Here is a 225,647-nt window from a genome sequence, read left to right as displayed (position 1 = left end):
TTCGATGGTGGCGCATCCGCAATAGCCCATAGACGAACGCACGCCGCCGACAAGTTGGTAGATGATGGCCACGAGCGGCCCTTTGTGAGGCACGCGCCCTTCAATGCCCTCGGGCACGAATTTCTCGTTCCCGGAGGCCGAAGTCGTCTCGGCCCCGTCCTGGAAATAGCGATCGGCGGATCCCGCCTTCATCGCCCCGATGGAGCCCATGCCCCGATAGGCCTTGTAGGCGCGTCCCTGATACAAAATGGCCTCACCCGGCGCCTCTTCGGTACCCGCGAACATGCTGCCCATCATGACGGTGGACGCGCCCGCAGCGATCGCCTTGGCGATATCGCCTGAGTAGCGGATGCCGCCATCTGCGATCAAGGGCACGCCGCTGCCCTCAAGCGCTTTGGAAACGTTGGCAATGGCGGTGATCTGCGGCACGCCCACCCCGGCGATGATGCGGGTCGTGCAGATCGAGCCAGGCCCGATGCCGACCTTCACCCCGTCGGCACCGACATCGACCAGGGCCAGTGCAGCGGCTCCGGTGGCAATGTTGCCGCCCACGACTTCGATCTGCGGGAAATTGCGCTTCACCCAGCGCACCCGGTCGAGCACCCCCTGGCTGTGACCATGTGCGGTGTCCACCACGATCACGTCGACGCCGGCATTGGCGAGCGCTTCCACGCGTTCTTCCGTGCCCTCGCCCACGCCCACCGCGGCGCCGACACGAAGCTTGCCCTGCGGGTCGCGCGCGGCGTTCGGACGTTCGGTGGCCTTCTGAATGTCCTTGACCGTCATCAGCCCTCGCAACTCGAAGTCGGCGTTCACCACCAGAACCCGCTCCAGGCGATGTTGATGCATCAAGGCCTTGGCCTGCTCCAGCGGCGCGCCCTCTGGCACGGTGACCAGGCGTTCGCGCGGCGTCATGATGTCCCGCACCGGAGTATCGAGACGGGTCTCAAAACGCAGATCGCGGTTGGTCACGATGCCCACGACCTTGCCATTCTCGATCACAGGAAAACCCGAGATGCCATGCTGTCGGGACAGTTGCAGAACGTCTCTCACCTTGACGATGGGAGAGATCGTGATGGGATCGCGCAGCACGCCCGACTCGAATCGCTTCACCCGGGCCACTTCGGTGGCTTGCGCCTTGGCGGTGAGATTCTTGTGAATGATGCCGATGCCCCCCTCCTGCGCCATGGCGATCGCCAGACGCGACTCGGTCACCGTGTCCATCGCTGCGGACACCAGGGGAATGTTGAGGGAAATATTGCGAGTCAGGCGAGTCGCAAGGCTGGTGTCTTTGGGTAACACCTGGGAATATGCGGGGACCAACAACACATCGTCGAAAGTCAGCGCTTTTCCTACAAGACGCATAGATGCCTCCGTGCAAAAGGAAATTATAGGCACGCGCGCCGTATTGAGCACGTTGCATGCGACCGATCGGCCGATGCTGGGCGCAATCGCGTTAAGCTAACAGTCTGACTCGACCCGCCTGCCCCATGCGCCCAATCGCCCACCGCCGCCACTTCCGCGCACTCGGCCGCGCGATGCTGCCCTTGTTTTTCATGGCGGCGCTTGCGCCAAGCGCTCAGGCAGCGCAATGGAAATGGCGCGACGCCAGTGGCGTGGTGCAGTACAGCGACCAGCCCCCACCCGGCACGATTCCCGCACGCGACATTCTTCAGCGACCGGGGGCAAATGGATCCGTTGCCCAAGCCCCGTCTCCCCAATCCGCATCCCAGCCTCGGGCTGGCGATGCCACTCAGCAGCAGGCGGCCAGCGAACTGGACAAGAAGATTGCCGAGAAGAAGAAGGCCGACCAGGCGGCACAAGAGCAGGCCAAACTGCAGCAGCAACAGGCACAGACCTTGCAGAACCAGCAGAACTGCCTGCAGGCTCAAAAGCAATTATTGGTGGTCGACAGCGGCCAGCGCATGGTGCAGATCGACGCTCAGGGTCAGCGCGCCATCATGGACGACGCGCAGCGGGCGGCAGAGCGCGCTCGCATCGCCGGACTCATGTCGCAGTATTGCCGCTGAAGCCCCTGCCGCCGAACTCGGCAGTCAGATCTTCCAGCGCTCGGCCAGACGCGCGGGACGAAGCACGTCGTACTCTTCAAAGGGCTGGTGTATCCAGGGGCTCGTGGGCAGCATGTCCACGTAGTACTCGGGCAAATAGGTTGAGATGCCCTTGACCCAGATGACGGCACTGCGCAGATCGGTGATCTTGCCGCTGCCGCTGCGAAGGTGGTTTTCAACCGCCTTGAGCGTCTCGCCCGAATCGGCCAGATCGTCCACCAGCAGCACGCGCCCTTCGAGTTCGCCGCGCGGCAGGGTGATGTAGCGGGCGATGTCCAGGCGCCCCTGCACCGTTCCCGCGCTTTCGCGGTAGGAACTGGTGGACATGATGGCCAGTGGCTTGTCGAAAATCCGCGACAGAATGTCTCCAGGCCGAACGCCGCCACGCGCCAGGCAGAGGATCTGATCGAACTCCCAGCCCGATGCATGCACCTTGAGCGCAAGTCTTTCGATCAGGGCGTGGTATTCGTCCCAGGAAACATAGAGATGCTTGCCGTCCTCGCTGAGCATGGCCGAACCTTTGTGAACGTGTGGAAAATGAAATCTGCCCGAAGCGCGATGAACGCTCAAGCCTGAAACGGATGGCGCAGCACGATGGTGTGCTCGCGGTCGGGGCCGGTGGACACCATGTCGATCGGCGCGCCGATGAGCTCGCCGACCCGTTGCAGATAGCTGCGCGCCTGGGCGGGCAGTTGATCCCAGGTGGTGAGGCCCTTGGTGCTCTGCGTCCATCCCGCGAAATCTTCGTAGATCGGCTCGCAGCGCTCGATCTCGTCGGCATCCAGCGGCAGAACGTCGCGACGAACGCCATCGAGGGTGTAGCCCACGCAGGCCCGGATGGTCGGCAGGCCGTCAAGCACGTCGAGCTTGGTGATGCACAGCCCCGAAACGCCGTTGATGATCACGGCGCGCTTGAGCGCAGCGACATCGAGCCAGCCGCAGCGCCGGGCGCGTCCCGTCACCGTGCCGAACTCCTGACCCACGCTGGAGAGATGATGTCCCACGCTGCCCGGCTCGGCCGTGGGCAGCTCCGTCGGGAAGGGGCCGCTGCCCACCCGGGTGGTGTAGGCCTTGGTAATGCCCAACACGTAATGCAGCATGCCGGGCCCGACACCCGAGCCCGCGGCCGCAGTGCCGGCGACGCAATTGCTCGAGGTCACAAAGGGGTAGGTGCCGTGGTCGATGTCGAGCAGCGAGCCTTGCGCGCCTTCGAACAAGAGTCGGTCACCGCGCTGATGGGCCTGGTGGATGCTGTAACCCACATCGGCGAGCAGGGGCCGAACCTGCTCGCCGGACTTAAGCAACTGATCCATCACCATGGCCGCATCGACCGTATCGGTATGCAGGTAATGCTTCAAGACGAAATTGTGCAGATCCAGCACCTCGGCAAGCTTGGCCTGAAGGCGCTGCGGATGCTTGAGATCCTGCAAACGGATGGCACGGCGCGCCACCTTGTCTTCATAGGCCGGACCGATGCCCTTGCCCGTGGTGCCGATCTTGCCACTGCCCTCGTTCTCGCGACGGATCTCGCGAGCCTTGTCGAGCGCGACATGGGTGGGCAGTACGACGGGACAGGATTCGCTGATGTACAGCCGTGAGCGCACATCGACACCTGCCGCCTCGAGCCTGGCGATTTCGAGCAGCAGATGTTGAGGATCGACCACCACGCCATTGCCGACATAGCAGGCGACACCCGCGCGCATCACACCGGAAGGGATGAGCTGCAGCGCGGTCTTCTGCCCATTGATCACCAGCGTATGTCCCGCATTGTGACCGCCCTGAAAACGCACCACGCCCTGGGCATGGTCGGTCAGCCAGTCGACGACCTTGCCCTTGCCCTCATCACCCCATTGGGTGCCCACTACGACCACATGACGACCAGTATTCACGCGTGTGTTCTCTCAGAAATCAGTTCAAACGATGATCAAGCCTGGGAAGATCCGTTGCGATCTTCCACCAGCCATGTTCCCGCCCGCAAGACCAGATGGCGTTGGAATGCGCGCGTGTCGCTGGCTTGGTCCGGGGGTAATTGCACCACGGTTTCGCCGCGCCGCCGCAAATCGGCCACGACCTCGGCCAGACCCGGCGCCATCGACCACTCGGCCACGATGGCCGAGCCCGCCCGAGGCGCGGTGGCAAAGCCCGCCACCTCGCGCAGGTCCATCGAAAAACCCGTGGCTGCGCGCGGTCTGCCAAAGCTGGCGCCGACTTCGTCATAGCGACCGCCACGCGCGACGGCATTGGCATATCCGCGCGCATAGACGCTAAAGATCACGCCGCTGTGATAGCGGTAGCCCCGCATGTCCGCAAGGTCGATCTGCACCTGCGAGCCTTGTTGCTCGTGGTAGTCGGCCAGCGCCGACAGATCATCCAAGGCCCGCAGGATGAGCGCGTGTTGTGGCAAGGCGCGCCGCGCCTCCTGCAGCACCGCCGGATCGCCGTAAAGTTCGGGCAGCGCAAGAATGGCTGCGCGCTGCGCGGGCGTGCAATCGCGCGTCAGCAGACGCAGTTCGCCCGCATCCTTGTTGGCCAGGGCATCCAATATGGCCTCCATGGCCTCTGGCCCAAGCAACAGACCGGAGAGCACTCCGCGCACGATGCGGTTGTCGGCCAAGTCGAGCGCCGCCTGATCCACGCCGGCCAATCGCAGGCAATCCAGGGATAGGCGCTGCACTTCAAGATCGGCTTCCAACCCGGCATGTCCGTACAACTCCGCACCGAACTGCAGAATCTCGCGGCTGGCGTGCACACCTTCCGGGTGCGTGCGAACCGCGCTGCCGCAATAGCACACCCGCGTCACGCCTTCCTGGTTCAACAAATGCGAATCGATGCGGGCCGCCTGGGGCGTCATGTCGGCACGCAGCCCCAGGGCGCGGCCCGAGATCTGATCGACCAGTTTGAACGTCTGCAGGTCGAGGTCTTGCCCCGTGCCCGACAGCAATGAGTCGACGAACTCAAGCAGCGGCGGCATGACCAGGGCATAGCCGTAACCCTTCGCCGCATCCAGACAGGCGCGGCGAAGGTGCTCGATCACGGCCGCCTCGCGAGGCAGCACATCGGAAAAATACTCAGGAAGACGCCAATTGCTCATGAAACGCGCTGGTTGTTGGGGCACGATCATCCGTGCCAACCGCTCAGCTTACTTGAGGACGGCCACCAGGAGAAGACCGCCTGTGACCGCAAGCAACCCGATGAAACGCAGTTGACCGTCGGTCAATGCCATGATCTGCTGGAACAGATGACGCCATTGCCTTGGAAATAGCAAGGGCATCAGTCCCTCGATGATCAAAACCAGACCGAGGGCGAGAAACAAGGCGCTCTGCACGTTGTCTCCTGCGCGAGACAGCCTCTGGCGAGGACGGTCTCAGCGCATGTCGACTATTTCGCCGGTTTCGCCGAACCGCCGCCCGGTCCCCGGAAGAACTGGAAGAACTGGGTATTCGGATCGAGCACCAGGACGTCGGACTTGTTGTTGAAGCTGGCGCGGTAGGCCTCCAGGCTTCGATAGAACTCGGCGAACTGGGGGTTCTGTCCAAACGACTTGGCGTAGATTGAAGAGGCCTCGGCGTCGCCCTGACCCTTGATAGTCTGCGCCTTGCTGTAAGCCTGGGAAATCACGATCTCGCGCTGCTTGTCCGCTTCGGCACGGATGGTCTCGGCTTCAGCATAACCCGTCGAGCGCAGCTCGTTGGCGACACGCTGGCGCTCCGCTTCCATACGGCGGTAGACCGACTGGGTGATGGCCGAAACGAAGTCCACCCGGGTCAGGCGCATATCGACGATCTGAATGCCCGTGCCCTGAATGTCCTTGGCAATACCGGACTGCACATCCCGCATGACCTGATCACGCTGGGAGGCGAGCACCTGCCGAACCGTGCGTCGGGTGATCTGCTCGTTCAACGCGGCCTTGACGATCTGCGAGAGGCGGTCACCCGCACGACGCTGATCGCCGCCATAGCTGCGAATGAATTCGGTCGGATTGGTGATGCGCCACTTCAGATACCAGTCCACCACCACGTTCTTCTTCTCCGCGGTAATGAAGCGATCGGTATCGGGACTCTGCAGGGTCAGGATGCGCTTGTCGAGAAACACCACGTTCTCGAACGGCGCCGGGATCTTGAAGTACAGACCAGGCGTGCTGATCACCCGTTTGATCTGCCCGAGACCGAACACCGCAGCGAACTGCCGTTGATCGACGACGAAAAGGCTGGACGACAACACCAGAATGGCCACGACCAGGGCCACGAGCGCAAGAATGATTTTGTTCATCGCTCAGCCCTCACTGGAAGTTACGCTCGCGCAGCGTGTCGCGCGAGGTTCTTGAACTGGGGGTTGCCGTCCCGTCCGGCGCGGAAGCCGTGCTGTCCGCAGCTGCGGGCGAGGTGCCCGTCGATGCGGAAGGCAGCGTGGGTACCGCGGCCGGCGCGGCCGGGGTCGCAGCGATTGACGAGGTCTTGCCGGCCGATTGCTGCAGCAACTTGTCCAGCGGCAGGTAGAGCAGATTATTGTTGTTGCGCGAATCCACCATGACCTTCGATACGTTGGAGAGAATGTCTTGCATGGTTTGGAGGTACATGCGCTCACGCGTGACTTGCGGCGCCTTTTCATATTGCTGCAGGATCTGGTCGAAGCGCGAGGTATCGCCCTGGGCCTGCGCCACGACCTGCGCCTTGTAGGCCTCGGCGTCCTGGATCAGTCGCGAGGCCGAACCTTGCGCCCGCGGAACCACGTTGTTGGCGTAGGCCTGCGCTTCATTCTTCAGCCGTTCGCGGTCTTGGCCGGCCTTGATGGCGTCGTCAAATGCCGCCTGCACCTGCTCGGGCGGCTGCACGTTCTGCAGCGTGACGGTGGTGATGATGATGCCGGTCTTGTAGCGATCAAGGATTTTCTGCGTCAGGGCCTGCACGTCACTGGCGACCTGTTCACGCCCCTCGTAGAGCACATAGTCGAGAGTCTTGTTGCCCACGACTTCGCGCACCGCCGTTTCCGCCGCTTGAGACACGGCGTCATCCGGGCTGCGATTGTTGTAGAGGTAGTCCACCACATTGTCGATGCGGTACTGAACGGCGAACCGGACATCGACGATGTTCTCGTCCTCGGTCAGCATGGCCGATTCGGGCAGACCCGTCGCCTTCACCTCGCCGCCGCGCCCGACCTCGACCGAGCGAACCTGAGACACGTTGATGATCTCGTCAGCCTCGAAGGGATAGGGAAGCCGCCAGTGAAAACCCGCATCGGTGATGTAGGCGAGCTTGCCGAACCGCGTGACTGCCGCCTGCTGTCCTTCCTGCACGATGAAAAACCCGGACGACAACCAGCCCAGAACCCCGATCAGAATGAGGATGATGAAGCCCACGCCCATGCCCTTGGCTGAAGGGTACAGATCCGGGCGCTGCGGAGGCGTCCCTCCCCCGTTTCCGCCGCCGCGCTTCTTGCCGAACATCCCATTGAGCTTGCGGTTGAAATCGCGCCAAAGCTCGTCGAGATCGGGCGGACCACCGTTGCCCGGGCGCCGATTCGGATCGGGATTGTTGTTGCTTTGATGGCCGCCGGCGCCTTCATCCTTGCCCCAACGCGGGTCGTTGAGATTGAACAAGCGCGAATGGAGCCCTGCGAAGGGCCATACACGCAGCCACGCGCGACGAAGAAAGCGAACGCGCGCCGGGACCTGTGCAGAAGGCGAGGCACGCCAGAAACGTGAGGGAGTCATGCGGAAAGGTGAGTAGTGTCCGACAAAGCTGAAGCAGAAGACTGAAAGCGCGGATCAGCCAAAACCGCTTCCAGCAAAGCCCTTTTGAGGGAGGCGAGACCGTCGCCCGTCATGGCGCTGACGGCAAGCCGGGGCATGCTAGCACGCGCCTCGATACCCTCGGCTTCTTTGTGTCCATTTGTAACCAAAAGGTTCACAGGCAGCAGATCAGACTTGTTGAGAATCAAGAATTGCGGAAGGTCATCGGCCCCGATTTCGTGCAGCACCGCACGCACCTCGTCCATCTGTTCTAGTCGATGCGGCGAACTCGCATCGACCACGTGCAGCAGCAGATCGGCCTGCAAGGTGTCTTCGAGCGTGGCCTTGAATGCTTCGATCAGCGTGTGCGGCAAATCGCGGATGAAACCCACCGTATCCGACAGCGTGACATTCACCTGCGGAGCCAGGTAGAGCTTGCGCGTCGTCGTGTCGAGCGTGGCGAAGAGCTGATCGGCCGCATAGATTTTCGATCTGGTCAGCGCGTTGAACAGGGTGCTCTTGCCTGCATTCGTATAGCCCACGAGGGCCACACGAAAGGCCCCGGTGCGACCGCGCGCGCGACGCTGGGTCATGCGCTGGCGACCGAGTTTGCCCAGACGGGTGCGGAGCATCTTGATCTTGTCGTCGAGCATTCGGCGATCGAGCTCGATCTGCTTTTCGCCTGGGCCACCTCGCACCCCGATCCCGCCGGTCTGCCGCTCCAGGTGCGTCCAGCCGCGCACGAGGCGGGTGGCCAGATGTTCGAGTCTGGCGAGTTCGACCTGCATCTTGCCCTCGGCACTTTGTGCGCGGCGGGCGAAGATTTCGAGAATCAGGCCGGTACGGTCGATCACGGGTTTGCCCAGCGCCTTTTCGAGATTGCGCTGCTGGATCGGGCTGAGCGCGTTGTCGAAAATGATGGTGTCCGCAGACGTGGAACTGACCAGTTCGCTCAATTCATCGAGCTTGCCAGAGCCGATATAGGTTGCCGCATCAGGGCGGACCCGAACGCACGACAACTCGCCCGCCAGGGCATACCCTGCGGAGGTGCTGAGCTGCTCAAGCTCAGCCAGGGCATCATCGGACGAAGGGCGGCGTTGCTGCACGCTGACCAGGGCAGCGCGCTCGGGCCCCTCAGGCTGCGGGCGCTTCTTGCTCACCGATTTGGAAGGAGACCGGACGTGCGGGAACGACGGTGGAAATGGCGTGCTTGTAGACCATCTGGGTCACCGTGTTGCGCAGCAACACGACGTATTGATCGAAAGATTCGATATGCCCTTGCAACTTGATGCCATTGACCAGGTAAATCGACACCTGAACATGCTCCTTGCGCAGCAGGTTCAGAAAGGGGTCTTGTAGCAACTGCCCTTTGTTACTCATCTTTTTCTCCATTGTCGTGACGAAAGCTTAAATGGCATTCATGGTCTGGAATGCAAGAGGCTGCAAAATAACATAGTGCCAGGGGCCGTCGCAGCGATGCGGGGTTTCAGGCGTCTCTGGCGTAAGGATTCGTACTGCTGCGGTATTCCACCCGCAAAGGCGTACCTGTAAGGTCGAATTTTTCACGCAGCTGACCTTCCAGGTAGCGGGTGTAGGTCGCGGGCACCCGATCGAGCGCACTGCCGTGAATCACGATGATGGGAGGATTGGTGCCCCCCTGGTGTGCGTAGCGCAGTTTGGGGCGGACCGGACCTGTGCGCGGCGGCTGTTGCTGCGCCACGGCTTCGATGATGGCACGCGTGAGCTTGGGCGTGGGCAGCTTGCGGTAGGCGGCGGCGTGGGCCGCGATGACCGACTTCATCAGCCCGTTCAACCCCGCGCCGGTACGCGCGGAAATGCTGTGAAACTTCGCAAAGCCGACGAAGGGAAGGCGTTGGCGGATCGCCACCATCAGCCGTTCGCGGCCATATGTATCCACCGCGTCCCACTTGTTGGCCGCCAGCACCAGCGCCCTGCCCGCTTCGACGGCAAAACTGGCGATATGCGCATCCTGATCGGATACGCCCTCGGTGGCGTCGAGCAGCAGCACGACGACGTTGGCCTGTTCGATGGCCTGCAGCGTCTTGATGACCGAGAATTTTTCCACCGCTTCGAAGACCTTGCCCTTGCGGCGCAGGCCCGCGGTATCGATCAGGATGAACTTGCGGCCATCGCGCTCGAACGGAACTTCGATCGCATCGCGCGTCGTGCCCGGCATGTCGAACGCAATCACCCGTTCCTCGCCGACCAGGGCATTGACCAGCGTTGATTTACCCACATTGGGACGGCCGGCAATGGCCAGTCGCAGGCTGTGAACGCGCGGCGGTGTACCTGCGGTCGCGGCATCGGCAGCCTCGTCGGGCGGGTTCTGCTCATCCGTGCTCTCGGGCATGTCCGCCAACGGATCGGACGGCAAGGCACTCAGGATGCGCTCCAGCAGATCGGGCACCGAGTCACCATGGGCGGCACTGATGGAGAAGGGCTCGCCCAGACCCAGCTCGTGGAACTCGGCAAGCGCCGGGTGACCGTGGCGTCCTTCTGCCTTGTTCACCGCCAGAAGAATGGGCTTGCCGGTCTTGCGCAGCTCGGCGGCGATATGCAGATCCTGGGGACTCAGACCGGTGCGCAGATCCACCAGAAACACGACAAGATCGGACTCGGCGATGGCCTGCCGGGTCTGCCGCGCCATCTGGTGCACGATGCCGGTGTCGACCACGGGCTCGAAGCCGCCGGTGTCGACCACGATGACCGGCCGGTCCGCCATGCGCAGCATGCCGTAGTGGCGGTCGCGGGTGAGTCCGGGCATGTCGGCCACGATGGCGTCGCGAGACCGGGTCATGCGGTTGAACAGGGTGGATTTGCCGACGTTCGGTCGGCCAACCAGGGAAACAATGGGGGTCATGTCATTCGATCAGTCGGGCACGAAGGCGTAGATGCCGCCCTTTGCCGTGACGACGACCATGGTCTTCCCCAGCACCACGGGCGCGGCCTGAATGGCGCTGCCATCGGTCGCCACGCGCCCCACAATGCTGCCGTCCTTGGCCGAGAGAAAGCTGATGTAGCCCTGGTAATCGCCCACGGCCACCGTTCGGCCGACCAACAGGGGGGCGCTGAGGTTGCGATATTTCAGCTGCGAATTGGTCCAGCTGGGCACGCCATCGGTTGCCGAATAGGCCTGCACGTCGCCATTGGCCTGGGTGCCGACGACTTCCTGATCGTTCATGCTCAACGCGGTATAGCCGTTGGCCGCGCGCGTCCACAGCATGCGGCCGGTATCGGCATCCACGCAACCCACGGCGGATTGGTAGGCGCGTGCGCACAACATGGAGTCCAGAAGCGTCGGCTGACCGGTGATGCCCACCACGCGCTCGACCTCGGTAACGCCCCGGGCGCGGGCGAGCGTGGCCTGCCAGCGCGGCAGGCCATCATTCAGGGCATAGGCATCGATGCGTCCGAGCGCCGTGCCGATCATCACCATGCCGTCACGCGACACCATGCCGCCGGCCTGTTGCACCAAAAGAGAGGCCGCCCGATTGTCGGCCTGCCAGAGACGCCGGCCACTGGCTGCATCGAACGCGAACACGCGCTGATCGGCCGCCTGCACGATGATGCGGCCACCCGTCACATAAGGCGGCGTGAGGACCGTGGCGGGCAACTGGTAGCGCCACAGCAACTGCCCCTTCGGGCCGATCGATACGAGGCCATTGTTCTTGTCCACCACGGCGGTGAACGTGCCATCACTACCCGTGCCCGCGCTGATGCCCCCGGCCACCTTGGCCGACCATACGGTCTGCCCGGTGGCGCTGTTCAGGCGCATGACCTGGCCATCCGCCGAGGCAACGACGACCGCATCGGGCAGCGCGGCGGTCTGGAACCAGGCGGGAACATCGCCAATCCGCTGCGTCCAGGCCTGTTTGACAGTGAGAATGTTGGCCACCGGTGTCAGCGGCGTCGGCTCAGGCGGCTTGGAGCCCGACGCACAACCGGCCAACTGAGCGGCCAGAACGAGCGGCAGGGTTACACGGGCCCAGCCCGAAAAGCGACGATCCCTGCCTTCAGCACCCTGTTGCATCGCACTCATGCTGCGCTCCCCCCGACCGCTTGGAGTCTTTGTTGAATGGCGGCCCGCTCCGAAGCCTCCGCTGGGAGGGCCTTGAGCGCGGCTTCATAAGCAGATCGAGCCGCCTCGCGCTGACCTTGCAGCACGGCCAGGTCACCGCGGCGCACCTCGAACAGCGCGGCGAAAGACGGCTCCGGCACATCGGCCAAAGTCTTGCTCGCTTCGGCGTACTGCTTGGCGTCGATCTGCAGCGCCGACAGGTTAAGGCGCGCCACGGCGCGCTCGCTCGGCCCCGAGGCATGCTCGGAAGCCCACTTGAGCGCCTCGATCGCCTGGGCGTTCTTGCCTGCATCGTGCAGCGATTTGGCCACAGCCAGCGCCGCCATGCCCGCATAGGCGCTGGTCGGCGCCTTGCTCTGCATGACGGCCCAGGCCTGTTCGACCTTGTCGGGACTGTTGCTCTGAATGGCGGCCTGCACCTGCTCGAACACCGTCGCGGCCTTGGCGCCCTCGTTGCGCTGCCACCATTGCCAGCCGTAATACCCGGCAAAACCCAGTGCGACTGCCAGTACCGCGGCCGAGATCAGGGTGCCCCAGCGCTCCCAGAAGTGGCGCATCTGGGCGATCTGTTCTTGTTCTTCGAAGTTGTAGCTCATGGGAGGATCGGTGACGAAAAGCGGCTATTTTAGGTTGCCCATTCAGAGCAAAGCGGAAACCAGCGTCTGGATCGACTCGAGCGGAACCAAGCGCTGCTGCTGCCCGTCCTGGGCACCGCGCAGATCCTTGATGCCGAGCTGCCCGGACTGCATTTCCTGCTCGCCAAACACCAGGGCCCAACGGGCGCCGCTGGCGTCGGCCTTTTTCATTTGCGATTTCATGCTGCCGCCACCCATGTGCAACTGCACCCGCACCCCGGCCGCGCGCAGGGCTTCGCACAGCGGCATGGCGCGCGACACGAGCTCAGGCTGGGTCAGCACGGCGTAGGCATGCGGAGCACTGATGGGCGGCTGCTGACCCGCCTCGACCAGTAATTCGAGCACCCGTTCCATGCCCAGCGCCCAGCCGCAGGCAGGCGTGGGCTTGCCGCCGATCTGTTCGATCAGGCCGTCGTAGCGCCCCCCGGCACAGACCGTGGCCTGCGCTCCCAGTCGGTCGGTGACCCACTCGAACACCGTGAGGTTGTAATAGTCGAGCCCCCGCACCAGCCGCGGGTTGATGATGAACGACTGCCCTGCGGCGCGCAGCAACGCCTGCACGCCCCCGAAATGCGCCAGAGACGCCTCGCCGAGATAGTCGATGAGTTTGGGCGCGGCGTCGACCAGCGCCTGCATCGCCGGATTCTTGGTGTCGAGCACGCGCAGCGGATTGCTGTGCAACCGACGCTTCGCATCCTCGTCGAGCTGATCGGCGTGCGCCTCGAGATAGGCAATGAGCGCCACGCGATGACGCGCCCGCTCGTCGGCCTGGCCGAGGCAGTTGATTTCGAGCGTGACCAGTTCGCTCAAACCCAGGCGCGCCCAGAGCTGCCGCGCCATCAGAATGAGCTCCACGTCCACGTCAGGACCAGCGAACCCCAGCGCCTCCGCCCCGACCTGATGGAACTGGCGATAACGTCCGCGCTGCGGCCGCTCATGGCGGAACATCGGCCCGGTGTACCAGAGCCGCTTGCCGCCGTCGTACAGCAGGGAATGTTCGATGCACGCACGCACCACGGCCGCGGTGCCTTCGGGCCGCAAGGTGAGCGGCTCGCCATTGAGCGCGTCGGTAAAGCTGTACATCTCCTTCTCGACAATATCGGTCACTTCACCGATGCCGCGCACGAACAGCGGGGTGTACTCGAGAATGGGCGTGCGCAGGTTCTGATAGCCGTAGCTGCTCATGAGTGCGCGCACCTGCTCTTCGAACCACTCCCAGGCCGCCGATTTGGGCGGCACGATGTCATTCATGCCTTTGACGGCACTGAGTTTGTCTGCCATGGAATTCAAGCCACCTGTTCAGGATGGCGATGGGGCGCGCCGTAGCGCTGTTGAACGTATTGCTCGACGAGGGTCTGGAACTCCGCAGCGATGTTGTCGCCGCGCAGGGTCATGCGCTTTTCGCCATCGATGAACACCGGTGCCGCCGGTGCTTCGCCCGTACCGGGCAAGCTGATGCCGATGTCGGCATGCTTGCTCTCGCCAGGGCCGTTGACGATACAGCCCATCACGGCCACCCGCATCTGCTCCACCCCTGGGTAGCGGCCGCGCCAGACCGGCATCTGCGCACGCAGGAAACTGTCGATGCTCTGGGTCAGTTCCTGAAAGAAAGTACTCGTGGTGCGGCCACAGCCGGGGCAGGCGGTCACGCTGGGCGTGAAGGCGCGCAGGCCCAGCGCCTGCAGAATTTCCAGCGCGACCACCACCTCCTGGGTTCGCGGCGCATGGGGCTCCGGGGTGAGAGAGACGCGAATGGTGTCGCCGATGCCCTCCTGCAGCAACACCGCCAGCGCCGCCGTCGAGGCCACCGCGCCGCGGGTGCCCATGCCCGCCTCGGTCAAGCCAAGATGCAGCGGATAGTCGCAGCGCGCCGCCAGGGCGCGGTACACGGTGACGAGGTCCTGCACATTGGAGACCTTGCACGACAACAGGATCTGCTCAGGCCTCATGCCCAGCTCGCGTGCGCGTTCAGCCGACTCCAGCGCCGACAGCACCAGCGCCTGCGCCATGATCTGTCGCGCCTCATAGGGTTGGGCGCGCCCGGCGTTGGCGTCCATCAGGCTGGCGAGCAGTTCCTGGTCGAGACTGCCCCAGTTCACCCCGATGCGCACGGGTTTGTCGTGACGCAGGGCAATGTCGATCATCTGGCCGAATTGCCGGTCTTTCTTCTCACCCTTGCCGACATTGCCCGGGTTGATGCGATATTTGGACAGCGCGCGGGCACAGTCGGGAAAATCGCTCAGCAGACGATGGCCGTTGTAATGAAAGTCGCCGATGAGCGGCACCGAAACCCCCATGCGGTCGAGCTGTTCACGAATGGCCGGCACGGCGGCGGCGGCCTCGGGGGTGTTCACCGTGATGCGGACCAGTTCCGATCCCGCCGCCGCGAGCTCCTTGACCTGAATCGCCGTGCCGATGGCATCGGCCGTATCGGTATTGGTCATGGACTGCACGCGCACCGGCGCGTCGCCCCCGACGGTCACGACATGCTCCCCCCAGACCACGCGCGCCTGGCGCGTACGGTGGCGGGAAGGCAGGGCTTCGGGAATCGGGGGATCGAGCAGTTCCATGCGCCAGCTCTCAGTTCAGTGTGAACCGCGCCACATTGGCTCGCGTGTCCGGGGCAAGATCCACTGGCTTGCCCGCATAAGTTACCGAGGTCTGCGGGGCATTGCCCACCACGACGGACAGCGGCACGCTTCCCGCAGGCACCTGCACGCTCTGCGGCGCGCCGGCTTGCAGCAACTGTGAAAAGATCACCTTGCCATCATGCGCGGTGACCTGCACCCAGCTCGGCGCACTCGCGGCCAGTTGCAGCGATGCCCCCGCCGCAGCAGACACCGCAGACGCTGCGGACGCAGGGCGCACCGGCACCGGCGCCGCGGCGGGCGCCGAGGCCGTGATCGCCTGCGAAGATTGCAGTCCCAGCGCTGAAGACTCGGCGTGGACAGACTGCGAACTTGCAGGCACCGCAGCCTGCGCGCCCGCTGGCACCACGTTTTCCACCACGGCCGGCTTTTGCGTTGCAGGCTGCGCCTTGACCGGCATCACGGACTCGGCCAGACCGCGCAAGGCCGGCCAGAAATACACCAACGCAGCCATCACCACGATCAACACGGCCAGCCAGAGCAAGCCTCGCGACCGGTGCCCGGCCGCGGCAGCCCGCGGCAAGGGCCGTTCGGGGACGCGCGCGGCGAGATCGGCACCGCCGGCCTCCTGCGCCGGCGCCGGGCTATGCAGCACGGGCGCGCCCGGCAGAAGATCGAGCAGAGGCTGCGCGTCGATCTTGAGGGCCTTGCAGCAACTGCGCAGCAGCGCGCGGCCGAAGGTGTCGTCAGGCAGCGCGGACCAGTCGCCCGCTTCCAGCGCGGCAATCTTTGCGGGGGCCACCTTGAGCTGTGCGGCCAGTTCTTCGAGGTTGCGCCCCGCCGCCATGCGGGCGCCGCGCAAAGCCGAACCTGCCTGGGCGCGGCTGGCCATGAGTTCCGCAGAAGGTTCTGTCATAGCGGATCAGTAGTTCAGCAAGGTGGAATCATCGAACCGCCCCTGTTGCGCGGCGATGGCTTCCCGCGAGTCGGGAAAGCGCTGTTCGATCTGGTTGGTCCACAGCGCCACATCCGCGGCATTGCCTGCTTTGCGGGCAATGAGAATGCCGACCCAGAGCGACTGGGCGCTTGCATAGGTGCCGCTGTTCACCCGCGCGATGTAGAACAAAGCCTCTTTGGCCTTGCCCATGCGATCGAGCACCACGGCCAGATTGGTGGAGAGCGCCGGATTGCCCGGATCGAGCGCGAAGCCCTTCTTGAGCGTGCCCTCCGATGCGGCCCAGTCTCCCGCGCGGTACTGGCATACGCCCAGCGCGAGATAGCTACGGACCGGGTAGCGGTAATTCTGAATGGACAGAGCCTTGTTGAACTGGGCAAACGAATCCGGATAGCGACGCTGCTGACAGAGGAACCACCCATAGTTGTGCAGCGCATCGGGATTATCGGGCGCCAGGCGCAGCGCTTCGCGGTAATTGGCATCGGCCTTGGCGCTGTCGTTCAGCGCGGTGTAGATCAGTGCGCGCATGGTGTAGGCAGGCACATAGTCTGACTTGTCCGCCAAGGCCTTGTTCACCTCTTCAAGCGCAACCTGAAACTGGCCGCGCTGGTAATAGCCTTCGGCAAGTTCGAGCCGCAGTTGAACGCGCTTGAGCACATCGCTCTGCTGGGGCGTCAAGGCGGCGCCCGAACCCATGTCTGCGGCACGTTGCGTCTGCGTGGCACATCCGCCCAACAGAAGTGCGCCCGCCATCAGAAAACCCATGAGGGCCATGCGCCCATGAGAAACACTGGCGCGCGCGCGAAGACTTGAGAACATGGGCAAATTCTCCCTCAATGACCCAGCCGGACCACAGGCGTTGTTGCGGCAGCCTGCTGCATGCGGATGACACGACGGGTGCGATCCTGCACCTCGCCCGCCAGTTGACCACAAGCTGCATCGATATCGTCTCCACGGGTCTTGCGCACGGTGGTGACCAGACCCGCATCGAGCAGAACCTGGGCAAAGGCTGCAACACGCGCGGCCGAAGAACGGTGGAGGCCCGACTGCGGGAACGGGTTGAACGGAATCAGATTGAACTTGCAGTTGACCTGCGCCGAACGCACCAGCCTGACCAGTTCCTGGGCCAGCGCCGGGGTATCGTTCACGCCGTCGAGCATGCAGTATTCAAAGGTGATGAAGTCGCGTGGCGCGAAATCGAGATAGCGCTTGCAGGCTGCCAGCAATTCGTGCAGCGGATACTTGCGATTGAGCGGCACCAGATCGTCGCGCAGCGCGTCGACGGGCGCGTGCAGCGAAACCGCCAGTGCCACCGGGCAGTCCTGCGACAGACGGTCGATCATGGGCACCACGCCGGAGGTGGAGACCGTCACCCGACGCCGCGACAAGCCATAGCCGTCGTCGTCGAGCATGGTGCGCAACGCGGGAAGCAGCGCGCCATAATTTTGCAGAGGCTCGCCCATGCCCATCATCACGACATTGGAGATGGCGCGCTCGCCTGCAGGAAGGCCGAGTTCCCGACGCATGGTGAACTCGGCATGCCAGAGCTGGGCGAGGATTTCCCAGGTCTGCAGATTGCGGCTGAAACCCTGGTGGCCTGTCGAACAGAACTTGCAGTTCACCGCGCAGCCCGCCTGCGACGACACACACAGGGTGTTGCGCTGGGCTTCGGGGATGAATACGGCTTCGACAGCGTTGCCTTGCCCGACATCGAACAGCCATTTCACCGTGCCGTCTGCCGAACGCGACTCGGTGAGCACGGGCAGCGCAGCGACCTGGGCCTGTTCACGCAGAAAGTGGCGCAGCGGTTTGGCCAGATCGCTCATGGCTTCGAAATCGGCCACGCCTTTCTGGTGCATCCAGCGGAACACCTGCCGCGCACGAAAGGCCGCATGGCCATGGCGCCCGAACCAGGCCACCAATCCGTCGCGATCGAACTGGAGCAGGTTGATGGGGGTCGGTTCGCCAGACATGGGCCGGGTTTCAGCGGGAATAAACCGCCATCGCCGGGAAGAAAAAGGCGATTTCCTGCGCTGCGGTTTCCGCCGCATCGGAGCCGTGCACCGCGTTGGCGTCGATGCTGTCGGCGAAATCGGCACGGATGGTGCCAGCCTCAGCCTTCTTCGGATCGGTCGCGCCCATCAGGTCGCGGTTCTTGAGAATGGCGCCCTCGCCTTCGAGCACTTGAATCATCACCGGGCCGGAAATCATGAACTCCACCAGATCCTTGAAGAACGGACGTGCCTTGTGCACGGCGTAGAACGCCTCGGCCTCGGCACGCGACAGGTGGGCCATGCGCGCGGCCGCGATCTTGAGGCCAGCCGACTCAAAACGGCTGTAGATCTGCCCGATCACGTTCTTGGCGACGGCGTCGGGTTTGATGATGGAGAGCGTGCGCTCAATGGTCATACTTTGCTCCTGAAATCAAAGGGTTAATTCATCATTGTAGACAGCGCATGATCTGCGCCGCACGGCGTGGGCCCGCAAGACCGCGGATCAGCGTCCACCACCGCGATTGCCGCCACTGCCACTGCCGCCGCCACTGCGCCGGCGCCCGCCGGAAGGGCCGCCACCGCCGCCCGACCTGCGCGGTCCGGCGTCTTTATGGATGTAGCCGAAGCTGGTTTTCATCGGGTCCGGCTGCGAACTGCCCTGCTTGCCGCCCGGTTTGCGGCGCGATTGGCCGCCGGGCTTGTTTCCTGTCGAGAAATTACCTTCTCCGCCCCAGGAACCGCCGCCGTTGCGAACGACCGGACTCTTGCCGAACAGGGCCTCGACCGTGGTGCGGGCATAGCTGTCCGGCCCGGGCTGCTGCTGGCCGCCGCCCTGCCCCTTGCCGCGCGCCCCGCGACCACTGCCGCGGCTGTCGTGGCGGCGCCCGCCCTGGCCCTGTCCATTCTGGCGACGCACGGGACGATCTCCCGCCCCGGATGGGGCCTCGCCACTGCGACCCTGCAGGGCCTGCACCAGCGCCTTGTCGAGTTCGACGAAATCACCGCGGCGCAATCCGGCGGGCAAGACCACGCTGGCATAGCGCACCCGGATGAGTCGGCTCACCGTCAGCCCGACCGCCTCGAACATGCGTCGCACCTCCCGGTTTCGCCCCTCCGAGATGACCACGCGCCACCAGCGATTGGCGCCCTCGCCGCCCGCCTCTTCAAGACTGAGAAAGCGCGCCGGTCCATCGCCCAGTTGCACGCCCTGGAGCAGTTCGTCGCGTGCGGCGGCGTCGAGTTCACCCAGCACCCGCACGGCGTATTCGCGCTCGGCGCCGTAGCTCGGATGCATCAGCCGATTGGCCAGATCACCCGACGTGGTGAAGAGCAGCAGGCCCTCGGTGTTGATGTCCAGGCGCCCGACCGCCGTCCACTTGGCGCCTTGAAGCTTGGGCAGATGCTGAAAGACCGTGGGACGTCCTTCGGGATCTTTGAACGAGACGACCTCGCCCGTCGGCTTGTGATAGGCCAGCACGCGCGCCTGGGCTGGCCGCAAACGGCGCTTGATGATCTTGCCGTTGACGCGAATCTGGTCGGTGGGCAGGATGCGCTGCCCCAGATGCGCCGGCTCGCCATTGACGGAGACCCGTCCGGCCAGGATGAGGTCTTCCATCTCGCGGCGCGAGCCCACGCCGCTTTGCGCCAACACCTTGTGCAGCTTGGGCGCGTCTTCGGCCGGAGCCAGCACGCGACGCACGATCTCGGCGCTTTCCGCGGCCTGATCGTAGGTGCCCGAAATGACATCCTGGATCTGCACGCCCGCCATCGGCGCCTTCGCCGCAGCCACAGGGGCCGACGCAGCGGTTTGGTCATCGCCAGGCAGTGGCGCTGCCTCGTCCATGGAACGGCGTGCCTTGGGCGGACGCGGCGCGCGCTTGGGCTGCGTCGACGCCTCTGCGGGGACCGGCGCGTCAACCGCATCAGCAGCATCAAGGTGTCGGACCTGATCGGTCTCACCGGGATCCGTGGCAACGGCCTCGGTGGGCGGTGGCGCAGTTGGCGCCCCGGCCTCAGGTGCGGCTGTGTCTTCGGCGGCCGCGGCCGTCTTGCGCGGCGCCCGCCGCGATGGGGCCCGCGGCTTGCGCGCCGGGGGCGTCTCTGCCGTGACCTCCACGGCCTCGGAGGGGACGCCGAGTTCGGGTGAATCAGACGGGTCGGATGGGCTCATGGTTCGTTTGGGGTGGAGTCAGTCAAAGGCAGCTCGCCCTCGGGAGGGTCGCTGGACACGGGGGGCGCCTGTTCGCCTTCGGTCGTTTCAGGCAGGCGATGGGCCTCGAGGCCGGGCGCTGACGCGTCCGCCTCTTCCTGGGATTCTTCAAAACGCTCGATGTCCGGCAATCGCTGCTGCAGGCCATCGAAGTGAGGCAGGGCTTCGCCGCGTTCGCCCAAGGGCGGCAGCGCGTCGAGGGTTTTCAAGCCCAGATCGTCGAGAAATGGCTGGGTGGTCGCCAAAAGGGCCGGCCGCCCCGGCGCTTCACGGTGGCCGATGGTCTCGACCCAACCCCGGTCTTCAAGCTGGCGAATGATCTGGGCGTTGACCACGACGCCCCGGATCTCTTCGATGTCGCCGCGGGTGACCGGTTGACGATAGGCGATGATCGCCAGAGTTTCCAGCACGGCTCGAGAATATTTCTGCGGCTTCTCGGGATAGAGTCGATCGAGGAAGGGCTGCATCTCCGCCCGACTCTGGAAACGCCAGCCCTGCGCCAGCTGCACCAATTCAACACCGCGTCCCTGCCAGTCGCCGCGCAATTCATCGATCAGCGCACGCACGGTGTCTGCGGCGATCGTGTCGTCGAACAGGCGCCGCAACTCGGCGACGGACAAGGCTTGGGAAGCACAGATCAGCGCGGTCTCGAGGACGCGCTTGGCCTCTAGCGTGTTCATAGATACCCGGTAAATGGCGGCATCAGCCGGAATAGGTCCGCTGTGCAGCAGGGGCCCGAAGGCAGGCGCGGTGTGTCGGTGCGTGGCGCCCTAGGAGTTGGACCGCGATTTTAATACGCCGAGCCGTAGCGCCCGCCGCCCGGTACTCAGGAGCGGATTGCCAACTCCGCGGCCACCGGCGGATAGAACGCGTCGGCGTGCAGATCGCCGTCCTGCAATCCGCGCTCGCGCAGCTGCGCGCTGATCGATTCGACCATGCCCGGCGGCCCCGCAAGATAGACCTTGGCACCCGAAAAATCACTCACTTGGGCAAGCAGGTGGGCGGCCAGCGGCTGATGCACGGCCTGCGGCGGATCGCCCGGCTGCGCTTCATCGAGCGCGAGGTGATAGCGGAATTGGCGGTACTCCCGGCGCATCTGCTCCATGCGGTCGAGGCCATAGACATCGGCCTGGTTGCGAAATCCGGCGAACAGCACCACGGGCTCGAGCTTGCCGTTGTCCAGCGCGGTCTGCACCACACTCAGCATGGGCGCAAGACCCGTGCCGCCGCCCACGGCGAGCAGCGGCCCCTCATGCCTGGGGCGAAAATAACTCGTCCCCATCGGCCCGCGAACCAGCAGTTGCGCGCCTGGACGTATCACCGTGCCCAGCAGGCTGCTCAGAGCGCCGGTGGCGGTGCGGCGGATGTGAAACTCCAGCATGTCGTCGTACTCGGCATCCACGGGCGTGCTGGCCATGGAGAAATCGCGGGCGATTTCGTGCCCGTCGACCTCCACCACGATCTGCGCGTATTGTCCGGCCGAGAAGGTGAAAGGGATGCCCTCCCGGTCGGCGAATTCGATGTGCAGTCTGAGCGCGAAAATGTCCTGCGTCAGCGGCTCCAGCGCCACGACCCGGCACAGCAATTTGCGTTCGGGATGGGCGATCAGATCATCGCTGTCCGTGAGTCGGATGGTGATGTCTTCGGTCAGCAGAGCGCGACAGGCCAGGATGACGCCGCTGTCTCGTTGCGCATCGGGCAGGGCCTTGGGGTCGTACTTTTTCAGGGTGACCTGACCCGATTCGAGCACGCACTTGCAAGAGCCGCACTCGCCTGACTTGCAGGAATAGCGAATGGGCACCTGATGCCGCCGCAACAGCTTGAGCAGGTTCTCGTCGGGATCGGCGAGAAGGTCGGTCTCCGAAGGGAGGATGTGAACGCGGGGCATGGAGTCGAACGGGCGTCGTCGGTCAGGATGTCAGACAGCGACCTCGCCCGTCTCGCCCGTGCGGATGCGCACAACCTGCTCGATGCTGGTGACGAAGATCTTGCCGTCACCGATCTTGCCGGTACGGGCGGCCTTGACCACCGACTCGATGGCCCGGTCCACCTGGTCTTCCTTGACCACGGCCTCGACCTTCACCTTGGGCAGAAAATCCACCACGTATTCGGCGCCGCGGTACAGCTCGGTATGCCCCTTCTGGCGCCCGAATCCCTTGACCTCGGTCACCGTCAGTCCGGTGACCCCGATCTCGGCCAACGCCTCGCGCACCTCGTCGAGCTTGAACGGTTTGATGATGGCGGTGATGAGTTTCATGTCTGGGCTCCTCGGTGTTGGATTGAAGACGAAATTTAACTGGCTGCGGACATCTCGGCAGAAATCAGAACGATTCCCGGAATTTCGAGGTGATCGGATAGCGCCAATCGCGGCCGAATGCGCGATGGGTGATGCGAATGCCCGGCGGGGCCTGGCGGCGCTTGTATTCGGAGAGCTTGAGCAGGTGCACCACGCGCTCGACATCGGCACGGGCATAGCCTGCGGCGAGAACGGCATCGGCGCTCTGATCCTCTTCCATGTAGCGCTGCAGAATGCCGTCGAGCACGTCGTAGGGCGGCAGACTGTCCTGGTCGGTCTGATCGGGCCGCAGCTCGGCGCTGGGCGCGCGGGTGATGATGCGCCGAGGTATGACATCGGCATCGCCCCTGGCGGCCGCCTGCGCATTGCGCCAGCGCGCCAGTTCCCAAACCAGGGTCTTGGTCACGTCTTTGATGACCGCGAACCCGCCGGCCATGTCGCCATACAGCGTGGCGTAGCCCATGGCCATCTCGCTCTTGTTGCCCGTGGTCAGCACGATGCGTCCGCTGTTGTTCGACAAGCCCATCAGCAGGGTGCCGCGAATGCGGGCCTGGATGTTCTCCAGCGTGGTGTCGCCCGGGTGGGGCTGCAGCAGCGGGCCCAGCGTGGTGCGAAACGCGTCGAACAGGGGCGTGATGGGCAGCACGTCGTACTGCACGCCCAGACGCTGAGCCATCTCGGCCGCATCGTCGAGCGAGATCTGTGCGGTGAACTCGGATGGCATCATCACTGCCCGCACCTTGTCCGCGCCGAGCGCGTCCACGGCAAGGGCCATGACCAGCGCCGAATCCGCACCGCCCGACAAACCGATGAGCGCGCCGGGAAAGCCGTTCTTGCCCAGATAGTCGCGCACGCCGAGCACCAGCGCGGCATAGACCTCGGCATGATCGGTCTTGAGCGGGGCGATATGCGCGGGGGCCTGTTTGAACACCTCGCCCCCCGCCACATCGACCATCAGGACGTGCTCGGAGAACTGCGGCGCGCGGGCCACCAGATCACCCGCGCGGTCGAGTACGAAGGAAGCGCCGTCGAACACGATCTCGTCCTGCCCGCCCACCATCTGCGACGCAACCAGCGCCATGTCATTCTCCAGACAGCGCTGGCGCATCACCTGCTCGCGCTCGCCCGTCTTGCCGCGGTGATAGGGCGAAGCGTTGAGCACCAGCAGCACCTGCGCTCCGGCGGCGCGCGCCAGGCGCGGCGCATGCGGCAGCCAGGCGTCTTCGCAGATATTGATGCCCAAGCGCGTCCCGCCCGCCTCGAAGACCACGGCCTGGTCTCCGGGCGCGAAGTAGCGGCGCTCGTCGAACACCTGGTAGTTGGGCAGTTCGTGCTTGCAATAGGTGGCCTCGACCCTGCCGCCACGCAGCAGCGAGGCGGCATTGCAGGCCACCGCCTGCTGGGTGGACATCGGCCGCAGACGCCCGGCACCGGCCAGCGCGAGCGGGTGGCCGACGACCAGCGCCAAATCCGGCAGTTCCGACAGGTCAAGCGCAAGCTGCTTCAATGCGTCGGCACTGGCGTGCAGAAAGGCGGGCCGAAGCAGCAGATCCTCCGGGGGATAGCCGGTGAGCGCCAGCTCCGGGGTGACGACCACGCGAGCCCCCTGGGCGTAGGCGATTTGGGTCAGATGCGCGATCTGGGCGGCATTGCCCTTCAAGTCCCCCACGGTGGGGTTGCATTGCAAAACAGCGATTCGGAGCGTCATGGCTGAGGATTTTCGCACTGAGTTGGGAGAGTCGGTGAGCGCCCTGCCCGCCGAGGTCTGGGACGGCCTGGTCGACGCCACGCCGGGCGCCACGCCGTTTCAGCGCCACGCCTGGCTGAGCGCCTTGGAGCGCACGGGCTGCGTCGGCGTGGAGACCGGGTGGCAACCTGTCGTCGTCACCCTGCGGGATCACACCCAGCAACTCGCCGCGGCCTGCGTGCTGTACGTGAAATCGCACTCCTACGGCGAGTACGTATTCGACTGGGCCTGGGCGCGCGCCTATGCCGAGCACGGCCTGCCCTATTACCCCAAACTCCTGCTTGCGGTCCCCTTCACCCCCGTCGGCGGCGCCAAGCTGCTCGGACGCGACGCCCGGGCGCGCAAGGTTTTGCTTCAAGAGATTCTGGCCTTGGCGCGGCGCAGCGGCTTGAGCTCCTTTCACGCCTTGTTTCTCGACCCGCAGGAAGCCCTTTGGTGCGACGAGCTTGGACTGCTCGGGCGCACCACATTGCAGTTCCACTGGCGCAACCCACCCGCCGAGGGCGAGTCGCCCTGGCCCGACTTTGCCGCCTTTCTCGCCAGTCTGCGGCATGACAAACGCAAGAAGATCAAACAGGAACAACGCCAGGTCAGTGACGCTGGCGTGACCTTTCGCGCCCTGCAGGGACAGGAGATCACCGAACGCGATTGGGCCTTCTTCAGCCGCTGCTACGAGACGACCTACGCCCTGCACGGCTCAACCCCCTATCTGAATGCCGAGTTCTTCCAAGCCCTTGGCCGCGACCTGCCCGAGCATGGCCTGCTGTTTGTCGCCGAACGCGACGGGCAGCCCATCGCGAGCTCGCTCATTCTTCTCGACCCGCGCCGCCGCATCGCCTATGGCCGCTACTGGGGCGCCACCGCATCCGTTCCAGCCTTGCATTTTGATGCCTGCTACTACCAGCCCATCGCCTGGTGCCTGGCCCACGGCTACACCACCTTCGAAGGCGGCGCGCAGGGCGAACACAAAATGGCGCGCGGCCTGCAACCCGTGGCGACCCGGTCGGCCCATTGGCTCGCCCACCCCCGGTTTTCCCAGGCCGTGGAGGACTATCTGGAACGGGAGTCCGCCGATCTGGCCGCCCACCAAGACCAGCTGCAGGAACGCCTGCCGTTCAAGGAAGTGCAGTAACGCGCTCGCCGTGCTCAGGCGCGCATGGCGAGCTGTTTCTCGATGAAGGCGAGCAAGCCCGTGCTCGCCTGTTCCACGAGATCGAGCACCCGCTCGAAATCGCGCTCTGTGCCGTAATACGGATCAGGCACCGCCGCCACAGGCGCCTGCGGCGCAAAGCTCAGAAACAAGCGGCAGCGCGAGGCAAACTGCGCCGGCGATTGCTGCTCCAGCAAGGCGAGGTTGTCCCAATCCATCGCCAGCAGCAGGTCGAAACGCGAAAAATCGGCCTCTTCCACCGCGCGAGCGCGCAGTCCCGACAGGTCATAGCCGCGCTCCCGTGCGTGCCTCTGGCTACGACGATCGGGTGCCGAGCCCACATGAAAGGCGTGGGTGCCCGCCGAATCGATCCGAACCCGCTTTTCCAGTCCGGCGTCCCGCACCTTGGTACGAAACACTCCCTCGGCAGTGGGCGAACGGCAGATATTGCCCATACAGACAAACAGGACGGAAAAATCGGACATGGCAGATCTTGGAAGAGTCATAGGGGACACTCGAAATCCCTGGCGCGACTCGCATTATCGCCATCGTGCCTGCGGCAGCGCCGAGCAAGCCCCCAGGTGCCGGGCGTGCTGAAGACGATCGCCTTCAAAAAACTTTGCACGACCTGTCAACCGATCCGCGATGCGCCTCATTAAGGCTTCGATCCGGCTTGGATCTTTCCCATTCAAATTTGAAAGTTCATTCCATGAAGAAGATTGTTGCCACCCTGTTTGCTTCCCTGTTCGCCACCGTTGCCATGGCGCAAACCCCCGCCCCGGCCGCGCCCGAAGCTGCCAAGCCCGCCGTGGAGAAGAAGGTCGAGCACAAGAAGGCCACCCACAAGAAGGCTGAGCACAAGAAGGCCGAACACAAGGAAATGAAGAAAGAAGAGAAAAAGGCTCAGTAAAGCTTCCGCCCGGCTTCCGGGCGATCGCTTGCTGACGCGCTGGTCGCCTCGCGCGGTCGGCGTACTGCCCATCCCCCGTGCGCTTTGCGACGGGGGATTTTTTTATGCTGCAGACCCTTGCGGTACGACGTTCCCTGGGAGTATCAGCGGTTTTTATTCGCTGACCTCTTGAAATCATGCAAGACACCCCCACGATGGACAGGTCTTTTCATTTCCCGCGTTCGCGACTATGCAGACAGATCCCCAGACTCCCCCTTCCAACGACCGCCAGGCCACAGAGGGCGCACCGCAGGACGGCTCGCCTGAAACCGCACTGAACGACGCGTTGTCGCAGGCTCAGGCCGAGATCACGGCACTCAACGATCAACTCCTCCGCGCCCGCGCCGAGGTGGAGAACATCCGTCGACGCGCGGAAGAGGAAACCGCCAAGGCACGCAAGTTTGCGGTGGAGGGATTCGCCGAATCCCTGCTTCCGGTCAAGGACAGCCTGGAAGCCGCACTGGCCGATACGAGCGGCAAGCCGGAAGTGCTCAAACAGGGCGTGGAACTCACGCTGAGCCAGCTGAAATCGGCCTTCGAGCGCCATCGCCTGCAGGAAATCGCGCCAGCCCCCGGCGAGAAGTTCGACCCCGCGCTGCATCAGGCCATTTCGGTGCAACCCGCAGATCAGCCTTCGGGCACGGTGGCCACCGTATTGCAGAAAGGCTATCGCCTTGCCGAGCGCACACTGCGCCCTGCACTGATCACGGTGGCGCAGTAAGGTCCAGGTAGGCCCAGGCGGCCCAAGACCTTGAATTGGTGACGGGTCGCCTCATCTAGTTGACAGTCAAAAATCAGCGCCGGCCGGCGCGGCATATTCGGAGAGTTTCCATGGCAAAAATCATCGGTATCGACCTGGGCACCACCAATTCCTGCGTGGCGATCATGGAGGGCAATACGCCCAAGGTCATTGAGAACAGTGAAGGCGCACGCACCACGCCCTCGATCGTCGCCTACATGGAAGACGGCGAGATCCTGGTGGGGGCTTCGGCCAAGCGCCAATCGGTCACCAACCCCAGGAACACGCTTTACGCCGTCAAGCGCCTGATCGGTCGCAAGTTCGCCGAAAAGGAAGTGCAGAAGGACATCGACCTGATGCCCTACAGCATCGTCAAGGCCGACAACGGCGACGCCTGGGTGGAGGTGCGCGGCAAGAAACTCGCGCCGCCCCAGATCAGCGCCGAGGTGCTGCGCAAGATGAAAAAAACCGCGGAAGACTATCTCGGTGAAACCGTCACCGAGGCGGTGATCACCGTGCCCGCCTACTTCAACGACAGTCAGCGCCAGGCCACCAAGGATGCGGGCCGCATCGCCGGGCTGGACGTGAAGCGCATCATCAACGAACCCACGGCGGCGGCCCTGGCCTTCGGCCTGGACAAGCATGGCAAGGGCGACCGCAAGATCGCGGTGTACGACCTGGGCGGCGGCACCTTCGACATCTCCATCATCGAGATCGCCGACGTGGACGGCGAAAAGCAGTTCGAGGTGCTTTCCACCAATGGCGACACCTTCCTCGGCGGTGAAGACTTCGACCAACGCATCATCGACTACATCATCGGCGAGTTCAAGAAGGAACAGGGCGTCGATCTGAGCCGGGACGTGCTCGCGCTGCAGCGCCTCAAAGACGCGGCCGAGAAGGCCAAGATCGAGCTGTCGAGTTCCACCCAGACCGAGATCAACCTGCCCTACATCACGGCCGATGCCAGTGGCCCGAAGCACCTGAACCTCAAGCTGACCCGCGCCAAGCTGGAGTCGCTGGTCGAAGAGCTGATCGAACGCACCATTGCGCCCTGCCGTACCGCGATCACCGATGCCGGCGTGAAGGTGGGCGACATCGACGACGTCATCCTGGTCGGCGGCATGACCCGCATGCCCAAGGTGCAGGACAAGGTGAAGGAATTCTTCGGCAAAGAGCCGCGCAAGGACGTGAACCCCGACGAGGCCGTGGCCGTGGGCGCCGCCATCCAGGGTTCGGTGCTGTCGGGCGACCGCAAGGACGTGCTGCTGCTCGACGTGACGCCGCTGTCTCTGGGCATCGAGACCATGGGCGGCGTGATGACCAAGATGATCACCAAGAACACAACGGTGCCGACCAAACATGCGCAGGTCTACTCGACCGCGGATGACAACCAGCCCGCGGTGACCATCAAGGTGTATCAGGGCGAACGCGAGATGGCCGCCGGCAACAAGCTGCTGGGCGAGTTCAACCTCGAAGGCATTCCGCCCGCCCCGCGTGGCACGCCGCAGATCGAAGTGACCTTCGACATCGACGCCAACGGCATTCTGCACGTCAGCGCGAAGGACAAGGGCACCGGCAAGGAGAACAAGATCACCATCAAGGCCAACTCCGGGCTGAGTGAAGAGGAAGTGCAGCGCATGGTGCGCGATGCCGAGGTGAATGCCGAGGAAGACCACAAGAAGCGCGAACTGGTCGATGCCCGCAATCAGGCCGATGCCGCCGTGCATTCGGTGCGCAAGTCGCTGGGTGAGTATGGCGACAAACTCGACGCCGGTGAGAAGTCGTCGATCGAAGAGGCGCTGAAAGCCGCCGAAGAGGCGATCAAGTCGGAGGACAAGGCCGACATCGAAGCCAAGACCAGCGCCCTGCTCACCGCCAGCCAGAAACTGGGCGAGAAGATGTACGCGGGCCAGGCCGGCGAGCAGGCCGCTGCCGGTGCGGCCGCCGGTGGCGCCGCGGGAGCTGGGGCACAGGCGGCAGGTGACGACACCGTGGTCGATGCCGAGTTCAAGGAAGTGAAGGACGGCAAGGCCTGACCGCCTGCGTTTGTTGAGTCCCAACGGGAGGACCGCACTTGGCGCGGTCCTCCCGTTTGTCCATTGTTTTTCAATCGATCGGCAAGGCATAACCCGTGGCAAAACGTGACTACTACGACGTCTTGGGCGTGAGCAAGAACGCTTCGGAAGACGACATCAAGAAGGCCTATCGCAAACTGGCCATGAAGCATCACCCGGACCGCAATCAGGGCAACAAAGACTCTGAGGAGCAGTTCAAAGTCGTCAAGGAAGCTTACGAGTGTCTCTGCGATCCCCAGAAGCGCGCGGCCTATGACCAATACGGTCATGCCGGGGTCGACCCCTCGGCGGGCGGGTTTGGCGGCGGCGCGGGCGGATTTGGCGACTTCGGCAACATCTTCGACGAAATCTTCGGCGGCGGGCGCCGTGGCGGTGGTGGCGGACCGCAGGTCTATCGCGGCAACGACCTGAGCTACTCCCTGGAGATCAGCCTCGAAGACGCAGCGCACGGCGTGAGCAAGAGCCTGCGTATTCCGGGGTGGGAAGAATGCGGCACCTGCCACGGCAGCGGCGCCAAACCCGGCACCAAGCCCATTACCTGCACCACCTGCCATGGCAGCGGCCAGGTGGCGCAGCGCATGGGACCGTTCGCCATGCAGCAGACCTGTCCGACCTGCCACGGCACGGGCAAACTCATTCCCGAGCCCTGCACGGCCTGTCATGGCCGCGGCCGCATCCAGAAGCAGAAGACGCTGGAAGTGCAGATTCCCGCAGGCATCGACTCGGGCATGCGCATCCGCTCCACGGGCAACGGCGAACCCGGCGTGAACGGTGGGCCGGCCGGCGACCTGTACGTGGAAATCCACATCAAACAACACCCGGTCTTCGAGCGCGACGGCGACGACCTGCACTGTCACGTTCCGGTGAGCATGGCCACGGCGGCCCTGGGCGGCGGCATCGACGTGCCCACGCTGGGCGGCAAGGCGGAGATCGACCTGCCCGAAGGCACGCAGGCCGGCAAGACCTTCCGCCTGCGGGGCAAAGGCATCAAGGGTCTGCGCTCGAACTACCCCGGCGACCTCTACTGTCACGTCACCGTAGAGACGCCGGTCAAGCTCAATGAGGAGCAGAAACGGCTCTTGCGCGAGCTTGACGAGTCGCTGAAAAAGGGCGGCGACCGCCACTCGCCGCAAGCCAAATCATGGTTCGACAAGGCCAAGGAATTCTTCAAACCCGTTTGATGAGGCTCTTGGGTCTGCACAAATGAGCGGGTCCATGCCAAGGGGTGCGAAAATAGCGCTCTTTGCCTCTCAAGGAAACGCAGGTCCGCTCACGTTTCCTTGACCCCCGCGGGGGGCGGGCTGGGCAGAGCCCGGCCCCGGGGGCTCACACACACCCGCATCATGGAAGCCGAACGCCTCAACGCCATCACCAACCGAATTGCCGACCTTCAGCAGCGCGTCCAAGCGCTAAGGGGGTATCTTTGACTTCGATGCCAAGTCGTCGCGTCTGATGGAAGTTGCCGGGGCGCTCGAAGACCCGCAGGTCTGGAACGACCCCAAGCGCGCCCAAGAGCTGGGCCGCGAGCGCAAGTCACTCGAAGTCGTGGTGCTCGGTCTGGAGAACCTCACCACGGCGCTTGCCGATCACAGCGAACTGTTCGAGATGTCCCGCGAGGAAGGCGATGACGCCACCTGCGAGGCCATCGAGACCGATGTCGAGAAGTCCGCCGCCGAAGTCGAGGCGCTGGAGTTCCGCCGCATGTTCTCCAACCCGCTCGATCCCAGCAACTGCTTCATCGACATCCAGGCCGGGGCCGGTGGCACCGAAGCCTGCGACTGGGCCAGCATGCTGCTGCGCCAGTACCTTCGGTACTGCGAGCGCAAGGGCTTCAAGGTGGAGGTGATGGAAGAGACCGAAGGTGACGTCGCAGGCATCCGCAGTGCCACGATCAAGATCGAAGGCGACTACGCCTATGGCCAGTTGCGCACGGAAACCGGCGTGCATCGCCTGGTGCGCAAGAGCCCCTTCGACTCCTCCGGCGGACGCCACACCAGCTTCGCCAGCGTGTTCGTCTACCCCGAGGTGGACGACTCCATCGAGATCGACATCAACCCCGCCGACGTGCGCACCGACACCTTTCGCGCCAGCGGCGCCGGCGGCCAGCACATCAACAAGACCGACTCCGCGGTGCGCCTCACGCACCTGCCTACGGGCATCGTGGTGCAGTGCCAGAACGACCGCAGCCAGCATCGCAACCGCGACGAGGCCTGGCAGATGTTGCGCTCGCGGCTCTACGAGCACGAGATGCGCAAGCGCATGGCCGAACAGCAGAAGCTCGAGTCGAGCAAGAGCGATGTGGGCTGGGGCCACCAGATCCGCAGCTATGTGCTCGACCAGAGCCGCATCAAGGATCTGCGGACGAATGTCGAGATCTCCAACACCCAGAAGGTGCTCGACGGCGATCTCGACGAATTCATCACCGCCAGCCTGAAATCCGGCCTTTGATCCTCACGGCTCCTGTCCCCTATCGCCCCGCTGAAACCCGCACTGCCATGACCGCCAAACCCGACACGCCCGCCCGCATCACCCGCCTGGCGGAGTACACCCCCCCGGCCTACGCCATCGACAGCGTGCACCTGCGCTTCGATCTCGACCCCGCGAAGACGCGCGTGCACAGCCGCATGGCGGTGCGCCGCGTTGACGGCGCCGCCGAGTCGGCCCCGCTGGTGCTCGACGGTGAAGACATCACCCTGCTGACGCTGAAGGTGAACGGCGAATTCGTCGCCTTCCGCCAGGACGGCAACACGCTGGTGCTCGACAAGCTGCCCGAGACGTTCACGCTGGAGATCGAAACGCTCAACGTCCCCCAGGCCAACACCCAGCTGGCGGGTCTTTACATGTCGGGCGGCGCGTTCTTCACCCAATGCGAAGCCGAGGGCTTTCGCCGCATCACCTATTGGCCCGACCGCCCGGATGTGATGAGCCGCTTTCACGTCACGCTGCGGGCCGACAAGACGCAGTACCCGGTGCTGCTGTCCAACGGCAATCTGGTGTCGCAGGCCGACCTGGACGGCGGCCGCCATGAGGCGGTGTGGGACGATCCGTTTCCCAAGCCCTGCTATCTGTTCGCGCTGGTCGGCGGCAATCTGGTGTGCCGCGAACAGACCGTGCGGGCCGCCTCGGGCAAGACGCATCTGCTGCAGGTCTATGTGCGCGCGGGCGATCTCGACAAGACCGAGCACGCGATGGAGTCGCTCATCAAGTCGATCGCGTGGGACGAACAGCGCTTCGGCCTGAGCCTCGATCTGGATCGTTTCATGATCGTGGCCGTGAGCGACTTCAACATGGGGGCCATGGAAAACAAGGGCCTCAACATCTTCAATACCAAGTATGTGCTGGCCAACCCGGCCACCGCCACCGATGTCGACTACGACGGCATCGAGAGCGTGGTCGGCCACGAGTATTTCCACAACTGGACGGGCGACCGCATCACCTGCCGCGACTGGTTCCAGCTCAGTCTCAAGGAAGGCCTCACCGTCTTCCGCGACCAGGAATTCAGCCAGGACCTGGCCGCCGCTTCGGGCGGTGAGTCCGCACGCGCGGTCAAGCGCATCGAGGACGTGCGGGTGTTGCGTACCGCGCAGTTTTCCGAGGACGCGGGCCCGATGGCGCATCCGGTTCGCCCCGAGCAATACCAGGCCATCGACAATTTCTACACCGCCACCGTCTATGAGAAGGGCGCCGAAGTGGTCCGCATGATGCAGACCCTGGTGGGCCGATCCGGCTTCCGCAAGGGGATGGATCTGTACTTCCAGCGCTTCGACGGCCAGGCCGTGACCTGCGACGACTTTGCCCAGGCCATGGCCGATGCCAACCCGGAGTCGGCTCTGGCCGCGCACCTGATCGCTTTCAAGCGCTGGTACAGCCAGGCCGGCACGCCGCGCCTGCACGCCAGCGGCGCGCTCGATTCGGCCGCCCGCACCTACACCCTCACGCTGCGTCAAACCCTGCCCGACACGCCCGGCCAGTCGGGCAAGCAGCCGCAGGTCATTCCTGTCGCCATGGGCTTGCTCGACGCCCGGGGCGGCGCCCTGCCCCTGTGGCTGCAAGGTCAGGACAAGGGCACCTCGACCGTGCTCGTGCTCACCGCATCCGAGCAGACCTTCGTCTTCGAGCAGATCGACGCCGACACCGTCACCCCTTCGTTGCTGCGCGGATTCTCGGCCCCGGTGATCCTCGACTACGCCTACACCGATGCCGAGTTGCTGCATTTGCTCGCCCATGACGCCGACCCGTTCAACCGTTGGGAAGCGGCGCAGCGACTGACGCTGTCGCGCGTGCTGGCCGCCGTTCGCGGCGAAGCACTGCGTCTCGACGCCCCTTATCTCGACGCTCTGCGCGCCGTGCTCCGCGACCCGAAGCTCGATCCCGCATTCAAGGATCTGCTGCTCACCCCGCCGGGCGAGGCCTACATCGCCGAACAGCTCGAAGAGGTCGACCCTCCTCGCATCCACCGCGCCCGCCAGGCGCTGCGCACCGCGCTGGCCCAGGAACTCGAACAAGACTGGCAGACCCTCTGGGACACCCTCGCCCCCGAAGGCGGTTACAGCCCCGATTTCGCCAGCGCCGGCCGCCGCGCCCTGCGCAATCAGGCCCAGGCGCATTGGTGCGAACTGGGGCAGGCGACTTGGCTGGGACGGGTCTATCAGCGTGTCAAGGATGCCGACAACATGACCGACCGCTTCGCCGCACTGACAGCCCTGGTCCATGTTGGCGCCGATCTGGCCAAGCCTGCGCTTGAGCGCTTCGCCACCCAGTTCGCCGAAGAACCGCTGGTCATGGACAAATGGTTCGCGCTGCAGGCCAGCGCGCCCGACCGCGACGGCCTGCAGCTCGAGCGCGTGCGCGCCCTGATGCGGCACCCCGCCTTCTCCATCCACAACCCCAACCGAGCCCGCAGCGTGCTGTTCGCCTACTGCCAGGCCAATCCAGGCGCCTTCCACCGCGCCGACGGTGCGGGCTACGCGTTCTGGGCCGAACAGGTTCAGGCGCTCGATGCCATCAACCCGCAGGTCGCTGCCCGGCTGGCACGGGCCCTCGACCGCTGGCGCAAACTCGCGCCTCCGTATCGCGACGCCGCGCAACAGGCGCTGCGCACCGTGGCAGACAGCGCCGGTCTGTCCTCCGACACCCGAGAAATCATCGAACGTGCCCTGGCCAACTGATCGCGGCGCGCCCCTTTCCTTCCAGAGACTCCCCCATGACCCAATCCGTCAACCTCACCCGCTACCTCGTTGAACAGGAGCGCGAGCATGGCGCCATCACCCCGCATCTGCGCCTGCTCGTCGAAGTCGTCGCGCGTGCCTGCAAGCGCATCAGCATTGCCGTGAACAAAGGCGCCCTGGGCGATGTGCTCGGCTCCGCCGGCACCGGCAACGTGCAGGGCGAAGTGCAGAAAAAGCTCGACGTCATCGCCAACGACGTGCTGATCCACGCCAACGAGTGGGGCGGACACCTGGCTGCCATGGCCTCGGAAGAAATGGACACCGTGTTCCCGGTCTCGGAACACTACCCGCGCGGCGAGTACCTGCTGCTGTTCGACCCGCTCGACGGCTCCTCCAACATCGACGTCGACGTCACCATCGGCACCATTTTTTCCGTGCTGCAGTTGCCAGGCAACGTCGGTGAAGTCAGCGAAGCGCATTTTCTTCAGGCTGGCGCCCGGCAGGTTGCCGCGGGTTACTGCGTGTATGGCCCGCAAACCCAGCTCGTCCTCACCGTGGGCCATGGCGTGGCCGTCTTCACCCTCGATCGCGAGCAGGGCAGCTTCGTGCTCACGCAGGACGGCCTGAAGATTCCCGCCAGCACCAGCGAGTTCTCCATCAATATGTCGAACCTGCGTCACTGGGCGCCTCCAGTGAAGCGCTACATCGACGAATGCCTGCAAGGCAAGGACGGCCCGCGCGGACGCGACTTCAACATGCGCTGGGTGGGCAGCATGGTGGCCGACGTGCATCGCATTCTCATGCGTGGCGGCGTGTTCCTCTATCCGTGGGACCAGCGCGAGCCGAACAAACCCGGCAAGCTGCGTCTGCTGTACGAAGCCAATCCCATGAGCTTGCTGGTGGAACAGGCCGGCGGCGCGGCAACGAATGGCAAGCAGCGCATTCTCGACATCGCGCCCTCTTCTCTGCACGAGCGTTGCAGCGTGATGCTCGGATCAAGCGAAGAAGTTGAGCTGCTGCAGCGCTACCACGCCGAATCCGCCTGAAGACGAAGATCAGGCCGCGCCATTGGTATAGAATCGCTGGCTTCGCCGGTGTAGCTCAGTTGGTAGAGCAGCGCATTCGTAATGCGAAGGTCGAGGGTTCGACTCCTTTCACCGGCACCAATATAAGCAAAGTAAATCAATGATTTATGGAGAAAGCTCGACCTCACCAGTCGAGCTTTTTTTCGTTCAGAATGCCCTTTTATGGGGGTCGATTCCCACTGCGAATCACCTGAGTTGCTCTTGACGGAGAAGATCTGGACTTTCAGAGCGATACGACAACCTTGCTGGCCGAAACACCACGACGAAGTAAAGCCAGCGCTTCTGGAAGCGCTTCGAGCGAATGCCCCACTACGAGTGGTTTGGGTGCTGGGACCAAACGTCCGCTCGCCAGAGCTGGGCCGAGAAATTCATTGAAGATCTGCTTGCCAAGCGTGCCCTTCATCAGCGCGGTCCCCCAGATCGCTCGAGTGGCAACCCCTCTGACGCGCGCTCGGATCGCCAACCCCAGAAAGCCAGCGGCCAGTTGCGGCAAGCGCGTCAACTTCCAGAAGAACTGCCTGGTCAACGGCGCATCGTTGATCGGCAGCGGAGAACTCGCCATCGAGACCATTCGCTGGCCTCGGCAACGGCTCATGACGTCGATGCATGAGGCGCCGGAGCCCACCGCAATAGCCAACGCACCCGCCATGTCTCGGTCGGCGAGGTGCTTCGCCATGGTCACGACGACATCCGTATCGTTGTAGTCGAACACATAGCTGGCGCCGAGTCCTCTGACGTAGTCAAAGTTCTTTGGCGAAGCTGTCGTCACGACCTCGTAGCCCGCCGCTACAGCGAGCTGGATGGCCGCGCTCCCGACACAGGTCGACCCACCCCAAATGAGCACGGTCTTGCCGGTCGGCTCAGACCGCTGCACGGAAGGTGCGCGCAGGCCAAGTTGATCGTCGAGGAACAGCCCACATGCTGCTGTGGCGATGGCCAACGGCAGTACCGCCGCCCGTTCGAAGCTTATCGAGTCCGGCAGTTCCGTCGCAGCCTCTTGCCGCAGGATCACGTACTTCTGAAAAGCACCCTCGACCGACCGGTTGGCGATCTTGTCGATGCCCAGCGCCAGCCCTAAAACCCGGTCACCCGGCTTGAAACGGGACACCGATGCTCCGACCACGACGACCTCGCCGGCCACGTCCGATCCGAGGATCGCGGGATAGCTCACCCAAGGCGTGACCATGCTGCCCAGCGTCTGGACGATGCCGTCAAAAGAATTCAATGCGATTGCACGATTGCGAACCAGAATTTCTCCTGCACCAGGCCGAGGCATTGGTGCCTCGGACACGCTAAGCGGCTGGCCCTTGGCATTGATCCAGGCGGCTTGGTTTAAAGACATCAGGTTTCTCCATGTAACGGGCGGATTGACGTCTGGGTCTGTGGATCTCGACATCCACGGACGCCTGCGTCAGTGGAATCACTGTAAGGATTAAGAGTGGGATGATCCATAATGATTCGTTCCATATACATATTCGATCGTTCTAAATTTCGATGGATCCGCTTTCAGAGGTCATTCGACAGTCCAGACCTCGCAGCATCACGGTCGGGGCGACGGACGTCGGCGGAGACGTCGCCATCCAGTTCCCAGCGCATGAGGGCGCTTTCCTCTATTGCGTGGAGTCCGGTACTTGCTGGCTGCAAGTGCAGGGCGATGCCGAGGGCATCCATATGCACGCTGGCGATTGCTTCATGCTGCCGAGCGGTCGCCCCTTCGTGATGGCCAGCGACCTGGCCCTGCCACCGGTCGATGCCGCGGCCGTCTTCGACGGTCGGCCGAACGGCTCGGTCGCGGCCTACAACGGAGGCGGCCGATGCATGATGTTTGCCGCCCACTTCGAGTTCGATGGCGGATTTTCACGCTTTCTGTTCAGCGAGCTGGACACCGTAGTGCGGGTCAAGGAACCTGAGGCCAGGGCGACCCTGCGAGAGGCGATCGATCAGATGATCGACGAGCTCCAACGGGGTCGGCCTGGCTGCGAAGTCGTCGTCGACCATCTGGCACACATCGCACTTGTCAAGATATTGCGGTTTCACTTAGCCGAGGTTGCCCATGCGCGGCCTGGGTGGCTGTACGCGCTCGCCGACTCGCGGATGGGCGCGGCGATTTCCGCGATGCACGACGCACCGTCCCAGCGATGGACGGTAGCGTCGCTTGCCGGCGTCAGCGCCATGTCCCGCACCGCTTTCGCCACACGTTTCAAGACGACCGTCGGCCATGCGCCGATGGACTACCTGACTAAGTTGCGCATGCTCATCGCCGCCAAGCGACTAGCAGAACCTCGGGCACGAGTGTCAGTCGTGGCCCGGGAGCTAGGCTACGAATCGGAAAGCTCTTTCAGCGCAGCGTTCAAGAGAGCCATGGGGCTGTCACCACGGCGCTACACAGAAAGCGCCGGGCGCCATGCGCAAACGACAGAAGGTCAGATGTCTGTTTAGAAAAATAACGGGTCATACCCCAAAGCATGCGATGAAATTTCCATGAATACATCGTATTCACGCGTCTTTCGCAGTTTTATGTTTCACACTTGCCATGCAAAAGCCGAGGGAGCGACGCCTCTCACCGGCACCGGCACCACAAGGCAAGCCCGCCGCATTCCAGCGCAAGTCGACATGTGCCTACTGTTCCAAGCAGGATCATGTCGGCGTCCTTCTTTCAGAACCGCACGAATCCCTCTGCCGAAGCCAGTCTGGCTCCGACGCGAACCGGCGACGGACTGTGCCTGGCGCTGGGCTTCGACGCATGCCCATTCGGCTCCGCGTCGTTCAGCTTGAACTGATTCACCGCATCCTGAAGTTGCTGCGCCTGGGCATTCATCTCCTCGGCCGTTGCCGCCAGTTCTTCGGAAGCCGATGCGTTTTGCTGCGTCACCCCCGAGAGCTGGGAGACCGCCTGATTGATCTGCTGGATGCCGGTGGACTGTTCCTCGGACGCAGCCTTGATCTCCTGTACCAGATCGGATGTTTTCGCAATGGCCGGCACCACCTGTTCCAGCAGACGGCCCGCCGTTTCGGCCTGTCCCACGGAGGAAGACGCCAGATCGCCGATCTCCTTGGCGGCAGCCTGGCTTTTCTCCGCCAGCTTGCGCACCTCTGCGGCAACCACGGCGAAGCCCTTGCCGTGAGCACCGGCACGCGCCGCCTCGATAGCCGCGTTGAGCGCCAGCATATTGGTCTGATAGGCAATGTCGTCGACCACGGAGATGCGCTCGGCGATGCTCTTCATGGCTGAAACCGTGGCTTGAACCGCCGTGCCTCCTTGCTGCGCCTGCTGGGTGGCTTGTTGCGCCATGGAGTCGGTCAAACGGGCGTTGTCGGCGTTCTGGCTTATCGAGGCGGCCGACTGCTCCAGCGTCGCGGAGGTTTCCTCGATCGAGGCCGCCTGCTCGGAGGTCGCCTGGGCCAGGCTTTGCGAGGTGGCGGAGACTTGGGTCGAAGCCGAAGAAAGCAGATCGGCCGCGGATCGAACGGAATGGAGTGTTGCCGTCAGCCGCCCGACCATGCCCGACATCGCGTCCAGCAGCTGACCGGTTTCATCGCGGGTCGTCGCTCCGATCTGCACCGTGAGGTCACCCGCGGCCACCCGCCTGGCGACGGTAACCGCCGTTCCGAGAGGGCGGGTGATGGATCGGGTCAGCGCAAAGCCAAACACCATGGCGAGAACCATCGCAAAAATCGCCGCGCCAAGAGACGAATCGAGTGCAAGGCCGTAGGCAGAGTCAGCCTGCTGCGTGGCAACGCCGAAAAGCCCGACAAAGTGATCATCCAGCAGGCGCAGATCCGACCGGACCGCGTCTTCATCGGGTCTGACCTTCTGTCTGAAGACGCCCATGGCATCGCCATTCGTCGACTGCGTGGTAGCGCAGAACTGCATGGCCTGATCAAACGTCTGCAACCGGGTGGCGGTCTGCGCCAAGAGTTGTCGGCTCCTGTCGCTTCGAACTTCGCCGCTCAGCTTCTGCAGATCGGCCTGGGCGGCCTGCTCGCTGGTTTGAATCTTGTTCTGGATCTGCGTGCGCTCTGCAGCATCCTGGGTCAGAAGCAAATCCCTGCAGTCGGATGCCATCTGAATGGCTGCTGACCGGATCTCGCTCACACTGTGCGCTTGCGGCCAGGCTGTTCGGGTGGCCTCGTCAGTGGCGCGTTTCATCGACTGCACACTCCATACGGCGATGGCCGCAAGAGCGATCAACAGAGCCACCATCGTGCCAAAGCCTATCCCTAGGCGCGTGCCTATCTTGAAGTTTTGAAACATTGCTCCCCCCGAAGCCGTTGATATGAATGGACAGCTCACGACGTGAGCAATGTCACTTGCATGCTCAGCGGGCTCGATGCCGAGGCCCGCTGAGAGCTCAACGACTCCAATGAGCGACACTTCAATCTCTAAACGTAACCGATGTAAACAATAAATTTACATTTGTCGGCGTTCTGGGGAAGGCTTAACAGGCCGTTGAAAAAGTGCTCATTGAAAGGGCCACGGGTGCTGATTTCGAAGAAACGAGTCGCCTCGATGCATCAGCGCAGCGATTGCGACGGTCATTGCGCCCTGTTTGCAGGCCATGCTGCCCCTTTCGGGCGCACCTATCCCACGGCTTACGCATGATGCGCGTCCCACCATCCACCGATGCTGCCCATTCGCACCATGTTGTAGGTGGCAAAGCACAGCAGCGCCTGGCCCGTGAGCTTGACTTGGCCTATCAGTTTGGTCTTGGCAAGACCGCCCACCGTCTTGATCCAGCCAAAGGCCTCCTCAATGCGCTTGCGCACCTTCAGGCTGGTCTTGTAGCCTTCGTGCCGTTTGATGCGGCCGTCCACCGCCGAATGCTTGTCCTTGGCCGCCACGTGGGGCGTGACCTTGCGTTTGCGGCAACCCTTGCTAAAGGCCTTACTGTCGTAGCCTTTGTCGGCCCCGACCGTGGCCCGCTTGTTCTTGTTGCCCCGGCGATTGAGCATCGCCAGCGCCGCCTCGCGCTCGGCGGTGCCACTGGCATGGGTGATCTGGACATCCACGATCAGCCCGTTGCGGTTCTCCATGAGGATATGCCCCATGTGGCACAAGCGGGACTTGTCGCCCTGGCTCTTCTTGAACAGGCGGGCATCGGCGTCCGTGGTGCTCTCGTGGGTGTCGTTGCAGCGCTCCTGCCCTTTGAAGTCCACCTCGGGGTTGCGTCCGGGCGGCGTGTCGCTGTCATCGTCTTTGCGCTTGAAGCTCTTGTGCGAGGCCCAGGCCTCAATCAGCGTGCCGTCCACGCTGAAGTGCTCATCGCTGGCGAGCTTGCCCCACTGGGCGCTGAGCTTGACGCGCTCGAAGAAGGCACGGGCAAGGTCTTCGTTGAACAGGCGTTCGCGGTTGGCGCTGAAGGTGGAGTGGTCCCAGACCTTGTCCTCGATATTCAGGCCAACAAACCAGCGGTACAGCAGGTTGTAGTTGATGGCCTCGACCAACTGGCGCTCGCTGCGGATGGAGAACAGGATCTGCAGCAGCAGGGCCTTGAGCAGCATCTCCGGCGGCACCGAGGGTCGACCCCGGCGGGCATACACCGCTTCGAACTCGCCGGTCATCGTCGCCAGCAGCGCATCAACCACGGCGCGCAGCTTGCGCAGCGGGTGTGCCTGCGGCACTCGTTCTTCAAGGCTGATGTAGCTGAACATCGCCCCCTGAAAGTCTTGGTTGCCTCTCATCTTCCTCGACTGGGTTGTTCTCGGATGCCTTCAGATCGTAGCGGTGGACGCAGGCGCCAGCGGGGGATTTTTCAACGGCCTGTTAAAGCAACGCGGAGTAGGTTTCCGCGATGGCGGGCGCAAGCGGCTTGTCGGCGTGGTCCTATTGATCCGGCACGTTGCAGTTTGAAACGGCACCCCACCCCAACCCTCCCCACAAGTGGAGAGGGAGCCAACACGCCTCCCTCACAGTGTGGAGGAGGTTGGAAGGGGCTTACGCGGATCGCGCGCAGCGCAGTTTTCTCCTCCCCCACGCCGTGGGGGAGGTTGGGAGGGCTTACGCAGATCGCGCGCAGCGCAGTCTTCTCCTCCCCCACGCCGTGGGGGAGGTTGGGAGGGGGAGACGCTTGCATGGCGAGGCCCATTGTCCCGTTCATCCCTCTCCAGGCCGGATCAATCGTTCACCGGCGTGAGTTTGGCGATGTTCAGCGCGAGCCATTTGGTGCCGTGGCGGTTGAACCGGACCTGGGCGCGGGCCTCGTCTCCGGCGCCTTCCAGACTCAGCACCACGCCTTCGCCGAACTTGTTGTGAAACACAGACTGCCCGGAACGCAGTCCATGCGCGCGCGTACCCGTCTGGGGCATGCTCGAACTGTCTGCAACCGACGGCGTGGCGTTCGCTGTCAGCCGCGTCTGTCCGCCCCTGGAGGTCGGCGAATTGAAGGCGGGCACCGCTGTTTTCGGGGCATAGCTCCAGTTGCTGTGCTGATCGACCCCGAAGCCGCCACCAAACCCCGGTTGCCTGGCGCTGATCCATTTGAGGGACTCGACCGGCAGTTCATCGAAGAACCGGCTGCGCAGGTTGTAACGCGTCTGGCCGTGGAGCATGCGGGTCTGGGCCAGGCTGAGGTAGAGCCGTTTGCGCGCTCGGGTGATGGCCACATACATCAGGCGGCGCTCTTCTTCGACGCCGTCGGCTTCGCTCAGCGCATTCTCGTGCGGGAACAAACCTTCTTCCAGGCCGGTGATGAACACGGCGTCGAACTCCAGTCCCTTGGCCGCGTGGACGGTCATCATCTGAATGGCGTCCTGCCCGTTCTGCGCCTGGTTGTCGCCGGCTTCGAGCGCAGCGTGGGTGAGAAAGGCGGTCAGCGGCGAGAGGGTTTCGCCCGTGGCGGGGTCGATGCCGTCGATGGCCGCAAGGCTGTCGGACGCAGCGCCCGCCGCTTCTGCGCTCAGGGCCTGGCGCTGCTGCGCCGTCGCTTGCAGACCAAAGCCTTCCTGAGTGACGAAGGCGGCAGCGGCGTTGACCAGTTCTTCCAGGTTTTCCAGCCGCTCCTGCCCTTCGCGTTCCTCGCGGTAATGCGCGTTGAGGCCGCTGGCTTCAAGGACATGCCGAACGAGATCGGGCAGGCTCATGGCCGCGGTCTGAAAGCGCATCTGCGCCACCAGATCGAGAAAGGCCTGCAGACTGGCCGCACCGCGCCCCCCGAGAGCATCCACGGCTTCGCTCAATGGCGTGGCGCGCAGGCGGGCGGCGTCCTGCAACTGTTCCAGGGTGCGCGCCCCGATGCCGCGCGCGGGGAAGTTGACGACGCGCAGGAAAGCGGTGTCGTCCTGCGGGTTGTCGAGCAAGCGCAGGTAGGCCAGCGCATGCTTGACTTCGGCGCGTTCGAAAAACCGCAGCCCGCCATACACGCGATAAGGTAGCCCGGCATTGAACAGCGCCCCTTCGATGACCCGCGACAGTGCGTTGGCGCGATACAGCACGGCGATCTCGCTGGGCGTCAGTCCATCCCGCAACAACTGCCGGATTTCCTCGATCAGCCACTGGGCTTCGGCATAGTCGCTCGGCGCCTCGAACACCCTGATCGGCTCACCCGCGCCGGACTCCGTGCGCAGGTTTTTGCCCAGGCGCCGCGTATTGTTCGCGATCAGGGTATTGGCCGTATCGAGGATGTGGCCATGCGAGCGGTAGTTGCGTTCGAGCTTGATGAAATGACGCACATGGAACTCGCGCTGGTAATCATCCATATTGCCGGCGTGCGCCCCGCGGAAGGCATAGATGCTCTGATCGTCATCGCCCACGGCGAACACGCAGGCGGCGTGCGCATCCTCCGGTCCGGCAAGCAGTTTGAGCCACTGGTACTGCAGGCGATTGGTGTCCTGGAACTCGTCCACCAGGATGTGGCGGAAGCGCTGACGGTAATGCGAGCGGATTGGCGCGTTATCGCGCAGGATCTCGTAGGAGCGCAGCAGCAGCTCCGCAAAATCGGCCACGCCGTCGCGGGTGCATTGCGCCTCATAGGCCAGATAGATCTCGGCCAGTTGCCGGCTTTGCTGATCGCGCGCCTCCACGTCGCCCGGACGCAGGCCCTGCTCCTTGGCGCCGTTGATGAACCATTGCACCTGCTTGGGCGGATGGCGCTCCTCGTCCACATTCAGCCCTTTGAGCAGCCGCTTGATACTGGCGAGCTGATCCTGGATGTCGAGAATCTGGAAAGTCTGGGGCAACCCGGCCTCGCGCCAGTGCGCCCGCAGAAATCGGTTGCACAGCCCGTGGAAAGTCCCGATCCACATCCCCCTCACCGGAATGGGAAGCTGGGCAGACAGCCGCGCCATCATCTCCTTCGCCGCCTTGTTGGTGAAGGTCACGGCCAGAATGCCAGCGGGCGAGACCTGCCCGGTGGAAATCAGCCAGGCAATGCGCGTGGTGAGCACCCGCGTTTTTCCGCTTCCGGCGCCAGCGAGGATCAGGGCATTCTCAGCAGGCAGGGTGACAGCGGCGTGCTGCTCGGGATTGAGTTGTTGGATGAGGGCAGACATGGACGGATTTTAGGGCGCGGGGGTCGAATGTCCCCTGCCTCGGTCCGATCCCCCCCGGGGCCTAGAATGAATCACCGGGCCGCAAATGTCTTGCCGCCCGGTTTTTTGTGCGCGCCGCAAATGTGCGCCCCTTCTGGAGACCGTGATGCACATCTTCGACTACGACAACATTCTGCTGTTGCCGCGCAAGTGCCGGGTGGAGAGCCGCAGCCAATGCGATCCGTCAACCGAGTTTGGCGGGCGGCGCTTTCGTCTGCCGGTGGTGCCCGCCAATATGAAGACCGTGGTGGATGCGAACGTCTGCCGGTGGCTGGCGGCCAACGACTACTTTTATGTGATGCACCGCTTTGATGTCGACGTCGCGGCCTTCGCCCGCCAGATGCGCGATGCCGGTTTATTCGTCTCCATTTCGCTGGGCGTCAAGGCGGATGACAAGGCGCTCATCGACCAACTCGCCGCCGAGGGCACGGGTGCCGATTACATCACCATCGACATCGCCCACGGCCACGCCGACAGCGTGCAGCGCATGATCGCGCACATCAAGCACAAGCTGCCGCAAGCCTTCGTCGTCGCCGGCAATATCGGCACGCCCGAGGCGGTGATCGATCTCGAAGCCTGGGGCGCCGATGCCACCAAAGTAGGCATAGGCCCGGGCAAGGTGTGCATCACCCGCATGAAAACCGGCTTCGGTACGGGCGGGTGGCAACTCTCGGCGCTGAAGTGGTGCGCGCGGGTGGCGACCAAACCCATCATCGCCGACGGGGGCATCCGCGAACATGGCGACATCGCCAAGAGCGTGCGCTTCGGGGCCAGCATGGTCATGATCGGCTCCATGCTGGCAGGACATGAGGAGTCGCCCGGACAGACCGTGGAAGTCAACGGCCAGTTGTTCAAGGAGTATTACGGCAGCGCCTCCGAATTCAACAAGGGCACCTACCGCAACGTCGAGGGCAAGCGCATTCTGGAGCCGCTGAAGGGCCGCCTAGCCGATACGCTGCGCGAAATGGAGGAGGATCTGCAGAGCTCCATTTCCTACGCAGGCGGCCTCACGCTCGCCGACATCCGCAAGGTCAACTACATCATCCTCGGGCAGAACAATGCGGGCGAGCATGTGCTGATGTAAGCCAGCGGCAGGGCGCGCGCTCTAGCATGCACGGCTGATCCTCCTGCGACGATTCATGTCCATCACACCCCACACTCCAGGCCAGGCCAGCGCGGGTCAACGCCTGCGTGTCTTGTTCGCAGGCATCTGCGCGCTCGTTCTCACCGTCGGCCTGGCGCGCTTCGCCTACACGCCCATGCTGCCCATCATGCACCGCGAGGCCGGTCTCACCGACCTCGCTGCGGGATGGCTGGCCACGTTCAACTACGCGGGCTACATCACCGGCGCGATCGTCGCCGCCTCGGTGGGCAGCCTGCCGCAGAAATTCGTGATGTACCGGTTGGGGTTGGTCCTCGCGGTCGTGACCACGGCCGCACTGGGCTTCACCGACAACACCGCGGCCTGGGCGGTGCTGCGCTTTCTCTCGGGCCTGTCGAGCACGGCAGGGTTGCTGCTGGCTTCGGGCCTGGCACTGAACTGGCTGATTCGTCACGGCCATCGGCCCGAGCTGGGGCTGCATTTCACCGGGCTCGGACTGGGCATCGTGATCTCCGGGCTGGCCGTGGGCGCCATGATGACCCACCTGACCTGGGCGCAGCAATGGATGGGCCTGGGGTTGCTCGGCCTGGTGTTTTTCGTGCCCGCCTGGCGCTGGCTGCCGCCGCCCGCAGCGCCCATGCCAACGTCGTCCAGCGTCGCTCATGGCACGGTCGCCCCGCCGCCGCGCCGCTGGATGGCCTTGCTGATCGCCGTCTACTTCTGTGCCGGCTTCGGCTACGTGATCAGCGCCACCTTCATCGTCGCGATTCTCGACAAACTGCCCCTGCTCGCCAGCAGGGGCGGATGGGTCTGGGTCATCGTCGGCGTCGCCGCCGCACCCTCGAGCTTTCTCTGGGATCGCGTGGCGCGCAGCATGGGCGACACCCCCGCGCTGCTGCTGGCCTTCGGCTTGCAGACGGTGTCCATCGTCCTGCCCGTGGCGACGACCGACACGGCCCTGAACCTCCTCAGCGCCGTGCTGTATGGCGGTACTTTCGTGGGCATCGTCAGCCTCACGCTGACCTTGATCGGCCGACATTTTCCCGACAACCCTGCCAAGGCCATGGCCCGCCTGACCCTGAGCTACGGCGTGGCCCAGATCATCGCGCCGGCGATGGCCGGTTCGATGGCGGCGCACACGGGAAACTACCGCGGCGCGCTGGAAGTCACGGCAGCCGTCATGATCGCGGGCATGGTGCTATTGGGGGCGATGCTGCGCGACGCGCGAAAGACAGCCACAGCCAGGCCTTAGTGCAACGCCTTAGGGCTGCCCTGCCGCGGCGCTCAAGGCGCGCACATACGCGGCCGTGCCCTCTTCCACCGTGGCGAAGTGGTGGGTGCAGCCCGCTGCCCGCAAATGACTGAGGTCGGCCTGGGTGTGGCACTGGTATTTGCCCACCAGCGCATCGGGGAACGGGATGTAGGCAATCTCGCCCGATTCCACCAATTCCGCCAGGCCCAGGGCCGCACGGCCGGTCTCCAGGCGCAAGGTGTTGACCACGGCGCACGCCACATCGTTGAACGGCTGGGCGCGGCCCGAACCCAGATTGAAGATGCCGCTTTTGCCGGGGTGATCGAAGAACCAGAGGTTGACGGCGACGACGTCGTCGATCCAGACGAAATCGCGCTCCTGCAAACCGGGGCCGTAGCCTTGATATTCACCGAACAGCTTGACCTGGCCGTGTTCGCGGTACTGGTTGAAGTGATGAAAGGCCACGGACGCCATGCGTCCCTTGTGCTGTTCGCGCGGCCCATAGACGTTGAAATAGCGGAAGCCCGCGATCTGCGTGGTGGCGTGGGGCAGAACGCGCCGCACCACCTGATCGAACAGCAGCTTGGAATAGCCGTAGACGTTGAGCGGGCGCTCGAACTCGGGCGACTCGCGAAACACGCTGCTGGCGCCATAGGTGGCGGCGCTGGAGGCATAGAGCAATCGCACCCCCTGCTTCTGGCCGGCGTCAAGCAAGGTCTTGCTCGCGCGGTAGTTGTTGTCGAGCATGTAGCGGCCATCGTGTTCCATCGTGTCGGAACAGGCGCCCTCGTGAAACACGGCCTCGACCTTGCCGTAGTGGCCGTTGGCGAATCGCTCGAAAAACACCGTCTTGTCGATGTAATCGCAGATCTGCAGGTCGACCAGGTTGTGGAACTTGTCGCCGCGGGTCAGGTTGTCCACCGCGATCACGTCCGTGATGCCGCGCGCGTTGAGTCCTTTGACGATGTTGCTGCCGATGAATCCGGCCGCGCCGGTGACGATGACTCTCATGCCTGCCCCCAGAGTTCCTTCGGCGTCACGCTGGCGGTGCCCAGCTTGCCGACCACGATGCCGGCCGCGCGGTTGGCCGTGCGCACGGCGTCTTCCATGGAAAGCCCCGCGCCGAGCATCACCGCCACCGTGGCAATCACGGTGTCGCCCGCACCCGAGACGTCGTACACCTCTTTGGCCTCGGTCGGAATGTGCAGTTCGCCCGCCTCGGTGTAGAGGCTCATGCCTTCTTCCGATCGCGTCAGCAGCAGCGCCTTGAGACTGAGTTTCCGGCGCAGCCCCTGGGCCCGCGCGGTGAGATCGTCTTCGCTGCCCCAGTCGCCCACCACTTGCGCGAGTTCGGCGCGGTTGGGCGTCAGCAGGGTGGCGCCGGCGTAGCGGCTGTAGTCGCGCCCCTTGGGATCGACCAGAATGGTCTTGCCCTGGGTACGCGCCAGATTCATCATCTGATCGAGGTGTTCCAGGCCGCCCTTGCCGTAGTCGGACAGCAGCACCACGTCGTGGAAGGCCAACTCCTGTTCGTAGCGTTCCATCATCGCTGCGAGCACCTCATGGTCGGGCTTCTGCTCGAAGTCCAGGCGGATGAGTTGCTGCTGGCGGGACACCACCCTGAGCTTGACCGTGGTCTTGAGCGTAGGGTCCTGCCGCATGGCGTTGCGGATGGGGGTGTCGACCAGCAGGGTGATCAGCTTGCGGCCCGGCTCGTCGGCGCCGACCACGGAAAGCAAGGTGGCCTGCGCACCGAGCACGGCAGCATTGAGCGCGACGTTGGCGGCGCCGCCCACGCGGTCTTCATCGCGCTGCACGCGCACCACAGGCACCGGCGCTTCCGGAGAAATGCGATCGACGGCGCCGAACCAGTACCGGTCGAGCATGACGTCGCCCACGATGAGGACGCGGGATTGAGCGAGTTGTTCAGCGTTCATGATCCAAGAAGGGAGAGTTCCTCCAGGCGACGCGGCGGGTAAGTCTCCCAGCCCTGACAGCCTGGACAGTGCCAGAAGTATTGCCGCGCCTCGAACCCGCATGCCGCACAGCGATAGCGCTGACGGCTGCGCAAGGCATTGTCCACCGCGCCCTGCATGGCCGTTGCCACCTCGGGCACCAGGGCACCGGGCGTGGGATGTTCGAGCACGCGCTTGAGCGCCAGTAGGCTGCGATGCGACTGCAGGTAGCCCTGGGCACAGCGCGCCCGGGATGCCGGATCCGGGTCGAGCAGCAGCACGGCGTCGAGCAGGTCGATGGCTGGCGTCTGCTCCAGCCGCTGACGCAACCACGCCAGCCCCTCCTGCACCTGCCCGAGTTGCTGGCGGAGCTGCGCGATCTGCACCGCGGCCAGGGCGACGAATTCGGGCTGGACCAGATCGATGGACTCCAGGCTCTGCAGGGCCAGCGCCAAATCGCCCCGTTGCTGCGCCCACTGCGCCCGCAACATCCTGGGGCGAACGCCCTGGGGCGATGCCTGCAGGGCCGCGTCCAGTGCCTGCTGGGCATCGGGTTCACGTCCAGCCGCCTGATGCTGCGCCGCCAGCTCGCACCAGTACTGCGCGATCTGACGCTGATAGGTTCCGGTGGCGCGCAGCTCGAGTTCGCCGGCACGGGCGATGGCCTTGTTCCAGTCCTGCGTGCGCTCGCTGATCTGCAGCAGCGACGTCAGGGCCTGCGAGGCATAGACGCTGCGTCGCAGGTCTTCATAGGCGGTCTCGGCGCGGTCGAGCAGCCCGGCCTTGAAAAAGTCCTGAGCCAGAGCGAGCTGGGCGCGCTCACGCGCCTCGCGCGGCAGATCGGCCCGGGCCAGCAGATTCTGATGCACCCGGACCGCACGCTCGTACTCGCCGCGGCGGCGAAACAGATTGCCCAGCGCGAAATGCAGATCAACGGTATCGGGGTCGGCCGTCATGGCTTCGATGAAGGCGTCGATCGCCTTGTCCTGCTGTTCGTTGAGCAGGTGATTGAGGCCGCGGTAGTAGGCCTGAGGCGCATCGCGTCGCAGGGCGCGCTCCTTGCCCACCTGCCTCAAATCCACCCGCGACGCCAGCCACCCCAGCGCGAACATCAAGGGCAGGACGAGCAGCCACCAGAGATCAAACTCCATCGATGGGCCTGTCGATCGGATGCTGCGGGAAGTCCGTCTGCGCCGTCGGGGTGGCGACTGCTGCCGTCGGCGCCGCTTCGCCGTTGCGCGCCACCTTGCCGCGCCTGCGATGCCGCAACCACGACGGCAGCAGCGCCAGTACGCCCAGCACGGCGCCCAAGACAAAAACCACCAGCAGGAGCACGATCATGGGCGTGCGCCACTCGGTGCCGAACAGCAGGTGCAGCGTGACCGGCTCCAGATTGTTCAGCGCCAGGCCGAACAGGAGCAGGAAGACGATCAGCCGCAAAAACCAGCTCAGGATGCGCATGAAAACGGATTCGAAACGGGGAATCCGTCAAGCATATTGCATTCCCTCTCGCGGCACCCTCAGATGCCGTGAAAAACGCCGGGTGGACAATAGGGCGCATCGTTCCATCCCAATCCGCATCATGTCCCACCGTCCTCAAGCCCTGCATTGCCCCGCCCCAGTCGCCGACGCCATCTTCAGCGATCCGCAAGCCGCGCTGGACCAGGTCCAGGCCATCTATGCCGCCGCCATCGCCCACCTGCGCGACAAGCTGGCCGAGTTCATCGCGGGAACCTTGCCGTCCGGGCGGGTGCGCGCCTGCTATCCCGTGGTACGGGTGAGGATAGCCAGCGTGGTGCGCCCCGACTCCCGGCTTGCCTACGGCTTCGTCGCCGCGCCCGGCGTTTACGAGACCTCGCTCACCCGGCCTGAGCTGTTTGCCGACTACATCCGGGCCCAGTTCCAGTTGCTGCTCGACAACCATGGGGTTGCGCTGGAAATCGGCGTGGGCGAACAGCCGATTCCGCTGCATTTCAGCTTCGCTGGCCAGGCCCACGTCGAGGGTCATCTCAGCCTGGAACAGCGCCAACAGTTGCGCGACATCTTCGACCTGCCCGATCTGGCCGCGATGGACGACGGCATCGCCAACGGCACGCACGAAACGCCGGACGGGCAACCCATGCCGCTGGCCCTGTTCACCGCGCCGCGCGTCGACTACTCGCTGCACCGCCTGCAGCACTACACCGGCACCGCGCCCGAACATTTCCAGAATTTCGTGCTGTTCACCAACTACCAGTTCTACGTCGACGAGTTCGTCCGCATGGCGCATGCCCTGATGGACCGGGCCCCCGGGACTGCGTCAGACGACGACGTGCCCTACACGGCATTCGTCGAACCCGGCAACCTCATCACCCATCGGGCCACCCCACAGAGCCCCGCATGGACCGAGGGGCATGCCTCCACCCGGCTGCCCCAGATGCCGGCGTATCACCTCATCATGCCGGGCCACGGCGGCATCACCCTGGTCAACATCGGCGTCGGCCCCGCCAATGCGAAGAACATCACCGATCACATCGCCGTGCTGCGCCCCCATGCCTGGATCATGCTCGGCCACTGCGCCGGATTGCGCAATTCACAAAGGCTGGGCGACTATGTGCTGGCGCACGGCTATGTGCGCGAAGACCATGTGCTCGACGAGGAACTGCCGCTGTGGGTGCCCATTCCGCCGCTGGCCGAGGTGCAGCAGGCGCTCGAAGGCGCCGTGGCCGACATCACCCAGTTGCATGGCTACGAACTCAAGCGCGTGCTGCGCACCGGAACGGTGGCCAGCACCGACAACCGCAATTGGGAATTGCTGCCCTACCCCGGGCCGGACCGGCGCTTCAGCCAGAGCCGCGCCATCGCGCTCGACATGGAAAGCGCCACCGTGGCCGCCAACGGTTTTCGCTTCCGCGTGCCCTATGGCACGCTGCTGTGTGTGAGCGACAAGCCGCTACACGGCGAACTCAAGCTGCCGGGCATGGCCGACCAGTTCTATCGCCAGCAAGTCGAGCAGCATCTGCGCATCGGCCTGCGCGCCATCGCGCGGCTGCGTCAACAGACCATGGGACGCCTGCACAGCCGCAAGCTGCGCAGCTTCGACGAAGTGGCGTTTCAGTAAAGCCCGGTTTCAGGCCGTGTAGCGCACCTGATGCGCCTCCGCCTGAGGCCGCGCCTGGATCTCACCGATGATCCAGCCCGTTTCGCCCTCGGCGCGCAGGGTGGCGAGCACGGCCTCGGCCTCGGCCGCGGCCACCACCATCACGAAGCCCACGCCACAGTTGAACGTGCGGCGCATTTCGTCGGCGCTCACACCGCCCTCGCGCTGCAGCCAGGCAAACAGCTCGGTCTGTCCCCAGGTGGACGGATCGAGCACGCATTGCACGCTCTCGGGCAGCACGCGCGGAATGTTCTCGCTCAGACCGCCGCCGGTGATGTGGGCCATGCCCTTGATCGTGTGTTGCGCCAAGGCCTTCAGTACGGGCTTGCAGTAGATGCGCGTAGGCGCCATCACCGCGCTACGGAAGTCCTGTCCATCGAGCGTTGCCGGCAGCTCGTCCGCCCCGCTGCGGGCGATGATCTTGCGCACCAGCGAATAACCGTTGGAATGCGCACCGCTCGACGCCAGGCCGATGACCCGATCGCCCGCAGCGATGCTGCGGCCGTCGATGATGCCGGTTTTCTCGACCGCGCCGACGGCAAAACCCGCCAGGTCATATTCGCCCGCCGGATACATGCCCGGCATTTCCGCGGTTTCGCCGCCGATGAGGGCGCAGCCCGCCTGCTCGCAACCCTTGGCCACACCGCCGATGACCTGGGTAGCGGTCTGCACCGCCAGCTTGCCGCAGGCGAAATAGTCGAGAAAGAACAGCGGCTCGGCACCCTGCACCAGCACGTCGTTGACGCTCATCGCCACCAGATCGATGCCCACCGTGTCGTGCCGATCCCACTCGAACGCGAGCTTGAGCTTGGTGCCCACGCCATCCGTGCCCGACACCAGCACCGGCTCGCGGTAGCGCTTGGGCACTTCGAACAGCGCCCCGAAGCCGCCGATGCCCGCCAGCACGCCGTCCCGCAGCGTGCGCTTGGCCAGGGGCTTGATCGCGTCGACCAACGCGTCTCCAGCATCGATATCCACGCCGGCGTCGCGATAAGTCAGGGGAGTTTTTTGCATGATGGGCAGCAGAGTGAAGAGATGAAAGCGCGAGGACTTCAAATCCTGGCGCAAAGGGCGGGCGGCGCGGGAGGGTGCCGCGGCACCCTCCCGCATAAAATGACAAGGCCGTGATTTTATCGAGTGCGCACCTGCGCCTCCTGCAGCACCCCGACGCTGGCGCCGTTGCGCAAGCCTCTTCCCCCGACGTTCCGATCGCCCTCATGCTCCTGACCCCTCCCGTCAAGAATGCCCTCCTCTGGCTTGGCATCGCCCTTGTCGCGCTGTGGCTGATCTGGCTGCTTGGCAGCATCCTGATGCCCTTTCTCGTGGGACTGACGCTGGCGTATGTGTTGCACCCGCTCGTCGAACGCCTCAAGCGGCGGCGCATTCCGCGGGCACTGGGGGCCGCCGTGGCGCTCATCCTGGCCATCGGCCTGTTCGTCGGCCTGTTTCTGCTGCTCGTTCCGGTGGTCAGCCAGATCGTGCCGCTGATCCGGGAAAAATTTCCCTTGCTGCTCCAGGCCATCATCAACTGGGGCACCCCATTGCTGGCGCGTTTCGACATTCATGTGCAGTTCGACACCGCCAGCGTGCAGCAGACGCTGACGAAGTTTCTGTCGGCCCACGGCGAAGACTGGGCCGCGCTGCTGCTGCGCTCGGCTGGCACCGGCGGGATGGGCCTGTTGGTGCTGCTTGGCAATCTTGCGCTGATTCCGGTCGTGGCCTTCTACCTGCTGCTCGACTGGGAACCGACACTGGCGCGGGTGCGCAGCCTGATTCCGCCCAAACACCGCGACGCCGTCTTGCTTTTTTTCCACGACTGCGACGTCATCCTCGGTCAGTACTTGCGCGGCCAGTTGCTGGTCATGCTGATCCTGGCGTTCTATTACTCCCTCGGCCTGGTGATTGCCGGATTCAGTCTGGCCCTGCCCGTGGGCATCTTCACGGGGCTGGCGGTCTTCGTCCCTTACGTCGGATTCGGACTTGGGCTGTTGCTGGCGTTGATCGCGGGCGCGCTGCAATTCCTGAGCTGGTACGGGGTGATTGCCGTGGCCATCGTCTACGGCATCGGCCAATTGATCGAAAGCCTCTACGTCACACCGAAATTCGTTGGCGAGAGCATCGGTCTGCATCCCCTGCTGGTCATTTTCATTCTGCTTGCCTTTGGCACCCTGTTCGGCTTCTGGGGCATTCTGCTGGCCCTGCCCGCAGGCGCCGTGCTGCTGGTCGTGGCGCGCCGCCTGCTGGCCTGGTACCGCGAGAGCGCGTTGTTCAACTGACCCATGACTTCGACCCAGCGTCCCTCGTCCACTGCGGCACTCCGGCCGGCCGGTCGCCAGCAAATCCTGCCCCTGGACTGGGAGGACGATCGCAGCTTCGAGAACTTCGACATCGGTGGCCAGACCGACAACGCGCTGGCGCTGCAAGCCCTGCAGGATCTGCTGCAACAGCGGCATCACGCCGCGCTCTACCTGTGGGGCGACACCGGCAGTGGCAAAAGCCACCTGCTTTGGGCCGCCTGCCACGCGATGCAAAAGCACGGCCGGTGGGCTCTTCTGCTCACCCCGCAAACGCCGGCCTCCGCCTGGCCCGACGTCAACGACCTCCTGGCCCAGCACCCTGGCGGTTTATTGGCCGTGGACGATGCCCAAACCCTCACCGACTGGCAGCAGGACTGGGTGTTCGGGCTCTACAACGCGGCCCGTTCGGCCGACCTCGCGTTTCTCGCCAGCGGCCATGCGGCCCCTGCGGTGCTGCCGCTGCGCGCCGACCTGCGCACCCGCCTGGGCTGGGGATTGGCGCTGCGCCTGACCGCCCCCGACGACGACGCCCGCGCCCGCGTGCTGCAGCGTCTGGCACACGACCGCGGCTACACCCTCAGCCCCGAACTGCTGCACTACATGCAGACCCACCTGAGCCGCGACCTGTCGCAACTGGCCCGGCTGATGGCCGCGTTTGACCGCTATGCTCTGGCTGCTCAGCGTCCGGCCACCGTGCCTCTGCTCAAATCGCTCCTGGCCGAACAGCCGCAGCTGCTGCGCACTGCGGCGCCCGAATCGGTTCCCGGCTGAGCCTTCCCGACCCCGACCCTCTTTTCCATGCGCAAGCTCGCCCTGTTCGATCTCGACAACACGCTGATTCCTTTCGACTCCGACCATGCCTTCGGGCAATACCTCGCCGAGTTGGGGTGGGTCGACGCGGAGCAGCACCGCCAGCAGAACGAGTCGTTCTACCGCCAGTACAAGGCCGGCACGCTCGACCTTGCCGCCTATCTGCGCTTTGCCCTGCAACCGATCGCCGGCAAGGATCTCGAAACCCTGCACGCCGCCCAAGCCGGTTTCATGCGTGACGTCGTGATGCCGCAGATCCAGCCTGCCGCCCGGCAACTCGTCGGCCGTCACAAAGAGGCCGGCGATCTGTGCTGCATCGTGACCGCAACCAATACCTTCGTCACCCGTCCGATCGCCGATGTCTTCGGCGTCGAACATCTCATCGGGGTCGATCTCGAGCGCGACAGCCAGGGCCGCTACACCGGCAACTGGATCGGTACGCCGTCGTTTCGCGAGGGCAAGATCATTCGCACCGAGCAGTGGCTGGCCGCGCAGGGCCTGGGCTGGAAGGATTTCGATCAGATCTGGTTCTACAGCGACTCCATCAACGATCGCCCCCTGCTCGAGCATGCGACCCACCCCGTGGTCGTGCACCCCGACCCCTTGCTGGCCGCCATCGCGCTGGAAAAAGGCTGGCCCACCCTTCAGTTGTTGACATGATCCGAAAATTCATCAGCCGCCTGTTCACCCCGAACAAGGCCGACGACGCCCCGCAGCGTCGTGGCCAACGCCGCGACCTGCCCAGGGCGCAGCACCAGATCGACGCCAACCGCCTCTCGCAGAACGCACGCAACACCGTGCAGACCCTGCAGCAGGCCGGCTACGAGGCCTACATCGTCGGCGGCGCGGTGCGTGACCTGCTGCTGGGCCTCAAGCCCAAGGACTTCGACGTCGCCACCAACGCCACGCCCGAGCAGGTCAAGCCGCTGTTCAAGCGCGCCTTCATCATCGGCCGACGCTTTCGCATCGTGCACGTCATGTACGGCCGCGACATCATCGAAGTCTCCACCTATCGCGCCTTGCACGATGCGCAGGCCGCCGAGGCCGTGGACGGCAACGAGCGCACCTCGCGCCGCGCCCTGGCCGACAAGACCCTGGCGGTGGACAGCAGCGGCCGCGTGCTGCGCGACAACGTCTGGGGCACGCTGGACGACGATGCCGAGCGCCGCGACTTCACCGTCAACGCGCTGTACTACGACCCGATCCGCGACGTGGTGGTCGACTACCACCAGGGCATGAAAGACCTGAAAGAGCGCCGCCTGCGCATGATCGGCGACCCCGCCGCCCGCTACCGCGAAGACCCGGTGCGAATGCTGCGCATCGCCCGCTTCGCCGCCAAGCTCGGCTTCGGGATCGATCCGGCCACGCTGGAGCCGATCGCGTCCAGCGCCGATCTGCTGGCCAACGTCCCCGCCGCCCGGCTGTTCGACGAGACCATCAAGCTGCTGCAAACCGGCCATGCGGTCGCCTCCCTGCAACAACTCCGGCGCCTGGGCCTGCATCACGGCCTTCTGCCCCTGCTCGACCCGGTGCTTGAAAAGCCCGAAGGCGAGCGTTTCATCATGAATGCCCTGCAAGACACCGATGCCCGCATCGGCCAGGGCAAGACTGCCAGCCCGAGCTTTCTCTTCGCCTGCCTGCTCTGGCACGATGTTGAACAGCGGTGGAACGCGCTGCGTGCCGAAGGCACGGCCCCCCTCATGGCGCTCGACCAGGCGGCCGACGAGGTGCTGGCCGCGCAGGCTGAACGCCTGGCCATCCAGCGCCGCATCGCCACCGACATGCGTGAAATCTGGTCGCTGCAATCGCGCTTCGAACGCCGCACACCGCGCTACGCCCATAGTCTGGTCGAGCATCCGCGATTCCGCGCCGCCTACGACTTCCTCAGCCTGCGCGCCCGCAGCGGCCAGGCCGAACCGGAGTTGGCGCAATGGTGGGAAGCCTTCCAGTTCGCCGATGCCGAAAGCCGCGACGAAATGCTTGCCGCCGCCCCGCAGCCCAGCGCCGCGAGCAAGTCCAAACGACGGCGCCGACGTAAAAAGCCCGCCGACGGCAGCAAGACCGAAGACACGGCCGGCCACGATCCCGAGTGACTGGCGATGGCCTGCGCCGATGACGTCGAAGCCTTCATCGCCCTCGGCGCCAATCTGGGCGATGGCGCGGCCACCTTGCGTGCGGCCGTACAGGCCATCGACGCCTTGCCGCTGACCCGCGTGGTGGCACGCTCCAGCCTTTACCGCACAGCGCCGCAGCACGCCACCGGCCCGGACTACTGGAACGCCGTCGTGCAGGTCCGCACCGCCCAGTCGCCCGAGGCCTTGCTCGACGGCCTGCTCGGCATCGAAGCCCGCATGGGCCGTCAACGCCCCATCGGTGCAGTCAACGCACCGCGCACCCTCGATCTCGACCTGCTGCTCTACGGCAGCCTGCAACGCCAAAGCGAACGGCTGACCCTGCCCCATCCCCGCATGGCTGCGCGTGCATTCGTGTTGGCGCCCCTGGCCGAGATCTGGCCCGAGGGACGCCTCGCAGGTTCATCCGTCGCCGAACTGGCCGAGCGCCGCCTGGCCGAAGGCCAGCGCATCCAGAGGCTGGAACCGCTCTGAGTCAGAAGGTGTGAATGAATCCGGCGTGACCGACAAGCGCGCTCAAGCGCCGCCGAAAAAGCGCTGCAGCACATACGCGAGTCCGCCAGTCAGCGAGCCCACGCTCATGAACAGCGCGAAGATCACGATCAACACCGGCCCCCATCCATTGGCGCTGCGGCGGTCGATGCCCTGATTCCAGCGTGCATCCCAGCGCTCATCGGGCGTCAGCCCAATCACCAGGGTCTGGACGACCACGGCAATGACCACCGCCACGAACACCCCGAGCAGCGCCCAGGTGAGGCCGTCGTCCATGTGCTGAGACACGAAGCGCCAGACCCCCAGCAGCCCGACGATAAAAAGAGGGCCGTGCAACCAGGCCCAGCGGTCTCTCGATCCGTACAGGTAGAAACGATGCCCACCGAAAACGCCGGCCAGCAGGGCCGCCAGGAATTTGCTTTTGAAAGAAGTTTGTGCAGTCATCATCGGCCATCAGGCGGGAACGGTTGCGGCGCCAGCCCCAAGTGCGCGTTGCATGAGCACGACGTCCAGCCAGCGGTCAAATTTCCAGCCGACAGCAGGCATGCTTCCCAGATCGGCGAATCCGCGCGACCGATGCACGCCGATGGAGCCCGCATTCTCGGAATCGCCGATGACGGCGAGCATCTGTCGCGCCCCGCTGCGCGTGCAAGCCTCGATCAAGGCGTCGAGCAGGCGCCCACCCACCCCCTGACCCAATCCATCCGGGGCGACATAAAGGGAATCCTCGACGGTGAAACGATAGGCCTCACGCGCCCGGAACCAGTTGGCGTAGGCATAGCCGACAACCTCCTGGCCGCGCAGCGCGACCAACCAAGGCAGCTTGCGCGACTGCACTTCCCCCCAGCGACGCGCCATCTCGGCCTCGTCAGGCGCCTGGGTTTCGAACGTGCCCGTGCCGTGCAGGACATGGTGGCGGTAAATGGCGGTGATGATGGGCAAATCCAGCGAAGTGGCGGCGCGAATGATGATTTCAGACATGAAGTGCAATAGGGGGAAGGGTCATGTTTATAATGGCGAGTTTATTCGAGCGCTGCAAACGATTTTGAAGGCAGGGCATCCGAAGGACTTATGCCCTGCGGGCCGGATTGCCAAAAAGGTGATCCTGGCATTTGAGGTTTTTGCAGTAGGCGTGCCCCGCGGTGCCTACCCATAAATCCCGTCCCCGGGCCTGTAAGTTTGACCCCAGGCCCTAGGAGCGACGCCCCGACATACTGCCCGCGACCCGTCGCCGGCTCTCATTTTTTGACAAGGAAGCAAAATGGTTGTGATCCGTCTGACCCGTGCCGGCGCCAAGGCACACCCCTTCTACCACATCGTGGCCACCGATTCGCGCAGCCGTCGTGACGGCCGCTACATCGAGCGCCTGGGTTACTACAACCCGGTGGCCCGCGGTGCCGAAGTGCCTTTGCACATCGCGACCGAGCGCCTGAACCACTGGACCAGTGTGGGCGCGCAGGTTTCGCCCACCGTGCAGCGTCTGGTGAAGAGCGCGCAGAAATCCGGCCAGGCTGCTGCCTGACCTAGCCTTCCGATCGATCTCGATCTGAGGGTGCCCGGCGGGTCGGCTGAATAGGCCGTCCCGCCATTTTTTCTGTTGCACGGAACCTCGTTCATGTCCATGAGCATCCCTGACGATCTTTTCCTCGTCGGCCATGTCCTCGATGCCTGGGGCGTGCGGGGCTGGGTGAAGGTTGCCCCCGATGCACCGGAAGCCGCAGCCCTGCTCAAGTCCAAGACCTGGTGGCTGAGCCGCCCGGGCTTCGAAGATGCAGCGCCGTTCACGGTGCGCCTGGCCAGACGCCACGGCAGCGCCCTGGTTGCGCTGTTCGAAGGTTTGGACGACCGCAGTGGCGCCGAGGCGCTGCGCGGCAGGCAGATTTCGGTGCGGCGTGCCGAGTTTCCCCCGCCGGACGACGGCGAGTTTTACTGGGCCGACCTGATCGGCTGCCAGGTTCGCACGCCCGAGGGCGTGGATCTCGGTGGCGTGACGGGGTTGATGGAGAGTGCGGCCCACGCCATTCTTCGCGTGCAAGTTCCCCAGCCCAGTCCTGACGCCAAGCCCCGGGAACGCCTGATTCCCTTTGTCGATGCCTACATTGTCTCGGTCGATCTGCCGACCAAGACCATCGTTGCTTCGTGGGACGCCAGTTTCGACTGACCGACCTCCATGCTGCGCATCGATGTCATCAGCCTGTTTCCCGCGTACTTCGAGCCGCTGAAGCATCACGGCGTCTCGCGGCGCGCCTTCGACTCGGGTCAATTGCGGTTGCAGTGCTGGAATCCGCGCGATTTCACCTCGGACCCGCACCGAACGATCGACGACCGCCCCTACGGCGGCGGCCCTGGCATGGTCATGCTGGCCGAACCGCTGGAGCAGACGCTGGACGCGATCGCAGCCGACCGGCGGCGCGCGGCCCTTCCGCACGCGCCGGTCTGGCTGTTCTCGCCCACGGGCCGGCGCATCGATCAACGTCTGGTCGAAGACCTGGCACGATCCGACGGCGCCACGCTGCTGTGCGCCCGATACGAGGGTGTGGATCAGCGTCTCATCGACCACCGGGTGGACCTGGAGATCAGCCTCGGCGACTTTGTGCTCTCTGGCGGAGAGATTCCCGCCCTCGCGCTGCTCGACGCGGCCTGCCGGTTTCTGCCCGGCGTGCTGGGAAGTGCCGAATCGGCCCAGCAGGACAGCTTCGCCAACGGCCTGCTCGACTGCCCACACTACACGCGCCCGGAGAACCATCGCGGCCGCGCCGTGCCGGAAGCGCTGCTCAGCGGCGATCACGCGCGCATTGCGCAATGGCGCAGGGAGCAGTCTTTGCGTCTCACGCTGCAACGGCGTCCGGATCTGATTGCGCTGTTGCATCAGTCCGGTCAGCTCAGCCAGAAGGATCTGCGCATCCTGTCGGCCTTAGGTTATACTTCTTCGGTTTGATCCTCTGCTGGCCCGTCTCTTGGCGCGAGTGCACTGAAGTGCATCGCCCCTTGTGACAACCAAACCCTTTCCTACACTGGACGGCAAGATCATTGGAGAGCTTCAAATGAATCTGATTGCTACCTTGGAACAGGAAGAAATGGCCCGCGTCAGCGCGGGCAAATCCTTCCCCCAGTTCAACCCAGGCGACACGGTCATCGTGTCCGTCAAGGTGGTTGAAGGCAACCGCAAACGTAACCAGGCCTACGAAGGTGTGGTGATCGCCAAGCGTAATCGTGGACTGAATTCCAGCTTCATCGTGCGCAAGATCTCTGCCGGGGAAGGCGTGGAGCGTACGTTCCAGCTGTATTCGCCGCAGATCGCATCGATCGAGGTCAAGCGCCGCGGTGACGTGCGCCGCGCCAAGCTGTACTACCTGCGTCAGCGCTCGGGCAAGTCGGCGCGCATCAAGGAAAAACTGGTGCTCAAGTCTGCCGCGGCCGCCCAGGCCAGTGCGTCTGCAGAGGCCTGATCCGCACGCTTTCTGGTCATTCCGGCACCGCCGGATCGCCACCGAAGCCGACCTGCCCTGCAAGTCGGCTTTTTTGTTGCCGGCACTCACCGTGTCTTCACACCGCCTTCAGCCCATCGACCCCTATAGCGCCCGACTGATCGGACGCGATGACGCCCTGCCCGCCGTTACCCAGGAGCAGTTGACCCCGGAGCGGCTTCGCCAGCGTTTCGCATCGCAGCCGTCCTGGACTCCGGAACTGTTTGAGGACTCTTTGCGCCTGCATGCCCAGCCGCTCAGGGGCGCAGCGGTGCTCATCGCACTGGTGCAGCGCCGTCAGGGTTTGCAGGTGCTCCTCACTCGCCGCAATCTTCATCTGCATGAGCATGCGGGCCAGATCAGTTTTCCCGGAGGGCGCTGCGATCGCCAGGACCTGCACCCCGCGGCAACGGCCTTGCGGGAAGCTCACGAGGAAATCGGCCTGCGACCTGCCGGCGCGGAAGTCCTGGGCACGCTGCCGCTGTACTGCACCGCTTCGCGCTACGCCGTCACTCCCGTCGTCGCGCTGGTGTCCAGCGCCGAGGGACTGCAACCCCATCCCGACGAAGTGAGTGAACTGTTCGAAGTCCCCCTGGACTTTCTCATGGATCCGCGGCACCACGAACACCGGGAATGGACGATGCAGAGCAACGAGCCGGTCAATCCGATTCCTTTGCGCCGCCGGTTTCTGGTCATGCCCTATGTCGTCGACGACCGCAGCTACGTCATCTGGGGGGCCACGGCCGCCATGTTGCGCAATCTGTACCGACTGCTGATTGCGTAGGATAGACGCATGGCTTTTCTCTCAGTTCTCATCGCGCTGCTTGTGGAGCAGCTCAAACCCCTGGGGCGCGGCAGTGCCGTGTATCGGCTGCGCCAGACCCTGGCCGATCTCGCCTCTCGCAACTTCGACGCGGGACAATCGCGACATGGCGTGGCCGCCTGGTTCATCGCCGTGCTGCTGCCCGCCCTGGTGACACTGGCCATTTACCTGCTCGCGCTGCACTACAGCCTTCTGCTGGCCCTGGCGTGGAATATTGCCGTGCTGTATTTCACACTGGGCTTTCGTCAGTTCAGCCACTTTTTCACCGACATCCAGGACGCGCTCAATCATCAGGATGCCGAGACGGCGCGCAGCCTGCTGCGCCAGTGGAAAGCCCTCGACACCGTGGACATGAGTCCGAGCGACGTCACCCAACAAACCATCGAACATGCCCTGGTGTCGGTGCAGCGCTACGTCCTCGGGGTGTTCTTCTGGTTCATTCTTCCCATCGGTCCGGCGGGCGCGGTGCTCTATCGCCTGAGCGACTATGTCGCCGGCAAGTGGAACAGCGCCGACAGCGAAGCGAGCCCCGCGCTGCGCGTGTTTGCGCAGAAGACCTTTGACCTGCTCGACTGGGTACCTTCCCGCCTGACGGCCATCGGCTACGCCATCGTCGGCAATTTCGAGGACGCCATCGACATCTGGCGCGGGTTCTCGCAACTCTGGCCCAACCGCAATACCGGTGTCATGCTGGCATCGGCGGCGGGCGCCGTGGGCATCTGTCTGGGTGCGACCGCCGGCGCGCCACCGACCGCCCCCACCGAGCCGGGCTGGACGCAGGAAGGTGAAGGCCAGCCGCCCGGCCATTCCGCGGCAATGCCCGGCGCCATTCCTCAACCGGCGCATCTGCGCAATGTGGTGGGCCTGGTGTGGCGCTCGGTGCTGCTGTGGATGCTGCTGCTCGCCATGCTCAGCGTCGTCAGCTGGGTGAGTTGAACCCAGATTGTTCAATGGGACGCGGGATAAGGCGCGGTGGTTTGAGGATGGATTGCCCCCCGCGCAACGCGCCGCCTATTGGACAATCTGAGTTGAAGGCCAGCGTTGAAAACAAGCCCCGTGCCTGAAGCCAGGCCGCAGGCACGGGCGTTCCAGGCTCAACCGGCCAGCAGGGCATTGACCCGGCGTACATAGGCCGCCGGATCATCGAGCTGACCGCCTTCGGCCAGCAGCGCCTGATCGAACACCACCTGCGCCAGATCGTCGGTGTGGGCCGCATCGGCCACCACGCGCTTGATCAGACCATGCCCGGGGTTGAGTTCGAGCACCGGTTTGGCGGCGGGCATTTCATCGCGTCCGGCCTGCTTGAGCAGCCGTGCCAGGTGCGCGCTCATGCCGTCGTCCGCGGCGACCAGACAGGCCGGGGAGTCGACCAGGCGTTCGGAGATCCGAACGTCCTGCACGCGCTCGCCCAGCGCCGCCTTGAAGCGCTCGATCAGCGCCTGATGGTCTTCGGACTTCGCCTTCTCGTCCTTGGCCTCGCCGGCCTCGTCATCGGCGCCTTTGACGTCACCGAGGTCGACCGCCCCCCGCGCCACCGATTGCAGCGGCTTGCCGTCGAACTCATTGAGGAAGCCCAGCATCCACTCGTCCACCCGGTCGGTCAACAACAGCACTTCGATGCCCTTCTTGCGAAAAATCTCGAGCTGGGGGCTGGAGCGGGCGATCTTCGGCGTCTCGGCCGTGATGTAGTAAATGGCCTTCTGCCCCTCTTTCATGCGGCTCACATAGTCGGCCAGTGTCACGCTCTGCGCGTCGTCCAGCGCATGGGTGGAGGCCGCGCGCAGCAGCCTCGCCAGCCGTTCGCGATTGGCGAAATCTTCGCCAAAACCCTCCTTCAGGACGGGTCCGAACTCTGTCCAGAAGGCGGCATACTTGTCGCGTTCGCCCGCGTCGTCGCTGCCCGCCATGTCTTCCAGCAGCGACAGCACCCGCTTGACCGAACCCTCGCGGATGGCGCGCACATCGCGGCTTTCCTGCAGCATCTCGCGCGACACATTGAGCGGCAGATCGGCGCTGTCGATCACCCCGCGCACGAAGCGCAGATAGCTGGGCATCAGGCTTTGCGCGTCATCGGTGATGAAGACCCGCTTCACGTAAAGCTTGACGCCGGCCTTCTGCTGTCTGTCCCACAGATCCATCGGAGCCTTGGCGGGAAGGTAAAGCAGTTGGGTGTATTCGCTGCGTCCCTCGACGCGGTTGTGCGTCCAGCGCAAGGGCGGGTTGCTGTCGCCGCTGAGCTGCTTGTAGAACTCGAGGTACTGCGCCTCGGTGATGTCGGATTTGCTGCGGGTCCACAGCGCCGCGGCGCTGTTGATCTGTTCCCATTCGTCGGTGGCAACGTATTTGCTCTGTTCGGCGTCCCAGTGCTCCTTGCGCATCTCGATGGGCAGGGAGATATGGTCGGAGTATTTGCCGATGAGGTCCTTGAGCGTCCAGACGCGCAGATATTTCTCGATCTTGTCCTCGTGCGGCGTGTCGTCGGCATCGGCGCGCAAATGAAGAATCACATCGGTACCGCGCCCTGCGCGCGACATCGTCTCCACGGTGAATTCGCCCGTGCCGTCCGACACCCAGCGCACGCCCTCGCCTTCGGCCATGCCCGCCTTGCGGGATTCGACGGTGATGCGATCGGCCACCATGAAGCCGGAATAGAAGCCCACGCCGAACTGGCCGATGAGGGCAGCGTCGGGCTTTTGCTTGTCGCCCAGCTTCTGCATGAACTCGCGCGTGCCCGATTTGGCAATCGTGCCCAGGTGCTCGACGGCATCGTCCAGGCTCAGGCCGATGCCGTTGTCGCTGATGGTGAGCGTGCGCTGCTCGGGATCGACGGCGATGCGGATGCGCAATTGGGCATCGCCTTCCATCAGCGCGGCGTCGTCGATGGCCTGAAAGCGCAGCTTGTCGCACGCGTCCGAGGCGTTGGAGATCAGCTCGCGCAGAAAAATGTCGCGGTTGGAATAGAGCGAATGGGTGACCAGATGCAGCAGTTGGCGGACTTCGGCCTGGAAGGCGTGGGTGTGCGTGCTGGTGGAGGATGCGTTGCTTGGTTCAGTGCTCATGGTGCGTACGGGAAACGAAGGAAAAAAACCTGCGCAGACAGATACGGCCGGAAGGTCGAAAATCAAGGGCAAGGCGGAACAAGCCCAAGCGGTCGATCATCTCGCCTGCGACAAAAAGCCTGCCGCCCAGGCCTGCGACAGCCGCGGCAGGACGCGAAAGGCATTGGCGGTGGTCTGGCTGGCGGTCCTGCTCAGCGACCAGCCGCGCAACTCGGCCAAAGTCTGGGCAATGCGCGGCAGATGCTCGGGCGCATTGGGCGTGAGCGGCGCACCGGTCTGCGTCTGCCGCGGGCGATAGAGCCACACGGGCGGAATGTCGGGCGCATCGGTTTCGAGCACCGGCACGGTCTCGGGAACATCGGCGGCCAGTCTGCGGATGTTGAGCGCCCGCTCGAAGGTCATGGCGCCTCCGAACCCCAGGGCGAACCCCAGGTCGATGAAGCCCTGCGCCTGTTGCGCGCTGCCGTTGAAGGCGTGGGCGATGCCCGCAGGCCGCCCTGATCCAAAACCGGCGCGGCGCAGTCCGGCCAGCAAGGCGTCCTGCGACTTGCGCACATGCAGGATGACGGGCAGATCGAAAGCCCGCGCGATGCGCAACTGCGCCGCGTAGAACCGCTGCTGTCGCTCGCGGTCCAGACCCGGAACAAAAAAATCCAGCCCGATTTCGCCAATGCCGACGAACCGCGGATCGGCCAGCGCCTGCGCCACCGCCGCATGCAGGGCCTGCAAATCCTCATCCTGCGCCTGCTCGACGTAGAGTGGATGAATGCCCAGCGCGTAGGCCCAGCCGCAGCGGTGCGCAAGTTGCTGAACCGTTTCGAAATGGCGGCGCTCGACCGCCGGAATCACCCCGCCGGCCACCCCCACCCGCCGCGCCCGCGCCACCACCTCGATGGCCTGCCCCTCAAATTCGACCGCGTCGAGATGGGCGTGGGTATCGATCCACGCCATGGCGGAACCCTCTCGCTCAGTCATTGAGACGTCCTCCCTGATGAGCTCGTGTGCAAAAAATCACAAATCCCTTCCCACGCCGCCGCAATTTCAGGCACGGCCACTCGAAAAACGAAGAAAATCGGACACCTGCATCCGATTGATCACAACATTCCTGCGGTCTGATCTTCCCCTGAAACCGACCATGCAACGCCGCCATTTTCTTCAGTCCTTCGCGCAAAGCCGCCTCCTGGCCAACACCCTGGGGCGCCGAGGCCTTCTGGGGCTGGGTTTGCTGAGTGCCGGTGTGGGCAAGGCGCTGGCCCAGACCTGTACCTGCGGGCAATGTCCCGATTGTCTCGGCGGCGATCCGCAAGCCGCCGATCAGCCTGCCGTCGCTTTTTACTACGGCGCGCGCATTCCGGTGGACGACCTGCGCGCCTTCGACTGGGTGGTGCTCGAACCCGCGCACGCCCTGGCGCAAGATCCCCGCATCGTCGCCACCCTCGGTCCCGACACCCTCGCGCTGGCCTATGTGTCGGTGGGCGAAGTCACCCCGGATCGGCCCTATTTCGCCGACGTGCCCAAGGCCTGGCTGCCCGCATCGAACGCGGCCTGGGGCTCACGGGTGGTCGATCAGACCGCGGCGGGCTGGCCCCGATTCCTGCGCGAGCGCATCGTCAAGCCGCTGTGGGACGCCGGCTTCCGCGCCTTTTTCCTCGACACCCTCGATTCCTATCAGCTGCTGGCCAAGACGCCTGCCGAGCAGGCGCGGCAGGCCCAGGCCCTGGCGGAAACGCTGCGTGGTCTGATCGCCGCGTTTCCGGGCATCCGTCTGATGCTCAACCGCGGCTTCGAGCTGGTCGACGCGACGCTGGCGCCGAACGTCCTCGCGGTGGCGGCCGAATCGGTCTACCGCGGCTGGAACCAGGGCGAAAACGCTTATGTCGAGGTGTCGGCCTCTGACCGCGAATGGCTGCTGGCGCGCTTTGCCGACATGCGCGGCAAGTTCAAGCTGCCGGGCATCGCCATCGATTACTGTGCGCCGCAAGACCGCGCGCTCGCGCGCCAGACGGCGCAGAACATCGCGGCACAGGGCCTCATCCCCTGGGTGGCCGACCCCACGCTGGAAAGCCTGGGCGTGGGCACGGTGGAACTGGTGCCGCGCCGTGTGCTGCTGCTGCATTCCTGCAAGGAGGGCGACAGCCCGGAACTGCAGGCGCAGAGCGCCCACATCTATGGCGCCATGCCGCTGGAGTACCTCGGCCTGGTGCCCGAGTACCGCTATATCGGCGCGCCCGCCGTGAGCGAACCTCTGGCCGGACGCTATGCGGCGCTCGTGCTGTATCCCGACCAGTCCGAGGTGCCCGCCGACATTCGCACTCTGCTCAAGCGCGCGGTCGCCGAACAAGTGCCGGTGGTCGTCATGGGCTCGGCAGATGCCGACGTCCTGCCCGAACTCGGCGTCACCACGGTGGGCCAGTCCGCCCTGCCCGGCCCGATCCGCGTGCAGCGCGGGCCGGGCTCGCCCAACGGCGAAGTCATTCCGCTGATCAATCCGCTGGACACCGTGCCCATCGATGCCGGGACGGGCGCGCACCCCTGGCTCACGGCCACCGGTGCCGACGGCCGCGCCATGGTCGGCGCCGCCATCACCCCCTGGGGCGGCTATGCGTTGGGCGCGTTCGGCGTGTTCAATCTGCCGGGCAATACCGGCACGCGCTGGTCGATCGAGCCCATTGCCTTCTTCCGCGCCGCGCTGCGCCTGGGCCATGACCCCATGCCCGACGTCACGACCCGGACCGGGCGCCGCGTCTTCTTCGTGCACTTCGACGGCGACGGCTGGCCGAACGCCAGCGATCAGCCCGGCTCGCCACTGGCCTGCCAAGTGCTGATCACCGAGTTTCTCGAAAAGTACAAGGTGCCCACGCTGGCCTCGGTCATCATCGGCGAGATCAGCCATGAGGGCCTCTACCCCAAGACGGCCGATCTCTCGCAGAAATGGGCCCGGCGCATGTACGCCCTGCCCTGGATCGAAGTCGGCAGTCATACCTGGTCGCACCCCTTCAACTGGGTGGAGGCCAGCCGCACGCACAGCCTGGGCAAGCCCAGCAAGGACTATCCCTACGGCTACTACCTGCCCCTGCCCAACTACACCTTCAGCACGGCGAGCAACATCACCGGCGCGGCCGATTACATCGACCAGAAGCTCGCGCCGCCCGGCAAGAAATGCAATATGGTGCTCTGGCCCGGCGACTGCAATCCGCCCGATGAAGCCGTGGCCATGGCCTACGAGAACGGCCTGGGCAATATCAACGGCGGCGGCGCGCCCATCACCAAGTCTCAGCCCACCCTCTCGAACATCTGGCCCATGGGCATTCCCAAGGGCAAGTATTTCCAGGTATATGCCGCGCAGTCGAACGAGGAAGATTTCACGCACAACTGGAAAGGCCCCTACTTCGGCTTCGAGCGCGTGATCGAGAGCTATCAGCTCACCGATCTTCCGCGCCGCATCAAGCCGATCGACCTCTACTTCCACCCGTACATCGTGACCAAGGCAGCCGGTGCCAAGAGCCTGCATACGGTGTACCAATGGGTGCTCAAACAGCCGACGCACGCCATCTTCGGCCACCAGTATTTCCGCAGCGTCAACGACTGGCGCCAGGCCACCGTCGCGCGACGCCTGGCCGGCGGCTGGCGGCTGCGCGCCGGGCCGGAGATGCGGCAGTGGACCCAGCCCCAGGCAGCCAGCCTTCCGGCGCTGGCGAATTGCCAGAACATCGCCGGCTGGAACGAACATGGGCAGCAACGCTACGTTCATGCGACGGCGCAGCAGGCCATTCTGCAGGCATCGCCCGCGGGCCAGCCAGCGCCACGGCTGATCGAGGCCAATGCCGACATCACGCGCTGGATCGTGCAGAAAGACGCCAGCGTGCAGATCAGTCTGCGCGGTCACCTGCCGGTCGAGGCCGACTTCGCGCTGCCGCCCGGCTGGGGCGTGCAGGCGGCTCAAGGCGCGAGCGTCGAAAAGACGTCCTCGGGCGTGCGCATCAGTAGCCCCGGCACCACAACGGATCTCGCCCTGAAGCGGGCCTGACCGACAATCACGCTCGATGCTGGAAAAACCCCGCCCCGCCCGACGCGATCCGCTGCACATCTCTCCCGATGATCCGCAGCGCAGCCGCCTCTTTCCGCGCGGGACCCTGCTGGGGCTCGGATTGCTGTGTGCCGGGACTCTGGCGCTGGTCTACCCCGGCCAGCGTCTGATGCAATTGCTCGGCAGCAGTGCCGACGACGGGCTGGCCATCGACTATCTGCGCCATCTGATCGATCTCCGCGGCGGCGACATCGACTACCGCCTCATGCTGGCCCAGCGCTACGTGCACATCGGCAAGACGCAGCTAGCGCTCGACACCTTGCGTTCGGTGCAAACCCCGCAGGCCGACGCCCTGCGGCTGCAGATCTGGAAGACCCGCTGGTTCGATGCCCGTGCCCAGGGCCAGGACACCCAGGCGGCGAAGGCTCGCGAGGAACTCATCGGCCTGCTGCAGCATGCGCGGCCAGCCCATTTCAACGATTGGCGCGATACCCTGGTGCTGCTGCAAGGCTTGGACAGACCCCAGGACGTGCAGCGCCTGGCGGGCGAAGTCCGCCGCTTCCTGCCCTTGCCCCCCGTTGCGGCGCAGCAGGCGGCGCAGCTGCTCGTGGGCGTACATGCCGAGGCGCTCGCCGCGCAGGTCTTGTTCGACTCGGCCAAGGGGCGGGTGACCGAGGCCGAACGCCAGCATCTGATCGAGGCGGCATCCCGCGCCCTGCTCGCCTCGGGCGATCCCCGCCTGGCCTACCGGCAGACCGCGGCCGCCCTGGGCAAGGGCCCGGTGCAACCCGCCATGGCCTGGTATATGGTGCGCCTGGCGCTGGGGGCCAACCAGCCCACCGAGGCCGATCTCTGGTTGCGGCAGGCCGCAGCACTCGATCAGCCCGCCGCCAAGCTGGGCCAGGCCCTGACCCCGGAGCAGCGCGAGCTGGCCTGGCAAGTGCTTCTGTCCAATGGTCATCTACGGGAAGCCGTGCATCTCGCCGACGCCGCGCTCGCGGCCCAGCCCGGCAACCGCGCCTGGGCCCAGCGTCGCGCCCAGGTGCTGGAATGGAGCGGCCAGCCCGACGCAGCCATGCAGCAGTGGATCGCCCTGCTGCGCGCCCAGTTCACGCAGCACGCCCTCGACGAGCTGCGGCGCCTCGCCCTGGCGCTGCATTCCAGCAGTGGCCTGGATGCCTACTGGGCCCAGCGCGCCGCGCACACCACCCTCACGGCCGACGAGTGGCTGCAATACGCTCAGGCGCTGGAAATCCGCGGTCATCCGCAGCAAGCCGTAGACATCCTGCGCAAAGCCGCGGTCAAGGAGCCCAAGGTGCTCACGCCGCTGGCCTGGCTGCTGGGCAATATGGGCGAGGTCGAGGCTTCGCTGGCGACTTATGCCGAAGCGCTCAAGCGCGGCTCGCTCGACCTGCGCGGCAGCATCGACTACGCCATCGCCCTGCTCCAAAGCGGCCAGTTCGAGCAGGCGCGCCAGGTGCTCGAAGCCACCCAGCACCTGCCGGGCGATGCGACCTGCATCGACGCCCCCACCACCGCCCGCCCCACCGAGGGCACCCCCACCGCCTTCGTGCCGCCGTGCAGCGATCACGAATTGCGCACCGCCCACCAGGGGCTGCTGGGCGACATCGCCTGGGACATGGGTGAGCCCGCCAGCGCCCGCGCCGCTTACGGCAGCATCTGGCAGACGCCCGCGCTGCGCGACAGCATCAAGCCCTACCAGCTGCAACGCTTCATCATCCTCACGCAGCAATCCGAGGGTGATGCCGCGGCGCTGCGTCTGCTGCCGCAAGCCTGGGCCAAGGCGCCCTCGCAGGCCCTGGCCCTGCTGTGGCTGCAATCGCTGGTGCGCCAGCCCAGCGCGCAAGGCATCGAGGCGTGGCAGCGCGTGGTGCTCGACAGCGAAGCGGGCGCGCCCCTGCGCCAGCAGCCCGAGATGTACGCCGCCCGTGCCCAGGTCTGGCGGGCGCTGGGCCGTACCGACCTGGCGCTGGCCGATCTGCGCCAGGCGCTGCGCCTGGCGCCCGGCAACACCGACAACCAGATCGCCCTGCTCTGGATGTTGATCGACGCGAACCAACTCGGCGCCCTGCGGGAAGACAGCGCCCGCTACAGCCGCAGCCTGCAGAGCCTGCCCGACGGCCTCGACGTGCTCTCCGCCGCGGCGCAGTCCCTGGGCGACACCCGCGCCGCCGTGCGCTACAGCCAGCGCATCTATCCGCGCAAAAAGCACGATGCGCTCTGGCTGCTCAACTACGGCGACCTGCTCGATCAGGCTGGCGAGAACCGGCTCGCGCAGGCTGCGTACAACCAGTCGTGGGCGCTGCTGCAGGCCAAGGCACGCCAGCCCGGCGCCAGCCCGGACGGCAAGACCAGCGATCAGGCGCTGGGCGAACTGCTCGCCCGCCTGCGCCTGAGTCACGCCCGTACCGATGGCGCGGGCCAGCAGGTGCTGCTCAACCAGTTGCGCGACAAGCTGCGCGGCGGCGCACTCTCGGCCCAGCAGACCCTGCAGGCCAACGCCGCCATAGCCGACTGGCTGCTGCGCCTGGACACGAGTTCGGCTGCGCGCTGGTGGCTGGCGCGGCGCGTGCTCACCCCCGCCGCCCGTCAGTCCATCGAGCTGCAAATGGCGCTGCGCGCAGGCGACCGCGAGACCACCCGCCGCCTGCTCGACGAAGGCGCCGCGCGCCATCTGCTGCCCCAGGACAGGCCGGAAGCCGAGCGCGTGGCCGGCCGCCCCATGAAAGCCTTGGCCGAAGCCGAGCAGGTACTCGAAAACGCCGCCGAACGCGGCCAGGACAACCCAGCGCTGCAATCCCTCGCCCGCCAGACCGCCGAGCAGCAACTCGCGCTGGCACACCGCGCCACGTTGAGCCTGGAGCATCGCCAGATCGACAACGTCGTCCGCCAGGGGCCTGTGATGCGGCTGTCGCTGCAACTCGGGCCGCAGTTGCGCCTGCAGGCCCAGGCCAGCCGCCAGTCGATGCACAGCAACGATGCCGCGGCCCTCACCGGCGTGCCCAGCACCTGGAGCGATGCGCAGCTCGGCCTGCAATGGCAGGGCGAACGCACCCAGATCAACGGCGCGCTGACGCACAACACCGCCGTGGGCACGCTGGGCGGCTGGCGGCTTGGCGGCAGCACCCAGCTTCCCGGCCACATCGGCCTGCAGATCGAAGCCGAGCACCACGCCGTGGCCGACGAGTCCGGTCCGCTGCAGATCGCCGGCAGCCGCGACCGGCTGGAGCTGCGCCTGTCGCGCGACTTCGGCCGCGCCTGGGCCAATGTGAGCACCGCCGTCATGTCTTACGACACCCGCCGGGGCGACCCGCTTGGTCACGGCGCGAGCACCCAGTTCGAGCTGGGCTACTGGCTGCGCCGCGGCGAGCCCGACCTCAGCGTCAAGCTGCTGGGCTATTCCAACCGATTCAGCGCCAACGCAGGGCCGCCGCTACCGGCCTACGCGCCGCTGGTGCCGGGCGGTACGGCGCCCGACGCCGCCTTCTTCATCCCCGCGGGCGACGACGTGCTCGGTCTCGGCCTGGGGTTCAATACGGCGCATAGCGACACCTATACCCGCCGCTGGCTGCCGTATGCCGAGGTCGATGTGCTGCAATCACGCCGGTTGGGGCTGACCAACAACCTGAATCTGGGTATCCACGGTCCGGTGTTCGGGCCCGACGAACTGTCCTTCAGTTACCAGCGGCAGCAAAACACCTCGGGCCTGAACCGGCAGTGGCAACTGCAGTACCGTTTGTGGTTCGGTCGATGACCGCGTTCTTATCACCATGATGAAGCAGGAGAGTTCCATGACCCCATCCTCCCCCACGCGCCGCGCCGCGCTCGGCGTTGCAGGTGCCGCTGCACTGCTGCTCGCCGGCTGCGCCGTGACTGCGCTGCCCGGACAGTCGCTCACCGTCCCTGCGGACGCGAGGTTCGCCGTACTGCCCCTGAGCAATGCCACCGACGTTCCGCTGGTCGAGCGCAGGGCGCAGGCCATCACCGTCTCGTTGTTGCAGCAAAAAGGGCTGCGCGAGGTGGTGGTCTATCCGCAGAAGGCGGGCGACAACCCTCTTGAGGCCGAGCCCGCCGTGACCTCCGCACAGACCTTGGCCTGGGCCAGGCAGCAAGGCGCCCGCTACGCGCTGTCGGGCACGGTCACCGAGTGGCGCTACAAGACAGGGGTCGACAGCGAGCCCGCCGTGGGCATCACCCTGCAAGTCGCCGACGTGTCCAGCGGACAGGTGATCTGGAGCGCCAGCGGCGGCCGCTCCGGCTGGGGCTATCAGGCGCTGGCCGCCGTCGGACAATCGCAGATCGAATCGTTGCTGCGCGGCATCCGCGTGAGCGCACCGACCGCCGGCGTCGCGGCCAAGCCCTGAATCGGACGCGCGAATCACCGCATGAAACTCGACAACCTCTCCACCCGAGTCACCCGCCGCATGCGCGGCGAGGCGACGCGCTGGCGCTGGCAATGGCTGCGCTACTGGCGACCGAACACCCAGTCGGGCCGCTTGATGGCGATGGTCGAAAGCGTGGTGCTGCCCGTGCTCGTGCTTTGGCTGGGCTGGAAACTGCGGCCCGGCGACCCGTTGAGCGCCCATGCCGGTTTCCCCTGGGCCTGGTTCGGCCCCTGGCTGATCGCGGTGCGCTACGGGGCCGGCTACGGGCTGTTCGGCGTGGCCTTCTACGCGGCCTTCTGGAAGTTCGCCCCCTTGCTGTTCGGTACGGTTCCCGTCGAGTCCTTTCCCGCCGAGTTCTTTCTCGGCGGCATGCTGATGACCCTGATCCTGGGCGAATTCGGCGCCGCCTTCCGCAACCGGCAGGTGCTGCACCGTGAAGTCACCAAAGACCTCACCGCGAGGCTGGAGCGCACCAAGCGCCGACTGTTCGTCATCAAAGAGGCTCTCTCGACGCTGGAGCAAGAACTCACCGACCGCCCCATGACGCTGCGCGACGCCCTGCTCGACCTGCGCCGCACCTTCACGTTCCAGGGCAATCGCCCGGCCTTGCCCGCGCCGGATGCCCTCCCCGGCCTGCCCGCACCGCGCCCGTTGCCCGATCCGCGCGCCTTTCTGCAACTGCTCAGCCAGTCGTGCCGACTGGTCGAAGCCGGCATCTTCGTGCGCGACATCAGCCCGCAGGGGCTGCAATGGCGGCTTGCCGCGTCCCTGGGCCAGACCCTGCCCGCCCTCGACCCCGCCGAGGTGCTCATCAACCGCATTCTGGAGACGCACCAGTCCGTCCACATTGCCCAGGCCAGTCTGGGCGGGACCGATGGCCATCCCTGGGTGTTCGCCGCGCCGCTGCGGCTCGACGAATACGACGAGGTCGATGCCGTGCTGGCCGTGCACACCATGCCTTTCATGTCGTTCGAGGAAAACAATCTGCAGCGCCTGCAGGTGCTGTGCGCCTCCTACCTCGATTTCAGCCAGCTCGAACTCAGCGTCGAGGACGTGCGCTCGGCCTGGGTCCAGGCGCCCATCAGCCTGCAGCAGGAGTGGGCCCAGCTCAGCGAGCTTGGTCAGAACTTCAAGCTGCACAGTTATTGCGCCGTGTGGAGCGGCCAGGGCCGGGTCAGCGACGACGTGCTGGCCGAATTCGCCGGCCTGCAGCCGGTGGAAAGCTCGACCTGGACGCTCAAAGGCCGAGGCGGCAAGCCCGCCCTGGTCGTACTGCTCCCCCTGTTGAGCTCGGCCGGTCTGGCGAACTATCGCCGCGACATGGTGACCCTGCTGGGGCAGATTCTCGGCCGCAGCAATCAGCGACCCGATCAGGCCTTCGACCTGGACTTTCTCGAAGTCGCGGGTGCCGCCGGCTTTCTGGAGCTGCGCCGTCTGCTCGCCAACGCGACCCCAGACAAATCCGCCGCACAGCGCACCGCCGAACGTCCATGAATCCGCTGTTCTACAAGCTCGGCTCCGTCATCGTTCTGCTCGAATCGATGGCCGCCTGGCTGCTGGTCAGCCGCGACGACGTGCATCTGCTGTTGTTCTGGCTGGTGCATGGCGCAGCGGCCATCCTGGTCGGCCTGCTGCTGTGGACCCTGCTGCCTGCCGACCTTCGCAAACCACGGCGGCTGTCACTCACCCTCCTGACCCTGCTGGCCTTTTTCTTTCCCGTCTTGGGCGTCTTCGGCCTGCTGATCGCCGCACGCCTGGCGCAATGGCTGCCCATGCGCCACAAGGCCACCGACCACCTGCGCGAGGCGCCCACACTGCAGGTTTTTCCGGTCTCGCATATCGACGACGATCAGCGCCGCGACCTGCCCGCGGGCCAGACCGCCCGCATCGCCCGCGACCAGAGCCAGCCCCAGTCGCAGCGCATCCGCGCCGTGCTCGCGCTGCGCGAGATGTCGCCCCGCATGACGCTGCCGGTGCTGCGCAAGCTGCTGTCCGATCCCGACGAAGAGATCCGTCTGCTGGCCTATGGCATCAGCAACACCTGGGAGCAGCGGCTCACCGACAGCCTGCAGGACGCGCTGCGCGAAGTCGAAACCGTGCGTCACACCACCGCGAGCGGTCCGGCGCTCGCCCGTGCCGCGCAGCGCGTGGCCGAGTTGCAGATGGAATTCATCTATCAGGGTCTGGCGCAGGGCGATCTGCGCGACTTCGCTCTGGAGCAGGCGCTGCACTACTGCCGCATCGCCCGGCAGGCGCTGCCCCAGGATACGGGCCTGCAGATGATGTTTCTCCGACTGTCGCTGGCCGCCGGAAAGACGCAGGACGCACGCGAGGTGCTGCAAAACCTCATGGCCGAAGGCGCCAGCCCCACGCTGTGGCGGCCCTACGCCGCCGAGCTGGAATGGACCCTGCGGCAATTCGACCGCATCGGCGAAGCCCTTGAACCCCTGGGCACGCGACAGGTTGCGCCCAGGCTGCGCCCGGTGGTCCGCGTCTGGCAGACCCCGCTGCAAGATCGCAAAGAGCCGGTGATCTCCGACGCCCCGTCGGTGCAGCGCCCAGGCGATGCTGCTCGGACTGCCGAGACTCCCGCGCCCGCTCCGCTGAGCGACACCGACCGCCTGCTGCTGAGCTGAACCTCCGAAACAACCGACCATGATTGCCCCCGACTTCTCCGACACGCAGCCCGAAGCCTATGAATCCTCGGCCGATGTGGACATCATGCTGCTGCTCGAAGGCACCTACCCCTACGTCTCGGGCGGCGTGTCGAGCTGGGTGCACCAGATCGTCAGCGGTTTTCCGCACCTTCGGTTTCATCTGGTCTTCCTCGGCTCGCGCGAGGAAGACTATGGCAAGCCGCGCTACGCGATGCCACCCAATGTGGTCGGGCTCACCCATCACTACCTCTTCAGCGATGCCGTACTGCCCACCGCGCACGAAGAGCGCGGCGACGCCCGCACCGCCGAACTGGTGGAAAACCTGCACACCCTGATCCGCGATGGCCACGACACGGCCAGCCGCGCCGAAGTGCTGCGCGCCAGCCTGCAAGCCATGCAGGACAAGCTCGATCTGCGCTACTTCCTGCACTCGCACCAGTCGTGGGCCTACCTCACCGCGCAGTACCAGCTGCGCTGCACCGACCCGTCCTTCGTCGACTACTTCTGGACGGTGCGCACCATGCACACCCCCATCTGGACCCTGGCCACCCTGGCCCGGGAGTTGCCGCGCGCCAAGATCTATCACACCGTCTCCACCGGGTATGCTGGGTATCTGGGCGCCGTGCTCTCGCGGCTGTACGACAAGCCGCTGATCCTGTCGGAGCACGGCATCTACACCAAGGAGCGTCGCATCGACCTGTTCTCGGCCAACTGGATCAGCGACAACACCCCGGTGCTCGAGCGCACCGCGGGCGAAGCGGGCTACTTCCGCCAGCTCTGGATCAGGCTGTTCGAATCGCTGGGCCGCATGTGCTACGACGCCGCCGATCCGGTGATCGCGCTCTACGAAACCAACCGTCTGCGCCAGATGGCCGACGGCGCCAACCCGATCACCACCTGCTGCATCGCCAACGGCATCAACGTGCCGCCCTTCGCCGCGACCCGCGCCCTGCGCCCGGCGCAGCCGCCGCTGGTGATGTGCCTCATCGGCCGGGTGGTGCCGATCAAGGACATCAAGACCTTCATCCGCGCCGTGCGCGTGGCCAGCAACCGCCTGCCCGGCCTCCAGGGCTGGATCGCCGGCCCCGAAGACGAACACCCGGACTATGCCCGCGAATGCCGCGAGCTCGCCGACAGCCTGCAACTGGGCGACACCCTGCAGTTTCTCGGCTTCCAGAAGCTCACCGAACTCATGCCCAAGATCGGGCTGGTGGTGCTGTCCTCCATCAGCGAGGCGCTACCGCTGGTCATGCTCGAAGGCTATGCCGGCGGCGTGCCCTCGGTGACCACCGACGTCGGCTCCTGCCGCCAGCTCATCTACGGCCTGGGCGAGGAAGACGAGGCGCTGGGCGCCTCCGGTGCCGTGGTCGGCATCGCCGACGCGCAGGGGCTGGGCGAAGCCTGCGCCGAACTGCTGGGCGACGCCGACCGCTGGCAGGCCGCCAGCGCGGCGGGTATCGCCCGGGTCGAGCGCTACTACACCCAGCCCATCATGTTCGACAACTACCGAGCCGTCTACGACGACGCCCTGCAACGCAGCGCCGCCCGCGCCGCGGGCCTGCACGATTCGGTCGGCGCCGTGGCCACCTGGCTGCGCGGCGAACCGCCACTCGATGAACCCGCCGACGCCGCCGAGCCGCCTCAAGGCGGCGGCAGCCCCCTCGGGGGGCAGAAAGGGCGCAGCCCGAACGTGGGGGACACCGCCGACGCCGCCGAGCCGCCTCAAGGCGGCGGCAGCCCCCTCGGGGGGCAGAGAGGGCGCAGCCCGAACGTGGGGGACACCGCCGACGCTGCCGAGCCGCCTCAAGGCGGCGGCAGCCCCCCCGGGGGGCAGAGAGGGCGCAGCCCGAACGTGGGGGCCAACTAGATGGCCGGCATCGGCTTCGAGCTGCGCAAGTTGCTGCGCACCGAGTCCTACCTCGGGCTGCTGCGCGCCTACACCTACGCGTCCATCATCAGCTCCGGGCCGTGGGTGTTTTCCATCATCGGCCTCATCGCGGTGGGCGTGCTGTCGCTCGGTGTCGTCACGCCCGACGCGCTCATCACCCAGTTCCAGGTCACGGTCACCTACCTCATCATGGCCTCGCTGATCCTCACCGGAGGGCTGCAACTGGGCTTCACCCGATGGGTGGCCGACCGGCTGTTCGAGAAGCGCAAGGACGACATCGCCCCGGCCTATTTCGGCGTGGTGCTGGTGACCACGGCCGTCAGTGGCGGACTGGGCTGGCTGACCGCGCTGCTGGGTTTCGACGGGGTGAGCAATCTGTACCGGGTGCTCATCGTGGTGGGACTGACGCTGCTGTCGAACCTCTGGATCACGACGGTGTTTCTCTCGGGCCTGAAACAGTATCGCGCCATCGTCGGCCTGTATGGGCTGGGCTACGGCATGTCGGTGCTGATGTCGTACATCGCCCGTCCCTGGGGGCTCGACGGGCTCCTGCTGGGCTTTCTCGGCGGGCAGTTCGTCATGTGGGTGTTGATGCTGTGGCTGGTGCTGCGCAACTTTCCGGTGGTGCGCCCGATCAGCCTGGCCTGCTTCCGCCCGAAGCAGATGTATCTCTCGCTCATCGCGGGCGGTGTGCTCTACAACGTGGGCGTGTGGGCCGACAAGCTGGTGTTCTGGTTCACCACGGGCACGTCCAACCCGGTCATCGGCCCGCTGCGCGCCTCGACCATTTACGACCTTCCCGTGTTTCTCGCCTATCTGTGCGTCATCCCGGGCATGGGCATTTTCCTGGTGAAGTTCGAGACCGACTTCGTCGAGTGGTACGACAAGTTCTATACCGCCGTGCGCGAAGGCGGCGCGCTGCAAGACATCTCCCGCTATCACGACGGCATGCAGGGCGTGGTGCGCGAGGGGCTCTACCAGATCCTGAAGGTGCAGGCGCTCACGCTGCTGGCGGTGTACACCTTCGTGCCGGCGCTGTTTTCGTGGATCGGCATCAGCAGCCTCTACATCCCGCTGTTCCTGGTGCAGGCCGTGGCGGCGAGCTTCCAGGTGATGCTGCTGGCCGTGCTCAACGTGTTCTATTACCTCGACCGCAGGCGCGATGTGGTGGTCATCACAGCCACGTTGACGGTGCTGAATTTTGCGCTGAGCGTGCTCTCCATCCAGCTCGGTCCGGCCTTCTTCGGCTACGGCTTCGGCGTGGCCCTGTTCATCACCCTGATGCTGGGCATGATGTTGCTGCAGCGACTGTTCCGTAAGCTGGAATACCAGACCTTCATGCTGCAGTAGCCTCGCGCAGCGAAGCTGCAGCACGCCTGTTTTGCGACTAGAGTTCACGGATCACAAAACAGGAGACTCATCATGCTGGTCCACAAGATCCATCATGCTGCCTACCGCTGCAAGGACGCGCTGCAGACCGCGCGCTGGTACGAACAGCATCTGGACATGAAACTCGTGCTGTGCATTGCCGAGGACACCGTGCCCTCCACGGGCGAGGCCGATCCCTATATGCACATCTTTCTCGATGCGGGCCAGGGCAATATCCTGGCCTTCTTCGAGCTGCCCACGCAGCCCGAAATGGGGCGCGACCCCAACACCCCCGTCTGGACTCAGCACCTCGCATTGGAGGTCGGCAGCATGGACGAACTGCTCGCCGCCAAGCAGCGCCTGCAGCAAGCTGGCATCGACGTGCTCGGCCCGACCGATCATGCGCTGTTCCAGTCCATCTACTTCTTCGACCCCAACGGCCATCGCCTGGAGCTGGCGTGCAATACCGCCAGCCCCAAGATGCTGGCCGCACTCGATGCGGTGAAGTGGGACATGCTCGAAGAGTGGGGCCAGACCCGCAAGGCCCCGAAGCACGCCGCCTGGATGCACGACGGCCGCTACAAGGAGATGTTCCAGTGAGGCTGGCCACGCTGAAGACTTCGACCCCGGACGGCCGACTGGTCGTGGTCAACGACACCCTGACCCAGTGTCAGCCCGTGCCCGAGATCGCCCCCACGCTGCAGGCCGCGCTCGACGACTGGGCGCGCTGCGCCCCGCTGCTGCGCGACGCGGCGCTTGCCCTGCAAGCCGGTACCGCGCGACACGCCCAGCCCTTCGACGCCGCCGCCTGTCACTCGCCGCTGCCCCGGGCCTTCCAGTGGGCCGACGGATCGGCCTACATCAACCATGTCGAACTGGTACGCAAGGCACGCAAGGCCGAAGTGCCCGCCACCTTCTACACCGACCCGCTGATGTACCAAGGCGGCTCAGACAGCTTCATCGCCCCCTGCGATCCGATCGTGGCCAAAGAGAGCTGGGGCATCGACTTCGAGGCCGAGGTGGCCGTCATCACCGGGGAAGTGCCGCTGGGCGCCACGCCCGCGCAGGCGGCGCAGGCCATCCGCCTGGTGCTGCTGGTCAACGACGTGTCGCTGCGGCAGCTCATTCCAGCGGAACTGGCCAAGGGTTTCGGCTTCTTCCAGAGCAAGCCCGCGTCGGCCTTCAGCCCTGTGGCGCTCACGCCCGACGAACTCGGCGCGGCGTGGCGCGACCACAAGCTGCATCTGCCGCTGCGGGTGGAGGTCAATGGTCGGCGCTTCGGTCATCCGAATGCCGGGGTGGACATGACCTTCGACTTCGCCCAGCTCATCGCCCACGCGGCCAAGACCCGCCGCCTGGCGGCGGGCACGATCATCGGCTCGGGCACGGTATCGAACAAGCAGGGTGGCCTTTGGGGCTCCAAGGTCGAGCACGGCGGGGTGGGCTATGCCTGCATCGCCGAGGTGCGCACCTACGAGACGATCGAACAGGGCGAGGCCGCCACGCCCTTTCTGCGCGACGGCGACGTGGTCGAAATCAGCATGCACGATGACCGGGGTTTGAGCCTGTTCGGCAGCATCCGCAACCGCGTGCAGGCACTGCCGGAATGAAGCTCTACACCTACTTCCGCAGTTCCGCGGCCTATCGGGTTCGCATCGCCCTGCACCTCAAGGGGCTGGCCTTCGACTCGGTGCCGGTGCATCTGCTGCGTGAGGGCGGCCAGCAACATGCCGCGGCTTACGCGGCGCTCAATCCGAACGAAACCGTGCCCACCCTGGACGACGACGGCCAGATCCTCACCCAGTCCCTGGCCATCATCGAGTACCTGGACGAGACCCACCCGAGCCCGCCGCTGCTGCCGGGCTCGGCCGCTGACCGGGCCCGCATGCGTGCCATCGCGCAAACCATCGCCAGCGACATCCACCCGATCAACAATCTTCGGGTGCTGCAGCACCTCACGCGCAGCTTCGATGTGAGCGAGGCGCAGAAGAGCGCGTGGTATTGCCACTGGGTCGATCGGGGGCTGCAGACCGTCGAGAAAATGCTCGCGCGCGACCCGCGCACCGGCAGGTTCTGCCACGGCGACGCGCCCACGCTTGCGGACTGCTGCCTCGTTCCGCAGGTCTTCAATGCCCGGCGCTTTGGTTGCAGCCTGACGGGTCTGAGCACCGTTCTGCGCATCTGCGCCGAATGCGAAGAACTGGAGGCCTTTCGGCGCGCTGCGCCCCAGCATCAGCCTGATGCCGAATAGGCCGTCTCAGCCTGTTTCGCGGCCGACCGTCTCGTCCACCTCGCGCGGCAGCAGCATCCCGGCCTCGATCTCCGGCTGCACGGCCGCCTGGGCATAGAGCGGGGTGAAGTCGGGCGCCGTCGCGTCGAACAACTGCTGGAAGCTGTCGATGATGAAGTAGGTCGCCTGAAAGGTGTCGATGCGGTAGCGGCTGCGCAGCAGGCGAGGCAGATCGAAGCGCACCCGCCGCGCCTGCGGGCTGTGCAGGCTGTGCGCGACTTCGCCGCCCGACGACAGAATGCCCGCGCCGTAGATCCGCAGCCCCTGATCCGACCGGATCAGACCAAACTCCACCGTGTACCAGTACAGACGGGCCAGATACTGCAGGGCATGCTGCCCCTGAGCCTTGAGCCCACCGGCTCCGAACGCCTGCATGTAGTCGGCGAACCGGGGCTCGAACAAGAGCGGCACATGGCCAAACAGATCGTGAAACAGATCAGGCTCGACGATGTAGTCGAACTCCTCCGGTCTGCGCAGCCAGACCGTCACCGGAAACCGCCTCGCCGCCAGCAGACCGAAGAACGCCGACTCGGGAATCAGGCCGGGCACGGCCACGACCTCCCAGCCCGTGGCCGGCTTCAGCCGGACGTTGATGTCGTCGAAGCGCGGAATGCCGCGCTGCGCCCGCAGATGCGGCAGGGCCCGGACAAATTCCTCGCAGGCCCGCCCCGGCACCAAGGCCATCTGCCGCGCATACAGCCGCGCGAACAAGGCATGCTCCTGCGGGGTGTAGCGCGCCCAAGGCTGCGCGCAGGTGTAGTCGGCGTCGCAATGGGCGTAGTCACCGCGCGGGGTGATGCTGGCTTCGCCGTAGGTCACAGGCACGCTGGACATGATCGGCTCCGCTGATCACGCGGCCTGCGTCTCCAGCACCCCTCGGCGCATCTGGTCGAGTTCGATGCTTTCGAATAGCGCCTTGAAGTTGCCCTCGCCGAAACCCTGGTCGCCCTTGCGCTGGATGATCTCGAAGAAGATCGGGCCGATCACGGTCTGCGTGAAGATCTGCAGCAGCAGGCGCCTTTCGGGCTGCATCGTGCCGTCGAGCAGGATGCGGTCGCCGCTCAGGCGTTGCACGTCTTCGCCGTGGCCGGGCAGGCGCTTGTCGAGCAGTTCGTAGTAGGTATCGGGCGTGTCGAGAAACTGCACCCCGGCGCGGCGCAGGCCTTCCACGGTGGCGTAGATGTCGTCGGTTGCCAGAGCGATGTGCTGGATGCCCTCGCCGTGATAGCGGTCGAGATACTCCTGGATCTGCCCAGCCTTCTCCTGCCCTTCCTCGTTGATGGGGATGCGGATCTTGCCGCAGGGGCTGGTCATGGCCTTGCTCTTCACGCCGGTCACCTGGCCTTCGATGTCGAAGTAGCGGATCTCGCGGAAGTTGAACAGCCGGGTGTAGAAATCCGCCCATTCGCCCATGCGGCCTCGGTGCACATTGTGGGTGAGGTGATCGATGGTGGTCAGGCCGACGCCCGGGTGTTCGGCGCCGGCCTCGTCCACCGGCTCGAAGTCCACGTCGTAGATCGAGATGTCGCCGATGCCGCCGTGTCTACCCCCTTTGCCGCGCCAGCGGTCGACGAAGTAGATCAGGCTGTCGCCGATGCCCTTGATCGCCGGGATGTTCAGCTCCATCGGGCCGCTGCGGCTGTCGAAGCCCCAGGCGCCCCGTTCCAGCGCGCGCCTGTAGGCGGCGTTGGCGTCCTGCACGCGGAAGGCGATGGCGCAGATGCTCGGGCCGTGCAGCCGCGCGAAGCGCTGGGCGAACGAATCCGGCTCGGCATTGACGATGAAGTTGATGCCGCCCTGGCGCCACAAGGTCACGTTCTTGTGACGATGGCGGGCTACCGCGCGAAAGCCGAGCTGGGCGAACAGGGCGCCTAGCTTTTCAGGTTCCGGCGCCGCGTATTCGACGAACTCAAAGCCGTCGGTGCCCATGGGATTGGAGGCGGAAGGGATGGACATGAGCTTGGTCTCCTGCGGGGAATGAGCCAAACTGTAGATCGACAGGCGCGCAGAGTTTCCGCGAAACACGCGCCATTTTGAGCAACTACGGGAAAATCTTGCGCCTATACGCCCGTACGATCCGATAAGCTGCAAAGATTCAAAAATAGCCATCCAACCTTGGTCCAAGCTCGCATGAACCGCGTGTGGGACATTTCCCCAACCGTCTCGCCCACCGCCCCGCTGTTTCCGGGCGACCTGCCCTATGCGCTGGAATGGACGGCCCGCCTCGGGCCGGGATGTCCGGTCAATCTCAGCGCCGTGCATCTCTCGCCCCATGTCGGCGCCCACGCGGATGCGCCGCTGCACTACGCCGACGGCGCCCCGAGCATCGATGAGGTGGATCTTGCGCCCTATCTGGGGCCATGCCGCGTGATTCACGCCCTGAACTGCGGCGCCCTGATCGAGATCGCCCATCTGCAGCGCCTCTCGGTCGATCTGCCCCCGCGTGTGCTGGTGCGCACCCGCCGTCGGGCGCTGACGGCCTGGTCGGAAGACTTCGCCGCGTTCGCCCCCGCGACGGTAGGCTGGCTGGCCGCGCAGGGCGTGCGTCTCATCGGGCTCGACACCCCCTCCGTCGATCCCGCGGCCAGCAAAACCCTGGATAGCCACGCCGGCCTGCTGCGGCACGATATGCGCGTGCTCGAAAACCTCGTGCTCGATGACGTCCCCGAGGGCGACTACGAGCTGATCGCCTTGCCCCTGAAACTGCAGGGCGCCTGCGCTTCGCCGGTGCGCGCCGTGCTGCGCAGCCTCTGAAAACACGATTCATGACCAAATTTCAACGACCCGACTGCGTCAGCCTCGATGCCGCCGACGCCCTCGCCGCACTACGCGAGCAGTTCAGCCTGCCCAACGACGTGATCTACCTCGACGGCAATTCGCTGGGCGCCCTGCCAAAATCGACCGCGGCCCGGGTTCAAGCCGTCGTGACCGAAGAATGGGGACGGGGCTTGATCCGTAGCTGGAACACGGCGGGCTGGATCGATCTGCCCAGCCGGGTGGGCAACAAAATCGCCCGGCTGGTGGGCGCCGCGCCCGATGAACTGGTGGTCACCGACTCCACCTCCATCAACCTGTACAAGGTGCTCAGCGCCGCGCTCGCCATCGCCCGGGTGGACTCGCCGCAGCGCCGCATCATCGTCTCGGAGCGGGAAAATTTCCCAACCGACCTCTACATGGCCCAGTCGCTCGCCGCACAACACGGCATGCAGCTCGAACTCGTCGAGCAAGGCCAGGCGCTCAGCCGCCTGCACGACGACGTCGCCGTGCTGCTGCTCACGCAGGTGAACTACCGCAGCGGCGTCCTGTACGACATGGCCGCGGTGACCGCCGCCGCCCACGCGGCGGGCGCGCTGACGATCTGGGATCTGGCGCATTCAGCCGGCGCGGTGCCGGTCGATCTGGGCGGCGCGCAGGCCGACTTCGCCATCGGCTGCGGCTACAAATACCTCAACGGCGGGCCGGGCGCGCCCGCCTTCGTCTGGGCGCACGCGCGCCATGTCAACCGCGTAGAGCAGCCCCTTTCGGGCTGGCACGGCCATGCGGCGCCCTTCGCATTCACCCCCGACTATCAACCCGCCCCCGGCATGGCGCGCTACCTCTGCGGCACGCCCACCCTGCTTTCACTCGCTGCGCTGGAGTGCGGCGTGGACACGGTGCTGGCGGCCGAGCCGTTCGGGGGCATGCAGGCGCTGCGTCGCAAGTCTTTGGCACTCAGCGATCTGTTCATCCGTCTCGTTCACGAGCAGCTGAGCGCGCATCCGATCACCGTCGTCACCCCCATCGACGCCGCCCGGCGCGGCAGCCAGGTCTCGCTGACCTTCGACGGCGACGGCTACGCCGTGATGCAGGCCTTGATCGCGCGCGGCGTGATCGGAGATTTCCGCGCCGGCGACAAAACCCGCGGAGACGCCGATCTGCTGCGCTTCGGCTTCACCCCGCTTTACCTGCGTCATATCGATGTGTTTGACGCCGTGCAAACCCTGCGCGACGTGCTCGACAGCGGCCTCTGGCGAGAAGCGCGATTCGCCCGCAAAGGAGCCGTGACTTGAGCGCCGCACGGCCCGACGCCAGGGGCGAGGAGATCGTGCGCGAAGAGGGCGCGCAGCTCGATTTTTCACAGTCGATGAGCTATGGCGACTATCTGCACCTCGACGCCCTGCTCGGCGCGCAGCACCCGCTCTCGCCCACGCACAACGAGATGCTGTTCATCATTCAGCACCAGACCAGCGAACTGTGGATGAAGCTGATGCTGCACGAGTTGCATGCCGCGCTCGACGCGGTACGGCGCGACGCGTTGCAGCCTGCGTTCAAGATGCTGTCGCGCATCTCGCGCATCATGGAACAGCTCGTTCACGCCTGGGACGTGCTCGCCACCATGACCCCCAGCGAATACACCGCGCTGCGCCCCTACCTGGCGTCGTCCAGCGGCTTTCAGAGCTGGCAGTACCGCTGCATTGAATTCCTGCTGGGCAACAAGAACGCGGCCATGTTGCGCCCGCATGCCCACCGGCCCGAACACCTGGCCACGGTGGAGGCCGCCTGGCGCACGCCCAGTCTGTACGACGAGACACTGCGCCTGCTCGCCCGCCGCGGCCTGCCCGTCGCACCGGGCCATCTCGACCGGAACTGGACCCAGCCCTATGTAGCGAGCGAGACGGTCGAGCAAGCCTGGCTGACCGTGTACCGGGCACCCGAGCAGCACTGGGATCTGTATCAGCTCGGCGAAGAACTCATCGACCTCGAAGATGCGTTCCGCCTCTGGCGTTTCCGCCATGTCACCACCGTCGAGCGTGTCATTGGCTTCAAGCGCGGAACGGGCGGCACAGGCGGCGTGCCGTATTTGCGAAAAATGCTCGACACCGTGCTGTTCCCCGAACTGTGGACCGTGCGCACCGATCTATAGGCCAGCCCGTCATGCGCAAACCCCCGCCGGAAGCCATCGACCGCATCGACCGCAAGCTGCTCGCCCTGCTGCAGACCGATGCGCGACTGACGCAGGAAAAACTCGCCGAGCAGATCGGGCTTTCCGCCTCGGCCGTTCAAAGGCGCATCCGGCGGCTGGAGCAAATCGGGGTGATCGAAGGCTATCGCGCCATCGTCAGCCCGCGCGCTCTGGGCCTGAGCCTGAGCGCACTGCTCAGTGTGCGCCTCGAAAAACATCGCGCCAGCAACCAGCGTTCACCCCAGGAACTGTTTCGCGTTGCGGTGCAAGGCTGGCCCGAGGTCGTGGAATGCCTGGCCATGACGGGCGAGATGGACTATCTGCTGCGCGTGCACGTGCAGGACATGGAGCACTACGCCCACTTCGTGCTCGAAACCCTGCTCAAACACGAAAGCGTCGAAGACGTGAAGTCGAGTTTTGTCCTCACCGAGGTGAAGCCCTTCACCGGGATTTCCGTCTGAGCGAAGCAAGGCCGAGGCCTTCGAGGTTTCCGGGCAGGCTCGGATCGTCACAAGCGCCCGAACGCACTGCGCGGGAACCATGAAATGACACCGCAATGCCAGCGGCCGTGCGTTTCGCAATAAGCTGGCGCCCTGCACCCTACGCCAAGCCCATGCACAACTCACCCATACGCCATTGCACCGCTTGCGGCTCGGCGGTGATCTACCGCGTTCCTGAAGGCGACTCCCGTCCGCGGGCCGTTTGCCCGGCATGCGGTCACATTCAGTATGAGAATCCGCGCAACATCGTCGGCACCCTTCCGACCTGGGGACAGCAGGTGTTGCTGTGCCGACGGGCGATCGAGCCGCGCTATGGCTTGTGGACCCTGCCCGCAGGTTTCATGGAAATCGGCGAAAGCACCGAAGTGGGGGCGTTACGCGAAACCCGCGAGGAAGCCGGAGCCGAAGTGACGCTGAGCGGGCTGTATGCGGTGATCAACGTACTGCCCGCGAATCAGGTCTATTTTTTCTACCGTGGCGAGCTCACCCAACCGCATTGGCAAGCCGGCGAGGAAAGCCTGGAGGTCCGACTTTTCCATGAAGCCGACATTCCCTGGGAGCAACTGGCGTTCCGCAGCGTGGCGCAGACGCTCAAGCGCTACTTCGCCGACCAGCGCGCCGGGCGCTTTCAGATCCACACCTTCGACATCGCCTGAAGACTCAGAAGCTGTAAACAAATCCGGCGCACGCGAGTGGGGCCGCCAGGTGGCATGAGCGGGCGTGGCGGATTTGTTCACAGCTTCTCATGCACAGCCTCCCATGGGCAGCGCGCTGTCAGCGTGAAACAGCTTCCAGAACCCGTAGGCCGCAAAGAGCAGCAGCACCCCACCGGCGGCCACATGAAAGCCGCGCTGGTTGGTGCGCTGACTCACCCAGCGCAGAGTGTGTCCGGCAAACAGCATGTGCGGCAGGGTACCCAGGCCAAAGGCCAGCATGGCCAGTGCCCCCTCCCAGGCCGTTGCGCTGAGAAACGCCAGCGAAAGCGCGGAATACACCAGGCCGCAGGGCAGCAGCCCCCAAAGCAATCCGGCTCCGAGGCGTTTGGGAAAGGTGTTGAAAGGCAGAAGCCGGGACAGCAGAGGTTGGGTCAGCCGCGTCAGCCCGCGACCCACCCAACTGCCGCCCAGCCATTTCTGCTGCCAGGCCAGCCAGCGCGGCGAAAGCACCTGCTGCAGAATCATCCAAAGCCCGACGGCGGCAAGCACAAGATTGCCCAGAGTGAAAAGGCTCAATTGCACCGGTCGCGCACTCGCGGCCCATACGCCCGCGCCAATCAGCCCGGCGATTCCTCCCAGAATCGTGTAGGAAAGCACCCTGGCGCTCTGCAATTGCAACTGATTGCGGAACAACTGCCGAGCCGGCAGCAGCGCATGCTCGGTCGAGGCGCGCTCGGTCGCCACCACCAGTCCTCCGCACATGGCGGCACAGTGCAGCCCCCCCGTGAGGCCCATCAACAACAGGGTCAGTGGAATGGTTGTATTCATGGCGTTCTGCTGTATTCTGCAAACATCAATTGAAGCAAATATCGCAAGATATCAATCCATGAAATCGACTCCGACACCCACGGCGACGCAGACGGAAAAACCCCATCCCTGCGACGTCTGCTTCCAGAGCAAATTCTGCCTTCCGATCGGGTTGCCGCAGTCGGAGATGGGCCGGATCCGCGACGTGATTCAGGCGACCATCCGGGTGCAGAAGGGCGAGGTTCTTTTCAGTACGGGCCAGGCCATGACCAAGGTCTATTCGGTGCATGCCGGATCGTTCAAATCCTATGTCACCAGCCCGGACGGACGCGAACAGATTGTCGGCTTCCACATTCCGGGTGAGTTGATGGGGCTGGAGGGACTGGGTCAGCACACCTATTTCACCGACACCGTCGCCCTTGAAGACAGCGAAGCCTGTGAAATCGATCTGCGCGCCCTCGAAACCACCACGCGCGACCTGCCTTCGCTGCAGCATCAACTGCATTGCATCGTCGGCAACAAACTCGTACGGGCGCAGCAGGACCAGTTTTCGCTGGGCAGCATGCACGCCGACGAACGGCTGGCGCGTTTTCTGCTCGATCTGTCGGAGCGGTTCAAGGCGCGCGGGCTTTCGCCCGATGAATTCGTGCTGCGCATGAGCCGCGAAGAGATCGGCAGCTATCTGGGCCTGAAGCTGGAAACCGTCAGCCGTCTGATGTCCAAATTCCATGCTGCGGGCCTCGTTCATGTTGCGCAGCGGCAGATTCGCATCACCGATCGCCGCGCCCTCGCCGAACTGCTGATGCCGCAATCCTGATCGAAATCGACATCAAGGCAAGTGTTCGAACGGGCCCTGCAAAGGGCCCATTTCTTTGAAGCGTTGATGCGCTTAGACGCCGGGCTCGAGCGTGAGTGTCGTTCCCGGCACCCAGACACCGGCAAGCCGCCAGTCTGCCGTTTCGAGATGCACGCGGTAGCGCACAGCCTCCAGCGGTGGGGAGAAGGCGCTGTAGTCGCCCGAGGCGTTGCGATGCAGGTCGATCTGCACGTCCTTCTGCTGGCTCAAGGGGTGCCGCAGCATCAGATGCAGCGTGTCCTGGGCGATCCTCTGGTTCAGCCGAAGTTCGATACGCCCGGACGCGATGGAGATCTGCCCGGAAAGACGCAAGGCCTGCGCGTGCCGCTCGCGCTGGATGTCGCCGCCTACCGCGAGCCCCTTCTTGTAGTAGTGATCGGTCACCAGGCTATCGGGCGTGCGACTGGCCAGATAGATGGTGTAAACGCTGGCCAGAACGGCGATCAACGGCAGGGCGATCAGAAACCAGGGCCAGGGTTCGCGGTACCAGGGTCGAGCGGTGGCGGGGTGCATGAATACTCCTTGGGAATCTGGGCTCACGGAACGATGAAGGTAGTCTTGCTGGAGGCAGAGATCGGCTGGTCACCCTGGGATGTCGCGGTGATCTCGATCTTGTAGATGCCCTTCTTCGCGTTGTCGACCGGAACGGTCACTTCCAGCGGCTCCAGGATATTGGTTGAGGCCGGCAGTTCGTAGAGATCGCGCTCGTGAACCGCCAGACCTTCCAGCCCTTTGACCTCCACGCGAATCTTGCGCGACTTCTCGGTCGTGTTCATCAACTGGATCTGATAGACGTTCTCCACCAACCCACCGGGAATCTCGCGTGAAAGCACACCGCGATCACGCATCACGTTCATCTTGAGCGGATCGCGCGTGGCCAATCCGCCGACGAACAGACTCACCATGACGATCAGCAGCGCCGTATAGATCAGAATGCGTGGCCGGAACAGATGGGCCCATTGCTGGCGCTTGGTCCATTTGTTCTTCATCGCATTTTCGCTGGAATAGCGAATCAGTCCGCGCGGATAACCCACCTTGTCCATGACCTGATCGCAAGCATCGACGCAGGCACCGCACCCGATGCACATGTACTGCAAGCCGTCACGGATATCGATGCCCGTGGGGCAGACCTGCACGCAGATGCTGCAATCCACACAGTCGCCCTTGCCTTCCGAGCGAGGATCGACGTTCTTGCCCCGCTTGCCCCGCGGCTCGCCACGCTCGGTGTCGTAGGTGACGACGAGCGTGTCCTTGTCGATCATCACCGACTGGAAGCGGGCGTAGGGACACATGTATTTGCAGACCTGCTCTCGCATGAATCCCGCATTGCCATAAGTGGCGAAGCCGTAGAACAAGATCCAGAACGTCTGCCAGGGCCCGAGGCTCGCGCTGATGACCTGGCCAGCAAGAGCGATGATCGGCGTGAAGTAGCCGACAAAGGTGAAGCCCGTCCACAGCGCCACGGCCGCCCACAAGCCATGCTTGAGCGTCTTTTTGCCGATCTTGCGGGCGTTCCAGTCAGCGCCATCGAGGCGAATGCGCGCCAGGCGATCGCCCTCGACCTTGCGCTCGATCCACATGAAGATCTCGGTATAGACGGTCTGCGGGCAGGCGTAACCACAGAACAGCCGCCCGGCAATGGCCGTGAACAGAAACAGACCGTAGGCCGAGATGATCAGCAGCAGGGCGAGGAAGATCACGTCCTGCGGCCAGAGAATCATGCCGAAGAAATAGAACTTCCGGGTGGAGAGATCGAGCAGGACGGCCTGGCGGCCATCCCACTGCAACCAGGGCAAACCATAGAACAGCGCCTGAGTGAGCAGCACCATGATCACCCGCCAGTTGTTGAACCAGCCGGTGACTGCACGGGAGTAGATCTTCTTGCGAACCTCGTACAGCCACTCTTCAGAGGCTGAGATATCGTCTTCGCTGGGTTCTGGCGCCTTGGCGTTCATCGCGGGTTTGGGACTTTTGAGGCTATTGGGCTGACTGAAACAGACTGGGGGCGCAGTGTGCAGTGCGCCCCCAGCAAGTCAGACAAGGTGGAGACTTGGCAAGCGGCCTATTTCGCGGCTTCCGCTCCGTGGCTGATGCTGTAGACATAGGCCGCCAGCAGATGGATCTTCTCAGGCGAAAGGAAATCTTTCTGCGCGGGCATCTGTCCGGCACGGCCCTTTTCGATGGTGTGCGAAATGGTCTCGATACTGGAGCCGAACAACCACTGACGCTTGGGATCGGCCAGATCAGGCGCGCCCAGGGCCTTGTTGCCGGTGCCATCCGCGGCATGGCAGGCGGCACAAGCGGTTGCGAACAATGGTTTGCCCTGGGCTGCCAATTGGGCGTCGTGCTTCATGCCGCTGAGGCTGCGCACATAATTGGCCACCGCCAGCACACCGGGCTTGCCGCCCACGGCAGCTTCCATCGGCGGCATCATGCCCAGGCGACCGTTGGTGAGGGTCTCCACCAGAACTTCGGGGCTATTGCCGTAGAGCCAGGCGTTGGCGTTGTGGATGGTCAGATTGGGAAAACCCTTGGTCCCGCCGGCATCGGAGCCATGACACTGCGAGCAGTAGGTCAAGAACATGCGCTGCCCGGTGGCCATGGCCGTGGGGTTGGCCGCCAGATCGGGAATGGGCGTTTTCATATAGCCCGCATAAAGCGGCTCGACCCGCGCATCGAAGGCAGCCGATTCCTGCTGGTACATCTTGTCGCTGGAGAAGCCGAGGTAGCCTTTGTAGAACGCGAGGCCGCCATAAAGCCCCAGATACAGAATGCCGAACAGCAGTGTCAGCAGGAACAGACCCATCCACCAGCGTGGCAGCGGGTTGTTGAACTCCTGGAGGTCGCCGTCCCAGACATGGCCCGTCGTGGCGATGGGATTGCCCGCCTTGTCGCGGAACACGGTCTGCCGTGCCGTGCCCCGCAGGAACACGAACAACGCGACGATGGAAACGATGGTGATGCCGCCGATCCAGAAGGCCCACCCGGGGGAATAGAACTGGTTCATGATTTGGACTTGTCGGAGGTCTTGGAATCAATGCCCTTGTCCAGGAACTCGGGCGGGTGACTCTTGGAGTCAAGGAAAGGGATCATGCCGTCCTTCTCATGCGTCTTCTTGAAGCGTGGCGAGAAGGCCCACCAGACGATGAAGGCAAAAACCACCATCGAGAGAACGAGAACGATAGAGCCGAAGGACATGACGCTTGCCTCAATAGTTGATGTAGTTGGCCTTGGACTTGTAGTTGCTGAGCACCGTGCCCAGGCCTTGCAGGTAAGCGATGATTGCGTCTTCCTTGGTCTTGCCTTCAAGCTCTTTCGGCGCCGCGGCGATCTCGGCATCCGTGTAGGGCACGCCCAGGGTCTTCATCGCGCGCATCTTGGCCTGAATCTGATCGGCCTCGGCGGGTTGATGCTGCAGCCAGGTATAGGCCGGCATGATGCTTTCGGGCACGACATCGCGGGGCTGGCGAAGGTGCAGGCGCTGCCACTCATCGGAATACTTGCCACCGACGCGAGCCAGATCGGGACCGGTGCGCTTGCTGCCCCACTGGAAGGGATGGTCATAGACCGACTCGCCTGCCACCGAGTAGTGGCCGTAGCGTTCGACCTCGGCACGCAAGGGACGGATCATCTGCGAGTGGCAGAGGTAGCAGCCCTCGGCCAGGTACACGTCGCGCCCTTCCAGCTGCAGCGCGGTGTAGGGCTTGACGCCTGGAATGGGCTGGGTCGTGCTCTTGTCGAAGAACAGGGGCACGAGCTGAACCAGCCCGGCGATGCTGACGACGATTGCCACCAGCACGATCATCAGACCAACATTTTTCTCGATGGTCTCGTGACTGAATGAAGCCATGAATATCTCCGAATAAGGATCAGGCGTGGGCCGCGCTCAGAGCGGGAACCGGTGCATCGACGGGCTTGCCCTGACGGATGGTCTTCCAGGCGTTGTAGACCATCAGGCACATGCCGAAGAGGTAGATCGAGCCCCCGATGGCGCGAATGACGTACAGAGGAATGACCGCCTTGATGCTTTCGATGAAGCTGTAGGTCAGCGAGCCGTCGGCCTGCATGGCGCGCCACATCAGACCCTCGGTCACACCTGCGACCCACAGCGCGGCGATGTACAGCACCACACCGATGGTGGCTGTCCAGAAGTGGATTTCGATGAGCTTCTTGCTCCACATCTGGGTCTGACCCCAGAGCCGCGGAATCAGGTAGTACAGGCTGCCCATGGTGATCATGCCCACCCAGCCCATGGCGCCCGAGTGCACGTGGCCGATGATCCAGTCGGTGTAGTGGCCCAGCGCGCTCACCGTCTTGACCGAGAGCATCGGGCCTTCGAAGGTGGACATGCCGTAGAACGACAGCGCGGTGATCAGGAACTTCAGAATGGGATCTTCACGCAGCTTGTACCAGGCACCCGACAGGGTCATCATGCCGTTGATCATGCCGCCCCAGCTCGGCGCCAGCAGGATGAGCGAGAACACCATGCCCAGCGATTGCGTCCAGTCGGGCAGCGCGGTGTAGAGCAGATGATGCGGGCCGGCCCACATATAGGTGAAGATCAGCGCCCAGAAGTGCACGATCGACAGGCGGTAGGAATAGACCGGGCGCTCGGCCTGCTTGGGGATGAAGTAATACATCATGCCCAGGAAGGAGGTGGTCAGGAAGAAACCCACCGCGTTGTGGCCGTACCACCACTGAATCATCGCGTCCTGCGCACCGCCATAGACCGAATAGCTCTTCCACGACAGCAGGCTGATGGGCAGCTTGATGTTGTTGACCACGTACAGCAGCGCAATGGTGATGATGTAGGCGCCGAAGAACCAGTTGGCCACATAGATGTGCGGGGTCTTGCGCTTGAACACCGTGCCGAAGAACACGATGGCATAGGCGACCCAGGTGACCACGATCAGCAGACTGATCGGCCATTCCTGTTCGGCGTATTCCTTGCCGCTGGTGATGCCCAGCGGATAGGTGATGGCGCACAGCACGATCACCGCCGTCCAGCCCCAGAAGGTGAATTCGGCCAACTTGGGTGCGAACAACGGCACCTGACAGGTGCGCTGCACGATGTAGTACGAGGTGGCGAACAGCGCGGTGCCGCCGAATCCGAAGATCACCGCGTTGGTGTGCAGAGGACGCAGACGCCCCCAGCTCAGCCATTCCATGCCGTAGGTCATATCCGGCCAGACCAGTTGCACTGCGATGAACACGCCGACCAGCATGCCCACCACGGCCCAGACCAGGGTCATCACCGTGAATTTGCGCACCAGCGCGTAGTTGTATGTCTGCTTAAGCGTCAGATCGCTCATCTGCTCCACCTGTGGGTCAAAAAGAAACAAAAAGTAATGTAGGACATGGTCATTTACTTATACAGATGGCAAGTTGACATGTATCAACACATTTCTATTCGTAAGGGTAAGCACTAGGAAGGTGCGTGTGTCAATGCGACAACCTGCCGCACGACCCGCCACTCACTGGCTAGGGATTTCTGGGTCATCGCCCTCTGGCTTCGAGGTTTTTTTCTCGGACTTCGGCTTGTCGTCATCCATCAGAATGGCGTGGGCCGGGCCTTCCATGTCGTCAAACTGCCCGCTCCGGGCGGCCCACCACAGCACCCCGACGATCACCAGAACCAGCAACACACTGATCGGAATGAGAATGAGAAGGGAGCCTTCCATGCCGTTCTTTCAGCGAACAGGAAGCGAGCGGTCCCGCCGCGCCAGCCGGGCCGCATTGAGCACGACCAGGAGTGACGAGGTGCTCATGCCCACCGCAGCCCAGACCGGGGTGATATAGCCCGCCACAGCCAGCGGAATGGCCAACAGGTTGTAGACCACGGCCCAGATCAGGTTCTCGCGCATCACGCCAACGGTTCGCCGCCCCGTCTCGACCAGACGCGGCAAGGCCCGCATATCCGGGTGATGGAGGATGACGTCGGCGCCGGCCTTGGCGATGGGCGCAGCGCCCGCAAAACTCACCGAAAGATCGGCCGCAGCAAGGACAGGCGCGTCGTTCACGCCGTCCCCCACCATGGCGACCACCCTGCCCTGCGCGCGCCATTGGCCTACCCGTTCGAGCTTGGCCTCCGGGCTCAATCCACCTTCGGCCTGTGCCACGCCAAGCTGGGCGCCCCAGGCTTGAACCGTCGCTGGCGCGTCGCCCGACAGCACGGCGACCTCGGCGCCGGTCTTCATCAATGACTGCAGGGCTTCATGCGCACCGGGCCGAAGCGTTTCCGCAATGTCGAACACCGCCAGCGGACGCCCATCGAGGCTCAACCCGAGCCGCGTCATCGGAATGTCCGTAGCCTGCGGCAACGCGGCCTGAAAAACTCCGGAGAAGGCGTCATTTCCGAGCCGCAAGAGCTGCCCTCGCCACAGGCCCTGCATGCCGCCATGCGGAACCGCCAGCAGGTTCTGTATGGGCTCCAAATCTTCGTCAGCTGCGCCCAGGGTGGCCATGAACGCCCGCGCAAGCGGGTGCTGCACGCCTTGCTCCAGGGCGCGTGCCAAGGCCAGGACCTGCTGCTCGCTGAAAGCGTCATCCAGGACCCGCACCTTGGCGACGACCGGCTCCGACGTGGTCAAGGTGCCGGTCTTGTCGAACAGCCAGAGATCGACCTGCGGCGCCCGGTCGAGGGCGTGGCCGCGAGCCAGCAGCACACCGCGACGCGAGAGCTTGGCAGTCGACGCCGCCAGCGCGGCAGGCACCGCGAGCGACAGCGCACAGGGACAACTCACCACCAGCACGGCGACCAAGGTGGGCACGATGCGCGACGGATCGAGCCACGCCCACAGCAGCACCGTCAGCGCGGCCACCCCCAAAAGCCCTGCGGTGAACCCTTGCGCGGCCTGGTCTGCCAGCTGCGCCGATCGCGGCTTGCTCGCCAGCGCGTGCTGCATCAGATCCACCATCTGGGCGATACGGGTGGCGGCGCCGGTTTGCGTGGCACGCACGATCAAGGGAGACTGCCGGTTCATGCTGCCCGCCAGAATGGCATCGCCGGGCTGTTTGAAGACCGCACGGCTCTCGCCGGTCAGCAGGGCCTCGTCCACCTGCGAGGTGCCGGCCACCACCACCCCGTCCACCGCCGCGGCACTGCCGCTGGGCAGTTCCACTTCATCGCCGGCTCGCACCTGAGTGATGGCAACACTGCGCCAATCGTCCTGCGCACTGCCGCGCACCCGCATGGCGGCGGGCAATTGCTCCATCAGTTCTTCGGCCGCGTTCAGGCTGCGCTGCCGCAGACCGTCTTCGATCAGGCGAGCGCTCAGCAGCAGGGCCAGAAACATCACGACGGAATCGAAGTACACATGGTTCTCGCCGTGAGCCACGCTCCACACGCTGGCGGCAAAGGCGCTCCACAGTCCCAGGGTCACAGGCACGTCCATGCCCAGGCGGCGGTTGCGCACATCGCGCAACGCGCCCATCAAGAAGGGCCAGCCCGAAAACAGCAAGGCCGGCAGCGTCAGCGCGAGACTTCCCCATTGAAAAATGCCCTGCTCGGCGGCGTTGAGACCGTCCGCATCGAGATAGCCTGGCCAGGCGAACATCATCACCTGCATCATCGCGAGCCAGGCCACGAGGGTGCGCAGAATGGCCAGCCTGCGCGCACGCCGGTGGCTGAGTTCGCTCTGGTGGCGCGCATTGGGCAAGGGGCGATAGCCGACTTCGGCCAGCGCATGGAAGATCTGGGCCAGCTGGACGACATTCGCATCCCATTGCAGCGCGACCCGGCGGGTGGAGTAGTTGACCGTGGCGGCGAGCACGCCAGGTAGGCCCCGCACACGCTGCTCGATCAGCCAGACACAGGCGCCGCAGTGAATGCCCTCCACCGCGATCTGCGTGCTCCACTTGCCCTCACCCAAAGGCGTGGCGTAGGCCGACAGGAAGGCCGGGTCGGCCAGCGCCATCCATTGCTGATGGAGTTTTTCGATCTCGGCCTGGGGAAGCGCGGCAAGCGCGCCCTCGCCCGTGGTGCGGCGGTCGTAGTAGGCGCACAGCCCGCCCTGCACGATGATCTCGGCCGCGGCCGCGCACCCCTGGCAGCAGAAACTGCGCCACTGTCCATCCAGTTCCATGCGAACGGGCTCGTGCCCGAGGGGCAGCCCGCAGTGATAGCAGGTGGATTCGCCCGCGGGCGGCACAGGCGCGGAAGCGGCCTGTCGCGGCGCTGCGGGCAGAGGGAGCGTGGAACTCGACATGACCGACATCCTAGAAACGGGGATGTCGGCACACCTTGAGATGTATCAAGAAGTTTCTATCTATCGATCAGGGTCAACCCTGTTCCCACTGCGCCCACACTTTTTCAAGACGTTTGAGCGATACCGGCATGGGCGTTCGCAATTCCTGCGCGAACAAAGAGACCCGCAGCTCTTCGAGCAGCCATCGCAGGGTCTGCAGTCGCTCGGGCAGGAGCCCGCGGTACGGCGCCGCCTCGCGCTGCCAGCGGGTGAGCCACGGTGCGAGCTGACTGCTGAGCTGGGCGTCCCGCGCGGGGTCGGTGCGGCATTTGTCCAACCGCCGCCCGATGGCCTGCAGATAGCGGGGAAAGTGCGCGATCTGCGCAGCCGGCGTCTCGGCCAGGAAGCGCGGCGGCAACAAGGCCAGCAACTGAGCACGAATGTCGGCGAGAAACGCTGGCTGGTTTTTGTAGCCGGCCAGTTTTTTCTGCACCTGGGCGTGCTCGTCCAGAATCTGCCCGGCAAGGCGCGCCATTTCTGCCGCCAGAAGCTGGAAGCGGGGTTTGCCTTCGCTCAGACGTTGGGCAAACGTCGCCTTGTCGGCGGGCAGGGGTTCGGCCAGAAAGGCACGGTCGAGCGCCGCATCGACGATCTGCGACCGCAATAGCTCGGCCGTGCCCAGCGCCATGAACAGCATGGCCGCCTGTTGAAACCCGGGCAGATGCTTTTCCGCGTGCTTGATCTGCTCGCGCAGTTGCAGAGCGAACAGGCGGCGCAGGCCGCCGCGATGCAGGCGCGCGGCTTCCTCGGCGGTATCGAACACCTCCACGTCGACCGCGCCGCCCTTGTCCACCAGGGCGGGAAAGCCGATCAGGGTATGCGCGCCACGACGCAGCTCCAGCAGGTCGGGCAAGGCGTCGAAGGTCCAGTCGGTCAGGCCTTGCAGGGTATCGGTGGGCAAAGAGCCCGGGCCAGGGGCGGGACGGGCGGGGACTTCGCCAGGCGATACCGGAGCCTTCGGCTGCTCCTTGCTTTCATTCGGCGGCGGCAGGCGGGTTTTGAGCTTGGCCAGCTCTGCGAACGCGTTGCGCGAGGCCTGGCCATGGTCGGCACGCAGCTTGTCGATATCGCGTCCGGTGTCGATGCGCCGCCAGTGGGCATCGATCACCTGGACATTGAAGAAAAGATGGGGGCCAAGGGTTTCGAGCTTGAAATCGGTGCGCTGCAGCGCCAGCCCGGTGTGCTCGCGGACCTGATCGCGCAAGGCATCGAACAGATCGCCCTGGCCAAACCGATCGTCCGAGGTGAGCCGAGCGGCGAAAGTCTCGGCCGTCTGCGGCAGCGGCACGAGGCGGGAGCGCGGTCGCTGCGGCAGGCTCTTGAGCAAGGCGAGGATTTTCTCCTTGAGCAGCCCGGGCACCAGCCATTGCAGACGCTGCGCCGGTATCTGATTGAGCGCCGCCAGGGGCGCAATCACCGTGACGCCATCACGCGCGCCGCCCGGATCGAAGGTGTAGTCGAGTTGCAGCTCCAGCGCGCCGAGCTTGAGGCGATTGGGAAAGGCCTCGGTGGTAATGCCCGCCGCCTCGTGGCGCATCAATTCGTCGCGCTGCAGGAACAGCAACTTGGGGTTGGCACGGACCGCGTCGCGGTACCAGCGGTCGAAGCTGGCGCCACTGTGCACCTCGGCGGGCACTTGCTGGTCGTAAAAGGCGTGAATGAGGTCCTCGTCGACCAGCACGTCGAGCCGCCGGGCCTTGTGTTCGAGCCGCTCTATGTCGGCGATCAGCGCCCGGTTGTGCTGGAAGAACGGCCAGCGGCAGTCCCACTCGCCCGCCACCAGCGCCTCGCGGAGAAAGATGTCGCGCGACTGGGGGGCATCGAAACGGCCGAAATCCACCCGACGCTGGTTGTAGACGACCAGGCCGTACAGCGTGGCCCTCTCGAAAGCCGTGACCTGCGCCGGCTTTTTCTCCCAGTGCGGGTCGAGCAGGCTGGTCTTGAGCAGATGCGCGCCCACGCGCTCCAGCCACTGCGGCTCGATGCGCGCCACGCCTCGGGCGTACAGACGGCTGGTCTCGACCAGCTCGGCCGCCATGATCCAGCGCCCGGCCTTACGACCCAGCGGCGAAGACGGGTGGATGGCAAAGCGTAGGCCTCTGGCACCCAGATATTGGGGTTCATCATCCCCCTTGTAGCCCACGTTGCCCAGCAGGCCGCTCAGCAGGGCGCAGTGAATCTGCTCATAGGTGGCCTCGGCCGTGTTGAGCCGCCAGCCTTGCTCGGCCACCAAGGTGTGGAGCTGGCTGTGCACGTCATGCCATTCGCGCAGGCGCAGCGGCGACAAATACTGGCCGCGCAACTCGCTCCAGAGCTTGCGCTGGGATTTCTTGTGGGCAATGGCCGCGTGGTAATGCGCCCAGAGCTTGAGCCAGCCGAGAAATTCGGAACGCTCATCGCTGAACTTGCGGTGGGCCTCGTCGGCGGCCTGCTGCGCCTCGGCGGGGCGTTCGCGCGGATCCTGCACCGATAGCGCCGCGGCGATGATCAGCACCTCGCTCAGCGCCTCGCGGTTGCGGGCTTCGAGAATCATGCGGCCGATGCGCGGGTCCAGCGGCAGACGGGCGAGTTCGCGGCCCAGCGGGGTGAGCACATTGCGGTCGTCCACCGCGCCCAGTTCGGCGAGCAATTGGTAGCCGTCGGCGATGGCCTTGCCCGGCGGCGGCTCGATGAACGGAAATTGTTCGATCGCATCCAGCCCCAACGCCTTCATGCGCAAGATGACAGCCGCCAGCGAAGACCGCTGGATTTCCGGCGTGGTGAACCGCGGCCGCTCGGCAAACCCGGCTTCGTCGTAGAGACGGATGCACACGCCGTTGGACACGCGGCCGCAGCGGCCCGCGCGTTGCTGCGCCGCGGCCTGGCTGATGGCCTCGACCTGCAGCATTTCCACTTTGTTGCGGTAGCTGTAGCGCTTGACCCGCGCCAGCCCTGAATCGATCACATAGCGGATGCCCGGCACCGTGAGCGAGGTCTCGGCCACATTGGTGGCCAGGACAATGCGACGCGCACCGCCCGAGGCAAACACCCTGTCTTGCTCGGCCTGCGAAAGCCGGGCGTACAGCGGCAGGATTTCCACGCCCGCGCGCTGCGTGTCCAGGTGGTGCTTGCGCAGCGCCGCTTCGGCCTCGCGGATCTCACGCTCGCCCGGGAGGAAAACCAGCACGTCGCCCGAGCCCATGCGCCACAACTCGTCCACCGCGTCGCCGATGGCGGCCGACAAGTCGCGGTCGTCGCCCTTGTCCACCCCGAAAGGCCGCCAGCGCATCTCCACCGGGTAGAGCCGCCCCGAGACCTCAATGACGGGAACCTGCCGCCCCGAACCCTCGGCGAAATGCTGCGCAAACCGTTCGGCATCAAGGGTCGCCGAGGTCACGATGATCTTCAGATCGGGCCTGCGCGGCATCAACTGCTTGAGGTAGCCCAGCAGCACGTCGATGTTCAGGCTGCGCTCGTGCGCCTCGTCGATGATCAGGGTGTCGTAGGCGCGCAGCAGAGGATCGGTCTGCGTTTCTGCCAGCAAGATGCCGTCAGTCATCAACTTGATCGAGGCCCCAGGCTGCAGCCGGTCGTTGAAGCGCACCTTGTAGCCGGCGATGGCGCCCAGCTCGCTCTCCAGCTCCTGGGCCACGCGCTTGGCAATGCTGGTAGCCGCCAGCCGCCGCGGCTGGGTGTGGCCGATCAGCCCCTTGCCTCCAGCACCCAGCCCGCGCCCGATCGACAGCGCGATCTTGGGCAGCTGCGTGGTCTTGCCCGATCCGGTCTCGCCGCAGACGATGAGCACCTGATGCTCGCGCATGGCCTGCGCAATGGCCTCGCGCCGCTGGGAGACCGGCAATTCCAGCGGAAGCCGCACCTCGCCCACCGGCGTGGCAGGCCCGGGCGCGCGGGCGGCGGCGGGCCGACGAGGCCGAGGCGGGCGGGAGGCGGTCTGTTCAGGCATGGACGACAAGGAATGCGGAAGACAACCCGTCATTCTCGGATAATCGCGCCATGATCGCCCAGCAAGAACAGTTCGTCGATTGGTTGCGTTCCGTCGCACCCTATATCCATGCCCATCGCGGCAAGACCTTTGTGGTCGCCATCGCCGGCGAATTGATCGCGGCCGGACGACTCAACGCCCTGGTGCAGGATGTCGCCCTGCTGACCGCCATGGGCGTGCGCATCGTGCTCGTGCACGGCTTCCGCCCTCAGGTCGAGGCCCAACTGCGCGAGAAGGGCGTGGGCTCGCGCTACTCGCACGGCATGCGCGTGACCGACGAAGTGGCGCTCGACGCCGCGCAGGAAGCCGCGGGCCAGTTGCGCTTCGAGATCGAAGCGACGTTTTCTCAAGGCCTGCCCAACACACCGATGGCCGGCGCCACGGTGCGGGTGGTCTCCGGCAATTTCATCATCGCCCGCCCCGTGGGGGTGATCGACGGTCTCGACTTCCAGCACACCGGCCTGGTGCGCAAGGTCGATGCGCCGACCATTCAGCGCGCGCTGGAATATGGCGCCGTCGTGCTCATGTCGCCCTTCGGCTACTCGCCCACGGGCGAGGCCTTCAATCTCAGCATGGAAGACGTGGCCAGCAGCGTGGGCGCCGCCATCAAGGCGGAAAAGCTGCTGATGATCACCGAGGTGTCCGGGGTGATCGACGAAGCCCACAACCTCATCCCCGAACTCACCGTGGCGCAGGCCGAAAGTCTGCTGTCGCGCCTGCCCGACCCCCAGCAGCCCACAGACACCGCCTTCTACCTGCGCCATGCCGTCAGAGCGGTGCGCGGCGGAGTGACGCGTGCACACATCGTGCCTTTCTCGCTCGACGGCTCGCTGCTGCTCGAACTCTTCACCCACGACGGCGTGGGCACCATGATTGCCGACGAGCATCTCGAACACCTGCGCCAGGCCTCGGCCGACGACGTGGGCGGCATCCTGCAACTCATCGAACCGCTGGAAACCCAGGGCGTGCTGGTCAAGCGCAGCCGCACCGAGATCGAACGCGACATCAGCAATTACACCGTGCTGGAGCACGACGGCATCATCTTCGGCTGCGCCGCGCTCTACCCCTACGCCGAACAGAAAACCGGCGAAATGGCCGCGCTCACCGTCCACCCCTCGGCCCAGGGCCAGGGCGACGGCGAGCGCATTCTCAAACACATCGAACAACGCGCGCGCGCGCAAGGGCTGCAGAGCATTTTCGTGCTCACGACCCGCACCATGCACTGGTTCATCAAGCGCGGCTTCGTACTCGTCGAACGCGAATGGCTCCCGCCGGAGCGCCGCCTGCGCTACGACGATCAGCGCCGCTCGCGGGTGCTGGTCAAGCATCTCCTCTGACGACAAGAACGCCTTCCCATTCCCCGGCCGCGGCCGGACTCACGACTCCCCAAGGAATTTTCATGGCACGCATGGTTCACTGCATCAAACTCGGTCACGACGCCGAAGGTCTCGACTTCGCCCCCTACCCTGGCGAACTCGGTACGCGCATCTACAACAACGTCTCCAAGGAAGCCTGGGCGGCCTGGCTCAAGCACCAGACCATGCTGGTCAATGAAAACCGCCTCAACCTGGCCGACGCGCGCGCCCGGCAATATCTGGCGCGGCAGATGGAGAAATATTTCTTCGGGGAAGGCGCGGAAGTGCCGCAAGGCTACGTGCCGCCCACCGCGTGACCCTGCAGGTGGCCCCGCCGCGTGGCGATAGACATCGCAACGCCTCCAGACCCCCAAGGAGGCCACCCTCAGGCCAAGCCAGCTGATGCCTCGCGCAAATTCCGCAAGGCCTTCCGCCTATCCCGACGCGCCCCAAAAATACTCCGGCCTGTATATTGATTTTTCATACTCCCCGGGGCCATTTTGGCGAAATTTCTACCACCTACAACAAAAAACAGCGAAGCGCAATCAACAGTAAACACAATGTGGTGTATGCGCGTGTCCCTCTACCATCGGTGCAGCCCTTAATACTCAATTGAGTATTTCGAGTCTGGGCCGCTCTTGCGGCGCAATCAACCACCGATGGAGGCCGGGTCGCTCGCCCGGTAGGAGACAAAAGAATGCAACTCAAGAAACTGGCACTCTCGCTGGCCCTGGCCGGCATCGCCCTTCCCGCTGCTCACGCCACCGACGGCTACTTCCAGCCCGGCTTCAGCGTGAAGGCTAACGGCATGGGCGGCGTGGGCATCGCCCTGCCGCAAGACGCACTGGCCGCCGCCACCAACCCGGCCGGCATGGCCCTGATCGGCAACCGCGTCGACGGCGGCATCAGCTTGTTCCGCCCGGATCGTGAAGCCAAGATCAATGGCACGACCTACAGCGGCAACGATCAGCAGAACTTCATCATCCCGGAAGTCGGCGCCAACTACATGATCAACCCGACCATGTCGGCGGGTATCAGCCTGTATGGCAACGGCGGGATGAACTCGGGCTACAGCAATATTGCAGGCTCGATGACAGGTCTTGGCAATGGTGCAGGTGTTGATCTGCAGCAGATGTTCATTTCCCCCAGCTTCGCTTGGCGCGTAACGCCCACGCAAACCATCGGTGTAGCTGTCAACTTGGTGCAACAGACGTTCCGCGCGAATGGCCTGGGAGCGTTTGCTGGCTATTCGTCTTCGCCCGCAAACCTGAGCGAGAATGGACACGACTCTTCTACTGGCGTCGGGGTACGCATCGGCTGGATTGGCGAATTGGCCCCTGGGTTTTCGCTGGGCGCGACCTATCAGCCCAAGACCCACATGAGCAAGTTCAGCAAATACAGCGGCTTGTTTGCTGATAACGGCAGTTTCGATATTCCGGCCAACTACGGCATTGGTTTCGCCTGGAAGCCCATGGGTCAGCTGACCGTAGCGGGTGATATCGAGCGCATTCTGTACAGCGACGTGAGCGCCATTGGCAACACCTCAACAACCTTCGGTATGAATCCTCTCGGCGCATCCAACGGCCCGGGCTTCGGATGGAAGGACATTACCGTTGTGAAGCTCGGTGTCGCCTATGCGATGAACGAAGCGCTCACGCTGCGCGCTGGCTGGAACCATACCGACAACCCCGTCTCCCCTGAAAACGTGTTTTTCAACACCATCGCTCCTGGCGTCGTGAAGGATCACCTGACACTTGGTGCAACCTATGCGTTGAGCAAGACGATGGAGATTTCCGCGGACTACGTCCACGCTTTCAAGAACACCGTCACAGGCACAATGACCCAGTCAGGAGGCTATGGTGAGGAGTTGAGCATGTCTCAGAACACCTTGGGTGTCTCGGTGGGCTGGAAGTATTAATTCCTCCCAAGCCAGAAAACCGCAGCTTCGGCTGCGGTTTTTTTATGCCCTCAGCATCCGCACAGTTGGCGCGTTCGCCGACAATTCGAGCCATGCTGCCCTGTTATGTCCTGCTAGACCTCGAAACCACCGGCGCCAATCCCATCCACGACCGCATCACCGAGGTCGCGGCCATGCGAATCGAGCATGGGCAGGTTGTGGCGAAGTGGAGCAGCCTGATCGATCCGGGACAGCGCATTCCGCCGTTCATCCAGCAGCTCACCGGCATCAACGACGCCATGGTGGCTGGCGCCCCGACATTCGGCGCGGTGCTGCCCGAGTTGCTCGCCTTGCTGGATGGCGCGGTGCTCGTGGCGCACAACGTGCGGTTCGACCATGGCTTCCTGAAGCAGGCCGCTGCACGCGAAGGGGTGGATCTCCGGGTGAAGACCCTCTGCACCGTGCGACTGTCGCGCAAGCTCTACCCGCAGGCGCGGGGGCATGGGCTGGATGCCATCATGCGCCGCCACGGACTGCACACCACGGCACGGCATCGGGCCATGGGCGACGTCGAGGTGCTGCATCAGTGGCTGGACATCGCTCAAACAGAACTCGGCTCTGCCGCGGTAGAGACCGCAGCGCAGGCGTTGTTGCGCGGCAGCTCCAGCCTGCCGCCGCACCTGGAAACGCCGATGGACGAGATTCCCGACACGCCTGGGGTCTATCTGTTCTATGGCGAGAGCGACATGCCGCTTTACATCGGCAAGAGCGTGCGGCTGCGCGGCCGGGTGCTCTCGCACTTTCAATCGGACCACCGCGATGCGCGCGAACTTCGTCTGGCCCAGGAGGTACGGAGGGTGGAATGGCAGGAGACGGCCGGGGAGTTCGGTGCCCTGCTTCTGGAAATGCGGCTCATCAAGCAACGGCAGCCGCTGCTGAATCGCCAATTGCGCCGCGAGCGCCTGCTCTGCTCATGGCAACTGAACGACGACGCCGAGGCACGGCCACTGCTGCATCTGGTCCGCGACGAAGCTCTCGATCCTCGCCTGTTCTCCCGGCTCTACGGCTGCTATCGCAGCAAGCGGCAGGCAGTGGAAGAACTGCGCAAACTCGCCGAACGTCATGCCCTGTGTCCTCAGGCCCTCGGGCTGGAGTCGGGCAAGGGGCGCTGCTTTGCGCACCAGCTTGGCCAATGCAAAGGGGTGTGCTGCGGGCTTGAACCGCCGCAGCGGCATTACGCTCGTCTGCAACTGGCGCTGGCCACGGATCGGCTGCGCGCCTGGCCGTATGCCGGGCCCATCGGGCTGCGCGAACACAGCGCGACACTCGATCGCACCGATGTGCATGTGTTTGACCAGTGGCGGTATCTGGGCACGGCGCGCAGCCAGCCCGATCTGGCCACGCTGATGGAGGGCCTGCGCGAGGAGGAACCAGGGGGATTCGACCTGGACCTCTATCGTCTGCTACTGGGGCGTCTGATGAGCGCCAAGGGCCCGCCGCCCGATCTGATCCGCCTGGGGTGAACCGCGACGCTCAGCCGTGTTCCTTGGCGTGATTGATGGAGTATTTCGGAATCTCGACGGTCACGTCTTCGTCGGCAAGGATGGCCTGACAGGACAGACGCGACGTGGGCTCGAGCCCCCAGGCGCGGTCGAGCAGGTCCTCCTCGCTTTCGTCGAGCTCGCCCAGGCTGTCGAAACCCTTGCGCACGATGACATGACAGGTGGTGCAGGCGCATTGAAGATCGCAGGCGTGTTCGATCGGCACGCCATTCTCCAGCAGGGCTTCGCAGATCGACGTTCCGCGCCCGGCACTGACCTGTTTGCCTTGCGGACAATATTCGGGATGCGGTAGAACCGTGATGATGGGCATGGTGCGAATGAGGTGAGATCGTCAGGGCGTTGTATTCGAAGGCGTGTCGGTGAGTTGCGCGATGCGGTCGACGGACTGCCCCGCCAGCGCGCGCTGAATGCTGCGATTCATACGGCGTTCCGCAAACGCATCGGTCTGCCGGCTCAGCGCTTCGGTGGTCTGGCGGATCGGCTCGATGTCGCCGCCCTGCTCGGCTCGCGCCAGGGCCGCCATGCCGGCGTGAATCTGCGCAGCCTCCTCGTCCGACAGCAGGTCGCGGTCGAACTGCATGGCGGTTCGCGTCGCGGCCAACAAGGCCTGTGCATCCACCCGCGCTTCCTGCAGCATCCGCGCGTCGCGGTCGCCCTGGGCGTGGGCCACGCTGTCTTGCAGCATCTGTGCGATCTGCGCGTCATCCAGACCATAGGCGGGCCTGACCTGCACCTGGGCCTGCACGCCGGTCGTGAGTTCCTGCGCGCTGACTTCGAGCAGGCCGTCGGCATCGACGGCAAAGGTCACGCGGATGCGCGCAGCGCCTGCCACCATGGGCGGAATGCCGCGCAGCTCGAAACGCGCCAGCGAGCGGCAGTCGCTCACCAATTCGCGCTCGCCCTGCACCACATGAATGGCCATGGCGGTCTGCCCGTCGCGAAAGGTGGTGAAGTCTTGCGAGCGTGCCTGGGGAATGGTGCTGTTGCGCGGCAGGATGTGCTCGACCAGTCCGCCCATGGTCTCGATGCCGAGCGACAGGGCGATGACGTCGAGCAGCAGCACATCGTCGGCCCCGGCATTGCCCGCCAACGCATGGGCCTGAATGGCGGCACCGAGTGCCACCACCTGATCGGGGTCGAGGTCGGTCAGGGGCGCTTTGCCCATGACGCGTTCGACCGCACCGCGAATCATGGGCATGCGCGTGGCACCTCCCACGAGTACCACGCCCTGCACATCAGCCACGCTCACCTGCGCATCGTTCAGGGCGCGGCGCAGCAGGGCAAGGGTGCGTTGCACGAGATCGGCGCTGGCCTGCTCGAAATCCGCGCGTTGCAGGGTGCCGGTGTGATGCGATCCATCGGGCAGCGCAACGGTGTACGGAACGACTTCGGCCTCGCTCAAGGCTTCTTTAGCCTGACGGGCGGCCATGCGCCACTGCCGCTGCTGGCTTGCAGACAACTCGGGCTCTGCGGCCTGTTGCCGCATCAGCGTTTCGAGGCGAAGGTCGAAATCGTCCCCCCCGAGCGCCGTGTCGCCGCTGGTGGCGACGACCTCGAAAACGCCCTTGGTCAGCCGCAGCACGGAAAGATCGAAAGTGCCGCCGCCGAGGTCATAAATGACATACAGGCCTTCGATGCCATGATCGAGCCCGTAGGCCAGCGCCGCTGCGGTGGGCTCGTTGATCAGGCGCAGCACATGCAGACCCGCGAGCTGCGCGGCGTCTTTGGTCGCCTGACGCTGCGCATCGTCGAAATAGGCCGGCACGGTGATCACCGCGCCGATCAGCTCCCCACCCAGCGTGTCTTCGGCGCGCCAGCGCAGGACGCGCAGGATGTCGGCCGATACCTGGACTGGCGTGATCTCGCCCGCCGCTGTCTCGAAGCGCACGACCCGCGCGTCGTCGGCGATACGGTAATGCGCCAGCGCGGAAGCCGGCAGGTCGCGCGGGCTCCGTCCCATGAAGCGCTTCACCGAAACCAGGGTGTTGGCCGGATCGAGCGCCTGCTCTTCGCGCGCGCGAAGGCCCACTTCGGCACGGCCATCAGCGTGATAGTGCACCACGGAGGGCAGCAGCACCTGCCCGCAATCATCGGGCAGACATTCTGGCGTCGCGCTGCGCACGGCGGCGACGAGGGAATGCGTCGTCCCCAGATCGATGCCCACGGCACGGCGGTGCTGGTGCGGGTCGGGGGATTGTCCGGGTTCGGAGATTTGCAACAAGGCCATGGGCAAGGGAAAAAGGTGGCTGGGCTCGGGCGTTGTTGACGCGTGCCGGAACCCGCAAACGAAAAATCAGTACGGCATCAAACGGTTTGTGGCGCCAGGCGCTCGGCGGTCCGCCGCAGTTCCTCTGCAAAACGGTCGAGAAAGAGCAGTGCGCGCACCTGCTCGGCCGCCCGATTCGGGGCGTTCTCCTCATCGAGCGCCTGACGCACGACCCCGAGACGCTCAGCCCGCTGGGCCAGCACTTCGGCCTGCAAGGCCTGAAGCCCGGCGACATCGGCTGCGTCGCGCAGGTCGTCCAGCGCTTCGCGCCAGGCCATTTGCTGCATCAGAAAATCAGCGGGCATGGCGGTGTTGCTCTCCGCCTGAATTGGCACCCCTCGCCGCTCGCACAGATAGGTGGCCCGCTGTACCGGGTTCTTGAGGGTGAGGTAGGCCGCATTGGCTTGCGCCGCCCATTGCATGGCCAGGCGCTTGTCACGATCGGTGCCGGCGGCGAATCGGTCGGGATGCACCTGCGACTGCACCGCCAACCGCGCCCGCTCCAATTGCACTGGGTCGAGCCCATAGGTCTCGGGCAGGCCAAACAGCGCAAAGTACGACTGGGTGAAATCCATCAGATCAAGCGCGACGCATCAACGAAAAGCGCGTCGACGGCATACCAACGCGGCGGCAGCAAGGCGCACCCATCTGCCTGATCAGATCCTGAACGACTCGCCACAGCCGCAGCGGTCGCGTTCGTTCGGATTGTTGAACTGGAAACCCTCGTTCAAGCCTTGCCGGACGAAGTCGAGCTCGGTACCGTCCACATAGGCAAGACTCTTGGGATCGACCAGGATCTTGACACCATGACTTTCAAAGGCCAGATCCTGGTCGGTGGCCTGATCCACGAACTCCAGCTTGTAGGCCATGCCGGAGCAGCCCGTGGTCTTGACCCCCAGGCGCACGCCTAGCCCCGCACCGCGTTTGGCGAGATGGCGCTGCACTTGTTGGGCAGCGCGTTCCGTCAAGGTGACTGACATCATCGATCCTTCGTCTGTCTTTTCCGCGGCGATCAAGCCGGCTGGGCCTGTTCGGCCCGCGGCTGTTGCACAGCGGCCTGACCGTGACGCTGCTGGTAATCGCTGACCGCCGCCTTGATGGCGTCTTCGGCCAGGATCGAGCAATGGATCTTGACCGGCGGGAGCGCCAACTCCTCGGCGATCTGGCTGTTGCGGATTTCGAGCGCCTGATCCAGCGTCTTGCCCTTGACCCATTCGGTCACCAGGGAAGACGAGGCAATGGCCGAGCCGCAGCCATAGGTCTTGAACCGCGCATCTTCAATCACGCCGTGATCGTTGACACGGATCTGCAGCTTCATCACGTCGCCACAGGCCGGGGCACCCACCATGCCGGTGCCAACCTGCGGATCGTCCTTGGCGAAGGAGCCCACGTTGCGCGGGTTTTCATAGTGATCTACCACTTTGTCGCTGTAAGCCATGATCCTGTCCTCCTCGTTACGTTCGCCCAGGCGGCGAACGACGCCTTCCATAATTCCGACCTCTATTGTCGACTATTTGCACAACCCTGATGCGGATAGGCGCTTGAGCGCCATTCGCGGCTCAGTGCGCAGCCCACTGGATGGTGCTGATGTCGATGCCTTCCTTGTACATGTCCCAAAGCGGCGAAAGGTCGCGCAGCTTGGCCACGCTCTCGCGCAGCTGGCGCACGGCGGAATCGATTTCCTCTTCGGTCGTGTAGCGGCCGATCGTCATGCGCAGCGAGGAATGGGCCAGCTCGTCGCTGCGTCCCAGGGCGCGCAGCACATACGATGGCTCCAGACTGGCCGAGGTGCAGGCCGAGCCGCTGGACACCGCAATGCCCTTGATCGCCATGATCAGCGATTCGCCTTCGACGTAGTTGAAGCTGATGTTGAGGTTGTGCGGCACGCGGCGCTCGAGGTCGCCGTTCACATAGACCTCCTCGATGTCCTTGAGGCCGTCGAGCAGTCGCTGCTGCAGCATGCGGGCCCGCTCGATGCTCGCCCCGAGTTCGGCCTTGGCAATGCGGAAGGCCTCTCCCATACCCACGATCTGATGCGTGGGAAGAGTGCCCGAACGCAGCCCCCGCTCATGGCCGCCACCGTGCATCTGCGGTATCAGCCGCACGCGCGGCTTGCGCCGCACATAGAGCGCACCGATTCCCTTGGGGCCGTAGGTCTTGTGCGAAGCCAGACTCATCAGGTCGACTGGCCAGGCCTGCAGATCGATCACCATCTTGCCGGTGGCCTGCGCCGCATCGACATGGAAGATGATGCCGCGCTCGCGGCAGATGCGGCCCATCTCGGGAATGTCCTGAATCACGCCGATCTCATTGTTGACCAGCATGACCGACACCAGAATCGTGTCGGGCCGCAGCGCCGCCTTGAAAACCTCCAGATCGAGCAGGCCGTTGGCCTGCACATCGAGATAGGTGGCATCGAAGCCGCGCCGCTCCATTTCGCGCACCGTGTCGAGCACCGCCTTGTGCTCGGTCTTGACGGTGACGATGTGCTTGCCCTTGCCCTGGTAGAACTCCGCCGCCCCCTTGATGGCGAGGTTGTTCGACTCGGTGGCGCCGGACGTCCAGATGATTTCCTTGGGATCGGCGTTGATCAGATCAGCCACCTGAGCTCTGGCCTTTTCCACCGCCGCCTCGGCTTCCCAGCCCCAGGCATGGCTGCGCGACGCCGGATTGCCGAAATGCTCGCGCAGCCAGGGAATCATGGCGTCGACCACGCGCGGATCCACGGGCGTGGTCGCAGCGTAGTCCATATAAATGGGCAGATGGGGCGTGGTGGACATGATTGAAATGCTCAGGGTGTTGTGGAAAACTTCCCGGCGCAGCGCACCGGGCTTGCAAAGCGCGCGCAGAGGTCTGGCAACAAGGGGCTGGGCACACCAAGCCCGCCAGGACCGCCGCCGTGCGCTCAGCCCAGGGTCTGGGCGAGGTTGAAGACCGAATTGGGCGCCTTGACCTTGATCGGCTTGGCCGTCACCGGCAGCGGCGACACCGGCTTGCGCGCCACGGCAACCTCTTCCACCGTGACACCCTTGGCCAGGTTCTGCTCCACCAGGCCCTTCAGATTGACCGAGTCGAGAAACTCCACCATCTTGGCGTTGAGTTGCGCCCAGAGATCGTGCGTCATGCAGGGGCCGCTGTCTTCTCCATGACAGTTTTCCTTGCCGCCGCACTGAGTTGCGTCGAGCGGCTCGTCCACGGCAATGATGATGTCGGCGATGCTGATCTCCTCCGACTTGCGCGACAGCGTGTAGCCGCCGCCAGGACCGCGAACGGAGTCGACCAGTTCGTGGCGGCGCAGCTTGCCGAACAACTGTTCGAGGTAGGAAAGGGAAATATGCTGGCGCTGGCTGATGCCGGCCAGAGTCACGGGACCCAGATGCTGACGCATGGCCACGTCGATCATGGCGGTTACGGCAAAACGTCCTTTGGTTGTCAGTCGCATGGCGGCTCTCCTCAACATGAATGGCGGCCAGTTGCAAGGTCGGAGGCGATTACCTAGGCAGGCTTGCAGCAGACATTACACAGCGCCGGAATAGAAAATACCCGACGAATTTCAGGGGGCAATTGTATGAATCCCGATCTTTTTCGTCAACTACTCAGACTTTTCGAGCGCCGCAAAGTTCCGAAGCCACGGGGCTTTTTTCTATGACGCGAGTGTGGGCTTTCAAGACATGTGGTTTATGCTTGGCTTCGAATCAATCTAGCGAATAGATCAAATTTATGCGACTCACCCTGCGGCAAATGGAAGTGCTGGTGGAAATTGCGCACAGCCGCAGCGCCACAGCGGCCGGAGACTCGCTCGCCATGTCGCAGTCGGCAGTCAGCGCAGCGCTGGCCGAGCTCGAAACGCAGCTGGGTGAGCGCGTGTTCGACCGGGTGGGCAAGCGCCTGGTCCTCAACGATTCCGGTCGACTGCTGCTTCCGCGGGCCATGGCCATCCTCGACCAGACGCGGGGCATCGAAGCGCTGTTCAGCGCGGGCGCCGCGGCCTTGCGCATTGGTGCCAGCAGTACCGTGGGCAACGCCATCCTGCCCGGAATCATGGCAGCGTTCTGCCACGAATTCCCGGCCGCGCAGTTTTGCCTGCGGGTGGGCAACACGCAGGCCATCGCGGAAGCCGTGGCCCAGTTCGAAGTCGATCTCGGCCTGGTCGAAGGTGCATGCCATCGCGACGATCTCGCCATTCAACCCTGGCTTCAGGATGCGCTGGTCGTGGTCTGCGCACCCGGCAGCCCCATGGCCGGACGCGAGGTCACTTTTGACGAGCTTCGAGCAGCCCGCTGGCTCTTGCGCGAAGCCGGCTCAGGCACACGCGAGACCGTAGAGGCGCTCCTGCTCGAACATCTGCATGGTTTCGAGCAGGTCATGGTGCTCGGCAGTTCCGAATCGATTCGCGGGGCAGCCATGGCTGGGCTGGGCCTCGCATGCACTCCGAGACGGCTGGTGCGCGACGCTCTTGAGCGCGGACATCTCGTGACCGTGCGAAGCGCCCTGCCCTCGATGCACCGCACGCTCTACATCGTTCACCACCAGAAAAAGACCTTCTCTCAACCCCTTCAGCGTTTCCTGCAGTTCTGCCAGACCTGGCAGGACGATTCGCTTCCATCCTGAACACGGCCCGCGCTCCTCATGACCTCCGTTCCCACCGCCCCGGTTGTTCCCCGCCTCACGTCGCTGTCGCACGGCGGCGGCTGCGGCTGCAAGATCGCCCCCAACGTCCTGTCCGAAATTCTCAAGAAGCACGCGCCTATGCTGCCGCGCCCCGAGGCGCTGCTGGTGGGCACGGAATCCTCCGACGACGCGGCGGTCTATCTGCTGAATCCCGAGCAGGCGCTCATCGCCACCACCGATTTCTTCATGCCCATCGTGGACGACCCCTTCGACTTCGGACGGATTGCCGCGACCAACGCCCTCTCGGATGTCTACGCGATGGGGGGCACGCCCATCATGGCGCTGGCGCTCGTGGGCATGCCCATTGGCGTCTTGCCCCTCGATATCGTCTCGGCGATCCTGCGCGGAGGCGAATCGGTGTGCGCGCAAGCCGGCATTCCCATCGCGGGCGGCCACAGCATCGACTCGGTCGAACCCATCTACGGTCTGGTTGCCATGGGCCTGGCCCATCCTGGCCATATCCGCCGTAACGACAGCGCGCGAGCCGGTGACGCCATCGTGCTGGGCAAGCCGCTCGGCGTGGGCATCCAGTCGGCCGCACTCAAAAAAGAGGCGCTCGACGCCGAAGGCTACGCCCGCATGATGGCCAGCACCACACAGCTCAACACCCCCGGCAAGCATCTTGCGGGGCTTGCCGGGGTGCACGCCATGACCGACGTCACCGGATTCGGTCTCCTGGGCCATCTGCTGGAAGTGTGCCGCGGCTCGCAGTTGAGAGCGCGTCTGAACTTCTCCGACGTGCCCATCATTCAGGGCGTCGTCGAACTGGCCGCGGCGGGCATGATCACCGGAGCATCGGGCCGCAACTGGGCAAGCTATGGCGCCGAAGTCGCGCTCGCGCCGGGTCTGCCCGCCCTGGCCCAGACCTTGTTGACCGACCCGCAGACCTCCGGGGGCCTTCTCGTTGCATGCGCCCCCGAACGCGTCGACGAGGTGCTGGGCACCTTCAGGGATGAAGGCTTTGCGCAGGCCGCCGTCATCGGCACGCTGGAGCCGGGCGTGGCGGGCATCGACGTTCGCTGACGCGACGCATCGCGCGCCCCTCGCGCCACCTGGCTCGACGATTACCTTCACCACGCGCAGGACTGCTTCACTCCACCGGCCCCGGGCAAACCCGGAGCCGGGATTTTCCGTGAGCGTCTGTTACATCTTTATACTTCGGCCGCGGACTGTTGCAGGTCTGTCGTGCAAGCCCGCCGGAGCACGACTGGCCAGCGCCTAGACAGCCGACACTGAATCGTTCACAAAACAATCGGGAGATGTCTTGAACGCCTTACTTGCCCTATCCCGCGGGATCGACTGGCTCAACGAGCGCGTGGGCCGCCTGGCCCTCTGGCTCATTCTCGGCTCTGCCATCATCAGCGCCCTCAACGCCGTGGTCCGCAAAGCCTTCGACTACAGCTCGAACGCCTTTCTGGAAATCCAGTGGTATCTATTCGCGGCCGTTTTTCTCCTGGCGGCCGGTTATACGTTTCTGCACAACGAGCATGTGCGCATCGACGTGCTGTCCAGCAAACTCTCGCCGCGTGGACGCAACTGGATCGACATCATCGGCATCGTGTTTTTCCTGTTTCCGTTCGTGGTTGAGACGGTGCGGCTGTCGCTGCCCACGGTAATCAACGCCGTCGTCTCGGGCGAGATGTCGAGCAATGCCGGCGGTCTGATCCGCTGGCCGGTCTACATCCTGGTGCCGATCGGGTTCTCCTTGCTCGGGCTGCAGGGCGTGTCGGAGCTGATCAAGCGGGTGGCCTTTCTGCGTGGGCTCATCGACGATCCCATGGTGAGAAAGAACGAGAAGACCGCCGAAGAAGAGCTTGCCGAGTTCGTCCTGGCGCAGAAGCAGAAGGAGGCCCAGTAAATGATCGCCTTCCTCATTGCCAATATCGCGCCCATCATGTTCGTGGCGCTGGTGCTGTTCCTGCTGGTGGGTTTCCCGGTCGCCTTCAGCCTGGCGGCCTGCGGTCTGCTGTTCGGCTTCATTGGCGTGGAACTGGGGCTGATGCCGCAGGCGCTGCTCGAAGCCATTCCGCTGCGCATCATCGGCATCATGCAGAACGACACGCTGCTGGCCATCCCCTTCTTCACCTTCATGGGGCTGCTGCTTGAACGCAGCGGCATGGCCGAAGACTTGCTGGAGACCATTGGCCAATTGTTCGGCCCGATCCGCGGCGGCCTGGCCATTGCGGTGATTCTGGTGGGCGCGCTGCTGGCGGCGACCACTGGCGTGGTGGCGGCTTCGGTCATCTCGATGGGCCTGATCTCGCTGCCCATCATGCTGCGCTACGGCTACGACCGCCGTCTGGCGTCGGGCGTGATCGCGGCGTCGGGCACACTGGCGCAGATCATTCCGCCCTCGCTGGTGCTCATCGTCATGGCCGACCAGCTCGGCCGAAGCGTGGGCGACATGTACAAGGGTGCGTTCATCCCGGGCTTCGTGCTCACCGGGCTGTATCTGTCCTACGTCATCGGCGTTTCGCTGCTCAAGCCGCAATGGGCACCAGCACTCCCGCCCGAGGCCCGCACCATCCGTGAGCCCAATGGCGACAGCGGCCTGCGTTCGCTGACCGTGCTGTTCGGCGTGGTGCTGATCTCGAGCATCGTGCTGGCCAAGAACTACGACGCGCTGCTGAGCTGGCGTGCGGGCCACGAGGTCACGGCAGCCCTGGATGAGACCATCGTCGTGGCCATGACCTTCGGCGTGATTTTTTCGCTGGTGCTCTCGCTGCTCAACCGCGCCTTCAGGCTCAATCTGTTGTCGCAGATGGCCGAGCGGGTGACCTTTGCGCTGGTGCCGCCGCTGACGCTGATCTTCCTCGTGCTGGGCACCATTTTTCTCGGCGTCGCCACGCCGACCGAAGGTGGCGCGATGGGAGCCGTCGGCGCCTTGATCATGGCGTTTGGCCGCAAGCGGCTCAATGCAAGCCTGCTCAAGCAAGCCCTCAACACCACAGCCAAGCTTTCCACCTTCGTGCTGTTCATTCTCATCGGCTCCACAGTGTTCAACCTGGTGTTCCAGGGGCTCGATGGCCGCGTCTGGGTGGAGCATTTGCTCACCAGTCTGCCTGGCGGGGTGCTGGGCTTCCTCATCGTGGTGAACATCCTGGTGTTCGTGCTGGCGTTCTTTCTCGATTTCTTCGAGCTGGCGTTCATCATCATTCCGCTGCTTGGGCCCGTGGCGGAAAAGCTGGGCATCGACCTGATCTGGTTCGGCGTGCTGCTCGCCGTCAACATGCAGACTTCGTTCATGCACCCGCCCTTCGGCTTTGCGCTGTTCTACCTGCGCAGCGTCGCCGCCAAGGATGATTACACCGACAAGGAGACCGGCAAACGCATCGCCCGCGTCACCACAGGGCAGATCTACTGGGGTGCGGTGCCCTTCGTGATCATCCAGATCATCATGGTGGCCCTGGTCATTGCCTTCCCGGGTCTGGTCACCAGTGGCCTGGGCCATCACAAGACGGTGGATATCGACAAGGTGCAGATCGTCGGCCCGTCCGATGACAGCAGCTATGAATCCATCGCCCCGCCGAGCTTCGGTGGCTCGGAGGCTACCCCGGCCGACGGCGCCAGCGCCCCTGCCGCGGCCGAGGAAGATCCGGCCGCCGCGGTGATGCGCTCGCTGCAGGCCGATCAGCCGGCCAGTGCGGCGTCGAAATAGCGCCATGACCCCGCATCAAAAAGGCCCGGAATCTCCGGGCCTTTTTGCTCTGCTGCAGCAAAACAACGCTCAGGCTTCGTCGGCGATCAGTTGCTTGAGATCGTGAACGAAGGCCGACGGTGGGTTGGTGTCGGAGGCCAGCAGACGGATACGTCCGTTGGGGCCGAAGATATACACCCCGGCGCTGTGATCGACCACATAGTTGCCCTGCGCATCGGGCTTGCCATAGCTGAACGCCACGCGATAGCGGCGGGTGATGGCGTCGATCTGCTTCATGCTGCCGGTCAGACCGATCGCGTTCGGGCTGAAGGCCTGGGTGTAAGCCTTGAGAATCGTGTTGCTATCACGCTTGGGGTCCACGCTGACGAACAAAATGCGTACGTCCTTGCCTTCGGGGCCGAGCTGCTGGACAACGTTGGACATCAGCTGCATGGTGGTTGGGCAGACGTCCGGGCAGTGGGTGTAGCCGAAATAGAGCAGGACGATCTTGCCTTTGTAGTTCTCCGCCGTCACCTTCTGACCCAGGTCGTTGGTCAGTTGAAAATCCAGATTGGGCATCACACCGGTGATGTTGTTGAGCTGCCAGGTCTGATCGTGGTGTCCGCAGGCAGCCAGAGACAAGGCCAGCGCGCTCAGAAGAAGGAGGCGGCGGGACCGGGACAGGGGAGAGGTCAGCGTCATGGTGGGTTTCGCAGAAAACGTCGGTCGCATCAGACAAAGGTAGATTGTGCCGTGTCCCAGCGGGCCCAGGGCCTTGTGGGACTTGTGGGGCGGGGAAAGCGCAAAGGGGGGCGATGCCATGCTGCGGTGGATTTGCCACCTCATGGACGTTAGGGGCTGAAGCCGCTGGCTCAGGGTGCCTCACAGCCCTTTTGCAGCCCGCGATCCTCAAGCCCGAAGTCTCCTGGGCGTCACAACTCTTTACGAGACAGCGCGCAACCTATCACGATCGCCCAGATCCAAACCGTTCTCACACCGTTCGTGGAGTGCGCCATGTCCCGACCCACCTTGTTCAAAGCCCTCCTGGCAGGCGCCGTCACGACGCTGGTCACCGCGGCACTCACCGTGCATGCCGCCAGCGCACCAAGGCTGCCCCTCGTGGCCATCAACGTGCTGCATTTCGCTGCGCTGGATCACCACGCCCTGCCCCTCACCGCCCTGTCGCCCGGACAGCGCGTGATGGTGGTCAACGACACGCACCGTGCCTTGCAGGTCAAGGGGTTTGCACGCAGCGGCTAAGGCCAATCAAGCGCAGTCAAACCAGCTTCTGCCACCAGCTCTCGTTGGCGTCGGCCAGAAGCTGGCGCACGTCATGGGCGATGCCTTCTGGCGGCGTGAGTTCGGTGCCGATCAGACGGCCCTTGCCGTGCGGCCCGAACACATAGATCGCGGCACTGTGATTGACCACATAGTTGCCATGCGCGTCGGGCTTGCCGTAGGAATAGTTGACGTGGTAGCGATCGGCCAGGGTCTTGGTCTGCGCCACCGTGCCACTGAGCCCGATGGCACTGGACATGAAGGCATGCACATAGGCGTCGAGCACCTTGGGCGTGTCGCGCTTGGGATCGACGGTCACGAAGATCACCTGCACATCCTTGGCCCGAGGCCCCAGCAACTGCTCGGCCCGGGCCAGATGCGCCATCGTGGTCGGGCAGACGTCCGGGCAGTGCGTGTAGCCGAAATACAGCACCACCACCTTGCCGAGAAAGTCCTTGGAAGACTCGGGCTGGCCGCTGCTCGATGTGATGTTCGTGAACTGCAGCGGCAGCATGATTTTCGGCCCGATGTAGTCCATCGCCCACTTCTGCTGCTGCTCCTGCGGGGCACAGCCCGCCAGGGCCAGCGTCAAAGCCAGCCCTGCCAATGACAAACGGTACAAGCCGTCCTCCTGAATGCTTGAGTGATACAAAAAGGGAGCCAGCCGTGACGGATTGGTTCATCAGACTTGCCGACCGACACAACACTCACACTTTGTCTCGCTTGAGGAAAACCCGCTCGGCAGGCTTTAGGGTCAAATGTAAATTGAAAGCGTGGAGGATGACACTCCATCTTCCGATACTCGATACTCACTTCCTGGGACACCTTCATGTTGGACTTCAAACCCCGATGCGCCGATAGGCCATGGCGCCGCATCGCCCTTGCCAGGGGCTTGCTTGCCTGTCTTCTGGCCAGCCTGATTCTGCCTTTCGCCGCACACGCCGCAGCCGACAAGAGCGCAACCGCGGCCGCCCAGCCAAACGCGCTTCTGGGACTGAACTTCGGTCTGGCCGTGGGCAACCAGCAGGATCAGTACGTTGCGGCACAGGCGCTCTCGTCCCTGCTCGGCAATGCCGTTCACCGCAAAATCATCTGGGAAAGCGGCTTCAACCTCGCCAAGACCCAGCCGACCGGCGGCAATGAAGCGCTTTCCTTCCGTTATGCCTTCGTCAAGCCCCCCAACCTCACTGCCGCTTTGCTGGGCAAGGGATGGCATCTGGTCGCCGTGGGCGAGGACACGATTCACTTCGGCACCGATCTGATCGCCCCGTCCTGCCCGGGCCAGCCGGGCAAGGTGCTGCTCGGCGGCAACTCCCTGAGCATCCTCGATATGGGAACCCACCCCGCGCAAACCTGCGTGACGCCCGATCAGGTCTGGCAATCCCCGTCTGCGGTCATGCTCGCGCCGAAGGAAGGCAGTCTGGTCGATCTCATCGCGCAAAAAATCTGGCGTGAGCACGGGGCGATCCCCCAGCACATTGCGAGGGTACAGACGCAGAACGCGGTGGTCGGGCTGATGCGCGACATGCATGTGGCGGCAGTCGGGGTGGTCACGCCGGTCGTGGCCAAGGCCTGGGCCGCGCAAGGCGGCATCGTGCTGGCGCATCGCCCCATGCCTTTCTGGGCCTTGGTGGCCGCTCCGGACGTGCCCCTGCAAGAGATTGCCGATGCACGCAGCGCGCTGATGAGCCCCTCGACGGCCGCGGTGAACAAGGCGCTACACATTCCCGGCTGGATCGACGGCGACCCCAAGCAGTACGCCGACTTTCTCAAGTGGCTGAAAGGATGAAGGGCTGAAGGGTCAAGCCCCTTTGAGCTTGTGAATTTTTAGGGCATGGCTGAAATGTCCACAAGCTCCCCCCGCTTCAATCGCGATCGAACACGATCTCGCCGCCGCGCACCTTCACCGGAACCACATCCTTCGGGCCGAAGCGGCCTTCGAGGATGAGCTTGGCCAGCGGGTTCTCGATGCGGCTCTGGATCGCCCGCTTGAGCGGCCGCGCCCCGAACACCGGATCGAAGCCCGCGCGCGCGATCTCGGCCAGCGCCTCGCTGCTCACATCGAGCCGCATATCCATCTGCGCCAGCCGCCCTTCCAGGCTGTGCAGCTGAATGCGCGCGATGTCGGCAATCTGCGCCTCGCCCAGGGCGTGGAACACCACCACTTCGTCGATGCGGTTGAGGAACTCGGGGCGGAAATGCTGCTTCACGTCCTCCCAGACCGCGTCGCGGATGGTCTGCTGCGGCTGCCCCGCCATGGCCATGATGTGGTGTGAGCCCAGGTTGCTGGTCATCACGATCACCGTGTTCTTGAAGTCGACAGTGCGGCCCTGGCCGTCGGTCAGGCGACCGTCGTCCAGCACTTGCAGCAGCACGTTGAAGACGTCGGGGTGCGCCTTCTCCACCTCGTCGAACAGAATCACGCTGTAGGGCTTGCGGCGCACGGCCTCGGTCAGATAGCCGCCCTCGTCATAGCCCACATAGCCGGGCGGCGCGCCAATCAGCCGCGCAACCGAGTGCTTTTCCATGAACTCGCTCATGTCGATGCGGATGAGGTGCTCGTCCGAATCAAACAGGAACTCGGCGAGCGCCTTGGTCAGCTCGGTCTTGCCCACCCCGGTTGGGCCGAGGAACAGGAAGGAGCCGTACGGCCGCCGCGGATCGGACAGACCGGCCCGTGAACGGCGAATCGCGTCGGACACGGCGCGGATGGCCTCGTCCTGCCCCACCACGCGGCGGTGCAGGCGCTGTTCCATGTGCACCAGCTTGTCGCGCTCGCCCTGCATGAGCTTGGATACGGGAATGCCCGTGGCCCGGCTGACCACCTCGGCAATTTCCTCGGCCCCCACCTGGGTGCGCAGCAGGCGGCGCGCCTGGGCCGATCCACCGACCTCGGTTTCCTTGGCCTGGGCCTCGTGCAGACGCCGCTCCAGCTCCGGCAACTTGCCGTACTGGAGTTCGGCCACCTTGTTGAAGTCGCCCTTGCGTTTGAATTCCTCGATCTCGAAGCGCAGCTTGTCGATCTCTTCCTTGATGTGCGCCGAGCCCTGCACGGCGGCCTTCTCGGCCTTCCAGATTTCGTCGAGGTCGGCGTATTCGCGGTCGAGCTTGGCCAGCTCCTCCTCGATCAGCGCCAGGCGCTTGCGCGAAGCCTCGTCCTTCTCCTTCTCCACGGCGGCACGCTCGATCTTGAGCTGGATGCGCCGACGGTCGAGCTTGTCCATCGCCTCCGGCTTGGAGTCGATCTCGATCTTGATCTTGGCCGCGGCCTCGTCGATGAGATCGATGGCCTTGTCCGGCAGGAAGCGGTCGGTGATGTAGCGGTGGCTCAGCTCAGCCGCGGCCACGATGGCCGGATCGGTGATGTCCACGCCGTGGTGCACCTCGTACTTCTCCTGCAGGCCGCGCAGGATGGCGATGGTGTCCTCCACGCTGGGCTCGTCCACCAGCACCTTCTGGAAGCGGCGCTCCAGCGCGGCGTCCTTCTCGATGTATTTGCGATATTCATCCAGCGTGGTCGCGCCGATGCAGTGCAGCTCGCCGCGCGCCAGCGCCGGCTTGAGCATATTGCCGGCATCCATCGCGCCCTCGGCCTTGCCCGCGCCGACCATGGTGTGGATCTCGTCGATGAACACCAGCGTCTGGCCAGCGTCCTGCGCCAGTTCTTTGAGCACGTTCTTCAGCCGCTCCTCGAATTCGCCGCGAAACTTCGCCCCCGCCAGCAGCAGCGCGATGTCCAGCACCAGCAGGCGCTTGCCGCGCAGGCTGTCGGGAACCTCGTCGTTCACGATGCGCTGCGCCAGCCCTTCGACGATGGCGGTCTTGCCCACGCCCGGCTCGCCGATCAGCACCGGGTTGTTCTTGGTCCGCCGCTGCAGCACCTGGATGGCACGGCGGATTTCGTCGTCGCGGCCGATCACCGGGTCGAGCTTGCCCTGGCGGGCGCGCTCGGTGAGGTCGAGGGTGTATTTCTTCAGCGATTCGCGAGCGCCCTCGGCTTCGGCGCTGCTGACGTTCTGCCCTCCGCGCACCGCCTCGATGGCGCTTTCCAGCGACTTGCGAGTCAGCCCGTTTTCGCGCGCGATGCGTCCGGCCTCGCCCTTGTCGTCGGCCACCGCGAGCAGGAACAGTTCACTGGCGACGAATTGATCGTTGCGCTTGGTGGCTTCTTTCTCGGTGATATTGAGCAGACCATTGAGCTCGCGGCTCACCTGCACGTTACCGTCGGTGCCTTGTACCTGAGGCAGGCGGTCAATGGCCTGCGCCGCCGACTGGGTGAGGCCGCCCACATTCACGCCGGCACGCGCCAGCAAGGCTCGCGGCCCCTCCTGAGCCAGCAAGGCATGCAGCAGGTGCACGGGCTCGATGTAGGCGTTGTCGTGCGCCACGGCCAACGACTGCGCCTCGCCGAGAGCCTCCTGAAACTGGGTGGTGAGTTTTTCGATCCGCATGGATTCCTCCGTCCTGAACTGCCGCATAGATACGGCTTTTCAGGTGGATTTTCAAGCGCGGTCGTGTTGGTTCCGTGGCGCGGCGAGAGGAGTCGCCCGATTTTCAGCGTTTGAGCTTGGCAAACGCCGCCGCCATGGCGGTGTTCTGCGAGGCGGATGCGGTGGCCGTGCGCGAATGTCCCGCTCGGCCGCCCTCCTGGCGATCGCGGGGACGTGCGGGCAGGCCCGATCCGCCCGGCGCCAGTGGCGCATCCCGGGCGGGGTCGGCGGGACGCATGGACAGCGCGATGCGCTTGCGGGCCACATCGACCTCGACCACGCGAACCTTGACGATGTCGCCGGTCTTGACCACTTCGCGGGCGTCGTTCACGAAGCGCTGCGCCATTTGCGAGACATGCACCAGGCCGTCCTGATGCACGCCCAGATCGACGAAGGCGCCAAAGGCGGTGACGTTGGTGACCGTGCCTTCAAGCTGCATGCCGGGCTCCAGTTGTTTGAGGTCGTGCACCCCGTCGAGCAGCCTGGCCGTGCGGAACTCGGGACGCGGATCGCGACCGGGCTTCTCCAGCTCGGCCAGCACGTCGCGCACGGTGAATGCGCCAAAGCGATCGTCCACGAACTGTTCGGGGTGAAGTCTGGCGAGGGCTTCGCGCTGTCCCATCAGGGCGTCGATGGGGCGCCCGGCCGCCGCCAGCAGCCTCTCGACCAACGGATAGCTTTCCGGGTGCACGCCCGTGCGGTCGAGCGGATTGTCGCCGCCGTTGATGCGCAGAAAACCCGCGGCCTGCTCGAAGGTCTTATCGCCGAGGCCGCGCACCGCCTTGAGCGCCTCGCGGCTTGCAAAGGCGCCGGCCTGGTCGCGGTGCAGCACGATCTGCTCGGCGATGCGTCCGCTCAACCCCGCCACGCGGGCAAGCAGCGGCGCCGAGGCGGTGTTGAGGTCCACGCCCACGGCGTTCACGCAGTCTTCGACGATGGCATCAAGCTTGCGCGACAGCGCGGCCTGGTTCACGTCATGCTGGTACTGGCCCACGCCGATGCTCTTGGGGTCGATCTTCACCAGTTCGGCCAGCGGGTCCTGCACCCGACGGGCGATGGACACGGCCCCGCGCAGGCTCACGTCCAGATCGGGAAACTCGCGGCTCGCCAGACTGCTGGCGGAATACACCGAGGCGCCGGCCTCGCTCACCGTGAGCTTGGCCAGGCCGGGCTGGTTGGCGTGGCGCAGCAGCTCGGCGGCAAGCAGATCGGTCTCGCGGCTCGCCGTGCCGTTGCCGATGGCGATGAGTTGCACGCCATGACGGCTGACCAGCGCCGACAGCGTGGCCAAGGCACCCTGCACATCCCGGCGCGGTTCGAAGGGGTAGACGGTGGCGGTCTCCAGCAGCTTTCCGGTGACATCGACCAGGGCGACTTTCACCCCGGTGCGGATGCCGGGATCCAGCCCCATGACGACCTTGGGCCCGGCAGGCGCGGCGAGCAGCAGGTCGCGCAGGTTCGCGCCGAACACGTCGATGGCGACGGCCTCCGCCTGCTCTCGCAGACGCGACAGCAGCTCGCGCTCGAGCGTCAGCGAGAGCTTCACCTTCCAGGTCCACTGGAGCACCCGGCGCAACCAGTCGTCTGCTGCACGCCCCTGATGGCTCCACCGCAGCAGCAGGGCAAGGCGCCCCTCGGCCAGGGCAATCAGCGCGGGAGCTGCACTGCCCTCGGGAGGGGGAGGCAGGTCGATGCGAGCATCGAGCATGTCCTGCGCCCGCCCGCGCAAGACCGCCAGAGCGCGGTGCGAAGGCACCTTGTCCAGCGGCTCGGCGTAGTCGAAGTAGTCGCGGAACTTGGCGCCTTCCTGTTCTTTTCCAGCGCGCACCTGGCTGATCAGGTGGCCGGTCTGCCAGAGCCATTCGCGCATGGGGGCGACCACGGCCGGGTCTTCGGCCCAGCGTTCGCTGAGGATGTCGCGTGCACCGTCGAGGCAGGCCTGGGGCGTGGAGGTGTCGGCCACGTCGTTGCTCTGCTGGGGACGGACGTACGCTGCCGCCTCCTGAAGGGGATCGGTCTGCGGCTGCTGCCACAGCAAGTCGGCGAGGGGCTCCAGGCCGGCCTCTCTCGCCTTCTGCGCCCGGGTGACGCGGCGAGGCTTGTAGGGCAGGTAGAGGTCTTCGAGTTCCTGCTTCTGCCCGGTCGCGTTGATGGCAGCCTGCAACGCCGGGGTGAGCTTGCCCTGCTCGGCGATGGACTGCAGCACCACCGCGCGTCGATCTTCGAGTTCACGCAGATAGAGCAGGCGCTCCTCCAACGTGCGCAGGTGGTCGTCGCTCATACCGCCCGTCACTTCCTTGCGAGAACGGGCGATGAAGGGGACGGTGGCGCCACCGTCCATCAGCTCGATCGCTGCCTGAATCTGCGAGGCCGGGAGCTGCAGTTCGGCGCTGAGCGCCTGCAACACCCGCCGCGCGGCGACCTGCGGTTGGGTAAACGGATTCGGTGAGGCGGTGTCGGCAACGGTCATGGCAGGCAAAAAACCTGCAGTCTAACCAGCTGCCCGGCAGTCGCCACTGGGCGCTTGCGGCGGCGCTTACAGCGCGTTCACGGGCACCTTGAGGTAGCTCACGCCGTTGGCCTCGGCCTTGGGCATCTCGCCTGCGCGGACATTGATCTGCACCGAGGGCAAGATGAGCGCGGGCATGTTCAGCGTGGCATCGCGCTTCTTGCGGAACGCCACAAAATCGTCCTCGGAGGTCTGGGCATTGAGCTGGACGTTGCCCTCGCGCTCGGCCTGCACCGTGGTTTGCCAGATCGGCTCGCGTCCGCCGGGCATGTAGTCGTGGCAAAGGTAGAGTTTGGTTTGTGGGGGCAGGCTGTAGAGCTTGTGCACCGACTGGAAGAGCACATGCGCGTCTCCCCCGGGGAAGTCGCATCGGGCCGTGCCGTAATCGGGCATGAACAGCGTGTCGCCCACGAACGCACAGTCGCCCACCAGATAGCTGACACAGGCCGGCGTATGGCCGGGCGTGTGCATCACACGAGCCTGCAATTTGCCGATGGCGAAGGCCTCGCCATCCTTGAACAGATGGTCGAAGGGTGAGCCATCCGTGGGCATCGAGCTGTCGTTGAAGACCTGGCTGAACACTTTCTGCACATCCTGGATGTGCTCGCCGATCGCGACCTTGCCGCCGAACAGCTTTTTGAGATACGGCGCGGCCGACAGATGATCGGCGTGGGCGTGGCTTTCGAGCAGCCAGTCCACCGTGAGACCCTGTTCGCGCACGAAAGCGGCGACCTTGTCGGCGAAATCGGTCTTGGTGCGGCCCGAGGCGTAGTCGAAGTCGAGCACGCTGTCGAGAATCGCGCAGTGACGGGTTTCCGGATCGATGATGCAGTGAGTCGCGGTGAAGGTCGGTGCGTGAAACCAGCTCTGGACGATGGGGGACTGCGTACTCATACGGGTATCTCCTAGGCGTTATGCGTTGCAGGAACACTATAGAAAAGAATATATTGTTTTTCCATTAGGAGTTACCTGATTGAGCCAAGTCAATGACAAGCGCACAAGAATCTGAAATTCCCAGCGTCGAAGCCATGCGCCGCAACTCGGAACAGGCCGGCGCCCTGTTGAAAACACTGGGCAATCCTGACCGTCTGCTCATTTTGTGCCAGATCAACCGCGGCGAGATCTGTGTGAGCGATCTCGAGGCTGCCTGCGACGTGGGCCAGCCCACCCTTTCGCAGCAGCTCACCGTGTTGCGAGCCCAGGGCCTGGTGAAAACCCGTCGAGATGGCAAGCGTGTGTATTACAGCCTGGCCAGTCCGGCAGCAAGCGCCGTGCTGATGACGCTGTATCAGATTTACTGCCACGGAGGCGACGAGCCGCCAGGCAAATGAGCAATGAGTGCCGCCGCGCTTGCATGTCGCGGCGGTACGGCAGGCGGCCTGACCAGAAAACTGGCTGGCGTCAATAAAACCAGAGACAACATGCCATGTCACGAAGGAGAGACAGATGTTCCACATCGATTGGACCCATTTCACCCCGGCTACTGCCATTCTCGGCGGTGCCATGATCGGGGCTGCCGCCGGTGCCATGGCGCTGGGCGGCGGCAAGATCGCAGGGATCAGCGGCATTTTCGGCGGCGCCATCAACGAGGCCATGCAGGGCAAACGACCGACGGCCTGGCGTCTGTGGTTTCTGGGCGGTTTGATCGCCGCCTCGTTCATCTGGGTGATGTTTCGCCCCATACCGGGCGCTCACTATGGCGAGTCCTGGCCCGTGATCGCGATCGGCGGACTGATCGTCGGCTTCGGCACCCGACTGGGTTCGGGCTGTGCCAGCGGCCATGGGGTCTGTGGACTCTCGCGGTTCTCTCCGCGCTCGATGGCAGCCGTGGGCACCTTCATCGGCATGGGCATGGCGACCACCTTCGTCATGCGCCACCTTCTGGGAGGAGCCTGAGCCATGAAGATTCTCGCTTTCATCAGTGGCGTCGTATTCGGCATCGGCCTGCTCGTATCGGGCATGACCGACCCGGCCAAGGTCATCGCCTTTCTCGACATTGCCGGCCCCTGGGACCCCAGTCTGATCCTGGTCATGATCACCGCCGTCCTGGTCGCCCTGGTGCCGATGCAAATGGCGCAGCGGCGCTCCCAGTCCCTCATGGGCGAGAAAATCGCCTTTCCCTCCACTCGGGGCATCAATGGCAAACTGATCGCAGGCAGCGCGATCTTTGGTATCGGCTGGGGCATGACGGGCCTGTGTCCTGGGCCATCGCTGGCGTCGCTGGCCGCTTCCACCTGGCAGGAGTGGCTGTTTTTCAGCAGTATGTTTGCAGGCATGATCGGCTTCGAGCTGTGGCAGCGCTTCGGCAAACCGGCGACTGCCACCACATCCTCGGGTCTGGTCAAAACGCCCGCGCCGAGCAAACCCTGAGCTGACGCGACCAACCACCGCCATCCGCGCGTCGGGGCGGTGGTTTTTTTCTGGACGCGCCTGTGGCGACATGCGGCTTTGACCTGATGCAGACTGCGTCATCCGGTGCCAGTTAAAATTCTGGGCTTTTACAGAATCGATTCCGCACATGACTTTCGTCGTAACTGAGAACTGCATTCGCTGCAAATACACCGACTGTGTCGACGTCTGCCCGGTGGACTGTTTCCGCGAAGGTCCCAATTTCCTCACCATCGATCCGGACGAATGCATTGATTGCGCCGTGTGTGTTCCGGAGTGCCCGGCCAATGCCATCTACGCCGAGGAAGATGTGCCCGGCGATCAACAAGCCTTCATCAAGCTCAATGCCGAGTTGTCACGGCAATGGCCCAGCATCACCAAGCGCAGGGCCGCTCCCGATGACGCCGACGAGTGGAAGGACCAGCCGAACAAGTTGCAGTATCTGCAGCGCTGAAACGCGCATCCGCGCCGCTACCGAAGGCGGCCCCTCACATCTTTCACCCAACATCCGCATGGACATGTCCAACGCCTCCACTGCCGCGTCGGCCGCATCCGTCGCCACCGACATCATCGAAACCGACGCCGTGATCATCGGCGCCGGGCCGGTCGGACTGTTCCAGGTCTTTGAGCTCGGACTGCTTGAGATCAAAACCCACGTCATCGACACGCTGGCCTATCCCGGCGGGCAATGCGTTGAGCTCTACCCGGACAAGCCGATCTACGACATTCCGGCCGTCCCGGTCTGCACCGGGCAGGAATTGACCGACAACCTGCTCAAGCAAATCGAACCCTTCGGCGCCACTTTTCACCTCGGACAGGAAGTCACCGCACTGGAGCCCCAGCCGGATGGCCGCTTCCTGATCGAAACGACCCAATCCACTCGTCTGCTCACCAAGACAGCCTTCATCGCCGCCGGGGTGGGATCCTTCCAGCCTCGTACCTTGAAAGTGGACGGCCTGGACAAGTTCGAAGGCAGCCAGCTGTTCTACCGGGTCCGCAACCCGGCCCAGTTCGCCGACAAGAATCTCGTCATCGTCGGTGGAGGCGACTCCGCGCTCGACTGGGCCCTGCACTTCGTGCAGTCCGCAGAAAACAAGCCCGAGAGCGTGACCCTGATCCATCGTCGCGATGGCTTTCGCGCCGCCCCCGCATCTGTCGCGCAGATGCATGCCCTATGCGAGCAACACGAAATGCAGTTCCTCGTCGGTCAGGTCAGCGGCTACGAGGAGAACGCCGAGGGACGGCTGCACATGATCAAGGTCACAGGCAACGACGGCATTACCCGCCGCCTCCCGCTGGACCTCTTGCTGGTCTTCTTTGGCCTGTCGCCCAAGCTCGGACCGATCGCCGAATGGGGACTGGACATCGAACGCAAGCAGCTCGTGGTGGATACCGAGAAGTTCCAGACCAGCATTCCCGGCATTTTCGCGGTGGGCGACATCAACACCTACCCGGGCAAGAAAAAACTCATTCTCTCCGGCTTTCACGAGGCCGCGCTGGCCGCTTTCGGCGCAGCCCCCTTCATTTTCCCGGAGAAGAAAATCCACCTGCAGTACACCACCACAAGCCCCAAACTGCACAAGGTACTGGGTGTGGAAACACCAGTTTTTGACTGAGATCGCTCTTAACAAACGCAATTGTGAGTTGACGCCCAAGCGATCTGACTCTATACTTTTTTGCTTTGCTGTTCCTCGATAGCTCAGTCGGTAGAGCGCCGGACTGTTAATCCGTAGGTCCCTGGTTCGAGCCCAGGTCGAGGAGCCAACAAATTCAAAGCCTCACGCATCCGCGTGGGGCTTTTTCATTTTGCATGGCGGTGTCGCACAGCCACCGCTTGCTAGCCCGAATCGTCATCCTCAGGCGCGATATCTGCCCGAGGATCAATCGACTTGCCTTCGACAAGCGGGGCAAAATATTTCGCCGCGCGTAGGCTGCCGTCAAAGGCGACGGGCGTGGGGTCCCAGCAGGGCTTGCTCCAGCGCAGCAGTCTTACGCTCGAACTGGGATGCACCAATGAGTGAACGCTCGATCAGTCCGGCCTCTACCGCGGCTGCATATCGCAGGCGCAGCAGATCAAAGGGCCACTGAAGGCTTTGATGGCAGACCCTCTGCGTCCATTCTGCCCAGCCGTCCAAGAAGGCCGCCGAGGCCGTCACCACGGCATCCGCAAGGCTTGGGATCGGGGCACGTCGGCCCAAGTCCAATCCTGCGCGTTGGATCCGCGAAGTTCCAGTTCCCTGATGCGGCGTTCAAAGTCGCACGCGTCGACCGACTGGGCAAGGTAGTGTTCATCCTCGTTTTGATGAAATTCAACGCGGGACAGCAGCTTTTCGAGAAATCGCTTGATGGGGTTCATGATGCTTGAAGGACAGCGCGCTCCTTGTGGGGGCGATTGCCTAAAATCAGGGATAACCCTAATCATAGGCGAGATGCCAAGATCTTGCGATCTCCATTTTGTGAAATGTTGCAGCGCAGCATCACTGCTGCGAAACACGTCAGCGTGGAGCCGAACCGCTGCCATTCGCCAGACTTCAGAATGCGGCGAATCCCGTCTCGATGAGCCGTTCGCCCCGGTGCGCTCCCTCCTGAGCGTGGGACCGCTTGCGCTCGGCACGAGAGAGTGAGGTGGGGGCCAATTCGCCGTTCAGTCGGAACTGCGCCATGGCTTTCTCTAGAAACTGCGCTTGAAAACTGAGGTCTTCCGCGGTGGCGGCCAACTCCTCCGAGGCCGATGCGTTGTGCTGCGTCACAGCATTGAGTTGGGATACGGCCAGCGAGATCTGCTGAATACCTGTGGCCTGCTCTTCTGAAGCGGCGCTGATCTCTTCGACAAGTTGCGACGTTTTCGAGATGGCGGGCACGATCTCCTGAAGCAGCGCCCCGGCCTGTACGGCCTGGTGAACGGTCGAAGTCGCCAGCTCGCTGATCTCGCGTGCGGCGGCCTGACTTTTCTCGGCGAGATTGCGCACTTCCGCGGCGACGACGGCGAAGCCTTTGCCGTGCTCGCCTGCGCGAGCTGCTTCAATGGCGGCATTGAGCGCCAACATATTGGTCTGATAGGCGATGTCGTCTATGACCGAAATGCGTTCGGCAATGCTCTGCATGGCCGCCACGGTTTGGCTCACCGCCACACCACCATCGGCGGCCTGATGGGAGGCCGCCTGCGCAATGGCATTGGTCTGGCGGGCGTTGTCGGAATTTTGCTGAATGGAGGCCCCAGTCTGCTCCAGCGTGGCCGACGTTTCCTCGACCGAAGCCGCCTGCTCGGAAGCGGCCTGGGCGAGGCCTTGCGAGGCCGAAGCAATTTCCTGCGAACCGGTTGTGATCTGCGACGAAGCCGCGCGGATGTCCTGCACCATGCTGCTGAGATTGCCCCGCATGGTGTCCAGCGTCTGACGCAGCCGGTTAGCGCCATTCGTGTCAGTGGACACCTGATTCAGCGTCAGAATGCCCGCAGACACGGTTTCCATATCTCTTTGCAGGGCATCGAGGGGCTGCACCAGGCGGTGACGCGTCGTCCAGGCCAGGACCAGCATGACCCCGAGCAACACCCCGGCCAGTACCAACAACAGCGTTTCGGCCTGCACGATGCCGAACGCCTGCACGCCGAGAGTCTTGGCCACGCCAAGCCCCAGAATCAAGGCCGCGAGCAACACCGATGCCCCGCTCAAAACGCTGACCGCGCGATGTTGCAGTGCTCTGCCGCTCTCGGCCATCCAGCCTCGCAAACCCGTGCGAGCCGGCCTGCCATGCAGGACCGTCCATCCGGATGCCCGTCCTTCACGCAAGTCGGCATAGAACGCCTCGGCCTCACGCACCTGCTCCCGACTGGGGCGGACCCGAAGCGACATATACCCCACCATGCGCCCCTGCTCCCAAATGGGATTGGCATTGGCCTGAACCCAGTAGAAGTCGCCGTTCTTGCAGCGATTTTTCACCATGCCCTGCCACGCCTTGCCTGCCTGCAGATGCCCCCACATGTCTTCGAAGGCCTCCGAGGGCATATCGGGGTGGCGCACGATGTTGTGGGCCGACCCCAGCAACTCATCCTCGGAAAATCCGCTGATCTCCAGAAAGGGGCGATTCACATAGGCAATGCGGCCTTTGAGATCGGTCTTGGAAACGATGTACTCGTTCTCACGGAGATGGCGTTCGGTCTGGGTGACAGGCTGGTTGTTTCGCATGATCGCTCCTGGTCGCATACAGAAGACGACTTCGCCTGCATGCCTGGACATTCAACGCACTGAACAACGGCACCGCCCCCAAAGGCTTGAGGCCTTTTCCGGGATTGTTTGATCTAGGACAGAAGATTCACACCCAAAACCCTCGAGGGGGAGCAAAGTCACGGATGAAACTGAACACCCTCGTCGATTTGCCCATACAGATGAACCCCGGAAGGGCCGGACATCGGCGGAGTCTGGACGGCGCAACCACCAGGGGCCAGACCGACCGCCAGCACAAAGGCGATCCGCCGCGTCCAACCGGCGATCATGATTCCTCTCCTTCCGTGGCAACCGCCACGAAAGCGGAGACCGCTGCAACCCGCAGACCCCGCCGCCCGAGCGAGATTTCGCGGCGCAGATTAGAATGCGGGTTAACCCTAAAATAACTTGGTGTCATCATGGGCATTGCGAAACAAATTCTGAATTTCTTCTTTGGCTCGAACGGCAGCTCTGCCGAAACGATCCGCCTTTTTGCCGTGCGCACGACCAGCTTGAACGAGTTGGAGCACATGCTGCGAGATCGCTGCGCCAACCAGCAGCACTGAGTATCCGCGCCCCGCATCACCCATCTCAGAGCCTCTGCCTCAGAGCCGGGCATGGCTCCATGCCCGATCACTCCACCAGCTTTTCCAGCTTGGCCTTGTCGAAATGTTCGGTTCGCCGCGCTTCTGGCGGGCAGGCTTCGGCCGGACAAACGCCGTGGCGTTCGAGCGCCTGCCACAGCAGCGCAACCTGATGTTCGAGCTGAGCGGCATGATCGATCAGACCAAGGACCGCGCGTGATTGAGGATCGTCGCCATTCTGCGTGACGGCGTAGGCGGAAAAACCCATGCGGGCCGCGGTTGCCTCGCGTTGCTGCTCGACTTCCTTCTGGATGATGCGGGCCGGGTTTCCCACGGCAGTTGCCCCCGCAGGCACGGCTTTCACCACGACTGCGTTCGATCCGATGCGCGCACCTTCGCCCACCGTGAAACCGCCAAGCACCTGGGCGCCAGCGCCCACGACCACGCCGGCTTCAAGCGTTGGGTGCCGCTTGGCGCCCTTGTAAAGCGACGTCCCTCCCAGGGTCACGCCCTGATAGATCGTGCAGTCGTCTCCGATCTCTGCCGTTTCACCGATCACCACGCCCATGCCGTGATCGATGAAGACCCTGCGACCGATGATGGCGCCGGGGTGGATCTCGATCCCCGTCAGCCACCGGCCCCAATGCGAAATCCAGCGCCCGAGCCAATGCCAGCCGCGCTTCCAGCAGCCATGGGCCATGCTGTGGAACAGCAAGGCATGCAGGCCCGGATAACAGGTGATCACCTCCCAGGTCGAGCGCGCGGCAGGGTCGCGCTCCAAGATGATCTGGATGGTCTCACGCAATCGTTGCAGCATGGATCGGTCGCTCTACAGCCATGGGAAGGAAGAGGCAGTGTATTGAACGGGCACCAACCGTGCAGGAGGCGCGCATCAACCGGGCGACACCTTGCGCAGAATCGCCGTGCATACCCCCCGCAGAATCTGCACCTCGTCGCGGGTCAGCTCGGCGCGCGAGGCCAGGCGCTGTAACCGAGGCAGAAGTTTGCGCGGCGCGCTGGGGTCGAGCACCTCCAGAGCTAGCAGGGCCTGCTCGACGTGCGCGAGCATCCCCTGCACCTCCCCGGCGGTCGCGGCCACCACCTCGGCCTGGGCGGGCTGTACCGCATGCAGGCCGACCACCTTGCGCCATTCCCAGGCAATGACCTGCACAGCCTGAGCGAGATTGAGCGAGGTGTAGGCCGGATTGGCCGGAATGCTCAGCAAAGCATCACAGCGGTAGACGTCGGCGTTGCTCAGTCCGAATCGCTCACTGCCGAACACAAACGCGACGCGGCGCCCCTGTTCGCTACTGCGCTGCGCCAAATGCGGCAACCAGTCCGGCGTTCGCAGTGGTGGCCCGAAATCGCGCACCCGTGCCGACAGCGCCACAACCAAGCCGCAATCTTTCACGGCATCGGTCAATTCGGACTGCACCTGTGCCGACTGAAGCACGTCCTCCGCCCCGCTGGCGAACGCCAGGGTTTCAGGCTGTTTCAGCACATCCGCATATCGCGGGGCCACGAGCCGCAGCGTGTCGAACCCCATGTTCTTGATGGCGCGCGCGGCCGCGCCGACATTGCCGGGATGACTGGTGCCCACGAGCACGAAGACCGTGTCGTCCAAGGGACGGCCGGGCGGCACTGCGCGGCCCTCGATAAAATGCGCGTCTTTCATTTGTTCTTTGTCACTTCCCGAATCTTTCTCGCGCCATTGTCGTTGGTGGCGCTATGGACACCATGCACCCCATGCTCAATGTGGCCGTTCGCGCAGCGCGCGAAGCCGGCAAAATCATCAACCGCGCGAGTCTCGATATCGATCTGCTTCGCGTCGCGCAAAAAGCGGCCAACGATTTTGTGACCGAAGTCGATCGCGCCGCCGAGCAGGCCATCATCGATGTGCTGCTCAAGGCCTACCCGCAGCACGGCATTCTGGGCGAGGAGACCGGGAGCACCTTCGGAGACGCATCCTCCGAATACCAGTGGATCATCGACCCGCTGGATGGCACCACCAACTTCATCCATGGGATGCCGGTGTACGCCGTGTCCATTGCACTGGCGCACCGCGGCGTGGTGCAGCAGGCCGTCGTCTACGACCCGACCCGCGACGAACTATTCACTGCCACGCGTGGGGCGGGGGCCTTTCTCAACAGTCGCCGCATCCGCGTGTCCAGCCGGGTGCGCCTGGAAGACAGTCTCATCGGCACCGGATTTCCGTTCCGCAAGCACGATGATTTCGACACCTATATGGAAATGTTCAAGCTCGTGGCTCAACGCTGCGTCGGCTTGCGACGCCCAGGTGCGGCAGCGATCGACCTGGCCTATGTGGCCGCGGGACGCTACGACGGCTTCTTCGAGAGCGGCCTCAAGCCCTGGGACATCGCGGCGGGAAGCCTGCTGATCACCGAGGCTGGCGGCCTGGTGGGCAACTTTGCCGGAGACGGCGATTTTCTCCACAGCGGCGAGGTGATAGCGGCCACACCGCGCGTGTACGGACAGATCGTCACCCTGCTGCAGCGATTCTCCAAGGTCTCACCACCCGACGCCGAACCCCCATCAATGGCCCCGGTCTCGAGCGCGACCGACGCCCAGATCGCTCAGATGAATGCCCCTACCAGCAAGAAGACCGGTACGTTGGCCGTTCCTGAGAGCAAACGCCCAAAGGCCGCGCCGCGTCGCATCAAGGCAAGCGATGTTGCCAAGCCACGCCCGGCGGAAAAGTCCCTTCCGCCATCGGTATACAAGCCCAGGCGCAACAAGGACTAGTTCCGCAAGTCATTGAAATGATTTGACTTTCATCTATTTTGCTGCAACGCACAAAAAAGTTCTTGCAATTCGAGAGGTCATCCCTAAAATAGGAATTGTGCAGTGCACAAATGAACCTGAGCAGACCGTCATCTCCATGACACCGTTGCGGGTTCAGAATGTGTTGGCTGCCGCCCCGCAGCCACACCCTTCAACCCAGGAGAGACATCATGATGACCCCCGAGCAATTCGCCGCCGCGCAAAAAACCCAGTTCGAAACCTTTTTCGGTCTGGCCGCCAAATCCATGGACAACATGGAAAAACTGGTCGACCTGAACATGCAGACCGTCAAGACTTCGCTGCAGGAAGGTGCCGACCACACCCTGGCCCTGTTCTCGGTCAAGGATCTGCAGGAACTGTCGGCCCTGCAATCCGGCTGGATGCAGCCGATGGCTGAGAAGGTGCTGTCGTATTCGCGTCACGCCTACGAGATCGCTTCGGGCGCCCAGGCCGAACTGACCAAGGCAGCGGAGTCGCAGATCGCCGACACGCACAAGAAGTTCATGGATCTGGCCGAGTCTGCCGCCAAGAACGCTCCCGCTGGATCGGAGACGGCCGTGGCCATGATCAAGAGCGCCATGAGCGCCGCCAACAACGCTTACGACTCGGTGCAAAAGGTCACCAAACAAGCAGCCGAGGCGGTGGAGGCCAATATGAATGCCGTCACCAGCACCGCGATGAAGGCCGCGCAGACCACCACGCGTGCCGCCAAGCGTACCGCGGCCTGAGGGTCTGTTCTCTTTCCGCGCAGATCGCTTTTCCAACGTCGCACCGTCTGTCAACTTTCATGGCATCGCGACGTTGACTGATCAAGAGGCCCGGCCGCATCCATCATTCCCAAAGCCGAGTCGCCTCGAGAGTTGTCTCCTCGGTACCCTTAAGGTACCCTTGAAGCCGGTCGATGACCGGCTCTTTTTTTGCCCCTCGCGCCATTGCGGGAACTGATTCAGCGTCACCTTTGCTCAATGACCGCACACCTGCCGATCGAGTTCGCCCAGCAGGGCGCTCAACATCTGCAGCGTCGGCATGGGGTGCCGGGCCAGACGCGCCAGTTCCAGGGGAGCGTGAAGCAGTGCGGCGATTTCCAGCGCGCGGCCTCGCTCCAGATCCTGCAGGGTCGACGCCTTGACCGGGCCAATGCCGCGGGCGATGTCCATTCGCTGTTCGACGCTGACCATCGGGTCGCAACCATAAGCGCGCGCCAACCCCATGACCTCGGCCATGCCCTCGCGGATGATGGCCACCAGTTCGGGGTTGTCGCTGATCGCATTCATGCGCGCCCGCGTGAGCGCCGCGACCGGATTGAAGGTGGCATTGCCGACGAGTTTCATCCAGATCGCATCGCGGATCCGATCGGTAGTCTCCGGCTCGCAACCAGCCGCGCGCAACCGCTCGGCGAGCGCCTGGACGCGAGCACTGCGTTCATGGGCCGGCTCGCCAAGGACATAGCGATACTGACCGTTGCCCCGAATCACGCCTGGACTGGCCACTTCCGCACTGGCATGCACCACGCACCCCACGAGATGCGCCGGGTCCAGCGCGTGCAACAACCGGCCTCCCGGATCGATGCTCTCCAGATGCGCCGTACGCCCATTCGGCGTGGTCGCGTAGGGACTGGCATCCCGATGGAAGTACCACCACGGCACACCGTTGATGGCCGGCAGCACGATGCTGCCCGCGTGCAGCACCGACCGCAGGCCGGGCATCAGCGGTGCGAGCTGATGCGCCTTCAGCCCGAGAATCACCAGGTCCTGCGCCGCGAAATCGGCCAGGTCGTCGCTGGCCCGAACCTCAACGCAGACACGTTCGTGCGGATCGTCCAGGCACAGCCCGTCGCGGCGAATGGCTTGAAGGTGCTCGCCTCGCGCCAACACGCCAACCGCATTTCCGGCGGCCGCCAGGCGCACTGCCAGAGTCCCGCCGACCGCGCCGGCGCCGACCACCAAAATCTTCCAGGGTGCGGACATCTCCACTCCTCGATTGAGCACGCCGCCACTCGTGCGGCCGCGCACAAAGACTCCCTACTGCAACGACAATAGCATGCCAAAAGGCTCCCATGCTGACGCCACGACAAGTCCTCGTTCTCCTGCACGGCCGCTACTTCACGGGCGGTCTGGTCTCTGCCGTGGGCGTGGCCATTCTGGGCCTGGCTGCCTACGCGATCGCAGGCCTGGGCCCTGCAATCGCCCTGGGCAGTGGCGCACTCACCGTGTGCTTTGCCGACAATCCGGCGCCCACCCGGGTCAAGCGCGTGGAGATGCTGTTCGCCAGTTTTGCGAGCACAGGGGCCTTCGCCTTGGTCAGTGCCAGTCTGTGGTGGCCGTCAGTGCAGATCGTGCTGATTCCCTTGCTGGGTTTTTTCAGCGGCCTGATCGCGGTCTGGGGCAAGCGGGCGCTGGCGATGAGTTTCAGCGTGCTGTTCATTTCGGTCATCACGCTGGGGGCGCCGACCATGCACAGCCCGGCACAGCTTGGCGCAGCCGTCGCGCTGTTTCTGGCTGGCGCCCTGCTTTACAGCGTCTATGCCCTGTTGCTGGCGCACTGGCTGAGCCGGCGAACGAAGGAACAAGCACTCGCCGAGCTGTTGGCGCAGCTGGGTCAGTTTGCCCATTGGCTGGCCGATCATCTGGGCGTGCACTCGGCCCAGGAGGGCACCAGCGGGCATGCCGCCCGACCGTGGGGGCCCGCAGGCGTGGGCAGTGTCGTGGCGCAACTCACGGCGATCAACGATACCCTGCAGAACACGCGCGACATCGTGCTGCGAGATGTCCATACCGAAGCGGAGCGCACCCTGGCGGCAAGGCTGATCTTGCTGCTGGAAGTGAACGAGGCCCTGCTGGCCAGCCAGACCGATGTCGACCTGATCCTGAACCAGTTCGACGCCACTCCGGTCCCCGACGCCCTGAGCGATTGGGCACGCCGCATCGGCGACGCGCTCGACCAACGTGCCGATGCGCTGCTGCGCGGCACACAGCCCGACACCCTGCCCACGAGCCTGCCCTGCGCCGAGACCATCCATCAGGCCCTCGAAACGCTGCAGCCGAGCCAGCCCAGCGCAGCCTTCGCCCAGGCGAGAATGGCCTTGCGGGCCAGCGCGGACAAGTTCCAGCGCATCACCGATCTTCTGGCAACGCCCCCGCGCGCCGACGGGGCCGACACGGCCGATCCGCTCCAGGGCATGGATCTGCAGTCCTTTCTCAGCCCCCTGCGCTACGACCCCCGTGCGCTGTGGCAGTCGATCCGCTGGGAATCACCCATCCTGCGCTATGCCATCCGGCTGGCGCTGGCCTTGTTCGCCGGAGAGCTGCTGCTGCGCGTGCTGCCCTATCACCCGCATGATTACTGGGTCTTGCTGACCATCGGGGTGATCCTGCGGCCCAACTACAGCGTCACGCGTCAACGCATCAAGGACCGCGTGCTGGGCACGCTGCTGGGCTGTGCGCTGGTGGCCGCACTGCTCTCCACGCACCCCTCGCTGGGCGTGATGACGCTGGGCGTGTTCATCTCCCTGGCCTTTGCGCGCACCTTCATCACCCTCAACTATCGCTTCACCGCCCTGTTCGCCAGCGTCAATGCCTTGCTGCTGGTGGCCCTGCTGGAGCCGGGCAGCCAGTTCCTGATCACCCAGCGACTGCAAGACACCCTGATCGGCGCAGCACTGGCCTGGGGGTTCAGTTTCGTGCTGCCACGCTGGGAGGCCAATGATCTGCGCCGCCAGGTGGATGCGCTGCGGCGCGCGACCCTGGGCTATGCACAGGCCGTGCTCGATCCGGTGCATGTCAGCGATCTGAACTACCGCCGGGAGCGCAAGCGCATCCAGGACGCGCTTGCCGCCGTGGGCGGCCTGCATGCCCGCATGCTGGAAGAACCGCGCCAACATCAACGGATGCGACGCGAGCTTGCCGCCTTCATCGCCCACAGCGACCTTCTCAGCGCCCACCTCGCCACCCTGCGCGTCCTGCGCGCACAGCATGGCGACCGGGTGTTGTCAGTTGCGGAGCAGGCCCGGCTTCGGCGCACCCTTGCGCTGCTCCAGAGCGGCCTCAACCCAAACGGGCAGGATCTCCCCTCAAGCGCCGCGGAAGCCGGTTCCATCGACACCCCAGTGGAGCGCAGGCTGCGCGAGGTCGAAGCCGAAGGGCAGACCATCGCCCGCCTCTCCCGTCAGATCCTCTCGACCGCGCCCACCTGAGCGCCCCCAGGGTCGGCTCGCCAACCCGCCCCCTGGGAGTTGAAGGAAACTTGGGGCGGCCCTGCGTTTGCTTGAGAGGCAACGCCCTAAAATGGCACTTTGCCCGGCAACGCCGACACGCACGGCGCACGCACCGGGCGCATCTCCTCCCGTTCACCATGACTTCCAAGCGCCGATTCTTCGTTACCACCGCCCTGCCCTACGCCAACGGCCCGTTCCACATCGGCCACATCATGGAATACATCCAGGCCGACACCTGGGTTCGCTTCCAGCGCATGCGAGGCCACGAGGTGCACTTCGTCGGTGCCGATGACGCCCATGGCGCCCCCATCATGATTGCCGCCGAGAAGGCCGGCAAGACGCCCCAGCAGTTCGTCGCCGACATTGCCGCGGGGCGGCCGCAGTACCTCGGCGGCTTTCACATCCGCTTCGACAACTGGCACAACACCGACGGCCCGGAAAACCACCAGCTCGCGCAGGACATCTACCGCGCACTGCGCAAGAACGGCCTGATCGCGATGCGCGACATCGAGCAGTTTTTCGATCCCGTCAAAGGCATGTTCCTGCCCGATCGCTACATCAAGGGCCAGTGCCCCAAGTGCGGCGCGGCCGACCAGTACGGCGACGCCTGCGAGGTGTGCGGCGCGGTTTACGCCCCCACCGAGCTGAAACATCCCTACTCCACTCTGTCGGGCGCCACGCCCGAACTGCGCAAGAGCGAGCACTATTTCTTCCAGCTGTCGTCCGACCGCTGCGCCGAATTCCTGCGTGGCTGGACTCACGCCGCCAATGCCCAAGGCCAGCCCCATTTGCAGACCGAAGTGCTGAACAAGGTACGCGAGTGGTTCGCCACCGACGAACACGGCCACGGCGGCCTGGCCGACTGGGACATCTCGCGCGACGCGCCCTACTTCGGCATCGAGATTCCCGACGCGCCCGGCAAGTATTTCTATGTCTGGCTCGACGCTCCCATCGGCTACCTCGCCAGTCTGAAAAACCACTTCGACAAGGGCCAGGCCGCTCAGCACTGGCACGCCCCGTCGCGCACCACACAGAGCTTCGACGCCTTCGTGGCCGATCCGGCCGTGGAGCAGGTGCACTTCATCGGCAAGGACATCGTCTACTTCCACACCCTGTTCTGGCCGGCCATGCTGCACTTCTCGGGCCGCAAGACACCGAGCCAGATCAATGTGCACGGCTTCGTCACCGTCGGCGGCGAGAAAATGAGCAAGAGCCGGGGCACCGGCATTTCGCCGCTGAAGTACCTCGACCTCGGTCTCGATCCCGAATGGCTGCGCTACTACCTCGCCGCCAAGCTGACCGCGCGCGTGGAAGACGTCGACTTCACGCCGGAAGATTTCGTCGCCAGGGTCAACAGCGACCTCATCGGCAAATACGTCAACATCGCCAGCCGCGCCGCCAAATTCATCAGCCAATACTTCGACGGCAGACTGGCCTATTCACGCGGTGGCGACGATCTGCAGGCCGCGGCCAAGGCACTTGCCGACGATGTGGCTGCCGCCTATGAGCAGCGTGAATATGCACGCGGACTGCGCGAAATCATGGCCTATGCCGATCGCATCAACGCCGCCTTCGATGCCGCCCAACCCTGGATTCTGGCCAAGGACGATGCGCGCCGCGCCGAGCTGCAAGACGCCTGCTCGCAAGCCCTGGCCGGGTTCTGGCTGCTGTCGGTCATGCTCAGCCCGGTGCTGCCAGCGCTCACCGCCCGCGTGGCCCGCGAGTTGTTTGGCCTCGATCGGGACTTCCTCTGGAGCGATGCCACCGAACTGCCGCAGCACGCCGCGCCCTACCAGCACCTGATGCAGCGCATCGATCCCAAGCGCCTCGACGCCCTGTTCGAGACCGACCCACCCCCGGCCGCCCCGACCGCGGCCAAGCTCACCGTCGCCCCCATGACATCCCCCACTCCCGCTGCCGAGACGACGCAAGCCCCCTTCATCACCATCGACGATTTCGCCAAGATCGATCTGCGCATCGCCCGCATCCAGCACGCCGAGGCCGTGGAAGGCTCCACCAAACTGCTGCGCCTCACCCTCGACGTGGGCGAGACCGGCCCGGACGGCCTGCCCCGCACGCGCAATGTGTTCTCGGGCATCTCCAGCGCCTACAAACCTGAAGAACTCATCGGCAAACTCACCGTACTGGTCGCCAATCTGGCGCCCCGCAAGATGAAGTTCGGTCTCAGCGAAGGCATGGTGCTGGCCGCCAGCAGTGAGGACGAGAAGAGCCAGCCCGGCCTCTACATCCTCGAGCCTCATGCCGGCGCGCAGCCGGGCATGCGCGTGCGGTGAAGCCCCCGTCGATGGCCCGGCTCAGGGCCGACAGCCATTGATCGACACAGGTCACGCACAGCGTTTTCTCCAAGGAGTCTCCCATGGCAGCCCTCGACGACATCCTCCGCACCCTCCCCGATTCCGCCTGGGAGGCACGCACGTCCGAACGCGCGCCCACGGCCGGGGTGGAGCATCTGCTCGAAGCGGGCCATGTACTGTGTTTTCCCCAACTGGCCTTCGAACTGACCGACGCCGAGCGCCGCTTCCTGACCCCGTCGATCAGCGACGGCAAGGCCAAGAACATCAGCCTGCGCGACGATGGCAGCTTGCGCGGCGCCTCGGGCAGCGCACAAGATCAGGCCGAGCTGCGCGACATGATTCAGCGTTTCTCGAACCAGGCTCAAGCCCTGGTCGATCGGCTGTTCCCGCACTATCAGGGCAAGCTGCGCGCCGCCAAGGCCTCGTATCGGCCCATGCAGGTGGAAGATCGCGAAACGAGCTGGCGCAAGGACGACACCCGGCTACATGTCGATGCGTTTCCGTCGACCCCGATTCGTGGCGTGCGATTGCTGCGCGTCTTCACCAACCTTAACCCGGCAGGCCGGCCGCGGCAGTGGCGGGTAGGCGAGACCTTTCCCGAGTTTCTGCAGCGCTTCGCGCCCCAGCTGACTCCGCCGGTGCCCGGGTCGGCCACCGTGTTGCGCGCACTCAAGATCACCAAGTCGCGCCGCACCGACTACGACCACTACATGCTGCAGCTGCACGACAAGGCCAAGGCCAATCTCGACTACCAGCGAAACGGGCCGCAACGCGCGGTGGACTTCGCGCCGGGCACGACCTGGGTGGTGTTTTCCGATCAGGTGCTGCATGCCGTCATGGGCGGGCAATACATGATGGAGCAGACCTTCTATCTCGAACCCGCCCACCAGCTCTATCCGCACACCGCGCCGCTCAAGGTTCTGGAAGACCTGATGGGCAAGGCCTTGCTGCCCGCCGCATGACCCCCACGATTCTGCCCCTGCAATGGGGCCAAGGCGGCTTGCCCACGGCACCGCGAAGCATCTTGCTGGTGCAGATCTCGGCCATGGGCGACCAGGTGCAGACGCTGCCCGCCGTATCCGACATCGCCGCGCGCTGGCCGGGCATCGCCATCGACTGGGCGGTGGACGCCCGCTTCGCCGACATCCCGAGGCTGCATCCGGCGGTGCGCGAGGTGTTTGCCCTGCCCCTCAAGGCAACCCAACAGCAACCTGGCCTCGCGTCGCTGCGCGCGCTCGGATCGCTCATTCGCGATCTTCGCAGGCACCGATACGACGTGATCTGGGATCCGCACAGCGTGCTCAAAAGCGCCATCGTCTCGCGCCTGGCACGTGGCGCCTTGCGGGTCGGCTACCGTGCCCAAGACTGCGGCGGCGAGCCTCTGGCGGCCCGGGCCTATCAGCTGCACTACAGCCGCCCGACGGGTCTGCACGGCACCGAGGGACGCCGCGTGTTCGCGCGTGAAATCTTCGATACCGACGGTGATCGCCCCACCGACTACGCGATCGACCAGCGCTTTGCCCATCAGACCGATTCGAGCGGGGCGAATGTGGTCTTTCTTGCCCACGGCGCATCCAAGCCCGAAAAGCTCTGGCCCCTCGACCACTGGCAGTCCCTGAGCGCGCGCCTGGTCCAGGCCGGCATGTCCCTGCGACTGACGTGGGGCAACGCCGCCGAGCGTGAGCACGCACAGCACATCATCTCCGGTTTGCCCCCGGGAAGTGCCGACATCCTCGATCGTCGCAGCCTTCTCGACATGCTGCCCTTGATTGCCCAGAGCCGGCTGCTGATCGGCGTGGACACCGGTTTCACCCACCTGGCCGCCGCGTTGCGGCGCCCCGTGGTAGGACTGTTCGTCGCCACGGGGCCGGAGTTGTTCACGCCAACCTCCCCCGATCTCGCCCGCACGCTCGGGGGTCATGGCGCCACTCCCAGCGTGGACGCCGTCTGGCAGGCGTTTCAGCAGTTGATTGAGTGTCCTGCACTGAATATTCGTTGAACAAATCCCCCCGATTTGCGGCGCCATGCGGCGCAGCAAATCCTCGCCATAGCAATGGCCACGGCTGCGTTTTACGGTCGCGTCCCGCGACGTGGTGTAGGTCCACAGCCCGGACAGGCTGAGGTACACGGTACTCAGCGTGCCACAGCGGACAGCCGAGTCGGGGCAGTATCGCAGAGCGACTGAAGGCCTTCAAGCTGCATATACCGGCGGTTCAGCGACCACTCGTCGTTCTGCTCCAGCATCATGGCGCCGACCAGGCGGGTGATGGCCGCGTCGTTGGGGAAGAGGCCCACGACGTTGGTGCGGCGCTTGATGTCGGCGTTCAGGCGCTCGAGCGGGTTGGTCGAGTAGATCTGCGCCCAGTGCGCCTTCGGGAAGGTCATGAAGGCCAGCACGTCGTGCTCGGCCTCGTCCATCAGGGCGCCGAGCTTGGGGAAGCGTTCTCGCAGCTGGTCGGCCACGGTGCGCCACTGCGTTCGCGCGGCTTCGGCCGTGTCCTGCACGAACACGGTGCCGATGGCCGCCGCGACCATGCGGCGCTGCGTCTTGCCGGCATGGGCCAGGGCGTTGCGCATGAAGTGCACGCGGCAGCGCTGCCAGGTGGCCTTGAGGACCTTGGCGACCGCCGCCTTGAGACCAGAGTGGCTGTCGCTGATGACGAGCTTGACCCCGCGCAGGCCGCGGCGGTTGAGGCTGCGCAGGAAGTCGGTCCAGAACGGCTCGGCCTCCGAGGCGCCGACCTTCATGCCCAGCACCTCGCGCTGGCCCTCGGTGTTGACGCCGACGGCGATTATCACGGCCACGCTGACGATGCGGCCGGCCTCGCGGGTCTTGACGTAGGTGGCGTCGATCCACAGGTAGGGCCAGTCGCCCTCGATCTGGCGGTTGAGGAAGGCGCCGACCTGCTCGTCGAGCTCGCCGCACAGCCGCGAGACCTGGCTCTTGGACACGCCGCTCATGCCCAGGGCCTTGACCAGGTCGTCCACGGAACGCGTGGAGATGCCCTGCACGTAGGCTTCCTGGATGACGGCGGTCAGGGCCTTCTCGGCGGTGCGCCGCGGCTCCAGGAACTCGGGGAAGTAGCTGCCCTGGCGCAGCTTGGGGATCTTGAGCTCGACCGTGCCGACACGAGTCTCCCAGGTGCGGTCACGGTAGCCGTTGCGGCTGTTGAGCCGGGCGGCGCTCTTCTCGTCGTAGCCGGCGCCACAGCGCCCCTCCACGTCGATCTCCATGAGGCGCTGGGCCATGAACTGCACCATCTGGCGCAGCACGTCGACATCGGCCCCCTTCTCAGCGAGCTCGGTCAATGCGATAGTGGCGTGGGTCATCGTGGTTTCCTTCAGACAAGGATTGGTGGGTCGCACCTCAACCTTATCCGGACTTCACGATGGCCACCCCCATCTCCAGGGACGACCGGCGCGCGGTGAGCTGCTCCGGGCTACGCCCTTCGCAGCTCACCGCACCAAAGACTTACACCACTCGGCGGGACATTACCCAAGCGTCTCCCCCTCCCGACCTCCCCCACCCTGTGGGGGAGGAGAAGACTGCGCTGCGTGTGATCTGCGTAAGCCCTCCCAACCTCCCCTACGCCGCGGGGGTGGCGTGTTGGCTCCCTCTCCACTTGTGGGGAGGGTTGGGGTGGGGTGCCGCTTCAGACTGCAACGTGCCGGATCAATAGGGCGAGGACTGGCAACGTCGCAGACCGCCTGCAGCCTGGCGCGCGCCATCACGAAAACATATTCAGCGTTGCCCTAAGCGAAAAACCCCAGGTCGCGCGTCGTGTAGTTGCCGATCTGGGGCACGACCAGGGGCAGTTCGTTTGCCGAAACCCCCATCCAGCTCGCCAGCGTGGCGGCGAGCTGATCGACCGACGTGGTCGGCAGCAGACGTCCCTGGCCCACATCGTCGGCGCCGTTGACGGAGACCTCCGGTTGCGTTCCCCAGAAACGCCCGCCGCGCACGGCGCCGCCCATGACGAAGTGATGCGCGCCCCAGCCGTGGTCAGAGCCATCGCCGTTGGAACTGAGGGTTCGGCCGAAGTCTGAGGCGGTGAACGCGGTCACGTCGTTGGCCACGCCCAGTTCCACCATCGCGGCATCGAAACTGTCGAGCGCACTGCCCACGCGGCCAAGCAGCGCCGGATGCTGGGCATTGAGGTTGTCGTGCAGATCGAACCCGCCGATGGACACGAAGAACACCTGCCGTTTCACACCCAGTGCGGCGCGTGAAGCAATGAGACGGGCGACCATGAGCAACTGGCTGGCCAGGGGATTGGTGGTGTCGAACGCCGCAGTGAAGTTGGTGGGTGCCGCCGCCAGGGCCGAGGCCACCATGCTCTGCGCCGCGATGGAGCGTGCCGTCACCCGGTTGATCTCCTGCTCCATCCAGTGTTCGCGCGGCGCGGTGATCAGGCTGCGCAGGGCGTTGGAGCAGGCTTGCGAGCCATAGAGGCTGCTGGTCGCACCGTTCACTCGGATCGCTCCGCCGGTGGAAATCTGGTACTGCACGGCCTGCTGGCCGGACAGAAACACCGCGTTGCCCGAAACGTTGATGGCGGTGAAGGTGGCGCTGCCGTTGCTGGACAGAAACAAATCGCCGATGCGTCCGCCCCAGCCGGTGATCGCCCCTTCGGGCATGGCGGCCTGCCACACGCTTTGCTGGTCGTTATGCGAGAACAGCTTGGGCGGCAGCGGCACGCTCTTGGCCTTGTATTGCGCCACGGAGGTGGGCTGCACCAGGGTGCCGACATTGAGCAGCACGGCGAGACGCCCCGCGTCGAATACGCGCTTGGCCCCGGTCAGTGTCGGGGCCAAGGCCCATTGACGCCCCCCATCGAGCGCCGCACTGGGGCTCAGCGCCGTGGCCGCGAGCTGGTCGCGCGGCGTGGCCAGGGTCTGCCGGATGGCGGCGTAGGCGTCGTAGCTCGGCTGGTCGTAGGGCACCACGGTATTGCCGTGGTCGTTACCCCCGTTGAAAAACACGCAGACCAGGGCCTTGTAGCCGGTGGCGTCAGCCGCTGCCGCCTCGCCGATGGCCGACAGCGTGAGTGCCCAGGGCGCCGCGTGGCCCACCAGACCGAGCAGGGAACTGCGGCGAAGAAAGGCTCGCCGTTGCAGAGATTTGATTGAGCTGACAGGCATAGGGGCCTCAGAGGTTGAGCATGTTTCGGGCGCGGCTATAAGGTTCTCAACCTCTCACACTTGGATGAGATATTCCGGGGCTGCCATCACCAGCAGGATGGCGGCGCGCACGCGGTTGAGCCGTCCGGTATCCGTCGTCGCGCCGATGGTGCCGACGGCGGTGGCGATGGCCGACTGGGTTTCCGCGCCCAGGCGCCCGCCTGCCAGCAGCAGATTGAAACGGGCCACTAGGGCCGCGGCATCGTTGGCGAGGGCGTAATGCGCGGTGTAGTCGGGCTTGAGGTCGCCGATGCCGTTCTGAATCACGCTCTGCATGAAGTTGAGATAACCGGCCACGGTGGTTTCGTTGCAGAGCTGAAACTCCGGCGCCGTGACGGCGTTGGCCCCCAGGGCCGAATCAGGCGGCAGATAGCCCGGCCGGAAAAAATTGAACACCGAGGGTGAGCGAAGCGGGCTCTGCCCCAGGCGCGAACTGGGGCTGGAGGTGTCTCCCACGGCCCAGGCGTCCGAAGGCGACGTCACGCCGAAGGTGCGCGCCCACTGCACGAAGCGCAGCACCGGCTCGCGCATCTTGCCGCTGGCCGGCCCCGCCGGTGGGCTGATCGCCTCGGGGTCGAGCAGCACGGCGCGGATCACCGCCTTCAGATCGCCGCGCTGTCCCTGCCCGTTGTTGGCAAACACCGCCGACACCCGGGCAACATAGGCCGGGCTCGGCTGGGAGCAGACCAGCCGCTGGATGAGTTGCCGCCCGATGAACGGACCGACGTTGTCGTGCGCGGCCAGCACGTCCAGTGCCCTGTTCAGCGCCGTCGGACCATCGGCCGAGGCCGGAATGGCCACGCCCAGCACGCTCTTCTCGCCAGGGGAAAAACGCGCGGCGATGTGGCGCATGGGCTCGCGCATGAACGCCGGGCTGGCGTTGACGTTGGTCGTGTTGAAGTCCCACCCGGTGAACACCTGGGCCAGCGCGGTGACATGCTCCTGGTTGTAGGTGTATTGCGCCCGGCCGTCGCTCAGCGTCTTCGGGCTGCCATCGGGATTGAGCTGCAACAGGCCGATGCTGAACAGCTGCATGACCTCGCGGGCGTAGTTCTCGTCGGGCTGGCGCCCCGTCTTGGGGTCGCCCTTCTGATTGCCGCGCATATTGAGGTAGACCCCCATAGCGCACGACAGACTCACCGCGCCGAGCAGGTCGCGGTAGCTGCCGAAGGCCCGCTCCTCCAGCATGTCGAGATAGGCGGCCAGGGCAAACTTGCCCCAGGCGGTGCTCAGCCCGGTCATGGAGACCACGAAAATCTCCGAGAGCGCCAGCACCACGCGCTGGCGCAGCACATCGGGCGATGACAGCAGCTTGCGCCAGATCGTGGCGTCCATGCCGTTGAAGCTGTACTGATCGGCTGCGAGGCCATAGCCCTTGGACAGCAGCCAGTCGACATGCGAGAGACTGCGCGGCGCATTGAACTGCGCGTCGAGCCAGGCCTCATAGCCGCGGGCGGTGAGCGCGTCGATGTCGGTCTGCGTCGCGCCGGTTCCGGCCATGCTGGTGAAACGTGCCGCCTGGGCCTGCGTGGGCAGCGGCAGTTTGGCCGCCGCTGCGCCGCCATCGCTCGAACCCGAGCCGCCTCCACAAGCGGCCAGAGTCAGACTGCCCAGCGCGGCAAGCCCCAGGACGTAAGCCGCAGGCGCCGTTTCACGCGCGTGTGATGGGTGAGTCGGCGTTTGCGCCGCCACGTCCTGCGAGGCCTGTTCGGTCATCCTTCCCCCTCCGGTCACCGCCCCCGCAAACCCGGGGGTCGAATTGTGACGAGATGTTATGGCAAAGCTGAATCAAACCAGGCCAAGACACGTCGGCCACCCCATCCGATCAGGAACTGTTCGCGCCAGTTCTGGCCCGCACCGCCAGCAGGGCGGCCCCGGCGATCAGCAGCGCCGCAAGACCGATCCAGACGGTCAGGGCGCGCCCGGTCAAGACGATCAGCAGCAGGGTCGAGGCCAGCGGAGTCAGGTAGCTCAACACGCCGATGGTGCGCGGATCACCCAGCTTGAGCGCGCGATCCCACAGCAGAAAGGCGCCGCCCAGGGGCCCAAGGCCCATCACGACGATGAGCAGCGCGTCCTTCAGGCTCAGATGCACGGCGGGCTCCAGCCAGACGTGGCAGGCCAACGCGAGCACGCCCGAGATCAGACCGAACAGCCCGAGCGCCGCCGTGGGAAAGCCCCGGCCCGTCTGGGCCATGCGGCGGCTGCCGAGCGAAAACGTGGCCCAGACCAGCGCCGACCCCAAGGCCGGCACATAGCCCCAGGCCCAGGCCGCTTCGATCGAACGCCCGCCCAGAATGGCCAGCCCTGCCCCGATAAACCCCAAACCTGCGGCCAGCACATGCACCGGGCGCAGCCGCAGCCCGGGCAGCATCAGCGGCGCCAGCACCACGATGAACAGCGGCCAGAGGTAGTTCACCAGATTGGCCTGCACCGGCGGCGCATGGCGCAAGGCGATGAACAGCAGAAAATGAAAACCGAACAGGCCGTAAACCCCCAGCGCCAGCGCCCGCGGCGATACCCTCCACTGGCGCCAGTGGCCCCAGGTCGGCACGCTGCCGATGATCAGGGCCAGGCCCGTGAGGGCGAAGGCCGGCACATGAGACAGCGCCACCCCCAGGGTGGCGAGCGAGGCCCACAGCGCGATGGCGCCGAGGGCGTACAGATTGGCTTGCGTGGTGCGTGACATGGGCCGCGATACTACGTCCCGCACCACGCGGCGACGTCAGATGACCACGGCGTGCGCTACCACGACGCCTCGCGCTCCGGCGTGGCGCTGATGCGGTGGATGGACAGGTCGGCGCCGTTGAACTCTTCTTCCGCATCCAGCCGGATGCCGAGGGTCTTTTTCAGCACGCCATAGACCACGAAGCCGCCGATCAGCGCCACCGCGATCCCCAGAAGCGTGCCCACGATCTGCGACAGCAGCGACACGCCTCCCAGCCCTCCCAGCGCCTTCATGCCGAAGAGGCCCGCAGCGATGCCGCCCCAGGTGCCGCAGAGGCCGTGCAGCGGCCACACGCCCAGCACGTCGTCGATCTTCCAGCGGTTCTGCGTCAGGGTGAACATCCAGACGAACAGGCCCCCGGCCACGGCGCCGACCACCAGCGCGCCCAGCGGATGCATCACATCCGAACCCGCGCACACCGCCACCAGCCCGGCCAGGGGCCCGTTGTGCAGAAAGCCCGGATCGTTCCTGCCCGCGGCCAGTGCAGCGAGGGTGCCGCCCACCATGGCCATGAGCGAGTTCACCGCCACCAGACCGCTGATCTGATCGAGCTTCTGCGCGCTCATCACATTGAAGCCGAACCAGCCGACGATCAGAATCCACGAACCCAGCGCCAGGAAGGGAATGGACGACGGCGGATGCGCCGATATCTGCCCGTTGGCGTGGTACCTGCCTCGGCGCGCGCCCAGCAGCAGCACGGCGGGCAGGGCGATCCAGCCACCCATGGCATGCACCACCACCGACCCGGCGAAATCGTGAAAGGGCGCCCCAAAGGTGGACTGCAGCCAGGCCTGGACCCCCAGATTGCCGTTCCACATCAGGCCCTCGAAGAACGGATAAACGAATGCGACGAGGGTGAACGTGGCGATCAGTTGCGGCCAGAACTTGGCCCGCTCGGCAATGCCTCCAGACACGATGGCCGGAATCGCCGCGGCAAAGGTCAGCAGGAAAAAGAACCGGGTCAGCGCGTAACCGTGGTCCTTGTTGAGTACGTCATCGCCCACCAGGAAATGCCGGCCATAGGCCAGGCCGTAGCCGATGAGAAAATAGGCAAGGGCCGAGACGGCAAAATCAGTGATGATTTTCGACAACGCATTGACCTGGTTCTTCTTGCGCACGGTGCCCAACTCGAGAAAGGCGAAACCGGCATGCATGGCCAGCACCAGAATGGCACCGAGCAGGATGAACAACACATTGCCGCTGGAAGGATCTTGCACCATGTCAGTTCTCGAGAAAGGGTCTTACGCACCAAAAGCAATCCATATGCCCGAAGATAGGGCGATAAAAACCAATGCGCGTCACAAACCCTCACAAATAGCCCGCTAATAGTGCATCAATACCTTGGATATGCACCGATAAGAGGCCTACATGCACCGTATTCGGGCGTTCGAATCCTGTCCTCCGCTTGCATAGAATGGCCCTGCCTGTTCCATTCCGAGAGAACGCCCATGCCCTTCAAAGTCAAACCGTATGTGTCCGAAGTGACCCACTTCATCCAGGATCTCAAGCACAGCGATCCGCAGCTCGAGGCCAAACAGAAGGAGGGCCGCGCGCAGCTTTGGGACAAGCCTCAGAACACGGAGCTGACCAAGGCCTTCAAGGCGGGCCGCGTGCCGCAGAAGGCCTACGTCTACGGCAGTCATTGAAGCCGCTCATCCAGATGGGGCCGCGCTGACGCATGCTTCCCGCATCCCGTGAGTCCGAGCTGATTTCGCCCGCGGTGGACAGCACGCCCGCCACGGTCGACGGCATGGCGGTCGCGCGGCTATACGGCGAACCGCTGTTTGAGCTGCCGCAGGATCTCTACATCCCGCCCGACGCGCTGGAGGTCTTTCTCGAAGCCTTCGAAGGGCCGATGGATCTGCTGCTCTACCTCATCCGCAAGCAGAACTTCAACATCCTCGACATTCCGCTGGCCCAGGTGACGGCCCAGTATCTGAGCTATGTCGAGCAGATTCGCCGTCACAACCTGGAGCTTGCCGCCGAGTATCTGCTGATGGCGGCCATGCTCATCGAGATCAAGTCGCGCATGTTGTTGCCGCGGCCGCCCACCGAATCGGGCGCCGAGCCCGAAGACCCGCGCGCCGAACTCGTGCGCCGCCTGCTGGAGTACGAGCGTTTCAAGCTCGCCGCGCAGCAGCTCGATGCCCTGCCCGTGCTCGGCCGGGACTTCTGGCGGGCGCAGGTGCTGTTCGACCGCGACGCCGCGCCGCGTCTGCCCGATGTCGCCGTCTCCGAGCTGCAACAGGCCTGGAGCGACATTCTCAAACGCGCCAAGCTGCATACGCATCACAAGATCACCCGCGAGCAACTGTCGGTGCGCGACTACATGAGCCGCGTGCTGCGTCAGCTGCAGGGCCGGCGCTTTCTCGAATTCCACGAGCTGTTCGACCCGACACAGGGCGTACCCGTTGCCGTGGTCACGCTGGTGGCGCTGCTCGAACTCACGCGCGAGGCCCTAGTCGACCTCACCCAGGCCGAGGCCTTCGCGCCGCTCTATGTGCGGCTGGCCTACACCCCGAGCTGATGCCCCAGGCTGATGCCCTAAATCGAACGCTCGTTCGCATGCACGGCCAGGGCGCGGGCATAATGCGCCGGTTTCCACGCGAGCTTTGCCATGTCTTCAGACCCCTCCGCTCACGCCACGCCTGAGGTCGCGCCCTACGGCAGCGCCCCGTCCCGCGCCAGTTCCGAACCCCGCAGGCCGTTGACGCTGCATCGCCTGCGCGCCATGCGCGAGGCCGGCGAGAAGGTCGCCGTGCTCACCGCTTACGACGCGGCCAGCGCCAGCCTGCTCGACGCCGCCGGGGTCGATTGCCTGCTGGTGGGCGACTCGCTGGGCATGGTGATGCAAGGTCACGCCACCACCCTCCCCGTCACGCTGGAGCAGATGGTCTATCACACGCAATGCGTGGCGCGCGGCAATCGCGGTGCCTGGCTCATCGCCGATCTGCCCTTCGGCAGCTACCAGGGCGGCATCGAGCAGGCCGTGGCCAGCAGCGCGGCGCTGATGCAGGCCGGCGCGCAGATGGTCAAGCTGGAAGGCGGCGGCTGGACAGCGCCGCTCATCGCCGCCCTCGTGGAGCGTGGCATTCCGGTGTGCGCCCACCTCGGGCTCACGCCGCAGAGCGTGCATGCGCTGGGGGGCTACCGCATCCAGGGCCGCGACACGCAGTCGGCCGACACGCTGCGCCGCCATGCGGCCGAGGTCGGCGCCGCGGGTGCGGCCATGCTGGTGCTCGAACTCGTGCCCTCCGATCTTGCCGCCCAGATCAGCGCCGACTATCCCGGCATCACCATCGGCATCGGCGCGGGCGTGCGCACCCACGGTCAGGTGCTGGTGCTGCACGACATGCTCGACATCACCCGCGGCCCCAAGCCGCGCTTCGTGCGCAACTTCATGCAGGGCGCGCCCAGCCTTCTCGACGCCGTGCGCGGCTATGTCGAGGCCGTCAAGCAAGGCGCGTTTCCCGACGAAGCCCTGCATGGCTATACCGCCTGAGTCGTTCTCCCGCCATTCCCCATGCAGACCGTCCACACCGTCTCCGACCTGCGCGTCGCACTCAGGCCGCGCCCGGACTGGGCCCTGGTGCCCACCATGGGCAATCTCCACGCCGGGCACCTGGGGCTGATCGCCCGCGCCCGCAAGGAGAACGTCCCGGTAGTCGCGAGCATCTTCGTCAACCGCCTGCAGTTCGGCCCGAACGAAGACTTCGACCGCTATCCGCGCACCCTGCAGCACGACGCCGAACTGCTGGCCGAGGCCGGTTGCGATCTGCTCTTCGCCCCTGACGAGGCCGAGATGTACCCGCAGCCGCAGACCTTCCGTGTGCTGCCCGATCCGGCCATCGCCGACATGCTCGACGGCGCCGCGCGTCCCGGTCACTTCGAGGGCGTGGCCACCGTGGTGATGAAACTGTTCCAGATGACCGGGCCGCGCCATGCCGTGTTCGGCAAGAAGGACTACCAGCAACTGTTGATCATCCGGCGCATGGTCGAGCAGTTCGCCCTGCCCATCGACATCATCGGCCTCGACACCGTGCGCGCCGACGACGGCCTGGCGCTGTCATCCCGCAACGGCTACCTCACGCCCGAGGAGCGCGCCCAGGCGCCGCAGCTCCAGGCCGCGCTGCGCGCCCTGGCCGAAGACGCCCGCTTGGCCACTGCGCCCGAGCAGATTCGTCTGCTGGAGCAGCAGACCATGGCCCGCCTCGACCAGCTTGGCTGGGTGCCCGATTACCTCACGCTGCGCCGCCGCAGCGATCTGCAGACACCCACCGCGCTCGATCTGCACCAAGGCGCGGCCTGCGTGGTGCTGGGCGCGGCCCGCCTGGGCCGCACCCGGCTGATCGACAACCTGGAGTGCTGAGCATTCAGGTTGCCCTGCGACTTGTCAGGCTCACCCAGCGTCCTCCCCACCCCAACCCTCCCCACTTGTGGGGAGGGGGAGAAGGCCGCTGCAAGGCGCAACGCAGAGCCGCTCTTATGAGCTCGATCCGGATCGATAAACGCCGTCAGGCCCGATAGCCCGGATCGGTGCGTTCGAGCTTGCGCAATAGCGCAGGCCAGACGAAGGCGCCGCCCAGCCCGCCGGTCTGCACCCGCATGGCCTCGGCCACCCCGCTGAGAATCTGCGGCTGGACCTGCCTCAGCCCCGCCGCGCCCGGCTGACCCGACAGCGCCGCAATCTGGATCTGACAGGCGCTCTCCAGCACGTACATGCCCAGAAAGGCATCGGCAATGCTGGCCCCCACGGTCAACAGTCCGTGATTGCGCAGAATGAGAAAGTTGGCATCGCCCAGATCGGCCTGCAAGCGCGGCTTCTCATCGGCGCGAAACGCCACGCCCTCATAGTCGTGATACGCCACCGATGCCAGCACGAAGGTGCTCTGCTGAGTAGGGCCTGTTCACACTATTTGTGCACCCGCGCCGGGGGGCTGGGCGGAGGCAATGCAAGGCGCAGGCCGCGCCGTGGTGGTCTCCACCACAAGTGGACTGCAACGTGGCAGTGCGCCGCCCAGCCCCCCGGCCCGGAGGGTTGCCCCCAGGCGGGGCCTCTGCGGCGTTGTCCGTGCGAGGCAAGGCACAAAGCCTTGCCTCGCACCTCCGCCTTGCAGCCCTCCCCGCCTGGGGGCAACGCGGGTGCACAAATAGCGTGAACAGGCCCTCATGGGCAACACGCCCTGCTCCTGCGCGCTCACCGCCACACCGGCGCGGGTATGGGTGTGCAGCACGCAGCCCGCATCTGGCCGCGCCTCGTGCACCGCGCTGTGAATGACGAAGCCCGCCGGATTGACCGGAAACGGGCTCTCGCTGAGCTTGTTGCACTCGGCGTCCACCTTCACCAGACTCGACGCGGTGATCTCGTCGAACATCAAGCCATAGGGATTGATGAGGAACTGATGCTCGCCGCCGGTCAGCGAAAGCGGCAATTTGGCGCTGATGTGGGTGAATACCAGATCGCTCCACCCGTGCAGGGCCACCAGGCGATAACAGGCTGCAAGATCGCAGCGCAGCGCCCATTCCTGTGGGTCCACCGCGTCTTTCAAGTTGGGGATGTGCATGATCGTCTCCAGAATTTTTGTCACGCGATTTTCGGCCGCTTTCAACACCTTGTCAGCCCACAAGGCGCAGGCTGAGCGAAGAAGGGACAATCACGGCTTCACCGCCCACCTTGAACGCGGCAGCTGCCAGCGTCGATCCACCATGCCTCAAAGCGATGTCCTGATTCTCGGCGCCGGCCTGGCCGGTCTGTCCACGGCCCTGCATCTGGCTGAACGCTTCGATGTCACCGTGCTGGCCAAACGCACGCTCGACGTTTCATCCAGCCAGTGGGCGCAGGGGGGCATTGCCGCGGTGCTGGCCGAGGGCGACAGTTTCGACGAACATGTGCACGACACCCTGGTCGCCGGCGCCCTGCTCAACGATCTACCGGCCACCCGCTTCGTCATCGAGAACGGGCCCGACGCCATCGCCTGGCTGCGCGAACAGGGCGTGCCCTTCGACACCGAAGGCAGCGGTTTGCATCTCACCCGCGAAGGCGGCCACAGCCAGCGCCGCATCGCCCATGTGGTGGACGCCACTGGCGCCGCCATCCAGACCACCCTGCTCGCCCGCGCCCGAGCCCATCCCCGCATCACCCTGCTGGAGAACCACGTCGCCGTCGATCTCATCACCGAGCGCCATGTGGGCGACGGCAAGGCCGACCGCCGCTGCTGGGGCGCCTATGCGCTCGACACGGCGCGGGGGCGGGTGGAAACCTTCGCCGCCGCGCACACCATGCTGGCCACGGGCGGCGCCGGCAAGGTGTATCGCTACACGACCAACCCCGACACCGCCAGCGGCGACGGCCTGGCGATGGCCTGGCGCGCGGGCTGCCGCGTGGCGAATATGGAGTTCATCCAGTTCCACCCCACCTGCCTTTACCACCCCAAGGCCAAGAGCTTCCTCATCACCGAAGCCGTGCGCGGCGAGGGCGGCAAGCTGCTGCTGCCCGACGGCACGCGCTTCATGCCCGCGCACGACCCCCGCGCCGAACTCGCCCCGCGCGACGTGGTCGCCCGCGCCATCGACTTCGAGATGAAAAAACGCGGCCTCGACTGCGTCTATCTCGACATCACCCACAAGGGCGAAGCCTTCATCCGCCAGCACTTCCCCACCATCCACGCCCGCCTGCTCGAACTCGGCATCGACATGACGCGCGAGCCCATTCCCGTCGTGCCCGCGGTGCACTTCACCTGCGGCGGCGTGCTCACCGATCTGGCCGGCCGCACCGACCTTCCCGGGCTGTACGCGGCAGGCGAAGTCACCTACACCGGCCTGCACGGCGCCAACCGGCTGGCCAGCAACTCGCTGCTCGAATGCGCCGTGTTCGGCAAGGCCGCCGCGCTGGCCATACGCGAAGCCGAGCAGCCCGAAATCCCCACCCCGCGCCGCTGGGACGAAAGCCGGGTCAGCGACGCTGACGAACTCGTCGTCATCACCCACAACTGGGACGAACTGCGCCTGCTGATGTGGAATTACGTGGGCATCGTGCGCACCGACAAACGCCTGGAGCGCGCCGCCCACCGCATCGCCCTGCTGCAGGCCGAGGTGGACGAGTTCTACGCCAACTTCCGCGTCACCCGCGACCTGCTGGAGCTGCGCAACCTGCTGCAGGTCGCCGCCCTCATCGTGCGCTCCGCCCAGTTGCGGCACGAGAGTCGCGGCCTGCATTACAGCCTCGACTGGCCCAAGACTGCAGCCCCGGCCGCGCCCACCATTCTCGTGCCCTGAGAGGCTGCGAACCCTGCAGCCATGCCCGAAACATTCACAGCCTCTGAATGCCCATGCCCACGCCGCACACCGTTCCTGATCTCGCCATCGTCGGCGCCCTGCTGCGCAACGCCGCACGCACCGAAATCCTGCCCCGCGCCCAGTCTCCCGATCCGCGCCTGAAAGCCGACGGCACCTGGATCACCGACGCCGATCTGGCCATGCAGGCCCGGGTGCAGCGCGAACTCGCCGTGCTCTGGCCGGCCATCCCCCTGCTGGGCGAAGAGATGACCGCCGAAACCCAGCAGCGCCTCATGGCCGACGAAGCCGCCCGCCCCGAAGGCCCCGGCCTGTGGGTGCTCGACCCGCTCGACGGCACCAGCAACTTCTCCGCCGGCCTGCCCGTCTTCGGCCCCTCGCTGGCGTGGATTCAGGGCGGCCAGGTCCGCCTGGGCGTCGTGGTCGACGTGATGCGCGACGAAGTCTTCAGCGCCGCCCTGGGCGTCGGCGCCTACCTCAACGGCCAGCCGCTGCGCGTGCCCGCCGCCCCGCCGCCCCTGCCCAAAACCATCGCCTGCATCGACTTCAAGCGGCTTTCAGCCCCCCTGGCCACGCAGCTCGCGATGCGCCCGCCCTACAGCTCGCAACGCTCCATCGGCTCGGTCGCGCTCGACTGGTGCTGGGTGGCCGCCGGCCGCTTCCACCTCTACCTGCACGGCAGCCAGGGCCTGTGGGACTATGCCGCAGGCAGCCTCATCCTGAGCGAGGCCGGCGGCCACGGGCAAACTTTGGTGGGCGAAGCCGTGTTCAACAACACCCTCGAAAAACGCTCGGCTGTCTGTGCGGGCGATGCCGGGCTGTTTGCGCAATGGACGCAGTGGCTGGCTGTGAACGGCGGCGTGCCCCGATGAACTCCCCCGAAATCACACGCGACTCTTGCCATAATGCCCCGCCGGGCAACAGAAACCATTGCCGTGTTTGGCCGCTTTTTATTCGTTTGCAGCGCTTCTGAGAACCATGGCATTGCATTGATTTAATTGCCATTTTGTACGGACGATATGGACAGAATATCCCGCGGCGTTCAGCTTTTCCGCCATGATCTGCGGGATACATACGTTAGGCCTCAACTGTGAGCATCCACGCCGCTTTAAGCCTACTCCTCGAGGAGTACCCGCAAGCTCGATGGCAGGCGTTTGCCAAGAATGCGATGGCAGACATGCTACGCATTGACATTCCCAAGGAAATCGCAGATGCCGTAGACAACGAGGCTCGATACGAAGTTGATGGCAGCCCTGGCAAAGGGAACTGGGCAGACGTCCCTTGGGTTGCTGTACTCGACCGCCTGGTAACGGAAACTGCACAGCAGGGCTACTACCTTGTCTATCTCGTCAATGAGGACTGCTCCGGCGTCTATTTGTCGCTGAATCAGGGCGTCACCACAGTTCGCCAGCAGTACGGCGTATCGACGAAGAAGGCCTTAGCCACCCGCGCCAAAGACTTTCTTGCGCGCTTGGGAGCCCTGACCAAGGGGCTAACCTGCGGCCCTATTGACCTTGGTGTGAATAAGGGGCTGGGAGCCGACTATCAGCAAGGATCCGTGTGCTCCGTCTTCTACTCGCGCGACAACCTGCCCAGCGAAGAAGTCCTGAAGTCAGACCTTGACCGCTTTCTCGGGTTGTACCGGCATCTAGTCGATAACGAGTCGAGCCTCTACCTTCGCGCGGACACGGAGGATGATGAAGCGGGCCTCGAGCCTGAAAAGCTAAAGCGCCTTCGCGAACACAAGCGAATAGAACGAAACAGGAAGCTCGCAGCCAAGGTCAAGAGACTGCAGGGCTACACATGCAAAGCCTGTGGCTTCAACTTCAAGAAGGCATACGGCTCCCTAGGCGCGGACTTCATCGAAGCCCATCACCTCACTCCTCTGAGCGACCTGAGGGGAGATGTGGTGCTACTCGATCCAAGGCGCGACTTCAGTGTCTTGTGTTCGAACTGCCACCGCATGATTCACCGCAGCGAGTTCGTGAATCGCGTTGAGGAATTCCGTGCGAAGTATGTCATCAAAGTTGAGGTCTCTCAAGAAACACCTGAGAGCTGATTGATTTTCATGGTGTTTTTTTAGGCGGTGCTGTGGGCGGGTACGAGCTGCATGCCCATGGCTTTGGCCTTCTGGGTGAGGTTGTGCAAGACGCGCTGACGGTAACGCTCCTCGAAGTAGTCCTGCCCCCTGTCGGTGTACTCCTGGCCGTGGGTGAGCATGGCGTAGATCAGTCGGGCCAGCTTGTGGGCAGCGGCCGTGACGGCCTTGGGTTTGTCCATGCGTGCGCACAGGCGCCGGAAATACGCGCCCAGGGCCGACTGGCTCGAACGCAAGGCCGCAGCGGCCAGACGCAGCGCCTGGGCCGCGCGGTTGGCGCAGCGCTTGGTCTTGCCACTCATGACCTTGCCCCCGGTGATCTTGGTGCCCGGACACAAACCCAGCCAGGAAGCGAAGTGCTTGTCGCTGGGGAACTTGCCCATGTCGGCGCCCACCTCCGAGACCACCACCAGCGCGGTGGTCACATCGATGCCATCGATGCGCGTGAGGTCCACGCCGCACATCTGGAAGAGCTGTGTGCGCAGATCGAACTTCGGGGCATTGCGGGCGCGTCCGCGCTTCTTGCCCGCTGCCGGTTCGTCTTCTCGCACATGCAGTGCCTGCAACTGGGCCTGAATCTGCGCATCGCACTCGGCCAGTTGGGTGCCGCAGAAGTCGAACGCGTCCAGGGCCTGCTTCAGGGCAAAGAGGTGCTCGGCGCGCCAACTGCCTTGCAGGCTCTTGGCGATGTCGTCCTCGCTGGCGCGGATGCGCGCGTTCTTGAGCTTGGCCAGTGTCAGTCCGTCGCGCTCGCCCGCGACGATGGCGCGCAGGATCTTCTGACCGGTCTCACCGACCACGTCGGAGATGACGTTGGCCAGCTGCATGTTCATCTGTGTCAGGGCCTTTTGCATGTGCTGCACGAAGCGGCCCTGGCTGCGCAGCAGCATGGTGCGCTGGCGGGTGAGCGCGCGCAGGGCGCAGACCTGTTCGGCCGGCCGGAAGGCTCCGCGCAGCAGGCCAAAGCTCATGAGCTGCTGCAGCCACTGGCAGTCCAGCACGTCGCTCTTGCGGCCCGAGACGTTTTTGACATGGCGGGCGTTGACCAGAAGAACGGTGAAGCCGCGCGAATCCAGCAGCTCGTACAACGGTATCCAGTAGACGCCGGTGGATTCCATGGCCACAGTGTCCACGCAGCAGGCGTCGAGCCAGTCGGCCAGGCGGTGCAGGTCGGCGGTGAAGCAGGCGAACTCGCGCACGGGCTCGTCGTCTCGGTCCGGTGGCACGGCCACGAAGTGCGAGGCGCCGCCGATGTCGATACCGGCGGCGTTGGGGTGGGTCAGGGTGATGGCCGACTCTGTAGTGGGCCTCTTGCGGTGTGCCATGACATCCTCCATCATGAAAAGTGGAACGTGGCACCGGCTCGGGTACGTCGTCTTGATCACTCTCTCAAACGGGATGCCTGCACCAGACCGAAGCGGCCCGGCACAGGCTCACCAATGTCGATGACGCAGCCCACGACCACGCTAACCCGCGGGCAATGTGCACCATTGCTACTTCGGTCTTCGCCAGTGCTACGTTCCACCTTCTCACATTCCGCGTGCAAATGCCACGAGTTTCTTCGGCGCGATTTGCGGCGCGGACGGGCCGATTACTTCGCTAACCCGTCGCTCGAACTGACCCGCTACCGGCGCAACCGAGGACAGGTCTAGCTCCGTAGCGTCCGATCCATCGCGCGCCCAGTCTTCACTGCCCCAGCGCCGCGCCGAAGACTTTGCCTAGGAGCTTGCTGCCGGTGCCCACGGGGTCGGCGCGGATGGCTTTTTCCTGTTCGCCGATGGCCTGATAGAGCCGGTCGAGCGCCTGTTGTGTCACATAGCTCTGAATGCTGGCCTGATCGGCTTTCACCAGGCCGAACTGCGCGGCCTGACCGGCGAAGCGGTTGTAGGTCTGCGCCAGGCCGACCTGGTCGGTGGCCCGGGTCACGATGGGCAGGAATTTCTGCGTCAGGGGCGCTTCGGTCTTGCGTTTGAAGTAGTCGGTCGCGGCTTCGTCGCCGCCGGTGAGTATGCCTTTGGCGTCTTGCACCGACATGGTTTTGACGGCGTTGACCAGCAAGGTTTTGGCTTCGGGCACGGCGGCTTCGGCGGCGCGGTTGATGGCGAGGTCGAGCTGGTCGGCCTGCGCGCCCAGGCCGGCCATGCGCATCAGCCCGCTGGCTTTTTCGATGGCGGGTGGCAGGGGGATGCGCCATTTGGCGTTGCCATAGAAGCCGTTTTCGCGGCCGAGTTCTTTCACCGCGATGTCGGCCCCGCGCGAGAGCGCGGTCTTCAGTCCCTGATCGACTTCGCCGCTGCTGAGCGCGGCGATGGCCGCATTCGTGGCGCCCGAAGAGTCTCCGCCACCTGAATGCGGTTGCGCGGCCTGTTGCGCGGGGGCCTGCGCGGTGCCGAGGGCGCCGCTGAGCTGGTTCGTCAGGTTGCCGAGATCGAAGGCGCTAGCGGGCAGGGGCGCGGCGGCGGTCAGCAGGGCGGCAAGAACAAGGCGGCGGGTTTTCATCGGCATCTCCGTGAGATCAACGCTGCGGGTCCGGCGTGGCGCGCAGCACTTCGTCGAGGGTGGTGAGGCCTTCGGCCACCTTGATGGCGCCGGCCAGGCGCAGCGGCTTCATGCCGTCTTTGATGGCTTGCGCTCGCAGCGGCGCGAGTTCGGGGCTGCGCACCAGCAGCGCCCGCAAAGTCTCGCTGCAGCTCAGCAGCTCGTACAGGCCGATGCGGCCGAGGTAGCCGGTGTTGCGGCACTCCACGCAGCCCACGGGTTTGTAGGGGCGCACTTCGGACTGGGTTTTCCACGGCGCCACGGCGGCGCGGAAGGCCTCTTGATCGAAGGCGTCGTCGGGCTGTTTGCAATGGGGGCAGAGGGTGCGCACCAGACGCTGCGCCAGCACGCCGAGCAGGGTGGCGCTGGCGAGGTAGGACGGCACGCCGAGTTCGAGCAGGCGGGTGATGCTCGACGGCGCGTCGTTGGTGTGCAGGGTGGAGAGCACCAAGTGGCCGGTGAGCGCAGACTGCACGGCCATGTCGGCGGTCTCGCGGTCGCGGATTTCGCCGACCATGATGATGTCGGGATCTTGCCGCATCAGGGCGCGCAGCCCCTCGGCGAAGCTCAGTTCGATGGCGGGCTGCACCTGCATCTGGTTGAACGCGGGTTCGACCATCTCGATCGGGTCTTCCACGGTGCAGACGTTCACCTCCTCGGTGGCCAGGCGTTTGAGCGTGGAATAGAGCGTGGTGGTCTTGCCGCTGCCCGTGGGCCCGGTGACGAGGATGACGCCGTTGGGCTGGTGGGTCAGGCGCTGCCACTCGCGCGCCTCTTGCGCCGGAAAGCCGAGGGCGGGCATGTCGCGCACGACCACGTCGGGGTCGAAGATGCGCATCACCAGCTTCTCGCCGAACGCCGTGGGCATGGTGGCCAGGCGCAGCTCGACTTCGTCGCCCGAAGGACGGCGGGTCTTGATGCGGCCGTCTTGCGGACGGCGCTTTTCGACCACGTCCATGCGGCCGAGCAGCTTGACCCGGCTGGTCATGGCGCCCATGACCGAACCGGGCACCTGATAGACGGTATGGAGCACGCCGTCGATGCGAAACCGGATCACGCCCATGTCGCGGCGCGGCTCAAGATGAATGTCGGAGGCGCGCTGCTCGAAGGCGTACTGCCAAAGCCAATCGACCACCTGCACCACGCCGGCGTCGTTGGCGTCAAGAGCCTTGCCGCTGCGCCCCAGCTCCACCAGTTGCTCGAACTGGTTGACGCCGCCGGTGCTGCCGCTCTTCTGCGCATGCTTGACCGAGCGCGCGAGGTTGAAGAACTCCACCGTGTAGCGGGTGATGTCGGCCGGGCTGGCGACCCGCAGTTCGATGGGCCGGCGCAGCATGCGCTCCATCTCGGGCACCCAGGCCCGGTCGAACGGCTCGCAGGTGGCGATGGTGACCGCCTCGGTCGTGGCCGCCACCGGCAGGATGCGGTGGCGCTCGGCGTAGCTGGTGGACATGAGATCGCCGATCTTGCTGATCTCGACCTTGAGCGGATCGACGCGCAGATAGGGCAGCTTCGCACGCTGCGCCAGCCATTCGGTGAGCACGTCCAGATCGAGGCCGCGGCCGTCGCTCACGCGCTTGAGCCCGGCCAGCGCCACGCGCTGCAGCGCGTGCAGCTTGCCGCTGGCATGGGCGCAGCGCTCCCAGCCGTAGCGGCCAGAGGCGGCGTCGATCAGGCCGTCGGCCTCCAGCCATTGCAGCAGTTCGCGCCAGTCCAGGCGGCCCTGCGCCGCGGGCGGCGCGGTGGCCGCAGATCGCGCCTTCGGGGGCGCAGACGGGTCGGCGGTGCGGGAGGGAGTGCGTGGAGCGTCCATGGTGGCGAGTGTAGGCCCGGCCTCAGCGCCCGGGCTGCAGGCGCTTGAGCAGACGCGCCCACCGCCGGGCGGGCAGCCCGCCGGTGCGCTCCATCACGGCATCGGCGCGTTCGAGCAGTTGCGCCCGCGTGGGCTGCGGCGACTGTGCGGCGTCGCGCAGCGCGATGGCGATCAGATTGCCGTCGCGGTTGGGCGGCAGTTGCCAGACGCTGTCGCCCGGCTGGTCGAACGCGGCGCAGATGCGCTGCAGATTGCGCTCCAGCACGCGCACATGGCCCGGCCCGCTGAACAGATTGACCACCATGGCGCCCTGCTCGCTCAAGAGTCGGCGGCAGTCGGCATAGAACTCGGCGGACTCCAGCACGGGTGCGGCGGCCTCCTCGTCGTACATGTCCACGTGCAGCACGGCCGCGCGGCCGGCGTTGGCCGGATCGGCGGCGAAGGCGCCGGCGTCGGCGCACAGCACCTGCAACCTGGCGCCGGGTTCGGGCAGCGCGAACCAGCGGTGGGCCGCCAGAATCACGCCAGGGTTCAGCTCCACGGCCACGCACGACAGCCGCAGGCGCTTGAGCATGAACTTGGTGATCGCCGCCGCACCCAGACCGAGTTGCACCGCCGCGCCGCCGCGCCACGCTTTGTCGGGCAGCAGCAGCATCCACGCCATCATGCGCTGCACATACTCCAGCTCGATCTCGTTGGGCCGGGCGATGCGCATGCTGCCCTGAATCCAGGGCGTACCCAGATGCAGATGGCGCACGCCATCCTCTTCCGACAAGGTGGGAGCGGGGAAAACCGGTTTGGGCATCTTGTTCTATCCGTTGATCAGTTGAGCGGCGACGAAAGCCTCGCGCCAGGCTGCGCGCTTGCGATCCAGACTCCAGCTCGCGTTGGCCGGGCTGGTGGAAGGCAGACGACGCACCTCGGGACCCAGGCTGCGGGTCAGCCGCATGGCGCGGGCGGATTCGCCGCCGTTGTGGGCCATGAGCCGAAGCGTCGGCAGACCCGCCACAAGACCCGGCAGGTCGTTGGGAACCGCGGCGTTGATGGCGCTGTCCAGGCTGCCCTCGCGGCGGCAATGGGCGTAAACGTCCCAAATGCCCAGACCCCGCTGCCTGACCGCCTCGATGCGAGCCGCGTAGGGCAGGCACATCAGATCCAGCCCGAACAGATCGCCCACGATGGGCCAGAACTGGTTTCTCGGGTGGGCGTAATACTGCCGCGCCTGCAGCGAAGCCACACTGGGAAAGCTGCCAAGCACCAGCAGGCGGCAGTCTGGCGGCACCTCGGGCGCCAGACCCGTGAGCATGGGCGAGGGTGACGCAAGACCTGCGGAATCAGGACGAAGGGGACGGGCCATGCCCGCATTGTCGCCGCAGCGGCGCCCCGCCCCGGCCTGCCTATAATGCTCGGCTTTGTCGCATAGCGGGTGTAGTTCAATGGCAGAACGGCAGCTTCCCAAGCTGCATACGAGGGTTCGATTCCCTTCACCCGCTCCATTGCCACAGTCCCTTTCATCCTCTCCGGCGCGTGCCGGTTTTTTTTCGCCATGACGGCCGATCACACCCCAGACGCAGACGACGCCGAGGCGCTGCGCCATCGCGGCATCCGCAGCTTTGTGCTGCGCGCGGGCCGCACCACCGAGGCGCAGACCCGTGCGCTGGCCACCTTGGGGCCACGCTGGATCGTGCCCTTCGCCGATACCGCCCCCGATTGGTCGGCTGTGTTCGACCGCAACGCGCCGCGCGTGCTGGAAATCGGCTTCGGCATGGGGGACGCCACGGCGCAGATCGCCGCATCGCGCCCCGAGACCGACTTCATTGGCGTGGAAGTGCACCCGCCCGGCGTGGGTGCGCTGCTGCAGCGCATCGACGCGGCACAACTCGGCAATCTGCGCATCGTGCAATTCGACGCGGTGCAGGTGTTGCGGCAGATGATCGCGCCGCGCAGCCTGGACGGGCTGCACATCTACTTCCCCGATCCCTGGCCGAAAAAGCGGCATCACAAACGCCGCCTGATCCAGCCCGAATTCGTGCATCTGGCCGTCAGCCGACTGCGCCCCGGCGGCTATTTGCATTGCGCCACAGACTGGCAGCCCTACGCCGAGCACATGCTGGAAGTCTTGCGCGGCGAACCCGGCCTGACCAACACCGCCGCCGACTACGCCACCCGCCCCGACTGGCGCCCGGTGAGCAAGTTCGAGCGCCGCGGCCTCAAGCTCGGGCACGGCGTCTGGGACCTGATGTTCACCGCTCGCTGAAACACCCGCCCCCAAGCGCAGCAAGGTTTTCGGGGTGACTGAGTCACCCGCCGGGCCGCCCCAAGGGTGACTCGCCCCCTGGGGGGAGAACCGAGCGCAGCGAGGTTTTCGGGGGGTACCTCCCTCACCCCGACCAGTTCACCCAGCCGCCCCACGCCGTGACAAGTACCAGGATGCCGAAGATCAGGCGGTACCAGGCGAAGGGCACGAAGCTGTGGCCACCCACATAGCGCAGCAGCCAGCGCACCACCACCAGCGCCGAGACGAACGCCACCGCCATGCCCAGGCCGAAAGTGGGCACATCGCTCAGGCTGAGCAGGGCTCGATGCTTGTAGAGGTCGTACACCGTGGCGGCCAGCAAGGTGGGAATGGCGAGAAAGAAGGAAAACTCGGTGGCGGCGGCCCGGCTCAGGCCGAACAACATGCCGCCGATGATCGAGGCGCCCGAGCGGCTGGTGCCGGGAATGAGCGCGAACGCCTGCGCGACCCCCACCTTGAGCGCGTCAATCGCGCCCATGTCATCCACATGGTGAATGCGCACATGCTGCGCGGAGCGTTTCTGCCAGGCTTCCGCCCAGAAGATCACCAGCGCCCCCACGATGAAGGCCAGCGCGACGGGAACGGGCGCGAACAGCCAGCGCTTGATGGCGCTGGCGAAAATCAGCCCCAGGAGGGCAGCAGGCAGGAAGCCGATGAGCACGTTGGTGGCAAAGCGCCAGGCCTTGCCGCGCCGCGCGGGCTCGGCCGCCGCCAGCCCGGTGAGCACTTCGGCGATGCGCGCGCGGTAATGCCACATCACGGCCAGGATGGCCCCGCTCTGAATCGCGATCTCGAACACCTTGGCCTTGTCGCTCACCCAGCCCAGCAGGCTGCCCGCGAGAATGAGGTGTCCCGTGGAGGAAATCGGCAGAAATTCGGTGATGCCCTCGACCAGTCCGAGGATGACGACCACGAGGGCGGAATGCGCGTCCATGCTGAGCCTTGTGACAAAAGGTTGCGATTATCCGCAATCCTGAAGTCAGTCCCCGCAAAATCCGGGCCCGATCAGGCCGTCACAGCAATTTCCACAGCAGAAGCACGTTCAGCCCCACGATGAGTATGGCGACCATCCACCCCAGCCGCCGCAGACCGGGACGGTTGACCAGATCTCCCATCAAGTCTCGGCTGGAGGTGAACAGCAACAGCGGCACCAGCGCGAAAGGAATGCCGAAGGACAGCACCACCTGCGAGAACACCAGGGTGCGCGTCGGATCGATGCCCAGCGCCACCACAATCACGGCGGGCAGGCTGGTGACCAGACGGCGCACCCAGAGCGGCACGGTGAAACCGACCAGTCCCTGCATCACCACCTGCCCGGCCATGGTGCCCACCACGCTGCTGGAAATGCCGCTGGCCAGCAGCGCCAGGGCGAAGACGGTGGCCGCGCCCGCGCCAAGTAGGGGCGTGAGCGTGCGGTAGGCCTCGCTCAGGTCATCGGCCGCGAGGCCCTGTTGATGAAAGGTGGCCGCGGCCACGGCCAGCATGGCCATATTGATCAGCCCGGCCAGGCCCATGGCCAGCATCACGTCCTTCCAGGCAAACCGCATGAGCAGCGCCTTGCGCTCGGCCGGCACCTGGATGCGGCGCTGCGTGAGGCTGGAATGCAGATAGATCACGTGCGGCATGACCGTGGCGCCGAGAATGCCCACGGCCAGATAGACCGCATCGGGGCTGCCGCCGAAACCCGGCGTGAGCGTGCCCTTGAGGATGGGCACGATCGCGGGGTGACTCATGGCCAGCTGCAGCCCATAACCCAGGGCGATGACCCCCACCAGGGCGGCGACCACCAGCTCCAGAGGTCTGAAGCCCTTGCGCTCCAGCATCAGAATGGCCATAACGATGACGAACGCCGCCAGCACCGAGACGCCCATCGGCAGACCGAACAGCAGATTCAGCGCCAGCGCCGCGCCGAGAAATTCGGCCAGATCGGTCATCATGGCCACGATCTCCGCCTGCACCCAGTAAAACCACACCAGCTTGCGCGGAAAACGATCACGGATCAGTTCGGGAAGATTGCGCCCCGTGGCAATGCCCAGCTTGGCCGAAAGGCCCTGCACCAGAATGGCCGCCAGATTCGCCCACAGCACCACCCACAGCAAGGTGTAGCCATGCTGCGCACCGGCCTGGATGTTGGTGGCGAAATTGCCCGGATCGACATAGGCCACCGATGCCACCACGGCCGGGCCGAGAAAGGGCAGCATGCGACGCAAGCCGCCGCCGTACCGCGCACCACTCAAGGCAAGATGCGCCGCCTGCGCGGTGCGCTGATCGAGGGTCGAGGCATAGGACATGGCGTTCTCCGCACGGAAGGTCTGTTTGATAATTTATATCAATCATTTCTAACATCTAATTGTTTTTGGATATTGCCGTCTTAGCCCCGCGGTCCTTTGTCCGCAAACCCTGAAGAACGCGACGTTGACGAAGCCCGATCACGAGAGAGTTTGCGCCCCTGCAGAAACCCGTCGTCGGAACGGCGCGAAATTTGCTCTGCCGCAGACATCATGCCGAGCAGCCGATTAGCGTCACAAATTAAACTAGCGCCTTCTCAGTTCCTGCGCCATGGAGACCCGATGAGCATCGAGCAAGCCCGCTTCAACATGATCGAGCAGCAGATCCGCACCTGGAACGTGCTGGACGCCGGCATTCTCGACCTGCTCGGCAGTGTGCGGCGCGAAGATTTTGTGCCCGCCGCCTATCGCGGCCTGGCCTTCATGGATACCGAAATCCCCCTGCCCTGCGGCCAGAACATGCTCGCGCCCAAGATGGAAGCCCGGCTGCTTCAGGAGCTCGCCGTGCGCAAGGATGAGTGGGTGCTCGAAGTCGGCACGGGCAGCGGCTTCATGGCAGCCCTGCTCGGCCATCGCGCAGCGGCCGTGCAGACGCTCGAAATTCACGAAGAACTGGTCACCCTGGCGCGCGCCAACCTGCAGCGCGCCGGCATGGGCAACGTCACGGTGGAGCAGGCCGACGGTGCGCACTACACCAAGCGCGCCGAGTTCGACGTGATCATGCTCTCGGGCTCGGTGGCGCAGATGCCCCAAGACCTGCTGCAGCGGCTGAAGGTCGGCGGGCGCCTGGCCGCCATCGTTGGCTTCGAGCCGGTGATGCGCGCGCAGATCGTCACCCGCGCGACGGAAACCGACTTCCGCACCCGCGATCTGTTCGACACCGTGGCCGCACGGCTGGAGCATTTTCCCGAGCCGTCGAGCTTCCAATTCTGAATCTCAAAAAAGGACTCCCTGATGATCAAGCAACTCAGTGTGCGCGAGCTGGCCGACAAAGTCGAAGCCGCCACAGGCCCCATTACCGACTGGCAATTCCTCGACGTGCGCGAGCCCTGGGAGGTCCAGATGGCCGCCATCAAGCACCCCAACTGCCCGGTCACGCATATTCCCATGAGCATCGTGCCCCTGCGCCAGAATGAGCTCGATCCGGCCAAGCCGCTGGTGGTCATCTGCCGCAGCGGCAATCGCAGCATGATGATTGCCCGCTTCCTGGAGCAGAACGGTTTTGGCGAGCTCTACAACCTCAACGGCGGCATGACCGCCTGGTCGCGCGAAATCGACCCGTCGGTGCCGATTTACTGATTGGCGGAATCCGCCGCCGCGGAGAGTTTCGCCACGATCCAATCGGCCTGGCGCTCTGCGGCGCCTTGGTGGGCGGTGGCAAAGGCCAAGGCCGCGCGAGCCGCTGCCTCCCGAGAGGTGGGCCGATCGAGCCACTGCGATAGCTCTGCCCAGACCTGAACCGCATCGGCCGCCTGACGTGCGGCCCCCGCGTCGAGTGCGCCTTGCGCGGCTGCGGCAAAGTTGAATTGCGAAGGCCCCAGCACCACTGGGCATCCGCAGGCACAGGCCTCGATCAGATTCTGCCCGCCCAGCGGAAGCAGACTGCCGCCGATGAAGGCCGCATCGGCCATGGCGAAATAGGCCGCCATCTCACCCAGCGAATCGCCCAGCCACACCGCGGTGTCGGCCGTCGGCGCCCCGTGGCTGCGACGCCGCACGGCCCAGCCCTTTTCCGCCAGCAAATTGGCCACAGCATCGAAACGTTGCGGATGGCGCGGCACCCAGACCAGCAGCGCCCTTCGCGCCAAGGCCGCAGGCAAAGCGCGCAGCAACAGGTCTTCTTCACTTTGCCCGTCCTGCTCTCGCGTGGACGCCAGCAAAAGCACCGGGCGCGCCGCGGCGGCCTTCCATTCGGCGCCGAGTTGCAACAGGCGGGGCTCCGGGTGCATGTCGAATTTCAGATTCCCCAGCACCTGCGCCTGGGACGCTCCCAGCGCGAGGATGCGCTGCGCATCCTCCGGCGTCTGCGCAGCGGCGCTGAGACCTCCCCAGGCCAGTTTCGCCAGCGCGGGCCAGCGCTGCCAGCGGCGCGCACTGCGCGCACTCAGCCGCGCGTTCGCCAGCAGCACCGGCACTTGCGCGCGTCGGCATTGCTCGGCCAGATTCGGCCAGACCTCGGTTTCCATCAGCACCGCCGCGCATGGCATGTACCGGCGCAGAAACCGGCGCATCGGCCCCGGCAAGTCGTAGGGCAGCCAGACCTGCACATCGCCGGGCTGCAGCAGTTCGGCACCGGCAGCGCGGCCCGTGGCCGTCATGTGCGTGAGCAGCAGGCGCATGCGCGGCATGCGCTCGCGCAAGGCGGCGATCAGGGGTGCCGCGGCACGCGTCTCGCCCAGCGACACGGCGTGCAGCCAGATGCGTGGTCCGTCGTCCGGCCCCGCTGGCGACGGCACGCCGGAATACCCGCCCAGACGCTGCGCCCAATGTTGGCGGTAAAGCGGCTCAACCCTACCCCGCCACCACAGCCGCAGCAGCGCGAAAGGCAGGATCAGCCGCCAGAGCGTGGTGTACAGACGCAGCGAAACATTCATGCGGGGCGCATCAGTGCGGTCAAGGCGTCGATCACTTCCGAGGCCGCTGGAGGGCGTCCGATGTCGCCGAGATTGCGGTGCGCCCCTTCGGCGTGAATGCCCACATGAACTGGCGAAGTCGCCACATAGATGCCCACACAGGGCGTACCCACCGCCGCAGCCAGAAACAGCAGCCCGGTGTCCACGCCGACAACGGCGTCAGCCCCCGCCAGAATGGGCATCCACTGCGCCAGACTCCAGGACTCGGGCTGAATCGCCAGGCGCGATTGCACGGCGGAGTCGGCACGGGCGACCAGGCGTTGGGCCGCCTGTCGCTCGGCGGGGTTCCCCCAGGCAAGAACCACCGTTCTGGACGTGGCCGCAAGGGCTTGGACCACCTCGATCCACCGCGCTTCGTCCCAGCGCTTTTCGGGACGCGCCGTTGCCGTGAGCACCACCACATACGGGGCGCCGATCTGCATTTTGAGCGCCGACGTCGCCTCGGCCCGCAGGCCATACGACGGTTTTCCCTGCGGCACATAGCCCAGCACCGCCGCAGCAAGCCGACGATAACGCTGCACCGCCGCAACGGTTCGAATGGGCTCACCAGGATATCGATGGCGATAAAAGAGCGCGGCGGCGGATTCACGCGCCGCCTTCGCATTCCAGCCCGAGAGCGGTCCTCTTGCCAGACGCGCGACCCACGCTGTTTTCAGCAGGCCCTGCAGATCGATCACGGCCTCATAGCTGTCGCGGCGCAAATCCTGTACGAACGCGCGCCACGCCTGTCGGGTTTCGGCACGCCAGAACGATTTGCGCCAGCGCCGCAGCGCCAGCGGGATGACCCGGCTCACGCCGGGATGGGCACGCACGATGTCGGCGTAGGCCTCCTCGACCAGCCAGTCGATCTGCGCTCCGGGATGGGCGTTCAGGATGTCGTGCACCACCGGCAGGGCGTGCACCACGTCGCCCATCGAGCTGGTCTTGACGATCAGGACGCGCAAGATGCGAAGGGCCCGCTCAGAACGGCAGCTTCAGCGCCGGGTCCAGCGCCAACAGGGCCGCGCGGAACTCGGCCTGTACCCGCGCCAGTGCCGCCGCATCGACGCCCTCAAAGCGCAGCACGATACAGGGCGTGGTGTTGGAGGGTCGCGCCAGGCCGAAGCCGTCGGCATAGTCGGCGCGCACGCCGTCGATGGTGCTGATCTGCGACGCGCCCGGGAACCGGCCTTCGCGCTGCAGGCGCTCGCAGAGGAGGAAGTTGGCGCCCTCGGGCGTGTCGAGCTTGAGCTCGGGCGTGGAGACCGAGTCGGGCAACCCCTCGAGCACGGCGCCCGGATCGCCGACGCGCGAGAGGATTTCGAGCAGCCGCGCGGCGCCATACTGGGCGTCGTCGAAGCCGTACCAGCGATCCTTGAAAAAGATGTGGCCGCTCATCTCACCGGCCAGCGGGGCGTCGATTTCCTTCATCTTCGCCTTGACCAGGGAATGGCCGGTACGGCCCATCACCGGCTCGCCGCCATGCCTGCGCACCCAGGCCGGCAACTGCGCGGTGCATTTCACGTCGTAAAGAATGGGCGCGCCGGGGTTGCGCTCCAGCACCTCGGCGGCGTAGAGCATGAGCTGCCGGTCGGGCCAGATGATGGCGCCGCTGGGTGTGACCACACCCAGCCGGTCGCCGTCGCCTTCGAAAGCCAGACCGAGTTCGGCGCCGGTCTCGCGCACGGTGCGGATCAGGTCTTCGAGATTGTGCGGATCGGCCGGGTCGGGATGGTGATTGGGGAAGGTGCCGTCGACCTCGCAGAACAATGCCTCGACGGTGCACCCCAATTCGCGCAGCAGCCGCGGGGCGAACGCGCCCGATACCCCGTTGCCGCCGTCGACCACGACCTTCATCGGGCGCGCCAGCCTCACGTCGCCGACGATGCGGCCGATGTAGTCGTCCACGATGCGGGTCTGGCGCACCGTGCCCGAGCCCGTGGCGAAGTCTTCGCTCACCGTCAACTCGCGCAGCGCCTGGATCTGCTCGCCAAACAGGGCATTGCCGCCGAGCACCATCTTCAGGCCGTTGTACTCGGGCGGATTGTGGCTGCCGGTGATCTGGATGCCGCTGACCACCGGCGTGGTGGCGCAGGCGTAATACAGCATGGGCGTGGCATTCATGCCGAGGTCGATCACGTCCACGCCCCCGGCGCGCAGGCCGTCGCCCAGCGCCTGCGCCAGCGACGGGCCGGACAGGCGGCCATCGCGACTGATGTTCACCGCAGTCTCGCCGCCCCGCCGTGCCAGCGTGGCGAAAGCCTGGCCGATCAGGCGGCAGGCGTCTTCGGTCAGCGTTTTGCCGACGATGCCGCGAATGTCATAAGCCTTGAAAATGCCAGGGTCGATTTGGGCCATACGCAGTTCCGCTGATCGGCAAGCGTTCGCTTGCTCGGTAGGATGAGGTGTTTGATCCACGCATTCTAGGGAGAGGCTTTGGCGACCTACCTGATCGGCGATGTGCAGGGCTGCGCCGACGCTTTCAGCGCCCTGCTCGACGCGCTGCACTTCGAGCCGGCGCGCGACCGGCTCATCGTGCTGGGCGATCTGGTCAACCGCGGTGCCCAGTCGCTGGCGAGCATGGAGCGGCTGATGGCCCTGGGCGACAGCGCGCAATGCCTGCTGGGCAACCACGACCTGCATCTGCTCGCGGTGGCGCATGGCGTGCGCAAGGCGCACCGCAGCGACACGCTCGACGACATCCTCCAATCGCCCCGGCGCGACGCCTTGATCGACTGGGTGCGCCACCGACCGCTGGCGCTCATGGAGCAAGGCTGGCTGCTGGTCCACGCCGGCGTGCTGCCGCAATGGACGGCCGACAAAACCCTGCAGCTTGCCGCCGAAGTGGAACGTCGGCTGCGCGCGCCCGATTACGTCGATTTCCTGCGCGTCATGTTCGGCAACCAACCCGACGAATGGAGCGAGAGTCTGGCGGGGTTCGACCGCCTTCGCATCGTCGTCAATACCCTCACCCGCGCCCGCTTCCTCCAGGCCGCAGGGCCGCACACCGGGCGGCTCGATTTCCACCACAAACAGGCCAGCACCAACGGCGCTGGCGCGGAACTCCAGCCCTGGTTCGCTCTGCCTGAACGCAACACAGCGCAGACCCCCATCGCCTTCGGCCACTGGTCCACCCTGGGCCTGCATTGGGCACACAACGCCCTGTGCCTGGACAGCGGCTGTCTGTGGGGCGGCACGCTCACCGCCGTGAAGCTGCCCCCTGCCGGACAGCCCTGGCTGGAGGTCACGCAATTCCCCTGCGAGCGCAGCCTGGAACCGATGGCGGACTAGGCCCTGTCAACGCCACTGGTGCACCCGCGCCGGGGATTTGGGCGGATACAGGGCGAGGCGCAGACCGCGCCATGCAAAGGCCTCCCCCTCCCAGCCTCCACCACGCCGTGGGGGAGGAGCGCTTGCTCCCTCTCCACTTGTGGGGAGGGTTGGGGCGGGGCGGCAGTTCAAACGTCAACGTGACGAATCAATAAGCTGCCGCAAACCTGCCGGGCGGCCCCCTCCGGAGCTGTATGCGTTGTGCCAGGAATGCCCCGCGGGCTACGATCAGCCCACAACAACATCCGGAGACAACCATGCCCAACGCCCACCCCGGCTTTCTGGAGGCGCGCGACCTGCTGCTGCGCCATCGCACCGACTACGCCCGCGCCTATGCCGAGTTCCGCTGGCCAGCGCTCGACGCCTTCAACTGGGCGCTGGATTATTTCGACCGCGTGGCCGAGGGCAACGAGGCCCTTGCCCTGTGGATCGTCGAAGAAGACGGACGCGAGGCCCGCCACAGCTATGCCGACATGGCCCGCCGCTCCGCCCGCATGGCGCATTTCCTACGCGAGCAGGGCGTGGCGCGCGGCGACCGCGTGCTGCTGATGCTGCCCAACTGCGTGGCGCTGTGGGACGTCATGCTCGCCTGCATCAAGCTCGGCGCGGTGATGATTCCCGCCACCACGCTGCTCACGCCCACCGACCTCGAAGATCGCATCGTTCGGGGTGCGGTGCGCCACGTCGTCTGCCTGCCGGCCGACGCCCCCAAGTTCGAAGATCTGCCGCAGGCCATCTGGTCTCAGGTCAAGGGCCGCTTCGCCGCGGGTCATCCCCCCGCCGGGTGGACTGCGCTGGACCGCGCGGAGGCCGCCCCCGCCGAGTTCACACCGGAGGCCCCCACCCGCGCCGCCGACCCCTTGCTGCTGTATTTCACCTCCGGCACCACGTCCAGACCGAAGCTGGTGCTGCACACCCATCAAAGCTATCCCGTGGGCACGCTGGCCACCCTGTACTGGATCGGCCTGCAACCTGGCGATGTGCACTGGAACATCAGCTCCCCCGGCTGGGCCAAGCATGCCTGGAGCAGTTTCTTCGCGCCATGGAATGCCGGCGCCGCCATCTTCGCCTTCAACCAGAGCCGGTTCAACGCGCAGGCCACGCTGGCAACCCTGGCGCGGTGCGGCGTGACCACGCTGTGCGCCCCGCCCACGGTGTGGCGCATGCTCATCCAGGAAGATCTCAAGCGCCATGACGTCAAGCTGCGCGAGCTGGTGGGCGCAGGTGAGCCCCTCAACCCGGAAGTGATCGAACGCGTGCGGGCCGCCTGGGGCATCACCATCCGCGACGGCTACGGCCAGACCGAGACCTGCGCGCTCATCGGTAACAGCCCCGGCCAGCGGCTCAAACCCGGTGCCATGGGGCGCCCGATGCCGGGTTACGGCATCCGCCTGGTCGATCTCGACGGCAAGGACGCCCAGGAGGGAGAAGTCTGCGTCGAGACCGAGCCGCGCCCCACCGGCCTGCTGGTCGGCTACGCGGGCGACGCCGAGAAGACCGCCCAGGTCATGCACGACGGCCTTTATCACACCGGCGATGTGGCGCAACGCGATGCCGATGGTTACTACACCTTCGTCGGCCGCACCGACGATGTGTTCAAGTCGTCCGACTACCGCATCAGCCCCTTCGAACTGGAGAGCCTGCTGATCGAACACCCCGCCGTGGCCGAGGCCGCCGTGGTGCCCTGCCCCGACGCCCTGCGACTGACCATCCCCAAGGCCTTCGTGTCGTGCCGGGCCGGTTTCGAACCCAGCGCCGAGCTCGCCCGCGACATCCTGGCCTTCGTGCGCCAGCGCGCCGCACCCTACAAGCGCATCCGCCGCATCGAGTTCTTCGACCTGCCCAAGACCATCTCCGGCAAAATCCGCCGCGTGGAGCTGCGCAAGCTCGAATCCACGCGAGTCCAGGGAACACGGGGCGATCTGGAGTTCTACGAGGACGATTTCGCTGCCTGAGGACGCCAACCCTCATCCCTAAAATCTCGCCCCCCCAACGAAGCCAAGCCATGATCCACAACGAACTCGACGTCCTCACCGACCTGGTGCCTCTCGGCAGCGGGTTGAAGATCATCGAACTGGGTTGCGGCAATGCCAGGTTGCTCGCCGAGTTGCTGCAACGCTGCCCGGCCTGCGAAGCGCTGGCGCTGGAAGTCGATGCGGTCCAGCACGCCAAGAACCTGGCGCGCCTGCCCGATACGCTCGCGGCGCGGCTGCGCTTCGTGCAGGAAAGTGCCACGGCCATTCCGGCCGAGGATGACTGCTTCGATCTGGCGCTCATGCTCAAGTCGCTGCACCACATACCGCAGCCAGGCATGCAGGCCGCGCTCGCGCAAACCTGGCGCGTGCTCAAGCCGGGCGGCTGGCTCTACGTCTCAGAGCCGGTGTATGACGGCGCGCTCAACGACATCGTCAAGCTCTACAACGACGAGGGCCCGGTGCGCGCCGCGGCGCAGGCCGCACTCGACCAGGCCCTGCTGACCGGCGCATGGCTGCAGACCGCCGAGCGCCGTTTCGACATGCCGGCGCACTTCCCCAACTGGGAGTCTTTCGAACAACGCATGCTCTACCCCAGCTTCGCCGATCATCAGATCACCGACGATTTGCGACACCGCGTCAAAGCCGCCTTCGATCCGCATGTCTCGGCCGAAGGCGCGTCTTTCACCCGGCCCATGCATGTGCGGTTGCTGCAGAAGCTGCCTGACTGATTCACTGATTCACCTTGTCGCTTCGTCACTTCGCCGCTGCCAGACCGAGCCCCATCGCCACAAGAGCCGAGAAGGCAAGCCACTGCAGCGCCCAATGCATGCCGAGGCCGGCACTCAGCAAGGGGCCCAGGAAGCTGGCGAGCGCGAAGGCCCCGAACAGCAGACCGAACGCCGCTTCCGCATGACCGTCGGCGACATGAGCCGCCAAAGCCGGAAGTTTGCCCGCCATGCCACCGAACGCCAGGCCCATCAGCAATGGGTAGGGGGCAAAGACCCAGGCGCCGAAGCCGTGGAGCGCCCCCAGCAGCAAGAGCGCGGCAAGAGCGTTGAGGCCCAGCGCTGCCGTGCGACTGAAGCGCGGTGAAATCCAGTCGGCCAGCAAGCCGAATCCAAGCCGTCCCAACCCGTTGCCCAAGGCCATCAGAGGCACAGCCAACACTCCCAGAGCTGCGCTGACACCCAGGGCCTGGGTGAGATGCCCTATCGTTGCAAAGGAGGCAGACCCCAGCGGGGTGACCAACAGAACAATGACCAGTGCCCAGCGCAAGGGCCGCTGCCTCAGCAGAACCGTCAACGGCAGGGGATCCGCTTGGCGGCCCGGTGCTGCGGGCGCCGCAGGCAGAAAGGCCCAGGCGATCCACCCGGCGGTCGCATACACGCCCAGCACAGCGGCAAGTGAAGGCCGCCAGCCCATGTGGCGGTTGATCTCGTCAAACAAGGGCGCACTGATCACGGACGACATGCCGTAAAGCGCAAGCAGCGCACCTCCCAGAGAACCGCGATGCTGCGGGTAAAGGCGCGAGACCATGGCGATGCAGGCGGCGGTCGACAAGCCCGCGCCGACGCCTAGCGCCAGCGCGCTGTAGCCCAGCATGAACGCCACGGGCCAGGCCGCCAGAAGGCCGATGCCCCCGCCCACCGTGAAGCAAGCCAGTGCCAGCGCCAACAGCGTCTTCGGCGCCAGGCGCGGAAGCGCGCGCCCCGCCAGAATGACGGCGGGCAGCAAGCCCAGCGGGGTGAGCGAAAAGGCCAGATCAAGGGTGGCCTGTGGCCAGCCACTCTGCAAATGGATGGCCGGGGAAATCGTCCCCCACGAGTAGATCAGGCCGAAAATGAACTGAAACGGCATCAGCAGGACAAAGGGAATCCATCGGCGCATAGGTAGAAATCAAGCGTGTCTCAGGCACTGTCTGAATCTGCATCGTAGACAGCGCCCCCGCATACACTTGGCTGCGCCTGAACTTGTTTTGAGGACGACACTGCACATGCCCGATCACCTGAACGGCGGCACGCCCCACAGCCCTGCGAACTGGGCGCAATTGTTGTCGCGCCGGTTTGTGCCTGGACACATCAGACTCAGCTCCCACGGCCCGGGCGGTCACATCGAGCAGGAGGTTCGCGCGGGCGCCATGCTCATGACGCCGCTGGTGGTGCAGCCGCAGATCATCACGCATACCGCGCAGCACCTGTCCGATTTGACGGCCGAGGCTCGCGACAGCGTCCTGAGCCATATCGTCATCGAGGGCGATGGTGTGATCGAGCAGGAAGGAACAGCGCTGCGTTTTCGTGGCGGCGACCTGTCGTTTCGCAACCTGCAACAACCCTCGCGCATCGTCTTCGAGACGCCTGCTCGTCTCATCGCCGTCAAAATACCGCGCAGCACCTTGCTCTGGCATCAGGCCAGACGCGAAGACCGGCAGCATCTGCGGCCAGGAATCGTTGCCTCAAGTCATTTACACGGACTGCTGCCAACAAACGACATGGGTTCCGTCAGCGGCCTGTATGCGGGGTTCGCGCTGCCCTGGCTGATCGCCGCTGCCTATCACAGTATTGGGCAAGATGCCGAGCCAGCCTATCCGCCGAACGCCACCCGCTGGCAACAGGTTCTGTCCTACGTCGAAGCCCATTTGTTCGATGCGTCAGCGCTGTCGCCTTCCCGCTGCGCGCGAGCTGTGGGCATCTCAGAGCGCTATCTCCACCGGCTCGCGTCACTGCGCGGCATCACCTTTTCCAGACTGGTGAAACACCGCAGACTGGAGGCCGCCCGCGTTCTCCTTGAACACCCGGCCTCACGGCATATGTCGGTTGCTTCGGTGGCCTATCAATGCGGCTTCACCGATCCGGCTCACTTCAGTCGCGCCTACCGGCAATGTTTCGGCCATCCGCCACGGCAGAGCCGCAAGTCCACGACAGCGACCCGGTAGATATCGAAGCGGATCTGTCAACACTTCCTGAGGGCTCAACCCGCCACCTCGGGATCCATCCCCACCACCGGCACGCGCAGGAAGTGCTCGCGGTAGTGGCGCAGTTCGTCGATGGATTCCTGGATGTCGGCCAGCGCGGTGTGGGCCTGCTGCTTCTTGAAGGCGGCCACCAGTTCAGGGCGCCAGCGGCGGGCGAGTTCCTTGAGGGTGCTCACGTCGAGGTTGCGGTAATGAAAATAGGCCTCCAGCTCGGGCATGCCGCGGGCCATGAAGCGGCGGTCCTGGCAGATGGTGTTGCCGCACATGGGCGACTTGCCTGCGGGCACATGCTTCTTGAGGAAAGCCATGATCTCGCGGCTGGCCTGCGCCTCGTCCACCGTGCTGGCGCGCACCCGGTCGGTCAGGCCGGACTTGCCGTGGGTGTTCTGGTTCCAGGCGTCCATGCCGGCCAGCACGGCGTCGCTCTGGTGAATGGCCAGCACCGGGCCCTCCACGCGCACGGTGAGCTGCGGGTCTGTCACGACCACGGCCACTTCGATGATGCGATCGGTGTCGGGATTCAGGCCCGTCATTTCCATGTCGACCCAGATGAGGTTGTCGTCGTGGCAGGCGAGGAGGGAAGCGGCGGAATCGGACATGGGATGCACTCAGTGTGGGAAAGGCGAAGACGCGTGGCGGAGACGGGTCGGGTGGGATAATCTGGCCTCTTGAGAAACACGGTTGCGCCCTGATGGAAAGCCCCTGATGGGAAACCCCGGGCGGGAACCGACAGCCAGACTGACAAGGATTTTCGCATGAGCCCGCAACATTTCGCCCTCGCCTGGAGCGTGCTGTTCGCCGCCGCGCTGATCGGCGGCACCGCCTTGAAGCTCTGGCTGGCCCAGCGCCAGCAGCGCCATGTGCTGGAACACCGCGAGGCCGTGCCCGCACCGTTTCGCGACAGCATTCCACTCGAAGCGCATCAGAAGGCCGCCGATTACACCGTGGCCAAGCTGCGCTTCGGTTTGTGGACCACCTTGTTCTCGGCCATGATCGTGCTGGTGTGGACGCTCGAAGGCGGTCTGCATCTGCTCAACACCTGGGTCAGTAGCACCTTCGGCACCGCTTTGGGAGGGCAGCTTGCGCTGCTGGTGGCCTTCGCCGTGATCGGCTCGCTGCTCGATCTGCCCTGGGACATCGCACGCACCTTCGGGCTGGAGTCGCGCTTCGGCTTCAACCGGCTCACCCCTCGCATGTTCGTCGCCGATCTGCTCAAGAATGCGCTGGTCGGGGCCGTGCTCATGGTGCCGCTGGCCCTGCTGGTGCTCTGGATCATGCAGGTCGCTGGAGGGTGGTGGTGGCTCTGGGCCTGGGCCGGGCTCACGGCGTTCAGCCTGCTGATGATGGTGGCGTATCCGCTGGTCATCGCCCCGTTGTTCAACAAATTCCAGCCGCTGCCCGACGGCGAGGTGAAAACCCGCGCGCAAGCCCTCATGCAGCGTTGCAACTTCGCGCTGTCGGGCCTGTTCGTCATGGATGGCTCGCGCCGCAGCGCGCATGCCAACGCCTACTTCACCGGCATGGGCGCGGCGCGGCGCGTGGTGTTGTTCGACACGCTGCTGGGCCAGCTCAGCCCGGCGCAGATCGAAGGCGTGCTCGCGCACGAAGTGGGGCACTACAAGCGTCACCACATTCTCAAGCGCATGGTGGTGATGTTCGGGGTCAGTCTGGCGGGCTTTGCCTTGCTGGGTTGGCTGTCCAACCAGGTGTGGTTCTATGTGGGCCTGGGGGTGATGCCCCATCTGTTCGCGCCGAATCATGCGCTCGCGCTGATTCTGTTCAGCCTGGCGCTGCCGGTGTTTGGCGTGTTTTTCAGCCCACTGGGCGCGGCCACCTCGCGCAAGCACGAGTTCGAAGCCGACGCCTACGCGGCCGAGCACAGCGACGCTCGCGCCCTGGGTGAAGCCCTCGTCACCCTGTACCGCGACAATGCCAGCACGCTGACGCCCGACCCGGTGTATGTGCGCTTCTACTACAGCCACCCGCCTGCCCTGCAGCGGCTCGAGCGTCTCGGAGCCCTGCCCGCCCACCAAGGGGCGCCTTCGCCGGCCTCGGCTGCCGCCTGAATCGAACGGTCATGACCTCACAGGATTTGCTCAACGATCACTGCCAGGAACTCGGCCCTGGGCACCGGCTCGACGATGCCGCCATGGCGCCCTATCTTGCGCTGCTGGAGGGCTGGCGGTTCGAGAACGGCAGCATCCGCAAGACCTTCACCTTCGGCAACTATTACCAGACCCTGGCCTTCGTCAATGCGCTGGCCTGGGTGGTGCACCGCGAAGATCATCACCCCGACCTGCTGGTGCAGTACAACCGTTGCAGCGTAGCGTTCAACACGCACTCGGCAGGGGGCATCACCCGCAACGACTTTGTCTGTGCAGCCAAGGCCGACGCGGTGTATGCACAGGGCGCCGCGCGCTGAAACCCTGCATGGACGCGTTGGACCGGCCCAGCACCCAGCGCCCCAAAGGCAAGCGCAACGCGAAACCGCCGGCTCCCGGAGCCCACGGCCTGTCGGCGCGCATCGTCGGCGCTTTCGGGCGGCACTACCTGGCTCAGCTCGACAACGGGGAAGTGCTCGCCTGCGTGCCGCGCGGCAAACGTGCCGAAGTGGTGTGCGGCGACCGGGTCGTTCTTGCGCCGGGGCATCCGCCGCTGGCCATCGAACACGTGCAGGCCCGGCGCAACGCCTTGTGGCGCGAAGACCCGTGGCGCAGCAAGATGTTCGCCGCCAACCTCGACCGGGTGCTGCTGGTCACCGCGACCTATCCCGGCATTCAGCACGGGCTGATCGGCCGGGCGCTCATCGCGGCCGAGGCCGCCGACATCCCCGTCACTTTGGCGCTGAACAAGTGCGATCTGCCGCAAGCCGCCGCTGCGCGTGCGGAGATGGCGCTCTACAGCGGGCTGGGCTACGAGGTCGTTGAATTGTCGGTACGCACCGCACCGCAGGCCGCGCTGGAGGCGCTCACCTCTTTGCTCAGCGGCCAGACCACCTTGCTGCTGGGCGCGTCGGGCGTGGGCAAATCCAGCCTGACGAATCTGCTGGTGCCGCTGGCGCAGGCGCCCACCCGCGAGATTTCGCTTGCCCTGTCTGCCGGCAAACACACCACCACGGCGACGCGCCTCTATGCCCTGCCTGGCCTGCCCGAAGGCAGCACCCTGATGGATTCGCCAGGCTTTCAGTCGTTCGGCCTGCACCATCTTTCCGTGTCGCAGTTGCAGCACGGCTTTCCGGAAATCAGGGCGCGCATCGGCCAGTGCCGATTCCAGAACTGCACCCACCGGGACGAGCCCGGCTGCGTCTTCACCACCGATCCACAGGCCATCTCTGCCGCGCGACTGGCGTTGTATCGCACGCTCTACGCCGAACTCACCTCGGCCGCCTCGCGATGAAGCGGGTGGAGATTGCGCCCAACCTGGTCATCGCCACGCTCTGGGCCGACGCACTCAACGCCGCCGGCATGCGCGCCGAAGTGTTTTCGCGCTACCTCACCAGTATCGCTGGGGAGATACCGCCCGACCAATGCGATCCGGCCGTCTGGGTCATGGACGACAACGATCTGGCAGGCGCCCGGCAGTTGGTGCGCGAGTTGCGCACCCCTGTACGCGGTGCCGGCTGGACCTGCCCCGAATGCGGTGAACGCCACGGCGCACAGTTCGCCCAGTGCTGGAACTGCGGTCACAGCCACCCAACGTCGACGCCGGGCTGATCGGCTGCCCGCCGGGTTGGCGGATCGGCGCGCGTGGTCACGGGGACATCCTCTAGCCAGTGTTGCGCGCTCAACAGGAGCGCAAACAGCACCGCACCGATCGCCGCGCCGCTGAGCAAGTCGGCGTGCCCCAGTGTCCAGACGCCAAACCCGCCATGCAGACTCCACGCCAGGAGACTGAAGCCCCATCCGCCCCAGAGCAGCATTCGGCGCGAGCCACGCGACAGCCAGGGCGCAAGCAGCAATCCCGCGGCGATCAAGGACCCGACCGCGGTGACCAGAACGGCGAGAACCTCCATGCCGAGCGCATGCCCCAGGCCTGTCCAGAGGTCGATCCACTCGATCTGCCAGTCCGGCGCGGCCCGCTGGGCCTGCGCCAGCGACGCCGACAGATGCGCCCCGATGGCCGGCTGCCACGCCGCCCAGGCGGTGGCGGCCCAGAGCAGTCCAGTCAGCCAGAAAGCCCAGCGCACCCGCCGGGAAGCGGGCCGCCCCAAGGCCGCACCAGACCATGCCGAACCCTGCCAGGCGCGCAGCAGCAACAGCAAGGCGAAACCCAGCGCATAGACGAGCGCAGCCGCGCTCGCAGCACCGCCGCCGAGCGTGCTCCACAGGAATAGCTCGTAGGCCAGCCCCAGCCAACCCAGCGGCGGAAACGCCCACCCCGTCAACAGGCCGACCGTCAGCAACGCCTCGATACCGAAGAGCAAGGCCAGCGCCTTGTTCACCCCGACAGCCGAGAGAACAAGCCAGACCGCACCGCGCCAGGCGGCGCGCCAAGGCGGCTGAACCAAGGTACCAGCGGTCGGCCGGGCGAAATGAGCGGCGAAATGCGCCACATAGTGAGGGTGGAAATGCAGGCCGAGATTGATGGCGAAGCACACGCCGAACGCGATGCGCGCCCAACGCAGTGCCCGCATCGCCGCCACGTCGGCCGCCCTTCGCGGCCCCTCATGCTGCGGCTCTGCCTGGGGCAAGGGCAGCCTGACCTGGGGAACGCCACTGCCGTGACGCGACGCCGGAGATATCTGTTGTGTGGACGCCATGCCTGAACTCCCGGACGGTGCATCGCTTCGTGATGCACCGCACCCGGATTCTGCTCAGACAGGCTTAAAGGTGGCTTAGGGCGACGCTGAACAAGTTCCCGCGATGGTGCGCGAGGGGCTTGCTCAGCGTTGTCTTGGGGCAAGGCTGCTGCCCTCAGGCACCAGGAGAACCCGTCAGTCCAGGCGGCCGAGCAGCAGAAATTCCATCAGCGCCTTCTGGCCGTGAAGACGGTTTTCCGCCTCGTCCCACACCACGCTCTGCGGTCCGTCGATGACCTCGGCGGCCACCTCCTCGCCGCGATGGGCCGGCAGACAGTGCATGAACACCGCGTCAGCCTGAGCGCGCGCCATCATGTCCGCATCGACCATGAAGCCGTCAAAGGCTTGTTCACGAGCCACCTTCTCGGCTTCAAAGCCCATGCTCGTCCACACATCGGTGGTGACCAGATGCGCGCCCGCGCAGGCCTGCCGCGGATCGGCGAACTCGCGCAAATGCGCGATCTGAGCGGCGCTCAGCGGATAGCCGGGCCGGTCCTTCTCCACGCCATAGCCTTTGGGCCCGGCGAAGTGCAAGGTGAAATCGAGCACTTCCGCGGCCTGCAGCCAGGTGTAGAACATATTGTTGGCATCACCGATCCAGGCCACGGTCTTGCCCTGGATCGGGCCGCGATGCTCGATGTAGGTCATGACATCGGCGAGGATCTGGCAGGGATGGAATTCATTCGTCAGGCCGTTGATCACCGGCACGCGCGAATGCGCGGCAAAACGCTCGACGATCTCCTGACCGTAAGTGCGGATCATCACCAGGTCGACCATGCGCGAAAATACCTGCGCCGCATCTTCGATGGGCTCGCCGCGCCCCAACTGGCTGTCGCGGGTGTTGATGTAGATGGCCGCGCCGCCGAGCTGATGCATGCCGGCCTCGAAACTCAGGCGGGTGCGGGTGGAGTGCTTCTCGAAAATCATCGCCAGCGTGCGATCGACCAGGGGCTGATGCGGCTCGTAGCGCTTGAACTTGGCCTTGATCAGCGCCGCGCGGGCAAAGACGTAGTCGTACTCCTCGCGGCTGAGGTCGGAAAATTGCAGATAGTGCCGCAGCGTCGTTTTCATCAAAGCCTCCTTGTTCATCTCACTGTGCCGGCGCCGTTTGCAGAAAACCCTGCACCGTGGGGACCAGCGCCTGCACCAGCGCGTCGGCCTGCTCCTCCGTGAAGATCAGCGGCGGAAGAAGCCGGATGACGCGATCCTGGGTGACGTTGAGCAACACCCCGCGCTCCAGCATCTGCCCAACCAGGGCGCCAGCGGGGCGGTCGAGCTCGATGCCGATCATCAGTCCCTGGCCGCGCACCTCCACGACCCCCGGCGTGCCCGCAAACGCCTGGCGCAAAGCCCCTTGAATCTGTGCGCCACGCGCGTCGGCGTTGGCCAGAAGACCCTCGTCTTCGATCACCGCGAGGGTTTCCAGCGCCGCGCGGCACGCCAGCGGATTGCCGCCAAAGGTGGTGCCGTGCTGGCCGGGGCCGAACGTCGTCGCGGCCGTTCCGCGCGCCAGCAGGGCGCCAATGGGCACCCCCGACGCCAGCCCCTTGGCCATGGCGATCACGTCGGGCTTCACGCCAGCCCATTGGTGGGCGAACCACTTGCCGGTGCGTCCCGTGCCGCACTGCACCTCGTCGATCATCAACAGCCAGCCATGCCGATCGCAGAGCGCGCGTGCGGTGCGCAGAAAATCGGCCTGCGCAGGCTGGATGCCGCCCTCGCCCTGAATGGCCTCGACGAAGACCGCCACGACATGGGGATGCGTATCGGCCACCGTCTGCAACGCCGCAGCGTCGTTCAACGCCACGCGCACAAAACCTTCAACCAGGGGCTCGAAGCCCTTTTGCACCTTGGGATTGCCCGTGGCCGAGAGCGTAGCCAGCGAACGTCCGTGGAACGCGCGCTCGAACACCACGATCTCCGGACGGGCAATGCCGCGGTTGTGGCCGTGCAACCGCGCCAGCTTGATCGCGGCCTCGTTGGCCTCCAGCCCAGAATTGCAGAAAAACGCCGTCTCCATGTCGCCCAGGGCGCAAAGCCGCTCGGCGAGCTGCTCCTGCAGGGGAATCTGATACAGATTGGAGGTGTGGATGAGCTTGCCGACCTGATCAGTCAGCGCGGCCACCAAACGCGGATGCGCATGGCCCAGCGTGTTGACCGCGATGCCGGACAGGGCATCCAGATAGCGTCGCCCTTCGGTGTCCCAGATCCAGGCTCCCTCGCCATGCGAGAAGGCGATGGCTTGACGCGCATAAGTGTTCATCAGATGCGAGGACATGGACGGTTCTCCGTTGCAAAAAACAAACCCGGTGGCACAGGGCTCTGCACCACCGGGAGCAATGGCGAATTATAAGGAGACCGGCATGTCGCCCGCGGCGGCACGCGTCATGAGCCTTTTGTTGCAACTGCAACACAGAATCACCATTCGGGTTTACCCGGAAATACTGCGTTGCAGCATAATTGCGGCACCGCAGCAAAACTGCCTCTTCAAGGATTCAGCCATGAGCGCCCTTCCCCACTCCCTCCAACTGGTCAAACCCAGAGAAATTTTCATACGCGGCATCACTCAGGATGGCCGCACCTTCCGCCCGAGCGACTGGTCCGAGCGCCTTGCCGGCCTGATGGCGCGCTTCCGCCCTGTCGGTCAAGGCACCAAGGAAGCCCATCTCGGCTATTCGCCCTATTGCGTCCCTACGCTGGTGGACGGCGTGCGTTGCCTGGTGGTGAGCGAATCGCTGCGCGACGTCGAACCGATGGCTTTTGACTTTCTGCTCAACTTCGCCCGCGACAACCACCTCGATGTGGTCGAAGCCTGCCTCACCGACCTCGCCGAGGAAGAGGCTGCGATGGACGACCTGCAAGTGGCGCGCGACGCTTTGCAACGCGTGTTTCAGACCGCCTGAGACGAGACACCTCTACACCGTGTTGCCCTGAACTTGAAGAGCGCCCCCAGGGCCGGGCTTTACCCAGCCCGCCCGCCGAGGGGTCAAGAAAACCTGGGGCGGCCCTGCGCTTCCTTGAGAGGAAGGTGAAATGGAGGAAGGTGAAATGAAAAAAGCCCGCGGATGCGGGCTTTTTTGTGGCCAATGCAAAGATCGGCCGGAGCAGGCAAGGCAAATCAGGCGGCGAGCGCCTTGATCGCCGCGTTCAGACGGCTCTTGTGACGCGCTGCGGTGTTCTTGTGGAAAATCTTTTTGTCGGCGATCGAATCCAGTACGGGAGCGTTGGCCTTGAACACTTCCATGGCTTTGGCATGGTCGCCTGCGGCGATGGCTTTGCGCACCGACTTCACAGCCGTACGAAAGCGCGAACGCAGTGCGGTGTTGGCGGCGTTGGCCTTGATGGATTGACGCGCGCGCTTGCGGCCCGACGGGGTGCGAACGCTCTTCTTTTTGGCTGCGGCTTTGGTTGCCATGGTGATAGTCCTCTGAAATCCTACTTGAGTTGCCTGCTCGGAAAACCGGCCATTATAGAACAAAAGCGGTGCTGCACCAGCGCACTTACCGAGTCGGCCCCGGGGTCGTTCCTATAATGCCGCCCGGTGAATCTTCTCAAGGCCGCCTCCACCATCTCCCTGCTCACGCTGACCTCGCGCATCACGGGCCTGGTGCGCGAAATCATGGTGGCCAGCTATTTCGGCGCCAGCGCCTGGACCGATGCCTTCAACGTCGCGTTCCGCCTGCCCAATCTGCTTCGGCGCATGTTTGCCGAAGGCGCGTTCTCGCAGGCCTTCGTACCTCTGTTGTCGAAGACGCGGCAGACCCAGTCGGAGGCGCAGACGCAGGAACTGATCGATCAGGTCTCGACCGCCTTGCTCTGGATCCTCGCAGGGATCAGTCTGGCCGGGGTGCTGCTTTCGCCGGTGCTGGTCTGGCTCACGGCCTCGGGGCTGCGACCTGAGGCCTTCGATGCGGCCGTCTGGATGACGCGGTTGATGTTTCCCTATGCCGGCCTGATCTCGCTGGTGGCGCTGAGTGCCGGCATTCTCAATACCTGGAAACATTTCGCGATTCCCGCAGTGACCCCCGCGCTACTCAATCTGGCCATCATCGGTGCGGCACTGGCTTTTCACACCCTGGTGCATCCGCCCATCTTTGCCCTGGCGATCGGCGTGATGATCGGCGGTGTGGTGCAACTCGCAGTGCAATGGCCGGCGCTGCGCAGGTACGCCGTGATGCCGCACTTTCGCCTGAGCTTTCTCAAGGCATGGCGTTCGGAGGGCGTGCACCGGGTGGTCAAGCAGATGCTGCCCGCGAGTCTTTCGGTCTCGGTGGCGCAGGTCTCGATCGTCATCAACACGCAGATCGCCTCGCACCTGCACGCGGGCAGCGTGTCCTGGCTGGCCTATGCCGACAGGCTGATGGAATTTCCGACCGCCATTCTGGGCGTCGCGCTGGGCTCCGTGCTATTGCCCAGCCTGTCGCGCGCCAGCGCGGCGCAAGACAACGTTCAATACAGCAAGCTGCTGGACTGGGGCCTGCGCCTCACCCTGGTGCTGGCCTTGCCCAGTGCCATCGCCCTGCTGCTGTTTGCCCAGCCCCTGGTCTCGATGCTGTTCAACTACGGCCGCTTCGATCATGCCGACGTGCTGGCCACGACCAGCGCGCTGCGCGCTTACGGCATCGGGCTGATCGCGCTGATCGGCATCAAGATTCTCGCGCCGGGTTTCTATGCTCGGCAGGATTTGCGCACCCCGGTCAAGATCGCGTTGGTCGTGCTGCTGTGCACCCAGCTGATGAACCTGCTGTTCGTGCCCTGGCTGGGACACGCGGGCCTGGCCCTGGCCATCTCCATCGGCGCGCTACTCAACGCCAGCCTGCTGTTTCGCGGTTTGCGTCGGCGCGGCATGTTCCAGCCCCAGCCCGGCTGGGGACAGTACGCCGGCCGCATTGCGCTGGCGCAACTGCCCTTGGCCGGCGTGCTCCTCTGGGGCGCCGAAAAACTGCCCTGGGACCGTGCGCACGGCGATCTGGCGCGACTGGGCACGGGGTTGGGCCTGCTGGCGGTGGCGGGGCTGCTTTACTTTGCCACATTGCGACTGCTCGGATTCCGGCTGCGCCAGTTCATGCACCGCGATTGAGGTGTTGCGCCAGCGCAAGCCGCTGGTTCGCGTCGGATTTCACAATGAAGGCATGATGTGCCTGCAACGCCCATTCATCTGGCCTACCACTACCGGGAGAACGACATGAGCCTGAGCCTCGAACAACGCCAAGACCTGCGCGACAAACTGCTGCTGCGCCGTGCCCAGATGGTGGCCGATCTGCGCAGCGAATCGATCAGCGACGAAGGCACCCTGGCCGTGCGCAGCCATCGCGGCGAGACCGACGACGAGGCCGTCGTCGAGGCGATGGACGCCCTGGAAATCGCCTCCACCGCCCGCGATGCCACCGAGCTGGCCGCGATCGACCGGGCCTTGCAGCGGCTCGATACACCCGACTTCGGCGTCTGCATCGATTGCGACGCCGAGATCGAGACGGCGCGGCTGATGGCCGAGCCGACCGCTTTGCGCTGCACCGCGTGTCAACGGCGTTTCGAGCACATGCACCCCACGCCCGGCGGCGCGCGGCTGTAGCATCCGGAGCATGTCTGCACGCCCCGCCCCTCCGCTGGGCCCTCCGGGCCTGGAGCGAACGCTGACGCGATGGCTGATACCGGCCTACGTCGCCGGGGTCGGCCTGCCCTGGATCATCGGCGCCTGGATCAAGACCGGCTACCAGCCGGGTCTGCTCAAAACCGATCCGCAGCCCGCCCGCGACCTGATCGACATCTTCTGCATGGGCGTCAGCCTGTTCGATGCGGCGCTGGTGTTCACCGTGGGCGTCGGCTGCCTCGTCGTCTCCATCATGAAGGGCCCGGCTCGCTACGCCGACAGTGCCTGCGCCACGCAGCCCATCGAGGAGCGCGACGGGCAGGGGCGGCCTTGACATGACGGCATCTCAAGGCCGCATCGAGGCCAGCGAGCATGCCTCGCCCGGCGGGACGCAAGGCGTTCCGGCCCAGCCGCGCTGCCGCATCGACCCCGCCGACCTCACCGGCCTGATCCTCGCGGGCGGCCGCGGCCTGCGCATGGGCGGAGCGGACAAGGGGCTGCAGCCCTGGCGCGGCCAGGCGCTTGCCCTGCATGTGCTGCAGCAACTTCAACCGCAGGTCGGGCCCCTGTTGATCAACGCCAACCGCCACCTGGCCGTCTACCGCGCCTGGGGCGCGCCGTTGGTGAGCGACGACGCCGACCTCGCCTTTGCCGGCCCTCTCGCCGGCATGCTTGCCGGTCTGGAGGCCTGCTCCACCGCCTATCTGCTGAGTGTGCCCTGCGACACCCCACGACTGCCCGGCGACCTGGCGCAGCGTCTGGGCCACGGTTTGCTCGCGCAGGGCGCACGCATGGCCATGCCGCGTGCAGGCGGCCGGCTGCAACCCGTGTTCTGCCTGATGGAAGCCGGGCTGCGCGACGATCTGCGCGCCTTTCTGCAGGCGGGGGACCGCAAGGTCGCACTGTGGGCGGAACGCCACCGGCTGGCCGTCGTCGAGTTTGACGATCCGCTGGCCTTCCAGAATTTCAACACCCCGGACGATCTGCAACGCCAGGACCGCCTTTCGCCATGACAGCCCCCGTCGATCTGCAGCACATCCTTTCCTGCGTGGACGGCTACGACCCCGACGCGCTCCGCGTCGACCAGGCGCTGGACATCCTTCGGGCCGGCATCAAGCCGGTCCAGACCACCGAGAAACTTGCAATACGCGCCGCGCTGGGACGGGTGCTGGCGCACGACCTCATCTCCCCGATCGACGTGCCCTCGCACGACAACTCGGCGATGGACGGCTACGCCCTGCGCAGCAGCGACCTTGCCACCCAGGGCGATACCGTGCTGACCATCGCCGGACGCGGCCTTGCGGGCCATGCCTTCGACGGCGACGTCCCGCCGCGCAGCGCCGTGCGCATCATGACCGGCGCCGTCATGCCCGAGGGCTGCGATACCGTGGTGCCACAAGAGCTCTGCCACGTCGAAGGCGCCACCCTCACCTTGCCACCCGGGCGGGTTCGCCCGGGCGACAACCGGCGCCTGCGAGGCGAGGACCTGGCCCGCGGCAAGGCCGCGCTGCCCGCCGGCAAATTGCTGCGCCCGGCCGATCTGGGGCTGCTGGCCTCACTGGGCCTGTCCGAGGTTCCTGTACGCCGCAGGCTGCGTGTGGCCATCGTCTCCAGCGGCGACGAACTGCGCTCGGTGGGGCAGCCTCTCGACCCCGGCTGCGTCTACGACAGCAATCGCTACACCCTTTGGGGCATGCTGGAGCGGCTGGGCTGCGACGTGATCGATCTCGGCGTGGTCCCGGACAACCCCCAGGCGGTGGAGACCTCCTTGCGGCACGCAGCCGAGTGTGCCGACGTGGTGCTCACCTCGGGCGGCGTCAGCGTGGGCGAGGCGGACTACCTGCGCAGCACGCTCGCGGCGCTGGGCGAGGTGCTGTTCTGGCGCATTGCCATGCGCCCCGGTCGACCGCTCGCCTTCGGTCAGCTTCACGGCGACGCGCATCGCGCCTGGCTGTTCGGCCTTCCGGGCAACCCGGTGGCGGTGATGGTGACGTTCTATGCTCTCGTGCGCCCCGCACTATTGCATGGCATGGGCGCTCTCGACATGCCGCAGCCCCTGCTTCGCGCCAGGAGCACGCAGGCCTTGCGCAAACGCCCTGGCCGCACCGAGTATCAGCGCGGCCTGCTTGCGGCCCTGCCGGGCGGCGGATGGCAGGTCAGCCCTCTCGGCAACCAGGGCGCCGGCGTGCTGAGCTCCATGTCGCAGGCCCATGGGCTCATCGTGCTGCACCACGATCAGGAAACCGTGCAGGCGGGCGAGGACGTCGACGTGCTGCTGTTCGAAGGACTGGTGTAAGCCCCCGTCGCCGCGTTGCGGACTGCTTCAGAAGATCTTGTTGATCAGATCGTCGCCCAGTCCCATGCCTGCGCCCATTTCCATGGCACGGCCGAAACCCGAGTTGAGAAACCCGTCGAGCGCACCCATGATGCCGCCTCCCTGCTGCTGCATGGGCATGGCGGCGTTCTGCGACATCATGCCTTGCGGCATATAGCCCGGCTGCATGGCGGCCGGCATGGCCTGCATCTGCTGCGCCTGGTTCTGCCACATGGCGTGAATGGCTTGCAGCACCTGGCTCATCTGTTGCTGCTCGGTCTGCACACCCAACGCCACTTCGCGCAGGTCGAGCAGCCACTCGCGGGCATCCTGATTGCCGCCTTGCGCAGCGGTCTGCAGCTTGCCGGCCAAGGCCTGCAACTGCTGTCCGACCTGCTGCGCCTCGCCCTGCAGTTGCTGATACTGCTGATCGATGGTCTGAATATCCATGTGTCCTCTTCCTTGCGTCTTTGACTCACGCTATTGCACGCCAAGTGGCGCGCGCTTTGGGTCAGCGAAAGTCAGAGTCGCAACGGAAGATGACAGCCGCCAGATCTCACCTGCCGCGTCAAACCCCTTCAGCAATGCGCCACATAGGCCGAATACTGGCTAAGCGGCACGGCGGCGGCTTTCGTGGGGGCGGTGGCCTGGAAGTGCGCCGCGCCGTAGGTGTGGATGAGTTGCAGGCGGTAGAGCTTGAAGAAGTGCTCGAACATCGGATGGCCGATCACGCCGGTGGCCGTGAGCGTGTCGGCCTGGGGGTCGTGCTGGAGGATGATGGCCGCCAGGGGATGCGGCGCCGGGCCGCTCATCACCTTGGCGCCCTCGGAGGGGTCGTACACGCTTTGATGGGCGCAGCAGACGATCATCCCCGGCTTGCCCGAGACCTGGGTGGCCTTGGGATCATAGGAAATCACGCTGCTGTCCTTCTCCGGGTACGACAGTTGGTGGGCGCAGATGGCGGTGTAGGCCACGAGCGTCTTGTCGGGCCCGACACCGCCTGGCCAGTCGTAGCTCTGCCCCTCCGCGCTGAGTTGGGCAGGCGCCGCCGCGCCCTGCAGGCGGATGAGGAAGGCCGGGGTGCTGGCGTAGGGGTAGCTGAAGACATAGGCCTCGCGGGTGCCGAGCTGGGACGCCTTGAGCGGCGCGCCCTGGGCGTCGGTCAGCAGCACGGGGGGCTGGGGCACATCGGGCACGTCGGCGGCCCAGGCCGGCAGCGTGAGGGTGGACAGGTCGAGCGCGGCGCAACCAGCCGCGGCGGTGGAACAGATTTGAATGAAGCGTCGGCGTTGCATCGGCGCAGACTCCCTGGATAGGAAAAGATCGGGAGGCGAGGAGGAAGCCTCCCGAGAAAGGCAAGCGGTGCAGTGGAGACAACACCGCGCCGTCACCACAACGGACGGCAGGCCGCGACCAGCGCGAACCCACCTGCAACAACTCAGGGCTTGTGAATGTTTCGGGCCTGTCCGAAAAGCGCGTCAAAACGCACCCGACCGCGGCGCAAGGCACCGCCATAGCGCGAGCTATGGCCGCGTGCCTTTGCAACGAAGATCAGGGGTGTCTTGGCGTGCAGGGCGGGCATGGCGGAAAGGTTCACAGGCTCTCAGGTGAACATGTCGGTGTAGAGCCCATTGCCCCAGGCCAGATAGGCCGCGGCGTTGGCCACGCTGCGGGTATCGTCCTCCTTCACATTGGCAAAGCCGAAGGTCTTGGGGTTGTAATGAGCGTCCACGTAGATGGCCTTGTTGGGCTGCAGATCCACCATGGAGTAGCACAGGGTCTCGGGGCTTTGCCAGGGAATCTTGACGTCCTTGTCCTTGGCCCGCGAGGCGATGACCTTGGCGACGTAATGCGCTTCGGTGTTGGCGGTGTTGCCACTCTTGGAGTAACCCATGGGCCGCACGTCACCGCAGGCGTAGACGTAGTGATCGCCCTTGATGTTGTAGTGAAAGGGATCGATATTGGCTTCGCGCTGGGTGCTGTCGGGCGAGACCAGGCCCATCTGCTGGATGATGTAGCCGCCTTGTACGCCGGGATAAAGCGTGGCATCGTCGAATTTGATGTCGTCGATCTCGGTCTTGATGATCTTCTTCCACGGATCGACACCGCGAATGGTGGACGACGGTCGGTACTCGATGATGTCCTTGTAGAGCTCGTTGAACGCCGCGTGAAAGCCCTTGGCCTTGATGATGATGTCGGGGTTCGGATCGATCAGCAGTACCTTGCCCTTCACGCCGGTCTTCTTCATCCAGCCGGCGACGATGCAGGCGCGCTCGTAGGGCGACGGCAGGCAGCGGTAGTTGCCCGTGGGCACGGTGACCACGAAGGTGCCCCCGGCGAAGCCCTGGATCTTGTTGCGCACCGAGACCTGCTCGGTGGGCTGGATCCAGCCGCCCGGATACATCTGACGGATGGCGAACTGCGTATCCAGATCGTCGGCGGGAATGCCAAAGCGGGTGAAGTCGTAGTCGATGCCCGGGCAGATCGCCAGAAAGTCATACATCACCTGGCCCATATTGGTGTAGAGCCGCTTGGCATCGCGGTCCACCCCGGTGACGGTGCAGTTGTAGTAGGTGTAGCCGTTGGTCTGCGCCGCGTCGAGGTAGCTGTGGTTGGCCAGATACGCCATGTTCACCACGTCGGGATACCAGAGGTTGCTGCAAAAGCAACTCTGGTACTGGCTGCGTTTCTCCAGCAGCAGCACATCGAACTTGGGGTTCTCCTTCTTCAGATACTTGGCCAGGGTCAGGCCTGCGGTGCCGCCGCCCACCACCACCACCCGCGGCCCTTTGGCCTTGGGCACGGGCAGCCAGCCGCCGCCGCCGATCATCGGCGCGGCCTGGGCCGTCTGGGGTAGAACCGCACCCAGCCCCGCGGCCCCTGCCGCAGCCGCGGCGGTCGCCAGGGTGGTGTCGCGCATGAAGCGCCGCCGCGCCGGGTTGGCTGCGGGTTTGTCCGGTGAATCCGAATGCATGTCATCCTCCGTAGGTGTTTTGGCAGACCACGCCAGGCGTGGACACGCTCTTTCAGCAAAATCCGAACCAACACCTAAGCCATTGATTTCATTCGGTCTGCAATGTTTTGTTGCATCTTTGGCAGCCCGACCCTGCCAAAGCGTCCTGACACATTCCACAATTGGCATACCGCAGACCACCGAACACGGTGGCAGAGGAGACAACATCATGGATTACGACGCCCAGTCGCTGATCGATGCGCGCGAGCTTCCCTTCGTGCTGATCGACCGCAACTACACGGTCATTGCCGCCAACCGCGCGTACCGCGTCGCCTATGGCCTGCAGGCGGGCGACATCACCGGCCGCAAATGCCACGAGCTGTCCCACCATTCGGCCACGCCCTGCCATATGCAGGGCGAGCACTGCCCGCATCTGCATGTGATGCGCAGCGGGGAGCCCGACGAAACCGTGCATGTCCATTTCAACGCGCAGGGCCAGCCCGAACATGTGCGCCTCAAGGGCTATCCCATCCACGATGCCCAGGGCAACCGCCTGCTTGGAGAGGAAATCCATCGCATGCCCGCGCCCGTGCAGCCTGCCGCAGGCCACGCCCTGTTGCAGGGACTCTCCCCGCGCATGCTTCAGGTGCGGCACGATCTTGGCATCGCCGCGCAGACCGATGAGCCGGTGCTGATCGAAGGCGAAAGCGGCACGGGCAAGGAGCTGGCGGCGCAGGCGCTGCATCAGGCCTCGGGCCGGGCGGAACGGGACTGCGTCGTGGTGGACTGCACGACGATTCCCGAGTCCTTGTTCGAGTCGGAATTCTTCGGCCACGAAGGCGGCGCCTTCACCGGCGCCTCCGCGCGCAAGACCGGGCTGTTCGAGCTGGCCGACGGCGGCACCCTGTTTCTCGATGAAATCGGCGAGCTCACCCTGCCCCAGCAATGCAAGCTGCTGCGGGCGCTCGAAAGTGGCGAGTTCCGCCGCGTCGGCAGCAACGCGCTGCGACGCGCCGATGTGCGTGTGGTTGCCGCCACGAACCGATCACTGGCAAGAATGGTGCAGGAGGGGAGCTTCCGCAGCGATCTGTACTTCCGGCTCTCGGTGTTCAGCATCACCTTGCCGCCCTTGCGCGAGCGGCCAGAGGACATCGCCATCCTGGCCCGGCATCTCCTCTCGCGCATGGCGCTGCGGCCGCAGCACACCGCACCCGCAGCACTGCTGAGTGGCAACACCGATGCCATCAGGCCAGTCTGCGGCTGTGGCGCGACCCGCTGGGAACTGACGCCAGACGCCCTGCGCCAGCTCATGACCTACCCGTTCCCGGGCAATGTGCGCGAGCTGCGCAACATCCTGGCGCGTGCGGCCGCAACCGCGGTGAACGGCCGGATCGGGGCAGACGATCTGCTGCTGCCCGCCACCGTCGATGACGTACCGGCGCACGACAGCCGATCCAAACCGCCGACGGACGATGCGGCCCGGATCGGCGCACTGAGCCCGGAACATCTCCAGGCCATTCTGGCCTCGCACCACGGCCACCGCGGCCGCGCGGCGCAGGCGCTGGGCATCAGCGAACGCACGCTCTACCGCAAGCTGCGCGAGGCGCAGCCCCCCGGCGATCCCAATCGTTATTGATCCGGCGCGTTGCAGTTTGAAACGGCGCCTCCCCGCAAGGGCAGAGGGCGTGAACACGCCTCCCCCACGCTGTGGGGGGAGGCCGCTGCATGGCCTTCCCCGTTGCGGATCGACAGGAACAGAACCCGCCGTTCATGCAGCCCGCCGGCGCCCGAGCAAGGCGTGCAGAAAAATGGCGCCAAAAGTTGCGGTGCCGATGCCGCCGAGAGCGAAGTCGCCGAACTTCAGGGTGAAGTCGGCCGTGCCCAGCATCAGGGTGATGGCCACGATGATGAGGTTGCGGCTGTCGGAGAAGTCCACCTTGTTGTCCACCCAGATCCGCGCGCCCGACACGGCGATCAGACCGAAGATGACGATGGCCACACCCCGCAGCACCGGCGGCGGAATGAGATGGATGAGGGCGCCGAATTTGGGGCTGAAGCCGAACAGAATGGCGATCACCGCGGCGGTGGCGAAGATCAGCGTGGAGTAGATCTTGGTCGCCGCCATCACGCCGATGTTCTCGGCATAGGTGGTCACCCCCGTGCCGCCGGCCGAGCCCGACACCATGGTGGCCAAGCCGTCGCCCAGAAACGCCCGTCCCATGTAGCGATCGAGGTTGCGGCCCGTCATCGCGGTGACGGCCTTGATGTGGCCGAGGTTTTCCGCCACCAGGATGACGACGACGGGCACGATCAGCGTCATCGCCCGAGGCTGGAACTCGGGTGTGGCGAACGCCGGCATGCCGAACCACGCCGCCTGGGCGACGCCGGAGAAATCCATCGGTGTGCCCAGCCCCAGTCCGTTGGTCAACACCGCGTAGATCACGCTGGTGATCAGCAGCCCCACCAGGATGAGCAGCCGCTGCACCATGCCCCGCGTGTAAACCGCCACCAGGCCGATGCTGACGAAAGAGATCAGCGCCATCCAGTCGTCGAAGTTGCTGGCGCCGTGACTCTTGATCGCGATCGGCGCCAGGTTCAGCCCGATCACCGCGACCACCGAACCCGTCACCACGGGCGGCATGAGCCGCTCGATCCATTTCACGCCCACGCCCATGACGATGAGGCCGATCACCGCATACACCACGCCGCAGGCGATGATGCCGCCCAGGGCGACACCGATGTTCGGGTTCGCCCCGCTGCCCGAATAACCGCTGGCGGCAATCACTACGCCGATGAAGGAAAACGACGATCCCAGATAGCTCGGCACCCGGCCGCCGACGACCAGGAAGAAGATCAGCGTGCCGATGCCGCTCATCAGAATGGCGATATTGGGGTTGAACCCCATCAGCAACGGCGCGAACACCGTGGAGCCGAACATGGCCACCACGTGCTGCAGCCCCATGGCCAGGGTCTGCGGCCCTGGCAGGCGTTCATCCGGGGCGATCACCCCGCTGGTCTTGAGTTGCCAATTTGGAAAATAGCCTTCGGCCATGTCGAGCTCCGTGTGTCATGTTGTCGTGCCGCGGCAAATGACCTGCCGCGGTGGTGGCGCGCTGCCACGCCGCCATGCTACGGGCACGCGAAACGGCGCCTTCGTCGCGGCCAGCCCGGGTTTACCGGCGCGTGCCGCGCAACTCGATGCGGCGCAGAACCAGATAGACGAGGGCCGCGAACAGCACGCCCAGCTCGAAGCCGATGTCCATGCCATACGGCGGATTGAACAGGCCCGCCACAGGCCCGACGAACAGCGACTGCGCCGCGCCCAGATACACCCCGAACAGCCCCGCCGCCATGGCGATCACCGCGGCCCAGCCCACGGGCAGCTTGCTCGGCGTGTTCCAGTGGTCGAGGTCATAGCGGCCACGGCGGAAGACCGCATGCTCCAGGATCAGGATGATGGCCCACGGCCCCAGCCAGTACGCCACCACCAGGAGAAAGTTCTCCAGCGTGGCATTGAAATGCGCGGCCGAAGGAATGGCGATGATCACGTAGACCACGGCACCGATCAGCGTCCAGACCGCACGATTGATCTTCTGGAAGCCGCGACCGAGCACCTGCATCGACAGGCCGGCCGAGTAGTCGTTGGGAATGTTGTTGGCGATGACCGAGAGCGCCAGCAGCAACAGCAGCAGCTTGCCCGCCCCGCCCATCGGCTGCAGGGCCTCGGACAACAAAGCGCCGCCACCGCTCTGCGCCGCCTTGCCAAAGGCCGTCACCGTGGTCAGCCCCAGACCGAGCGACTCCAGCAGGATGCAGGGAACGATCACGCCGAAGAAGGTCAGCCAGAACACCCGCTTTGCCGAGGTGTCTTCCGGCTGGTTGACGTTGTAGTCGGCCGCATACGAACTCCAGCCCGTGGCAAAGCCGAAGATCGCTCCCCCGAATGACACCAGCGAGGCGACATGCGCCATGGTCCACACCGGGGTGGGCAGCGCCTGCATCTGTCCGCCCGCGGCGAACAGCACGATGAGGAAGATCGCGGCCATCGGCATCCAGGCATAGCGCTCGTAGCGGTGCACATAGCGATAGCCGTACAGGCTGACCGCCGTGGTCAGCACGGCAATGAGCAGAATGCCGGCCCACACCGGCACCGCGCCGCCGCTGATGGCCGTGACGATCTGCGCGCCGACGATCACATTCACCGCCGACCAGCCGATGCACGCCGCCACATTGAACAGCGCCATGATCTTCGCGCCGTGCCAGCCGAAGGAATAGCGCGAGATCGTCATCTGCCGCAGACCGAGCCGGGGGCCGAGCGTGGCGAAGAACGCCACGGGCAGCACGCCCAGCACATTGAAGAGCGCGATCACGCCCAGGCTGTCCCAGAACCCGAGCCCGAACACCGGCACCGCCAGCGCACCCAGCGCCACGGTCGAAATCACCAGATTGGCCGACAGCCACATGGTGAAGTTGTCGAACACGCGCACATGCGCGCGCTCGTGCGGCATCACGCGTTCGATGCCGCGTTGCTCGATGCCGCCCTGCCCGACTCCGGGTGTCAGGCTCAAGGTATCAGTCGGTGTTTGCATGGGATTCAGGAAGTGCGAAATAGGAAGGATGCACGCTGTCAGTGCACGTGCCTTGGGTGCGGTCAAGACAAGCAAAAATCAGGCCGGAGCATCGGCCCCCTGGCATTCATCGAACGGTCAATGCCCCGACATGCCGCGCGGCGCGGCTTGCCCATAAAGCCGCATGCGCGACTCGATCAATATCTTGGCCAGTGGCTGCTTGAGGTGATCGACCAGTCCCGACTTCCCCGGCGGCATCGGCGCGGCGGCGAAGCGATCTCGCAGGAAGGCGTTGAGCAGATGGACGCGCGCGCGGCGCGCCGTTTGCGTTGTGAAGTAGGTCATGGCCAGGCTCACCGACACCCGGCCGCCGGGCAGCGCCCAGGCGCCTTCCTCCGTCGTCACGTAGTGTCCGGCGGTGCTCGGGATGTAGACGCCCTCTCCAGGACCTATGTCGAAATCGAGCGCCCGTGCATCGAGTTCCTCGTGGTAGTGCAAGGACCTCAGCGTGTCGTGAACGAAATAGTCCTCGATCGCGGCATCGGGCACGGCCACACGGTCATGCGCCTGCCAGACGCGAAGATGCTTGCGGCCCATCACCTGCACATTGAAATTGTTCTCTCGGTCGATGTGGAAAGGCGTGACCGTGGGCGGAGACGCGATGAACATGAACAGGCTATAGCCATGCATGCCCGGGTCGCGCGGCTCGATTTGCGCTTTCATTCCATCGAGCGTATCGCGCAGCAGCGCGCCATATTCGGGTTCATCCTCCAGGAAGTAGAGGGCCACCCAGTTGCCTGCTTCCTCGATGTGATCAAAAGTCGAGGCGATGCTCATCTTGGCTTCGCTCTCGGAAAAGGTGTGAAACGCCGAGCCTGCCTTGCGATTGGGCAAGGCGTATTTCACATGCGAGGTACCGGCCAGGGACAGGGCCAGTCTGCGCAGGCGCGGCAGTTGCAGCAGGGGATGCGCGCTCAGGGCGTGGCGCGTATGCGCCACCTGAAGTGGATCGAACGGCTTGCCGTCGGCTCGCCAGATCGCCCCCTCATCGACACGCACGAGCGCGTCAGGCTGCGGGCCGGGACAGGGCTGTGCGTTCACACTCATGCGCGCCTCCTCACCCTGAACCTGTGCGATCACTGCGCGCCAGGCTATTGGGGATGTGAGCGGCTGAGTGTGCGACAGACCCGTGCGCACATCTGCAAGGGTTTGAAAGGTCGGTAACCGGTCACGACGCCCCCACCTGAACCGGGGAGGATGACCGTCCGCGGAGAGCGGCAAATCCCAGAACTTGGTTACTTGGTGCCGAAAATGCGGTCGCCCGCGTCGCCCAGGCCCGGCACGATGTAGCCGTGATCGTTGAGCCGCTCGTCGATGGCGGCCAGGGTGATGGGCACGTCCGGGTGGGCCGCGCGCACGGTGCGCACGCCTTCGGGCGCGGCCAGCAGGTTCACCAGCTTGAGCGAGGTCGCGCCGGCGCGCTTGAGGTGGGTGAGCGCGGCGGCGGCCGAGTTGCCGGTGGCCAGCATGGGATCGACCACGATGACCATGCGTTCGGCCATGTCCTCGGGCACCTTGAAGTAGTACTCCACCGGCTCCAGGGTGGCCGGATCGCGGTAGAGGCCGATGTGGCCGACGCGGGCGTTGGGCAGCAGGTCGATCATGCCATCGAGCATGCCGTTGCCCGCCCGCAGGATGGACACGAGGCACAGCTTCTTGCCCGCGAGGATGGGCATGCGGCACTGCGCCACCGGCGTGGTCACCTCGACAAGCTCCGTGGGCAGGTCGCGGGTGGCTTCATACGCGAGCATGGCGGCGATCTCGCGCACCAGGCGGCGGAAGTTGTCGGTGGTCGTGTCCTGGCTGCGGGCCAGCGTGAGCTTGTGCTGCACCAGCGGGTGCTGGACGACGTGAACCTGGGAATCGTTCATGGCGGATCCTTCTTGGAATTGTGACGTTGTGGGAATAAGGGCAATTTTGCGTCATTCCCCTGTGCTCACCTGCAACACCCGCAACCGTTGGTGTGAATCGCCCGGGAAATCGCCTCTCAGGGTTTGCACGGATCCGATTGCTGAACCATACTGCAGTGCAGCAGAACAACGATCCGCGGTGCCATCCGCGACTCAATTCCCGGAGACTCTCATGCGTTCATCGCTCCTGACCCTGGCCGCAGGCTGCGCGCTCGGCCTGCAGGCCCATCTCGCGTTTGCCGCGCAAGCCACACCCAACGATCCCGAAGTGCTGCGCGGCGCCTATCTGGCGCGCGCCGGCGACTGCATCGCCTGCCACACCGCGCCGAAAGGCAAGCCCTTCGCCGGTGGCCTGCCGATGAATCTGCCCATGGGCATCGGCAAGGTGTATTCGCCCAACATCACCCCGGACAAGCGGGACGGCATCGGCAACTGGACCTTTGCGCAATTCGACGAGGCGGTGCGCCACGGCAAGTCTCCCAGGCTGGGTTATCTCTATCCCGCCATGCCCTACCCGTCCTATGCGCACATCGAGCCGCAGGACATGCGCGCGCTCTACGCCTACTTTATGCACGGCGTGCAGCCCGTGGCCCAAGTCAACAAGCCCGAAGACATCCCCTGGCCGCTGAACATGCGATGGCCGCTGGCGATCTGGGACTGGATGTTCGCCCGCGCCGGCGTCTACAAACCCAACCCGCAGCAGACCGCCCAGTGGAACCGTGGCGCCTACCTCGTGGAAGGACTGGGCCACTGCGGCGCCTGCCACACCCCGCGCGGCCCCTTCCTACAAGAGAAGACGCTGGAGCCCGGCGGCCCCGACGGCAGCCTCTATCTCTCCGGCGCCCGCATCGACAACTGGTACGCGGCCAATCTGCGCGGCGACCTCTCCGACGGCCTCGGCCGCTGGACCCCGGCCCAGGTGGTGCAGCTGCTCAAGACCGGGCGCACCAGCGACTTCACCATCGTCGGCAGCATGAGCGATGTGGTGCACGACAGCACGCAGCACCTCAACGACAGCGATCTGCAGGCGGTGGCCGTGTTCCTCAAGTCGCTTGCGCCGGTGCGCCCGAACTCGGCCATCAACCAGCCGCAGACGCCGGTGATGACCGCTGCTGCCCGGGCCGGTGGTCCGCTCTACGCGGCGCATTGCGCCATGTGCCACCAGGCGCAGGGCCAGGGCCTGCCCAACGTCTTCCCCGCGCTGGCGCTCAACCCCACGGTCAACACGCCCGATCCGATCAACACCATCCGCATGATGCTGCACGGCGGCCACACGGTGCAGACCCAGGCCAACCCCACGCCCATGGCCATGCCCGATCTGGGCGCCACGCTCAACGATCAGCAGGTGGCCGAAATCGCCAGCTATGTGCGCAGCAGTTGGGGCAACGACGCGCCGAACGTCAGCCCCGGCGAGGTCGCCAAGATCCGCAAGATCGCGGCCCAACCGTAAGAAACAAGAAGCAAAGCGCGCGGGTGAAAGCAAGGACAGGCGGGGGCAAAGCCGACGCGTGGCGGCTTATGACATGACTCGTTGCAATTGAACGCACTTGCTCACCACTTCCCGCAAAGTCCGGCAGGAGAATGAAACATGACATTCACTGGCGCGCCAAGTACGCGCCGGTTCACCCTCTGGAGACTCTCATGCCCCTACGCACATCCCGAAACATCCTGCGTCAATTCGCCACAGGCCTGGCGCTCAGCGCCACCGCACTGGCGGCCCACGCCGCAGCGGCCCCCTCGGAAATCAAGGTCGGCACGCTCTATGCCAGCAGCGGCCCCTTCGCCGTGGCCTCGCAGGGCCAGTATGAAGGCCTGAAATTCTGGGCCGATGCCATCAACAAGGATGGCGGCGTCTTCGTCAAGGCCTTCAACAAGAAGATCCCGGTCAAGCTCGTCGCCTACGACGACCAGAGCTCCACGTCCACCGCAACCACGCTCTACAACCAGCTCATCACGCAGGACAAGGTGGATGTGCTCGTGGCCGACTTCGGCTCGGTGCTCACCTCGGTGGCCGTGCCGCTGGCGGCCGAGCACCATATGCTGCTGATCGACCCCACCGGCTCGGGCGCGAACTTCTTCACCAAGCCCACCAACTATCTGGCCGATGTGAGCATCCCGTCGAGCACGGTGTGGCCGGTGCCGCTGGCCAACTACATCGTGCAGCAGAAGATCAAGCGCGTGGCCATCGTCTATGACGCCAACGACTTCGACGCCTCGCAGGCCACCACCCTCAAGGACGTGCTGGCCAAGGCCGGCATCAAACCGGTTTACGACCACGGTGTGCCCACCGGCGAGTCGAACTACACCATCCTGCTGCACTCCATCGCGGCCACCCACCCCGATGCGGTGCTGGAGTTCGGTTATGCGCCCAATGACATCGCCTTCCTCAAGGCTCTGAATCAGAGCGGCCTGCATTTCCCGATGACCTTCACCATCTTCCCCGGCCAGCTGATGTCGCTGCTGACCAAGAACGTGGGCGAGAAGGCGCTGGCCTACACCTACACCTACCCGACGCCGCCCCTGGTGAAGTACGACAAGGTGAGCTACGGCATGAACACCCAGCAGTTCGTCGATGCCTTCAAGGCCGCCGAGAAAAAGGACCCCAACTTCCTCGACTGCTCGGGCTACAACACCGGCCTGATCGTGCAGCACATGCTCGACATGGCGCCCAAGTTCGATCAGCTGGCCTTCCATCAGGCCGTGATGGACATGTCGGGCAAGACCACCACCCTGCTCGGCCCGTTTGATGTCAACGCCAATGGCGCCCAGCTCGGCCAGCCCTTCCCGGTGGCCCAGCTTCAGCCCAAGGACGGCAAGCTCGACGTGACCGTGGTCTATCCGCAGGACAAGGCGACCGGCAAGGCCGTGTATCCGGCGCCCAAGTCGTAACCCCATCTCCATCGACAACAACATCGAGAAGGTGCGCGAGACCGGCACCTTCTCAAGGGAAGCGTATGGAACTGCTGGAATACGCCATCATCGGCGGCATTCTGTATGGCATCTATTTCAGCCTGATCGGCATCGGGCTGAATCTCATCTTCGGGGTCATGCGCATCATCAATCTGGCGCATGGACAGTTCATCGTGCTGGGCGGCTATGCCGCCTGGGTGGTGTCGCGCCACTTCGGGTTCAACCCGCTGTGGGGCGTGCCCCTCACCATCGTGGCGGCCGTGATCATCGGCTATCCGCTGTACTACGCGGTGGTGCCTCGGCTGCAGCGTTCGCAAGACCCTGAGATGCTGTCGTTCATCCTGTTCTTCGGCATCGGGCAGATGCTGGAGGCATTGACGCTGCTGGGCTTCGGCGCCGATCAGCGTTCGCTGCCCAGCGAGGCCCTGGGATCGGGCAATATCGGCGTGTTCGGCCAGGCATTCCCGGACAGCTGGTGGTGGGCCGCGGGCTTCAGCATCGCCGCCATCGTCGCACTCTGGCTGTACTTCACCCGCACCAGACTGGGCTACGCGACCCGCGCCATCATGGCCAACCGCGACGAGGCGCTGGCCACCGGCATCAGCGTCAACAAGGTGTCGGCGCTGGCCTTCGTGGCCGGTCTGGCGCTGGCGGGCATTGCCGGCGTATTCCTGCCTTATCTGCTGGGCTCGGTCTCGCCCGATCAGGGCAGCGAACTCACCACGACGTCGTTCGCCATCGTCATCATCGGTTCGCTGGGCAACCCGCTGGGCACGGTGATCGGCGGCCTGGTGTTCGGGCTGGGCACCATGCTCATGCAGACCTATTACTCCTCCTGGTCCAACCTCGTGCCCTACGTGCTCTTGCTGGTGATCGTGCTCATCCGCCCCACGGGTCTGCTCGGAAAGGCGGTGCGCAGTGTCTGAACTCTCTCTCGTCCAGCGCTGGCGTCCGGGGCTCATCGTCCTGGTGCTGCTGATCGCGGTGTTCCTGCTGCTTCCGCATGTCTACGGCAACGAGTCGCTGCTGTTCACCTTGATGACCTTCATCGTGCTCGCGCAGGGCCTCAACCTGCTGTACGGCTTCACCGGCTACCTGCCCTTCGGCTATGTGGGCTTCTTCGGCTGCGGCGCCTATGCCACCTCGCTGCTGGTGCTGCACAGCGGTCTGCCGGTGCTGCTCTGCGTGGTCGGGGGCGGACTCGCCGCCGTGGTGATGGGCCTGATCCTCGGGCCGCTGCTGCGGCTGTCCGGCGCCTATTTTTCCATCGCCAGCCTGGCGGCGTCGCAGATTCTGTATTTCGTGGTTTCCAACACCAATCTGGCCGACATCACCGGCGGCCCTTACGGCTTGAAGATCGAGCAGGTCTACGCCCCGACGGCAAGCTACAACACCATGCTCGGGGTGCTGGTGCTGGCCACCGCGCTGGCCGCCTGGTTCCGGCGCTCGGCCTTCGGCATGGGCCTGCGGGCCATGAAGCAGGATCCGGTCAGCGCCGCCATGGCCGGCATCAACATCGTGCGCGCCCGCCTCATCACCTGGCTGATCTCGGCCGGCGTGGCCGGGCTGGCTGGCGGCGTCTATGCGTGGAACCTGTCGGTGTTCTATCCCGAGGCGGTGTTCACCCTGCAGATCTCGGTGTTCGCCATCGTGTTTTCGCTCTTCGGCGGCGTGGGCACGGTCATCGGTCCCATCATCGGTGCGAGCGTGCTGTACAGCCTGTACTCGGCCATCGGCATTTCGACGCCGCAATACTTCCAGCTCATCTACGGCCTGCTCATCGTGTTGCTGGTGCTGTTCATGCCTGGCGGCGTGCTGTCGCTGTTTGCGCGCAGAGGTGTCCGTGTCTTCTAACCAACCCATCCTCCAGCTCCAGGGCGTGAACAAGCGCTTCGGCGGGCATGTGGTGCTCAACGCCGTGAGCTTCAGTCTGGCGCCCGGCGAGATCGTCGGTCTGGTCGGCCCCAACGGCTCGGGCAAGACCACGACCATCAACGTCATTTCAGGTCTGTACCGCGCCGACAGCGGCAGCATTCTGTTCGACGGCAAACCCGTGAACCAGGTGCCCATGCATCAGCTGGCCAAGCTCGGCATCAACCGCACCTTCCAGGTGCCCAAGACCTTTCGCGACATGACGGTGCGCGAGAACATCGAGGTCGCCGCGCATTTCGGCCACGCCGACCAGCGCGTGGATGTGGACGCGATCCTCCGCGACATCGATCTGCAGGCGCAGGCCGACAAGCCGGCCGGCGCCCTCACGGTGAACCAGCAAAAGCTGCTCGACCTCGGCCGCGCGCTGGCCACCGGGCCGAAGCTGCTGCTGGTCGACGAGATCGGCGCGGGCCTGAACCCGGCCGAGCTCGGCGGCATTGCCGAGTTGTTGCGCAAGCTGTCGCAGCGCGGCATCGCCCTCATCGTGGTGGAGCATCTGATGGCCTTTCTGGGCAGCATCACCTCGCGGGTCATCGTGCTCGGTGCCGGGCGCATGTTGTTCGAGGGTTCACTCGACGCCGCCTCTCGCCATCCCGAGGTCGTGGCCGCCTTTTTTGGGGAGGCCGCATGAGCGCGCCGGGCCGTTCCCAAGCGCTCATCCCGCAGCGCGTAGTGCGGAGGGTAGCCCAGTGAGCGACGCCAAGACCGCGCGCCGCGACGACGCCCTGCTGTCGGTACGCGATGTGCAGACCGGCTACGGCGCGCTGCAAGTGCTCTGGGGCGTGGACCTCGACGTGATGCCCGGCGAGACCGTGCTGCTGCTCGGCGCCAACAGTGCGGGCAAGTCCACCTTGCTGCGCACCCTCATCGGCCTGCTGCCCTGCTGGCGCGGCGACATCACCTTAGCCGGTGAACGTCTCGACGCCCTCGCCCCGGATCAGCGTATCCGCCGCGGCATGGCCTATATGTCGGAGCTGGGCGTGTTCCCGACCCTGTCCATCGACGAAAACATCGCCCTGGGCGGCTACTTCCTCAGCGACGCGCAGGTGCGCAAGCGCAAGGACCAGCTGTTCGCGCTGTTTCCCGATCTTGCCGCCAAGCGGCGCGACGCCGCGGGCACGCTCTCGGGCGGACAGCGCAAGATGCTGGGCATCGCCAAGGTGCTGATTTCCGAGCCCCAGCTGCTGCTGATGGACGAGCCGTCCTCGGGCCTGGCGCCGGTGTTCGTGAAGCAGGTCATCGAGGTGCTGAAGACCAGCATCGGCGCCGGCACGGCCCTGCTCATCGCCGAGCAGAACGTGGCCTTCCTCGAACTGGCCGACCGCGGCTATCTGATCGATCATGGCAAGGTGCGCCTCTCGGGCACCCGCGCCGAACTCGAAGCCAGCGACGCGGTCCGCGAAACCTATTTCGGGTTGTAGGCGGGTTGTAGACTCTGAGCCGCTGCGCGGCATTGGGCCGCGCCTCGTGCCCCATGCCCCAACCCGCGCCACAGAGAGAAGCCGCCCAGCAAAACGCCTACCGCCGCATCTACCCCCTTCGGGTGATCGGCATGGGACTCGGGGGGCTGTCGATCGCGGCCGTGCTGATCGAGCAGCAGGCCGCCCCGTGGCGCTGGTCGCTGATGATCGCAAGCTGCCTGCTTTGGCCGCAGATCGCCCTGCTTCGGGCTCGTCTGAGTACCGACGCCTACCGCGCCGAAAAACACAACCTGCTGATCGATTCGGCCATCGCCGGGATGTGGGTGCCCTTGATGCACTTCAACCTGCTGCCCAGCGTGGTCCTGGTGACGGTGACCACCTTCGACAAGCTCAGCAGCGGCATGCGACGGCTGTGGCTGGCTTCGCTGCCCGGGCTGTTCGGCACCGCCGCGCTCGTGGCCCTGGTCCTGCGTCCGCCGCTGGAACTGCAGAGTTCGCTGCTGGTGATCGTGTGTACCCTGCCCCTGCTGATCGTGCATACGCTGTCGAGCAGCATCGCCAGCTACCGCCTGATCCGCACCGTGTCGCGGCAGAACAAGCAGCTCGAACTGCTGCGCCGCACCGACGCCCAGACGGGGCTGTACGCCCGTGAACACTGGCAGCAGCAGGCCGACGCGGCGCTGCAGCGGTTTCATGCCACCGGCCAGCCCGCCTGTCTGTTGATGATCGACGTGGATCACTTCAAACGCGTGAACGACACCTACGGCCATACCGCTGGCGACGAGGTCATCCGCGCCGTGGGGCAGCTCATCCGCGATTGCATCCGCGCCGAAGACAGCGCGGGCCGCTACGGCGGCGACGAATTCGCCGTCCTGTGCCACCACATCGACATGGCCGACGCGCGACACATCGCCGAGCGCATCCGCACCCAGCTGCTGACGCTGCGGCTGCCGGATCACCCGGCCTTGCGCCTGAGCAGCAGCATCGGCCTGGCCGAGGCCGAGGCCAGCTACGCCAACCTCCAGTCGTGGATGGCCGCAGCCGATGCTGCGCTCTACGCGGCCAAGCATCAGGGCCGCAACCAGGTGGTGAACCTGCCGCTGGCGGCCGCGCCGCTCTGTTGATCCGGCCTGGAGAAGTAGGAACGGGCATGGCCTCGCCATGCAAGCGTCTCCCCCTCCCAACCTCCCCCACGCAGTGGGGGAGGAGAAGACTGCGCTGCGCGCGATCTGCGTAAGCCCTCCCAACCTCCTCCACACTGTGAGGGAAGCGTGTTGGCCCCCTCTCCACTTGTGGGGAGGGTTGGGGTGGGGTGCCGTTTCAGACTTCAACGCGTCAGATCAATAACCCCCCTCGGCGCCCCTTCCTGATCGCGCCACCTTCTTCGCGGTTCTATTCACGCCGAACATCAAAACAGAGCATGAGCGGAAATAGTTGTCAATTCGCGTCCTGACTATGGCTCAGGCCCCTTCAATCGACAGGTTGCAGCCTTTACATTTCTTGTCATTGATAGGCTCTCACCCCGCCGCCATGTCGCAACCAGCCGAGATCAGCACCGCACCGCAAGCCATCGCGGCGGCGCGTGTGCGTCTGCTGCTGGGCACGGTGCCCGTGTCGGCCGCGACCAACGCCTCGGTGGCACTCATCGCCACCAGCCTGCTGCACGGCAGCATGCCGAGCGGGGGGTTTCACGCATGGGGCGCCGGCATGATCGGGCTGCAGCTTCTGCGCCTGGTGGTCTGGGCGGCCTGGCGCCGCCAGCCGACCGAGCCGTTGGCGCAAGCGCCGCTGAGCGGGCGGCTGCGCGTGCTGCGCGGGGGATACTGGCTGACGGGCATCTGCTGGGGACTCATCCCGATGATGCTGTTCCCCGAGGACACGCTCGCCCAATCGTTCGTCGCCTTCTTTCTGGCTGGCGTCAGCGGGGCCGCCGTCGCGGGCCTGGCCTTCGATGCCTGGGCTTCCGGGCTGTTCGTCGTCTCGGTCATTGCCCCGCTGGCGCTGCGGCTGGCACTGGCGCACTCGCCGCTGGCGCTGGCCATGGCGGCGATGGTGGGGCTCTACCTGCTCTATCTGGGCGTCGCCATCCGCCGTGGGCAGATCCAGTTTCTGCAGTTGCTCGACTGGCGCACCCGGGCCGATGGGGCGCGGGCGCGCACGGCTCGTCAGGCCCAGCTCAACGCCCTGCTCGCCGAGATCAATCAGCTCGGCGCCGGTGCCACCGACACGGCCACGCTGTATGCCACCATCTGCCGCGTTGCGGGCCAGAGCGGCATGGCTCCGCTGAGCTTCGTGCAGCGGGACACGACCGATGGCCGCTTTGAAGTCGTTGCGCAATCCGCCGCCCTGCCGGAGGGCGCGCTGAACACGCCGCACCTGGATCTCGCCTGGCGCCAGAACCGGCCCGAGTTCCTCGGCGATGGCCAGAGCCTGGACGCTTGCCTTCCCTTGCACGCGCGCGGCGCGGTCTGTGCCGTGCTGCGCGTGGTCTGCCCCAACGCCTCGGAGATGGACGACATCCTGCGCGAATGGCTGCTGAATCTCGCCGCCAGCATCGACCGGGGTTTGCAGGCCATCGGGCAGCGCGAGCGCATCGACCGGCTGCAAAAACTCTACCGCGCCCTGATCAGCGAGGGCGAAGTGGTGCTGCAGTCCCGCAGCGCCGAAGAGATGTTGCAGCACACCTGCGACACCCTGGCCACCGACACGCAGTTCCATGCGGCCTGGCTGGCCCGGCCGGACGAAAGCGGCGCGTTCCGCGTCCTGGCTCGCGCCGGGGCGGGTGCCGAGCAGCTCGATCATTTCCGCGTGCACCTCGACGACGCCAATCGGGTGCCCCTGGTGCTGCGCGTGTGGGACACGCAGACGCTGCAGGTCTGCAATGATCTGCTGCACGATCCCGATATGCGGCCCTGGCAGGCCTCGCTGTCGCGCTACCGCTGGCATGCGGCCCTGGCCGCCCCAGTGCGGCGCGGAGGTGCGCTCTGGGGCGTGCTCGTGTTCACTTCGCCTCAACCCCAGACCTTCGACGATCAGACCGTCGCTCTGTGCGAGCAGGTCGCCGCCCTGCTGGGCTACGGGCTCGACGAGCTCGACCTGAAAGAGCGCCTGGGCCATCTGCAGCGCATCGAAGCCCACCGTGCACGTCACGACACGCTTACTGGCCTGCCCAATCGCTATGCCCTGGAGCAATACCTTCCTGAAGTCATTGCCCGCGCGCGTCGGCACGGCAGCGTGTTCGCCCTCGGCATGATCGACCTCGACGGCTTCAAACGCGTCAACGACACCTGGGGCCACAGCGCAGGCGACCGCGTACTGCGCGAACTCACCCGCCGCCTGCAGAGCGTGCAGCGCCAGACCGACTTCCTCGTCCGCCTGGGCGGCGACGAGTTCATCGTCGTGATGGAAGACCTCAATCCGCTCGAAATCCAGAGCGGCTTCGCCAACAGCGTGCAGCGGTTGCGCCAGGCCGTGGCCTCGCCTTTCGAGGTTGCCCCGAATGTGCAACTGCCCATGGAGATGAGCATCGGCATTTCCGCCTACCCCCTTGATGCGCAAGACGCCGAAGGCCTCATGCGGCTGGCTGACAAGGCGATGTACGCGGCCAAGACGCAGAGCAAATCAGGGGTCGAATCCCTCGTCTGAAAACGCCGTCCGGGCCAGTCTGCGCCTGACCCTTCTTCCGAGACCTCACCCGAGCACGGCCGCCAACACGCCGCGCAGGCTGTTGACCACGGCAAGCCGTTCGGCGCGCTGCAGGTCGGCGGCTTGCAGCACGGCCTCGCGCAGCCCACCATGATCGATCAGCCACTGCCGCGCCACGCCGGGCAGCAGACCGCTGCTCCGCGCCGGGGTGCACCACTGGCCGTCGAGGCGCAACAGCAGCGAACTGCGCCCGCCTTCACACAGTTCACCGCGCGCGTTGCAGAACACCTGGTCGAATGCGCCCCGGGCCTGGGCGGCCTGCCAGGCGGCGTCGTAGCGGGCGCGGTGCGTGGTCTTGTGGCGCAGGAACACGTCGGAGGCATCGAGCACGTCCGCGGCCCGCAGCAACCTTACCGGCTGCTGCGGCGCCGGCGGCATGGGCTGCACCTCAAGCTCGAACGCGCCCGACTTGCGCAACACCAGCCGCGTGCGCCAGGGCGCGGGGGCGAGCCCGTCGCACGCGGCCTGCCAGGGGTCGGAGTTCTCTTGTCGTAGGACGGTGGCGGGACATTCAAGATCGTGATGGGCCTCGGCCAGTTCCTGGCGCAGCGCGGGCAGATCGCAGGCAAAGCCGAAGTACGCGGCCGATTGGGCCAGACGGGCCAGATGCCGCTCGATGCGCCCGCTCTGCGCAGGCCATAGCGCGGCAAAGGTCTCGATCAGGCCGAAGCCCGGATCGTGTGCGGTGACGAAGCGCAGCTTGTCCCAGCACTCCTGCCACTCGGCGGCGGGCTCGGAGTCGGCCACCACGCCGCTGCCCACGCCGAGCCGGAAGGCACGAGTGCCCGCGCCTGCGCCCGTGGACTGCATGGCGTCGTCAACTTCCAGGGTGCGGATGGGCACATTGAAAACCGCCTGCGGCCCCGTGGTCTCGGAACGCGGGTCGATGAAGCCCAGCGCGCCGGTGTAAAGCCCGCGCGGTCCGCCCTCCAGCGCACGGATGATCTCCATGCTTTTGCGCTTGGGCGCGCCGGTGACCGAGCCGCAAGGAAAGAGCGCGGCGAAGATCTCCGCCCACCGCCGGGGAGCCGCCTGCTCGTCGAGCACGGCCTGCACGCTCGACGTCATCTGCCACACGGTCGGATAGGGCTCGACGGTGAAGCGCTCGGGCACCTGCACGCTGCCCGGCACGGCCAGCCGCCCGAGGTCGTTGCGCAGTAGATCGAGGATCATCAGATTCTCGGCGCGGTTCTTGGGATCGGCCGCCAGCGCCCGCGCGGCCTGCGCGTCGGCCTGGGGCTCGGCCCGGCGCGGCGCGGTGCCCTTCATCGGCCGCGCCCGCAGGGCCGCCCCGTCGCGGGCGAAAAACAACTCGGGCGAGAAGCTCAAGATCCAGCGTTCGCCCAAGCGGGCCAGACAGGAATAGCGCGTGGGCTGCGCCTGCCGCAGCGCGGCATAAAGCGCCAGCGGATGACCGAACACCTGCCCGTGCAACGGCCAGGTGAAGTTGATCTGATAGCAGTCACCGGCGTGCAGGTGTTCGGCAATACGGGTCAGCGCCGCGGTGTACTGCTCGGGCGCGATGCCCGGTTGCAAGGCGGCCACGCCGCACGGCTCTTGCGGCAGATGCGCCGTCTGCCTCTGCAGCCATCGGCTCACCCCTTGCGCGTCCAGCATGGTGACCGCCTCGAACGCGAGCGCCTCGACCAGCGGCGTGTCTTTCTGATCGCGATCCTGCACGGGCAGACCCGCCAGCGCCGCTGCCGCCTCATAGGCCACGAAGAGAGCCACCTGCAAACCCTGCGCGACGGCCCATTCCACCTGCTCGAAAGCCGGCGCAACCTCGCTTTCGGCCACAGCGCTCCACCGCGACACCGGCGTGAGCAACAGGCGGCTGGTGGGCTGCGCGGAATCGGCCTGCGCGTCGTCGAACAAGACGAAATCAGCCTGCGTGAGATTTGTCATTTTGGGGAAAACCCCTGTGCCCCTCGGCCGACAAATGCGACTTTTTGTCGCACGAGAACGCGCAACCCGCTTTCTAGAGTGTGCGCTTTGCCTTCGTCACGACGCTTCGTCCCTCGCCTTTCTCGATCCATGCGACATTCTGCCAGCCCACCCAACCCCTCCCCACGTCTGCTCCCGCTCGCGCTTGCCAGCGCGTTTTGCGGCATCGCCCTGCCTGTGCAGGCCGCGGAGGTCACGCTCCCTCCCGTGGTGGTGACCGCGCCGCAGGCCGCCCCGCCCTGGGCCCGTTTTCTGGCCGGCCAGTCGCTCGATGCCCAACGGGCGCGGACCAGCGATACCGCCAGTCTGTTGAACGGTCTGCCCGGGCTGAGCGTGAATGCCGCGGGGGGCGTGAGCGGTCTGCCGCAGATCAACGGCCTGGCCGACGACCGGCTCAACATCCAGCTCGACGGCATGGGCCTCATCGCCAGTTGCCCCAATCACATGAACCCGGTGCTGTCGTATGTCTCGCCGAATCAGGTCTCCAGCATCACGGTGTATCCGGGCGTGGCGCCTGTGTCTGTCGGCGGCGATGCCATCGGCGGCGCGATCGACGTGAAAACCGCCCCGCCGCAGTTCGCCGCGCCGGGCAAGACCATCGCCGGCGGCGAAGTCAGCGCGGGCTACCGTACCAATGGCAGCGGCAAGGATCTGGGTCTCTCGGCGCATTACGGCACCGACGCCTTTGCCATCCGCTACGACGGCAGCCTGGCCAAGGCCGACGATTACAAGGCCGGAGGCGACTTCAAGAGCTTCACCGCCACCGGCAATCCCGGCCAGAGCCTGGGACGCGACGTGGTCGGCTCCACGGCCTACGACGTGCGCAACCACCTTCTGGGCATGGCCTGGCGCGGCGACAAGCAATGGCTCGACCTGACGCTCGGCTATCAGGATGTGCCCGAACAGCTCTACCCCAACCAGCGCATGGACATGCTGGGCAACACCGAGAAGCGCTTCGATCTGCACTGGCAGCGCCAGTTCGCCTGGGGTGAGCTGGATGCCCGCGCCTATCACGAGACCGTGGACCATCACATGGACTTCGGCGCGGACAGGCGCTTCTGGTACGGCAGCGCAAGCGGCGGTCCCACCGCGTCGTATGGCGTGCCCTGTTCGCCCATCTCTGCCACTTGCGCGGCGGGCATGCCCATGGACACAGAAAGCCACACCACCGGCGCCAAGGTCAAGGCTAGCTTCGACCTCAGCGCCACCGACACCCTGCGCATCGGCACCGAATTCCAGCGCTACCGCCTGGAAGACTGGTGGCCGCCGTCAGGCGCAGGCATGTGGCCAGGCACCTTCTACAACATCAACGACGGTGTGCGTGATCGTCTGAGCCTGTGGGGCGAATGGCAAAAGCAGATCACCCCGCAATGGCAGACGCTCGCGGGTGTGCGCGTGGATCAGGTGCGCACCGACGCGGGGCCGGCCTCGGGCTACGCCAATACCAACGGCATGGGCATGATGGCCACGTATCAGGCGCGAGATGCCGCGCTCTTCAACGCCACGAGCCGCGAGCGCACCGACCACAACATCGACCTGTCCTTGCTGTCGAAATACCGCGTCAGCGACACCCTCGACCTCGATGTCGGCCTGGGCCGCACCAGCCGCTCGCCCAACCTGTACCAGCTCTACCCCTGGTCCACCTGGAGCATGGCGGCGGTGATGAACAACTTTGTCGGCGACGGCAACGGCTACATTGGCAATCCCAACCTCAAACCCGAGACGGCCACCACCCTCACCGCCACCGCCGACTGGCATGCCGCCGACCGCGCCTGGGCCTTCCAGGCCACGCCGTTCTACACGCAGGTGAGCGACTACATCGACGCCGTGCAGTGGAACGCCGCCACCAACACGGCGGTCGCCACGCCGGTCACCGGGCAATTCGTCACGCTCAAATACATGAACCAGGCCGCCCGCCTGTATGGTCTCAACCTGTCGGGCAAGATGCCGCTGGCGCACCACACCGCGCTGGGCAGTTTCGGATTGCAAGGGCTGGTCAACTACACCCGGGGCAAGAACACCGATACCGACGACAACCTCTACGGCATCATGCCCCTCAACGCCCGCCTCACCCTCACCCAGACCCTGGGGGCATGGAGCAACGCCGTCGAATGGGTGCTGGTCAAGGCCAAGACCGATGTCTCCCAAGTGCGCAACGAGGTGCCCACCGCGGGTTACGGCCTGCTCAACCTGCGTGCCAGCTACAGCTGGAAGCAGGCGCGGGTGGACTTCGGTGTCGAAAACGCGCTGAACAAGTTCTACGACCTGCCCACGGGCGGCACTTACGTCGGCCAGGGCACGACCATGTCCATCAACGGTCTACCCTGGGGCATTGCCGTACCCGGGCCCGGCCGCAGCGTCTATGTGCGGGGCACCGTCTCGTTCTGACGGCTGAAGCCCGACTCGCCCGGCCCCCGTCGCTGATGGTTCGACCTCAGTGACGGGGGCCGAATCGTTTCAGGGCCTGGCCACCGTGGAGGCACTTGTTCGGCGCGACCGGGACCACGCTGAACAAGTTCCCGCGATGGCGTGCGCCGGGATGCGCGACAGCCGAGGGGCTGGTTCGGTGTTGCCTTAGCATTGGCCTTTTTTCCTCCGCCCTGGCGGAAGACCTTTTAGAAACGCCATGCACACCATCGACCGCAGAAGTTTTCTCTCCACGCTGGCCGGCGGCATGCTGTTGGGCGCCAGCCCGGTGCGGGCGCGGCAGATCCCGACCGTCAAGCTGGCCTTCATCGACCCGTTGACCGGGCCTTTCGCCGCGGTCGGACAGAATCAGTTGCAGAGCTGGCAGTTCGTGGCCGACCGGGTCAATCGCGGCAACACCGCGGGCGTGCGCTTCGAGATCGTGCCGTTCGACAACAAGGGCGCGGTGCAAGACACGGTCAATGCCTTGCAGGCCGCCGTGGATCAGGGCATCCGGTATATCTTGCAGGGCGACGGTTCGGGCGCGGCGATCGCCCTGTCGAAAGCCGTGAGCCGCCACAACAGCCGCCATCCGGGCAAGGAAGTGCTCTATCTCAACTATGCCGCCGTCGATTCGGCACTCACCGGCAGCGACTGCAGCTTCTGGCACTTTGCGCTTCAGCCCAGCGTGCCGATGACCATGCAGGCGATGACCGACGACATCCGCAACCGGCCGGAAGTCAAGCGCGTCTATCTCATCGAGCAGGACTATTCCTTCGGCCATCAGGTGGCGAAGTACGCGCGCGAAATGCTGGCGCTCAAGCGACCGGACATCCAGATCGTCGGCGAAGACTTCGTGCCCCTGGGTCAGGTCAAGGACTTTTCGCCCTACATCGCCAAGGTGCAGGCGGCCAAGGCCGACTGCGTCATCACCGCCAACTGGGGCCCCGATCTCACCCTGCTCATCAAGGCCGCGCAGCAAGGCGCACTCAAGGCCGACCTCTACACCTTCTATGCCAGCAGCCTGGGCGCACCCAGCGAAATCGGCCCTCACGACGCCGGGCGCGTCAAGCTCGTCTATTACAGCGAGCCCAACCTGCCGGGCGTGCTGCAAAGCCTGCAAAAAGGTTTTCGCGACAAGTACAAGCAGGACTTCTCGGTGCCCGCCACCTACACCGGCCTGGCCCTGCTCACCGCCGCGATGACCAGGGCGCACAGCACCGAACCGCTGAAAGTCGCCGCCGCGATGGAAGGGCTCAAATTCCGCACCTTCAATGGCGACGTCACCATGCGGGCGGCCGATCATCAGTTGCTCCAGCCCATCTATGTGAGTGCGTGGCAGCCGGTTTCGCCCACCAATCCCTACAACGTGGAACAGACGGGATACACCTTCGCACTCGAACACACCTACGACACGGTGCAGACCACGCTGCCGGCTCAGTGCACCATGCGGCGGCCGTTGATGACCGAGGTCTATCCGGTCAAGCAGCCCAGGCTTGCGGCGAGTGCGGTGAGCACGGGCGGTGCCGTGCCGCCGTCGCGCTAAAGCCGGGAGCCCTCGCCGCGGTTCCCGCATGGACGCGCTCGCACTCTCTGCGCTCAATGGCCTGAGCTACAGCCTGCTGCTGTTCCTGCTGGCTTCGGGCCTGACGCTGATTTTCTCGCTGCTGGGCATTCTCAATTTCGCCCACGGCAGTTTCTACATGCTGGGCGCCTATCTCGCCTGGCAGAGCGGCCCGTGGTTCGGCTTCTGGGGCGGCCTGGTGGTCGCGCCTCTGGGGGTGGCGCTGCTGGCCACGGCCTTCGAGGTCGGCGTGCTGCGGCGCCTGCGTGCCCAGGGTCATCTGCCCGAGCTGCTCGCCACTTTCGCGTTTGGCGTGGTGCTGGTGGAGGCCGCACGCCTGCTGTGGGGCAATGGCTCGGTGCCCTACGCCATTCCCCAGGCGCTGCAGGGCAGCCTGCTGACGCTCGGCGGCGTGGCGTTTCCGGTGTACCGCGGCTTTGTCATGGCCGTGGCGCTGACCGCGCTCGCCCTGGCCTGGCTGCTGCTGTGGCGCACGCGCGCCGGCCTGATCGTGCAGGCCGCACTGACTCACGCCCCCATGGTGTCGGCGCTGGGGCACGACGTGCGCGCGGTGCAAACTCTGGTGTTTGCCGCAGGAGCCGCGCTGGCGGGCCTCGCCGGCGCGGTGGGCGGGCCACTGCTCATCACCGAACCCGACATGGCCGCTCAGATGGGGGCGCTGCTGTTCGCCGTCATCATCATCGGCGGCCTGGGTTCGCTGCGCGGTGCGCTGCTGGGCGCGCTGCTGGTGGGCGAAGCGCAGACGCTGGCGGTGGCGGTGAACGGCTCGCTGGCCGACGGCTTCGCCTACCTGGGCTGGCATGCACCCGCCACCTGGCCAGCCAGCGACGGCCTGATCCCCAGCCTGCTGCATCTCGACCTGGCGCGCGCGGCCCCCTTGCTGCCCTATCTGCTGCTGGTCGTCGTGCTGGCGCTGCGCCCCCAGGGACTCACCCGCCGGTTTTCCGCGAAAGAGGCGCCGTGAGCGCTGGCCGTTCCGGGCGGACGCTCACCTCGACGGCGCTGTTCGCGGCGGCGGTCGCGCTGCCTGTGGCCCTGCCGTTGAGCAGCGCCGCCTTCAACCTGCTGTCGCAACTGGCCATCGCCTGGCTGTTGCTCCTATCCGTCGGACTGCTAGTCACGCGCGCCGGGCTGTTGAGTTTCGGACAGGCGCTGTACGCCGGGCTGTCGGCCTACGCGGCGGCGCATGCGATGAATGCCATCGCCGCGGCCGGCTGGCCGCTGCCCTTTGCGCTCGTGCCGCTGTACGGCGGTCTGTTCGCCGCGGGCGTCGCGCTGGTGGCCGGACCGATCAGCGTGCGCCACGGCGGGCTGAGTTTCGCCATGATCACCCTGGGGCTCGGTCTGCTGGTGGCCATCGCCGCGCCGATGCTGCAAGGCTTCTTCGGCGGCGAAGGCGGTGTCTCGACCGACCGTACCGCGGGGCCCGTCTGGCTGGGGCTGAACCTGCTGTCGCAGCGACAGGTCTACGGCGTCAGCGCGGCCTATGTGCTGCTGGCCGCGGGTTTGCTCCGCTGGCTTGATGGCACCCGGCTCGATCTGCTGGCCCGCGCCGTGCGCGACAACCCTCTGCGCGTTGCCGTGAGCGGCAGCGCGCCGCGTCGCGTGCGCCTGCATCTCGTGCTGGTGAGCGCCTTCCTCGCGGGTCTGGCTGGTGCTTTGCAAACCCTGCGTGTCGAACAGGTGAGCGCCGGGGCACTCGGCCTGCCGCAATCGAGCATGGCCCTGCTGTTCAGCCTGGCCGCGGGCAGCGGGACGGCGTGGGGCGCCTTGCTCGGCGCGGGATTGATGGTGGGCAGCGAGGTCTTGCTGGCCTCGCTCTCCCAGGCGTGGATGCTGTATGTCGGCCTTGGTTTTCTCGCCATCGTGATCTGGGCGCCTCAGGGTTTGGTCGAGGTCTTGCATGAGCTGGCGCGTCGTCTGCGCGCCCGGCGCGACCCCGATCTACTGTGGGGGCTGGCCGCCCTGCTGGTTTGCGGCGGGTTGTCGCTCATCGGCGCGAGCAGTCTGATCGAACTGCTCTACGCCGTGCGCCAACAACTGCTGGCGCACGGCGTGCTGCGGCTTTGGGGGGTGTCGGTGCGCGCCGACAGCGCCGAGGTCTGGGCGGGCGCGGCATGGCTGGCTGTGGTGAGCACGGGGCTTGGTGTGCTGGTGAGGCGCGTTCTGGCACCGAGACTGCGCGTCGAAGGCGAGGCGGCATGAGCGCTGCGTCGGGCCTGCCTGTGCTCGATGTTCGCGGCGTGCGCTGCGTGCTCGGCGGCCAGACCATCCTCTCGAATCTGAGCCTGCGGATCGAGGCGGGCGAGCGCGTGGCGCTCGTCGGCCCGAACGGCGCGGGCAAGTCCACGCTGTTTCAGGCGATCAGTGGACTGCTGCCCTTGCGCGCCGGCAGCATCTGGCTCGCGGGCCAGCGCATCGACCGGCTGCATCCAAGCCAGATCGCGCTTGCGGGCCTGGGTCGCAGCTTTCAGTCGCCGCAGGTCTTCGGCGCGTTGAGCGTGGCGGACAATCTGCGTTGCGCCCTCGTGGCGCGCCAGCGTCCGCGCCAGTGGTGGCGGCAGCGGGCGGGCGACGCCTCGCTGGAGCGCGACACGCAGCACTGGCTCGACGTCCTGCGACTGCAGACCTGCGCAGACGCCGCCGCCCAGCAGATCGACTATGCCCGCCTGCGCGCACTCGAACTCGGATTGGGACTGCTCGGCCAGGCCCCGCTGCTTCTGCTCGACGAGCCCACCGCGGGCATGAGCCGCGCCCAGGCCGGGCACATGCTCGATCTGATCGAACACGTCTGTGCCGACCGCACGCTGCTGCTGATCGAACACGACCCCGGCGCCGTGTTCCGCCTGGCAAGCCGGGTGGTGGTGGTGCACCAGGGCCAGGTGCTGGCCGACGGAACGCCGACGCAGATCCGCGACGATGCCCGGGTGCAGGCGGTCTATCTGGGCGCGGCGCCATGAGGCCGATGCCTCCCGGTGGGCGGGCGCTCGAGATCGAAGCGCTGCATGCAGGCTATGGGCGGGTGCAGGTCTTGCGCGGCGTGCACCTGCAAGTGCGCGCCGGTGAGCTGCTCCTGCTTCTTGGACGCAACGGCAGCGGGCGCAGCACCCTGCTCAAGGCGCTGATGGGCCTGATTCCCGCCACCGGATCGGCCCGGCTGGATGGGCGCGAACTGCTCGTCCTGCCCGCACACCGCCGCGCACGCCTGGGGCTGGGCTACGTGCCCGAGCAGCGCGAGATCTTTCCCCGCCTGAGCGTGCGGCAAAACCTTCTTCTGGGGGCCAACCCCGCGCGCACGGACCCGGGCGCCTCGCGCTGGAACGCAGCGACCGTGCAGCGCCTCTTCCCAGCCCTGACGCCGCGTCTGGGCGTGTCGGCCCAGGCGCTTTCGGGCGGCGAACAGCAGATGCTCGCCCTCGCCCGGGCGCTGATGGGCAACCCCGATCTCTTGTTGCTCGACGAGCCGACCGAAGGACTGGCGCCGCAGCGCGTGGCCGAGACGGCGGATCTCGCCGCTCGGCTGCGGTCTCTGGGGCTGGGCCTGCTCATGGTCGAGCAAAAGCCCTGGGCACGCGCGCTGGCCGATCGCGTGGTGGTGCTGGGCGATGGCCGGGTGCAGTTCGAGGGCCCGCCGCGCGACCTGCCGCAGGACGTGTCAGCCGCCTGGCTTTGAGCGCCCCTTGTTTCGCGCCGCCGCGGCGCGCAGGCGGCGCGCGGTCATGGGCTCGACCCGCAGCGGACCGCAGAGATCGATGCGATCGCCGTCGCGCAGCACCTGCTGGGGGCTCACGCGCCGGCCATCGATGGCCGCGAGAATCTCGGCCCCGGCCCGTTCGGGATGCACGTTCCGTAAGCCGCAGACCTCGAGCGCCTGCGCCACCGTGGCCCCCGTGGGCAAGGCGACAAATCGTAGATCGGCCGGCGCGTTTTCCGGCGCGTAGAACACCGCGATACGCACGAGCCCGTCGCCTTCAGCGTGGCCCATAGACCTGCTTGGCGCGCAGCACGAAGGCATCGACAAAACTGCTGGCGATATGGTTGAACACCGGGCCGATGACCTTCTCCACGAGAAAATTGGAGAACTTGTAATCGAGCACGAACTCGACCTTGCAAGCCTTGCCGTCGGCCAGCGGGTTGAACACCCAGCGGCCGTGCAGCGCCGAGAACGGTCCGTCGACCAGTCGCATGCGGACCTCCTCGCCGGGCACATGGGTGTTCAGCGTGGTGAAGCTCTGGCGTATGCCCTTGAAATCGATGGTCACGCTGGCCCGCACCGTGTCGCCCTCTTCGGCCTGCACCGAGGTGCCTCCGCACCAGGGAAGGAATTGCGGATAGGAGGCCACATCGGTGACCAGGTCGTACATTTCCTGCGGGCTGTACCAGATGAGGACGGATTTGTGAACCTGGGGCATGGACGAGCGTACGCGGATCGAGGCTTCTTAGAATGACAGGATTGTATTGAGGGCCGAACGCCCCATATTCCCCCGCATGAGCATCGCCGAAAACCGCAAGGCCCACTTCAATTACTTCCTCGAAGACCGCTTCGAGGCGGGCATCGTGCTCGAAGGCTGGGAGGTCAAATCCATTCGTTCCGGGCAGGTGCAGCTCACCGACGGCTATGTCGTCATCCGCGACGGCGAGTTGTTTCTCATCGGCATGAACGTCACGGCGCTGAACAGCGCCTCCACCCATGTGCGGCCGGACGCCTCGCGCACCCGCAAGCTGCTGATGCACAAGGACGAAATCCGCAAGCTGATCGGCAAGGTGGAACAGCGCGGCTACACCCTGGTGCCGATCAATCTGCACTACAAGGGCGGCCGGGTCAAACTCGATCTGGCGCTGGGCAAGGGCAAGAAAGACCACGACAAGCGCGACACCGAGGCCAAGCGCGACTGGCAGCGGGAAAAGGCCCGCATCATGAAAACGCGCTAGCGTTTCAAGACCATCGCGCCGGGCCCATCGTTTTCGCACTGCGCTGGTGCCAAACCACGCACGTCAGCCTCGGCGTGGTGCGGCATGGTCAACAGGCCGGGCCTGAGCTGCCAATTACTCGACAAGAGCACCCTTTGCGTGTGCACGGGTTCACATCTTTGGCCGACCTATGCATTGGTCTGAATATTGCGAACTCCCCAGCATCACTCGATCGGGGTTCTCATGCACCACACCCACGCACAACCTGCCAGAAAACACCGTTTCTCTGCCGCCATCACGCTCTTGCTCGCCAGCGGCCTTCCCCTGAATGCCACGGCACAGTCGGTGCCCGCCACGCTGTCGACCCCCCATATCGCCCAGGCCGCCACGCTGAACGCTGGCGATACCGCGTGGATGCTCGCCTCCACGGCCCTGGTGCTGATGATGACCATTCCGGGCCTGGCCCTGTTCTATGCCGGCATGGTGCGCAAGAAGAACATCCTCGGTGTCACCATGCAGGTCTTCGCCACCACGGTGCTGGTCACGCTGTTGTGGTTCGTCGCCGGATACAGCCTGGCCTTCATGCCCGGCAATGCCTTCATCGGCGACCTGTCGCGGCTGTTTCTCGACGGGGTGTTCTACAGCAAGAGCAGCGGCACGGTCTCGGTCAGCGAACTGGCGCCCACCATTCCCGAGTCGGTCTACGTGATGTTCCAGATGACGTTTGCCATCATCACGCCGGCCCTGATCGTGGGCGCCTTTGCCGAACGCATGAAGTTCTCCGCCATGCTGATCTTCATGGGCCTGTGGTCGCTTCTGGTTTACGCGCCGGTGGCGCATTCGGTGTGGGAGCCGTCGGGCTGGCTGGCCTCGATGGGCATGCTCGATTTCGCCGGCGGCACGGTGGTGCACATCAACGCCGGTGCGGCCGGCCTGGCCTGCGCCATCGTGCTGGGCAAGCGTCAGCGCTGGGGCGAAGAGCCCTTTCTCCCCGCCAACCTGGCCTACACCATGATCGGTGCCGCGTTGCTCTGGGTGGGTTGGTTCGGATTCAACGCGGGCTCGGCCTGCGCCGCCGATGGCCGCGCCGGCATGGCGATGCTGGCCACGCAGATCGGCACCGCGGCCGCGGCGTTCAGCTGGATGCTGACCGAATGGACGCTGCGCGGCCGCCCGACGCTGCTGGGAATCTGCTCGGGTGCCGTGGCCGGGCTGGTGGCGATCACGCCGGCCTCGGGTTTCGTCGATCCGATGGGGGCGGTTGCCGTGGGGCTGATCTCAGGCGTGGTGTGCTATTGGGGCGCCACCGGGCTCAAAAGACTGCTCGGCGCCGACGATGCGCTCGATGTGTTCGGCATCCACGGCGTCGGGGGCTTCGCCGGGGCGGTGCTCACGGGCGTTTTTGCCGTGCCGACCTACAGCGGCCAGACGGCATCGATCCTCGTTCAGGCACTGGGTGCGAGTGCCACGCTGGCCTACAGTTTTGTCGCCAGCTACATCCTGCTCAAAATCATCGATGCCCTGATCGGCCTGCGCGTCGGCGCCGACGAGGAAGAGGCCGGGCTGGATCTGAGCCAGCATGGCGAACGCATCGAATGACGCCGACCCTCACAGGAGCACTGGCCATGGGAAGCACCGAAGCCGTCGCGCTGGCCGCGCATCTGCATGTTCTGCTGCGCCGCAAGATCGGCCGGGTGACCGACACCGAGTGGATGGCGCAAAACGCCGAGTACGCCCTCGAAGTGCTGCGCATCGCCCGCAGCGAGAACGACGCCGATCTGCGTCTGTGGGCCGATCGCTTCGAGGCGGTGATGTTTCCGCACGGCGCGGCCAAAACCACCCCGCGAAGCGGCGCGGACAAGCATCCGCCCGAGAAAGCCCCTGCCCCGCCCTCCTACCTCGGCCGTCTGCGTTAGGCCGCGCCGATGCCGGGCACCAGACTGCCAGCCGCCGCCGCGGTCTTTTGCGCCGCGGTGAAATCGAGCATGCGCTGCACCGGCAGGCGCGCGCGCGCCGCCAGCGCCGGATCGAGTTCGATGGCGTTGGCCCCCGTCTCCAGCACCCGGGCCAGGCCGCCGAGGCTGTTCATCGCCATCCAGGGGCAATGCGCGCAGCTCTTGCAGGTGGCGGCGTTGCCCGCCGTGGGCGCGGCGATGAAGGTCTTGCCGGGGTTCTGCTGCTGCAGCGCGTGGAACATGCCGGCATCGGTGGCGACGATGAACTCGGGCGCGTCGAGCTCGCGCGCGGCGCGGAGAATCTGCGAGGTCGATCCCACCACGTCCGCCAGCGCCACCACCTGCGCCGGACTTTCGGGATGGACCAGCACGCGGGCCTTGGGATGCTCGGCCTTGAGCATCTCGAGTTCGAGGGCCTTGAATTCGTCGTGGACGATGCACGAGCCCTGCCACAGCAGCATGTCGGCACCGGTTTGCTGCTGAATGTAGCCGCCCAGGTGGCGGTCAGGTGCCCAGAGGATTTTTTCGCCTCGCGCATGCAGGTGGGCCACGATGTCGAGCGCACAGCTCGAGGTCACCACCCAGTCGGCGCGCGCCTTCACCGCCGCGCTGGTGTTGGCATAGACCACCACGGTACGGTCGGAATGGGCGTCGCAGAAGGCGCTGAACTGCGGGGCGGGGCAGCCCAGATCGAGCGAGCAGTTGGCGTCGAGATCGGGCATGAGCACGCGCTTGTCCATCGACAGCATCTTCGCGGTCTCACCCATGAAGCGCACGCCCGCCACCACCAGGGTGGTCGCCGGATGGCGGGCGCCGAAGCGCGCCATTTCCAGCGAATCGGCCACCAGCCCGCCGGTGGCCTGGGCCAGATCCTGCAGGTCGGGATGGGTGTAGTAGTGCGCGACCAGTGCCGCATCGTGGGCGCGCAGCAGCTCAGCGCAACGGCTCATGAGGGCTTCGCGTTCGGCCGGATCGGGCTCAGTGGGTACGCGTGCCCAGGCTTGGGACGTGCCGGTGACGGGGCTTTCGAACGTGACGGCAAAGGTGTCGGTCATGCGGACTTCCTGTTGGGCGAAGCAGGTCAATCAGGCCGGAGTGAAGCGCATCGACAGATCGACGGCGCGTACATCCTTGGTGAGCTTGCCCACCGAGATGCGGTCGATGCCGGTTTCTGCAATGCCTCGCACGGTTTGAAGATCAACCCCGCCCGAGACTTCGAGCACGGCGCGTCCGGCGTTGAGGTGCACGGCGGTGCGCAATTGTTCCAGCGACATATTGTCCAGCAGGATCATGCTCGCCTGCGCCGTCAGGGCCTCATCGAGTTGTTCGAGGGTCTCTACCTCGATCTGGATGAACTGGGCCTGCGCCGCAACCCGCCTGGCCTGCTCCAGGGCGGCCGTCACTCCACCCGCGGCGGCGATGTGGTTTTCCTTGATCAGCACGGCGTCGAACAGCCCCAGACGGTGATTCATGCCCCCGCCCACGCGCACGGCATACTTCTGCGCCAGGCGCAGCCCGGGCAGGGTCTTGCGGGTATCAACGATCTGCGCCCGCGTGCCGCGCACCACGTCCACATACTCGGCCGTGCGCGTGGCCACGGCGCTGAGCAGTTGCAGAAAATTGAGCATCGTGCGTTCGGCGGTGAGCAGCGCGCGGGCGTTGCCGCGCAGTTGCAGGAAGACCTGATCGGCCCGCAGAGTCCCGCCTTCTGGCGTCAGCCACTCCACATGAGCGCCAGGATCGAGGGCGCGCAGGCACGCATTGGCCCAGGGCGCGCCACACAGGCGGGCCGCCTCGCGGCTGCGCACCGTGGCCTGGGCCATGGCGTCCGGCGCGATCAGGGCAGCCGTGAGATCGCCCGTTCCCACATCTTCTTCCAGGGCGCGCCGCACATCGCGTGCGGCCAGAGTCTGCACATCCATCATGCTGGGATCGCCTTTCTTCATGGTGTGATCGGTCAGAGCAAGAAGTGTAGGTGCAAGCCCGGCCTGGCCGCACGCACTGTAGAGATCGGCAGACCCTCGCAAACCTGTGGTACGCCTGTGTCACAACTGCGACAGTTTTTCAGCGTTTTGTGCGCTGCAAAAATCGATTGGGCGCAAGGAAGAAGGCCAAAAACAAGGGTTTTCCCTAGTTCTCACCGTGAATTCCCTATATTGACAAGTCTATATCAGCATTCGCTAATATTGCGCCACGTCAATGAGAGCACACCATGGAAACCACCTTC

At 65.2% G+C, this 225,647-nt stretch carries 206 protein-coding genes, 3 tRNA genes and 3 pseudogenes (2 of these 212 running past the window's edge); 109 read left to right on the top strand and 103 right to left on the bottom strand.

Annotation, left to right across the window (positions count from 1 at the left end; all coding sequences use genetic code 11):
• On the bottom strand, positions 1-1,365 hold the 5' portion of the coding sequence (gene guaB, locus BVH73_RS13485) for an IMP dehydrogenase (RefSeq protein WP_079419461.1). Its footprint begins 111 nt before the window's first position; 1,365 of the gene's 1,476 nt are visible here — the first part of the coding sequence; the start codon lies at positions 1,363-1,365; its stop codon lies beyond the left edge, outside the window.
• Positions 1,366-1,490: 125 nt separating this feature from the next.
• On the opposite strand from guaB, the gene BVH73_RS13480 reads away from it, so the two are divergent.
• Complete coding sequence (locus tag BVH73_RS13480) at positions 1,491-2,030, top strand: DUF4124 domain-containing protein (RefSeq protein ID WP_245800348.1); 540 nt, start codon at positions 1,491-1,493, stop codon at positions 2,028-2,030.
• A gap of 24 nt (positions 2,031-2,054) precedes the next feature.
• Here the strand turns inward: BVH73_RS13480 and BVH73_RS13475 are convergent, their stop codons facing one another.
• The 22 genes from BVH73_RS13475 to BVH73_RS13370 all read right to left on the bottom strand — a co-directional run bounded on the left by BVH73_RS13475 (position 2,055) and on the right by BVH73_RS13370 (position 24,281).
• Positions 2,055-2,579: a phosphoribosyltransferase gene (locus BVH73_RS13475; RefSeq protein ID WP_079419459.1), complete on the bottom strand. Its 525-nt coding sequence runs from the start codon at positions 2,577-2,579 to the stop codon at positions 2,055-2,057.
• 56 nt (positions 2,580-2,635) lie between these two features.
• The gene (locus tag BVH73_RS13470) at positions 2,636-3,958 is read right to left on the bottom strand and encodes an adenylosuccinate synthase (RefSeq protein WP_079419457.1); all 1,323 of its coding nucleotides are present in this window, start codon (positions 3,956-3,958) and stop codon (positions 2,636-2,638) included.
• 35 nt (positions 3,959-3,993) lie between these two features.
• Entirely contained in the window at positions 3,994-5,160 is a 1,167-nt protein-coding gene (locus BVH73_RS13465; protein ID WP_079420655.1) for an ATP phosphoribosyltransferase regulatory subunit, read from the bottom strand.
• A 48-nt stretch (positions 5,161-5,208) separates the two neighbouring features.
• Positions 5,209-5,394: a DUF2065 domain-containing protein gene (locus BVH73_RS13460; protein ID WP_079419455.1), complete on the bottom strand. Its 186-nt coding sequence runs from the start codon at positions 5,392-5,394 to the stop codon at positions 5,209-5,211.
• Positions 5,395-5,447: 53 nt separating this feature from the next.
• Positions 5,448-6,338, bottom strand: coding sequence for a protease modulator HflC (gene hflC / locus BVH73_RS13455; RefSeq protein WP_079419453.1), 891 nt, complete (start codon positions 6,336-6,338; stop codon positions 5,448-5,450).
• A 10-nt stretch (positions 6,339-6,348) separates the two neighbouring features.
• Positions 6,349-7,665, bottom strand: coding sequence for an FtsH protease activity modulator HflK (gene hflK / locus BVH73_RS13450; RefSeq protein ID WP_079419451.1), 1,317 nt, complete (start codon positions 7,663-7,665; stop codon positions 6,349-6,351).
• A 110-nt stretch (positions 7,666-7,775) separates the two neighbouring features.
• Complete coding sequence (gene hflX / locus BVH73_RS13445) at positions 7,776-8,957, bottom strand: GTPase HflX (RefSeq protein WP_079419449.1); 1,182 nt, start codon at positions 8,955-8,957, stop codon at positions 7,776-7,778.
• Entirely contained in the window at positions 8,932-9,177 is a 246-nt protein-coding gene (gene hfq / locus BVH73_RS13440; RefSeq protein WP_013123378.1) for an RNA chaperone Hfq, read from the bottom strand. The genes hflX and hfq overlap by 26 nt, the downstream gene beginning before the upstream one ends.
• 106 nt (positions 9,178-9,283) lie before the next feature.
• Positions 9,284-10,678 (bottom strand): ribosome biogenesis GTPase Der, encoded by a 1,395-nt coding sequence (gene der, locus BVH73_RS13435; protein ID WP_079419447.1) that lies wholly within the window; start codon positions 10,676-10,678, stop codon positions 9,284-9,286.
• A 9-nt stretch (positions 10,679-10,687) separates the two neighbouring features.
• On the bottom strand, positions 10,688-11,857 hold the full coding sequence (gene bamB, locus BVH73_RS13430; protein WP_079419445.1) for an outer membrane protein assembly factor BamB: 1,170 nt from the start codon (positions 11,855-11,857) through the stop codon (positions 10,688-10,690).
• A complete protein-coding gene (locus BVH73_RS13425) occupies positions 11,854-12,492 on the bottom strand; it encodes a YfgM family protein (protein WP_079419443.1) in 639 nt (212 codons plus the stop codon). Before BVH73_RS13425 ends, bamB begins: the two co-directional genes overlap by 4 nt.
• A 42-nt stretch (positions 12,493-12,534) precedes the next feature.
• The gene (gene hisS, locus BVH73_RS13420) at positions 12,535-13,812 is read right to left on the bottom strand and encodes a histidine--tRNA ligase (protein ID WP_079419441.1); all 1,278 of its coding nucleotides are present in this window, start codon (positions 13,810-13,812) and stop codon (positions 12,535-12,537) included.
• A 5-nt stretch (positions 13,813-13,817) separates the two neighbouring features.
• Positions 13,818-15,101, bottom strand: a complete 1,284-nt coding sequence (ispG, locus tag BVH73_RS13415) for a flavodoxin-dependent (E)-4-hydroxy-3-methylbut-2-enyl-diphosphate synthase (protein WP_079419439.1) — start codon at positions 15,099-15,101, stop codon at positions 13,818-13,820.
• A gap of 10 nt (positions 15,102-15,111) precedes the next feature.
• Positions 15,112-16,035, bottom strand: a complete 924-nt coding sequence (locus tag BVH73_RS13410) for a helix-turn-helix domain-containing protein (RefSeq protein ID WP_079419437.1) — start codon at positions 16,033-16,035, stop codon at positions 15,112-15,114.
• 6 nt (positions 16,036-16,041) lie between these two features.
• Positions 16,042-16,893: a type IV pilus biogenesis/stability protein PilW gene (gene pilW / locus BVH73_RS13405; RefSeq protein ID WP_079419435.1), complete on the bottom strand. Its 852-nt coding sequence runs from the start codon at positions 16,891-16,893 to the stop codon at positions 16,042-16,044.
• Between the two features lie 14 nt (positions 16,894-16,907).
• The gene (gene rlmN, locus BVH73_RS13400; protein ID WP_079419433.1) at positions 16,908-18,047 is read right to left on the bottom strand and encodes a dual-specificity RNA methyltransferase RlmN; all 1,140 of its coding nucleotides are present in this window, start codon (positions 18,045-18,047) and stop codon (positions 16,908-16,910) included.
• 10 nt (positions 18,048-18,057) lie between these two features.
• On the bottom strand, positions 18,058-18,483 hold the full coding sequence (gene ndk, locus BVH73_RS13395) for a nucleoside-diphosphate kinase (RefSeq protein WP_079419431.1): 426 nt from the start codon (positions 18,481-18,483) through the stop codon (positions 18,058-18,060).
• Between the two features lie 87 nt (positions 18,484-18,570).
• Positions 18,571-20,238, bottom strand: a complete 1,668-nt coding sequence (rluB, locus tag BVH73_RS13390) for a 23S rRNA pseudouridine(2605) synthase RluB (RefSeq protein WP_079419429.1) — start codon at positions 20,236-20,238, stop codon at positions 18,571-18,573.
• On the bottom strand, positions 20,235-20,957 hold the full coding sequence (gene scpB, locus BVH73_RS13385) for an SMC-Scp complex subunit ScpB (RefSeq protein WP_079419427.1): 723 nt from the start codon (positions 20,955-20,957) through the stop codon (positions 20,235-20,237). Before scpB ends, rluB begins: the two co-directional genes overlap by 4 nt.
• A 146-nt stretch (positions 20,958-21,103) precedes the next feature.
• Positions 21,104-22,165 carry a 2Fe-2S iron-sulfur cluster-binding protein gene (locus BVH73_RS13380; RefSeq protein WP_079419425.1) on the bottom strand — a complete coding sequence of 354 codons (1,062 nt, stop codon included), beginning with the start codon at positions 22,163-22,165 and terminating at the stop codon, positions 21,104-21,106.
• A gap of 30 nt (positions 22,166-22,195) precedes the next feature.
• Positions 22,196-22,534 (bottom strand): P-II family nitrogen regulator, encoded by a 339-nt coding sequence (locus tag BVH73_RS13375; protein ID WP_079419423.1) that lies wholly within the window; start codon positions 22,532-22,534, stop codon positions 22,196-22,198.
• A 64-nt stretch (positions 22,535-22,598) separates the two neighbouring features.
• A complete protein-coding gene (locus BVH73_RS13370; RefSeq protein WP_079419421.1) occupies positions 22,599-24,281 on the bottom strand; it encodes an NAD+ synthase in 1,683 nt (560 codons plus the stop codon).
• Between BVH73_RS13370 and BVH73_RS13365 the strand changes: the two genes are divergently transcribed.
• Positions 24,280-25,452, top strand: a complete 1,173-nt coding sequence (locus tag BVH73_RS13365) for a GNAT family N-acetyltransferase (protein WP_079419419.1) — start codon at positions 24,280-24,282, stop codon at positions 25,450-25,452. The genes BVH73_RS13370 and BVH73_RS13365 overlap by 2 nt on opposite strands.
• 14 nt (positions 25,453-25,466) lie before the next feature.
• Here BVH73_RS13365 and BVH73_RS13360 read toward each other — a convergent pair whose 3' ends face one another.
• Positions 25,467-25,955: a low molecular weight protein-tyrosine-phosphatase gene (locus tag BVH73_RS13360; RefSeq protein ID WP_079419417.1), complete on the bottom strand. Its 489-nt coding sequence runs from the start codon at positions 25,953-25,955 to the stop codon at positions 25,467-25,469.
• A 224-nt stretch (positions 25,956-26,179) separates the two neighbouring features.
• On the opposite strand from BVH73_RS13360, the gene BVH73_RS13355 reads away from it, so the two are divergent.
• The 8 genes from BVH73_RS13355 to BVH73_RS13320 all read left to right on the top strand — a co-directional run bounded on the left by BVH73_RS13355 (position 26,180) and on the right by BVH73_RS13320 (position 35,567).
• Positions 26,180-26,380 carry a hypothetical protein gene (locus tag BVH73_RS13355; protein ID WP_079419415.1) on the top strand — a complete coding sequence of 67 codons (201 nt, stop codon included), beginning with the start codon at positions 26,180-26,182 and terminating at the stop codon, positions 26,378-26,380.
• A 229-nt stretch (positions 26,381-26,609) separates the two neighbouring features.
• Complete coding sequence (grpE, locus tag BVH73_RS13350; RefSeq protein WP_079419413.1) at positions 26,610-27,140, top strand: nucleotide exchange factor GrpE; 531 nt, start codon at positions 26,610-26,612, stop codon at positions 27,138-27,140.
• A 110-nt stretch (positions 27,141-27,250) separates the two neighbouring features.
• Complete coding sequence (dnaK, locus tag BVH73_RS13345) at positions 27,251-29,194, top strand: molecular chaperone DnaK (protein WP_079419412.1); 1,944 nt, start codon at positions 27,251-27,253, stop codon at positions 29,192-29,194.
• Positions 29,195-29,289: 95 nt separating this feature from the next.
• Positions 29,290-30,414, top strand: a complete 1,125-nt coding sequence (gene dnaJ / locus BVH73_RS13340) for a molecular chaperone DnaJ (RefSeq protein WP_079419410.1) — start codon at positions 29,290-29,292, stop codon at positions 30,412-30,414.
• 162 nt (positions 30,415-30,576) lie between these two features.
• A protein-coding gene (prfB, locus tag BVH73_RS13335; protein ID WP_154048498.1) for a peptide chain release factor 2 occupies positions 30,577-31,681 on the top strand; the annotation gives its coding sequence in 2 pieces (ribosomal slippage) (positions 30,577-30,657 and positions 30,659-31,681; 1,104 coding nt in all).
• Between the two features lie 47 nt (positions 31,682-31,728).
• Positions 31,729-34,401, top strand: a complete 2,673-nt coding sequence (pepN, locus tag BVH73_RS13330; RefSeq protein WP_079419408.1) for an aminopeptidase N — start codon at positions 31,729-31,731, stop codon at positions 34,399-34,401.
• 35 nt (positions 34,402-34,436) lie between these two features.
• A complete protein-coding gene (locus BVH73_RS13325; protein ID WP_079419406.1) occupies positions 34,437-35,447 on the top strand; it encodes a class 1 fructose-bisphosphatase in 1,011 nt (336 codons plus the stop codon).
• 44 nt (positions 35,448-35,491) lie between these two features.
• Positions 35,492-35,567, top strand: a tRNA-Thr gene (locus BVH73_RS13320).
• Positions 35,568-35,709: 142 nt separating this feature from the next.
• Here BVH73_RS13320 and BVH73_RS13315 read toward each other — a convergent pair.
• Complete coding sequence (locus BVH73_RS13315) at positions 35,710-36,828, bottom strand: zinc-binding alcohol dehydrogenase family protein (protein ID WP_079419404.1); 1,119 nt, start codon at positions 36,826-36,828, stop codon at positions 35,710-35,712.
• A gap of 152 nt (positions 36,829-36,980) precedes the next feature.
• Here BVH73_RS13315 and BVH73_RS13310 point away from each other — a divergent pair, with 152 nt between their 5' ends.
• On the top strand, positions 36,981-37,925 hold the full coding sequence (locus tag BVH73_RS13310) for an AraC family transcriptional regulator (RefSeq protein WP_079419403.1): 945 nt from the start codon (positions 36,981-36,983) through the stop codon (positions 37,923-37,925).
• A gap of 217 nt (positions 37,926-38,142) precedes the next feature.
• Here the strand turns inward: BVH73_RS13310 and BVH73_RS13305 are convergent, their stop codons facing one another.
• The 3 genes from BVH73_RS13305 to BVH73_RS13290 form a co-directional block, all read right to left on the bottom strand.
• Positions 38,143-39,741, bottom strand: coding sequence for a methyl-accepting chemotaxis protein (locus BVH73_RS13305; RefSeq protein WP_079419401.1), 1,599 nt, complete (start codon positions 39,739-39,741; stop codon positions 38,143-38,145).
• Positions 39,742-40,079: 338 nt separating this feature from the next.
• Positions 40,080-41,168 carry an IS5 family transposase gene (locus BVH73_RS13300; RefSeq protein WP_079419399.1) on the bottom strand — a complete coding sequence of 363 codons (1,089 nt, stop codon included), beginning with the start codon at positions 41,166-41,168 and terminating at the stop codon, positions 40,080-40,082.
• Between the two features lie 432 nt (positions 41,169-41,600).
• On the bottom strand, positions 41,601-43,973 hold the full coding sequence (locus BVH73_RS13290) for a UvrD-helicase domain-containing protein (protein ID WP_079419395.1): 2,373 nt from the start codon (positions 43,971-43,973) through the stop codon (positions 41,601-41,603).
• Positions 43,974-44,118: 145 nt separating this feature from the next.
• Between BVH73_RS13290 and BVH73_RS13285 the strand changes: the two genes are divergently transcribed.
• Both BVH73_RS13285 and BVH73_RS13280 read left to right on the top strand, forming a co-directional pair.
• Complete coding sequence (locus BVH73_RS13285; RefSeq protein WP_079419393.1) at positions 44,119-45,096, top strand: GMP reductase; 978 nt, start codon at positions 44,119-44,121, stop codon at positions 45,094-45,096.
• A 55-nt stretch (positions 45,097-45,151) separates the two neighbouring features.
• The gene (locus BVH73_RS13280) at positions 45,152-46,366 is read left to right on the top strand and encodes a YbfB/YjiJ family MFS transporter (protein ID WP_079419391.1); all 1,215 of its coding nucleotides are present in this window, start codon (positions 45,152-45,154) and stop codon (positions 46,364-46,366) included.
• Between the two features lie 9 nt (positions 46,367-46,375).
• Here the strand turns inward: BVH73_RS13280 and rfaD are convergent, their stop codons facing one another.
• Genes rfaD through BVH73_RS13260 form a run of 4 tightly spaced genes read right to left on the bottom strand, consistent with a single transcriptional unit; the run spans position 46,376 to position 49,782 of the window.
• Positions 46,376-47,377, bottom strand: a complete 1,002-nt coding sequence (gene rfaD / locus BVH73_RS13275; RefSeq protein WP_079419389.1) for an ADP-glyceromanno-heptose 6-epimerase — start codon at positions 47,375-47,377, stop codon at positions 46,376-46,378.
• Complete coding sequence (rfaE1, locus tag BVH73_RS13270) at positions 47,374-48,303, bottom strand: D-glycero-beta-D-manno-heptose-7-phosphate kinase (protein WP_079419387.1); 930 nt, start codon at positions 48,301-48,303, stop codon at positions 47,374-47,376. Before rfaE1 ends, rfaD begins: the two co-directional genes overlap by 4 nt.
• On the bottom strand, positions 48,300-49,472 hold the full coding sequence (lapB, locus tag BVH73_RS13265; RefSeq protein WP_079419385.1) for a lipopolysaccharide assembly protein LapB: 1,173 nt from the start codon (positions 49,470-49,472) through the stop codon (positions 48,300-48,302). Before lapB ends, rfaE1 begins: the two co-directional genes overlap by 4 nt.
• On the bottom strand, positions 49,462-49,782 hold the full coding sequence (locus BVH73_RS13260) for a lipopolysaccharide assembly protein LapA domain-containing protein (protein WP_079419383.1): 321 nt from the start codon (positions 49,780-49,782) through the stop codon (positions 49,462-49,464). The genes lapB and BVH73_RS13260 overlap by 11 nt, the downstream gene beginning before the upstream one ends.
• A gap of 121 nt (positions 49,783-49,903) precedes the next feature.
• On the opposite strand from BVH73_RS13260, the gene BVH73_RS13255 reads away from it, so the two are divergent.
• The gene (locus BVH73_RS13255; RefSeq protein ID WP_079419381.1) at positions 49,904-51,421 is read left to right on the top strand and encodes an AMP nucleosidase; all 1,518 of its coding nucleotides are present in this window, start codon (positions 49,904-49,906) and stop codon (positions 51,419-51,421) included.
• 9 nt (positions 51,422-51,430) lie between these two features.
• Here the strand turns inward: BVH73_RS13255 and purM are convergent, their stop codons facing one another.
• Complete coding sequence (gene purM / locus BVH73_RS13250) at positions 51,431-52,474, bottom strand: phosphoribosylformylglycinamidine cyclo-ligase (protein WP_079420653.1); 1,044 nt, start codon at positions 52,472-52,474, stop codon at positions 51,431-51,433.
• Between the two features lie 203 nt (positions 52,475-52,677).
• On the opposite strand from purM, the gene BVH73_RS13245 reads away from it, so the two are divergent.
• From BVH73_RS13245 to folK, 5 genes are read left to right on the top strand one after another with little or no spacing between them, the layout of a single operon-like run.
• Positions 52,678-53,736, top strand: coding sequence for an AI-2E family transporter (locus tag BVH73_RS13245; protein ID WP_079420651.1), 1,059 nt, complete (start codon positions 52,678-52,680; stop codon positions 53,734-53,736).
• 3 nt (positions 53,737-53,739) lie between these two features.
• Entirely contained in the window at positions 53,740-54,528 is a 789-nt protein-coding gene (hda, locus tag BVH73_RS13240) for a DnaA regulatory inactivator Hda (protein WP_079419379.1), read from the top strand.
• A gap of 27 nt (positions 54,529-54,555) precedes the next feature.
• Positions 54,556-55,227: a histidinol-phosphatase gene (locus tag BVH73_RS13235; RefSeq protein WP_079419377.1), complete on the top strand. Its 672-nt coding sequence runs from the start codon at positions 54,556-54,558 to the stop codon at positions 55,225-55,227.
• The gene (pcnB, locus tag BVH73_RS13230) at positions 55,224-56,660 is read left to right on the top strand and encodes a polynucleotide adenylyltransferase PcnB (RefSeq protein ID WP_079419375.1); all 1,437 of its coding nucleotides are present in this window, start codon (positions 55,224-55,226) and stop codon (positions 56,658-56,660) included. The genes BVH73_RS13235 and pcnB overlap by 4 nt, the downstream gene beginning before the upstream one ends.
• A 6-nt stretch (positions 56,661-56,666) precedes the next feature.
• The gene (gene folK / locus BVH73_RS13225) at positions 56,667-57,173 is read left to right on the top strand and encodes a 2-amino-4-hydroxy-6-hydroxymethyldihydropteridine diphosphokinase (protein WP_079419373.1); all 507 of its coding nucleotides are present in this window, start codon (positions 56,667-56,669) and stop codon (positions 57,171-57,173) included.
• A gap of 42 nt (positions 57,174-57,215) precedes the next feature.
• Here the strand turns inward: folK and BVH73_RS13220 are convergent, their stop codons facing one another.
• Together BVH73_RS13220 and BVH73_RS13215 are read right to left on the bottom strand one after the other, a co-directional pair.
• Entirely contained in the window at positions 57,216-57,638 is a 423-nt protein-coding gene (locus BVH73_RS13220) for a TM2 domain-containing protein (RefSeq protein ID WP_245800347.1), read from the bottom strand.
• A 6-nt stretch (positions 57,639-57,644) separates the two neighbouring features.
• The gene (locus BVH73_RS13215) at positions 57,645-58,172 is read right to left on the bottom strand and encodes a GNAT family N-acetyltransferase (protein WP_079419371.1); all 528 of its coding nucleotides are present in this window, start codon (positions 58,170-58,172) and stop codon (positions 57,645-57,647) included.
• A 280-nt stretch (positions 58,173-58,452) separates the two neighbouring features.
• On the opposite strand from BVH73_RS13215, the gene rpsP reads away from it, so the two are divergent.
• The 6 genes from rpsP to BVH73_RS13185 all read left to right on the top strand — a co-directional run bounded on the left by rpsP (position 58,453) and on the right by BVH73_RS13185 (position 62,417).
• A complete protein-coding gene (gene rpsP, locus BVH73_RS13210; RefSeq protein ID WP_079419369.1) occupies positions 58,453-58,713 on the top strand; it encodes a 30S ribosomal protein S16 in 261 nt (86 codons plus the stop codon).
• Between the two features lie 93 nt (positions 58,714-58,806).
• Complete coding sequence (rimM, locus tag BVH73_RS13205; protein ID WP_245800346.1) at positions 58,807-59,352, top strand: ribosome maturation factor RimM; 546 nt, start codon at positions 58,807-58,809, stop codon at positions 59,350-59,352.
• Between the two features lie 9 nt (positions 59,353-59,361).
• Positions 59,362-60,129 carry a tRNA (guanosine(37)-N1)-methyltransferase TrmD gene (gene trmD, locus BVH73_RS13200; RefSeq protein ID WP_079419367.1) on the top strand — a complete coding sequence of 256 codons (768 nt, stop codon included), beginning with the start codon at positions 59,362-59,364 and terminating at the stop codon, positions 60,127-60,129.
• A gap of 106 nt (positions 60,130-60,235) precedes the next feature.
• A complete protein-coding gene (gene rplS / locus BVH73_RS13195; protein ID WP_079419365.1) occupies positions 60,236-60,640 on the top strand; it encodes a 50S ribosomal protein L19 in 405 nt (134 codons plus the stop codon).
• 91 nt (positions 60,641-60,731) lie between these two features.
• Positions 60,732-61,442 (top strand): NUDIX hydrolase, encoded by a 711-nt coding sequence (locus tag BVH73_RS13190; protein WP_079420645.1) that lies wholly within the window; start codon positions 60,732-60,734, stop codon positions 61,440-61,442.
• 9 nt (positions 61,443-61,451) lie between these two features.
• Positions 61,452-62,417: a CobD/CbiB family protein gene (locus BVH73_RS13185; RefSeq protein WP_079419364.1), complete on the top strand. Its 966-nt coding sequence runs from the start codon at positions 61,452-61,454 to the stop codon at positions 62,415-62,417.
• A gap of 158 nt (positions 62,418-62,575) precedes the next feature.
• Here BVH73_RS13185 and htpG read toward each other — a convergent pair whose 3' ends face one another.
• A complete protein-coding gene (gene htpG, locus BVH73_RS13180; RefSeq protein WP_079420643.1) occupies positions 62,576-64,540 on the bottom strand; it encodes a molecular chaperone HtpG in 1,965 nt (654 codons plus the stop codon).
• Positions 64,541-64,636: 96 nt separating this feature from the next.
• A complete protein-coding gene (locus tag BVH73_RS13175; protein WP_079419363.1) occupies positions 64,637-65,491 on the bottom strand; it encodes a TatD family hydrolase in 855 nt (284 codons plus the stop codon).
• A gap of 184 nt (positions 65,492-65,675) precedes the next feature.
• Between BVH73_RS13175 and BVH73_RS13170 the strand changes: the two genes are divergently transcribed.
• The 10 genes from BVH73_RS13170 to maiA all read left to right on the top strand — a co-directional run bounded on the left by BVH73_RS13170 (position 65,676) and on the right by maiA (position 81,137).
• Positions 65,676-68,567, top strand: coding sequence for a bifunctional glycoside hydrolase/polysaccharide deacetylase family protein (locus BVH73_RS13170; protein WP_079419361.1), 2,892 nt, complete (start codon positions 65,676-65,678; stop codon positions 68,565-68,567).
• A gap of 16 nt (positions 68,568-68,583) precedes the next feature.
• Positions 68,584-72,342 (top strand): tetratricopeptide repeat protein, encoded by a 3,759-nt coding sequence (locus tag BVH73_RS13165; protein WP_079419359.1) that lies wholly within the window; start codon positions 68,584-68,586, stop codon positions 72,340-72,342.
• A 37-nt stretch (positions 72,343-72,379) separates the two neighbouring features.
• Positions 72,380-72,952, top strand: a complete 573-nt coding sequence (locus BVH73_RS13160) for a penicillin-binding protein activator LpoB (protein ID WP_154048496.1) — start codon at positions 72,380-72,382, stop codon at positions 72,950-72,952.
• Positions 72,953-72,973: 21 nt separating this feature from the next.
• Positions 72,974-74,467 carry a hypothetical protein gene (locus BVH73_RS13155; protein WP_079419357.1) on the top strand — a complete coding sequence of 498 codons (1,494 nt, stop codon included), beginning with the start codon at positions 72,974-72,976 and terminating at the stop codon, positions 74,465-74,467.
• Positions 74,464-75,609: a HEAT repeat domain-containing protein gene (locus BVH73_RS13150; RefSeq protein WP_079419355.1), complete on the top strand. Its 1,146-nt coding sequence runs from the start codon at positions 74,464-74,466 to the stop codon at positions 75,607-75,609. Before BVH73_RS13155 ends, BVH73_RS13150 begins: the two co-directional genes overlap by 4 nt.
• Positions 75,610-75,628: 19 nt before the next feature.
• Positions 75,629-77,497: a GT4 family glycosyltransferase PelF gene (gene pelF / locus BVH73_RS13145; protein ID WP_245800345.1), complete on the top strand. Its 1,869-nt coding sequence runs from the start codon at positions 75,629-75,631 to the stop codon at positions 77,495-77,497.
• On the top strand, positions 77,498-78,868 hold the full coding sequence (gene pelG / locus BVH73_RS13140) for an exopolysaccharide Pel transporter PelG (RefSeq protein ID WP_079419353.1): 1,371 nt from the start codon (positions 77,498-77,500) through the stop codon (positions 78,866-78,868).
• Positions 78,869-78,940: 72 nt separating this feature from the next.
• Positions 78,941-79,486, top strand: a complete 546-nt coding sequence (locus tag BVH73_RS13135) for a VOC family protein (protein WP_079419351.1) — start codon at positions 78,941-78,943, stop codon at positions 79,484-79,486.
• Positions 79,483-80,496, top strand: coding sequence for a fumarylacetoacetate hydrolase family protein (locus BVH73_RS13130; RefSeq protein WP_079419349.1), 1,014 nt, complete (start codon positions 79,483-79,485; stop codon positions 80,494-80,496). The genes BVH73_RS13135 and BVH73_RS13130 overlap by 4 nt, the downstream gene beginning before the upstream one ends.
• Complete coding sequence (maiA, locus tag BVH73_RS13125; RefSeq protein ID WP_079419347.1) at positions 80,493-81,137, top strand: maleylacetoacetate isomerase; 645 nt, start codon at positions 80,493-80,495, stop codon at positions 81,135-81,137. The genes BVH73_RS13130 and maiA overlap by 4 nt, the downstream gene beginning before the upstream one ends.
• Positions 81,138-81,143: 6 nt before the next feature.
• Here maiA and phhA read toward each other — a convergent pair whose 3' ends face one another.
• The gene (gene phhA / locus BVH73_RS13120; RefSeq protein WP_079419345.1) at positions 81,144-82,010 is read right to left on the bottom strand and encodes a phenylalanine 4-monooxygenase; all 867 of its coding nucleotides are present in this window, start codon (positions 82,008-82,010) and stop codon (positions 81,144-81,146) included.
• A 15-nt stretch (positions 82,011-82,025) separates the two neighbouring features.
• The gene (gene hppD, locus BVH73_RS13115) at positions 82,026-83,132 is read right to left on the bottom strand and encodes a 4-hydroxyphenylpyruvate dioxygenase (protein WP_079419343.1); all 1,107 of its coding nucleotides are present in this window, start codon (positions 83,130-83,132) and stop codon (positions 82,026-82,028) included.
• 174 nt (positions 83,133-83,306) lie between these two features.
• Between hppD and kynB the strand changes: the two genes are divergently transcribed.
• The 5 genes from kynB (at position 83,307) to BVH73_RS13090 (ending at position 87,274) form a co-directional block, all read left to right on the top strand.
• Positions 83,307-83,930: an arylformamidase gene (kynB, locus tag BVH73_RS13110; RefSeq protein WP_079419341.1), complete on the top strand. Its 624-nt coding sequence runs from the start codon at positions 83,307-83,309 to the stop codon at positions 83,928-83,930.
• Between the two features lie 11 nt (positions 83,931-83,941).
• Positions 83,942-85,225: a kynureninase gene (gene kynU, locus BVH73_RS13105; RefSeq protein WP_079419339.1), complete on the top strand. Its 1,284-nt coding sequence runs from the start codon at positions 83,942-83,944 to the stop codon at positions 85,223-85,225.
• Positions 85,222-86,079 (top strand): tryptophan 2,3-dioxygenase, encoded by an 858-nt coding sequence (gene kynA / locus BVH73_RS13100; protein ID WP_079419337.1) that lies wholly within the window; start codon positions 85,222-85,224, stop codon positions 86,077-86,079. Before kynU ends, kynA begins: the two co-directional genes overlap by 4 nt.
• 11 nt (positions 86,080-86,090) lie before the next feature.
• Entirely contained in the window at positions 86,091-86,579 is a 489-nt protein-coding gene (locus tag BVH73_RS13095) for an Lrp/AsnC family transcriptional regulator (protein WP_079419335.1), read from the top strand.
• 152 nt (positions 86,580-86,731) lie between these two features.
• Complete coding sequence (locus tag BVH73_RS13090) at positions 86,732-87,274, top strand: NUDIX hydrolase (RefSeq protein WP_079420639.1); 543 nt, start codon at positions 86,732-86,734, stop codon at positions 87,272-87,274.
• A gap of 87 nt (positions 87,275-87,361) precedes the next feature.
• On the opposite strand, the gene BVH73_RS13085 is transcribed toward BVH73_RS13090, so the two are convergent.
• On the bottom strand, positions 87,362-88,102 hold the full coding sequence (locus BVH73_RS13085) for a sulfite exporter TauE/SafE family protein (RefSeq protein WP_079419333.1): 741 nt from the start codon (positions 88,100-88,102) through the stop codon (positions 87,362-87,364).
• Between the two features lie 58 nt (positions 88,103-88,160).
• Between BVH73_RS13085 and BVH73_RS13080 the strand changes: the two genes are divergently transcribed.
• Positions 88,161-88,898, top strand: a complete 738-nt coding sequence (locus BVH73_RS13080) for a helix-turn-helix domain-containing protein (protein WP_079419331.1) — start codon at positions 88,161-88,163, stop codon at positions 88,896-88,898.
• A gap of 72 nt (positions 88,899-88,970) precedes the next feature.
• On the opposite strand, the gene BVH73_RS13075 is transcribed toward BVH73_RS13080, so the two are convergent.
• The 9 genes from BVH73_RS13075 to hrpA form a co-directional block, all read right to left on the bottom strand.
• On the bottom strand, positions 88,971-89,450 hold the full coding sequence (locus tag BVH73_RS13075) for a FixH family protein (RefSeq protein WP_079419329.1): 480 nt from the start codon (positions 89,448-89,450) through the stop codon (positions 88,971-88,973).
• A gap of 23 nt (positions 89,451-89,473) precedes the next feature.
• On the bottom strand, positions 89,474-90,892 hold the full coding sequence (gene ccoG / locus BVH73_RS13070) for a cytochrome c oxidase accessory protein CcoG (protein WP_079419327.1): 1,419 nt from the start codon (positions 90,890-90,892) through the stop codon (positions 89,474-89,476).
• A gap of 107 nt (positions 90,893-90,999) precedes the next feature.
• On the bottom strand, positions 91,000-91,944 hold the full coding sequence (gene ccoP, locus BVH73_RS13065) for a cytochrome-c oxidase, cbb3-type subunit III (RefSeq protein WP_079419325.1): 945 nt from the start codon (positions 91,942-91,944) through the stop codon (positions 91,000-91,002).
• The gene (locus BVH73_RS13060; RefSeq protein ID WP_079419323.1) at positions 91,941-92,135 is read right to left on the bottom strand and encodes a cbb3-type cytochrome oxidase subunit 3; all 195 of its coding nucleotides are present in this window, start codon (positions 92,133-92,135) and stop codon (positions 91,941-91,943) included. Before BVH73_RS13060 ends, ccoP begins: the two co-directional genes overlap by 4 nt.
• 10 nt (positions 92,136-92,145) lie before the next feature.
• Positions 92,146-92,787, bottom strand: a complete 642-nt coding sequence (gene ccoO / locus BVH73_RS13055) for a cytochrome-c oxidase, cbb3-type subunit II (protein WP_079419321.1) — start codon at positions 92,785-92,787, stop codon at positions 92,146-92,148.
• 19 nt (positions 92,788-92,806) lie between these two features.
• Positions 92,807-94,249 (bottom strand): cytochrome-c oxidase, cbb3-type subunit I, encoded by a 1,443-nt coding sequence (ccoN, locus tag BVH73_RS13050; protein WP_079419319.1) that lies wholly within the window; start codon positions 94,247-94,249, stop codon positions 92,807-92,809.
• A 162-nt stretch (positions 94,250-94,411) separates the two neighbouring features.
• Positions 94,412-94,618, bottom strand: a complete 207-nt coding sequence (ccoS, locus tag BVH73_RS13045; RefSeq protein WP_079419317.1) for a cbb3-type cytochrome oxidase assembly protein CcoS — start codon at positions 94,616-94,618, stop codon at positions 94,412-94,414.
• A gap of 9 nt (positions 94,619-94,627) precedes the next feature.
• Positions 94,628-97,144 (bottom strand): heavy metal translocating P-type ATPase, encoded by a 2,517-nt coding sequence (locus BVH73_RS13040; protein ID WP_245800344.1) that lies wholly within the window; start codon positions 97,142-97,144, stop codon positions 94,628-94,630.
• Positions 97,145-97,217: 73 nt separating this feature from the next.
• The gene (gene hrpA, locus BVH73_RS13035) at positions 97,218-101,126 is read right to left on the bottom strand and encodes an ATP-dependent RNA helicase HrpA (RefSeq protein WP_079419313.1); all 3,909 of its coding nucleotides are present in this window, start codon (positions 101,124-101,126) and stop codon (positions 97,218-97,220) included.
• A 50-nt stretch (positions 101,127-101,176) separates the two neighbouring features.
• On the opposite strand from hrpA, the gene argA reads away from it, so the two are divergent.
• From argA to BVH73_RS13015, 4 genes are all read left to right on the top strand, one after another.
• A complete protein-coding gene (gene argA, locus BVH73_RS13030) occupies positions 101,177-102,502 on the top strand; it encodes an amino-acid N-acetyltransferase (RefSeq protein ID WP_079419311.1) in 1,326 nt (441 codons plus the stop codon).
• Between the two features lie 62 nt (positions 102,503-102,564).
• Positions 102,565-102,837, top strand: a complete 273-nt coding sequence (locus BVH73_RS13025; protein ID WP_079419309.1) for an oxidative damage protection protein — start codon at positions 102,565-102,567, stop codon at positions 102,835-102,837.
• A 380-nt stretch (positions 102,838-103,217) separates the two neighbouring features.
• Positions 103,218-104,438: an OmpP1/FadL family transporter gene (locus tag BVH73_RS13020; protein ID WP_079419307.1), complete on the top strand. Its 1,221-nt coding sequence runs from the start codon at positions 103,218-103,220 to the stop codon at positions 104,436-104,438.
• Between the two features lie 92 nt (positions 104,439-104,530).
• Positions 104,531-105,940 (top strand): exonuclease domain-containing protein, encoded by a 1,410-nt coding sequence (locus BVH73_RS13015; RefSeq protein WP_079419305.1) that lies wholly within the window; start codon positions 104,531-104,533, stop codon positions 105,938-105,940.
• Between the two features lie 10 nt (positions 105,941-105,950).
• Here the strand turns inward: BVH73_RS13015 and fdx are convergent, their stop codons facing one another.
• The 7 genes from fdx to iscR all read right to left on the bottom strand — a co-directional run bounded on the left by fdx (position 105,951) and on the right by iscR (position 111,687).
• Positions 105,951-106,289 (bottom strand): ISC system 2Fe-2S type ferredoxin, encoded by a 339-nt coding sequence (gene fdx / locus BVH73_RS13010; protein ID WP_079419303.1) that lies wholly within the window; start codon positions 106,287-106,289, stop codon positions 105,951-105,953.
• 21 nt (positions 106,290-106,310) lie between these two features.
• The gene (hscA, locus tag BVH73_RS13005; RefSeq protein WP_079419301.1) at positions 106,311-108,206 is read right to left on the bottom strand and encodes a Fe-S protein assembly chaperone HscA; all 1,896 of its coding nucleotides are present in this window, start codon (positions 108,204-108,206) and stop codon (positions 106,311-106,313) included.
• A 77-nt stretch (positions 108,207-108,283) separates the two neighbouring features.
• The gene (hscB, locus tag BVH73_RS13000) at positions 108,284-108,820 is read right to left on the bottom strand and encodes a Fe-S protein assembly co-chaperone HscB (RefSeq protein WP_079419299.1); all 537 of its coding nucleotides are present in this window, start codon (positions 108,818-108,820) and stop codon (positions 108,284-108,286) included.
• A gap of 81 nt (positions 108,821-108,901) precedes the next feature.
• Positions 108,902-109,225, bottom strand: coding sequence for an iron-sulfur cluster assembly protein IscA (gene iscA / locus BVH73_RS12995; protein WP_079420637.1), 324 nt, complete (start codon positions 109,223-109,225; stop codon positions 108,902-108,904).
• A 32-nt stretch (positions 109,226-109,257) separates the two neighbouring features.
• Positions 109,258-109,683: a Fe-S cluster assembly scaffold IscU gene (gene iscU / locus BVH73_RS12990; protein WP_079420635.1), complete on the bottom strand. Its 426-nt coding sequence runs from the start codon at positions 109,681-109,683 to the stop codon at positions 109,258-109,260.
• A 121-nt stretch (positions 109,684-109,804) separates the two neighbouring features.
• Complete coding sequence (locus BVH73_RS12985; protein ID WP_079419297.1) at positions 109,805-111,025, bottom strand: IscS subfamily cysteine desulfurase; 1,221 nt, start codon at positions 111,023-111,025, stop codon at positions 109,805-109,807.
• A 125-nt stretch (positions 111,026-111,150) separates the two neighbouring features.
• A complete protein-coding gene (gene iscR, locus BVH73_RS12980) occupies positions 111,151-111,687 on the bottom strand; it encodes a Fe-S cluster assembly transcriptional regulator IscR (RefSeq protein ID WP_079419295.1) in 537 nt (178 codons plus the stop codon).
• A gap of 278 nt (positions 111,688-111,965) precedes the next feature.
• On the opposite strand from iscR, the gene BVH73_RS12975 reads away from it, so the two are divergent.
• From BVH73_RS12975 to BVH73_RS12960, 4 genes are all read left to right on the top strand, one after another.
• A complete protein-coding gene (locus tag BVH73_RS12975; protein ID WP_079419293.1) occupies positions 111,966-112,856 on the top strand; it encodes a LysR family transcriptional regulator in 891 nt (296 codons plus the stop codon).
• An 18-nt stretch (positions 112,857-112,874) separates the two neighbouring features.
• The gene (gene selD / locus BVH73_RS12970) at positions 112,875-113,939 is read left to right on the top strand and encodes a selenide, water dikinase SelD (RefSeq protein WP_079419291.1); all 1,065 of its coding nucleotides are present in this window, start codon (positions 112,875-112,877) and stop codon (positions 113,937-113,939) included.
• 241 nt (positions 113,940-114,180) lie between these two features.
• Positions 114,181-114,774, top strand: a complete 594-nt coding sequence (locus tag BVH73_RS12965; RefSeq protein WP_079419289.1) for a TRAP transporter small permease subunit — start codon at positions 114,181-114,183, stop codon at positions 114,772-114,774.
• Positions 114,775-116,574, top strand: a complete 1,800-nt coding sequence (locus BVH73_RS12960) for a TRAP transporter large permease (RefSeq protein WP_079419287.1) — start codon at positions 114,775-114,777, stop codon at positions 116,572-116,574.
• Positions 116,575-116,643: 69 nt separating this feature from the next.
• Here the strand turns inward: BVH73_RS12960 and BVH73_RS12955 are convergent, their stop codons facing one another.
• Positions 116,644-117,255, bottom strand: coding sequence for an SCO family protein (locus tag BVH73_RS12955; protein ID WP_079419285.1), 612 nt, complete (start codon positions 117,253-117,255; stop codon positions 116,644-116,646).
• Positions 117,256-117,567: 312 nt separating this feature from the next.
• Here BVH73_RS12955 and BVH73_RS12950 point away from each other — a divergent pair, with 312 nt between their 5' ends.
• Positions 117,568-117,813, top strand: a complete 246-nt coding sequence (locus tag BVH73_RS12950) for a hypothetical protein (RefSeq protein WP_079419283.1) — start codon at positions 117,568-117,570, stop codon at positions 117,811-117,813.
• A 16-nt stretch (positions 117,814-117,829) separates the two neighbouring features.
• Here the strand turns inward: BVH73_RS12950 and BVH73_RS12945 are convergent, their stop codons facing one another.
• The gene (locus tag BVH73_RS12945; protein WP_245800343.1) at positions 117,830-118,453 is read right to left on the bottom strand and encodes an SCO family protein; all 624 of its coding nucleotides are present in this window, start codon (positions 118,451-118,453) and stop codon (positions 117,830-117,832) included.
• A 207-nt stretch (positions 118,454-118,660) separates the two neighbouring features.
• On the opposite strand from BVH73_RS12945, the gene BVH73_RS12940 reads away from it, so the two are divergent.
• Positions 118,661-119,620 carry a substrate-binding domain-containing protein gene (locus BVH73_RS12940; RefSeq protein WP_154048494.1) on the top strand — a complete coding sequence of 320 codons (960 nt, stop codon included), beginning with the start codon at positions 118,661-118,663 and terminating at the stop codon, positions 119,618-119,620.
• Between the two features lie 76 nt (positions 119,621-119,696).
• Here BVH73_RS12940 and clpB read toward each other — a convergent pair whose 3' ends face one another.
• From clpB to BVH73_RS12925, 3 genes are all read right to left on the bottom strand, one after another.
• Positions 119,697-122,282 carry an ATP-dependent chaperone ClpB gene (gene clpB / locus BVH73_RS12935; RefSeq protein WP_079420631.1) on the bottom strand — a complete coding sequence of 862 codons (2,586 nt, stop codon included), beginning with the start codon at positions 122,280-122,282 and terminating at the stop codon, positions 119,697-119,699.
• A gap of 103 nt (positions 122,283-122,385) precedes the next feature.
• Positions 122,386-124,791 (bottom strand): Tex family protein, encoded by a 2,406-nt coding sequence (locus BVH73_RS12930; RefSeq protein ID WP_079419279.1) that lies wholly within the window; start codon positions 124,789-124,791, stop codon positions 122,386-122,388.
• A 66-nt stretch (positions 124,792-124,857) separates the two neighbouring features.
• Positions 124,858-125,724, bottom strand: a complete 867-nt coding sequence (locus tag BVH73_RS12925; RefSeq protein WP_079419277.1) for an MBL fold metallo-hydrolase — start codon at positions 125,722-125,724, stop codon at positions 124,858-124,860.
• A 92-nt stretch (positions 125,725-125,816) separates the two neighbouring features.
• On the opposite strand from BVH73_RS12925, the gene BVH73_RS12920 reads away from it, so the two are divergent.
• The 6 genes from BVH73_RS12920 to BVH73_RS12895 all read left to right on the top strand — a co-directional run bounded on the left by BVH73_RS12920 (position 125,817) and on the right by BVH73_RS12895 (position 128,982).
• A complete protein-coding gene (locus tag BVH73_RS12920) occupies positions 125,817-126,161 on the top strand; it encodes an ArsR/SmtB family transcription factor (protein WP_079419275.1) in 345 nt (114 codons plus the stop codon).
• A 115-nt stretch (positions 126,162-126,276) separates the two neighbouring features.
• On the top strand, positions 126,277-126,726 hold the full coding sequence (locus BVH73_RS12915; RefSeq protein WP_079419273.1) for a YeeE/YedE family protein: 450 nt from the start codon (positions 126,277-126,279) through the stop codon (positions 126,724-126,726).
• A 3-nt stretch (positions 126,727-126,729) separates the two neighbouring features.
• Positions 126,730-127,200, top strand: coding sequence for a DUF6691 family protein (locus BVH73_RS12910; RefSeq protein ID WP_079419271.1), 471 nt, complete (start codon positions 126,730-126,732; stop codon positions 127,198-127,200).
• Between the two features lie 148 nt (positions 127,201-127,348).
• Positions 127,349-127,672 carry a ferredoxin FdxA gene (gene fdxA / locus BVH73_RS12905; protein WP_079419269.1) on the top strand — a complete coding sequence of 108 codons (324 nt, stop codon included), beginning with the start codon at positions 127,349-127,351 and terminating at the stop codon, positions 127,670-127,672.
• Positions 127,673-127,730: 58 nt separating this feature from the next.
• A complete protein-coding gene (locus tag BVH73_RS12900; RefSeq protein WP_154048493.1) occupies positions 127,731-128,834 on the top strand; it encodes an NAD(P)/FAD-dependent oxidoreductase in 1,104 nt (367 codons plus the stop codon).
• A gap of 72 nt (positions 128,835-128,906) precedes the next feature.
• A tRNA-Asn gene (locus tag BVH73_RS12895) sits at positions 128,907-128,982 on the top strand.
• A 388-nt stretch (positions 128,983-129,370) separates the two neighbouring features.
• Here BVH73_RS12895 and BVH73_RS12885 read toward each other — a convergent pair.
• The 3 genes from BVH73_RS12885 to BVH73_RS15860 all read right to left on the bottom strand — a co-directional run bounded on the left by BVH73_RS12885 (position 129,371) and on the right by BVH73_RS15860 (position 131,710).
• Positions 129,371-129,574: a DUF3563 family protein gene (locus BVH73_RS12885; RefSeq protein WP_079419267.1), complete on the bottom strand. Its 204-nt coding sequence runs from the start codon at positions 129,572-129,574 to the stop codon at positions 129,371-129,373.
• A gap of 175 nt (positions 129,575-129,749) precedes the next feature.
• Complete coding sequence (locus BVH73_RS12880) at positions 129,750-131,402, bottom strand: methyl-accepting chemotaxis protein (RefSeq protein ID WP_079419265.1); 1,653 nt, start codon at positions 131,400-131,402, stop codon at positions 129,750-129,752.
• A 158-nt stretch (positions 131,403-131,560) separates the two neighbouring features.
• Positions 131,561-131,710, bottom strand: coding sequence for a hypothetical protein (locus BVH73_RS15860; RefSeq protein ID WP_154048492.1), 150 nt, complete (start codon positions 131,708-131,710; stop codon positions 131,561-131,563).
• Between the two features lie 129 nt (positions 131,711-131,839).
• On the opposite strand from BVH73_RS15860, the gene BVH73_RS15855 reads away from it, so the two are divergent.
• A complete protein-coding gene (locus tag BVH73_RS15855) occupies positions 131,840-131,986 on the top strand; it encodes a hypothetical protein (RefSeq protein WP_154048491.1) in 147 nt (48 codons plus the stop codon).
• 67 nt (positions 131,987-132,053) lie between these two features.
• Here BVH73_RS15855 and cysE read toward each other — a convergent pair whose 3' ends face one another.
• Both cysE and BVH73_RS12870 read right to left on the bottom strand, forming a co-directional pair.
• The gene (cysE, locus tag BVH73_RS12875; protein WP_079419263.1) at positions 132,054-132,821 is read right to left on the bottom strand and encodes a serine O-acetyltransferase; all 768 of its coding nucleotides are present in this window, start codon (positions 132,819-132,821) and stop codon (positions 132,054-132,056) included.
• A 75-nt stretch (positions 132,822-132,896) separates the two neighbouring features.
• Positions 132,897-133,679: an RNA methyltransferase gene (locus BVH73_RS12870; protein WP_079419261.1), complete on the bottom strand. Its 783-nt coding sequence runs from the start codon at positions 133,677-133,679 to the stop codon at positions 132,897-132,899.
• 62 nt (positions 133,680-133,741) lie between these two features.
• Here BVH73_RS12870 and BVH73_RS12865 point away from each other — a divergent pair, with 62 nt between their 5' ends.
• Positions 133,742-134,767 carry an inositol monophosphatase family protein gene (locus BVH73_RS12865; protein WP_079420626.1) on the top strand — a complete coding sequence of 342 codons (1,026 nt, stop codon included), beginning with the start codon at positions 133,742-133,744 and terminating at the stop codon, positions 134,765-134,767.
• A 209-nt stretch (positions 134,768-134,976) separates the two neighbouring features.
• Positions 134,977-135,534: a phasin family protein gene (locus BVH73_RS12860; RefSeq protein WP_079419259.1), complete on the top strand. Its 558-nt coding sequence runs from the start codon at positions 134,977-134,979 to the stop codon at positions 135,532-135,534.
• A gap of 234 nt (positions 135,535-135,768) precedes the next feature.
• Here the strand turns inward: BVH73_RS12860 and BVH73_RS12855 are convergent, their stop codons facing one another.
• On the bottom strand, positions 135,769-136,773 hold the full coding sequence (locus BVH73_RS12855) for a ketopantoate reductase family protein (RefSeq protein WP_079419257.1): 1,005 nt from the start codon (positions 136,771-136,773) through the stop codon (positions 135,769-135,771).
• A gap of 290 nt (positions 136,774-137,063) precedes the next feature.
• Here BVH73_RS12855 and BVH73_RS16190 point away from each other — a divergent pair.
• The 5 genes and pseudogenes from BVH73_RS16190 to waaC (BVH73_RS12835) all read left to right on the top strand — a co-directional run.
• A pseudogene (locus BVH73_RS16190) lies at positions 137,064-137,810 on the top strand (FUSC family membrane protein); the annotation flags it as partial.
• Between the two features lie 72 nt (positions 137,811-137,882).
• Positions 137,883-138,998, top strand: a complete 1,116-nt coding sequence (locus BVH73_RS16185; RefSeq protein ID WP_483887648.1) for an FUSC family protein — start codon at positions 137,883-137,885, stop codon at positions 138,996-138,998.
• Between the two features lie 158 nt (positions 138,999-139,156).
• A complete protein-coding gene (gene metG / locus BVH73_RS12845) occupies positions 139,157-141,313 on the top strand; it encodes a methionine--tRNA ligase (protein ID WP_079419253.1) in 2,157 nt (718 codons plus the stop codon).
• 83 nt (positions 141,314-141,396) lie between these two features.
• Entirely contained in the window at positions 141,397-142,296 is a 900-nt protein-coding gene (kdoO, locus tag BVH73_RS12840; protein WP_079419251.1) for a Kdo hydroxylase KdoO, read from the top strand.
• The gene (waaC, locus tag BVH73_RS12835; protein ID WP_079419249.1) at positions 142,293-143,333 is read left to right on the top strand and encodes a lipopolysaccharide heptosyltransferase I; all 1,041 of its coding nucleotides are present in this window, start codon (positions 142,293-142,295) and stop codon (positions 143,331-143,333) included. The genes kdoO and waaC (BVH73_RS12835) overlap by 4 nt, the downstream gene beginning before the upstream one ends.
• Positions 143,334-143,467: 134 nt before the next feature.
• On the opposite strand, the gene BVH73_RS12830 is transcribed toward waaC (BVH73_RS12835), so the two are convergent.
• The 5 genes from BVH73_RS12830 to BVH73_RS12810 form a co-directional block, all read right to left on the bottom strand.
• Entirely contained in the window at positions 143,468-144,664 is a 1,197-nt protein-coding gene (locus tag BVH73_RS12830) for an IS256 family transposase (protein WP_079416005.1), read from the bottom strand.
• 423 nt (positions 144,665-145,087) lie between these two features.
• Positions 145,088-146,476 carry a DUF1501 domain-containing protein gene (locus tag BVH73_RS12825; RefSeq protein WP_079419247.1) on the bottom strand — a complete coding sequence of 463 codons (1,389 nt, stop codon included), beginning with the start codon at positions 146,474-146,476 and terminating at the stop codon, positions 145,088-145,090.
• A gap of 54 nt (positions 146,477-146,530) precedes the next feature.
• Positions 146,531-148,231: a DUF1800 domain-containing protein gene (locus BVH73_RS12820; protein ID WP_079419245.1), complete on the bottom strand. Its 1,701-nt coding sequence runs from the start codon at positions 148,229-148,231 to the stop codon at positions 146,531-146,533.
• Between the two features lie 109 nt (positions 148,232-148,340).
• The gene (locus BVH73_RS12815) at positions 148,341-149,204 is read right to left on the bottom strand and encodes a DMT family transporter (RefSeq protein WP_079419243.1); all 864 of its coding nucleotides are present in this window, start codon (positions 149,202-149,204) and stop codon (positions 148,341-148,343) included.
• 56 nt (positions 149,205-149,260) lie between these two features.
• Positions 149,261-150,463 carry an ammonium transporter gene (locus BVH73_RS12810; protein ID WP_079419241.1) on the bottom strand — a complete coding sequence of 401 codons (1,203 nt, stop codon included), beginning with the start codon at positions 150,461-150,463 and terminating at the stop codon, positions 149,261-149,263.
• Between the two features lie 228 nt (positions 150,464-150,691).
• Here BVH73_RS12810 and BVH73_RS12805 point away from each other — a divergent pair, with 228 nt between their 5' ends.
• The 4 genes from BVH73_RS12805 (at position 150,692) to panC (ending at position 153,612) form a co-directional block, all read left to right on the top strand.
• Positions 150,692-150,889 carry a DUF3460 family protein gene (locus BVH73_RS12805; RefSeq protein ID WP_079419239.1) on the top strand — a complete coding sequence of 66 codons (198 nt, stop codon included), beginning with the start codon at positions 150,692-150,694 and terminating at the stop codon, positions 150,887-150,889.
• Between the two features lie 32 nt (positions 150,890-150,921).
• The gene (locus BVH73_RS12800) at positions 150,922-151,770 is read left to right on the top strand and encodes a segregation and condensation protein A (RefSeq protein WP_079419237.1); all 849 of its coding nucleotides are present in this window, start codon (positions 150,922-150,924) and stop codon (positions 151,768-151,770) included.
• Between the two features lie 90 nt (positions 151,771-151,860).
• On the top strand, positions 151,861-152,745 hold the full coding sequence (panB, locus tag BVH73_RS12795) for a 3-methyl-2-oxobutanoate hydroxymethyltransferase (RefSeq protein WP_079419235.1): 885 nt from the start codon (positions 151,861-151,863) through the stop codon (positions 152,743-152,745).
• 21 nt (positions 152,746-152,766) lie between these two features.
• Positions 152,767-153,612, top strand: a complete 846-nt coding sequence (gene panC, locus BVH73_RS12790; protein WP_079419233.1) for a pantoate--beta-alanine ligase — start codon at positions 152,767-152,769, stop codon at positions 153,610-153,612.
• 145 nt (positions 153,613-153,757) lie between these two features.
• On the opposite strand, the pseudogene BVH73_RS12785 reads toward panC, so the two are convergent.
• Positions 153,758-154,141: pseudogene (locus BVH73_RS12785) on the bottom strand (class II aldolase/adducin family protein); the annotation flags it as partial.
• Between the two features lie 234 nt (positions 154,142-154,375).
• Positions 154,376-154,807 (bottom strand): annotated as a pseudogene (locus BVH73_RS12780) (class II aldolase/adducin family protein); the annotation flags it as partial.
• Positions 154,808-154,949: 142 nt separating this feature from the next.
• Here BVH73_RS12780 and nadB point away from each other — a divergent pair.
• The 3 genes from nadB (at position 154,950) to BVH73_RS12765 (ending at position 158,595) form a co-directional block, all read left to right on the top strand.
• Positions 154,950-156,518: an L-aspartate oxidase gene (gene nadB, locus BVH73_RS12775; protein ID WP_079419231.1), complete on the top strand. Its 1,569-nt coding sequence runs from the start codon at positions 154,950-154,952 to the stop codon at positions 156,516-156,518.
• A 53-nt stretch (positions 156,519-156,571) separates the two neighbouring features.
• Positions 156,572-157,408, top strand: coding sequence for an inositol monophosphatase family protein (locus BVH73_RS12770; protein WP_169836775.1), 837 nt, complete (start codon positions 156,572-156,574; stop codon positions 157,406-157,408).
• A 218-nt stretch (positions 157,409-157,626) separates the two neighbouring features.
• Positions 157,627-158,595, top strand: coding sequence for an MrcB family domain-containing protein (locus BVH73_RS12765; protein ID WP_079419227.1), 969 nt, complete (start codon positions 157,627-157,629; stop codon positions 158,593-158,595).
• 20 nt (positions 158,596-158,615) lie between these two features.
• On the opposite strand, the gene BVH73_RS12760 is transcribed toward BVH73_RS12765, so the two are convergent.
• The 5 genes from BVH73_RS12760 to BVH73_RS12740 form a co-directional block, all read right to left on the bottom strand.
• On the bottom strand, positions 158,616-159,959 hold the full coding sequence (locus tag BVH73_RS12760; protein ID WP_079420493.1) for an IS110 family RNA-guided transposase: 1,344 nt from the start codon (positions 159,957-159,959) through the stop codon (positions 158,616-158,618).
• Positions 159,960-160,320: 361 nt separating this feature from the next.
• Positions 160,321-161,133 (bottom strand): DUF4197 domain-containing protein, encoded by an 813-nt coding sequence (locus BVH73_RS12755; RefSeq protein ID WP_079419225.1) that lies wholly within the window; start codon positions 161,131-161,133, stop codon positions 160,321-160,323.
• Between the two features lie 16 nt (positions 161,134-161,149).
• A complete protein-coding gene (gene tfpB, locus BVH73_RS12750; RefSeq protein WP_079419223.1) occupies positions 161,150-162,985 on the bottom strand; it encodes a type IV pilus assembly ATPase TfpB in 1,836 nt (611 codons plus the stop codon).
• Between the two features lie 22 nt (positions 162,986-163,007).
• Positions 163,008-163,790 (bottom strand): class I SAM-dependent methyltransferase, encoded by a 783-nt coding sequence (locus BVH73_RS12745; protein ID WP_079419221.1) that lies wholly within the window; start codon positions 163,788-163,790, stop codon positions 163,008-163,010.
• Positions 163,791-163,796: 6 nt separating this feature from the next.
• Positions 163,797-164,342: a DNA-deoxyinosine glycosylase gene (locus BVH73_RS12740; protein ID WP_245800341.1), complete on the bottom strand. Its 546-nt coding sequence runs from the start codon at positions 164,340-164,342 to the stop codon at positions 163,797-163,799.
• A 65-nt stretch (positions 164,343-164,407) separates the two neighbouring features.
• Here BVH73_RS12740 and BVH73_RS12735 point away from each other — a divergent pair.
• Both BVH73_RS12735 and trmB read left to right on the top strand, forming a co-directional pair.
• Positions 164,408-164,481 (top strand) — tRNA-Gly (locus BVH73_RS12735).
• A gap of 50 nt (positions 164,482-164,531) precedes the next feature.
• Positions 164,532-165,242, top strand: coding sequence for a tRNA (guanosine(46)-N7)-methyltransferase TrmB (trmB, locus tag BVH73_RS12730; protein ID WP_079419217.1), 711 nt, complete (start codon positions 164,532-164,534; stop codon positions 165,240-165,242).
• A gap of 124 nt (positions 165,243-165,366) precedes the next feature.
• Here the strand turns inward: trmB and BVH73_RS12725 are convergent, their stop codons facing one another.
• Together BVH73_RS12725 and BVH73_RS12720 are read right to left on the bottom strand one after the other, a co-directional pair.
• Complete coding sequence (locus BVH73_RS12725; RefSeq protein WP_079419215.1) at positions 165,367-166,215, bottom strand: undecaprenyl-diphosphate phosphatase; 849 nt, start codon at positions 166,213-166,215, stop codon at positions 165,367-165,369.
• A gap of 79 nt (positions 166,216-166,294) precedes the next feature.
• Positions 166,295-167,572 (bottom strand): Nramp family divalent metal transporter, encoded by a 1,278-nt coding sequence (locus BVH73_RS12720; protein ID WP_079419213.1) that lies wholly within the window; start codon positions 167,570-167,572, stop codon positions 166,295-166,297.
• Between the two features lie 279 nt (positions 167,573-167,851).
• On the opposite strand from BVH73_RS12720, the gene BVH73_RS12715 reads away from it, so the two are divergent.
• Together BVH73_RS12715 and BVH73_RS12710 are read left to right on the top strand one after the other, a co-directional pair.
• Positions 167,852-168,502, top strand: a complete 651-nt coding sequence (locus BVH73_RS12715) for a protein-L-isoaspartate O-methyltransferase family protein (RefSeq protein WP_079419211.1) — start codon at positions 167,852-167,854, stop codon at positions 168,500-168,502.
• A gap of 21 nt (positions 168,503-168,523) precedes the next feature.
• A complete protein-coding gene (locus tag BVH73_RS12710) occupies positions 168,524-168,868 on the top strand; it encodes a rhodanese-like domain-containing protein (RefSeq protein WP_079419209.1) in 345 nt (114 codons plus the stop codon).
• Here the strand turns inward: BVH73_RS12710 and BVH73_RS12705 are convergent.
• From BVH73_RS12705 to BVH73_RS12695, 3 genes are read right to left on the bottom strand one after another with little or no spacing between them, the layout of a single operon-like run.
• Entirely contained in the window at positions 168,862-170,163 is a 1,302-nt protein-coding gene (locus BVH73_RS12705) for a 3-deoxy-D-manno-octulosonic acid transferase (protein WP_079419207.1), read from the bottom strand. The two genes, BVH73_RS12710 and BVH73_RS12705, sit on opposite strands and share 7 nt — an antisense overlap.
• Positions 170,160-171,146, bottom strand: a complete 987-nt coding sequence (waaC, locus tag BVH73_RS12700) for a lipopolysaccharide heptosyltransferase I (protein WP_245800340.1) — start codon at positions 171,144-171,146, stop codon at positions 170,160-170,162. Before waaC (BVH73_RS12700) ends, BVH73_RS12705 begins: the two co-directional genes overlap by 4 nt.
• Before the next feature lie 16 nt (positions 171,147-171,162).
• On the bottom strand, positions 171,163-172,539 hold the full coding sequence (locus BVH73_RS12695; RefSeq protein WP_079419205.1) for a phosphomannomutase/phosphoglucomutase: 1,377 nt from the start codon (positions 172,537-172,539) through the stop codon (positions 171,163-171,165).
• 78 nt (positions 172,540-172,617) lie between these two features.
• Between BVH73_RS12695 and BVH73_RS12690 the strand changes: the two genes are divergently transcribed.
• From BVH73_RS12690 to BVH73_RS12680, 3 genes are all read left to right on the top strand, one after another.
• Positions 172,618-173,472, top strand: coding sequence for a symmetrical bis(5'-nucleosyl)-tetraphosphatase (locus BVH73_RS12690; protein ID WP_079419203.1), 855 nt, complete (start codon positions 172,618-172,620; stop codon positions 173,470-173,472).
• A 296-nt stretch (positions 173,473-173,768) separates the two neighbouring features.
• Entirely contained in the window at positions 173,769-175,466 is a 1,698-nt protein-coding gene (locus BVH73_RS12685) for an AMP-binding protein (RefSeq protein ID WP_079419201.1), read from the top strand.
• Between the two features lie 50 nt (positions 175,467-175,516).
• Positions 175,517-176,215, top strand: a complete 699-nt coding sequence (locus BVH73_RS12680; protein ID WP_079419199.1) for a class I SAM-dependent methyltransferase — start codon at positions 175,517-175,519, stop codon at positions 176,213-176,215.
• A gap of 25 nt (positions 176,216-176,240) precedes the next feature.
• On the opposite strand, the gene BVH73_RS12675 is transcribed toward BVH73_RS12680, so the two are convergent.
• Positions 176,241-177,344, bottom strand: coding sequence for an MFS transporter (locus BVH73_RS12675; protein ID WP_245800339.1), 1,104 nt, complete (start codon positions 177,342-177,344; stop codon positions 176,241-176,243).
• A 136-nt stretch (positions 177,345-177,480) separates the two neighbouring features.
• On the opposite strand from BVH73_RS12675, the gene BVH73_RS12670 reads away from it, so the two are divergent.
• Positions 177,481-178,419 carry a helix-turn-helix transcriptional regulator gene (locus tag BVH73_RS12670; RefSeq protein ID WP_079419195.1) on the top strand — a complete coding sequence of 313 codons (939 nt, stop codon included), beginning with the start codon at positions 177,481-177,483 and terminating at the stop codon, positions 178,417-178,419.
• Positions 178,420-178,454: 35 nt separating this feature from the next.
• Here BVH73_RS12670 and orn read toward each other — a convergent pair whose 3' ends face one another.
• On the bottom strand, positions 178,455-179,057 hold the full coding sequence (orn, locus tag BVH73_RS12665) for an oligoribonuclease (protein ID WP_079419193.1): 603 nt from the start codon (positions 179,055-179,057) through the stop codon (positions 178,455-178,457).
• 156 nt (positions 179,058-179,213) lie between these two features.
• Between orn and BVH73_RS12660 the strand changes: the two genes are divergently transcribed.
• Genes BVH73_RS12660 through BVH73_RS12645 form a run of 4 tightly spaced genes read left to right on the top strand, consistent with a single transcriptional unit; the run spans position 179,214 to position 182,171 of the window.
• Positions 179,214-180,524, top strand: a complete 1,311-nt coding sequence (locus BVH73_RS12660) for a M48 family metallopeptidase (RefSeq protein WP_079419191.1) — start codon at positions 179,214-179,216, stop codon at positions 180,522-180,524.
• Between the two features lie 11 nt (positions 180,525-180,535).
• On the top strand, positions 180,536-180,880 hold the full coding sequence (locus BVH73_RS12655) for a 4a-hydroxytetrahydrobiopterin dehydratase (RefSeq protein ID WP_079419189.1): 345 nt from the start codon (positions 180,536-180,538) through the stop codon (positions 180,878-180,880).
• 8 nt (positions 180,881-180,888) lie between these two features.
• Positions 180,889-181,854 (top strand): ribosome small subunit-dependent GTPase A, encoded by a 966-nt coding sequence (gene rsgA, locus BVH73_RS12650; protein ID WP_079419187.1) that lies wholly within the window; start codon positions 180,889-180,891, stop codon positions 181,852-181,854.
• Positions 181,851-182,171 (top strand): putative signal transducing protein, encoded by a 321-nt coding sequence (locus tag BVH73_RS12645; RefSeq protein WP_079419185.1) that lies wholly within the window; start codon positions 181,851-181,853, stop codon positions 182,169-182,171. Before rsgA ends, BVH73_RS12645 begins: the two co-directional genes overlap by 4 nt.
• Here BVH73_RS12645 and BVH73_RS12640 read toward each other — a convergent pair.
• The 3 genes from BVH73_RS12640 to BVH73_RS12630 form a co-directional block, all read right to left on the bottom strand.
• Positions 182,141-183,217: a hypothetical protein gene (locus BVH73_RS12640; RefSeq protein ID WP_179947950.1), complete on the bottom strand. Its 1,077-nt coding sequence runs from the start codon at positions 183,215-183,217 to the stop codon at positions 182,141-182,143. The genes BVH73_RS12645 and BVH73_RS12640 overlap by 31 nt on opposite strands.
• Positions 183,218-183,391: 174 nt before the next feature.
• A complete protein-coding gene (gene argF / locus BVH73_RS12635) occupies positions 183,392-184,327 on the bottom strand; it encodes an ornithine carbamoyltransferase (RefSeq protein ID WP_079420622.1) in 936 nt (311 codons plus the stop codon).
• Positions 184,328-184,346: 19 nt separating this feature from the next.
• Positions 184,347-185,534, bottom strand: a complete 1,188-nt coding sequence (locus BVH73_RS12630; protein ID WP_079419183.1) for an aspartate aminotransferase family protein — start codon at positions 185,532-185,534, stop codon at positions 184,347-184,349.
• 223 nt (positions 185,535-185,757) lie between these two features.
• Here BVH73_RS12630 and BVH73_RS12625 point away from each other — a divergent pair, with 223 nt between their 5' ends.
• A complete protein-coding gene (locus BVH73_RS12625) occupies positions 185,758-186,159 on the top strand; it encodes a DUF3579 domain-containing protein (RefSeq protein WP_079420620.1) in 402 nt (133 codons plus the stop codon).
• Positions 186,160-186,374: 215 nt separating this feature from the next.
• Here BVH73_RS12625 and rpsT read toward each other — a convergent pair whose 3' ends face one another.
• Complete coding sequence (gene rpsT / locus BVH73_RS12620) at positions 186,375-186,671, bottom strand: 30S ribosomal protein S20 (protein ID WP_079419181.1); 297 nt, start codon at positions 186,669-186,671, stop codon at positions 186,375-186,377.
• A gap of 126 nt (positions 186,672-186,797) precedes the next feature.
• Here rpsT and murJ point away from each other — a divergent pair, with 126 nt between their 5' ends.
• The 5 genes from murJ to moeA all read left to right on the top strand — a co-directional run bounded on the left by murJ (position 186,798) and on the right by moeA (position 191,142).
• Positions 186,798-188,336, top strand: coding sequence for a murein biosynthesis integral membrane protein MurJ (murJ, locus tag BVH73_RS12615; protein ID WP_079419179.1), 1,539 nt, complete (start codon positions 186,798-186,800; stop codon positions 188,334-188,336).
• Positions 188,337-188,393: 57 nt separating this feature from the next.
• Entirely contained in the window at positions 188,394-188,828 is a 435-nt protein-coding gene (locus BVH73_RS12610) for a TraR/DksA family transcriptional regulator (RefSeq protein ID WP_245800338.1), read from the top strand.
• Between the two features lie 10 nt (positions 188,829-188,838).
• Positions 188,839-189,180 (top strand): hypothetical protein, encoded by a 342-nt coding sequence (locus BVH73_RS12605; RefSeq protein WP_079419177.1) that lies wholly within the window; start codon positions 188,839-188,841, stop codon positions 189,178-189,180.
• A 142-nt stretch (positions 189,181-189,322) separates the two neighbouring features.
• Entirely contained in the window at positions 189,323-189,859 is a 537-nt protein-coding gene (gene mobA / locus BVH73_RS12600; protein WP_245800499.1) for a molybdenum cofactor guanylyltransferase MobA, read from the top strand.
• On the top strand, positions 189,856-191,142 hold the full coding sequence (moeA, locus tag BVH73_RS12595; protein WP_079419173.1) for a molybdopterin molybdotransferase MoeA: 1,287 nt from the start codon (positions 189,856-189,858) through the stop codon (positions 191,140-191,142). Before mobA ends, moeA begins: the two co-directional genes overlap by 4 nt.
• Positions 191,143-191,169: 27 nt before the next feature.
• Here the strand turns inward: moeA and BVH73_RS12590 are convergent, their stop codons facing one another.
• The 4 genes from BVH73_RS12590 to BVH73_RS12580 form a co-directional block, all read right to left on the bottom strand.
• The gene (locus tag BVH73_RS12590; protein ID WP_079419171.1) at positions 191,170-191,610 is read right to left on the bottom strand and encodes a hypothetical protein; all 441 of its coding nucleotides are present in this window, start codon (positions 191,608-191,610) and stop codon (positions 191,170-191,172) included.
• Positions 191,611-191,738: 128 nt separating this feature from the next.
• Positions 191,739-192,455 (bottom strand): Rieske (2Fe-2S) protein, encoded by a 717-nt coding sequence (locus BVH73_RS12585; protein WP_079419169.1) that lies wholly within the window; start codon positions 192,453-192,455, stop codon positions 191,739-191,741.
• Positions 192,456-192,598: 143 nt separating this feature from the next.
• Positions 192,599-192,742, bottom strand: coding sequence for a hypothetical protein (locus tag BVH73_RS15845; protein ID WP_154048489.1), 144 nt, complete (start codon positions 192,740-192,742; stop codon positions 192,599-192,601).
• Positions 192,743-192,763: 21 nt separating this feature from the next.
• Positions 192,764-194,134, bottom strand: a complete 1,371-nt coding sequence (locus BVH73_RS12580) for an FAD-dependent oxidoreductase (protein ID WP_079419167.1) — start codon at positions 194,132-194,134, stop codon at positions 192,764-192,766.
• Positions 194,135-194,342: 208 nt separating this feature from the next.
• On the opposite strand from BVH73_RS12580, the gene BVH73_RS12575 reads away from it, so the two are divergent.
• Entirely contained in the window at positions 194,343-195,749 is a 1,407-nt protein-coding gene (locus BVH73_RS12575) for a sigma-54 interaction domain-containing protein (protein WP_079419165.1), read from the top strand.
• A 132-nt stretch (positions 195,750-195,881) separates the two neighbouring features.
• Here the strand turns inward: BVH73_RS12575 and BVH73_RS12570 are convergent, their stop codons facing one another.
• From BVH73_RS12570 to upp, 4 genes are all read right to left on the bottom strand, one after another.
• Positions 195,882-197,165, bottom strand: coding sequence for a solute carrier family 23 protein (locus BVH73_RS12570; RefSeq protein WP_079419163.1), 1,284 nt, complete (start codon positions 197,163-197,165; stop codon positions 195,882-195,884).
• Between the two features lie 121 nt (positions 197,166-197,286).
• Positions 197,287-198,702, bottom strand: a complete 1,416-nt coding sequence (locus BVH73_RS12565; protein WP_079419161.1) for a purine-cytosine permease family protein — start codon at positions 198,700-198,702, stop codon at positions 197,287-197,289.
• Positions 198,703-198,819: 117 nt separating this feature from the next.
• Complete coding sequence (locus tag BVH73_RS12560; RefSeq protein WP_079419159.1) at positions 198,820-199,788, bottom strand: cupin-like domain-containing protein; 969 nt, start codon at positions 199,786-199,788, stop codon at positions 198,820-198,822.
• A 188-nt stretch (positions 199,789-199,976) separates the two neighbouring features.
• Positions 199,977-200,612 carry a uracil phosphoribosyltransferase gene (upp, locus tag BVH73_RS12555; RefSeq protein WP_079419157.1) on the bottom strand — a complete coding sequence of 212 codons (636 nt, stop codon included), beginning with the start codon at positions 200,610-200,612 and terminating at the stop codon, positions 199,977-199,979.
• Between the two features lie 211 nt (positions 200,613-200,823).
• Between upp and BVH73_RS12550 the strand changes: the two genes are divergently transcribed.
• The 8 genes from BVH73_RS12550 (at position 200,824) to BVH73_RS12515 (ending at position 210,559) form a co-directional block, all read left to right on the top strand.
• Positions 200,824-202,101 (top strand): c-type cytochrome, encoded by a 1,278-nt coding sequence (locus BVH73_RS12550; RefSeq protein ID WP_079419155.1) that lies wholly within the window; start codon positions 200,824-200,826, stop codon positions 202,099-202,101.
• 191 nt (positions 202,102-202,292) lie between these two features.
• A complete protein-coding gene (locus BVH73_RS12545) occupies positions 202,293-203,540 on the top strand; it encodes an amino acid ABC transporter substrate-binding protein (protein ID WP_079420616.1) in 1,248 nt (415 codons plus the stop codon).
• Positions 203,541-203,605: 65 nt separating this feature from the next.
• Entirely contained in the window at positions 203,606-204,487 is an 882-nt protein-coding gene (locus BVH73_RS12540) for a branched-chain amino acid ABC transporter permease (protein WP_079419153.1), read from the top strand.
• Complete coding sequence (locus tag BVH73_RS12535) at positions 204,480-205,415, top strand: branched-chain amino acid ABC transporter permease (protein WP_079419151.1); 936 nt, start codon at positions 204,480-204,482, stop codon at positions 205,413-205,415. The genes BVH73_RS12540 and BVH73_RS12535 overlap by 8 nt, the downstream gene beginning before the upstream one ends.
• A complete protein-coding gene (locus BVH73_RS12530) occupies positions 205,405-206,124 on the top strand; it encodes an ABC transporter ATP-binding protein (protein ID WP_079420614.1) in 720 nt (239 codons plus the stop codon). Before BVH73_RS12535 ends, BVH73_RS12530 begins: the two co-directional genes overlap by 11 nt.
• Before the next feature lie 58 nt (positions 206,125-206,182).
• A complete protein-coding gene (locus BVH73_RS12525; protein ID WP_079419149.1) occupies positions 206,183-206,914 on the top strand; it encodes an ABC transporter ATP-binding protein in 732 nt (243 codons plus the stop codon).
• 53 nt (positions 206,915-206,967) lie between these two features.
• Positions 206,968-208,038 (top strand): diguanylate cyclase, encoded by a 1,071-nt coding sequence (locus tag BVH73_RS12520; protein ID WP_079419147.1) that lies wholly within the window; start codon positions 206,968-206,970, stop codon positions 208,036-208,038.
• A gap of 406 nt (positions 208,039-208,444) precedes the next feature.
• A complete protein-coding gene (locus BVH73_RS12515) occupies positions 208,445-210,559 on the top strand; it encodes a sensor domain-containing diguanylate cyclase (protein WP_079419145.1) in 2,115 nt (704 codons plus the stop codon).
• Between the two features lie 45 nt (positions 210,560-210,604).
• Here BVH73_RS12515 and pabB read toward each other — a convergent pair whose 3' ends face one another.
• On the bottom strand, positions 210,605-212,524 hold the full coding sequence (gene pabB / locus BVH73_RS12510) for an aminodeoxychorismate synthase component I (protein ID WP_079419143.1): 1,920 nt from the start codon (positions 212,522-212,524) through the stop codon (positions 210,605-210,607).
• 129 nt (positions 212,525-212,653) lie between these two features.
• On the opposite strand from pabB, the gene BVH73_RS12505 reads away from it, so the two are divergent.
• The 6 genes from BVH73_RS12505 (at position 212,654) to BVH73_RS12480 (ending at position 220,227) form a co-directional block, all read left to right on the top strand.
• The gene (locus tag BVH73_RS12505) at positions 212,654-214,951 is read left to right on the top strand and encodes a TonB-dependent receptor plug domain-containing protein (RefSeq protein ID WP_079419141.1); all 2,298 of its coding nucleotides are present in this window, start codon (positions 212,654-212,656) and stop codon (positions 214,949-214,951) included.
• Between the two features lie 238 nt (positions 214,952-215,189).
• A complete protein-coding gene (locus BVH73_RS12500) occupies positions 215,190-216,515 on the top strand; it encodes a branched-chain amino acid ABC transporter substrate-binding protein (protein WP_079419139.1) in 1,326 nt (441 codons plus the stop codon).
• 28 nt (positions 216,516-216,543) lie between these two features.
• Positions 216,544-217,518, top strand: a complete 975-nt coding sequence (locus BVH73_RS12495) for a branched-chain amino acid ABC transporter permease (RefSeq protein ID WP_079419137.1) — start codon at positions 216,544-216,546, stop codon at positions 217,516-217,518.
• Positions 217,515-218,759 (top strand): branched-chain amino acid ABC transporter permease, encoded by a 1,245-nt coding sequence (locus tag BVH73_RS12490; RefSeq protein WP_079419135.1) that lies wholly within the window; start codon positions 217,515-217,517, stop codon positions 218,757-218,759. Before BVH73_RS12495 ends, BVH73_RS12490 begins: the two co-directional genes overlap by 4 nt.
• Positions 218,756-219,514: an ABC transporter ATP-binding protein gene (locus BVH73_RS12485; RefSeq protein WP_079419133.1), complete on the top strand. Its 759-nt coding sequence runs from the start codon at positions 218,756-218,758 to the stop codon at positions 219,512-219,514. Before BVH73_RS12490 ends, BVH73_RS12485 begins: the two co-directional genes overlap by 4 nt.
• Positions 219,515-219,519: 5 nt before the next feature.
• Positions 219,520-220,227: an ABC transporter ATP-binding protein gene (locus tag BVH73_RS12480; RefSeq protein WP_154048543.1), complete on the top strand. Its 708-nt coding sequence runs from the start codon at positions 219,520-219,522 to the stop codon at positions 220,225-220,227.
• Here BVH73_RS12480 and BVH73_RS12475 read toward each other — a convergent pair.
• Positions 220,210-220,539, bottom strand: coding sequence for an RnfH family protein (locus BVH73_RS12475; protein ID WP_079419129.1), 330 nt, complete (start codon positions 220,537-220,539; stop codon positions 220,210-220,212). The two genes, BVH73_RS12480 and BVH73_RS12475, sit on opposite strands and share 18 nt — an antisense overlap.
• Positions 220,526-220,966 (bottom strand): type II toxin-antitoxin system RatA family toxin, encoded by a 441-nt coding sequence (locus BVH73_RS12470; protein ID WP_079419127.1) that lies wholly within the window; start codon positions 220,964-220,966, stop codon positions 220,526-220,528. Before BVH73_RS12470 ends, BVH73_RS12475 begins: the two co-directional genes overlap by 14 nt.
• Before the next feature lie 76 nt (positions 220,967-221,042).
• Here BVH73_RS12470 and smpB point away from each other — a divergent pair, with 76 nt between their 5' ends.
• The 3 genes from smpB to BVH73_RS12455 all read left to right on the top strand — a co-directional run bounded on the left by smpB (position 221,043) and on the right by BVH73_RS12455 (position 223,381).
• On the top strand, positions 221,043-221,486 hold the full coding sequence (smpB, locus tag BVH73_RS12465; protein WP_079419125.1) for an SsrA-binding protein SmpB: 444 nt from the start codon (positions 221,043-221,045) through the stop codon (positions 221,484-221,486).
• A 222-nt stretch (positions 221,487-221,708) separates the two neighbouring features.
• The gene (locus BVH73_RS12460; protein ID WP_079419123.1) at positions 221,709-223,064 is read left to right on the top strand and encodes an ammonium transporter; all 1,356 of its coding nucleotides are present in this window, start codon (positions 221,709-221,711) and stop codon (positions 223,062-223,064) included.
• Positions 223,065-223,090: 26 nt separating this feature from the next.
• A complete protein-coding gene (locus BVH73_RS12455; RefSeq protein WP_079419121.1) occupies positions 223,091-223,381 on the top strand; it encodes a hypothetical protein in 291 nt (96 codons plus the stop codon).
• Here the strand turns inward: BVH73_RS12455 and nadA are convergent.
• Both nadA and nadC read right to left on the bottom strand, forming a co-directional pair.
• Entirely contained in the window at positions 223,378-224,475 is a 1,098-nt protein-coding gene (nadA, locus tag BVH73_RS12450) for a quinolinate synthase NadA (protein WP_079419120.1), read from the bottom strand. The genes BVH73_RS12455 and nadA overlap by 4 nt on opposite strands.
• A gap of 30 nt (positions 224,476-224,505) precedes the next feature.
• Entirely contained in the window at positions 224,506-225,345 is an 840-nt protein-coding gene (gene nadC / locus BVH73_RS12445; RefSeq protein WP_079420612.1) for a carboxylating nicotinate-nucleotide diphosphorylase, read from the bottom strand.
• Between the two features lie 287 nt (positions 225,346-225,632).
• On the opposite strand from nadC, the gene BVH73_RS12440 reads away from it, so the two are divergent.
• Positions 225,633-225,647, top strand: partial view of a Crp/Fnr family transcriptional regulator gene (locus BVH73_RS12440; RefSeq protein WP_079419118.1) — the beginning only. It continues 801 nt past the right edge of the window; only the first 15 of its 816 coding nucleotides appear in the window; the start codon lies at positions 225,633-225,635; the stop codon falls past the right edge of the window.

It is taken from the genome of Thiomonas intermedia, assembly GCF_002028405.1.
GTDB lineage: Bacteria > Pseudomonadota > Gammaproteobacteria > Burkholderiales > Burkholderiaceae_C > Thiomonas > Thiomonas intermedia.
The sequence above is the reverse complement of the archived record's forward strand: the minus strand, read 5'-3'. Positions and strand labels throughout refer to the sequence as shown.

Excerpts from the sequence above, each read along its gene's own strand:
- BVH73_RS12455 (WP_079419121.1), top strand. The coding sequence starts at position 223,091 with ATGGGAAGCACCGAAGCCGTCGCGCTGGCCGCGCATCTGCATGTTCTG.
- pabB (WP_079419143.1), bottom strand. The coding sequence starts at position 212,524 with ATGACAAATCTCACGCAGGCTGATTTCGTCTTGTTCGACGACGCGCAG.
- BVH73_RS13480 (WP_245800348.1), top strand. The coding sequence starts at position 1,491 with ATGCGCCCAATCGCCCACCGCCGCCACTTCCGCGCACTCGGCCGCGCG.
- BVH73_RS12910 (WP_079419271.1), top strand. The coding sequence starts at position 126,730 with ATGAAGATTCTCGCTTTCATCAGTGGCGTCGTATTCGGCATCGGCCTG.
- dnaK (WP_079419412.1), top strand. The coding sequence starts at position 27,251 with ATGGCAAAAATCATCGGTATCGACCTGGGCACCACCAATTCCTGCGTG.
- BVH73_RS12460 (WP_079419123.1), top strand. The coding sequence starts at position 221,709 with ATGCACCACACCCACGCACAACCTGCCAGAAAACACCGTTTCTCTGCC.
- BVH73_RS12565 (WP_079419161.1), bottom strand. The coding sequence starts at position 198,702 with ATGCAAACACCGACTGATACCTTGAGCCTGACACCCGGAGTCGGGCAG.
- BVH73_RS12550 (WP_079419155.1), top strand. The coding sequence starts at position 200,824 with ATGCGTTCATCGCTCCTGACCCTGGCCGCAGGCTGCGCGCTCGGCCTG.
- pcnB (WP_079419375.1), top strand. The coding sequence starts at position 55,224 with ATGATCCGAAAATTCATCAGCCGCCTGTTCACCCCGAACAAGGCCGAC.
- moeA (WP_079419173.1), top strand. The coding sequence starts at position 189,856 with ATGACAGCCCCCGTCGATCTGCAGCACATCCTTTCCTGCGTGGACGGC.
- BVH73_RS13155 (WP_079419357.1), top strand. The coding sequence starts at position 72,974 with ATGAAACTCGACAACCTCTCCACCCGAGTCACCCGCCGCATGCGCGGC.
- BVH73_RS13380 (WP_079419425.1), bottom strand. The coding sequence starts at position 22,165 with ATGCCCCGCGTTCACATCCTCCCTTCGGAGACCGACCTTCTCGCCGAT.
- BVH73_RS12810 (WP_079419241.1), bottom strand. The coding sequence starts at position 150,463 with ATGGTGCAAGATCCTTCCAGCGGCAATGTGTTGTTCATCCTGCTCGGT.
- BVH73_RS12585 (WP_079419169.1), bottom strand. The coding sequence starts at position 192,455 with ATGCAACGCCGACGCTTCATTCAAATCTGTTCCACCGCCGCGGCTGGT.
- BVH73_RS13375 (WP_079419423.1), bottom strand. The coding sequence starts at position 22,534 with ATGAAACTCATCACCGCCATCATCAAACCGTTCAAGCTCGACGAGGTG.
- BVH73_RS13185 (WP_079419364.1), top strand. The coding sequence starts at position 61,452 with ATGGCTTTTCTCTCAGTTCTCATCGCGCTGCTTGTGGAGCAGCTCAAA.
- BVH73_RS12630 (WP_079419183.1), bottom strand. The coding sequence starts at position 185,534 with ATGTCCTCGCATCTGATGAACACTTATGCGCGTCAAGCCATCGCCTTC.
- rplS (WP_079419365.1), top strand. The coding sequence starts at position 60,236 with ATGAATCTGATTGCTACCTTGGAACAGGAAGAAATGGCCCGCGTCAGC.
- nadC (WP_079420612.1), bottom strand. The coding sequence starts at position 225,345 with ATGATGGATGTGCAGACTCTGGCCGCACGCGATGTGCGGCGCGCCCTG.
- BVH73_RS12925 (WP_079419277.1), bottom strand. The coding sequence starts at position 125,724 with ATGAGTACGCAGTCCCCCATCGTCCAGAGCTGGTTTCACGCACCGACC.
- ccoG (WP_079419327.1), bottom strand. The coding sequence starts at position 90,892 with ATGAACGCCAAGGCGCCAGAACCCAGCGAAGACGATATCTCAGCCTCT.
- BVH73_RS12860 (WP_079419259.1), top strand. The coding sequence starts at position 134,977 with ATGATGACCCCCGAGCAATTCGCCGCCGCGCAAAAAACCCAGTTCGAA.
- BVH73_RS12975 (WP_079419293.1), top strand. The coding sequence starts at position 111,966 with ATGCGACTCACCCTGCGGCAAATGGAAGTGCTGGTGGAAATTGCGCAC.
- hrpA (WP_079419313.1), bottom strand. The coding sequence starts at position 101,126 with ATGCCTGAACAGACCGCCTCCCGCCCGCCTCGGCCTCGTCGGCCCGCC.
- BVH73_RS12985 (WP_079419297.1), bottom strand. The coding sequence starts at position 111,025 with ATGTCCACCACGCCCCATCTGCCCATTTATATGGACTACGCTGCGACC.
- BVH73_RS12475 (WP_079419129.1), bottom strand. The coding sequence starts at position 220,539 with ATGGGCCACGCTGAAGGCGACGGGCTCGTGCGTATCGCGGTGTTCTAC.
- BVH73_RS13215 (WP_079419371.1), bottom strand. The coding sequence starts at position 58,172 with ATGTCTGAAATCATCATTCGCGCCGCCACTTCGCTGGATTTGCCCATC.
- pelF (WP_245800345.1), top strand. The coding sequence starts at position 75,629 with ATGATTGCCCCCGACTTCTCCGACACGCAGCCCGAAGCCTATGAATCC.
- iscA (WP_079420637.1), bottom strand. The coding sequence starts at position 109,225 with ATGTCAGTCACCTTGACGGAACGCGCTGCCCAACAAGTGCAGCGCCAT.
- fdxA (WP_079419269.1), top strand. The coding sequence starts at position 127,349 with ATGACTTTCGTCGTAACTGAGAACTGCATTCGCTGCAAATACACCGAC.
- BVH73_RS12705 (WP_079419207.1), bottom strand. The coding sequence starts at position 170,163 with ATGAATGTTTCGCTGCGTCTGTACACCACGCTCTGGCGGCTGATCCTG.
- BVH73_RS13465 (WP_079420655.1), bottom strand. The coding sequence starts at position 5,160 with ATGAGCAATTGGCGTCTTCCTGAGTATTTTTCCGATGTGCTGCCTCGC.
- panC (WP_079419233.1), top strand. The coding sequence starts at position 152,767 with ATGCAGACCGTCCACACCGTCTCCGACCTGCGCGTCGCACTCAGGCCG.
- BVH73_RS13305 (WP_079419401.1), bottom strand. The coding sequence starts at position 39,741 with ATGTTTCAAAACTTCAAGATAGGCACGCGCCTAGGGATAGGCTTTGGC.
- BVH73_RS12770 (WP_169836775.1), top strand. The coding sequence starts at position 156,572 with ATGCCCACGCCGCACACCGTTCCTGATCTCGCCATCGTCGGCGCCCTG.
- pelG (WP_079419353.1), top strand. The coding sequence starts at position 77,498 with ATGGCCGGCATCGGCTTCGAGCTGCGCAAGTTGCTGCGCACCGAGTCC.
- BVH73_RS12540 (WP_079419153.1), top strand. The coding sequence starts at position 203,606 with ATGGAACTGCTGGAATACGCCATCATCGGCGGCATTCTGTATGGCATC.
- BVH73_RS12715 (WP_079419211.1), top strand. The coding sequence starts at position 167,852 with ATGAGCATCGAGCAAGCCCGCTTCAACATGATCGAGCAGCAGATCCGC.
- BVH73_RS12605 (WP_079419177.1), top strand. The coding sequence starts at position 188,839 with ATGTCTGCACGCCCCGCCCCTCCGCTGGGCCCTCCGGGCCTGGAGCGA.
- hda (WP_079419379.1), top strand. The coding sequence starts at position 53,740 with ATGACTTCGACCCAGCGTCCCTCGTCCACTGCGGCACTCCGGCCGGCC.
- maiA (WP_079419347.1), top strand. The coding sequence starts at position 80,493 with ATGAAGCTCTACACCTACTTCCGCAGTTCCGCGGCCTATCGGGTTCGC.
- argF (WP_079420622.1), bottom strand. The coding sequence starts at position 184,327 with ATGAAAACGACGCTGCGGCACTATCTGCAATTTTCCGACCTCAGCCGC.
- kynU (WP_079419339.1), top strand. The coding sequence starts at position 83,942 with ATGACCAAATTTCAACGACCCGACTGCGTCAGCCTCGATGCCGCCGAC.
- BVH73_RS12570 (WP_079419163.1), bottom strand. The coding sequence starts at position 197,165 with ATGGCCGAAGGCTATTTTCCAAATTGGCAACTCAAGACCAGCGGGGTG.
- clpB (WP_079420631.1), bottom strand. The coding sequence starts at position 122,282 with ATGCGGATCGAAAAACTCACCACCCAGTTTCAGGAGGCTCTCGGCGAG.
- BVH73_RS13285 (WP_079419393.1), top strand. The coding sequence starts at position 44,119 with ATGCACATCTTCGACTACGACAACATTCTGCTGTTGCCGCGCAAGTGC.
- BVH73_RS13260 (WP_079419383.1), bottom strand. The coding sequence starts at position 49,782 with ATGCGCATCCTGAGCTGGTTTTTGCGGCTGATCGTCTTCCTGCTCCTG.
- BVH73_RS12815 (WP_079419243.1), bottom strand. The coding sequence starts at position 149,204 with ATGTCACGCACCACGCAAGCCAATCTGTACGCCCTCGGCGCCATCGCG.
- BVH73_RS13355 (WP_079419415.1), top strand. The coding sequence starts at position 26,180 with ATGAAGAAGATTGTTGCCACCCTGTTTGCTTCCCTGTTCGCCACCGTT.
- rlmN (WP_079419433.1), bottom strand. The coding sequence starts at position 18,047 with ATGTCTGGCGAACCGACCCCCATCAACCTGCTCCAGTTCGATCGCGAC.
- smpB (WP_079419125.1), top strand. The coding sequence starts at position 221,043 with ATGAGCATCGCCGAAAACCGCAAGGCCCACTTCAATTACTTCCTCGAA.
- BVH73_RS13325 (WP_079419406.1), top strand. The coding sequence starts at position 34,437 with ATGACCCAATCCGTCAACCTCACCCGCTACCTCGTTGAACAGGAGCGC.
- BVH73_RS12695 (WP_079419205.1), bottom strand. The coding sequence starts at position 172,539 with ATGGCCCAAATCGACCCTGGCATTTTCAAGGCTTATGACATTCGCGGC.
- ccoP (WP_079419325.1), bottom strand. The coding sequence starts at position 91,944 with ATGAACCAGTTCTATTCCCCCGGGTGGGCCTTCTGGATCGGCGGCATC.
- BVH73_RS15855 (WP_154048491.1), top strand. The coding sequence starts at position 131,840 with ATGGGCATTGCGAAACAAATTCTGAATTTCTTCTTTGGCTCGAACGGC.
- BVH73_RS12640 (WP_179947950.1), bottom strand. The coding sequence starts at position 183,217 with ATGGCGTCCACACAACAGATATCTCCGGCGTCGCGTCACGGCAGTGGC.
- BVH73_RS12500 (WP_079419139.1), top strand. The coding sequence starts at position 215,190 with ATGCACACCATCGACCGCAGAAGTTTTCTCTCCACGCTGGCCGGCGGC.
- BVH73_RS13290 (WP_079419395.1), bottom strand. The coding sequence starts at position 43,973 with ATGTCTGCCCTCATCCAACAACTCAATCCCGAGCAGCACGCCGCTGTC.
- BVH73_RS12670 (WP_079419195.1), top strand. The coding sequence starts at position 177,481 with ATGCCCGATCACCTGAACGGCGGCACGCCCCACAGCCCTGCGAACTGG.
- BVH73_RS13075 (WP_079419329.1), bottom strand. The coding sequence starts at position 89,450 with ATGCACCCCGCCACCGCTCGACCCTGGTACCGCGAACCCTGGCCCTGG.
- pilW (WP_079419435.1), bottom strand. The coding sequence starts at position 16,893 with ATGTTCTCAAGTCTTCGCGCGCGCGCCAGTGTTTCTCATGGGCGCATG.
- BVH73_RS12495 (WP_079419137.1), top strand. The coding sequence starts at position 216,544 with ATGGACGCGCTCGCACTCTCTGCGCTCAATGGCCTGAGCTACAGCCTG.
- BVH73_RS12955 (WP_079419285.1), bottom strand. The coding sequence starts at position 117,255 with ATGACGCTGACCTCTCCCCTGTCCCGGTCCCGCCGCCTCCTTCTTCTG.
- BVH73_RS13040 (WP_245800344.1), bottom strand. The coding sequence starts at position 97,144 with ATGTCGAGTTCCACGCTCCCTCTGCCCGCAGCGCCGCGACAGGCCGCT.
- BVH73_RS12720 (WP_079419213.1), bottom strand. The coding sequence starts at position 167,572 with ATGTCCTATGCCTCGACCCTCGATCAGCGCACCGCGCAGGCGGCGCAT.
- ccoO (WP_079419321.1), bottom strand. The coding sequence starts at position 92,787 with ATGGCTTCATTCAGTCACGAGACCATCGAGAAAAATGTTGGTCTGATG.
- fdx (WP_079419303.1), bottom strand. The coding sequence starts at position 106,289 with ATGCCCATCATCACGGTTCTACCGCATCCCGAATATTGTCCGCAAGGC.
- iscR (WP_079419295.1), bottom strand. The coding sequence starts at position 111,687 with ATGCGACTGACAACCAAAGGACGTTTTGCCGTAACCGCCATGATCGAC.
- BVH73_RS12580 (WP_079419167.1), bottom strand. The coding sequence starts at position 194,134 with ATGCATTCGGATTCACCGGACAAACCCGCAGCCAACCCGGCGCGGCGG.
- BVH73_RS13425 (WP_079419443.1), bottom strand. The coding sequence starts at position 12,492 with ATGAGCTACAACTTCGAAGAACAAGAACAGATCGCCCAGATGCGCCAC.
- BVH73_RS12800 (WP_079419237.1), top strand. The coding sequence starts at position 150,922 with ATGCTTCCCGCATCCCGTGAGTCCGAGCTGATTTCGCCCGCGGTGGAC.
- hisS (WP_079419441.1), bottom strand. The coding sequence starts at position 13,812 with ATGGCAGACAAACTCAGTGCCGTCAAAGGCATGAATGACATCGTGCCG.
- BVH73_RS12885 (WP_079419267.1), bottom strand. The coding sequence starts at position 129,574 with ATGAACCCCATCAAGCGATTTCTCGAAAAGCTGCTGTCCCGCGTTGAA.
- folK (WP_079419373.1), top strand. The coding sequence starts at position 56,667 with ATGGCCTGCGCCGATGACGTCGAAGCCTTCATCGCCCTCGGCGCCAAT.
- BVH73_RS12590 (WP_079419171.1), bottom strand. The coding sequence starts at position 191,610 with ATGGATATTCAGACCATCGATCAGCAGTATCAGCAACTGCAGGGCGAG.
- selD (WP_079419291.1), top strand. The coding sequence starts at position 112,875 with ATGACCTCCGTTCCCACCGCCCCGGTTGTTCCCCGCCTCACGTCGCTG.
- BVH73_RS13315 (WP_079419404.1), bottom strand. The coding sequence starts at position 36,828 with ATGTCTTTAAACCAAGCCGCCTGGATCAATGCCAAGGGCCAGCCGCTT.
- BVH73_RS12900 (WP_154048493.1), top strand. The coding sequence starts at position 127,731 with ATGGACATGTCCAACGCCTCCACTGCCGCGTCGGCCGCATCCGTCGCC.
- argA (WP_079419311.1), top strand. The coding sequence starts at position 101,177 with ATGATCGCCCAGCAAGAACAGTTCGTCGATTGGTTGCGTTCCGTCGCA.
- cysE (WP_079419263.1), bottom strand. The coding sequence starts at position 132,821 with ATGCTGCAACGATTGCGTGAGACCATCCAGATCATCTTGGAGCGCGAC.
- BVH73_RS12855 (WP_079419257.1), bottom strand. The coding sequence starts at position 136,773 with ATGTCCGCACCCTGGAAGATTTTGGTGGTCGGCGCCGGCGCGGTCGGC.
- hfq (WP_013123378.1), bottom strand. The coding sequence starts at position 9,177 with ATGAGTAACAAAGGGCAGTTGCTACAAGACCCCTTTCTGAACCTGCTG.
- BVH73_RS12470 (WP_079419127.1), bottom strand. The coding sequence starts at position 220,966 with ATGCCCCAGGTTCACAAATCCGTCCTCATCTGGTACAGCCCGCAGGAA.
- rfaD (WP_079419389.1), bottom strand. The coding sequence starts at position 47,377 with ATGAGAGTCATCGTCACCGGCGCGGCCGGATTCATCGGCAGCAACATC.
- grpE (WP_079419413.1), top strand. The coding sequence starts at position 26,610 with ATGCAGACAGATCCCCAGACTCCCCCTTCCAACGACCGCCAGGCCACA.
- BVH73_RS12545 (WP_079420616.1), top strand. The coding sequence starts at position 202,293 with ATGCCCCTACGCACATCCCGAAACATCCTGCGTCAATTCGCCACAGGC.
- nadA (WP_079419120.1), bottom strand. The coding sequence starts at position 224,475 with ATGACCGACACCTTTGCCGTCACGTTCGAAAGCCCCGTCACCGGCACG.
- ndk (WP_079419431.1), bottom strand. The coding sequence starts at position 18,483 with ATGACCATTGAGCGCACGCTCTCCATCATCAAACCCGACGCCGTCGCC.
- BVH73_RS12880 (WP_079419265.1), bottom strand. The coding sequence starts at position 131,402 with ATGCGAAACAACCAGCCTGTCACCCAGACCGAACGCCATCTCCGTGAG.
- BVH73_RS12710 (WP_079419209.1), top strand. The coding sequence starts at position 168,524 with ATGATCAAGCAACTCAGTGTGCGCGAGCTGGCCGACAAAGTCGAAGCC.
- trmB (WP_079419217.1), top strand. The coding sequence starts at position 164,532 with ATGACGGCCGATCACACCCCAGACGCAGACGACGCCGAGGCGCTGCGC.
- rimM (WP_245800346.1), top strand. The coding sequence starts at position 58,807 with ATGTCCATGAGCATCCCTGACGATCTTTTCCTCGTCGGCCATGTCCTC.
- lapB (WP_079419385.1), bottom strand. The coding sequence starts at position 49,472 with ATGGAGTTTGATCTCTGGTGGCTGCTCGTCCTGCCCTTGATGTTCGCG.
- scpB (WP_079419427.1), bottom strand. The coding sequence starts at position 20,957 with ATGAACACGCTAGAGGCCAAGCGCGTCCTCGAGACCGCGCTGATCTGT.
- BVH73_RS13080 (WP_079419331.1), top strand. The coding sequence starts at position 88,161 with ATGAAATCGACTCCGACACCCACGGCGACGCAGACGGAAAAACCCCAT.
- BVH73_RS13310 (WP_079419403.1), top strand. The coding sequence starts at position 36,981 with ATGGATCCGCTTTCAGAGGTCATTCGACAGTCCAGACCTCGCAGCATC.
- BVH73_RS15845 (WP_154048489.1), bottom strand. The coding sequence starts at position 192,742 with ATGCCCGCCCTGCACGCCAAGACACCCCTGATCTTCGTTGCAAAGGCA.
- BVH73_RS13235 (WP_079419377.1), top strand. The coding sequence starts at position 54,556 with ATGCGCAAGCTCGCCCTGTTCGATCTCGACAACACGCTGATTCCTTTC.
- BVH73_RS12755 (WP_079419225.1), bottom strand. The coding sequence starts at position 161,133 with ATGAAAACCCGCCGCCTTGTTCTTGCCGCCCTGCTGACCGCCGCCGCG.
- BVH73_RS13090 (WP_079420639.1), top strand. The coding sequence starts at position 86,732 with ATGCACAACTCACCCATACGCCATTGCACCGCTTGCGGCTCGGCGGTG.
- BVH73_RS13020 (WP_079419307.1), top strand. The coding sequence starts at position 103,218 with ATGCAACTCAAGAAACTGGCACTCTCGCTGGCCCTGGCCGGCATCGCC.
- iscU (WP_079420635.1), bottom strand. The coding sequence starts at position 109,683 with ATGGCTTACAGCGACAAAGTGGTAGATCACTATGAAAACCCGCGCAAC.
- BVH73_RS13150 (WP_079419355.1), top strand. The coding sequence starts at position 74,464 with ATGAATCCGCTGTTCTACAAGCTCGGCTCCGTCATCGTTCTGCTCGAA.
- BVH73_RS12575 (WP_079419165.1), top strand. The coding sequence starts at position 194,343 with ATGGATTACGACGCCCAGTCGCTGATCGATGCGCGCGAGCTTCCCTTC.
- BVH73_RS15860 (WP_154048492.1), bottom strand. The coding sequence starts at position 131,710 with ATGATCGCCGGTTGGACGCGGCGGATCGCCTTTGTGCTGGCGGTCGGT.
- kdoO (WP_079419251.1), top strand. The coding sequence starts at position 141,397 with ATGGCAGCCCTCGACGACATCCTCCGCACCCTCCCCGATTCCGCCTGG.
- BVH73_RS13280 (WP_079419391.1), top strand. The coding sequence starts at position 45,152 with ATGTCCATCACACCCCACACTCCAGGCCAGGCCAGCGCGGGTCAACGC.
- hppD (WP_079419343.1), bottom strand. The coding sequence starts at position 83,132 with ATGTCCATCCCTTCCGCCTCCAATCCCATGGGCACCGACGGCTTTGAG.
- BVH73_RS13095 (WP_079419335.1), top strand. The coding sequence starts at position 86,091 with ATGCGCAAACCCCCGCCGGAAGCCATCGACCGCATCGACCGCAAGCTG.
- BVH73_RS12660 (WP_079419191.1), top strand. The coding sequence starts at position 179,214 with ATGAGCCCGCAACATTTCGCCCTCGCCTGGAGCGTGCTGTTCGCCGCC.
- BVH73_RS13025 (WP_079419309.1), top strand. The coding sequence starts at position 102,565 with ATGGCACGCATGGTTCACTGCATCAAACTCGGTCACGACGCCGAAGGT.
- BVH73_RS13300 (WP_079419399.1), bottom strand. The coding sequence starts at position 41,168 with ATGAGAGGCAACCAAGACTTTCAGGGGGCGATGTTCAGCTACATCAGC.
- BVH73_RS12920 (WP_079419275.1), top strand. The coding sequence starts at position 125,817 with ATGACAAGCGCACAAGAATCTGAAATTCCCAGCGTCGAAGCCATGCGC.
- BVH73_RS13255 (WP_079419381.1), top strand. The coding sequence starts at position 49,904 with ATGTCCCACCGTCCTCAAGCCCTGCATTGCCCCGCCCCAGTCGCCGAC.
- ccoN (WP_079419319.1), bottom strand. The coding sequence starts at position 94,249 with ATGAGCGATCTGACGCTTAAGCAGACATACAACTACGCGCTGGTGCGC.
- panB (WP_079419235.1), top strand. The coding sequence starts at position 151,861 with ATGTCTTCAGACCCCTCCGCTCACGCCACGCCTGAGGTCGCGCCCTAC.
- BVH73_RS12745 (WP_079419221.1), bottom strand. The coding sequence starts at position 163,790 with ATGCCCAAACCGGTTTTCCCCGCTCCCACCTTGTCGGAAGAGGATGGC.
- BVH73_RS12865 (WP_079420626.1), top strand. The coding sequence starts at position 133,742 with ATGCACCCCATGCTCAATGTGGCCGTTCGCGCAGCGCGCGAAGCCGGC.
- BVH73_RS12485 (WP_079419133.1), top strand. The coding sequence starts at position 218,756 with ATGAGCGCTGCGTCGGGCCTGCCTGTGCTCGATGTTCGCGGCGTGCGC.
- BVH73_RS13370 (WP_079419421.1), bottom strand. The coding sequence starts at position 24,281 with ATGACGCTCCGAATCGCTGTTTTGCAATGCAACCCCACCGTGGGGGAC.
- phhA (WP_079419345.1), bottom strand. The coding sequence starts at position 82,010 with ATGTCCAGCGTGCCTGTGACCTACGGCGAAGCCAGCATCACCCCGCGC.
- BVH73_RS12675 (WP_245800339.1), bottom strand. The coding sequence starts at position 177,344 with ATGCCGTTTCAGTTCATTTTCGGCCTGATCTACTCGTGGGGGACGATT.
- trmD (WP_079419367.1), top strand. The coding sequence starts at position 59,362 with ATGCTGCGCATCGATGTCATCAGCCTGTTTCCCGCGTACTTCGAGCCG.
- rluB (WP_079419429.1), bottom strand. The coding sequence starts at position 20,238 with ATGAGCCCATCCGACCCGTCTGATTCACCCGAACTCGGCGTCCCCTCC.
- rpsP (WP_079419369.1), top strand. The coding sequence starts at position 58,453 with ATGGTTGTGATCCGTCTGACCCGTGCCGGCGCCAAGGCACACCCCTTC.
- BVH73_RS12655 (WP_079419189.1), top strand. The coding sequence starts at position 180,536 with ATGACCTCACAGGATTTGCTCAACGATCACTGCCAGGAACTCGGCCCT.
- BVH73_RS16185 (WP_483887648.1), top strand. The coding sequence starts at position 137,883 with ATGGCCTTGCGGGCCAGCGCGGACAAGTTCCAGCGCATCACCGATCTT.
- BVH73_RS12515 (WP_079419145.1), top strand. The coding sequence starts at position 208,445 with ATGTCGCAACCAGCCGAGATCAGCACCGCACCGCAAGCCATCGCGGCG.
- BVH73_RS12760 (WP_079420493.1), bottom strand. The coding sequence starts at position 159,959 with ATGGCACACCGCAAGAGGCCCACTACAGAGTCGGCCATCACCCTGACC.
- nadB (WP_079419231.1), top strand. The coding sequence starts at position 154,950 with ATGCCTCAAAGCGATGTCCTGATTCTCGGCGCCGGCCTGGCCGGTCTG.
- BVH73_RS12505 (WP_079419141.1), top strand. The coding sequence starts at position 212,654 with ATGCGACATTCTGCCAGCCCACCCAACCCCTCCCCACGTCTGCTCCCG.
- purM (WP_079420653.1), bottom strand. The coding sequence starts at position 52,474 with ATGCAAAAAACTCCCCTGACTTATCGCGACGCCGGCGTGGATATCGAT.
- BVH73_RS12520 (WP_079419147.1), top strand. The coding sequence starts at position 206,968 with ATGCCCCAACCCGCGCCACAGAGAGAAGCCGCCCAGCAAAACGCCTAC.
- BVH73_RS13015 (WP_079419305.1), top strand. The coding sequence starts at position 104,531 with ATGCTGCCCTGTTATGTCCTGCTAGACCTCGAAACCACCGGCGCCAAT.
- BVH73_RS13475 (WP_079419459.1), bottom strand. The coding sequence starts at position 2,579 with ATGCTCAGCGAGGACGGCAAGCATCTCTATGTTTCCTGGGACGAATAC.
- rpsT (WP_079419181.1), bottom strand. The coding sequence starts at position 186,671 with ATGGCAACCAAAGCCGCAGCCAAAAAGAAGAGCGTTCGCACCCCGTCG.
- BVH73_RS12480 (WP_154048543.1), top strand. The coding sequence starts at position 219,520 with ATGCCTCCCGGTGGGCGGGCGCTCGAGATCGAAGCGCTGCATGCAGGC.
- BVH73_RS13410 (WP_079419437.1), bottom strand. The coding sequence starts at position 16,035 with ATGACAGAACCTTCTGCGGAACTCATGGCCAGCCGCGCCCAGGCAGGT.
- BVH73_RS13170 (WP_079419361.1), top strand. The coding sequence starts at position 65,676 with ATGCAACGCCGCCATTTTCTTCAGTCCTTCGCGCAAAGCCGCCTCCTG.
- BVH73_RS12805 (WP_079419239.1), top strand. The coding sequence starts at position 150,692 with ATGCCCTTCAAAGTCAAACCGTATGTGTCCGAAGTGACCCACTTCATC.
- BVH73_RS12820 (WP_079419245.1), bottom strand. The coding sequence starts at position 148,231 with ATGACCGAACAGGCCTCGCAGGACGTGGCGGCGCAAACGCCGACTCAC.
- hscB (WP_079419299.1), bottom strand. The coding sequence starts at position 108,820 with ATGGATTTCACCCAGTCGTACTTTGCGCTGTTTGGCCTGCCCGAGACC.
- BVH73_RS12680 (WP_079419199.1), top strand. The coding sequence starts at position 175,517 with ATGATCCACAACGAACTCGACGTCCTCACCGACCTGGTGCCTCTCGGC.
- rfaE1 (WP_079419387.1), bottom strand. The coding sequence starts at position 48,303 with ATGAACGCTGAACAACTCGCTCAATCCCGCGTCCTCATCGTGGGCGAC.
- pepN (WP_079419408.1), top strand. The coding sequence starts at position 31,729 with ATGACCGCCAAACCCGACACGCCCGCCCGCATCACCCGCCTGGCGGAG.
- hflC (WP_079419453.1), bottom strand. The coding sequence starts at position 6,338 with ATGAACAAAATCATTCTTGCGCTCGTGGCCCTGGTCGTGGCCATTCTG.
- BVH73_RS13085 (WP_079419333.1), bottom strand. The coding sequence starts at position 88,102 with ATGAATACAACCATTCCACTGACCCTGTTGTTGATGGGCCTCACGGGG.
- BVH73_RS12685 (WP_079419201.1), top strand. The coding sequence starts at position 173,769 with ATGCCCAACGCCCACCCCGGCTTTCTGGAGGCGCGCGACCTGCTGCTG.
- waaC (WP_079419249.1), top strand. The coding sequence starts at position 142,293 with ATGACCCCCACGATTCTGCCCCTGCAATGGGGCCAAGGCGGCTTGCCC.
- BVH73_RS12915 (WP_079419273.1), top strand. The coding sequence starts at position 126,277 with ATGTTCCACATCGATTGGACCCATTTCACCCCGGCTACTGCCATTCTC.
- BVH73_RS12870 (WP_079419261.1), bottom strand. The coding sequence starts at position 133,679 with ATGAAAGACGCGCATTTTATCGAGGGCCGCGCAGTGCCGCCCGGCCGT.
- orn (WP_079419193.1), bottom strand. The coding sequence starts at position 179,057 with ATGTCCGATTCCGCCGCTTCCCTCCTCGCCTGCCACGACGACAACCTC.
- bamB (WP_079419445.1), bottom strand. The coding sequence starts at position 11,857 with ATGAGTGCGATGCAACAGGGTGCTGAAGGCAGGGATCGTCGCTTTTCG.
- rsgA (WP_079419187.1), top strand. The coding sequence starts at position 180,889 with ATGGACGCGTTGGACCGGCCCAGCACCCAGCGCCCCAAAGGCAAGCGC.
- upp (WP_079419157.1), bottom strand. The coding sequence starts at position 200,612 with ATGAACGATTCCCAGGTTCACGTCGTCCAGCACCCGCTGGTGCAGCAC.
- mobA (WP_245800499.1), top strand. The coding sequence starts at position 189,323 with ATGGGCGGAGCGGACAAGGGGCTGCAGCCCTGGCGCGGCCAGGCGCTT.
- hscA (WP_079419301.1), bottom strand. The coding sequence starts at position 108,206 with ATGGCCTTGTTGCAAATCTCCGAACCCGGACAATCCCCCGACCCGCAC.
- tfpB (WP_079419223.1), bottom strand. The coding sequence starts at position 162,985 with ATGGACGCTCCACGCACTCCCTCCCGCACCGCCGACCCGTCTGCGCCC.
- BVH73_RS12625 (WP_079420620.1), top strand. The coding sequence starts at position 185,758 with ATGAGCGCCCTTCCCCACTCCCTCCAACTGGTCAAACCCAGAGAAATT.
- ispG (WP_079419439.1), bottom strand. The coding sequence starts at position 15,101 with ATGGAACTGCTCGATCCCCCGATTCCCGAAGCCCTGCCTTCCCGCCAC.
- BVH73_RS12740 (WP_245800341.1), bottom strand. The coding sequence starts at position 164,342 with ATGGCCCGTCCCCTTCGTCCTGATTCCGCAGGTCTTGCGTCACCCTCG.
- BVH73_RS13060 (WP_079419323.1), bottom strand. The coding sequence starts at position 92,135 with ATGTCCTTCGGCTCTATCGTTCTCGTTCTCTCGATGGTGGTTTTTGCC.
- metG (WP_079419253.1), top strand. The coding sequence starts at position 139,157 with ATGACTTCCAAGCGCCGATTCTTCGTTACCACCGCCCTGCCCTACGCC.
- BVH73_RS13365 (WP_079419419.1), top strand. The coding sequence starts at position 24,280 with ATGGCTGAGGATTTTCGCACTGAGTTGGGAGAGTCGGTGAGCGCCCTG.
- ccoS (WP_079419317.1), bottom strand. The coding sequence starts at position 94,618 with ATGGAAGGCTCCCTTCTCATTCTCATTCCGATCAGTGTGTTGCTGGTT.
- BVH73_RS13360 (WP_079419417.1), bottom strand. The coding sequence starts at position 25,955 with ATGTCCGATTTTTCCGTCCTGTTTGTCTGTATGGGCAATATCTGCCGT.
- kynB (WP_079419341.1), top strand. The coding sequence starts at position 83,307 with ATGAACCGCGTGTGGGACATTTCCCCAACCGTCTCGCCCACCGCCCCG.
- BVH73_RS13165 (WP_079419359.1), top strand. The coding sequence starts at position 68,584 with ATGCTGGAAAAACCCCGCCCCGCCCGACGCGATCCGCTGCACATCTCT.
- BVH73_RS12940 (WP_154048494.1), top strand. The coding sequence starts at position 118,661 with ATGTTGGACTTCAAACCCCGATGCGCCGATAGGCCATGGCGCCGCATC.
- BVH73_RS12560 (WP_079419159.1), bottom strand. The coding sequence starts at position 199,788 with ATGAGTGTGAACGCACAGCCCTGTCCCGGCCCGCAGCCTGACGCGCTC.
- BVH73_RS12725 (WP_079419215.1), bottom strand. The coding sequence starts at position 166,215 with ATGGACGCGCATTCCGCCCTCGTGGTCGTCATCCTCGGACTGGTCGAG.
- BVH73_RS12930 (WP_079419279.1), bottom strand. The coding sequence starts at position 124,791 with ATGACCGTTGCCGACACCGCCTCACCGAATCCGTTTACCCAACCGCAG.
- BVH73_RS12950 (WP_079419283.1), top strand. The coding sequence starts at position 117,568 with ATGTCCCGACCCACCTTGTTCAAAGCCCTCCTGGCAGGCGCCGTCACG.
- BVH73_RS12960 (WP_079419287.1), top strand. The coding sequence starts at position 114,775 with ATGATCGCCTTCCTCATTGCCAATATCGCGCCCATCATGTTCGTGGCG.
- BVH73_RS12645 (WP_079419185.1), top strand. The coding sequence starts at position 181,851 with ATGAAGCGGGTGGAGATTGCGCCCAACCTGGTCATCGCCACGCTCTGG.
- BVH73_RS13220 (WP_245800347.1), bottom strand. The coding sequence starts at position 57,638 with ATGATGACTGCACAAACTTCTTTCAAAAGCAAATTCCTGGCGGCCCTG.
- BVH73_RS13160 (WP_154048496.1), top strand. The coding sequence starts at position 72,380 with ATGACCCCATCCTCCCCCACGCGCCGCGCCGCGCTCGGCGTTGCAGGT.
- BVH73_RS13135 (WP_079419351.1), top strand. The coding sequence starts at position 78,941 with ATGCTGGTCCACAAGATCCATCATGCTGCCTACCGCTGCAAGGACGCG.
- htpG (WP_079420643.1), bottom strand. The coding sequence starts at position 64,540 with ATGAGCACTGAACCAAGCAACGCATCCTCCACCAGCACGCACACCCAC.
- BVH73_RS12830 (WP_079416005.1), bottom strand. The coding sequence starts at position 144,664 with ATGACCCACGCCACTATCGCATTGACCGAGCTCGCTGAGAAGGGGGCC.
- BVH73_RS13245 (WP_079420651.1), top strand. The coding sequence starts at position 52,678 with ATGCTCCTGACCCCTCCCGTCAAGAATGCCCTCCTCTGGCTTGGCATC.
- BVH73_RS12825 (WP_079419247.1), bottom strand. The coding sequence starts at position 146,476 with ATGCCTGTCAGCTCAATCAAATCTCTGCAACGGCGAGCCTTTCTTCGC.
- BVH73_RS13175 (WP_079419363.1), bottom strand. The coding sequence starts at position 65,491 with ATGGCGTGGATCGATACCCACGCCCATCTCGACGCGGTCGAATTTGAG.
- der (WP_079419447.1), bottom strand. The coding sequence starts at position 10,678 with ATGACCCCCATTGTTTCCCTGGTTGGCCGACCGAACGTCGGCAAATCC.